Origin of the sequence: Pseudosulfitobacter koreensis, assembly GCF_024733015.1 — a bacterium.
Classification (GTDB): Bacteria; Pseudomonadota; Alphaproteobacteria; order Rhodobacterales; family Rhodobacteraceae; genus Pseudosulfitobacter; species Pseudosulfitobacter koreensis.
Map to the genome: position 1 here is coordinate 54,926 of NZ_JANKJG010000004.1, position 208,388 is coordinate 263,313.

The 208,388-nt window shown below is 63.9% G+C and carries 197 protein-coding genes, 1 tRNA gene, 1 pseudogene and 1 riboswitch (1 of these 200 cut by a window edge); of the genes and pseudogenes, 114 read left to right on the plus strand and 85 right to left on the minus strand.

Annotated features, from left to right (window positions below; translation table 11 throughout):
- A protein-coding gene (locus NTA49_RS07280) for a DUF2147 domain-containing protein (protein WP_258294024.1) crosses the window boundary here: on the plus strand, positions 1–287 show its 3' portion. 139 nt of this gene lie to the left of the window's left edge; 287 of the gene's 426 nt are visible here — the last part of the coding sequence; its start codon lies beyond the left edge, outside the window; it ends in the stop codon at positions 285–287.
- Positions 288–303: 16 nt separating this feature from the next.
- Here the strand turns inward: NTA49_RS07280 and hisH are convergent, their stop codons facing one another.
- Both hisH and hisB read right to left on the minus strand, forming a co-directional pair.
- Positions 304–942 carry an imidazole glycerol phosphate synthase subunit HisH gene (gene hisH / locus NTA49_RS07285; RefSeq protein WP_258294025.1) on the minus strand — a complete coding sequence of 213 codons (639 nt, stop codon included), beginning with the start codon at positions 940–942 and terminating at the stop codon, positions 304–306.
- Position 943: 1 nt separating this feature from the next.
- Positions 944–1,531 carry an imidazoleglycerol-phosphate dehydratase HisB gene (gene hisB / locus NTA49_RS07290; RefSeq protein WP_258294026.1) on the minus strand — a complete coding sequence of 196 codons (588 nt, stop codon included), beginning with the start codon at positions 1,529–1,531 and terminating at the stop codon, positions 944–946.
- A gap of 136 nt (positions 1,532–1,667) precedes the next feature.
- Here hisB and NTA49_RS07295 point away from each other — a divergent pair, with 136 nt between their 5' ends.
- Positions 1,668–1,907: an Lrp/AsnC ligand binding domain-containing protein gene (locus NTA49_RS07295; protein ID WP_231036520.1), complete on the plus strand. Its 240-nt coding sequence runs from the start codon at positions 1,668–1,670 to the stop codon at positions 1,905–1,907.
- Positions 1,908–1,979: 72 nt separating this feature from the next.
- Here the strand turns inward: NTA49_RS07295 and xylA are convergent, their stop codons facing one another.
- The 6 genes from xylA to NTA49_RS07325 all read right to left on the minus strand — a co-directional run bounded on the left by xylA (position 1,980) and on the right by NTA49_RS07325 (position 10,252).
- Positions 1,980–3,275: a xylose isomerase gene (gene xylA / locus NTA49_RS07300; protein ID WP_258294027.1), complete on the minus strand. Its 1,296-nt coding sequence runs from the start codon at positions 3,273–3,275 to the stop codon at positions 1,980–1,982.
- The gene (locus NTA49_RS07305; RefSeq protein WP_258294028.1) at positions 3,272–4,336 is read right to left on the minus strand and encodes a LacI family DNA-binding transcriptional regulator; all 1,065 of its coding nucleotides are present in this window, start codon (positions 4,334–4,336) and stop codon (positions 3,272–3,274) included. The genes xylA and NTA49_RS07305 overlap by 4 nt, the downstream gene beginning before the upstream one ends.
- Positions 4,337–4,420: 84 nt before the next feature.
- Entirely contained in the window at positions 4,421–5,326 is a 906-nt protein-coding gene (locus NTA49_RS07310) for a NaeI family type II restriction endonuclease (RefSeq protein WP_258294029.1), read from the minus strand.
- A 58-nt stretch (positions 5,327–5,384) separates the two neighbouring features.
- Positions 5,385–6,344, minus strand: coding sequence for a DNA cytosine methyltransferase (locus tag NTA49_RS07315; RefSeq protein ID WP_258294031.1), 960 nt, complete (start codon positions 6,342–6,344; stop codon positions 5,385–5,387).
- Between the two features lie 209 nt (positions 6,345–6,553).
- Positions 6,554–6,628 (minus strand) — tRNA-Gly (locus tag NTA49_RS07320).
- Positions 6,629–6,814: 186 nt separating this feature from the next.
- Positions 6,815–10,252, minus strand: coding sequence for a pyruvate carboxylase (locus tag NTA49_RS07325; RefSeq protein WP_261368208.1), 3,438 nt, complete (start codon positions 10,250–10,252; stop codon positions 6,815–6,817).
- A 304-nt stretch (positions 10,253–10,556) separates the two neighbouring features.
- On the opposite strand from NTA49_RS07325, the gene NTA49_RS07330 reads away from it, so the two are divergent.
- Together NTA49_RS07330 and NTA49_RS07335 are read left to right on the plus strand one after the other, a co-directional pair.
- Positions 10,557–13,019: an ATP-dependent helicase gene (locus tag NTA49_RS07330; protein ID WP_258294033.1), complete on the plus strand. Its 2,463-nt coding sequence runs from the start codon at positions 10,557–10,559 to the stop codon at positions 13,017–13,019.
- 93 nt (positions 13,020–13,112) lie between these two features.
- A riboswitch (cobalamin riboswitch) is annotated at positions 13,113–13,308 on the plus strand.
- 109 nt (positions 13,309–13,417) lie between these two features.
- A complete protein-coding gene (locus NTA49_RS07335; protein WP_258294034.1) occupies positions 13,418–13,702 on the plus strand; it encodes a hypothetical protein in 285 nt (94 codons plus the stop codon).
- 550 nt (positions 13,703–14,252) lie between these two features.
- Here NTA49_RS07335 and NTA49_RS07340 read toward each other — a convergent pair.
- Positions 14,253–14,597 (minus strand): DUF1127 domain-containing protein, encoded by a 345-nt coding sequence (locus tag NTA49_RS07340; protein ID WP_258294035.1) that lies wholly within the window; start codon positions 14,595–14,597, stop codon positions 14,253–14,255.
- A gap of 112 nt (positions 14,598–14,709) precedes the next feature.
- Here NTA49_RS07340 and NTA49_RS07345 point away from each other — a divergent pair, with 112 nt between their 5' ends.
- The 3 genes from NTA49_RS07345 (at position 14,710) to NTA49_RS07355 (ending at position 19,839) form a co-directional block, all read left to right on the plus strand.
- Positions 14,710–15,786, plus strand: a complete 1,077-nt coding sequence (locus NTA49_RS07345; RefSeq protein ID WP_258294036.1) for an Mrp/NBP35 family ATP-binding protein — start codon at positions 14,710–14,712, stop codon at positions 15,784–15,786.
- Positions 15,787–16,427: 641 nt separating this feature from the next.
- A complete protein-coding gene (locus tag NTA49_RS07350) occupies positions 16,428–17,429 on the plus strand; it encodes a TAXI family TRAP transporter solute-binding subunit (RefSeq protein ID WP_258294037.1) in 1,002 nt (333 codons plus the stop codon).
- A 133-nt stretch (positions 17,430–17,562) separates the two neighbouring features.
- Positions 17,563–19,839 (plus strand): TRAP transporter permease, encoded by a 2,277-nt coding sequence (locus NTA49_RS07355; protein WP_258294038.1) that lies wholly within the window; start codon positions 17,563–17,565, stop codon positions 19,837–19,839.
- 127 nt (positions 19,840–19,966) lie between these two features.
- On the opposite strand, the gene NTA49_RS07360 is transcribed toward NTA49_RS07355, so the two are convergent.
- The gene (locus NTA49_RS07360; protein WP_258294039.1) at positions 19,967–21,088 is read right to left on the minus strand and encodes a PQQ-dependent sugar dehydrogenase; all 1,122 of its coding nucleotides are present in this window, start codon (positions 21,086–21,088) and stop codon (positions 19,967–19,969) included.
- Positions 21,089–21,325: 237 nt separating this feature from the next.
- Here NTA49_RS07360 and NTA49_RS07365 point away from each other — a divergent pair, with 237 nt between their 5' ends.
- Positions 21,326–21,841, plus strand: a complete 516-nt coding sequence (locus NTA49_RS07365) for a phosphatidylglycerophosphatase A family protein (RefSeq protein ID WP_258294040.1) — start codon at positions 21,326–21,328, stop codon at positions 21,839–21,841.
- A gap of 24 nt (positions 21,842–21,865) precedes the next feature.
- Here the strand turns inward: NTA49_RS07365 and NTA49_RS07370 are convergent, their stop codons facing one another.
- From NTA49_RS07370 to NTA49_RS07405, 8 genes are all read right to left on the minus strand, one after another.
- Complete coding sequence (locus tag NTA49_RS07370; protein ID WP_258294041.1) at positions 21,866–22,168, minus strand: amphi-Trp domain-containing protein; 303 nt, start codon at positions 22,166–22,168, stop codon at positions 21,866–21,868.
- 76 nt (positions 22,169–22,244) lie between these two features.
- Positions 22,245–23,327: a pyrroloquinoline quinone biosynthesis protein PqqE gene (pqqE, locus tag NTA49_RS07375; RefSeq protein WP_258294042.1), complete on the minus strand. Its 1,083-nt coding sequence runs from the start codon at positions 23,325–23,327 to the stop codon at positions 22,245–22,247.
- A complete protein-coding gene (pqqD, locus tag NTA49_RS07380; RefSeq protein WP_258294043.1) occupies positions 23,324–23,620 on the minus strand; it encodes a pyrroloquinoline quinone biosynthesis peptide chaperone PqqD in 297 nt (98 codons plus the stop codon). Before pqqD ends, pqqE begins: the two co-directional genes overlap by 4 nt.
- Positions 23,617–24,363: a pyrroloquinoline-quinone synthase PqqC gene (gene pqqC, locus NTA49_RS07385; RefSeq protein ID WP_258294044.1), complete on the minus strand. Its 747-nt coding sequence runs from the start codon at positions 24,361–24,363 to the stop codon at positions 23,617–23,619. The genes pqqD and pqqC overlap by 4 nt, the downstream gene beginning before the upstream one ends.
- The gene (pqqB, locus tag NTA49_RS07390; RefSeq protein ID WP_258294045.1) at positions 24,360–25,256 is read right to left on the minus strand and encodes a pyrroloquinoline quinone biosynthesis protein PqqB; all 897 of its coding nucleotides are present in this window, start codon (positions 25,254–25,256) and stop codon (positions 24,360–24,362) included. The genes pqqC and pqqB overlap by 4 nt, the downstream gene beginning before the upstream one ends.
- Before the next feature lie 24 nt (positions 25,257–25,280).
- The gene (pqqA, locus tag NTA49_RS07395) at positions 25,281–25,385 is read right to left on the minus strand and encodes a pyrroloquinoline quinone precursor peptide PqqA (RefSeq protein WP_258294046.1); all 105 of its coding nucleotides are present in this window, start codon (positions 25,383–25,385) and stop codon (positions 25,281–25,283) included.
- Between the two features lie 495 nt (positions 25,386–25,880).
- Positions 25,881–27,305 carry a Do family serine endopeptidase gene (locus NTA49_RS07400; protein WP_258294047.1) on the minus strand — a complete coding sequence of 475 codons (1,425 nt, stop codon included), beginning with the start codon at positions 27,303–27,305 and terminating at the stop codon, positions 25,881–25,883.
- Between the two features lie 665 nt (positions 27,306–27,970).
- A complete protein-coding gene (locus NTA49_RS07405; RefSeq protein WP_258294048.1) occupies positions 27,971–28,699 on the minus strand; it encodes a Crp/Fnr family transcriptional regulator in 729 nt (242 codons plus the stop codon).
- A 263-nt stretch (positions 28,700–28,962) separates the two neighbouring features.
- Here NTA49_RS07405 and NTA49_RS07410 point away from each other — a divergent pair.
- Positions 28,963–29,156, plus strand: a pseudogene (locus NTA49_RS07410) (IS5/IS1182 family transposase); the annotation flags it as partial.
- Positions 29,157–29,191: 35 nt separating this feature from the next.
- Here the strand turns inward: NTA49_RS07410 and NTA49_RS07415 are convergent.
- The 5 genes from NTA49_RS07415 to NTA49_RS07435 are packed head-to-tail and all read right to left on the minus strand — an operon-like array spanning position 29,192 to position 34,691.
- The gene (locus tag NTA49_RS07415) at positions 29,192–29,698 is read right to left on the minus strand and encodes a hypothetical protein (protein ID WP_258294049.1); all 507 of its coding nucleotides are present in this window, start codon (positions 29,696–29,698) and stop codon (positions 29,192–29,194) included.
- A complete protein-coding gene (locus tag NTA49_RS07420) occupies positions 29,695–31,545 on the minus strand; it encodes a glycoside hydrolase family 15 protein (protein WP_258294050.1) in 1,851 nt (616 codons plus the stop codon). Before NTA49_RS07420 ends, NTA49_RS07415 begins: the two co-directional genes overlap by 4 nt.
- Positions 31,538–33,196: a GMC family oxidoreductase gene (locus tag NTA49_RS07425; protein ID WP_258294051.1), complete on the minus strand. Its 1,659-nt coding sequence runs from the start codon at positions 33,194–33,196 to the stop codon at positions 31,538–31,540. The genes NTA49_RS07420 and NTA49_RS07425 overlap by 8 nt, the downstream gene beginning before the upstream one ends.
- On the minus strand, positions 33,193–33,822 hold the full coding sequence (locus NTA49_RS07430) for a gluconate 2-dehydrogenase subunit 3 family protein (RefSeq protein ID WP_258294052.1): 630 nt from the start codon (positions 33,820–33,822) through the stop codon (positions 33,193–33,195). Before NTA49_RS07430 ends, NTA49_RS07425 begins: the two co-directional genes overlap by 4 nt.
- The gene (locus NTA49_RS07435) at positions 33,819–34,691 is read right to left on the minus strand and encodes a hypothetical protein (RefSeq protein WP_258294053.1); all 873 of its coding nucleotides are present in this window, start codon (positions 34,689–34,691) and stop codon (positions 33,819–33,821) included. The genes NTA49_RS07430 and NTA49_RS07435 overlap by 4 nt, the downstream gene beginning before the upstream one ends.
- A gap of 185 nt (positions 34,692–34,876) precedes the next feature.
- On the opposite strand from NTA49_RS07435, the gene NTA49_RS07440 reads away from it, so the two are divergent.
- From NTA49_RS07440 to NTA49_RS07450, 3 genes are all read left to right on the plus strand, one after another.
- On the plus strand, positions 34,877–35,254 hold the full coding sequence (locus NTA49_RS07440; protein WP_258294054.1) for a sensory rhodopsin transducer: 378 nt from the start codon (positions 34,877–34,879) through the stop codon (positions 35,252–35,254).
- A 61-nt stretch (positions 35,255–35,315) separates the two neighbouring features.
- Complete coding sequence (locus NTA49_RS07445; protein WP_258294055.1) at positions 35,316–37,082, plus strand: thiamine pyrophosphate-requiring protein; 1,767 nt, start codon at positions 35,316–35,318, stop codon at positions 37,080–37,082.
- A gap of 4 nt (positions 37,083–37,086) precedes the next feature.
- Positions 37,087–38,181: an enolase C-terminal domain-like protein gene (locus NTA49_RS07450; RefSeq protein ID WP_258294056.1), complete on the plus strand. Its 1,095-nt coding sequence runs from the start codon at positions 37,087–37,089 to the stop codon at positions 38,179–38,181.
- Between the two features lie 59 nt (positions 38,182–38,240).
- Here the strand turns inward: NTA49_RS07450 and NTA49_RS07455 are convergent, their stop codons facing one another.
- Positions 38,241–39,869 carry an NAD(P)H-dependent oxidoreductase gene (locus NTA49_RS07455; protein WP_258294057.1) on the minus strand — a complete coding sequence of 543 codons (1,629 nt, stop codon included), beginning with the start codon at positions 39,867–39,869 and terminating at the stop codon, positions 38,241–38,243.
- A 383-nt stretch (positions 39,870–40,252) separates the two neighbouring features.
- On the opposite strand from NTA49_RS07455, the gene NTA49_RS07460 reads away from it, so the two are divergent.
- On the plus strand, positions 40,253–41,053 hold the full coding sequence (locus tag NTA49_RS07460) for a glucose 1-dehydrogenase (protein ID WP_258294058.1): 801 nt from the start codon (positions 40,253–40,255) through the stop codon (positions 41,051–41,053).
- Between the two features lie 109 nt (positions 41,054–41,162).
- Here NTA49_RS07460 and NTA49_RS07465 read toward each other — a convergent pair whose 3' ends face one another.
- The gene (locus NTA49_RS07465; protein WP_258294059.1) at positions 41,163–42,002 is read right to left on the minus strand and encodes an inositol monophosphatase family protein; all 840 of its coding nucleotides are present in this window, start codon (positions 42,000–42,002) and stop codon (positions 41,163–41,165) included.
- Positions 42,002–42,886, minus strand: a complete 885-nt coding sequence (locus NTA49_RS07470; RefSeq protein WP_258294060.1) for a diacylglycerol/lipid kinase family protein — start codon at positions 42,884–42,886, stop codon at positions 42,002–42,004. The genes NTA49_RS07465 and NTA49_RS07470 overlap by 1 nt, the downstream gene beginning before the upstream one ends.
- A gap of 815 nt (positions 42,887–43,701) precedes the next feature.
- Here NTA49_RS07470 and mraZ point away from each other — a divergent pair.
- From mraZ to mraY, 7 genes are read left to right on the plus strand one after another with little or no spacing between them, the layout of a single operon-like run.
- Positions 43,702–44,193, plus strand: coding sequence for a division/cell wall cluster transcriptional repressor MraZ (gene mraZ / locus NTA49_RS07475; RefSeq protein ID WP_258294062.1), 492 nt, complete (start codon positions 43,702–43,704; stop codon positions 44,191–44,193).
- 3 nt (positions 44,194–44,196) lie between these two features.
- Complete coding sequence (rsmH, locus tag NTA49_RS07480) at positions 44,197–45,171, plus strand: 16S rRNA (cytosine(1402)-N(4))-methyltransferase RsmH (RefSeq protein ID WP_258294064.1); 975 nt, start codon at positions 44,197–44,199, stop codon at positions 45,169–45,171.
- Positions 45,172–45,516 carry a cell division protein FtsL gene (ftsL, locus tag NTA49_RS07485; RefSeq protein ID WP_258294065.1) on the plus strand — a complete coding sequence of 115 codons (345 nt, stop codon included), beginning with the start codon at positions 45,172–45,174 and terminating at the stop codon, positions 45,514–45,516.
- Positions 45,513–47,303, plus strand: a complete 1,791-nt coding sequence (locus NTA49_RS07490; protein ID WP_258294066.1) for a peptidoglycan D,D-transpeptidase FtsI family protein — start codon at positions 45,513–45,515, stop codon at positions 47,301–47,303. The genes ftsL and NTA49_RS07490 overlap by 4 nt, the downstream gene beginning before the upstream one ends.
- Before the next feature lie 17 nt (positions 47,304–47,320).
- Positions 47,321–48,805 (plus strand): UDP-N-acetylmuramoyl-L-alanyl-D-glutamate--2,6-diaminopimelate ligase, encoded by a 1,485-nt coding sequence (locus NTA49_RS07495; protein WP_258294067.1) that lies wholly within the window; start codon positions 47,321–47,323, stop codon positions 48,803–48,805.
- The gene (locus NTA49_RS07500) at positions 48,802–50,238 is read left to right on the plus strand and encodes a UDP-N-acetylmuramoyl-tripeptide--D-alanyl-D-alanine ligase (RefSeq protein ID WP_258294068.1); all 1,437 of its coding nucleotides are present in this window, start codon (positions 48,802–48,804) and stop codon (positions 50,236–50,238) included. Before NTA49_RS07495 ends, NTA49_RS07500 begins: the two co-directional genes overlap by 4 nt.
- Before the next feature lie 57 nt (positions 50,239–50,295).
- The gene (gene mraY / locus NTA49_RS07505) at positions 50,296–51,378 is read left to right on the plus strand and encodes a phospho-N-acetylmuramoyl-pentapeptide-transferase (RefSeq protein WP_258294069.1); all 1,083 of its coding nucleotides are present in this window, start codon (positions 50,296–50,298) and stop codon (positions 51,376–51,378) included.
- Between the two features lie 20 nt (positions 51,379–51,398).
- Here mraY and NTA49_RS07510 read toward each other — a convergent pair whose 3' ends face one another.
- On the minus strand, positions 51,399–52,310 hold the full coding sequence (locus NTA49_RS07510; RefSeq protein WP_258294070.1) for a glutaminase: 912 nt from the start codon (positions 52,308–52,310) through the stop codon (positions 51,399–51,401).
- Between the two features lie 73 nt (positions 52,311–52,383).
- On the opposite strand from NTA49_RS07510, the gene murD reads away from it, so the two are divergent.
- Positions 52,384–53,787: a UDP-N-acetylmuramoyl-L-alanine--D-glutamate ligase gene (murD, locus tag NTA49_RS07515; protein ID WP_258294071.1), complete on the plus strand. Its 1,404-nt coding sequence runs from the start codon at positions 52,384–52,386 to the stop codon at positions 53,785–53,787.
- On the opposite strand, the gene NTA49_RS07520 is transcribed toward murD, so the two are convergent.
- Complete coding sequence (locus NTA49_RS07520; protein ID WP_258294072.1) at positions 53,784–54,962, minus strand: BaiN/RdsA family NAD(P)/FAD-dependent oxidoreductase; 1,179 nt, start codon at positions 54,960–54,962, stop codon at positions 53,784–53,786. The two genes, murD and NTA49_RS07520, sit on opposite strands and share 4 nt — an antisense overlap.
- A gap of 110 nt (positions 54,963–55,072) precedes the next feature.
- Between NTA49_RS07520 and NTA49_RS07525 the strand changes: the two genes are divergently transcribed.
- The 16 genes from NTA49_RS07525 to NTA49_RS07600 all read left to right on the plus strand — a co-directional run bounded on the left by NTA49_RS07525 (position 55,073) and on the right by NTA49_RS07600 (position 71,995).
- Positions 55,073–55,600 (plus strand): peroxiredoxin-like family protein, encoded by a 528-nt coding sequence (locus NTA49_RS07525; protein ID WP_258294074.1) that lies wholly within the window; start codon positions 55,073–55,075, stop codon positions 55,598–55,600.
- A 124-nt stretch (positions 55,601–55,724) separates the two neighbouring features.
- Positions 55,725–56,894, plus strand: a complete 1,170-nt coding sequence (gene ftsW / locus NTA49_RS07530; RefSeq protein ID WP_258294076.1) for a putative lipid II flippase FtsW — start codon at positions 55,725–55,727, stop codon at positions 56,892–56,894.
- Complete coding sequence (locus NTA49_RS07535; protein WP_258294077.1) at positions 56,891–57,991, plus strand: UDP-N-acetylglucosamine--N-acetylmuramyl-(pentapeptide) pyrophosphoryl-undecaprenol N-acetylglucosamine transferase; 1,101 nt, start codon at positions 56,891–56,893, stop codon at positions 57,989–57,991. The genes ftsW and NTA49_RS07535 overlap by 4 nt, the downstream gene beginning before the upstream one ends.
- Positions 57,988–59,394 (plus strand): UDP-N-acetylmuramate--L-alanine ligase, encoded by a 1,407-nt coding sequence (murC, locus tag NTA49_RS07540; RefSeq protein WP_258294078.1) that lies wholly within the window; start codon positions 57,988–57,990, stop codon positions 59,392–59,394. Before NTA49_RS07535 ends, murC begins: the two co-directional genes overlap by 4 nt.
- Positions 59,391–59,645, plus strand: a complete 255-nt coding sequence (locus NTA49_RS07545) for a DUF2484 family protein (RefSeq protein WP_258294079.1) — start codon at positions 59,391–59,393, stop codon at positions 59,643–59,645. Before murC ends, NTA49_RS07545 begins: the two co-directional genes overlap by 4 nt.
- Complete coding sequence (locus NTA49_RS07550) at positions 59,642–59,893, plus strand: DUF2484 family protein (RefSeq protein WP_258294080.1); 252 nt, start codon at positions 59,642–59,644, stop codon at positions 59,891–59,893. The genes NTA49_RS07545 and NTA49_RS07550 overlap by 4 nt, the downstream gene beginning before the upstream one ends.
- Entirely contained in the window at positions 59,890–60,156 is a 267-nt protein-coding gene (locus tag NTA49_RS07555) for a hypothetical protein (protein WP_258294081.1), read from the plus strand. The genes NTA49_RS07550 and NTA49_RS07555 overlap by 4 nt, the downstream gene beginning before the upstream one ends.
- Before the next feature lies 1 nt (position 60,157).
- A complete protein-coding gene (gene murB / locus NTA49_RS07560; RefSeq protein ID WP_258294082.1) occupies positions 60,158–61,153 on the plus strand; it encodes a UDP-N-acetylmuramate dehydrogenase in 996 nt (331 codons plus the stop codon).
- Between the two features lie 44 nt (positions 61,154–61,197).
- Positions 61,198–62,118, plus strand: a complete 921-nt coding sequence (locus NTA49_RS07565) for a D-alanine--D-alanine ligase (RefSeq protein ID WP_258294083.1) — start codon at positions 61,198–61,200, stop codon at positions 62,116–62,118.
- Positions 62,106–62,990: a cell division protein FtsQ/DivIB gene (locus tag NTA49_RS07570; protein ID WP_258294084.1), complete on the plus strand. Its 885-nt coding sequence runs from the start codon at positions 62,106–62,108 to the stop codon at positions 62,988–62,990. Before NTA49_RS07565 ends, NTA49_RS07570 begins: the two co-directional genes overlap by 13 nt.
- A 4-nt stretch (positions 62,991–62,994) precedes the next feature.
- Positions 62,995–64,329 (plus strand): cell division protein FtsA, encoded by a 1,335-nt coding sequence (gene ftsA, locus NTA49_RS07575; protein ID WP_028956045.1) that lies wholly within the window; start codon positions 62,995–62,997, stop codon positions 64,327–64,329.
- Between the two features lie 407 nt (positions 64,330–64,736).
- Positions 64,737–66,380 carry a cell division protein FtsZ gene (ftsZ, locus tag NTA49_RS07580; protein WP_258294086.1) on the plus strand — a complete coding sequence of 548 codons (1,644 nt, stop codon included), beginning with the start codon at positions 64,737–64,739 and terminating at the stop codon, positions 66,378–66,380.
- A 195-nt stretch (positions 66,381–66,575) separates the two neighbouring features.
- Positions 66,576–67,496, plus strand: a complete 921-nt coding sequence (lpxC, locus tag NTA49_RS07585) for a UDP-3-O-acyl-N-acetylglucosamine deacetylase (RefSeq protein ID WP_258294087.1) — start codon at positions 66,576–66,578, stop codon at positions 67,494–67,496.
- 136 nt (positions 67,497–67,632) lie between these two features.
- Positions 67,633–68,502 (plus strand): outer membrane protein assembly factor BamD, encoded by an 870-nt coding sequence (locus NTA49_RS07590; RefSeq protein WP_258294088.1) that lies wholly within the window; start codon positions 67,633–67,635, stop codon positions 68,500–68,502.
- A 36-nt stretch (positions 68,503–68,538) separates the two neighbouring features.
- Entirely contained in the window at positions 68,539–70,188 is a 1,650-nt protein-coding gene (recN, locus tag NTA49_RS07595; protein WP_258294089.1) for a DNA repair protein RecN, read from the plus strand.
- 118 nt (positions 70,189–70,306) lie between these two features.
- Positions 70,307–71,995 (plus strand): chloride channel protein, encoded by a 1,689-nt coding sequence (locus NTA49_RS07600; RefSeq protein WP_258294090.1) that lies wholly within the window; start codon positions 70,307–70,309, stop codon positions 71,993–71,995.
- 20 nt (positions 71,996–72,015) lie between these two features.
- Here NTA49_RS07600 and NTA49_RS07605 read toward each other — a convergent pair whose 3' ends face one another.
- The 5 genes from NTA49_RS07605 to cobS all read right to left on the minus strand — a co-directional run bounded on the left by NTA49_RS07605 (position 72,016) and on the right by cobS (position 77,542).
- Positions 72,016–72,360 carry a DUF427 domain-containing protein gene (locus tag NTA49_RS07605; RefSeq protein WP_258294091.1) on the minus strand — a complete coding sequence of 115 codons (345 nt, stop codon included), beginning with the start codon at positions 72,358–72,360 and terminating at the stop codon, positions 72,016–72,018.
- A 64-nt stretch (positions 72,361–72,424) separates the two neighbouring features.
- Positions 72,425–74,215: an aminopeptidase P family protein gene (locus NTA49_RS07610; protein WP_261368211.1), complete on the minus strand. Its 1,791-nt coding sequence runs from the start codon at positions 74,213–74,215 to the stop codon at positions 72,425–72,427.
- A 50-nt stretch (positions 74,216–74,265) separates the two neighbouring features.
- Entirely contained in the window at positions 74,266–76,143 is a 1,878-nt protein-coding gene (gene cobT / locus NTA49_RS07615; RefSeq protein WP_258294093.1) for a cobaltochelatase subunit CobT, read from the minus strand.
- A complete protein-coding gene (locus NTA49_RS07620; protein WP_258294094.1) occupies positions 76,140–76,559 on the minus strand; it encodes a hypothetical protein in 420 nt (139 codons plus the stop codon). Before NTA49_RS07620 ends, cobT begins: the two co-directional genes overlap by 4 nt.
- Entirely contained in the window at positions 76,556–77,542 is a 987-nt protein-coding gene (gene cobS, locus NTA49_RS07625) for a cobaltochelatase subunit CobS (protein ID WP_261368198.1), read from the minus strand. Before cobS ends, NTA49_RS07620 begins: the two co-directional genes overlap by 4 nt.
- A 285-nt stretch (positions 77,543–77,827) precedes the next feature.
- On the opposite strand from cobS, the gene NTA49_RS07630 reads away from it, so the two are divergent.
- On the plus strand, positions 77,828–78,394 hold the full coding sequence (locus NTA49_RS07630) for a fasciclin domain-containing protein (protein ID WP_258294096.1): 567 nt from the start codon (positions 77,828–77,830) through the stop codon (positions 78,392–78,394).
- 98 nt (positions 78,395–78,492) lie between these two features.
- Here the strand turns inward: NTA49_RS07630 and NTA49_RS07635 are convergent, their stop codons facing one another.
- Entirely contained in the window at positions 78,493–79,119 is a 627-nt protein-coding gene (locus NTA49_RS07635; RefSeq protein WP_258294097.1) for a J domain-containing protein, read from the minus strand.
- Positions 79,120–79,206: 87 nt separating this feature from the next.
- Here NTA49_RS07635 and NTA49_RS07640 point away from each other — a divergent pair, with 87 nt between their 5' ends.
- Positions 79,207–79,464: a BolA family protein gene (locus NTA49_RS07640; protein WP_258294098.1), complete on the plus strand. Its 258-nt coding sequence runs from the start codon at positions 79,207–79,209 to the stop codon at positions 79,462–79,464.
- 10 nt (positions 79,465–79,474) lie between these two features.
- Here the strand turns inward: NTA49_RS07640 and NTA49_RS07645 are convergent, their stop codons facing one another.
- The 3 genes from NTA49_RS07645 to gatB form a co-directional block, all read right to left on the minus strand.
- On the minus strand, positions 79,475–80,176 hold the full coding sequence (locus NTA49_RS07645) for a DUF4177 domain-containing protein (RefSeq protein WP_258294099.1): 702 nt from the start codon (positions 80,174–80,176) through the stop codon (positions 79,475–79,477).
- 76 nt (positions 80,177–80,252) lie between these two features.
- Positions 80,253–80,747, minus strand: a complete 495-nt coding sequence (locus NTA49_RS07650) for a thioesterase family protein (protein ID WP_258294100.1) — start codon at positions 80,745–80,747, stop codon at positions 80,253–80,255.
- A gap of 136 nt (positions 80,748–80,883) precedes the next feature.
- Complete coding sequence (gatB, locus tag NTA49_RS07655; RefSeq protein ID WP_258294101.1) at positions 80,884–82,395, minus strand: Asp-tRNA(Asn)/Glu-tRNA(Gln) amidotransferase subunit GatB; 1,512 nt, start codon at positions 82,393–82,395, stop codon at positions 80,884–80,886.
- 118 nt (positions 82,396–82,513) lie between these two features.
- Here gatB and NTA49_RS07660 point away from each other — a divergent pair, with 118 nt between their 5' ends.
- Complete coding sequence (locus tag NTA49_RS07660; RefSeq protein WP_258294102.1) at positions 82,514–83,053, plus strand: hypothetical protein; 540 nt, start codon at positions 82,514–82,516, stop codon at positions 83,051–83,053.
- Here NTA49_RS07660 and NTA49_RS07665 read toward each other — a convergent pair.
- Positions 83,019–84,314, minus strand: coding sequence for a hypothetical protein (locus NTA49_RS07665; RefSeq protein WP_258294103.1), 1,296 nt, complete (start codon positions 84,312–84,314; stop codon positions 83,019–83,021). The genes NTA49_RS07660 and NTA49_RS07665 overlap by 35 nt on opposite strands.
- Before the next feature lie 401 nt (positions 84,315–84,715).
- On the opposite strand from NTA49_RS07665, the gene NTA49_RS07670 reads away from it, so the two are divergent.
- Positions 84,716–85,369 (plus strand): lytic transglycosylase domain-containing protein, encoded by a 654-nt coding sequence (locus NTA49_RS07670; RefSeq protein WP_258294104.1) that lies wholly within the window; start codon positions 84,716–84,718, stop codon positions 85,367–85,369.
- Here NTA49_RS07670 and NTA49_RS07675 read toward each other — a convergent pair.
- From NTA49_RS07675 to pepN, 4 genes are read right to left on the minus strand one after another with little or no spacing between them, the layout of a single operon-like run.
- Positions 85,366–85,797: a hypothetical protein gene (locus NTA49_RS07675; protein WP_258294105.1), complete on the minus strand. Its 432-nt coding sequence runs from the start codon at positions 85,795–85,797 to the stop codon at positions 85,366–85,368. The genes NTA49_RS07670 and NTA49_RS07675 overlap by 4 nt on opposite strands.
- The gene (locus NTA49_RS07680; protein ID WP_258294106.1) at positions 85,794–86,300 is read right to left on the minus strand and encodes a hypothetical protein; all 507 of its coding nucleotides are present in this window, start codon (positions 86,298–86,300) and stop codon (positions 85,794–85,796) included. The genes NTA49_RS07675 and NTA49_RS07680 overlap by 4 nt, the downstream gene beginning before the upstream one ends.
- 2 nt (positions 86,301–86,302) lie before the next feature.
- Positions 86,303–87,049, minus strand: a complete 747-nt coding sequence (locus NTA49_RS07685) for an SDR family oxidoreductase (RefSeq protein WP_258294107.1) — start codon at positions 87,047–87,049, stop codon at positions 86,303–86,305.
- Positions 87,050–87,060: 11 nt separating this feature from the next.
- Positions 87,061–89,604, minus strand: coding sequence for an aminopeptidase N (gene pepN, locus NTA49_RS07690; RefSeq protein WP_258294108.1), 2,544 nt, complete (start codon positions 89,602–89,604; stop codon positions 87,061–87,063).
- Positions 89,605–89,718: 114 nt separating this feature from the next.
- Here pepN and NTA49_RS07695 point away from each other — a divergent pair, with 114 nt between their 5' ends.
- The 4 genes from NTA49_RS07695 to NTA49_RS07710 all read left to right on the plus strand — a co-directional run bounded on the left by NTA49_RS07695 (position 89,719) and on the right by NTA49_RS07710 (position 93,647).
- Positions 89,719–89,907 carry a hypothetical protein gene (locus tag NTA49_RS07695; RefSeq protein ID WP_258294109.1) on the plus strand — a complete coding sequence of 63 codons (189 nt, stop codon included), beginning with the start codon at positions 89,719–89,721 and terminating at the stop codon, positions 89,905–89,907.
- A gap of 207 nt (positions 89,908–90,114) precedes the next feature.
- Entirely contained in the window at positions 90,115–92,274 is a 2,160-nt protein-coding gene (locus tag NTA49_RS07700; protein ID WP_258294110.1) for a malate synthase G, read from the plus strand.
- Between the two features lie 79 nt (positions 92,275–92,353).
- The gene (locus NTA49_RS07705) at positions 92,354–92,779 is read left to right on the plus strand and encodes a GlcG/HbpS family heme-binding protein (protein WP_258294111.1); all 426 of its coding nucleotides are present in this window, start codon (positions 92,354–92,356) and stop codon (positions 92,777–92,779) included.
- Positions 92,780–92,870: 91 nt separating this feature from the next.
- Complete coding sequence (locus NTA49_RS07710) at positions 92,871–93,647, plus strand: gamma-glutamyl-gamma-aminobutyrate hydrolase family protein (RefSeq protein ID WP_258294112.1); 777 nt, start codon at positions 92,871–92,873, stop codon at positions 93,645–93,647.
- A 13-nt stretch (positions 93,648–93,660) separates the two neighbouring features.
- On the opposite strand, the gene NTA49_RS07715 is transcribed toward NTA49_RS07710, so the two are convergent.
- Entirely contained in the window at positions 93,661–94,167 is a 507-nt protein-coding gene (locus tag NTA49_RS07715) for an REP-associated tyrosine transposase (protein WP_258294113.1), read from the minus strand.
- Between the two features lie 243 nt (positions 94,168–94,410).
- Here NTA49_RS07715 and NTA49_RS07720 point away from each other — a divergent pair, with 243 nt between their 5' ends.
- The 4 genes from NTA49_RS07720 (at position 94,411) to NTA49_RS07735 (ending at position 99,927) form a co-directional block, all read left to right on the plus strand.
- Positions 94,411–95,985, plus strand: coding sequence for a Re/Si-specific NAD(P)(+) transhydrogenase subunit alpha (locus NTA49_RS07720; protein WP_258294115.1), 1,575 nt, complete (start codon positions 94,411–94,413; stop codon positions 95,983–95,985).
- Between the two features lie 13 nt (positions 95,986–95,998).
- Positions 95,999–97,435 carry an NAD(P)(+) transhydrogenase (Re/Si-specific) subunit beta gene (locus tag NTA49_RS07725; protein ID WP_258294116.1) on the plus strand — a complete coding sequence of 479 codons (1,437 nt, stop codon included), beginning with the start codon at positions 95,999–96,001 and terminating at the stop codon, positions 97,433–97,435.
- 225 nt (positions 97,436–97,660) lie between these two features.
- Positions 97,661–98,938, plus strand: a complete 1,278-nt coding sequence (locus NTA49_RS07730; RefSeq protein ID WP_258294117.1) for a DUF3422 family protein — start codon at positions 97,661–97,663, stop codon at positions 98,936–98,938.
- A 71-nt stretch (positions 98,939–99,009) separates the two neighbouring features.
- A complete protein-coding gene (locus tag NTA49_RS07735; protein WP_258294118.1) occupies positions 99,010–99,927 on the plus strand; it encodes a hypothetical protein in 918 nt (305 codons plus the stop codon).
- On the opposite strand, the gene NTA49_RS07740 is transcribed toward NTA49_RS07735, so the two are convergent.
- From NTA49_RS07740 to NTA49_RS07750, 3 genes are all read right to left on the minus strand, one after another.
- Positions 99,924–100,925, minus strand: coding sequence for an ABC transporter permease (locus NTA49_RS07740; RefSeq protein WP_258294119.1), 1,002 nt, complete (start codon positions 100,923–100,925; stop codon positions 99,924–99,926). The genes NTA49_RS07735 and NTA49_RS07740 overlap by 4 nt on opposite strands.
- Complete coding sequence (locus NTA49_RS07745; RefSeq protein ID WP_258294120.1) at positions 100,918–101,955, minus strand: ABC transporter permease; 1,038 nt, start codon at positions 101,953–101,955, stop codon at positions 100,918–100,920. Before NTA49_RS07745 ends, NTA49_RS07740 begins: the two co-directional genes overlap by 8 nt.
- A gap of 109 nt (positions 101,956–102,064) precedes the next feature.
- Entirely contained in the window at positions 102,065–103,783 is a 1,719-nt protein-coding gene (locus tag NTA49_RS07750; RefSeq protein ID WP_258294121.1) for a peptide ABC transporter substrate-binding protein, read from the minus strand.
- A 276-nt stretch (positions 103,784–104,059) separates the two neighbouring features.
- Here NTA49_RS07750 and NTA49_RS07755 point away from each other — a divergent pair, with 276 nt between their 5' ends.
- The 6 genes from NTA49_RS07755 (at position 104,060) to NTA49_RS07780 (ending at position 112,345) form a co-directional block, all read left to right on the plus strand.
- Positions 104,060–105,895: an ABC transporter ATP-binding protein gene (locus NTA49_RS07755; protein WP_258294122.1), complete on the plus strand. Its 1,836-nt coding sequence runs from the start codon at positions 104,060–104,062 to the stop codon at positions 105,893–105,895.
- Position 105,896: 1 nt separating this feature from the next.
- On the plus strand, positions 105,897–107,060 hold the full coding sequence (gene argE, locus NTA49_RS07760) for an acetylornithine deacetylase (protein ID WP_258294123.1): 1,164 nt from the start codon (positions 105,897–105,899) through the stop codon (positions 107,058–107,060).
- A gap of 180 nt (positions 107,061–107,240) precedes the next feature.
- A complete protein-coding gene (locus tag NTA49_RS17265) occupies positions 107,241–108,458 on the plus strand; it encodes a GAF domain-containing sensor histidine kinase (RefSeq protein WP_258294124.1) in 1,218 nt (405 codons plus the stop codon).
- 145 nt (positions 108,459–108,603) lie between these two features.
- On the plus strand, positions 108,604–109,947 hold the full coding sequence (locus NTA49_RS07770) for an NAD(P)/FAD-dependent oxidoreductase (protein ID WP_258294125.1): 1,344 nt from the start codon (positions 108,604–108,606) through the stop codon (positions 109,945–109,947).
- A gap of 30 nt (positions 109,948–109,977) precedes the next feature.
- Positions 109,978–111,141, plus strand: a complete 1,164-nt coding sequence (locus NTA49_RS07775) for a M20 aminoacylase family protein (protein WP_258294126.1) — start codon at positions 109,978–109,980, stop codon at positions 111,139–111,141.
- 40 nt (positions 111,142–111,181) lie between these two features.
- On the plus strand, positions 111,182–112,345 hold the full coding sequence (locus tag NTA49_RS07780) for a M20 aminoacylase family protein (protein WP_258294127.1): 1,164 nt from the start codon (positions 111,182–111,184) through the stop codon (positions 112,343–112,345).
- Between the two features lie 88 nt (positions 112,346–112,433).
- On the opposite strand, the gene NTA49_RS07785 is transcribed toward NTA49_RS07780, so the two are convergent.
- The 3 genes from NTA49_RS07785 to moaA are packed head-to-tail and all read right to left on the minus strand — an operon-like array spanning position 112,434 to position 115,717.
- The gene (locus NTA49_RS07785) at positions 112,434–113,435 is read right to left on the minus strand and encodes a glycosyltransferase family 4 protein (RefSeq protein WP_258294128.1); all 1,002 of its coding nucleotides are present in this window, start codon (positions 113,433–113,435) and stop codon (positions 112,434–112,436) included.
- Entirely contained in the window at positions 113,432–114,709 is a 1,278-nt protein-coding gene (locus NTA49_RS07790) for a 3-deoxy-D-manno-octulosonic acid transferase (RefSeq protein ID WP_258294129.1), read from the minus strand. The genes NTA49_RS07785 and NTA49_RS07790 overlap by 4 nt, the downstream gene beginning before the upstream one ends.
- Positions 114,710–115,717: a GTP 3',8-cyclase MoaA gene (moaA, locus tag NTA49_RS07795; protein WP_258294130.1), complete on the minus strand. Its 1,008-nt coding sequence runs from the start codon at positions 115,715–115,717 to the stop codon at positions 114,710–114,712.
- A gap of 85 nt (positions 115,718–115,802) precedes the next feature.
- On the opposite strand from moaA, the gene NTA49_RS07800 reads away from it, so the two are divergent.
- Positions 115,803–116,294 (plus strand): hypothetical protein, encoded by a 492-nt coding sequence (locus NTA49_RS07800; RefSeq protein WP_258294131.1) that lies wholly within the window; start codon positions 115,803–115,805, stop codon positions 116,292–116,294.
- 91 nt (positions 116,295–116,385) lie between these two features.
- Here the strand turns inward: NTA49_RS07800 and NTA49_RS07805 are convergent, their stop codons facing one another.
- From NTA49_RS07805 to glmU, 3 genes are all read right to left on the minus strand, one after another.
- A complete protein-coding gene (locus NTA49_RS07805; protein WP_258294133.1) occupies positions 116,386–117,060 on the minus strand; it encodes a DNA alkylation repair protein in 675 nt (224 codons plus the stop codon).
- 74 nt (positions 117,061–117,134) lie between these two features.
- Positions 117,135–118,955 (minus strand): glutamine--fructose-6-phosphate transaminase (isomerizing), encoded by a 1,821-nt coding sequence (gene glmS, locus NTA49_RS07810; protein WP_258294134.1) that lies wholly within the window; start codon positions 118,953–118,955, stop codon positions 117,135–117,137.
- Between the two features lies 1 nt (position 118,956).
- Positions 118,957–120,309 carry a bifunctional UDP-N-acetylglucosamine diphosphorylase/glucosamine-1-phosphate N-acetyltransferase GlmU gene (glmU, locus tag NTA49_RS07815; RefSeq protein WP_258294136.1) on the minus strand — a complete coding sequence of 451 codons (1,353 nt, stop codon included), beginning with the start codon at positions 120,307–120,309 and terminating at the stop codon, positions 118,957–118,959.
- Positions 120,310–120,449: 140 nt separating this feature from the next.
- Here glmU and NTA49_RS07820 point away from each other — a divergent pair, with 140 nt between their 5' ends.
- Together NTA49_RS07820 and NTA49_RS07825 are read left to right on the plus strand one after the other, a co-directional pair.
- On the plus strand, positions 120,450–121,121 hold the full coding sequence (locus NTA49_RS07820) for an HAD-IA family hydrolase (protein WP_258294137.1): 672 nt from the start codon (positions 120,450–120,452) through the stop codon (positions 121,119–121,121).
- On the plus strand, positions 121,118–122,317 hold the full coding sequence (locus NTA49_RS07825; RefSeq protein ID WP_258294139.1) for a DegT/DnrJ/EryC1/StrS family aminotransferase: 1,200 nt from the start codon (positions 121,118–121,120) through the stop codon (positions 122,315–122,317). The genes NTA49_RS07820 and NTA49_RS07825 overlap by 4 nt, the downstream gene beginning before the upstream one ends.
- A gap of 248 nt (positions 122,318–122,565) precedes the next feature.
- On the opposite strand, the gene NTA49_RS07830 is transcribed toward NTA49_RS07825, so the two are convergent.
- The 3 genes from NTA49_RS07830 to NTA49_RS07840 all read right to left on the minus strand — a co-directional run bounded on the left by NTA49_RS07830 (position 122,566) and on the right by NTA49_RS07840 (position 124,138).
- Positions 122,566–122,919, minus strand: a complete 354-nt coding sequence (locus NTA49_RS07830) for a hypothetical protein (RefSeq protein WP_258294140.1) — start codon at positions 122,917–122,919, stop codon at positions 122,566–122,568.
- A gap of 275 nt (positions 122,920–123,194) precedes the next feature.
- The gene (locus NTA49_RS07835) at positions 123,195–123,653 is read right to left on the minus strand and encodes a CreA family protein (RefSeq protein WP_258294141.1); all 459 of its coding nucleotides are present in this window, start codon (positions 123,651–123,653) and stop codon (positions 123,195–123,197) included.
- Positions 123,650–124,138: a pyridoxamine 5'-phosphate oxidase family protein gene (locus NTA49_RS07840; RefSeq protein ID WP_258294142.1), complete on the minus strand. Its 489-nt coding sequence runs from the start codon at positions 124,136–124,138 to the stop codon at positions 123,650–123,652. The genes NTA49_RS07835 and NTA49_RS07840 overlap by 4 nt, the downstream gene beginning before the upstream one ends.
- A gap of 152 nt (positions 124,139–124,290) precedes the next feature.
- Between NTA49_RS07840 and NTA49_RS07845 the strand changes: the two genes are divergently transcribed.
- From NTA49_RS07845 to NTA49_RS08020, 36 genes are all read left to right on the plus strand, one after another.
- On the plus strand, positions 124,291–125,454 hold the full coding sequence (locus NTA49_RS07845; RefSeq protein WP_258294143.1) for an isovaleryl-CoA dehydrogenase: 1,164 nt from the start codon (positions 124,291–124,293) through the stop codon (positions 125,452–125,454).
- Between the two features lie 24 nt (positions 125,455–125,478).
- Positions 125,479–125,811, plus strand: coding sequence for a hypothetical protein (locus tag NTA49_RS07850; protein ID WP_258294144.1), 333 nt, complete (start codon positions 125,479–125,481; stop codon positions 125,809–125,811).
- Positions 125,812–125,852: 41 nt separating this feature from the next.
- On the plus strand, positions 125,853–126,365 hold the full coding sequence (locus tag NTA49_RS07855; RefSeq protein WP_258294146.1) for a lysozyme inhibitor LprI family protein: 513 nt from the start codon (positions 125,853–125,855) through the stop codon (positions 126,363–126,365).
- Positions 126,362–127,849: an AMP-binding protein gene (locus tag NTA49_RS07860; protein WP_258294147.1), complete on the plus strand. Its 1,488-nt coding sequence runs from the start codon at positions 126,362–126,364 to the stop codon at positions 127,847–127,849. Before NTA49_RS07855 ends, NTA49_RS07860 begins: the two co-directional genes overlap by 4 nt.
- Positions 127,846–129,453, plus strand: a complete 1,608-nt coding sequence (locus tag NTA49_RS07865; protein ID WP_258294148.1) for a carboxyl transferase domain-containing protein — start codon at positions 127,846–127,848, stop codon at positions 129,451–129,453. Before NTA49_RS07860 ends, NTA49_RS07865 begins: the two co-directional genes overlap by 4 nt.
- Positions 129,454–129,562: 109 nt before the next feature.
- Positions 129,563–131,497 (plus strand): acetyl/propionyl/methylcrotonyl-CoA carboxylase subunit alpha, encoded by a 1,935-nt coding sequence (locus NTA49_RS07870; protein WP_258294149.1) that lies wholly within the window; start codon positions 129,563–129,565, stop codon positions 131,495–131,497.
- A 27-nt stretch (positions 131,498–131,524) separates the two neighbouring features.
- The gene (locus tag NTA49_RS07875) at positions 131,525–132,379 is read left to right on the plus strand and encodes a hydroxymethylglutaryl-CoA lyase (protein ID WP_258294150.1); all 855 of its coding nucleotides are present in this window, start codon (positions 131,525–131,527) and stop codon (positions 132,377–132,379) included.
- A 19-nt stretch (positions 132,380–132,398) separates the two neighbouring features.
- A complete protein-coding gene (locus NTA49_RS07880; protein ID WP_258294151.1) occupies positions 132,399–133,181 on the plus strand; it encodes a crotonase/enoyl-CoA hydratase family protein in 783 nt (260 codons plus the stop codon).
- A 280-nt stretch (positions 133,182–133,461) separates the two neighbouring features.
- Complete coding sequence (locus NTA49_RS07885; RefSeq protein WP_258294152.1) at positions 133,462–133,779, plus strand: hypothetical protein; 318 nt, start codon at positions 133,462–133,464, stop codon at positions 133,777–133,779.
- Between the two features lie 131 nt (positions 133,780–133,910).
- A complete protein-coding gene (locus NTA49_RS07890) occupies positions 133,911–134,276 on the plus strand; it encodes an NADH-quinone oxidoreductase subunit A (RefSeq protein WP_332844280.1) in 366 nt (121 codons plus the stop codon).
- Positions 134,277–134,567: 291 nt separating this feature from the next.
- A complete protein-coding gene (locus NTA49_RS07895) occupies positions 134,568–135,101 on the plus strand; it encodes a NuoB/complex I 20 kDa subunit family protein (protein WP_258294153.1) in 534 nt (177 codons plus the stop codon).
- Positions 135,102–135,247: 146 nt separating this feature from the next.
- Positions 135,248–135,877 carry an NADH-quinone oxidoreductase subunit C gene (locus NTA49_RS07900; protein ID WP_258294154.1) on the plus strand — a complete coding sequence of 210 codons (630 nt, stop codon included), beginning with the start codon at positions 135,248–135,250 and terminating at the stop codon, positions 135,875–135,877.
- Entirely contained in the window at positions 135,877–136,050 is a 174-nt protein-coding gene (locus tag NTA49_RS07905) for a hypothetical protein (protein ID WP_258294155.1), read from the plus strand. The genes NTA49_RS07900 and NTA49_RS07905 overlap by 1 nt, the downstream gene beginning before the upstream one ends.
- Positions 136,050–136,277, plus strand: a complete 228-nt coding sequence (locus tag NTA49_RS07910) for a hypothetical protein (RefSeq protein WP_258294156.1) — start codon at positions 136,050–136,052, stop codon at positions 136,275–136,277. Before NTA49_RS07905 ends, NTA49_RS07910 begins: the two co-directional genes overlap by 1 nt.
- Positions 136,274–137,512, plus strand: coding sequence for an NADH-quinone oxidoreductase subunit D (locus NTA49_RS07915; protein ID WP_258294157.1), 1,239 nt, complete (start codon positions 136,274–136,276; stop codon positions 137,510–137,512). The genes NTA49_RS07910 and NTA49_RS07915 overlap by 4 nt, the downstream gene beginning before the upstream one ends.
- Before the next feature lie 91 nt (positions 137,513–137,603).
- On the plus strand, positions 137,604–138,851 hold the full coding sequence (locus NTA49_RS07920) for an NADH-quinone oxidoreductase subunit E (RefSeq protein ID WP_258294158.1): 1,248 nt from the start codon (positions 137,604–137,606) through the stop codon (positions 138,849–138,851).
- A gap of 22 nt (positions 138,852–138,873) precedes the next feature.
- The gene (locus tag NTA49_RS07925) at positions 138,874–139,707 is read left to right on the plus strand and encodes a hypothetical protein (protein ID WP_258294159.1); all 834 of its coding nucleotides are present in this window, start codon (positions 138,874–138,876) and stop codon (positions 139,705–139,707) included.
- Positions 139,708–139,758: 51 nt separating this feature from the next.
- The gene (locus tag NTA49_RS07930; protein ID WP_258294160.1) at positions 139,759–139,977 is read left to right on the plus strand and encodes a DUF5337 domain-containing protein; all 219 of its coding nucleotides are present in this window, start codon (positions 139,759–139,761) and stop codon (positions 139,975–139,977) included.
- Between the two features lie 6 nt (positions 139,978–139,983).
- Positions 139,984–141,279, plus strand: coding sequence for an NADH-quinone oxidoreductase subunit NuoF (nuoF, locus tag NTA49_RS07935; RefSeq protein ID WP_258294161.1), 1,296 nt, complete (start codon positions 139,984–139,986; stop codon positions 141,277–141,279).
- A gap of 9 nt (positions 141,280–141,288) precedes the next feature.
- On the plus strand, positions 141,289–141,687 hold the full coding sequence (locus tag NTA49_RS07940; protein WP_258294162.1) for an MAPEG family protein: 399 nt from the start codon (positions 141,289–141,291) through the stop codon (positions 141,685–141,687).
- Entirely contained in the window at positions 141,687–142,013 is a 327-nt protein-coding gene (locus tag NTA49_RS07945; protein ID WP_258294163.1) for a hypothetical protein, read from the plus strand. Before NTA49_RS07940 ends, NTA49_RS07945 begins: the two co-directional genes overlap by 1 nt.
- 134 nt (positions 142,014–142,147) lie before the next feature.
- Entirely contained in the window at positions 142,148–142,552 is a 405-nt protein-coding gene (locus tag NTA49_RS07950; protein ID WP_258294164.1) for a DUF5333 domain-containing protein, read from the plus strand.
- A gap of 3 nt (positions 142,553–142,555) precedes the next feature.
- Positions 142,556–144,574: an NADH-quinone oxidoreductase subunit NuoG gene (gene nuoG / locus NTA49_RS07955; RefSeq protein WP_258294165.1), complete on the plus strand. Its 2,019-nt coding sequence runs from the start codon at positions 142,556–142,558 to the stop codon at positions 144,572–144,574.
- Positions 144,571–144,954 carry a hypothetical protein gene (locus tag NTA49_RS07960; protein WP_258294166.1) on the plus strand — a complete coding sequence of 128 codons (384 nt, stop codon included), beginning with the start codon at positions 144,571–144,573 and terminating at the stop codon, positions 144,952–144,954. Before nuoG ends, NTA49_RS07960 begins: the two co-directional genes overlap by 4 nt.
- Before the next feature lie 6 nt (positions 144,955–144,960).
- Positions 144,961–146,001, plus strand: a complete 1,041-nt coding sequence (gene nuoH, locus NTA49_RS07965; RefSeq protein ID WP_258294167.1) for an NADH-quinone oxidoreductase subunit NuoH — start codon at positions 144,961–144,963, stop codon at positions 145,999–146,001.
- 2 nt (positions 146,002–146,003) lie between these two features.
- Complete coding sequence (gene nuoI, locus NTA49_RS07970) at positions 146,004–146,498, plus strand: NADH-quinone oxidoreductase subunit NuoI (protein ID WP_258294168.1); 495 nt, start codon at positions 146,004–146,006, stop codon at positions 146,496–146,498.
- Complete coding sequence (locus NTA49_RS07975; protein ID WP_258294169.1) at positions 146,495–146,893, plus strand: carboxymuconolactone decarboxylase family protein; 399 nt, start codon at positions 146,495–146,497, stop codon at positions 146,891–146,893. Before nuoI ends, NTA49_RS07975 begins: the two co-directional genes overlap by 4 nt.
- A complete protein-coding gene (locus NTA49_RS07980; protein WP_258294170.1) occupies positions 146,890–147,492 on the plus strand; it encodes an NADH-quinone oxidoreductase subunit J in 603 nt (200 codons plus the stop codon). The genes NTA49_RS07975 and NTA49_RS07980 overlap by 4 nt, the downstream gene beginning before the upstream one ends.
- A 79-nt stretch (positions 147,493–147,571) precedes the next feature.
- Positions 147,572–147,877, plus strand: a complete 306-nt coding sequence (nuoK, locus tag NTA49_RS07985; RefSeq protein WP_258294171.1) for an NADH-quinone oxidoreductase subunit NuoK — start codon at positions 147,572–147,574, stop codon at positions 147,875–147,877.
- A 4-nt stretch (positions 147,878–147,881) separates the two neighbouring features.
- On the plus strand, positions 147,882–149,981 hold the full coding sequence (gene nuoL / locus NTA49_RS07990; protein ID WP_258294172.1) for an NADH-quinone oxidoreductase subunit L: 2,100 nt from the start codon (positions 147,882–147,884) through the stop codon (positions 149,979–149,981).
- A complete protein-coding gene (locus NTA49_RS07995; protein ID WP_258294173.1) occupies positions 149,981–151,522 on the plus strand; it encodes an NADH-quinone oxidoreductase subunit M in 1,542 nt (513 codons plus the stop codon). Before nuoL ends, NTA49_RS07995 begins: the two co-directional genes overlap by 1 nt.
- Positions 151,523–151,538: 16 nt before the next feature.
- On the plus strand, positions 151,539–152,981 hold the full coding sequence (gene nuoN, locus NTA49_RS08000; protein ID WP_258294174.1) for an NADH-quinone oxidoreductase subunit NuoN: 1,443 nt from the start codon (positions 151,539–151,541) through the stop codon (positions 152,979–152,981).
- Between the two features lie 63 nt (positions 152,982–153,044).
- On the plus strand, positions 153,045–153,794 hold the full coding sequence (locus NTA49_RS08005) for a biotin--[acetyl-CoA-carboxylase] ligase (protein WP_258294175.1): 750 nt from the start codon (positions 153,045–153,047) through the stop codon (positions 153,792–153,794).
- 13 nt (positions 153,795–153,807) lie between these two features.
- The gene (locus tag NTA49_RS08010) at positions 153,808–154,581 is read left to right on the plus strand and encodes a type III pantothenate kinase (protein ID WP_258294176.1); all 774 of its coding nucleotides are present in this window, start codon (positions 153,808–153,810) and stop codon (positions 154,579–154,581) included.
- 3 nt (positions 154,582–154,584) lie between these two features.
- On the plus strand, positions 154,585–156,252 hold the full coding sequence (locus NTA49_RS08015; RefSeq protein ID WP_261368200.1) for a ribonuclease J: 1,668 nt from the start codon (positions 154,585–154,587) through the stop codon (positions 156,250–156,252).
- Positions 156,253–156,337: 85 nt separating this feature from the next.
- The gene (locus tag NTA49_RS08020) at positions 156,338–156,763 is read left to right on the plus strand and encodes an OsmC family protein (RefSeq protein ID WP_258294178.1); all 426 of its coding nucleotides are present in this window, start codon (positions 156,338–156,340) and stop codon (positions 156,761–156,763) included.
- 86 nt (positions 156,764–156,849) lie between these two features.
- Here NTA49_RS08020 and NTA49_RS08025 read toward each other — a convergent pair whose 3' ends face one another.
- From NTA49_RS08025 to NTA49_RS08045, 5 genes are all read right to left on the minus strand, one after another.
- On the minus strand, positions 156,850–158,439 hold the full coding sequence (locus tag NTA49_RS08025; RefSeq protein ID WP_258294179.1) for a DEAD/DEAH box helicase: 1,590 nt from the start codon (positions 158,437–158,439) through the stop codon (positions 156,850–156,852).
- A 128-nt stretch (positions 158,440–158,567) separates the two neighbouring features.
- On the minus strand, positions 158,568–159,503 hold the full coding sequence (locus tag NTA49_RS08030; protein ID WP_258294180.1) for a glycosyltransferase family 2 protein: 936 nt from the start codon (positions 159,501–159,503) through the stop codon (positions 158,568–158,570).
- Positions 159,500–160,522: a glycosyltransferase family 2 protein gene (locus NTA49_RS08035; protein WP_258294181.1), complete on the minus strand. Its 1,023-nt coding sequence runs from the start codon at positions 160,520–160,522 to the stop codon at positions 159,500–159,502. Before NTA49_RS08035 ends, NTA49_RS08030 begins: the two co-directional genes overlap by 4 nt.
- Before the next feature lie 6 nt (positions 160,523–160,528).
- On the minus strand, positions 160,529–162,136 hold the full coding sequence (locus NTA49_RS08040; protein ID WP_258294182.1) for a peptide chain release factor 3: 1,608 nt from the start codon (positions 162,134–162,136) through the stop codon (positions 160,529–160,531).
- Positions 162,137–162,175: 39 nt separating this feature from the next.
- The gene (locus tag NTA49_RS08045) at positions 162,176–163,195 is read right to left on the minus strand and encodes a Hint domain-containing protein (protein WP_258294183.1); all 1,020 of its coding nucleotides are present in this window, start codon (positions 163,193–163,195) and stop codon (positions 162,176–162,178) included.
- Between the two features lie 152 nt (positions 163,196–163,347).
- Here NTA49_RS08045 and NTA49_RS08050 point away from each other — a divergent pair, with 152 nt between their 5' ends.
- From NTA49_RS08050 to NTA49_RS08075, 6 genes are all read left to right on the plus strand, one after another.
- Positions 163,348–164,127, plus strand: a complete 780-nt coding sequence (locus tag NTA49_RS08050; RefSeq protein ID WP_258294185.1) for an SDR family oxidoreductase — start codon at positions 163,348–163,350, stop codon at positions 164,125–164,127.
- Positions 164,128–164,139: 12 nt separating this feature from the next.
- Entirely contained in the window at positions 164,140–165,267 is a 1,128-nt protein-coding gene (locus NTA49_RS08055) for a DNA alkylation repair protein (RefSeq protein WP_258294186.1), read from the plus strand.
- 161 nt (positions 165,268–165,428) lie between these two features.
- Complete coding sequence (locus tag NTA49_RS08060; protein ID WP_258294187.1) at positions 165,429–166,787, plus strand: sodium:solute symporter family transporter; 1,359 nt, start codon at positions 165,429–165,431, stop codon at positions 166,785–166,787.
- Between the two features lie 42 nt (positions 166,788–166,829).
- On the plus strand, positions 166,830–167,918 hold the full coding sequence (locus NTA49_RS08065) for an ABC transporter ATP-binding protein (RefSeq protein WP_261368201.1): 1,089 nt from the start codon (positions 166,830–166,832) through the stop codon (positions 167,916–167,918).
- Entirely contained in the window at positions 167,915–168,268 is a 354-nt protein-coding gene (locus NTA49_RS08070) for a Lin0512 family protein (RefSeq protein WP_258294188.1), read from the plus strand. The genes NTA49_RS08065 and NTA49_RS08070 overlap by 4 nt, the downstream gene beginning before the upstream one ends.
- Positions 168,261–168,617 carry a Lin0512 family protein gene (locus NTA49_RS08075; protein WP_258294189.1) on the plus strand — a complete coding sequence of 119 codons (357 nt, stop codon included), beginning with the start codon at positions 168,261–168,263 and terminating at the stop codon, positions 168,615–168,617. The genes NTA49_RS08070 and NTA49_RS08075 overlap by 8 nt, the downstream gene beginning before the upstream one ends.
- Positions 168,618–168,676: 59 nt before the next feature.
- Here the strand turns inward: NTA49_RS08075 and NTA49_RS08080 are convergent, their stop codons facing one another.
- Positions 168,677–169,318 carry a helix-turn-helix transcriptional regulator gene (locus tag NTA49_RS08080; protein WP_258294190.1) on the minus strand — a complete coding sequence of 214 codons (642 nt, stop codon included), beginning with the start codon at positions 169,316–169,318 and terminating at the stop codon, positions 168,677–168,679.
- A 170-nt stretch (positions 169,319–169,488) separates the two neighbouring features.
- On the opposite strand from NTA49_RS08080, the gene tatA reads away from it, so the two are divergent.
- Genes tatA through NTA49_RS08100 form a run of 4 tightly spaced genes read left to right on the plus strand, consistent with a single transcriptional unit; the run spans position 169,489 to position 171,988 of the window.
- Complete coding sequence (gene tatA / locus NTA49_RS08085; protein WP_258294191.1) at positions 169,489–169,707, plus strand: twin-arginine translocase TatA/TatE family subunit; 219 nt, start codon at positions 169,489–169,491, stop codon at positions 169,705–169,707.
- Between the two features lie 3 nt (positions 169,708–169,710).
- Positions 169,711–170,226 carry a Sec-independent protein translocase protein TatB gene (gene tatB / locus NTA49_RS08090; RefSeq protein WP_258294192.1) on the plus strand — a complete coding sequence of 172 codons (516 nt, stop codon included), beginning with the start codon at positions 169,711–169,713 and terminating at the stop codon, positions 170,224–170,226.
- Positions 170,223–171,149, plus strand: a complete 927-nt coding sequence (gene tatC, locus NTA49_RS08095; RefSeq protein WP_258294195.1) for a twin-arginine translocase subunit TatC — start codon at positions 170,223–170,225, stop codon at positions 171,147–171,149. Before tatB ends, tatC begins: the two co-directional genes overlap by 4 nt.
- Positions 171,149–171,988, plus strand: a complete 840-nt coding sequence (locus tag NTA49_RS08100) for an ATP-binding protein (protein ID WP_258294197.1) — start codon at positions 171,149–171,151, stop codon at positions 171,986–171,988. The genes tatC and NTA49_RS08100 overlap by 1 nt, the downstream gene beginning before the upstream one ends.
- Here NTA49_RS08100 and NTA49_RS08105 read toward each other — a convergent pair.
- From NTA49_RS08105 to alr, 15 genes are all read right to left on the minus strand, one after another.
- Positions 171,985–173,010 carry a Hint domain-containing protein gene (locus NTA49_RS08105; RefSeq protein ID WP_258294198.1) on the minus strand — a complete coding sequence of 342 codons (1,026 nt, stop codon included), beginning with the start codon at positions 173,008–173,010 and terminating at the stop codon, positions 171,985–171,987. The two genes, NTA49_RS08100 and NTA49_RS08105, sit on opposite strands and share 4 nt — an antisense overlap.
- A gap of 147 nt (positions 173,011–173,157) precedes the next feature.
- Positions 173,158–174,354, minus strand: a complete 1,197-nt coding sequence (locus NTA49_RS08110) for a peptidoglycan DD-metalloendopeptidase family protein (RefSeq protein ID WP_258294199.1) — start codon at positions 174,352–174,354, stop codon at positions 173,158–173,160.
- A 151-nt stretch (positions 174,355–174,505) separates the two neighbouring features.
- Positions 174,506–175,156 (minus strand): protein-L-isoaspartate(D-aspartate) O-methyltransferase, encoded by a 651-nt coding sequence (locus NTA49_RS08115; RefSeq protein WP_258294200.1) that lies wholly within the window; start codon positions 175,154–175,156, stop codon positions 174,506–174,508.
- Positions 175,153–175,938 (minus strand): 5'/3'-nucleotidase SurE, encoded by a 786-nt coding sequence (gene surE / locus NTA49_RS08120; protein ID WP_258294201.1) that lies wholly within the window; start codon positions 175,936–175,938, stop codon positions 175,153–175,155. Before surE ends, NTA49_RS08115 begins: the two co-directional genes overlap by 4 nt.
- A gap of 122 nt (positions 175,939–176,060) precedes the next feature.
- Complete coding sequence (locus NTA49_RS08125) at positions 176,061–176,717, minus strand: SDR family NAD(P)-dependent oxidoreductase (protein WP_258294202.1); 657 nt, start codon at positions 176,715–176,717, stop codon at positions 176,061–176,063.
- A 106-nt stretch (positions 176,718–176,823) separates the two neighbouring features.
- Positions 176,824–177,138, minus strand: a complete 315-nt coding sequence (locus NTA49_RS08130; RefSeq protein ID WP_258294203.1) for a hypothetical protein — start codon at positions 177,136–177,138, stop codon at positions 176,824–176,826.
- A gap of 179 nt (positions 177,139–177,317) precedes the next feature.
- Entirely contained in the window at positions 177,318–177,707 is a 390-nt protein-coding gene (locus tag NTA49_RS08135) for a hypothetical protein (RefSeq protein ID WP_258294204.1), read from the minus strand.
- 120 nt (positions 177,708–177,827) lie between these two features.
- Positions 177,828–179,282: an amidophosphoribosyltransferase gene (gene purF, locus NTA49_RS08140; protein ID WP_261368217.1), complete on the minus strand. Its 1,455-nt coding sequence runs from the start codon at positions 179,280–179,282 to the stop codon at positions 177,828–177,830.
- A 159-nt stretch (positions 179,283–179,441) separates the two neighbouring features.
- Positions 179,442–179,996, minus strand: coding sequence for a CvpA family protein (locus NTA49_RS08145; protein ID WP_258294206.1), 555 nt, complete (start codon positions 179,994–179,996; stop codon positions 179,442–179,444).
- A gap of 24 nt (positions 179,997–180,020) precedes the next feature.
- The gene (gene radA, locus NTA49_RS08150; protein ID WP_258294207.1) at positions 180,021–181,382 is read right to left on the minus strand and encodes a DNA repair protein RadA; all 1,362 of its coding nucleotides are present in this window, start codon (positions 181,380–181,382) and stop codon (positions 180,021–180,023) included.
- A gap of 111 nt (positions 181,383–181,493) precedes the next feature.
- Positions 181,494–182,258, minus strand: coding sequence for a hypothetical protein (locus tag NTA49_RS08155; protein WP_258294208.1), 765 nt, complete (start codon positions 182,256–182,258; stop codon positions 181,494–181,496).
- A gap of 296 nt (positions 182,259–182,554) precedes the next feature.
- Positions 182,555–182,800 carry a hypothetical protein gene (locus NTA49_RS08160; RefSeq protein WP_258294209.1) on the minus strand — a complete coding sequence of 82 codons (246 nt, stop codon included), beginning with the start codon at positions 182,798–182,800 and terminating at the stop codon, positions 182,555–182,557.
- 157 nt (positions 182,801–182,957) lie between these two features.
- Positions 182,958–183,704, minus strand: a complete 747-nt coding sequence (locus tag NTA49_RS08165; protein ID WP_258294211.1) for an ABC transporter ATP-binding protein — start codon at positions 183,702–183,704, stop codon at positions 182,958–182,960.
- Positions 183,701–184,474 (minus strand): MlaE family ABC transporter permease, encoded by a 774-nt coding sequence (locus tag NTA49_RS08170; RefSeq protein ID WP_258294212.1) that lies wholly within the window; start codon positions 184,472–184,474, stop codon positions 183,701–183,703. Before NTA49_RS08170 ends, NTA49_RS08165 begins: the two co-directional genes overlap by 4 nt.
- A complete protein-coding gene (gene alr, locus NTA49_RS08175; RefSeq protein WP_258294213.1) occupies positions 184,471–185,508 on the minus strand; it encodes an alanine racemase in 1,038 nt (345 codons plus the stop codon). Before alr ends, NTA49_RS08170 begins: the two co-directional genes overlap by 4 nt.
- Positions 185,509–186,013: 505 nt before the next feature.
- Between alr and NTA49_RS08180 the strand changes: the two genes are divergently transcribed.
- Positions 186,014–187,009, plus strand: coding sequence for an adenylate/guanylate cyclase domain-containing protein (locus NTA49_RS08180; RefSeq protein ID WP_258294214.1), 996 nt, complete (start codon positions 186,014–186,016; stop codon positions 187,007–187,009).
- 64 nt (positions 187,010–187,073) lie between these two features.
- On the opposite strand, the gene NTA49_RS08185 is transcribed toward NTA49_RS08180, so the two are convergent.
- The 4 genes from NTA49_RS08185 to NTA49_RS08200 all read right to left on the minus strand — a co-directional run bounded on the left by NTA49_RS08185 (position 187,074) and on the right by NTA49_RS08200 (position 191,482).
- On the minus strand, positions 187,074–188,570 hold the full coding sequence (locus NTA49_RS08185) for a replicative DNA helicase (RefSeq protein ID WP_258294215.1): 1,497 nt from the start codon (positions 188,568–188,570) through the stop codon (positions 187,074–187,076).
- A gap of 161 nt (positions 188,571–188,731) precedes the next feature.
- Positions 188,732–189,412 carry an orotate phosphoribosyltransferase gene (locus NTA49_RS08190; RefSeq protein ID WP_258294216.1) on the minus strand — a complete coding sequence of 227 codons (681 nt, stop codon included), beginning with the start codon at positions 189,410–189,412 and terminating at the stop codon, positions 188,732–188,734.
- Positions 189,413–189,490: 78 nt separating this feature from the next.
- Positions 189,491–190,525, minus strand: a complete 1,035-nt coding sequence (gene pyrC / locus NTA49_RS08195) for a dihydroorotase (RefSeq protein WP_258294217.1) — start codon at positions 190,523–190,525, stop codon at positions 189,491–189,493.
- A 39-nt stretch (positions 190,526–190,564) separates the two neighbouring features.
- Complete coding sequence (locus tag NTA49_RS08200) at positions 190,565–191,482, minus strand: hypothetical protein (protein ID WP_258294218.1); 918 nt, start codon at positions 191,480–191,482, stop codon at positions 190,565–190,567.
- 246 nt (positions 191,483–191,728) lie between these two features.
- Between NTA49_RS08200 and NTA49_RS08205 the strand changes: the two genes are divergently transcribed.
- Both NTA49_RS08205 and NTA49_RS08210 read left to right on the plus strand, forming a co-directional pair.
- Positions 191,729–192,637, plus strand: coding sequence for an AAA family ATPase (locus NTA49_RS08205; RefSeq protein WP_261368219.1), 909 nt, complete (start codon positions 191,729–191,731; stop codon positions 192,635–192,637).
- Positions 192,638–192,696: 59 nt separating this feature from the next.
- On the plus strand, positions 192,697–193,956 hold the full coding sequence (locus NTA49_RS08210; protein ID WP_258294220.1) for a vWA domain-containing protein: 1,260 nt from the start codon (positions 192,697–192,699) through the stop codon (positions 193,954–193,956).
- Between the two features lie 66 nt (positions 193,957–194,022).
- Here NTA49_RS08210 and purL read toward each other — a convergent pair whose 3' ends face one another.
- The 3 genes from purL to NTA49_RS08225 form a co-directional block, all read right to left on the minus strand.
- Positions 194,023–196,182 (minus strand): phosphoribosylformylglycinamidine synthase subunit PurL, encoded by a 2,160-nt coding sequence (gene purL / locus NTA49_RS08215; RefSeq protein WP_258294221.1) that lies wholly within the window; start codon positions 196,180–196,182, stop codon positions 194,023–194,025.
- Between the two features lie 225 nt (positions 196,183–196,407).
- A complete protein-coding gene (locus tag NTA49_RS08220; protein WP_258294222.1) occupies positions 196,408–196,941 on the minus strand; it encodes a hypothetical protein in 534 nt (177 codons plus the stop codon).
- Positions 196,942–197,283: 342 nt separating this feature from the next.
- Positions 197,284–198,189, minus strand: coding sequence for a LysR family transcriptional regulator (locus tag NTA49_RS08225; protein WP_258294223.1), 906 nt, complete (start codon positions 198,187–198,189; stop codon positions 197,284–197,286).
- Between the two features lie 168 nt (positions 198,190–198,357).
- Here NTA49_RS08225 and NTA49_RS08230 point away from each other — a divergent pair, with 168 nt between their 5' ends.
- The 4 genes from NTA49_RS08230 to argC all read left to right on the plus strand — a co-directional run bounded on the left by NTA49_RS08230 (position 198,358) and on the right by argC (position 204,746).
- Positions 198,358–201,780: an indolepyruvate ferredoxin oxidoreductase family protein gene (locus tag NTA49_RS08230; protein WP_258294224.1), complete on the plus strand. Its 3,423-nt coding sequence runs from the start codon at positions 198,358–198,360 to the stop codon at positions 201,778–201,780.
- Positions 201,781–201,902: 122 nt separating this feature from the next.
- Positions 201,903–202,829, plus strand: coding sequence for a lysophospholipid acyltransferase family protein (locus NTA49_RS08235; protein ID WP_258294225.1), 927 nt, complete (start codon positions 201,903–201,905; stop codon positions 202,827–202,829).
- A gap of 42 nt (positions 202,830–202,871) precedes the next feature.
- A complete protein-coding gene (locus tag NTA49_RS08240; protein WP_258294226.1) occupies positions 202,872–203,681 on the plus strand; it encodes a glutamate racemase in 810 nt (269 codons plus the stop codon).
- A 36-nt stretch (positions 203,682–203,717) separates the two neighbouring features.
- Positions 203,718–204,746, plus strand: coding sequence for an N-acetyl-gamma-glutamyl-phosphate reductase (gene argC, locus NTA49_RS08245; RefSeq protein ID WP_258294227.1), 1,029 nt, complete (start codon positions 203,718–203,720; stop codon positions 204,744–204,746).
- 201 nt (positions 204,747–204,947) lie between these two features.
- Here argC and NTA49_RS08250 read toward each other — a convergent pair whose 3' ends face one another.
- The gene (locus NTA49_RS08250) at positions 204,948–205,349 is read right to left on the minus strand and encodes a hypothetical protein (RefSeq protein WP_258294228.1); all 402 of its coding nucleotides are present in this window, start codon (positions 205,347–205,349) and stop codon (positions 204,948–204,950) included.
- Between the two features lie 330 nt (positions 205,350–205,679).
- Between NTA49_RS08250 and ccmE the strand changes: the two genes are divergently transcribed.
- From ccmE to NTA49_RS08265, 3 genes are all read left to right on the plus strand, one after another.
- Positions 205,680–206,123: a cytochrome c maturation protein CcmE gene (gene ccmE / locus NTA49_RS08255; protein ID WP_258294229.1), complete on the plus strand. Its 444-nt coding sequence runs from the start codon at positions 205,680–205,682 to the stop codon at positions 206,121–206,123.
- 76 nt (positions 206,124–206,199) lie between these two features.
- Positions 206,200–206,811, plus strand: a complete 612-nt coding sequence (locus NTA49_RS08260; protein ID WP_258294230.1) for a holin-associated N-acetylmuramidase — start codon at positions 206,200–206,202, stop codon at positions 206,809–206,811.
- A complete protein-coding gene (locus NTA49_RS08265) occupies positions 206,802–207,371 on the plus strand; it encodes a holin family protein (protein ID WP_258294232.1) in 570 nt (189 codons plus the stop codon). Before NTA49_RS08260 ends, NTA49_RS08265 begins: the two co-directional genes overlap by 10 nt.
- Positions 207,372–207,511: 140 nt before the next feature.
- On the opposite strand, the gene NTA49_RS08270 is transcribed toward NTA49_RS08265, so the two are convergent.
- Positions 207,512–208,388 (minus strand): hypothetical protein (locus tag NTA49_RS08270; RefSeq protein WP_258294234.1); only part of this gene is annotated, 877 nt, incomplete at its 5' end.

Genomic DNA, 208,388 nt, shown 5'->3' on the forward strand with positions numbered 1-208,388 from the left:
AGAAGGGCCAGACGGCACTGGTCGAGGCCAAGCCCTGCGGCGCAGGTCTCTGCGGCACCATGGTCGAGGTGTTCGACGCCAGCGGCAACCAGATCAACCACCCCAACGTGGGCAAACGACTGTTCTGGGACATGGTGCCGAGCGGCGACGCTTACGAGGGCCGCGCCTATGTGCCCGCACTCAACCTTGAGGTGAACGGGACCCTCAAGATCAATGGCGACACGATGAAGGTCGGGGGCTGCGCCGGGCCCGTCTGTCAAAGCCAGACCTGGCGCCGCGTCGATTGAGACGCAAACCTGGCGCCTAAGGCTTCCAGTTCAGGAAATTCGCGATCATCTGCAGACCGGCACGCTGACTCTTCTCGGGGTGGAACTGCATCCCCAGCATGGTGCCTGTGCCGATCACCGCCGTGACATCGCCACCATAGTCCACATGCGCAAGGCGCTGTGCGGGGTCCGCGACCTCGAAATGATAGGAGTGTACGAAATAGGCGTGATCGCCCGTTTCGATACCGTCAAAGACCGGGTGCGGCGCGTCCAGGATCAGATCGTTCCAACCCATGTGCGGCACCTTCAGCGACGCGTCATCCGGCACGATGGGAACGACTTCGCCCCCAACCCAGTCCAGCCCCGGCGTTTCGCGGTATTCACGCCCCAAGGTGGCCATCAGTTGCATGCCGACACAGATGCCCAGGAAAGGCCGCGCCTTGACCTCGACCGCCTCGCGCAGGGCCGCCAGCAGGCCCGAATGGCCGCTCAGCGCCTCCCAGCAGGCAGGAAAGGCGCCATCGCCGGGCAGCACGATGCGGTCCGCCTTGGCCACCACGTCGGCGTCCGAAGTGACACAGACCGTGCCGCCGTCACTTTCCGCCGCCATCCGCTCGAACGCCTTGTGGGCCGAGTGCAGGTTGCCGCTGTCATAATCGATAATTGTTGTCAGCACGTTACAGCGCACCCTTGGTCGACGGGATCGCATCGGCCTTGCGCGGATCGGTCTCGACCGCCTGGCGCAGGGCACGCGCAACCGATTTGAACGTCGCCTCGACGATGTGGTGGCTGTTGATCCCGTGCAGCATGTCGACGTGCAGGGTGATGCCGCCCTGCGTGGCGAACGCAGTGAAGAATTCGCGCACCAATTCCGTGTCGAAACTGCCGATCTGCGACGCGGGCACCGCGACGTTCCACACCAGATAGGGCCGCGCCGACAGATCCAGCGCCGTGCGCACCAGCGCGTCGTCCATCGGCAACAGGCAACTGCCATAGCGCACGATGCCGCGTTTGTCGCCAAGCGCCTGTGCCAGCGCCTGACCCAGTGCGATGCCGGTGTCCTCAACGGTGTGGTGGTCGTCGATGTGCAGGTCGCCCTTGGCCTTGATCGTCATGTCGATCAGCGAATGGCGCGCCAGCTGGTCCAGCATGTGGTCGAAGAACCCGATGCCGGTGTCGTTTTCATAGGTGCCGGTGCCATCGAGATTGATGGTGACCGAAATGTCGGTTTCCGCCGTCTGGCGGGTGATGGTAGCGCTGCGCATCGGGGTGCCTCACATGACTGCGCCGCCCTTATAGGCGCACGATCCGCGCAGGCCAAGAGCGCGGCAGGCAGGGATTGCGCAGCCCGGTGCATTTGTGCCAGCAATACCACCAGATCAACCGCCCCCGGAGGCCCCCATGTCCACATGCGTTTTCATCCAGATCCAGTGCAAACCGGGAACGACCTACAAGGTGGCCAAGGAAATCGCGCTGCGCGAAATCCACTCGGAGCTTTATTCGACAAGCGGTCATTACGAGCTGATGATGAAGGCCTACATCCCCGAGGGCGAAGACGTGGGCAAGTACATCAACGATCACCTGCTGGACATCGACGGCATCGAGCGCTCGCTGACGACGATGACGTTCAAGGCGTTCTAGAAATTCCCAAGGTAGGTCGGCGCTTTTGCTTCGCGCCGACCTCCTTTGTTCTTATATGTACCGATTGAACTCTTATACGTACCGATTGACGATGTTCTCCAGCTTTTCCTGCTGCCCTGAGCGTGGCTCGGGGTTGATGCCGCCGCCCGCAACTCGTCGTGCGATGGTGTCCAGATCACTGGTCAGCATGGCCTGCGCCTCGGGCGTCTCCCAGCCCGCATAACGCGCGCGCCGCGCTGTTTCCAACGCGCCGTCCTCCAGCATCCGCGCCGCCGCCTTCAGGCCCCGCGCGCAGACATCCATCGCACCTGCATGCGCGGCAATCAGATCCGACGGGTCCAGCGACTGACGCCGCAGCTTGGCGTCGAAGTTGGTGCCGCCCTTTTGCAGCCCGCCCGCCTTGAGGATTTCGTAATAGGCCAACGCCACTTCGGGCACGTTGTTTGGGAACTGGTCGGTGTCCCAGCCGGACTGATAATCGTTGCGGTTCATGTCGATCGAGCCCAGAATCCCCAGCTCGCGGGCCATCGCCAACTCATGTTCGAACGAATGGCCCGCCAGGATCGCGTGGCCCTGTTCGATGTTCACCTTCACCTCCTTCTCCAGCCCGAAGCGCTGCAGAAACCCGTAAACGGTCGCGACATCATAGTCGTACTGGTGCTTGGTCGGCTCCTGCGGTTTGGGTTCAATCAGGATCTGCCCCTTGAACCCGATCTTGTGCTTGTACTCGACGACCATCGACAGAAACCGGCCCATGTGGTCCATTTCCTGCCCCAGATCGGTGTTCAGCAGCGTCTCGTAGCCTTCGCGCCCACCCCAGAGCACATAGTTCTCGCCGTTCAGGCGGTGGGTGGCGTCCAGGCAGTTCTTTACCGTCGCCGCAGACCAGGCAAAGACGTCCGGGTCGGGGTTGGTGGCGGCACCCGACATGAACCGGCGGTGCGAAAACAGGTTCGCCGTGCCCCACAGCAGCCGGGTCTTCGAGCTCTCCATCTTTTCCTCGAACAGTGCGATAATCTCGTCGAAATTGCGCTTGCTCTCGTCGAATGTCGCCCCCTCGGGACGGATATCGGCATCATGCCAGCAAAAGAACGGCACGCCGAGAATCTCGAACATCTCGAAGGCGATCTCGGCCTTCAGCCGCGCACCTTCCATCGTTTCGCCCCACCAGGGCCGATCGAACGTCTGCCCGCCAAAGGGATCGCCGCCGGGCCAGGCAAAACTGTGCCAATAGGCAACGGCGAACCGCAGGTGGTCCTCCATCCGCTTGCCCTGCACAAGCTCGTCGGGGTTGTAGTGCCGGAACGCGAGGCCCTCGGCCTCGGGGTCATATTTCAGGGGGGCGGTGCCTTGGAAAAAGTCGCTCATCTGGCGGGGTGTCCTGTGTTGGTGTGTTGATGTTCGGGGGGAAGGTTTTCGCGCACGTAGATCGTGGGCACGATGACGGCGGTCATCACCGGCTCGCGGCGGTCGGCGAGCTGTCGCAGCCCGTCGATCACGCGCGCGACCTCTTCTTCGGGGCGCTGGTCAATGACGATGTCGATCAGTCCAGCTTCCAGCGCGCGGCGCGAATGCGCGACCAGTTCGTGCAGAATGACGATGGGGCGGGGCGTGGTCGCGGGCAGGGCTTCGACCACGCGGATCAGCCCCGCGTTGCCTGCGCCCGCGCTGTAGATCGCGGTAATTGACGGATCGGCGGAAAGCGCCTCGGCCACATGGGTTTCGACCAGATCATGCCGGTCGCGTCCTTCGATGACGCTGGCGAGGGTGATGTCGCCGCCGATGACCTCGCGCAGCCCCTGCAAGCGGTCCGCATGGTCGCGCGCGCTCAACGCACCGACCACCGGCAGGATGCGCCCACTGCGGCCCCCGTGTGCCAGCATCATCAGCCGACCCACGGTGCCGCCCGCAATCACATTGTCGATGCCGACATAGGCGGCGCGCTCTGATCCGGGCACGTCCGACACCAGCGTCACGACCGGGATGCCTTTGCTGCGCAGGGTCGCGATAACCTCCACCGTCGAGGAGTCGTCGCTGCCCACCAATGCGATGCCGTCGACGCCTTGGCCTGCCAGCAAGTCCAGGCGCGCACGCAAGACGTCAGAGTCAAAAGCGGCGACGGTTTCCACGGCAAGAGTCACGCGGTCTGCGGCCATGCGCGCGGCTGCAACCTCGAAGAGATCGCGCATCCGCGCGAAAAACGCATTCGAACCCTCGGGCAGGACCGCGACAAAGCGATAGACGCGCTGTTGCGACAGGTTCGCCGCCGCGACATTGCGCACGTATCCAAGCGCGCTGACCGCTGCGTGGACACGGCGCACGGTCTTGTCCGAAACGCCGCCGCGCCCGTTCACCACACGGTCGGCGGTGGCATAGCTGACGCCTGCGCGCAGCGCCACATCAGCCAAGGTCGGCGGTCGGTCGTGCATCGAAATCTCCCCCGCAGCCTGTAGACCAGCGGGAATGATAGACGTCAATCATTTTGTGACAGACCGCGTAGGTCCGGGGACACTTCAGCCGGTCGGTTGCCAGTCGAGCGCGATGCCATGCGCCGCTGCCAGATCCGCCTCGGCCTGCGACCTTGCGCGATAGGACACGAATTCGCTGCCCGAACAGGGCGGCAGACCCAAGCCCGTGATCAGCGGCGCATCGTAATGCCCCGACAGCAGCAAGATGCCCTCGCGCGCCAGATGATCGCGCGTGCCCCGGCCCTTGTCCGACCGTATGCGGCGCATGAAATCCTGCTGCTGGGCCACCGCCTCGACCACGTCGCGGGTGATCGGGATGCGCTGCACTTCGCGAAACAGATTGGCCATGCGCTGATTGCCGGTGCGCCCCTCGAATATCCGCGCCACCACATCCGGCGGCACGGTGCGCCAGAAGTTCGGCGGATAGGGATGGTCGCGCAGCAGCCACAGGATGTTGGCAAATCCCAGGGCAGATACGCTTTTTTTGGCGTCCTTGTTCTGGCCTTGGGTCAGATAGGCGGGCCGCGCGATGAACAGCCCCAGATAGCACAGCGCCCGCACCTCGTCGGCGGCCACCAGAATGCACGGGTGACCGATCGCTTCGGTCGGGATCATCCAGTTGCTGCCCATCGTGTTCTTGATGTCGACGTCACGGCCCAGAATAGAGGTGTCCAGCTTGCCCTTGGGCAGGTTCAGCATGGCGCGCAGCTCGATCTCGACCCGCGTGCCGATATAGGTCTTTTCGGTTTTCTCCAGCTCGTCATAGGACCGCCGCCCGGTCTTGGGCGTCATGATCACGTCGTCGACACATTGCCGCAGCATCGCAGAGAATTTCGCCCCGAGCGCCGCATCACCCCCCGCGCGCTGGGTGATCTCGCGGGCAAGGGCGCTCAGCAGGTCATGATCGGCGTGCCCTGCGATGACGATGCTGTCTGGAATGCTTCGTTTCAACGCACCACCGCCTCGATAAGTCTCGACATGCTGTCAAAGACTGGCCGGTTTGAAAAGCTCAGGCGCTGACCGCGCGCAGCACGCGTTTGCGCAGGGCCTTGGCGATCTGCCCCGACACGGCCTGTGCCACGGGCGGAGGAAACGCATTGCCGACCTGCCGGTAGGCATTCGTTTTCGCGCCGGTGAAATGCCAGTCGTCGGGAAACCCCTGAATGCGTGCGACCATCGGCACGGTCAGTCGCGGCATCCCGTCGTGGAACGCATCCGGCGCTTCGGGCGCGATGGTGCGCCCCTCGACACCCAAGGTGGCCCAGGCCGCGCGCGCGCGCGTCGGCCCAAGATCGGGACCGCCGTGTTTCTTCGATCCGCCGACGATGGTGGGGGCAATCTCGTCGGCCTTGTCCGCCCAGGCCTGCGCCCCGCGCCAGCCACCCGCCGCCATCAGATCGCGCAGGGTTTCACCCACGGTGGGCGGGTTGTGCGGCAGCGGGTCGGGCCAGTCGAAAAACTCGGCGCGCTCCTTTTGCACCGCGACGATCACCACGCGGGGGCGCAGCTGCGGCACACCGTAATCCGAGGCGTTCAGCAGCCGCCAGTCGGTCTTGTAGCCCAGCTTGTCCAACTGCGTCTTCAGCTTTTCGCGGTAGTCGTGAAACACCGCATCAAGGAACCCGCGCACGTTTTCGATCATCACCGCCCGTGGACGCGCGTCATCGACGATGTCTATGGCGTCGTTGAACAAATTGCGCTCGTCGCGCTCGCCCAGCTGCTTGCCCGCCACGGAAAACGGCGGGCAGGGCAGGCCGCCCGCCAGCAGGTCCATGCCGCGAAAATCAGACGCGCGCTCCTTGAAGAGACGCATGTCCTCTTCCAGCACGTTCCATTCGGGGCGGTTGTGGCGCAGGGTGTTGCAACAATGCTTGTCGATCTCGACGAGGGCGGTATGGGCAAAGCCCGCCTTTTCCAGCCCCAGCGCCTGACCGCCCGCACCGGCGCAAAGTTCAACAGATGTCAGCATGTGGCCCGCCCTTTTTCGCACATAAGATCGGTTGTGATCGCCGGGATCAAGAGCCGGAGCATCGCGCACGTCGTGTTCTTTGTTCGTTCTTACCGGCGCCGACCGCTTTCGGCAAGAGCCAAGGCCGCGAATATCAGTGCCCCAGACAGCAGAAAGGCCGCCCGAAGGCGGCCTTGTCTGTTTCCTGCGTGGGGTGGGCAGGACCAAATTGGAGCGGGCGAGGCGATTCGAACGCCCGACCCTAACCTTGGCAAGGTTATGCTCTACCCCTGAGCTACGCCCGCTTCCTTTTGGTAGGGCGGATGTACAAACGCAGGGTGTCGGCTGCAAGTGGAAAATTGAGGTTCGTCAAAAAAAGTTCATCTTGCCGCGGGGGCGGGAGGGGGACGCGCGATGCGCACCGCACGGGTTGTGTGTCCCGGCCCGAACAATCGCGGGCAGGGACAGGCTTCAGGTCGCGAATGCGGTCTTCACTCCAGTTCGATCAACAGATCCTTGGCGTCGATCTGGCTGCCGGGTTGGACGTTCACCGCCTTGACCGTTGCGTCGCGTTCCGCGTGAATGCCGGTTTCCATCTTCATCGCTTCGATGGTCAACAGCAGATCGCCTTCCTTGACCTGCGTGCCTGCGGATGTGGCCACCGTCGCCACCACGCCCGGCATCGGCGCGCCGATGTGGTTGGGGTTGCCCAGTTCCGCCTTGGGGCGTTGCTGGGTCGCGGCCTTGACCATCCGGTTCGGCACGCGGATCACGCGTGGCTGGCCGTTGAGTTCAAAGAACACCTTGACCTCGCCGTCCTCGCCGGTGTCGCCGACTGCCTGCAGACGGATTTCCATCGTCTTGCCGGGGTCGATCTCGACGCTGATCTCTTCGGCGGGGGCCATCCCGTAAAAGAACGTATGCGTCGGCAGGGTCCGCACGGGGCCATAGGTGCCGTGGCGTTCCATGTAATCCACGAAGACCTTGGGATACATCAGGTAGCCCGCCAGATCCTCGTCATCGATGGTGATTCCGCCCAGCTCTTTCGACACGGCGGCGCGGGTCTCTTCGATGTCCACGGGTTTCAGATGCTTTCCGGGACGCTCGGTCGACGGCGTCTCGCCCTTCAGCACCTTTTTCTGGATGCCCGCAGGGAACCCGCCCGGAGGCTGGCCCAAATTGCCGCGCATCATGTCCACGACGCTGTCGGGAAAGGCCACATCGGCCTTGGGGTCTTCGACCTGCGCGCGCGTCAGCCCCTGGCTTACCATCATCAGCGCCATGTCACCGACCACCTTGGACGATGGCGTGACCTTCACGATATCACCGAACATCTGGTTTACGTCCGCATAGGTCTGCGCCACCTCGTGCCAGCGGTCTTCCAGCCCCAGCGAGCGCGCTTGCGCCTTGAGGTTGGTGAACTGCCCGCCGGGCATCTCGTGCAGGTAGACCTCGGACGCAGGGGCCATCAGACCGCTCTCGAAGGCCGCGTATTGCGCGCGCACGCCTTCCCAATAGTCCGACATTTCGCGCACGGCAGCCATGTCCAACCCGGTATCACGCGGCGTATTGCGCAAGGCCTCGACGATCGAGCCAAGGCAGGGCTGCGAGGTGCCGCCCGAAAACGCGTCCATCGCCGCGTCGACAGCATCGACACCTGCATCCGCCGCCGCCATCACCGTGGCCGCCGATGCGCCCGACGTGTCATGCGTGTGGAAATGGATCGGCAGGCCGACCTCTTGTTTCAGTGCACCGATCAGCGCCTTGGCCGCGGCAGGCTTCAGCAGGCCGGCCATGTCTTTCAGCCCCAGGATATGCGCGCCTGCGTCCTTCAGGTCCTGACCCATCTGCACGTAATACTTCAGGTCGTATTTCGCGCGGTCGGGGTTCAACAGATCGCCGGTGTAGCAGATCGTGCCTTCGCAGACCTTGCCGCTGTCGACCACGGCGTCCATCGCGACGCGCATGTTCTCGACCCAGTTCAGGCTGTCGAAGACACGGAACACGTCGACGCCGCTCTCGGCGGCCTGCTTTACAAAGAACTGCACCACGTTGTCGGGATAGTTGGTATAGCCCACTCCGTTCGAGCCGCGCAGCAGCATCTGGGTCATCACGTTGGGCATCCGCGCGCGCAGATCGCGCAGGCGCTGCCAGGGGCATTCCTGCAAAAAGCGATAGGCCACGTCGAAGGTCGCCCCGCCCCAGCATTCGACCGAGAACAGCTGCGGCAGGTTGGCGGCATAGGCGGGGGCGGCGTGGATCATGTCGATCGACCGCATCCGCGTCGCCAGCAGCGACTGGTGCCCGTCGCGCATGGTGGTGTCGGTCAACAGCAGCTGTTCTTGGGCCTTCATCCAGTCGGCGACGGCCTGCGCGCCCTGTTGTTCCAACAGGTTGCGGGTGCCCATGCTGGGCTCTTGCATTGGCACCGGCGCCTTGGGCGCGCGCACATGGGCGGGCAGGGGCCGGTCCTTGGTCTCGGGGTGACCGTTCACGGTGATATCCGCGATATAGGTCAGAACCTTGGTGCCCCGGTCGCGCCTGCGCGAGAACTGGAACAGCTCGGGCGTGGTGTCGATGAACTTGGTGGTATAGCTGTAGTCCAGGAACGTCGGGTGCTTCAGCAGGTTTTCCACGAACGCGATGTTGGTGCTGACGCCGCGAATGCGGAACTCGCGCAGGGCGCGGTCCATGCGGGCGATGGCCATCTCGGGCGTCGGTGCCTTGGCCGTCACCTTGGTCAGCAGGCTGTCGTAGTAGCGGGTGATGACCCCGCCCGAATAGGCGGTGCCGCCGTCCAGACGGATGCCCAGACCGGTGGCCGAGCGGTAGGCGGTGATGCGGCCATAGTCGGGGATGAAGTTGTTCTGCGGGTCCTCGGTGGTGATCCGGGTTTGCAGCGCGTGACCGTTCAGCGTGACGTCCGCCTGGCTGTCCTTGCCCGTCGCCTCGGCGATGGTCTTGCCTTCCGCGATCAGGATCTGCGCGCGCACGATGTCGATGCCGGTGACTTCCTCGGTCACCGTATGTTCGACCTGCACGCGCGGGTTGACCTCGATGAAATAGAACTGGCCGTCGTCCATATCCATCAGGAACTCGACGGTGCCCGCGCATTCATAATCCACATGCTTGCAGATCTTGTAGCCCAGCGCGCAGATCTCCTCGCGTTGCTCTGGCGTCAGGTACGGGGCAGGAGCACGCTCGACCACCTTCTGGTTGCGGCGCTGGACCGAGCAATCCCGCTCGAACAGATGGTACATGCCGCCATGCTTGTCGCCCAGGATCTGCACCTCGACGTGGCGCGCGCGCAGGATCATCTTTTCCAGATAGCCCTCGCCGTTGCCAAAGGCGGCCTCGGCCTCGCGGCGGCCTTCCTGCACCTTTTCCTCCAGCTCGTCGGGCCCGTTGATCGGACGCATGCCCCGGCCGCCGCCACCCCAGGATGCCTTCAGCATCAACGGATAGCCGACCTCGGCTGCCTCGGTGCGGATGGCGTCCATGTCGGTGCCCAGCACTTCGGTGGCCGGGATCACCGGCACACCGGCCTCGACCGCCACGCGCCGCGCGCTGGCCTTGTCGCCAAGGGCGCGCATGGTCTCTGCCTTCGGCCCGATGAAGGTGATGCCCGCCGCGTCGCAGGCATCGACGAAATCGGGGTTTTCCGACAACAGCCCGTAACCGGGGTGGATCGCATCCGCCCCCGACATGCGCGCCACGCGAATGATTTCCTCGATGCTCAGATAGGCCGCGACCGGCCCCATGCCCTCGCCGATGCGGTAGGCTTCGTCCGCCTTGAACCGGTGCAGGCCCAACTTGTCCTCTTCGGCAAAGACGGCAACCGTCTTTTTGCCCATCTCATTGGCCGCACGCATGATGCGGATTGCGATTTCGCCACGGTTGGCAATGAGGATCTTCTTGAACTCGGTCAAAATGGGCATCCTTTGTATTTTGGCGGACAAATTGCAGTCGCGAAAGGTCTAGGACGAATTGACCACAGGGTACAGTCGCTTGCCACCTTTTGCGGCCCCGATCCGTCCTGAAATGCCTTCATTGAACCCTATCGGCGGTTGCAGAACATCCGCCTGCATCCTTTTGGTCAAAATCCGGCACCACGCGCCGTGAAAAGCGCCATTCCAGCCCCGGTTTGCGCCAATGATGCACGCCGAAATCCGGCATCGGAACATTTTGGGAACATGTCTTTTCTTGGGGCGCGTTCCGTTTTAAGAAGGGGACATGAGTGATTTCGATGAAATGGACGCCTTCGAGGGCGCCTCGCTGTCCGCCCGCGCCATGGCCGCGCGCCCGCAGCCTTATCTGGACGGTCTGAACCCCGCCCAGCGTGCCGCGGTCGAACAGATGGACGGCCCCGTGCTGATGCTGGCGGGGGCCGGCACCGGCAAGACCCGCGCCCTGACTGCGCGAATCGTGCACTTGCTGATGACGGGCCGCGCGCGCCCGAACGAAGTGCTGGCGGTGACCTTCACCAACAAGGCGGCGCGCGAGATGAAGAACCGCGTGGGCCAGATGCTGGGCCAGCAGATCGAGGGGATGCCCTGGCTGGGCACCTTCCACGCCATCTGCGTCAAGCTCTTGCGCCGTCACGCGGAACTGGTCGGGCTGAAATCGAACTTCACGATTCTCGACATGGACGACCAGCTGCGTCTGCTGAAACAAATCATCGAAGCAGAAGGTGTTGATACTAAGCGGTGGACGGCGCGATTTTTTGCTGGGGAAATCGAGAAATATAAAAACCAAGCCAAAACAGCTGCAAAAGTTGGTCGAAAAGGCGGCGCTGTCGTTTGGAAGTTAACTGAAGCCTTCGTACGAGTGGACGAGGGTGGTGAGGGTGGCAAGGTTTATATCGGTGAAGTTTATCACCAGTATCAACAGCGACTACTGGAACTAAATGCGGTCGATTTTGGTGACCTGCTGATGCACATGGTCACGATTTTTCAAACTCGGCCAGATGTTCTGGAGCAGTATCAGCGCTGGTTCAAATACATCCTCGTGGACGAGTATCAGGACACCAACGTCGCCCAGTACCTGTGGCTGCGGCTGCTGGCGGGCGGGCACAAGAACATCTGCTGCGTAGGTGACGATGACCAGTCGATCTATGGCTGGCGCGGGGCCGAAGTGGGCAACATCCTGCGCTTCGAAAAGGATTTTCCCGGCGCGCATGTGGTCCGGCTGGAACAGAACTACCGCTCGACCCCGCATATCCTCGCGGCTGCCTCGGGCGTGATCGCGGGCAACTCCAACCGTCTGGGCAAGACGCTGTGGACCGAAGAGACCGAAGGCGAACTTGTCCGCCTGATCGGCCACTGGGACGGCGAGGAAGAGGCCCGCTGGATCGGCGAGGAAATCGAGGCGGCACAGCGCGGCACGCGCGGTTTGCGCGAAATGAGCCTTGACGAAATTGCCATCCTGGTCCGCGCCTCGCACCAGATGCGTGCCTTCGAGGATCGGTTCCTGACCATCGGTCTGCCCTACCGCGTCATCGGCGGCCCGCGCTTCTACGAGCGTTTGGAAATCCGCGACGCGATGGCCTATTTCCGCATCGTGGTGTCCAACGACAACGACCTCGCGTTCGAGCGGATCGTGAACACCCCCAAGCGCGGTCTTGGTGACAAGGCGCAGCAGACCATCCAGATCACCGCGCGCGCCAACGGCGTCAACCTGGTCGAAGGGGCGCGGCTGGCGGTCGAGCAGGGGTTGATCAAGGGCAAGGGCGCGGGCGAATTGCGCAAGCTGGTCGAGGGGATCGACCGCTGGTCCGCCATGATGCGCGCCAGCGGCACCCGGATCATGGACGACGACGATTCTGTGGTGGACACGGAAACCGACGCAGCCCCCGACTACAACCATATCGAACTGGCCGAAATCATCCTCGACGACAGCGGCTATACCGCCCACTGGCAGAACGACAAGACGCCCGAGGCGCCGGGGCGGCTGGAAAACCTCAAGGAACTGATCAACCAGTTGCACAACTTCGAGAACCTGCAAGGGTTTCTCGAGCACGTCAGCCTGATCATGGACAACGAACAGGAAGCCGAAGGCGCAAAGGTCAGCATCATGACCCTGCACGCGGCCAAGGGGCTGGAGTTTCCGATGGTCTTCCTGCCCGGCTGGGAAGATGGCCTGTTCCCCTCGCAACGCTCGATGGACGAAAGCGGGGTCAAGGGGCTCGAGGAAGAACGCCGCCTGGCTTACGTCGGCATCACCCGCGCCGAGGAAGTCTGCACGATTTCCTTCGTCTCGAACCGCTTTGTCTTTGGCCAGTGGCAATCGGCGTTGCCGTCGCGCTTTATCGACGAACTGCCCGCCGACCATGTCGATGTGCTGACCCCGCCGGGACTGCACGGCGGCAACTACGGCGCTGCGGGCATGGCCGGTGTCAAATCCCGCCTGCACGAAGCTGCGGCCGATGCCAATGTCTACAACTCGCCTGGATGGCGACGGTTGCAGGCGCGCAGCCAGGACCGGTCGGTGAGCCAACCGCGCGAACAGCGCAACACGACCATCGACGCCAGCGCGGTCAGCAGCTTTACCGTGGGCGAACGCGTGTTTCACCAAAAGTTCGGCTATGGCGCGGTGGTTGGGATCGAAGGCGACAAGCTTGAGATCGACTTTGAAAAGGCGGGCACCAAGAAGGTCGTGTCGAAGTTCATCACCGGCACCGACGACGTTCCGTTTTAAGCCTGCAGGCGGGCGGGGCCCTTTTGAACCCGCAGGCGGGCGCAAATGATCACGCGCCTGCAGCGTTTGGGCTTGCCCTGAATCACCGCGCCAAATAGTCTGAAGATCCAAGGTGCCGCCCACGGGCGGAGAATTGGGAAGCCGGTGAGAAGCCGGCGCTGCCCCCGCAACGGTGAGGGTGGGATGCGATTGGCAAGGCCACTGGGGGAAACCTCCGGGAAGGTGCCGAGAGCAGGCCGCAAGGTCACCCGCCCCAAGCCCGGAAACCAGCCTTGGTGATACGTGAATCGCGGGTGGCGATGGATGCGGCTTTTGTGCGGGCGCTTTTCCCTCACTGCCCTTCCGGACCCTTCCGCCCAATTGAATGCGTCACGGGGCGTGACGGGAAAGGTCAAAAGATGTTTTCAAGAATCGTGGCAGGGCTTGCCGATCTGGATGATGCCGGTGTCGGAGCCAGTGCCGACGGCGACGCGGCGGCGCGGGCGGGGTTTCTCGAATGGGTGTTCACCCTGCCGCAGGACGTGCGGCCCAGACAGGCGGCGCGCGATGTGCTGGCAAACTGGGAAGACGACAATCCAGGGCCTGCCGTCAGCGCCTTTCTCGATCATATCGAAGCGGCGACACGCCTCGTGCCCGCGCCCCAGCGCCGCGGTGGTGCTGCCGGGCGGCGCGTGGTGCATTAGACGCGCAGCGCCTCAAGCTCCGAACTCCGAACTCCAAACCTGACAAAACACAAAAAAAACGGCGGCCCCGGGAGGATGGGACCGCCGTCTTGGTAATCGTCAGGACCAGGGAGGAGGAGAGGGCCCGACGATCATAGGTTGCGACGACACTCGGGAGGAGAAAGCGTCGCTGTGTTTCACCACCGGGCCAGGGAGGAGGAGAGGCCAAGTGGCGATGCCGTATCCCCGTATGATCGGGGTAGAAGGTGCGACGACACCCGGGAGGAGGGGGCCGCCGCCTTGTTCACCACCGGGTCAGGGAGGAGGAAAGACCCAAGTGGCGGTGCCGTACCCCCGTTTGACCGGGGTATCCTGTGCGACGACACCTGAGGGAGGAGCGGTGTCGCCGCGTTAGTCACTGCGCAGGTCAGGGAGGAGGAAAGACCCTGCAGCGATGTCGTATCCCCGTCTGATCGGGGAATTTGTGCGGCGGCATCAGGGAGGAGGAGAGATGCCGCCGCGTCGTGACGAACGTTTCCGGGAGGAGGTGGAAACGTCCGAACTCTTGAACTCAGGCGCCGTAGGCTGTCTCTGCAGCGATGCGGCGGATGTTGGAACGGTGCAGGCCGAGATCAGCAAGATCGCGATCGCTCAGGCCTGCAAGTTCGTTGAATGTCTTGCGGTAGACGGCGCGCTGCGCTTGGCGCGCTGCGGCTGCGTCCAGAATACGGGCTGTGGATGCCAGCAGACGCTCGGTCAGGCTGCTGTAAGTTGTGGTCTGGTTCATGTAGGCCATGTTCGTCGGTGCCTCGGATGTGTGTTTCGTGTTCGTTTGCGTTCGTGTTGACCTCAATTTAGCGATATGCTGCGCTTGCACAATAGACGTATCAACAATGCTGCCATGCAGCAATTGCATAGGAAAAGCTGACCTATTTTCGCAAACTGCCCAAGGACCGTGCACAGTCGCCGATAGGGGTTGCACCTGCGGGCGGAAGTGCCACAACACTGGGTCTGAACGGAGTTTATACATGACACCCACAGCTGATCTGATCACCGCCGCCTTGAAACGAGTCAGCCTGCCCGACGGCGGCGACCTGGTCAGCCGCGATATGATTCGAGCCATCCAGATCGACGGCGCCGCCGTGCGCTTCGTGATCGAAGCCCCAACACCCGAAGCCGCGCAAGCCATGACCCCGGTGCGCGAAGCGGCCCAGGCCGCCGTCGCCGCCGTGCCGGGTGTGGACAGTGTGCAGGTGGCGCTGACCGCCCACGGCCCCGCCGCCAAGCCGTCGACCCCTCCGCCCAGCCTCAAGATCGGAGGCCACCCCAAACCGCAGGACGGCCCGACCAAACCCTCCGGCGTGCAGCGCATCCTGGCCATTGGCTCGGGCAAGGGCGGCGTCGGCAAATCCACCGTCTCGTCCAACCTTGCCGTGGCGCTTGCAAGGCAGGGGCGAAAGGTCGGCCTGCTCGATGCGGATATTTATGGTCCCTCGCAGCCGCGTATGATGGGCGTGAACAAGCGCCCCGCGTCGCCCGACGGCAAGACCATCATCCCCTTGCAGGCGCACGGCGTCACGCTGATGTCCATCGGCTTCATGATGGAAGAGGGCAAGGCCGTCGTCTGGCGCGGTCCCATGCTGATGGGCGCATTGCAGCAGATGCTGGGCCAGGTGCAGTGGGGCGAGCTGGACGTGCTTCTGGTCGATCTGCCCCCCGGCACCGGCGACGTGCAGTTGACGCTCTGCACCAAATCCGAACTGACCGGGGCCATCGTGGTCAGCACCCCGCAGGACGTCGCCCTGATCGACGCGCGCAAGGCGCTGGACATGTTCAAGACGCTGAAAACTCCGGTGCTGGGCCTGATCGAGAACATGTCGATGTTCGTCTGCCCCGATTGCGGTGCCCAACACGAGATCTTCGGCACCGGCGGTGTCGCCGCCGAAGCGCAGAAGATGGGTGTGCCCCTGCTGGGGGCCTTGCCGATTGATCTGGAAACGCGGCTTGCAGGCGACAACGGCACGCCCGTAGCCGCAGGCGAAGGCCCGATGGCCGAAGCCTACGCCAAGATCGCCAGGGGGCTGATCGACGGCGGCATGGCCTGACGGCCCACAGGGCGCGACCTGCTACTCTATATATTCAAGAGCGCCGGCGGACCGTATCCGCCGGTGGCACCGGCGCTGCAGCGTTTGGCTGGCGCCTGAGCCGTGGCTGCGGTCTCGGGTCTGGGTGTGAAACTGGGACGTGGGGGTCCAAGTTTGGCGAGCGCGTCCCCGGAATTGAAATTATTATTATATTTCAAGGCTTTAATTTTCGGCAAGCCTGAGACGGGTGCGTCCTAACTGAGACGCTGGCACTGCTGACAGGTGGCTATCTGGCCTACCGATTGGCCTACTGACTGGGCTACACCGCCCGAGGCAGAGCACATGCGAAGAGGTGGCATTTGCGGGCTTCTGCATGGTCTAGGCCTACGTGTTCACCCGGGGGGTACGACACGCTGTTTCCGCCGCGTCAGGCCGGGTGGGGCGGTTGGCCGGCATCGGGGCGCAGGCGCCTTTTCATACAGTGGTTTAATGCAGATCACCCGTGCATGGGCGGGGTTGCGCTTGTGTCGATTATCGGCATGATACACCTCTGGGCAATGGTGCTGCGACCTTTGCTGTACTGCGACTTTCGCAGGGGACAAGATCAAGTCCTGCGCGGCGCCAAGTGACCAATTCATTGAGCCTGTGGAGGGGACATCACCATGAAAACTACCCTATCTTTTGCTGTGATCGCAGCGATTTCGGCAACCATGACATATGCGCAAAGCGCCAATTACGCTGACCTGGACCGGACGGACTGGCCAAGCAGCTTTACGGTGGGCACTGCGTCGCAGGGCGGCACGTTCTTCGTCTACGGCTCGGGATGGGCGAACCTGGTGGGGGAACAGCTTGGGATTTCCGGCGGCGGCGAAGTGACCGGCGGACCGATGCAGAACATGGCGCTGGTGCACACCGGCGATGCCGCGTTCGGCATGACCACGATGGGCCCTGCACGTGAATCGATCGAAGGGACCAACCCGATCGCGCCCGGTCTGCAGATGACCAACGCCTGCGCGATGTTCCCGATGTACCAGACACCGTTCTCGATGGCGGCGCTGACCTCTTCGGGGATCAGCTCGATCGAGAGCATTCCCGACGGTGCGCGCATCGGTTTCGGCCCTGCCGGTTCCACTTCGGACACGTATTTCCCGGCGATGCTGGAAGCGCTCGGCGTGAACTTTGACCGCCGCAACGGCGGTTGGGACGACCTTGGCGGCCAGCTTCAGGATGGTCTGCTGGACGCGGTTGCATTCGCCGTGGGCATTCCGACCCCGGCGATCAGCCAGATCGAAGTGCAGGCGGAGGTCAACTTCATCGACTTTACCGATGAAGAGCGCACGCAGGTGATCGAGGAATTCCCCGTCGCGGAATACGAGATTCCGGCCGCGACCTATTCCACGCTGGAGCGCGACATGCAGTCGGTTGCGATGTGGAACTTCGCGATTGCAAACTGCGAGCTTCCCGAAAGCTTTGTCTACGCGGCGACAGACATCGTGATGTCGGACAATGCGCGGATGATGAACATCCACGGCTCTGCCAAGGAAACGCTGCCCGAGAACTGGAACAAGAACACCGTGATGATGTGGCACCCCGGTGCCGCACGCTGGTTCCGCGAGAACGCCGGTGCCGACATTCCGGATGACCGGATCTATTCCGCAAACTGAACCTTGAAGACTGCCCCGCCCATGCGGGGCAGTTCTTTGCCGGGATCGGAGCTGATCCGATCCGTATTCAGATTTCAAGTATTCCGGCGCGCTTGCCGGTGAACCTGCGACAGGCAGGAGCTGGAGGCACCCGATGGCCGGACTGAACGACGACCCCGAGAAGAACAAGCCAGAGCTGGAGGCCGGTGGCTTTGCCGAAAGTGGCGGGGTCATTTCCGAGGGCGCCGATGAAGAGCCCGTCGAGGCGAACCGGCGCGACTTTTCCGGGTGGCGTCTTACAACGGTTGCCTGGTTCTCGGGGCTTTATGCCGCGCTGCACATGGCGGCGCTGAACGGGCTGTCGATTGAACGGTGGACCGGCGTCGAGCTTCCGCTGCTGCCGACGTTTCCGATGGAGACATGGAATTTCCGCATACTTCACGTGGCAGGTGCGCTCTTCCTGGGCTTCTTGCTCTATTCGGCGCGGCCTTTTGCCGAAGACAAAAGCGGCGAGTCCCGTGCGCTGAATCTGCCCGCGTGGCTGCTGGCGGTGCTGGCGCTGGTGTCGCTGGGTGTGGCACTTTCGTTCAGTGTCGAGATCGCCAACGGGGCGATGTGGAACGGCATGGACGGGGGCATTCGCAACCGCGAGATCTGGTGGTACGGCGTGCCGCTGATCGTGGCGACCGGCGGCGGCATCGTGCTGAGCTGGTTTCACCGCAAGCAGCGCGACGGCATCGCGGCACCCGACATCGTGCTGGGGATCTGCGCCGCCGCAGTTGCGGTCTACCTGATCACGATCTACGGCACCTTGATGCGCAACTCGACCGGGACGCCATTTGCGCCGATCGGGATCTCGCTGGCCGCCGTCGCGGGCGTGGCGCTGATCCTCGAGTTGACGCGCCGCGTCGCGGGTCTGGCGTTGGTGATCATCTCGGTGGTCTTTCTGGCTTATGTCTTTACCGGACAGCATCTTCCGGGTTTCCTGAATTCGCCGGTCATCTCGTGGCAGCGTTTCTTCAGCCAGGTCTATACGGATGCAGGTATCCTGGGACCGACGACGGCGGTGTCGTCGACCTATATCATCCTGTTCATCATCTTCGCCGCGTTCCTGTCGGCATCGAAGGTCGGTGACTACTTCATCAACTTCGCTTTCGCGGCGGCGGGGCGTTCGCGTGGCGGCCCTGCGAAGGTGTCGATCTTTGCCAGCGGCCTGATGGGGATGATCAACGGCACGTCGGCGGGCAACGTGGTTGCAACCGGCTCGCTTACGATTCCGCTGATGAAGCGGGTGGGCTACAAGCCCACGACCGCCGGTGCGGTCGAGGCTGCGGCCTCGACGGGGGGGCAGATCATGCCGCCGATCATGGGTGCCGGCGCGTTCATCATGGCCGAGGTGACCGGCATTCCTTATACCGAGATTGCCCTTGCCGCGATCATTCCGGCGCTTTTGTATTTCGTGTCGATCTATTTCATGGTCGATTTCGAGGCGGCAAAGCTGGGCATGCGCGGGATGCGCTCGGACGAATTGCCCAAGCTGCGCAAGCTGATCAAGCAAGCCTATCTGTTCTTCCCCATCATCATCCTGATTGCGGCACTGTTCATGGGCTATTCGGTGATCCGGGCGGGAACGCTTGCCACCGTTTCGGCGGCCGTCGTGTCGTGGCTGACCCCCTACCGCATGGGATTTCGTGAGATCGGCAAGGCGTTCGAGCTGGCCGGTACGATGGCGATCCAGATCATCATCGTGTGCGCCTGCGCGGGCATCATCGTGGGCGTCATCGCCCTGACCGGGGTCGGCGCGCGGTTCTCCTCGCTGTTGCTGGGGATTGCGGGCGCATCCGAGCTTGCCGCGCTGTTCTTTGCCATGCTGATCGCCATCCTGCTGGGGATGGGGATGCCGACCACCGCCGCCTACGCCGTGGCCGCAAGCGTCGTGGCACCCGGTCTGACCAACCTGGGCATTCCGCCGCTGACCGCACATTTCTTCGTGTTCTACTTTGCCGTCGTCAGTTCGATCACACCGCCGGTTGCGCTGGCGAGCTACGCGGCTGCGGGGATTTCCGGAGCGAACCCGATGGCCACGTCGGTGGCGTCGTTCAAGATCGGCATCACGGCCTTCGTCGTGCCCTTCATGTTCTTTTACAACTCCGCGCTGCTGATGGACGGCACATGGCCCGAGGTCATCCGCGCGGCGATCACCGCCGTCGTCGGGGTCTATCTGCTGTCGGCTGCGGTGCAGGGCTGGTTCATCGGCGGGCGCACGGTCTGGTGGTTGCGCATCGCCATCGGCATCTTCGCGTTGTTCATGATCGAGGGTGGCATCTATACCGACATGATCGGCGTCGGTGGCGCGGTGGCGGTCTGGGCGGTGCAGAAATTCATCCGCCCCGATCCCGATACCCCGTTCGAGGTGCGTGGCGCTGATTGATTTGGGGGGTTGCCCCCTGTCGGCCTAAGGCGCGCGTCGTGGGGCTGAGAGCATCACGTGTGCGACCGGGCGTTGATCGACGCGGTCACGCCGTTTCCGGGTGTGTCCGCGAACCTTCGGGTCCGCCTCACTCGAGAGGGCTGATCCGCCAGACGTTCCCATCGCTCTGATCGGTGAGGACATAAATCGCGCCGTCGGGACCTTGCTCGACCTCGCGGATGCGCGCCCCGAGGGGAATACGCTCTTCTGAGACGAACTCGGCGCTGTCCAGTTCCACGCGGACCAATTCGCGGCTCGATAGCCCGCCGATAAAGGCGTCACCCTGCCATTCCGGAAAAAGGCTGCCGTCATAAAAAATCATGCCCGATGGTGAGATGACCGGAGTCCAGTGATGGACAGCATCGGCAAAGTCCGGTTGCGACGGCGGATCGGGGATCGGTTCGCCAGAATAGTGCTGGCCCCAACTGACGACCGGCCAGCCGTAATTCGCGCCGGACATGATCGGGTTCAACTCGTCGCCGCCCATCGGTCCCATCTCGGCGACCCAGAGATCACCGGTGTCGGGATGGATCGCCGCCGCCTCGATGTTGCGGTGGCCGTAAGACCAGATCGCGTCCTTGGCATTTTCCTGTCCGACGAACGGGTTGTCTTGGGGGATCGACCCGTCCTGATTGAGCCGGACGATTGTGCCAAGGTGGCTTGAAAGATCTTGCGCCGGTTCGAACTTGAAGCGCTCGCCGAGCGCGAGATAGATCTGTCCCTGGGGAGAAAAGATGATGCGGTTGCCGAAATGGTTGCCGCCGTCGACCTTTGGTTCCTGCTCGAAGATGACCTCGAAGTCCTCGATCCGGTCATCCACCAGCCGCCCGTGTCCAAGTGCGGTGCCAGCCGTGTTTCCGTCGCCCGGCTGGGCGAAGGACAGGTAGACGCGCTGATTTTCGGCGAAATCGGGATCAAGCGCCACGTCCATCAGGCCGCCCTGACCCTGCGCGAAGACCTCCGGTGTGCCTTGAATCGGCGGGGAAACGGTTCCGTCTGGCGATACTATGACCAGATCGCCCGGCAGTTCGGTCACCAGCATCCGCCCATCCGGCAGAAAGGCCATGCCCCACGGATGTTCGAGGCCGCCAGCCACATTCTCGACCTTGATTGCGCCTGTGGCGGTATTGACCGTCTGTACTTGCGCCAGGGCGACCGAACCGGCTGTCACGGCAAACGCCAAAGCCGAGGAGAAGCGGAACATGTTCATGATTATCGTCCTTCTGATCGTGTTACAGGGGGGGACGCGATGACGCCACCTTCGGGCTGACGATGGATAGGATCGCTTGGACACGCAGCATCGAAACCCTTTTTCATGTTTGTATGATTGGAAAACACGGACAGGCGACATTAGTTCCGACTCAACGCCGTTCTGACGGAGGCCGACAGACCTGGGCTTTTTCGGCAGGGGAAATTTCTGGCACCAAAGACGGACGGGAAACGCTTTATGCTCTCACTTGCTCAGGGAAACGTTCTGCCGGAAACCGCCACGCTGGCAAATCATCTTCAGATCCTGCTGGGGAGTTGGTTCGGCGCTGGATTTCTGGAGCCGGTTCGGGCGGGATTGGCAGTGGCCAGCGTCTGGCCGCTGGCAGTTTTTCTGTCTGGCCGCGCTCCGATGACGCTCGCCCTGGTGGCAATAGCGGTTGGCTTGGTCGGCTTCTGGGCAGCGGATGCATGGGAGACGCTGCTTTCAGTCAAGGATGACCGCCGCATCGTCGTTGATGAGGTGGCAGGCTATCTGGCAGGAATGGCTCTGCTTGGCCGACCCCGATGGATCTGTGGTGCCATTTTTGCCGTGTTCTTCCTGAGCTTCGACCGTATCAAGCCGTGGCCCTTCAGTGGGATCGAGGCCGTTCCCGGCGGCGCGGGCCTCATGCTCGACGATATCGTGCTTGCGCTGGCACTGAGCTCAGTGACCGCCGTGATCATAGTTGCACGACGCAGGTTTGGAAACGCGTGAGTAACTCAGTTCTCGCTTTACCGGCTACTCCACGACCCACTTGATCTGGAACTCGATCTCTTCCTGGCCCTGACCCCGTTCATGTTCGATGTTGAAAGAGGCGCGGACTGGAACGGAAATCCGCTCTCCCGCAATCTGTATTTCGAACCGCTTTCCCTGCTCGAGTGCGTCAGCGAGCCGCCGGAGCTTCTCGATGAATTCGGGAAGGGGATAGTCTTTCTCGATGTCTCTGTCGGGCTTTTGTGTCATCGGTACCTCCTGCTTTTGGTCGGTGCGATTGCCACAGCCTGCGGCTTCGACCTGCTCTCCAGAAAATTCCGCGATCAAGTATTATCGCAGCGGCCTTGATGCCGATCCGGTTGCTTTGCGAAGCCATGTCTGACGAGACAACCCTTGGTACTGCTCACGGGCTTTTGCGGTATACAAGTTCAGCCGTTTCATCCGCAGATAATTCCTGTGCCAGTTGCTGCAGTCTACCGTGCATCGGAGATTTGATGCAGGTCGGATCGGTCGCAGCAGGGTCGCCGACGATGGCCATCGCCTGACACCTGCAGCCGCCGAAGTCCAGTTTGCGCCGGTCGCAGGTCTTGCAAGGCTCCTGCATCCAGTCCTCGCCGCGATAGGCGTTAAAGACATCTCCATGATACCAGATCTCTGCCAAGGGCGTTTCCCTGACGTTGTCGAAGCTGAGCGTGGGGATGGTCTGCGCCGCGTGGCAGGGAAGCACTTTCCCGTCCGGTGTGATGTTCAAGCCTGACATCCCCCATCCCCCCATGCAGCGTTTCGGATAGTCGCCGTGATAATCCGCCGGGACGTAATCAATGACCAGCTGCCCTTCGAGCCGTGCCCGCGCCTCGACCACAATCCGGCTGGCCTCGTCAGCCTGCGCGCGGGTCGGCATCATCGCACCGCGGTTGAGCATGGCCCAGCCGTGGAACTGCACCATTGCGACTTCGATGCGCCGCGCCTTCATGGCAACGGCCATGTCAATCGCCTGCGGCAACTGATGCAGGTTCTGGCGGTGCACGACGACATTCAGCGTCAGCGGAAAGCCCGCGTCGACGATCCATTCCGCCGCCTGCATCTTGCGTTTGAACCCACCTTCATAACCGCCGATGCGGTCGGCCATATCCGCATCCGTGCCTTGCAGCGACAATTGCACATGATCCAGTCCTGCCGCGTCCAGCTCAGCCAGCCGCTTTTGGGTAAGGCCCAGACCCGAGGTGATGAGGTTGGTGTAAAGACCCGCTGTGCGTGCCGCCGCCACCAGGTCGACCAGATCGCGGCGCGCTGCAGGCTCACCGCCTGACAGATGCAATTGCAGCACGCCAAGCGCCGCTGCCTGCTCGAAAACCTCCACCCAATCCTCTGTCGACAGCTCCGTCTCCCTTGCGGCCATCTCGAGCGGGTTCGAGCAATAGGGACAGGACAGTGGGCAGCGATAGGTCAGTTCTGCCAGCATCGCGATCGGCGCGGGAACATTCATACTTTCAACTCCAGAATTCGGCGGTCAACGAGGCCTTTGATGAAACCTTTGACGTCATCGCCAATTTGCTCTGCCGGGGCATCGTAGAGGGACGCGAGGCGGTCGATGATCTGCCGCAGACTTTTTTGCCCATCAATCTGCTGCATGATCGCGAGCCCGATAGGGTCGAGGTCGATGACCCGTTCCGGAGCGAGAAGCACGATTTTCCGACGGACCTTGTCGTCGTGCAGCCGCACGCCGCGCAGAACCTTGGGAACCGCATCGCGGTCAATATCCGGGGCGGTATCCGTCATGCTGTTCCGGACACCAGATGCGTGCCCGGTATCCACGCGCCCGGCGGTATGCGGGCGGGCACCACATACGCACCATGCAGTGCGTCCAACTGCGCCCAAAGCACATCCGTCTTGAATTCCAATGCCGCCGCTGCCGCATCCTGTTTTTCGTCGGTGTCCGCGCGATCAAGAACCCAGGAAAGCCCGAATGCGACATCCTTGGGCGCCTCATTCAGACGATTGCGGAAATACGACAGGCTGCTGTCATCGGCAAAGTCGTAATGTGCCAGCAGGCCTTCGATCCGTGCGGCATGAATCCTGGGGGCAAAAAGCTCAGTCAAGGAGGCTGCGACCGCCTCCAGCAGAGGTTCGTCGCGGACGAACCGCACATAGGCATCGACGGCAAAGCGTGTGGCTGGCAACACGCCGCGCGCACTGGCCACATACTGTCGGTCCAAACCCACGGCATCGGCAAGCCGCAGCCAACGCGCGATGCCGCCCTCGTCCTCGTCTGTGCCGTCATGGTCCTCGATCCGCGACCGCCAAGCGCGACGCAGTGCGGGGTCGTCGACGCGGCTCATGAATGCGGCATCCTTCATCGGGATGCGGGCCTGATAATAAAATCTGTTGATGACCCAGGCGCGGACCTGATCCGGCGTACATCCGCCAGAATGCAGCAATTGATGAAAGGGATGCTTGTCGTGGTAGCGCTCTGCACCGATCTGACGCAAGCGCTTCTCGAAGTTTGCACGTCCGGCGCTCATATCTCCAGCTCCATCCCGTCATGCGCTACAATCCAGCCTGCCGCTTCGACCTGCTGCCGCTCCGCCGAGTTGGGTCGAAAGACGGGGTTGGTATTGTTCATGTGGACGAAGGCCTTTTGGCCGACAGCGATATCTTGGAACGCCGCCATCGAGCCATCAGGACCGGACATTGACATGTGGCCCATGCGGCGACCGGTCTTCTGGCTGAGGCCCGCTTGGATCATTTCATCATCCTGCCAAAGGGTGCCGTCAAAAAAGACCATGTCAGCCCCTTCCAGTCGCGCTTTCAAATCGTCGCGCATCGCTGCACAGCCGGGGATATAGAACGCATTCCTGTCCTCAGCGCGCAGGTGGACGCCGACTGTCTGTTCCCCTTCCAGATCGGTGTGTACGTCACCGCTTTCCAGGTACAGGGGCACCTTGCCGGGCACGGCGAACAACTGCGCAGTCAGGCCCGGCGCGATTTCGACCGGTTGATCCAATGCGATGGTGACGCGGCTGACGTAGTCCGGATTGAGCGCTTCGAATATCGGGTTCTGCGCAATGATCCGGTGAATTTCCTGGGTCGCGAACAGGGTGAACCTCTGCTGCTCGCGCAGCGTAAGCAGGCCCGCAATGTGGTCTATGTCACCATTTGTCAGCAAGACAGAAGAAATCGGGGACTGACGTTTGTCTGTCGGGTGCAGGGGCCGGGCCAAGCGTATCTGTTCACGGATATCGGGCGATGCGTTGAGGATCGCCCACTGCGCGCCGCTGGTGCTGAACGCCAAAGAGGATTGAGATTGCGGCGGTATCGCACCTTCACGGGCAAGGTTGCAGTTTTCGCAACCACAGTTCCATTGGGGCAGACCGCCACCTGCTGCGGCCCCAAGCACCAGCGCACGCAACGTCAATGCGACGCTCCGTGCGCTATATTATCAGAACAGAACGCCGTCCTCGTCATCGCGGTCACCGTCGGGGCCGTACATGTTGATCTCCATCCCGCATTCGATTTCGCGGATGATCGGTTTTGACCATGCCATTGTCTTTCCTCCATGACTGTCAGTATTCCAGTTGATGTCAGTATTTCATGTGATGTGTGAACTTAACGAACAACGACCCTATTGGTTCCTCGCGGGGTGCGCGGTTCCCGTAAAGAAAGCCGTTCAACGGGGATCGGTTGACCGAGGCCAGCCGCTAGGCTGCGGCCAACTACCGCAAGGTCCTTCCGGCGCATGTGGCGCTTACTGACAGCACGACCATGGGTATCGGGCTGATCTATCCATCGCTTGAACTTGGTTCCGGCGATGAGGTGCTGACGACGGATGAAGCGGCGGTTGCGCCCACCCGGAACCAAACTTGCCCAAAACACGCGAGCGGCCCAAGGAGCGTTTTGCGTCTGACCAGGATGCACCCTGAACCCGGTGCCTGCCATAGCCGCCTTCGATGCGCTGTGCGGGGCCGCTCGATTGAAAACCGCCCGGCTTCCGTTCCCGGCAGTCCAGGAACGAAAGCCGGTGGTTTCTTGACGACGTGGGTCAGTTTTGCCCTTCACCCGCGTCGTCATCGGGCTCCACCGCAAGATAGACGGTGTTGCCGCCGCGATTGACCTGCAGCAACAGCGGACGGCCCGCTGCGCGCGCTTCGGACCAGGCTTCGGACAACACGTCGGCAGAGCTGATGCTTTCGTCGCCTGCGCTCAGGATCACGTCACCCTGTCTCAGCCCTGCTTCGGCGGCGGGGCTGCCGGACTGGACGTTCTGAACCATCAGGGCCTCGCCTTCCTGCAGACCCAGATTGCGGCGGACAAGTTCCGGCACGGGCGATACCGCCAGTCCCAGCATCGCGCTTTCTGCGGGCATCTCGGTGCTTTCGGGCTGTGCGGCTGCATTGCGCTCGGCCAGGGTCAGGGTGACCTCGATCTGCTCACCGTCGCGGAACACCGTGACCGGAACCTCGGACCCCGGTGCGATGTCTGCGACCATGCGCGAGATATCGCGGGCGTCCTCCGCCATGGTGCCGTCGATGGACAAGATCACGTCACCGGCGCGGATGCCGGCAGCTTCGGCGGGGGCGCCGGGTTCGACCCGTGTGACGATCGCACCTTGGGTGTCTTCAAGGCCGATGGCGCGCGCAAGTGGATCGGTCACGCCTTGCAGGTTCACACCGATAAAGCCGCGCTCGACCTCGCCCGTGTCAATCAGCTGTTGCACGACGTTCTGCGCGATGCTGGTGGGGACGGCGAAGCCGATCCCGACATTGCCGCCACCGGGCGAGAAGATCGCCGTGTTGACGCCGATGACCTCGCCCGAGGTGTTGAACAGCGGGCCGCCGGAGTTGCCCGAATTGATCGAGGCGTCAGTTTGCAGGAACGCGTCGTAGGGGCCCGCTCCGATCACGCGCGAGGTGGCCGAAAGCACGCCGACCGTGACAGTGCCGCCAAGCCCGAAGGGGCTGCCGATGGCGATGGTCCACGCACCGGGCTGCATCGCGTCGCTGTCGCCCCACGACGCCACGGCGATGTCGGACGCATCCGCGATCTGCAGAACGGCGATATCGGTTGCGGGGTCCGTGCCGATAAGTTCCGCCGCGCGGGTGGAGCCGTCTTCGAGCAGGATCTCAAGCTGGGTGGCCCCCTCGACCACGTGATTGTTGGTGACGATATAGCCCTCGTCGCTGATCATGAAGCCGGACCCCCCGGCGACGGTCTCGCGCTGAGGCGTCTGGCCTTCGGGCGTCTGCCCGAAGGGTCCGGGCATACCTTGCCCCGGCATGGCTCTGCGGGGGGCCGCAACACCGCGTGCGGTAATGCCGACGACGGCGGGGCTCAGTTCAGCGACGATTTCGGTGAAGTCCTGCGGCGGAGACACGTTTGCCTCTTGCGCGATGGACGGGGCCGGGGTGAGGGCAAGCGTGGCCGCCACTGCGACCGCCGATATGCCGGAGAATGTGGGAATGTTCATGTCGTCCTCCATCTGGTTTTGCCCGCCGGGCCATGCTTGCGGTGTTGCGAAAGGTTGCCTTGTTCCGGGCATCCCCCGCAGCTCACAGGAGCGTTGTTCCGCAAGAGAGCACTGGCGGTTTGACTGTTCTGTTCGACGCGGTGCGTGCGGCGGCCCTGCGCCAAATGAATGCGCGGGCCACCGGGAAGGCCGAAACCTGTCCCTCTACCGGTATCCGGGGATCTGATGCCCCCGAATGCGGCCATCACCGATGTCAGTTCGCTTCGGTTAGCCAAGAGGCATGCGTGCCTCTCCTGACTTCAACGTCGACTGCGCCCCGGTGTTCCGAAATTTGCAACACCAAGACGGTCCCGCCCGAGGATATGCACGGACAGGTTGTCTGCGCGCCTGCGCGCCAGTCGCCGAAGCGCTTGTCGTCGAGCGGTTCCGTGGCGCGCACCTCGTCACCGGTGCAGGGCATGTCGTGATACTGGCTGCCTGCCGTCCAGCCCTAGCCGTAATAGGGATAGGCCCGATGGCCCGTGCCGAACCCCGGACGTGGCTGTGCCACGGTGGCGGCGATCTCATTGTCCGACCATCAAACGGCTGGCAGCTGAAGTGTCCAAGCAACGAGCGTGCACCAGAGGCAAGCTGGGAACCACATATCAGGTTGCGAATACCAAATCCTACGCGTCGGGCCGATCAAAGCCGATCACGCGGGCATATTCCGTTTCGGGAACCCCATAGGAATTCTGCGCATCATTCTCGAGCCCTTCGCGGTCGAGGATGACAATCTCCCCGCGACGGGCGCGGATCAGTCCCTTGCCCTCAAGCATGTGGATCGCGACGGTCACGCCAGCGCGGCGCACGCCCAGCATGACTGAAAGGAACTCGTGGGTCAGTTCCATTACGTCGCCGTTGATCCGGTCATGGCACATCAAAAGCCAGCGGGCGAGGCGCTCTTCCAGCTTGCACTGCCCGTTCGACAGTGCCGTTTGCGAGGTCTGCGTCATCAACGTCTGCACATATCGCAGCAGATGGCGCTGCATTGACGGACTTTGCTCCAGCAGACCTCGCATCTTGTCGGCCTCGATGGCAAAACCTTCACCGGAAATCTGCATAAAGACTTCAAAGGAAGAATGTGCTGTCTGCAAAACCACCGAAGTTCCCGACATACCTTCACAACCGAAGAGACCAACTTCGATACGGCGGCCACTTTCGCTCGATGCGACCGTCGAGCCGACACCAGACTTCAGGAAGTAGATATGTTCGACCGGTTTGTTTGGCCCTTCCATGACCATTCGCCTGTCCATATCCACGTGTTGCAGGTGCGGCTCGATCAGTGTGCGGTCAGCGGCGGATAACGTATGAAGCAGATTGTTTTGACCAAATGGACAGATGAGACGTTTGGGCATGCCATGCCTTTGCTCCTTGGGGCAAGAGCGCAGTGTCCGAGGTCTCTCAGTCGGCGTCGCCCTGATGGAATGACAGCCAATGATTATTCATATCACAGTACGGTAAGAATGCAGAGGGGGCATGTCTGGGTGTACGATAACGCACTGAAATGGTTTCAAGGAAAGGTATCGTGACTGGCAAAACCCGCCTTATCAATGCAAAGGTGACGGAGCCACTCGATCAGGTAGTCGGCCTGTCATGCAAATGAGATAGGCGCGGGTGCAGGTGCGAGTTCGGCACCAGGGTCAGTGTCGCCGCCACCATCGACGAGGGCTTCATCGTCGGCATGCGGGCACTGTCCGGCGGCCCCTACGACGGCCACACCCTCGCCGGGGCTTTGGAGCAGGTCGAGGTGCTGACGGATTGCCGCCCGGGCTCTCGCGGTCGTCGACCGCGGCCACCGCGGACACGGTGGCGTCCGGCGTAGGGTGGCTGGTGTCGAACGCAGCAGATCAGCCCAGTGTCATCCCATAGCCTGCGCTGAAAATGACCCCGTAGAGAACCTGCGCCGCGATGGTCGTCGCGGGCGTTGCATAGCCGTAGTTCAACCCGAAGGCTCCCGGCGGCTCCAGCCGCGACAGCGCGGAGGGGCCGTCGTAATGCGTCGCGACATTGGGGTGCACGAAGGGCAGCAGCGGCAGGAACACGGTGACCAGAAACGCGCCGTGCGCCAGCCCCAGAAGTCCGCCGATCCACCAGGACCCGCTGCCAAGATCCTGCAGGATCAGCGCATAGAGAAAGGCAAAGACCCAGCCGCCCAGCAGATAGGCGAGGTAGCCCACGACCATCGCCACGGCCCGGCGCATGGTAAAGACGGTGCCGAACAGAAACGGCAGGCTCATCCGCGAAAACCCCAAAAGCCGCGAGCCTTCGAGCGCGGTGGCCATAGCGCCCGAGGCGATCAGCCCCCACAACACGATCGCGGGCCATGTCTGCATGATCTGCTGCCAGTCGTTCACGATTTCTCCTTTGGCTTGCGGCCTTCCAGTTGCCGTCCCAGTGTTGTTGCGGCGCGGATCAGGTCGGCATGGGAAAAGGCCTGCGGGAAGTTTCCCAGCATCTCGCCCGTCTCTGGGTCGGTTTCCTCGGACATCAGGCCCAGATCATTGGCGTTGCCCAAGAGCGCGGCGATCCGGTCGTGGGCCGCGTCGGTGTCGCCGCGCCGCGCGAGGTAGTCGGCAGCCCAGAAGCCGCAGGCGGTAAAGGTGCCTTCGGTCGTAGCGAAGCCGTCGATCCTGGACGGATAGCGCCGTATTTGCGCGCCGTGGCCGAGATCGCGCTCGATCCTCTCGAAGGTCGCCACCATCAGCGGATCATCCGCCGCAATCAGTCCCAGGCGGGGCAGCAGCAACAGCGCCGCATCCATGTAATCGTGCCCGTAGGCCCCCGTCAGCGTGCCGTGTTCGGCGCTGACCCCGTGGGACAGGATGTTTTCGCGGATGGCCGCGCGTTCGCGCCTCAAGCGGTCGGTGTCCAGGCTCAGGTGACCCATCTGGCAAAGCTGCAGCAGCGAATCCAATCCGGCCCAGCACATCGCCTTGGAATAGGTGTGATGGCGGCGGATGTTGCGCACTTCCCACATGCCGTTGTCGGGCAGGGTCCAGCTTTTGCAGACCTCGCCTGCCAATTCGCGCAAACGGCCGCGCTGGGCGAAATCCAGGGTGCCGCCTTGCCGGGCATAGAGCAGGGCGGAATTGATGATCTCGCCGTAGACATCCAGTTGAAGCTGCTTGTGCGCGCTGTTGCCCGTGCGCACCGGGCCCGAGCCGCGCCAACCCTCAAGCGCGTGGCGGATGCGCTCGGGCACCATCGTGTGTCCGAAGACGTTATAGAACACATCGAGTTGCGGTGCGGTCAGCCGGGTGGCGTGGATCAGCCAGCGAAAGAATGCCGCGCCTTCGTCCCGGTAGCCCAGATCGAGAAAGCTGCCCAGAATGAACGAAGAATCGCGCAGCCAGCAAAAGCGGTAATCCCAGTTGCGGGTGCCGCCCACGGCCTCGGGCAGGCTGGTGGTGGGGGCCGCAAGCACCGCGCCGGACTGGCTGAAGGTCAGCAGCCGCAGGGTGATCAGGCTGCGCACCACTGCATCGCGGAACGGCCCGTCATAGGAACAGGTTGCGCAGAAGTCCTGCCACCAGCGTTCGGTGGTTCCCAGTTCGGGCAGGCATCCGGCAAGCGGCATCAAGACCCCGATGTCTGCGCGGCAGAACGACAGCGCGAGCAAGCGCTGCTCGCCTGCCTTGAGCCGGATGCGCGCGCCGAGCGTGCCCTGCGCGGTGCGTTCCAGCGGGATGTCCGACTGCAGCGCCAGAAAATCATTGGCGTCGGACAAGGTCCACAGGTTTGCGCTGCGCCGTTTCAGGTGCGGCATGACCTCGCCAAAGTTGGGGCGGGGGGCAAAGCGGATGGCCAGTTCGGGCTCTCCGTCCAGCGCCTCGACCAGCCGGATCACCCGGCGCGCGGCGGTAACGTCGCGCCGTCGCCCGCCCGACGGGATCGGCATGAAGTCTGTGATCCGCAGGGTGCCTGCATCGGTTTCATGCGTGCTTTCCAGGATGGGTGTATCTGGCAGATAGCGGCGCGTGCTGTGCGCGCGCTCTGCCGGGCCTGCGAAAAAACAGCCGCCACGTTCGCAGTCGAGCAGTTCGGCAAAGATCGACGCGTCGGGCATGTCGGGCAGGCACAGCCAGTCGATCGCGCCCTTTCGCCCGACCAGAGCGGCAGCCTGGGTGTCACCGATCAGGGCATAATCGCCGATGGGCGCATAGCGGCTTTCACGCGCGGGCAATGTGGCGCCGTCAGCCATGGGCACGCTCCGACGTCCCGCTTGCGCACAGCGTCTTGATCCGGTCGGCGATGCGCGCGGCATTGGCCATGATCGTCATCGACGGATTGACCCCGCCGCCCGTCGGCATCAGCGATCCGTCGCAGACCCACAGGTTCGGCACGTCCCATGTGCGCCCGTCACTGTCGGTGACGCTCGTTTCGGGGTCCGCGCCCATCCGGCAGCCGCCCATCAGATGCGCGGTCGAACTGGTTTCCAGCAGGTCGCGCCCGCCTGCGGCCTCCAGCATCTGCGCCATGAAGGCGCGGGCGTGGCGACGCATCCGGCGGTCGTTGTCGTCGTGCGCATAGGTGACGTGGGCGCGCGGCACCCCAAAGGCGTCGGTCTCCTCCGCCAGCGTCACGCGGTTGTCGGCGCAGGGCATGGTTTCGCCGACCATCTTCAGCCCGGCCATCCGATTGTAGAGCGCCATCTTTCGGCGCAGTTCGTGACCGAAGACACCGCTGTTGGTGACCAATGTCCTGGCATAGTCGGTGGGCAGGGGGCCTTGGCTCATGAAGGCATAGCCGCCGTCAAAATCCTTGTCCGGGTGGTCGTCGATGTAGTTCCAATGCTCGCAGCAGGCCATCGAGGGCGGGCCCTTGTACCATCTGATCTCGTCGTCCATCACGCTCCAGATGGCATCGTTGAGGTGGACCATCAGGTAACGCCCCACGGTATCGGAGGAATTCGCAAGCCCCGTCGGCTGACGCGCATTGGCAGAGTTCAAGAGCAGGCGCGGCGTCTCAATGGAATAGCCGGCGCAGACGACATTCCTTGCCTTTTGAAACCGGCTCTGGCCATCGCGGTGATATTCGACGCCGGTGGCGCGGCCCTGCCTGTCGGTCGCGATGCGGGTTACCATCGCCAGATCGCGGATTTCCGCGCCCGCATCCAGCGCGCGGGGGATATAGGTGACAAGGACGCTTTGCTTGGCATTGGTCGAGCAGCCGATCTTGCACATGCCGCGATAGACACAAGGCGGGGATTTGCCGCGCGGGGCCGACACGGTGGCAAGCGGTGTCGGTGCCCAGTCGACGCCAAGGGCCTCGGCTCCGCGTGCGAGCACTTGACCGGCGGCGTTGACCTCATGCGCGCGGTAAGGATAGCGGCCGCGATCTGGTCCCCAAGGGTAGGTCAAGGGGCCGGAGATGGCGCAGGCGCGCTCGACCTCGTCATAGTACCGCCACATCTCGCGCCAATCGACGGGCCAGTCGATCGCATAACCCAGACGGCTGCGCGCGGCGAACCATTCGGGGCGAAAGCGCAGGGCGACCATTTGGAAATGCACCGAGGACCCGCCGACCGAGCGCCCGGAGTTGTTGGACCCGAATTCCAGCGGATCGGCGCCGTCCGATATCCGGGGGTCCAGCCAGTAGAGTTTCTCTTGCTCGCGCTCGTCCGATGCAAAATCAGACAGCGGTCGCCAGAAGGCACCGGCATCGAAGGCGACGACGGAGAAGCCTGCTTCGGCCAGTTTGGCGGCCAGTACCCCGCCGCCGCAGCCGGTGCCGACGATGGCAAAGTCCACCTCGTCGGTGTCGGCGAACTGGCGCATCGGCACCGTGTCGTCGCGGCTGAAAACATCGGGGGCCTGGCCGTCTATGGCGCGTGGTCGGTGCGCATGGCTCATGGCGTGTCCTCGTCGGGCCAATCGCCCGGCGGCGCTTCCCAGCTGTCCGCGCGGTTGGGTTGCATGCGGACATACCCGCGCGGGCTTGCCGGGCCGCCATAGCCGATCTCGCTCTGGCCGGTCGGGTGCGCGTAATAGACCGCGACGATCTCGGCCAGGACCAGGTTGCGAAAGAAGCGTTGCGGCGGCAGCCCGTGCCAGTGCTCTGTGGACACCTTGCCGTCGTCCACATCCCGAAGCATCGCGTTTTGCGCATCACGCTCAAGGTTGGCGAAACCGTCAGCGCCGCGTGCCTGCGCCTCGGCCTCCAGGGCCGCGATCCCCTGCCGCCACGCGTCGCGGGGGCTTGGCATGTCGGCATGGCGGGTTCCGCTGCTGCGCCCCTCGTGCAGGGCGGCGTCTATCCAGTCGGCCAGGGGAACCGGGCGCGGGTTGTCGTTCTGGGGCATCACCACGTCGCACAGCGCCTGCACCGCAAGCCATTCGGCTGGTGTGAAAAAGCGACGCGCGTGCACCTCGGTCAGGCGGCGGCGCAGCACCGCGCGCGTGATGTCGTTGAAAGACGGGCTTTCCCATTTGTCGAGGATATCCCAACCGGGATAGGGGGCGTGGAAACGGGGGCTCATGGTGCTCCCTCCATCAGATCCAGCGCCGCCTTGCCCGAGAGCGCCAATGCGATGAAGCTGGAGGGGGCAGAGACGGGCGGCCCGTCAAAGGCATTCTGGCGCCAGTTGTGCCATCCGCCCATCTGGCGGCTGACACCGTAGATGTGAAATCCGGTGCCGACGACACCCATTGCCGCCATCAGGCGCTGGGCACCGCGCGCCGCACCGCGGGTCTTTGGATTGGGGTGCAGCGCTTGTTCCAGCAGCAGCGCGGCGGCGATCGGCGGTATCGTGACGGGCAGGTACATCGCCGGATTGTGCCAGGCACCGCGGAAATGCAGCAGCGCGACCTCGGCGGTTTCGGCCAGTGTCGCGAGCGCCGTGAACCCTGCCAGCATCCGCCCGTGCCGCGCCGTGTGCGCATCGCTTGCCAGGGCCAGCAGCCCGGTCACCGCCAGACCGCCCGGCGCGCCGATGGGAGCCGCATAGAACAGGTTGTCCCAATTGAACCCTCCGGGTCGTTTTGCGATGTTGTAGCCGTGAAACCCAAGGCCTGCGGCACCCACCGCGACCGAGGTTGCGTGCACCGGCAGCATATGTGGGGCCCTGGCGGTCGCACCAAGGGTCGAGGCCGCAGCCAGGACAGGCGCCGCTAACATCGCCTTGTTGTGAAATCCGCCGCGAAAATGCTCCATCGCGCTGTCGACCAGCATGCTGGCACCCATGATCGCAGCAGAGCGGCGAAGTTTGCGTCGGGGTTTTGGCCGGGGTTTGGGCTGCGTCCGGCGCTGCATCAGGATGGCGGCCCCGCCAAGGATGGCCAGCGCCCCGATCCCCAGGGCGGCACTGCGCGTGTCGCGGTTTCGGGTGTTGCGAGCGCTGGGTCGCACGGTCGTCTCCTGCCTCCGAAATAGGATGAGAAATCAACGATGGTCACTCTGAAAACGTTCCGACAAAACTCTGACAAACTTTTGCGACGGTGCGGTTTCACCGGCCACAGAAGGGGGAACCTTTGGCCGCAAGGCTGCGTTTGACGACCATGTGACGACCGCCTGACACGAGGGAGAGCAGGGCGATGACCACTCCGATCGGACAGACCCGCTGGGCCATTGCAGAAGGTTACATTCCCGAGGGAAGCAACGGTCCCGAGCCTGCGATGACCAGTCACGAGACGGTCTGCATCCTCAATACCGGCGAAGCCGACGCGCATGTGACGCTGACGCTGTTTTTTGCCGATCGCGCGCCGGTTGGCCCTTACCGGCTGACAGTTCCGGCGCAACGCACGCGCCATCAGCGCTTTAACGATCTGGACGACCCCGAACCCGTACCGCGCGGCACCGATTACGCCTGTCTGATCGAGGCCGATCAGCCCGTGGTGGTACAGCACACGCGGCTGGATTCCCGCCGCGCCGAAAACGCGCTGCTGACGACGGTGGCCTATCCTGGGCCCTGACCTGGGGCCCATGCCAAAGCCGCACTGACCCCGCAGCGTCAAGACATGAAAGGAACATCACATGGCAGATACTGTCGGAGATTTCATCCTCAAACGTCTGCACGACTGGGGGGTGCGCCGCATCTATGGCTACCCCGGTGACGGCATCAACGGTCTGGTGGGCGCGCTGGGGCGTGACGATACGATTGATTTCATTCAGACGCGGCACGAGGAAGAAGCAGCCTTCATGGCCTGCGCCCATGCCAAGTGGACGGGCGAGGTGGGCGTGTGCATGGCGACATCCGGTCCGGGTGCCATCCACCTTCTGAACGGGCTTTACGACGCCAAGCTGGACCATCAGCCGGTGCTTGCCATTGTCGGCCAACAGGCGCGCGCGGCGATGGGCGGCAACTATCAGCAAGAGGTGGACTTGCAGGTGCTGTTCAAGGACGTGGCCAAGGATTACATCCACACCTGCATGGCTCCGGCGCAGACGCGCCATCTGATTGATCGCGGCATGCGCATCGCGATGGCCAAACGCCTGCCCACCGCGCTGATTTTTCCCAACGACGTCCAGGAGGCCGATGCGGTAGAGACGCCCGCCCACGCGCATGGCACGGTCCATTCCGGCATCGGCTATGCCGCGCCGCGCGTGGTGCCCGAGCAGGCCGATCTGACCCGCGCCGCCGAGGCGCTGAACGCGGGCAAAAAGGTCGCGATCCTGGCCGGGGCAGGGGCCTTGGATGCCGCGGACGAGCTGGTGCAGGTTGCCGATCTGCTGGGTGCAGGTGTCGCCAAGGCGCTGCTGGGCAAGGCGGTTCTGCCGGATGATCTGCCTTTCGTCACCGGGCAAATGGGTCTGTTGGGCACCGAGCCGTCGGATTGGATGATGCGCCATTGCGACACCCTGCTGATGGTGGGCTCGCGGTTTCCCTATTCGGAATTTCTGCCCAAGGAGGGCAAGGCGCGCGGTGTTCAGATCGACATCGACCCGGCGATGGAATCCATCCGCTACCCGATGGAGGTGAACCTGGTTGGTGATGCCGCGGCCACGCTGCGCGCGCTGATCCCGCATCTGGAGGCAAAGGAAGATCGCAGTTGGCGCGACAATATCGAGAAGCGCGTCGGCACGTGGTGGGAAGACGCCGAAGGCCGCGCGCATCAGGAGGCGGACCCGATCAACCCCGAACGGGTGTTCTGGGAGGCCTCGCCGAGGTTGCCCGACAATGCGATCATCGCGGCGGATTCAGGGTCTTCCGCCAACTGGTTTGCCCGCGCGATCAAGGTTCGCCCCGGCATGAAGGCGTCGCTGTCGGGCACGCTGGCGACGATGTGCCCGGCTGTTCCCTATGCCACGGCGGCCAAGTTCTGCTATCCCGACCGCGTGGCCGTGGGGTTCGTCGGTGACGGTGCGATGCAGATGCTGGGCATCAACGGGCTGATCACGGTCGCGAAATACTGGCGCGAATGGTCCGACCCGCGCATGGTGATCGCGGTGCTGAACAACAACGATCTCAACCAGGTGACCTGGGAGCTGCGCGCCATGGGCGAAAGCCCCCGCGTGCCCGAAACCCAGGACGTGCCGCCGTTTGATTACGCCCACTACGCGCAGTCCCTGGGTCTGAACGGCATCCGCGTGGAAACACCCGACCAGATCGGCCCGGCCTGGGATGCGGCCTTTGCCTCTGATCGCCCGACGGTGATTGACGCGGTGACCGACCCGGACGTGCCGACGCTGCCGCCCCACATCACGCTGAGCCAGGCGAAAAGCTACGCCAAGGCGCTGGCGGCGGGCGACCCGGATGCGGGCGGTATCCTATGGCAGACCTTCAAGCGCGTCACCGGGTAGGGTGATGCGCGTTGTGCCAACGCTGGGGACGCCGCGCGTCACTGCCTGCCGCGTCCCGACGGATCAGCCTGAATCCGACGGGACGCTGAAATGGGATGCGACGACCATCGTCATCGTGCAGATCGACGCAGGCGGCACCACCGGGATTGGCTACAGCTACGGCGACCCGGCTGTCGGCACTTACATCAACAACACGCTTGCGGATGCGGTCGCGGGTCTGAACGCTTTCGACATTCCCGCCGCCCACCGCGCGATGCTGCACGCCCTGCGCAACGACGGCCGGGCCGGCATCGCGTCGATGGCGGTTTCGGCGGTGGACAACGCGCTGTGGGATCTCAAGGCACGGCTGCTCGAGGTTTCGGTGGCGCAATTGCTGGGGCAGGCGCAGAACAGCATCGCGATCTACGGCTCGGGCGGTTTCACCTCATACTCCGATGACCGACTGGCGCGACAGCTGGGCGACTGGGCCGGGGCCGGGATCAAAAGCGTCAAGATGAAGATCGGGCGCGATCCGCAGCGCGACCCCGAACGGATACGCGTGGCACGCGGTGCGATTGGCAACGACTGCGGGCTGTTCGTCGATGCGAACGGGGCGTTCACGCCCAAGCAGGCGCTTGCGATGGCCGAGACCTGCGCGCGATTTGACGTGCGATGGTTCGAAGAGCCGGTGTCGTCGGATGATCTGGCGGGCCTGCGCCTGCTGCGCGACCGTGGGCCCGCAGGCATGGCGATCACGGCAGGCGAATATGGCTATGACCCCTGCTATTTTCGGCGGATGCTGGAAGCGGGGGCTGTCGATGTCCTTCAGGCCGATGCGACGCGCTGCGGCGGCGTTACCGGGTTTCTTGCAGCCGCGCGGTTGGCGGAGGCGTTTCAGGTTCCGATATCGGCCCATTGCGCCCCAGCGTTGCACCTGCACATCTGCGCAGCTCTGCCCCATGCGCAACACATCGAGTGGTTTCACGATCACGTCCGTCTGGAACACATGCTGTTCGACGGTGCTCCGGGTCAGGACCAAGGCCGCGTCACACCCGATGCCAGCCGCCCCGGCTTCGGGTTGAGCATCAAATCGAGCGAGGTTGCGCAGGCGGCGATCTGAGGCTGTCATGGTGTCGCGCCCGATCTGCAACCATAGCCGTCTCTCATGGGCACATGGGGTTACATTGCAATCAGGGGAAGGACGCAAAACCACAGGATATAGGACAGCGCCAAAACCATCGTGGTGTCGATCCGGCGCGGCTTGGCATCTTCGCCATATTCCGTCATCAGCCGCCGCACCAGCAGGACCGCATGCGCCAGAACAAGGACGGTCGGCACCGTGCCATAGATCCCCGGCAGCAGGTAGAATTGCAACAAGGCGGCAAGCGTCGCCGCGACGACAGCGAAGATTGCGGAAACAGCGAATGCGGGGCGAATTCCGAAACGCACGGCAATCGTGTTCTTGGAAACCGCTCTGTCGGCGTCATGATCCGGTACACCAGACAGGATGATCGCCGGCAGGATCGACAAACACATCGGCAAGGCGATCAGCCACGGTTCGGGCCGGGCCACCGATCCGCCCTGCAACGCCATGCCCAGAAGAATGGGAAAGAAACTGTGCGTCACCCCGACATCCACCTCGCCCAGCGTCCGGTAGCTGAGCTTCAGCGGCGGGACGGTGTACCCGATAGCCAGAATTGCCAGCCCGATGGCAAGCCCGCCAACCAGCCATGGCGACCCGCTCATGGCAATCATGGCGCCCGCCAGCAGTAGCGCAAGCATCAGGGTCAGCCAAACGCCCGTCGTCAGCCTCTCTTGCGTCAGTGCGCGCAGATGCAGCACGCGAGAGCCGCCGCTGAATGGCCCCCAGAACCTGTTGCGCCGGTCACTTTCGAAATCGAAAAGATCATTGGAAAACACAGTGGCGGCTTCAAGCGTGAACATGAACAGATAGCCCGTCCAGAATTGCAGATGATCGAACGCGCCATCCTCGGACCCCAGAAAGGCGCCGATCAGATAGGCAAGAAACGTCATCGGATAGAATTGCAACCTGAACGCGGTCAGCCAGGGTTTGACCGCTGCCCATGCGCGTCGAACGGGGGGGCGCGGGCCGCGGACAAGGTTTCGGGCACGCGCTTCGATGTTTTCCAGCCAGCGGTCACGCTCCGCCGACGTTGATCGGTTCACCGGGCCAAAGCGCGTGTGGCAGGTAACCTCGATGCCGCAGAATCCCAGCGTGGCGCGCGCCATCGCATTGCGGCCCGGTGCCTTGTTGATCAGCGACTGAACCAGTGCCGGAGTGTCCATCGTGGTAATAAGTTCGGCGGTCCGTCCCGAGAGCAGTCCTTCAAAACCAGTTCCCCCGGAAATCTCTCTGAAGGCCCAATCGGGCTGAAGAATGCGATCTAGAAATCCCTTGAGCAGGGCCGGGTAGGTTCCCCACCAGGTCGGATAGACGAAGACGAAGTGTTCGGCCCATTCTATGTCGTCACGAACTGCGACCAAAGACGGCTCCATCGTCTGCAACCGAGGCGTGGCAAAAGACATGTTCTGATCGAAATCCAGAGCGGCCAGATCCACCATCCGAACGTCGCATCCGACAGCTTGCGCGCCTTCCAGATAGCGCTCGGCCAAGGCTCCGCAAAAACTCGCCGCACCTCGCGGGTGGCCAAGGATGACCAACACCTTCAACGGACTAAGAACGGCAAATGAAACAGGTGCACGGGCACGATATTGACCTCGGGCGTGTGTGGCCGCCTTCTTCGACCTTTCGTGAAACACACGCTGCAGTTTGTCTGTGATTTGCATGCATGTTCCGAAATTCACTTGGCTGTTTGCGATGTACGCCCACGACAAGAAGCGTATTTTTCAGTGTCTCACTTGAAAGCAAAACACCACGTGATGCATTTGGTTCCCCACCAACCGTTGACGGTGCGGGAACCTTTTCACGTGTGACGCATTTTACAGCAGACGTTGCGAAACCGGTGCGGGCAAAACCGATGCGGGCGAAACCGATGCGGCCAGGACTTTTCGTAACCAATCGGAAATGGGCCGGGCTGGGCGGATCAAACGCCCCTCTGCGCGTCTCGACCCTGAAAGGTCATCCCTAACGCGGCGCCGTGCCATTCGAGCACCGTCCAAGCCGTCTGGGGTTTGGCTGCTTCGAACGCATCAAGGCAAAGGAGATCATGATGTCTGATAGACCTTTGGAGGGACGTGTAGCACTCGTGACCGGGGCAAGCTCCGGTATCGGGCGCGCATCCGCATTGCGGCTTGCAAAGGCAGGTGCGCGTCTGTTGGTGAATTACTACGACGACCGGCAGAGTGCTGAAGACGTGGTCGCTCAGATCGCGGCCGCAGGCGGCAGCGCCGTCGCCCATCAGACCGACGTCAGCGACGAAAACCAGGTCGAGACCATGTTCGAGCGATGCCACAAGGATCTCGGGCCGCCGGATGTCCTTGTGGCCAACGCGGGCATCCAGAAAGACGCAGATCTGATTTCCATGTCTGCTGATGATTGGGATGCGGTCCTATCCACCAACCTTCGCGGTCAGTTTCTTTGCGCACGTGCCGCGGCAAGAGCGTTCTGTGCGCGGGAAAGACCAAGCGACGGCGCGTCCGGCAACATCATCTTCATGAGCTCGGTCCACGACAGCATCCCATGGGCAGGACGCAGCAACTACAGCGCGGCGAAGGGGGGAACGCTGATGTTGATGAAATCTCTGGCGCAGGAGCTCGGTCCCGACAAGATCCGCGTCAACGCTGTATCTCCCGGCGCCATAATGACCGACATCAACCGGGACGCCTGGGAGGACGAAGACAGCCGTCAGGACCTTCTCAAGCTCATTCCCTACGGACGCGTCGGCGAACCGGACGATATCGCCCGCGCGGTTCTGTGGCTGGCTTCGGACGAGAGCGACTATGTCCATGGACACGCCCTCTACGTCGATGGCGGCATGATGCTGTACCCAGGTTTCCGTGAAGGCGGATAAGAGCGCGCGGACGAACGAGAGTGTCACTCTGCGAAGACCAGGATCGCAGGGGGCGACGCGTCACATCCGCGATTCCATGGCGGCGCAGCCTTGCTGCCATACCACCAAACTAGTCGGATCGTCGGCACAGCGCGTCCACGATCTCACGCGTACCGGCGACGACGCGGCCCCGCCAGTGCCGCAGGTCGGTCTCCCCATCTGCACCGCCCTCGACCATGAAGCCGTCAAAACCCTGCCAACCGTTGCCCGTATCGACCCTGATCGCTGCTCCGGCAGCCTCAAGCAGGGGGAAACCGCCGGCGACATCCCAGATGTTCGGCGTCTCGATACGCGTCGCCGCGAGAAGACCTGCCGCGGTAAAGGCGCACTCGACAGCCGCTGAACCGGTGCGGCGCACGTCCCCCGGCAGTCCTTCGGCGTCCGCGCCCTTGCCAAGCCCGATCAGCCGCCGACGAACAACCGGGTTCAAGACCGGCTCGAACACGTCTGATTCGAAAGACAGTCGCCCCCCTCTTCGCGCATGGTAAACGCCGCTTCTCAGCGCGTGGCTGGTCGAGCACCAGACAGCCCCGACGACCGGCACGCCACGATGAAGAACACCGATCGAGGCCGCAAAGATCGGGAAACCGTTGACGAAGTTCGCCGTGCCGTCAATCGGGTCGATCGCCCAAACAACATCATGATCGCGGCCCGGCCGCTCTTCACTTTCCTCGCCAAGCACGTCCTGTCCGGGGAACAGCGACGCCACCCGGTCTCTTATGCGCGCCTCCACATCCTCGTCGACCTCCGACACCGGATCGCGCAGATGCTGCACATCCTCTGCCTCGCTCTTGTAGCGCACTGCCAGAGTCCGACCGAGTGCGGCGGTGATCTGCGCCCCGGCCATGGTGGCAAGGTCCACCGCCTCTCGTTCGATCTCGACCAGATCGCGCTCGCTCAACTCCGCCATTACACGCCTCCATTTTCCTTCGGGATCAGCACTCTCAGCTTTTGCGGTGCCAGTGCGATGACGACTTTTGCGGCTTCATCAGGTGGCTCCGGCAGATCGTCGTCAATCCGCAGGGCTTCTCCCTTCCAAACCAGTTCAACCCGCTTCGCGTTCAGCCTTTCCAGACCGGTCGCCGGGCGCTCACGTGATCCCGCAAGCCAGTGGGCAAAGCTCTCCTGCCCCGGCGCGCGGAGGATGGACAGGCAAAGCCGTCCGTCGTCAAAGCACCCCGACGGCCCAAGCGGAAGATTAGGGCCGGTGATCGGCATGTTCAGAACCTCCAGCAGAATCATGTCGCCAGACAAGTCCTGCCCGTCTGCCCGCACCTGCCAGTCCTGCGGATATGCGTCCCGCACAAGCCGCTGCGGTGCCTCGGCCCCGAAGTGCTGTTTTTCCTCCGGGTTGAAATCTGCCGCCTTGCCAGCCTGCATCATCTCGGCCAGCGGACCGATCCCCACGGCTTCGAAAAACAGGCGCGTGCCCCACGGCCCCCGCGCAACTCCGACATCAATCTGGCATTCTTCCGCCCCATCAAGCCAGCCAAAGCCATCTTCTGCACCCAAGGGAACGTTCAAGCTGCGCGCCACATTGTTTGCCGTGCCGAGCGGTATGATCGCAAAGGGCCTGTCTGCGTCTATGAACGCACGAAAAGCTTTTCCGACAGTCCCGTCGCCACCCGCGATCGCGATCAGGTCAACCTCTGACGCATCCTTCGGAGTGATCCCGTCGCTTTTGATGTCGCGATATGAAACTGTGTGACCCCGGCTCGCCAGCAGGCGCGTCAGCCTTTCCCTCGAGTGATCCCCGCTTCCGGCGGTTGGATTATGGAGAAGAAGCACACGCATGCTGAGGCAACCGTGGTGACTTGTGTTTTGTTCCCGCAACGAAGCCCGTGCAATCCCGAAAAAACGGCATGGCGTGGGTGCGTTTACTTACACAGCGACAGGGCGCGGGCGCAGGGTTGGGTCACCCCTCAGCTTCGGGAATTCATGGCACGGGCGCTTGCCTCGCGCCAGAGGCGTGGGAATTCATGGGCCAAATATGGAATCCGACCCTCTCACGACGAATCACAGCGCCGTGAAGCGCGGTTTTCAGGGTGATTCACCGCAGCAAAGCAAAGACTGCTTGAGAACATAATGGAAACATGGCGTATCCGCACGATCTGTGGATAAGTTTTTTGGGAAAGCATGGGCAGTTATTTCGGCCTGCGGGTCAGCACTATATCTTGTGTTAGATCACCATTTCAAAACCAATTGAGCTAAATTCCGCCGATTTTTATCCACAATATGTTGTGTATAAGCCTTTCCCCGAACAACAATTGGTGGCTTGGACCCACAAAAAACTATTGCTGCCCATAAATTCCCATGCCATCACTTGTGCATCGGATGAGAACGAGACACGGGGCACCAAACGACCCCACGCAGACAAACAAAACTCTAGCAGGTTTCATACAGGCACCTCGCTTTCATCAGACCAGAGATCCGGCGCGTGAGCGAGCAGACATCCCCCCAGGTGGCGCGCGCAGCTGGACATCCCGCCAAGCGGGACAGGCGGCGGGTTGATCAGTGGCAGCAGATCAACCCGCCGTTTTTAATTCAAGATCCGGGGACAGCAAAAGCCTGAAAGACAACGGGCGCAATTTTGGGACGGACCAGGCCAGATGGCACGCAGGTTCAGAGGCGAAAGCGACCACAAGGTGGACGCAAAGGGCAGGGTCTCCATCCCGGCCTCGTTTCGCCGTGTGATCGAAGGGTCCGACCCCGAGTGGACCGAAGGCCTGCCGCCCCGCATCATCATCGTCTACGGCGGCAAGACCCGCGACTACCTCGAAGGCTTCACCATCGAGGCCATGGACGAGGTTGACGAAAAGATTTCCAAACACCCGCGCGGCTCCGCCAAGCGCAAGGCGATGGAACGTCTCTATTCGACCCAGGCCATCGAAACCGTCGTCGACGACACCGGCCGCATCGTGCTGTCGGCCAAGCTGCGCGAAAAGATCGGCCTGACCGATACCGCGCGCTTTGCGGCCTCGGGCGACACATTCGAGATATGGAACCCCGACAAGTTCGACGAGGTGCATGACGACCTCGAGGGCGACGGCTATGACCCGGACCTTGATCCGTCCGTCTATCTGGACGGGGAGACGGAGTAGATCATGGCTGGGGGGCCACATATTCCGGTTCTGATCAACGCCATCCTGCGCGACTGCGCACCCATCACTGGGACATGGCTGGACGGAACCTTCGGGGCAGGGGGCTACACCCGTGCGCTGCTCGATGCCGGTGCCGACCGTGTGATCGCGGTGGACCGCGATCCGCTGGCGTTCGAGATGGCGGCGGACTGGGCGGGCGACTATGGCGACCGGATCGTGATGCAGCAGGGCGTGTTTTCCCGGCTGGACGAATATGTACAGGATCTGGACGGTGTTGTACTGGATCTGGGCGTGAGCTCGATGCAGCTGGACCTGGCCGAGCGCGGATTTTCCTTCATGCGCGACGGACCGCTTGACATGCGGATGAGCCAGGATGGCCCCTCGGCTGCCGATCTGGTCAATCAAGGCGACGAGGCCGTGCTGGCCAACATCCTGTTTCAATACGGCGAGGAACGCGCCAGCCGCCGCATCGCCAAGGCCATCGTGCGCGAACGCGATGTCGCCCCGATCACCACCACCCTGCGTCTGGCCAAGATCATCGAATCCTGCCTGCCACGCGCCAAGCCGAACCAATCGCACCCCGCCACCCGCAGCTTTCAGGCGCTGCGCATCGCGGTGAATGACGAATACGGCGAGCTTTACCGCGGGCTCATGGCCGCAGAGCGGGCGTTGAAACCTGGCGGGCAGTTGGCCGTGGTCACCTTTCATTCGGTCGAGGACCGCATGGTCAAACGGTTCCTGACCGCGCGCACCGGCAGCCAGGCCAACGCCAACCGCTACGCCCCCGAGACCGAAGCGCAAGCGGCGCAGTTCACCCAAAAGACCCGCAAGGCCATCGCCGCCGACCCCGAAGAGGTCGACGCCAACCCGCGCGCGCGCTCAGCCAAGCTGCGGATCGCCACGCGCACCGATGCGCCATCCGGTCAGATCGACGCGAAATCCATTGGTATGCCCTATACGGCAGGAGTGTTCGAGTAAATGAAATCAGTGCTTTACATCCTGACAGTGCTGAGCGTGATCGGCCTGGCCTTCTGGGCCTACCGCGAAAACTATGCCACGCAGCAATCGCTGGCCGAGACCGAGAAACTGCACCGCAACATCCAGCGCGCCCACGCGCGGCTGGCGGTGCTGCGGGCCGAGTGGGCCTACCTCAACCGGCCCGACCGGCTGCGCGATCTGGCTGACATCAACTATGACAGTCTGGGCCTGCTGCCGCTGGCCCCCGAACAGTTCGGCATCATCGACCAGGTGGCCTATCCGATGCCGCCCGAGTTGATCGTCACCAATCCCACGGATGTCTCGACCATGGAGGCCGACGAATGATCCGCGTCCCGCTGCGCCCGCTGGCGCGCATTCTGCCTGCACGGGCCAATGGCGAAAACCCCGACGCGATCGAGCGCGAGAACAAGCGCATCCGCCACGAGGAGATGCGCGACCGGATGCGGGCGCGTGCCGAAAGCCGTCTGCTGATCCTCGGCCTGTTCTTCGTCTGCGCCTTCGTGGTCGTGGGTGCCCGGATGGGCCTTCTTTCAATCTCCGAGCCGTCCGAGCCGCGCGCCTATGCGCCCGGTGCGGCAATCTCCGCCGCCCGCGCCGACATCGTGGACCGCAACGGGCGGCTTCTGGCCACCAACTTCGAAACCCACGCGCTCTATGCGCAGCCCGGCCACATGATCGACCCGCTCTATGCCGCCGAGCAACTCGTCGAGATTTTTCCAGACCTGAACCACGACCGTCTGGTCCGCGACTTTACCGGCAAGCGCAAGTTCCTGTGGATCAAGAAGAAAATGAGCCCCGAGCAGATGCAGGCGGTGCACGAGATCGGTGATCCAGGCCTGCTTTTCGGCCCGCGCGACATGCGCCTTTACCCCAACGGCACGCTTGCCGCGCATGTGCTGGGCGGCGCGTCCTTCGGCAAGGAAGGCGTGAGTGCCGCCGAGGTGATCGGCGTGGCCGGTGTCGAGAAATACTTTGACGACTACCTGCGCGCCCCCGAAAACGCGGGCAAGCCGCTGACACTGTCGATGGACTTGACCGTTCAGGCCGCAGCCGAACGTGTGCTTTGGGGCGGCATGAAGCTGATGAACGCCAAGGGGGCCACGTCGGTGCTGATGGATGTGCACACCGGCGAAGTGGTGTCGGTGGTGTCGCTGCCCACGTTCGACCCTAACGACCGTCCGCGCCCCGCTGTCACGGGCGATCCGTCCGACAGCCCGCTTTACAACCGGTCGGTGCAGGGGGTTTACGAGCTGGGGTCGGTGTTCAAGATCTTTGCCGCCGCACAGGCGATTGATCTGGGGCTGGTCACTGCCGACACGATCATCGACACGACACCGCCCATGCGCGTCGGCGGCTTTCCCATCGGCGAGTTCAAGAACAAGAACTACGGCATGATCAGCGTGGCCGACGTGATCGTGCACTCGTCCAACCGCGGCTCTGGCCGTCTGGCATTGCAGATCGGCGTCGAGCGTCAGCAGCAGTTCCTGAAATCGCTTGGCTTTTTCGATGCGACCCCCTTCGAGATCGTCGAGGCGGCGCAGGGCAAACCCTTGCTGCCAAAGCAGTGGACCGACCTCAGCGCAGTGACCATCTCTTATGGTCACGGGCTGTCGACCTCGCCCATGCAACTGGCCGCAGGCTACTCCGCGATCGCCAACGGCGGCTTTACCGTGCAGCCCACGATCCTCAAGCAGGATGGCCGGACCCAGCAGGGCGCGCGCGTGATGAGCGCCAAGGCCGCCGAAGCCGCGCGCGCGATGCTGCGCAAGGTGGTCACATCGGGCACCGCCAGCTTTGGCGAGGTGCCGGGCTATGCGGTGGGCGGCAAGACCGGATCGGCGGACAAACCCAACCCGCAGGGCGGCTATTACAAGGACCGCAACATCGCGACCTTTGCCACCATCTTCCCCTCGCATGATCCCAAATACGTGCTGGTCGTGACGCTGGACGAACCTGTGGACACCTCGGGCGACGAGCCGCGCCGCACCGCAGGCTGGACCGCCGTGCCCGTCGCCGCCGAGATGATCCGCCGGGTCGCGCCGCTGCTGGGGCTGCGACCAACCGTTGAACCGACCACTCTGGCTGATATAACGCTGACCAGCAGCAACTAAGCCGAAAAGGCATCGTCATGGTCACGCCCGATAGTATCACGTTGAATTCTCTGGGGCTGATGGCCGCGTCGGGGGCGAATCCGCAGCTGGCGAACCTGTGCGTCGACAGCCGCGAGGTGCGCGACGGCAGCCTGTTCGCCGCCATGCCCGGCAGCCGTGTCCATGGCGCAAGCTTCATCGAGGGTGCTTTGCAACGCGGGGCTGCGGCCATCCTGACCGATCCGGCGGGGGCCGCACTGGCCCGCGACGCGCTGGCGGGATCGGATGCGGCGCTGGTGATCACCGACACCCCGCGCGAAACGCTTGCCCGCACCGCAGCCCTGTTTTTCGGCGCGCAGCCCAAGGTGATGGTGGCGGTGACCGGCACCAACGGCAAGACATCGGTGTCCACCTTCGTGCGCCAGATCTGGATCGAGATGGGCCTTGCCGCGATCAACCTCGGCACCACCGGGGTCGAGGGGGCATGGACCGCGCCGCTGGCCCACACCACGCCCGAACCGATTACCCTGCACCGCACCCTGACCGCCGCCGCGCACAACGGCATCACCCATGCCGCGATGGAGGCTTCCTCGCACGGGCTGGACCAGCGGCGGCTGGACGGTGTGGTCCTGCGCGCCGCAGGCTTTACCAATTTCACCCAGGACCATCTGGATTATCACCACAGCTTTGAAGCCTATTTCGATGCCAAGGCGGGGCTCTTTGCCCGCGTCCTGCCCGAGGACGGCACCGCCGTCATCAACATCGACGACGAACGCGGCGTGGACATGGCCGCAATCGCCAAGGCGCGGGGCCAGCAGGTGATGACCGTGGGCCGCGGGGGCGGCGATCTGCATCTGGCCGGGCAACGCATGGACGCCACGGGCCAGGACATCCGGCTGGTCTATCGCGGCAAGGTCTATCAGAAACGGCTGAACCTGATCGGCGATTTTCAGGCGGACAACGTGGCTCTGGCTGCGGGTCTGGTGATCGCCTGCGGGGCCGAGCCCGATCACGTCTTCGACACGCTGCCGCATCTGGTCACGGTCCGGGGCCGCATGCAGCTGGCCGCGACCCGCGAAAACGGGGCTGTTGTCTTCGTGGACTACGCCCACACGCCAGACGCCATCGAAACCGCGCTGTCGGCCATGCGCCCGCATGTGATGGGCCGTCTGATCGCCATCATCGGCGCAGGTGGCGACCGCGATGCAGGCAAACGCCCGCTGATGGGGCAGGCCGCCGCCGCAAACGCCGATCTGGTGATCGTGACCGATGATAACCCCCGCTCGGAAGACCCCGCAATCATTCGCGCCGCCGTCATGGCAGGCTGCCCTGATGCAACCGAGGTCGCAGACCGCGCCGAGGCGATCCTGCGCGCCGTCGACATGCTGGAACCCGGCGACGCGCTGCTGATCGCAGGCAAGGGCCACGAGACCGGGCAGATCGTCGGCGACGACGTGCTGCCCTTCGACGATGTGGAACAGGCGAGCCTTGCCGTGGCCGCCTTGGAAGGACGCCTGACATGACCGACACCCCGCTTTGGACTTCCACTGACGCCGCCGAGGCCACAGGCGGCACCACCACGACCGAATGGGCCGCCTACGGCGTGTCCATCGACACCCGCACGCTGGAAAAGGGCGACCTGTTCGTGGCGCTGAAGGACGTGCGCGACGGCCATGATTTCGTGGCCGCAGCGCTGGAGAAAGGCGCCGCTGCCGCCTTGGTCAGCCACGTCCCCGATGGCGTGGCGGACGACGCGCCGCTGCTGATCGTACCGGACGTGCTGAAAGCGCTTGAGGCCCTGGGTCGCAAGGGCCGCGCCCGCACCCGTGCGCGTGTGGTCGCCGTCACGGGAAGCGTCGGCAAGACCTCGACCAAGGAAATGCTGCTGGCGATGCTGGGCGATCAGGGTCGCACCCATGCCTCCGTCGCCAGCTACAACAACCACTGGGGCGTGCCGCTGACGCTGGCGCGGATGCCGCAGGACACCGAATATGCGGTGATCGAGATCGGCATGAGCCACCCCGGAGAGATCGCACCGCTGGCCCGCATGGCGCGCCCGCACGTGGCGCTGATCACCACCGTCGCGGCGGCTCATTTGGAGGCTTTCAACGATATCACCGGCATCGCGCTGGAAAAGGCCAGCATCATTGACGGTCTGGAATACGGCGGCTCCGCGATCCTGAACAACGACGTCGAAACCGCCGCGATCCTGCAGGCCAAGGCGCTGGACGCCAAGCGCAAGGATGTGGGCTTTGGCTGGCACGGTTTCGACTATGTGCTGAAGGACGTGCAACTGCACAGCGACACCACCGTCGTGCGCGCCGAGGCGAACGGCAGCCCACTGGTGTTCAAGATCGCAACCGTGGGCCAGCATTTCGCGATGAACGGGCTGGGCGCTCTGGCCGCCTGCGCCGAACTGGGGGCCGATCTGGCGCTGGCCGCGCAAAGCCTGGGCCGCTGGTCCCCGTTCAAGGGGCGCGGCGCGCGCGAGCTGATCCACCTTGATCCGGTCGAGCGCGATCTGACGCTCGAACTGATCGACGACAGCTACAATGCCAACCCCACGTCGATGGCCGCAGCGCTCGACGTGCTGGCCGCCGCCGAAGTCACCAACAACATGGGCCGTGTGCGCCATGGCCGCCGCATCGCGGTGCTGGGCGACATGAAGGAACTGGGCCCCAACGCCGAGCGCCTGCACGCAGGGCTGGCCGATCTGGACGCGATGGAAAAGGTCGACCGCGTGCATTGCATCGGCCCGCTGATGCGCGCGCTTTACGACGCGCTGCCCGAACACCAGCGCGGACGCTGGTGCGAAACATCCCAGGAAATGGCCAGCACCCTGCGGTCGCGGCTGGACGCCGGCGATGTCGTGCTCGCCAAGGGCTCGCTCAGCATGAAACTGGCGCTTGTCGTTGACGCTATCCGCAAAATGGGCCATCCGGTCGAAAACGCCTGACCTTGCGCGTCGGGCCAAAAGGCTTCGCGCCGTAAAGAATGATATGGAATACCTTACATGCTCTATTGGCTGACCTTGCTGTCGGATGGCGGCGATTTCTTCAACCTGTTTCGCTACATCACATTCCGTGCGGGTGGCGCGTTCCTGACGGCGCTGCTGTTCGGTTTCATCTTTGGCCAGCCGCTGATCAACGTGCTGCGCCGCACCCAGGGCAAGGGCCAGCCGATCCGCACCGACGGGCCTGAAGGGCACTTTATCAAGGCGGGCACGCCCACGATGGGCGGCCTGCTGATCGTCGGCGCGCTGCTGACCTCGACGCTGCTTTGGGCGCGGCTCGACAATCCGTTCATCTGGGTCGTGCTCTTTGTCACCATGTCCTTTGCCGCCATCGGTTTTGCGGATGACTATGCCAAGGTCTCCAAACAATCCTCGGCCGGGGTGTCGGGCAAGGTGCGCCTGCTTCTGGGGTTCGTGATCGCGGGCATCGCGGCCTATGTCTCGGCGCTCTATCATCCTGTCGAATTGCAGAACCAACTGGCGCTGCCGGTGTTCAAGGACGTGCTGATCAACCTTGGCTATCTCTTCATTCCATTCTCGATCATTGTGATCGTGGGCTCGGCCAATGCGGTCAACCTGACCGACGGGCTGGACGGGCTGGCGATCATGCCGGTGATGATCGCCGCAGGCACCTTGGGCGTGATCGCCTATGCGGTGGGCCGCGTCGACTTTACCGAGTATCTTGACGTGCACTACGTGCCCGGCACCGGCGAGATCCTGATCTTTACCGCCGGGCTTTTCGGCGGGGGCCTGGGCTTTCTGTGGTACAACGCGCCACCCGCAGCCGTCTTCATGGGCGACACCGGCAGCCTCGGCCTCGGCGGGGCGCTGGGGGCGATTGCCGTCGCAACCAAGCACGAGCTGGTGCTGGCCATCGTCGGCGGTCTGTTCGTGGTCGAAGCGCTGAGCGTGATCATCCAGGTGCTTTATTTCAAACGCACCGGCAAACGCGTGTTCCTGATGGCTCCGATCCACCACCACTACGAGAAAAAGGGCTGGGCGGAACCGCAGATCGTTATCCGCTTCTGGATCATCTCGCTGATCCTTGCGATGATCGGTCTGGCGACGCTGAAGGTCCGCTGAGGACCTAAAAGCCTGAGGGCCTAGAAAATCGTCCAGTTCATCCGCGTCGTCAGCCGCGCAAGGGCCTCGGTGCCCTTGTGCGAATTGCCATAGCGGTTGAGGCCGGGGCTCCACACCGCAATCGAAGCCTGCCCCGGCACGATGGCCAGAATGCCACCCCCGACACCGCTTTTGCCGGGAATGCCGACGCGGTAGGCAAAGTCGCCCGAGCCGTCGTAATGACCGCAGGTCAGCATCAGCGCGTTCAGACGCCTGATCCGACGCGGCGAAACCAGTTGCGGCATCGCGGGGCCATCCACCAGGAAACGCCCCGCCATCGCCAACTGTCCTGTGGTCATTTCCAGCGCGCAATGGTGAAAGTAGGTGCCCAGCACCTTTTCGGGGGTATTGCGCAGGTTGTCGCGCGACGCGAGAAAATGCGCGAGCGCAAAGTTGCGGTGGCCATAAGCGGTCTCGGACGCGGCGACGGCATCGTTGATGAATATATCCTCCGACCCGGCGGCGGCACGCACAAAGCTGATGATCTCGCCCAGGGCCTCGCGCGGTTGGCGCCTGCCCAGCACCTCGTCGGTGGTGACGATGGCACCGGCGTTGATAAACGGATTGCGCGGGCGGCCATCCTCCTGTTCCAGTTGCACGATCGAGTTGAAGGCCCGCCCGGAAGGTTCGCGCCCAACGCGCGTCCACAGCTGATCGCCCGAGCGGCCGAGGGCGATGGCAAGCGTGAATACCTTGGTGATCGACTGCACCGAAAACGGCACGTCGCAATCCCCCGCCTCCAGCAGGCGACCATCGGCCAGGGCGACCGAGATCGCGAATTGCGCCGGGTTCACCTCGGCCAGTTCCGGGATATAGCGCGCGACCTCGCCCCAATCGTCACCGTCTCGGGCATCGCGGTCCAGCCTGTGCAGGATGGATGTAAGATCGGCCATTTCGCGGCACTCCGGGTTGTGAAAGGTGCGTGTTGCGACCATTCTGCGGCGCAGAGGTAACAGGGGCGTTGTGATGATTCCAGTACAGGGTTTGGCGGGTGCAAAAGTGGCGGTTCTGGGTCTGGGGCGGTCCGGTCTGTCGGCTGCCCGTGCATTGGCTGCAGGCGATGCGCAGCCTGTCTGCTGGGACGACAATCCGGACGCCCGCGCCAAGGCCGAAGCCGAAGGGTTCGCCGTTCACGACCTGCACAAGCCCGATGCCTTCGACGACATCGTGCGGCTGATCGTAAGCCCCGGCATTCCGCATCTTTACCCTGTGCCCAATGCCATCGTCGCCGCCGCGCAGACGGCTGGGGTGCCGGTGGACAACGACATCGGCCTGTTCTTCCAAAGCTTCGCGACCGGCGACTGGGCGTCCTTCGACACGGCGCCGCGGGTGATCGCGATCACCGGATCGAACGGCAAATCGACCACATCGGCGCTGATCCACCACATCCTGACCGAGGCGGGGCGCGAGAGCCAGCTTGCGGGCAACATCGGGCGTGGTGTGCTGGACATCGACCCGCCCGAAGATGGCGGCGTGGTGGTGTTGGAACTGTCGTCCTACCAGACCGATCTGGCCCGCAGCCTGACGCCCGATGTGGCGGTCTTTACCAACCTCAGCCCCGACCATCTGGACCGGCACGCCGGAATGGGGGGCTATTTCGCGGCCAAGCGGCGTCTCTTTGCCGAAGGCGGGCCCGACCGCGCGGTGATCGGCGTGGACGAGCCCGAGGGGCGATTTCTGGCGGGGCAACTGGCCGAGGGGCCAACAGATGACCGTGTGATCCGCATTTCGGTCGCGGCCAAGCTGGCGGGCCCCGGCTGGAACATCTTCGCGCGCAAGGGTTTCCTGTCCGAATACCGCAAGGGCAAGCAGGTGGCCTCCATCGACCTGCGCAGCGTCAAGGGATTGCCGGGCGCGCACAACCACCAGAACGCCTGTGCAGCCTTTGCCGCATGCCGGTCGCTGGGATTGGCCCCGCGCGTGATCGAGGCCGCGTTCCACAGCTTTGGGGGGTTGCCGCATCGCAGCCAGCTGATCGCCGAGGCGGGCGGCGTGGCCTATGTGAACGACAGCAAGGCCACCAATGTCGACAGCGCGGTCAAGGCGCTGGAGGCATTCGGCAACATCCGCTGGATCTGCGGCGGCCTGCAAAAGGAAGGCGGGCTTGATCCGCTGAACGCCGTGTCGGGATCGGTCAGGAAGGCCTATGTGATCGGGCGCGAGGCCGCGAATTTTGCCGTGCAACTCAGCGTCGACGTGCAGGTTTGCGGCACGATGGCCCAGGCGGTCGAGGCGGCGATTGCCGATGCCATGCCGGGAGACACCGTCCTGCTGGCCCCCGCGGCGGCCAGTTTCGACCAATACGACAGCTTCGAGAAGCGCGGCGATGATTTCGTGTCCGAGGTCCGCGCGCGGCTGGGGCTAAGCTAGGACGCCGCGAGCGCCCGTGCCGCCGCCATGCCCGAGGCCCAGGCCCACTGGAAGTTGTAGCCGCCCAGCCAGCCGGTCACGTCCACCGCTTCGCCGATGACATAGAGGCCGGGCACGTCCTTGGCCTCCATCGTCTTTGACGACAGCGCATCGGTGTCGATGCCGCCAAGGGTGACTTCGGCAGTGCGGTAGCCTTCGGTGCCGGTGGGTGTCAGCTTCCAGTTCTGGATCTGGTCCGCCAAAGCGTCGATTCGGGCGTCGGACTGATCGGCCAGATTGCCATTCAGCGCCCAGTCGTCCTTCATGAACTCCACCAGCCGCGTCGGCAGATGCGCCGCCAGCTCCGTCGTCAGATTGCGCCGCCCGTACTGCTGCCGCTGCGCGCGCAGGGCAGGGGCGATGGTGTTCTGCGGGTCCAGGTTCAGCGTCACGGGATCGCCCTCGCGCCAATAGCTCGACACTTGCAGCACCGCAGGGCCCGACAGACCGCGATGGGTAAAAAGCACCGCTTCGTCAAAGGCGGGACCATCCGCCACCATCCGCGAGGGGGCGGCGACACCGGCAAGCGGCACAAAGCGCCCTTCGGCAAAGGTGAAGGGCACCAGTCCGGGCCGCGTTTCGGTCATGGTCAGCCCGAATTGCCGCGCAATATCATAGGCAAGGCCGGTCGCGCCCATCTTGGGGATCGACTTGCCGCCCGTGGCAAGCACCAGCTGCCGGGTTTCAATTTGCAAAGCGCCCTGTGGGGTTTGCAAAGACACTGCAAAGCCACTGTCGGACTTTGCAACATGGTCCACCGAAGTTTGCAAATGCAGCGTCACCCCCGCATCCGCCATCATCCCCGTCAGCATCGCCACGATCTGCTTGGCCGATCCGTCACAGAACAACTGCCCCAGCGTCTTTTCGTGCCAGGCGATGCCGTGCCGGTCGATCAGCTCGATGAAATCCCACTGCGTGTACCGCGCCAGCGCCGATTTGGCGAAATGCGGATTGCCCGAGATGAACGCCTGCGGATCGCAATACATATTGGTGAAGTTGCACCGCCCGCCGCCCGAAATGCGGATTTTCTCGCCCGGTGCCTTGGCATGGTCGACGACAACGACGCGCCCGCCCGCATGGGCGGCGCACATCATTCCGGCAGCGCCCGCACCTATGATCAATGTGTCGATTTGCATCGCACTGCCCTGCCTGATTGCGGCGCGAGCGTCAAGAAACCGCTGAACCCCTTTGACCTGCACGGCGGAAGGCGTAGGTAGGGCGCAGCACACTTCTGAAAGGACAGCCCATGATCACGCTTGATGCAGGAACTCCGTTTCCCCAGATACAGCTGCCGACCGTCGGCGGTGCCACGCGCACGCTGGGCAAGCCGCATTCCGGTCACGACTGGCAGATGGTGGTCGTCTACCGCGGGCTGCATTGCCCGATCTGCAAGAAATATCTGTCGCAGCTGCAGGAAATGGCATCCGCCTTCTACGACATAGGTGTGGACATCATCGCGGTCTCGGGCGACCCCATGGGCAAGGCCAAGGAGATGGTGGAAGATCAATCGCTTGAACTGCCCGTGGCCTATGACCTCAGCCTTGAGCAGATGGCGCAACTGGGGCTTTACGTCTCGGACCCGCGCAGCCCGCAAGAGACCGATCAGCCGTTTTCCGAACCGGGGCTGTTTGTTGTCAATGCCCAAGGCAAGCTGCAGATCGTCGATGTGTCCAACGCGCCCTTCGCGCGCCCCGATCTGGACGCGTTGCTGCGCGGCATTTCCTTTGTGCGCGAGAAGAACTACCCGATCCGCGGCACCCGCCCGCGCGCCTGATGGGCGGAGGGCTGCCCCGGTGACGGGCAGGGCTGAAACCCACTAGCCCGCAGCGTCTTTTCCCGCTATGATGGCCTTCAGACCCCGCAAAGGGGCGACCCGAGGCAGTTCTAGGCGGTTTGACATGACAGAAATGGTGTATGGTGCAGCACCGGTGCGCAATGGCGAGCCGATCCTGCCGAAATGGTGGCGGACCATCGACATGTGGTCGATGTCCTGCGTTCTTATCCTCTTCACGGTCGGATTGCTTTTGGGGCTGGCCGCATCGCCGCCCCTGGCCGCGAAAAACGGGTTCGAAGCCTTTCATTACGTGCAGCGACAGGCGTTTTTCGGCTGTCTTGCGCTGATCGCGATGATGCTCACCTCGATGATGACCCCGGTGATGGTGCGCCGTCTCGCGGTCCTGGGCTTTCTCGTCACCTTCGTCGCGCTGATGTTCCTGCCGTTCTTCGGCACCGACTTCGGCAAGGGTGCGACGCGCTGGTTCTCGCTGGGTTTTGCCAGCGTGCAGCCTTCGGAATTTCTCAAGCCGGGCTTCGTGGTCGTGGCCGCCTGGATGCTGGCCGCAGGGCAGGAGCTGAACGGCCCACCGGGGCGGATGTGGTCTTTCGTGCTGTGTATCACCATCGTTCTGATGCTCGCCTTGCAGCCCGACTTTGGCCAGGCCTGCCTGGTCCTGTTCAGCTGGGGCGTGATGTATTTCGTCGCCGGTGCGCCGATGCTGCTGCTGGTGGGCATGGCGGGGCTGGTGGTCTTCGCGGGCACCGTGGCCTATTCCAATTCGGAACACTTCGCGCGCCGGATCGACGGGTTTCTCAGCACCGACATCGACCCGACCACGCAGATCGGATACGCCACCAACGCGATCCGCGAGGGGGGCCTCTTTGGTGTCGGCGTGGGCGAGGGCGAAGTGAAATGGTCGCTGCCCGATGCGCACACCGATTTCATCATCGCCGTTGCCGCCGAGGAATATGGCCTGATCCTGGTTCTGGTGATCATCGCACTTTACACCGTCGTTGTGGTCCGGTCGCTCTTGCGGCTGGTGCGCGAGCGTGATCCGTTCATCCGTCTGGCGGGCACCGGATTGGCGTGCAGCTTTGGCGTGCAGGCGATGATCAACATGGGCGTGGCCGTGCGTTTGCTGCCCGCCAAGGGCATGACGCTGCCCTTCGTCAGCTACGGCGGCTCGTCGGTGATCGCCTCGGGCATCGCGCTGGGGATGCTGCTGGCGTTCACCCGCACGCGGCCCCAGGGCGAGATAAGCGACCTGCTGGGCAGGGGCCGCGGCCGATGAAACAGCCGCTGTTGATGATTGCAGCCGGCGGCACGGGCGGGCATATGTTCCCCGCGCAGGCCCTGGCCGAAGAGATGTTGCGCCGGGGCTGGCGGGTCAAGCTGTCGACGGATGCGCGCGGCGCGCGCTATACGGGCGGCTTCCCCCATTCCACCCAGATCGAACAGATCAGCAGCGCCACCTTCGCGCGCGGCGGTCTGGCGGCCAAGGCGCTGGTGCCGTTCCGCATTGCGGGCGGCATCGTCGGTGCCATCGTCAAGATGCTGCGTGACAAGCCCGATGTCGTCGTGGGCTTTGGTGGCTATCCGTCGATCCCTGCGATGTCTGCGGCCACCGCCTTGCGCATTCCGCGCATGATCCACGAACAGAACGGCGTGCTGGGCCGGGTGAACCAGATCTTCGCCAAACGTGTCCACGCGGTTGCCTGCGGCACTTGGCCCACCGAATTGCCCGAGGGCATCGAGGGGTATTATGTCGGCAACCCCGTGCGCCGCGCGGTGCTGGAGCGGGCCGAGGCGGGCTATATCGTGCCGGGAGATTACCCGATGGAACTGCTGGTGATCGGCGGCAGCCAGGGCGCGCGCATCCTCAGCGACGTGGTGCCGCCCGCGATTGCGCAACTGCCGATGGACATGGTGCGCAACATCCGCGTGAGCCATCAGGCCCGCGAGGAAGATCTGGAGCGCGTGGCCGAATATTACGCGCAATCGGGCATCAACGCCGACGTGCAGCCCTTCTTCGAGGACGTGCCTCGCCGCATGACCGAGGCACAGCTTGTCATTTCGCGCTCGGGTGCGTCGTCTGTCGCGGACATCGGCGTGATCGGCCGCCCGTCGATCCTGATCCCCTTTGCTGCGGCCACGGGCGACCACCAGACTGCCAACGCGCGCGGGCTGGTCAATGCGGGCGCCGCGATCCTGATCCCCGAGGACGCATTGACCCCCGATGCCCTTGCGGAACAGATCTACGCGGTTCTGGACAATCCTGACGGGGCATTGCAAATGGCCTCCTCCGCGCATGGACACGCCAAACCGGGCGCGGCGCTGGAACTGGCCGTGATGGTCGAAACGCTTGCTGGGAAAGAGACGGAACAATGAACGCTGCCACAAAACTGCCCGGCGATGTCGGCCCGATCCACTTTGTCGGCATCGGCGGCATCGGCATGTCTGGCATCGCCGAAGTGTTGCTGAACCACGGCTATGTGGTCCAAGGCTCTGACCTGAAGACATCCAAGATCACCGACCGTCTGCAAGAGCTGGGCGCGCATATCTTCGAAGGCCAGCGCGCCGAGAACATCGCGGATGCGCAGGTCGTCGTAATCTCGTCCGCGATCAAGCCGGGCAATGCCGAACTGGACGCCGCCCGCGCGCGCGGTCTGCCCATCGTGCGCCGCGCCGAGATGCTGGCCGAACTGATGCGGCTGAAATCGAACATCGCCATCGCGGGCACCCACGGCAAGACCACCACCACCACGATGGTCGCGGCCCTCCTGGACGAGGGCAAGTTCGACCCGACGGTTGTCAATGGCGGTGTGATCCATGCCTATGGCAGCAACGCCCGCAAGGGCGAGGGCGAGTGGATGGTCGTCGAGGCGGATGAAAGCGACGGCACCTTCAACAGGCTGCCCGCAACCATCGCCATCGTCACCAACATCGACCCCGAGCACATGGAGCACTGGGGCACCGAGGAGAACCTGCACAAGGGGTTCCTGGATTTCGTGTCGAACATTCCCTTCTACGGGTTGGCCGTATGCTGCACAGACGATCCCGACGTGCAAAGTCTGGTGGGCAAGCTGACGGATCGCCGCGTGATCACCTATGGGTTCAACGCGCAGGCCGACGTGCGGGCCATCAATCTGACCTATGAAAACGGCGTCGCCCATTTCGACGTGGTGCTGCGCGCCGAAGACGCGGTGATCGAGGGCTGCTCCCTGCCGATGCCCGGCGATCACAACGTGTCGAACGCGCTGTCGGCCATCGCCGTGGCGCGCCATCTGGGCATGAAAAGCGCCGAGATCCGCAAGGCACTGGCGAACTTCGGCGGCGTCAACCGCCGCTTTACCCGCGTGGGCACCGTCGACGGCGTGACCATCATCGACGACTATGGCCACCATCCTGTCGAGATTGCCGCCGTGCTGCGCGCCGCGCGGCAGGCGACCACTGGCCGGGTGATCGCCGTGCACCAGCCACACCGCTATTCGCGTCTGTCGCATCACTTCGACGCGTTCTGCACCTGCTTCAACGACGCCGACGTCGTCGGCATCGCCGAGGTCTACGCCGCGGGCGAACAACCCATTGAGGGCGCGTCGCGCGACGATCTGGTGGCCGGGTTGATCCGCAGCGGGCACCGCCACGCCTTTGCCGTGCTGGACGAGGACGATCTGGAACGACTGGTGCGCGAACAGGCGCGCCCCGGCGACATGGTTGTCTGCCTTGGGGCAGGGACGATCAGCACCTGGGCCAATGCCCTGCCGAAGCGGTTGCAAAAGGGCGCGGCGTGACGCTGCTGCTGCTCTCTGTTGCCTGGGTCATGGTCGCGGCCATCGTGGCGATGTTGCCGATGCGGCGTCAATATGTGCCCGGCATCGCGCTGCTGATCGCGGCCCCGTTTCTGATCGCGGCAATCTGGATGCAGGTCGCATGGTGGGCGGGCCTTCTGGCGCTGGCGGCTTTCGCCTCGATGTTTCGCAATCCGCTGCTGTATTTCTTCGCACGCCTGAGGGGGCAACACCCGGAGCTTCCCGAACAATGACACTCTCCCTCATCCTTGCCTGCCTCTGGGCGCTGGCCGCCAACCTGATCGCGATGACCCCCAGCCGCGACTACCACTGGCGCGTCGCCTATGTGCTGATTGCCCTCGGCATTCCGATCCTGGGCTATGTCACCATGCAGAACGGCCCTTGGGTCGGCCTGCTGGTGATGGCGGCAGGCATGTCGATCCTGCGCTGGCCGGTGATCTACTTCAGCCGCTGGGTCCGCAGCCGGACCTTTGGCGAGTGATCCCGTCCTCGGTCTTTGTGCCGCCCTTGGTGCTGGGGGCCGTGGCGATGTATCTGGGGCTGCGCGGCTATATCCGCGTCTATCTCTATTACGTTCCGCTGTCGCTGGTGATCATCGCCACGCTGTTGTGGCTGGGGATGGGCGTGCCGCCCTATGCCAACACCGTGGTGATGGCGCTTCTGGCGATGGGCCTGTATCTTTGCGCCTGTTTTGGTATGGGGTGGATCATCCACCGTTTCCTGACCCGCAACACCCGAGGGTGACATGACCGATCTGCCGCCCGTCCGGGGCAAGCTGACCCCGAACCGCGCCTTGAGCGATCTGACATGGCTGCGCGTGGGCGGGCCCGCCGACTGGCTGTTCCAGCCTGCGGATCTGGATGATCTGGCGCAGTTCCTGGCCGCCTTGCCCGAAGATGTCGCGGTATTCCCGATGGGCGTCGGCAGCAACCTGATCGTGCGCGACGGCGGTCTGCGCGCCGTGGTCATCCGGCTGGGCCGTGGCTTCAACGGCATCTCGGTTGAGGGCGATACCGTCACCGCAGGGGCTGCCGCACTTGATGCGCACGTGGCGCGCAAGGCGGCGGATGCGGGCGTGGACCTTACGTTCCTGCGCACCATTCCGGGCAGCATCGGCGGTGCGGTGCGGATGAACGCGGGCTGCTACGGCAGCTATACCGCTGACGTCTTCCAATCCGCCCGCGCCGTGCTGCGCAGCGGTGAAGTGGTGACGCTGACGCCTGAAAAGATGCAATTCGCCTATCGCCAAAGCACGCTGCCCGAAGGCGCGGTGCTGGTCGAGGCCACCTTGCGCGGCCCCTCAGGCGACCCCACGGACCTGCATGACCGCATGACGACGCAACTGCAAAAGCGCGACGAGACGCAGCCCACCAAGGACCGCAGCGCCGGATCGACTTTCCGCAACCCTGCCGGGTATTCGTCGACGGGGCAGGCGGATGACGTGCACGACCTGAAGGCCTGGAAGGTCATCGACGACGCAGGCCTGCGCGGTGCCACCTGTGGCGGTGCACAGATGAGCCCCAAGCATTCCAACTTCTTGATAAACACCGGCGATGCAACGGCGGCGGACCTTGAAAACCTTGGCGAAAAGGTGAGAAAAGAGGTTTACGCAACCAGCGGTATCACGCTAGAGTGGGAAATTATGCGCATCGGTGAACCGGCACAGGCAGTCCCTGTTCGCAAGATGACCAACGACCAGAATAACGATCAAATACAAGATCAGGGCCGAAACAGGCCATAACGATAAGAGTCCGGCAAAAGGGCTCGGGATACAAAGGCACCAAGGTGGGTCAGTCGAGCAGGACGCCCCCGAAAGTTGCGGTACTATTGGGTGGACCCTCCGCGGAACGCGAGGTCTCGCTCTCAAGTGGACACGCTTGCGCCGCCGCTTTGCGGGATGAAGGATTTGACGTGGTCGAGGTCGATGCAGGCCCCGACCTTGCTGCGCGTTTACAGGACATTCAGCCCGACGCCGTCCTCAATTGCCTGCATGGGCGCTGGGGCGAAGACGGCTGCGTTCAGGGGCTGCTGGAATGGCTCGGCGTGCCCTATTCGCACTCTGGCGTGCTGGCCTCGGCGCTGGCCATGGACAAGCAGCGCAGCAAGGACGTCTTCCGCGCCGCCGGTCTGCCCGTGGTCGACAGCATCCTGTGCCCCAAGGCGGACGTGATGGCAGGCCACGTGATGCCGCCCCCCTATGTGGTCAAGCCCAACAACGAAGGCTCGTCTGTCGGCGTCTACCTCGTTGGCCTCGACAACAACGGCCCGCCGCAACTGAGCGACAGTATGCCCGACGAGGTGATGGTCGAGACCTTCGCGCCGGGCCGCGAGCTGACCACCAGCGTGATGGGCGACCGCGCGTTGACCGTCACCGACATCATCACCACCGGCTGGTACGATTACGACGCCAAGTACAAACCCGGCGGATCGACCCATGTGGTGCCCGCCGACGTGCCGCAGGAAATCTTTGACCTCTGCATTGAATACGCCGTGCGCGCGCATCAGGCTCTGGGCTGTCGTGGCATCAGCCGCACCGATTTCCGCTGGGACGAGACGCGCGGTGCCTCCGGTCTGATCCTGCTGGAAACCAACACCCAGCCCGGCATGACGCCCACGTCGCTGTCGCCCGAACAGGCCGAGAAGACCGGCATGCCCTTCGGCAAGCTTTGCCGCTGGATGGTGGAGGACGCCTCATGCAATCGCTGATCCGCCGCGCCAGAACGCCCAAGGTCGATCCGGCGCCATCCCGCTGGGCCTGGCGGTTGCAGCGTCTGATGCTGACGCCGGGGTTCCGGTTCGGACTGCGCTTCGGCGTGCCCTTTGCCGTGGTGTTCGCGGCAAGCAGTCTCTACCTTTCGGACGATGTGCGCCGCCAGTCGATCCTGGACACCGTCGCCGAAGCCCGCCGCGCAATCGAAGAGCGCCCGGAATTCATGGTGCAGGTGATGGCCATCGACGGGGCCAGCACCGAAACCGCCGAAGACATCCGTGAAATCCTGCCGATCGACTTTCCCGCATCGTCCTTCGATCTGGACCTCGAGCATATTCGCCTGACCGTGGGCGGGCTTGATCCGGTCAAGGATGTCACCGTGCGCATCCGTCCCGGCGGCATCCTGCACATTGACGTCACACCGCGCGTTCCGGTCGTGGTCTGGCGGCAGGCCGACGGTCTGACCCTGATCGACGAGACCGGCGCACACGTGGCAAGCCTCGCCGCCCGCGATCTGCGCCCCGACCTGCCGCTGGTGGCCGGTCCCGGCGCGGACAAGGCCGTGCCCGAGGCGCTTGCCCTGATCGACGCGGCGTCCCCCCTGGGCAGCCGCTTGCGCGGTGTTGTGCGCGTCGGACTGCGCCGCTGGGATCTGGTCCTGGACCGCGACCAGCGTGTGCTTTTGCCCGAATTCGGGGCGGTGCGCGCGCTGGAACGGGTGATCGCACTTGAGAACGCGCAGGACGTGCTGACGCGCGACGTGGCGCGGGTGGACATGCGCCTGGCGCAGCGACCCACGGTAAAAATGAACGAGTTTGCCACGCAGGAATGGTGGCGCATAAGACAAATCGAATTGGACGGGCAGTGATATGATGAATGACCTCTATGACAGCCAACGCAGCATGCGCAACATGCGCAAGATGGCGATGCAACGCGGCGTGGTGGCCATTCTGGATGTCGGATCATCCAAGATCGCCTGCCTTGTCCTGCGCTTTGACGGGTCGGCCAAGATGGACGAGGGCGGCGAGATCGGATCGCTGGCCGGGCAGTCGGGCTTTCGCGTCATCGGGGCCGCAACGACACGCTCGCGCGGCGTCCGCTTTGGCGAGATTTGCGCCATGGGCGAGACCGAACGCGCCATCCGCACCGCCCTGCAAGCCGCGCAAAAGATGGCCGGCATCCGCGTCGATCACGTGATCGCCTGCTTTGCCGGGGCCGAGCCGCGCAGCTACGGGCTGGACGCACAGCTGGAAATGGACGGCGATCTGGTCAGTGAACAGGACGTGGCGCGCGTGCTGGCCCGCTGCGACGTCCCCGATTATGGCGAAGACCGCGAGGTGCTGCACGCGCAGCCGGTGAACTTTGCGCTCGACCACCGGTCCGGCCTGTCGGACCCGCGCGGCCAGTTGGGCAACACGCTGTCGGTCGACATGCACATGCTGACGGTCGATGCCGCAGCCGTGCAGCATCTGGCGCATTGCATCAAACGCTGCGATCTGGAACTGGCGGGTGTGGCCTCCTCGGCCTATGTCTCGGGCATCTCGGCACTGGTCGAGGACGAGCAGGAACTGGGCTCGGCCTGTATCGACCTTGGCGGTGGCACCACGGGCGTGTCGATCTTCATCAAGAAACACATGATTTACGCCGATGCCGTGCGTATGGGCGGCGATCATGTCACGTCGGACATCTCGATGGGCCTGCAGGTGCCGATGGCCAACGCGGAACGGATCAAGACGTTTTACGGCGGGGTCCACGCGACTGGAATGGACGACCGCGAGATGATCGAGATCGGCGGCGACACCGGCGATTACGAACACGACCGCCGCACCGCCAGCCGCGCCGAGCTGATCGGGATCATGCGCCCGCGTGTCGAGGAGATCCTCGAAGAGGTCCGTGCCCGTCTAGATGCGGCGGGTTTCGACCATCTGCCCAGCCAGCAGATCGTGCTGACGGGCGGCGGCAGCCAGATCCCCGGCCTCGATGGGCTCGCGTCCAAGATCCTGGGCCAGCAGGTGCGCCTGGGCCGTCCCCTGCGCGTTCACGGATTGCCGCAGGCCGCAACCGGACCCGGCTTCGCTTCGGCGGTGGGGCTGGCTTTGTTCGCGGCGCATCCACAGGACGAATGGTGGGACTTCGACATTCCCGCAGACCGCTATCCCGCGCGCTCCTTGCGCCGCGCGGTGCGCTGGTTCCGCGACAACTGGTAGGGGCAGGGGCGTGCGCGCCCTTTTTCGCCGACCCGCGCGGGATTGGGCTGGCACAGGCGCGCCCACTGATGTATGATTAACTTCAAGGTCCAAAGAGGCCCACGGCAGACCGAGCAGTCAGCCACATCAAATGATAGACTTCGCCCCCTTGCTTTTGGGCGCATATGAATCGGGCTTGCGTATTGCATGCCTGCGTCCGCTAGGTGCAGGGGTGCACCATTGCTTTGCCCACATCATACGGTGTGATCGGCGAAATCCCGCGTTTATGTGAAAAAAACGTCAACATTTTGGGGTTGTGGTCCAGTTTTGACGTGACGCGCGGGCACGCAGTCTTTAGGATCGTGTCAGATTTGGGACGAAAAACGCCGCGAATGCGGGCCGGAACACACAAAACAGGCGGATTAGTGATGACATTGAACCTCTCATTGCCGGGGCAGGACGAGCTGAAACCACGGATCACCGTGTTCGGCGTCGGCGGTGCCGGTGGTAACGCAGTCAACAACATGATCGAAAAAGAGTTGGACGGCGTCGATTTCGTCGTGGCCAACACCGACGCGCAGGCGCTGCAGCAATCTGCCGCCGCGAACCGGGTCCAGCTGGGCATCAAGGTCACCGAAGGTCTGGGTGCCGGTGCGCGCGCCTCCGTCGGTGCAGCCGCTGCCGAGGAAAGCATCGAGCAGATCGTCGACCACCTGGCGGGGGCACACATGTGCTTCATCACCGCAGGTATGGGTGGCGGCACCGGCACCGGTGCGGCCCCGATCATCGCTCAGGCAGCGCGTGAGCTTGGCGTTCTAACTGTCGGCGTTGTCACGAAACCTTTCCAGTTTGAAGGTGCCAAGCGCATGCGTCAGGCTGAAGACGGCGTCGAGGCGCTGCAAAAGGTCGTCGATACGCTGATCATCATTCCCAACCAGAACCTGTTCCGGCTGGCGAACGAGAAAACCACATTCACCGAAGCGTTCTCGATGGCAGACGATGTTCTGTATCAGGGCGTCAAGGGCGTGACCGACCTGATGGTCCGTCCGGGCCTGATCAACCTCGACTTTGCCGACGTGCGCGCCGTGATGGACGAGATGGGCAAGGCGATGATGGGCACAGGCGAGGCCGAAGGCGAAGATCGCGCCATCCAGGCTGCCGAGAAGGCGATTGCCAACCCGCTGCTGGACGAAATCAGCCTGCGCGGCGCAAAGGGTGTTCTGATCAACATCACCGGCGGCCACGACCTGACCCTGTTCGAACTGGACGAAGCGGCCAACCGCATCCGCGAAGAAGTCGACCCCGAGGCGAACATCATCGTGGGTTCCACTCTGGACACCGACATGGGCGGCATGATGCGCGTCAGCGTCGTTGCAACCGGGATCGACGCGGTCGAAGTGAACACCGAAATGCCGGTGCCGCGTCGCAAGATGTCGGCCCCGCTGAAGCCGCAGGTCACGCAGGAAGAAGCGCCCGTCGCGGCAGCACCGGCGCCCAAACCCGCACCGGTCGAAGAAGTCTATGAAGAAGAACAGGTTGCGGCCCGTTCCTATCAAGAGCCGACCCTGTTCGAGGACATGAACGTCGAGCAGACCGCAGCCGAGGACATGGCCGAGGACATCTTCGCCGAAGACGACAGCGACGCGCTGCCGCCCCCCGCGTATCAGCCCCAGGTTGCCGCGTTCGAGCCTCAGCATCACGACACGCTGGACGCCGAGCCGGAAACATTCGTAGCCCCGCGCGCGCCCACGCCCGGCACCCCGTCGCCCGAGGCACTTGCGCGTCTGCGCGCCGCGGCGCAAAAGGCCGCTCCGGCAGCCGCCCCGCGTCAGGCACCTGCCGCAGCACAGGGCGAACGCGCGCGGTTTGGCATCAACTCGCTGATTAACCGCATGACCGGCCACGGCGAAGGCCAGCAACAGCCCGAGCGCGCGCAGCAACAGCCTGCACGTCAGCAACCGCCCGTGCAGTCGGGCCGCGCCGCAGCCCCGGCACCACAGCCGGTCGAAGCGCACGACCCAGATCAGGAACGCATCGAGATCCCCGCATTCCTGCGTCGCCAAGCGAACTGACCTAAGGTCACATGTCACGAATTGGGCTGCCCTTGGGTGGCCCTTTTTCGTTTATACACAGTGGCTTGCAGGGGTCTAGGCGCCTTATTGCCGGCCCTGAAACGGCATGTTTCATTACGTTACAAAGATTGAGTTGAGAGACGGCCCCCCGCGACGTACCTAAGATACACCGACAACGGCCAAGGACACATCAACGTGCAGACAACAGTCAAATCCCCGATCAGCTTCACCGGCACCGGCTTGCATTCCGGCCAGCCTGCGACGCTGACAATTCGGCCCGCGATGGCCGAACACGGGATCTGGTTTGCGCGCCGCGATGTTCAGGGCGACGCACTGATCCCCGCCCGTTGGGATGCTGTCAACCGCTCGCCCCTGTGCACCAAGCTGGAAAATGCAGCAGGCACCACCGTGTCGACCGTCGAACACGTGATGGCAGCACTCGCAGGCTGCGGCGTGCACAACGCGCTGATCGAAATCGACGGCCCCGAGGTTCCGATCCTCGACGGCTCCGCTGCACCCTTCGTGCGCGGCATCATGCAGCGCGGGTTGCGGGCGCTGAACGCACCCATCCGCGCTTTCGAGGTGATGCAGGAAGTTACCGTGACCGAGGGTGCCGCCAGTGCGACGCTGCGTCCGTCCGACACCCTGCGCATCGACTTCGAGATCGACTTTGACGATGCCGCCATCGGCCACCAGCAGAAATCGCTGGTCATGAACAACGGCAGCTTTGCCCGCGAACTCTGTGACAGCCGCACCTTCTGCCGTCAGGCGGACGTGCTGGCCATGCAGGCGAACGGTCTGGCGCTGGGGGGCAACCCCGGCAAGAACGCCGTTGTCTTCGACGGCGACCGCGTGCTCAGCCCCGGCGGCCTGCGTCACCGCGACGAGCCTGTGCGCCACAAGATGCTGGACGCGCTGGGGGATCTGGCGCTGGCCGGTGCCCCGCTGATCGGCCATTATGTCGGCGTCCGCGCGGGCCATTCCATGACCAACACGCTGCTGCGCAAGCTTTTTGCGACGCCGGGTGCCGTGCGCATGGTGGTTTGCGACGGTATGCAGACACGCCGCCTGCCGGGCTACGGCCTTGTTTGGGACGAAATTCCCCAAGTTGCCTGAGCGCCGCTGACGTGGCATCACTCATTCAGTTTCAGGAACAATGCATTGGGGCGTTTTGCCCCGGAATTTTCTGTGCTAGAGACAGTGTAATTCAGTCTGCACAGCAGACGACGGACAGTGATGAGGATGGCAAGGCATGACCAGCGGCGGGACCCGGACCGGGGTAATATGTGCCCTTGTAATGGCGACAGCGTTGAGCGCTTGCGGGACGGACGCAGGTCGCCCCAAGACCGGCAGCATCTTCAACCAGCAAGAAGTGCCGCTTGAGACATTCACCGCCCAGCAGATCTTCGAGCGCGGCGAATACGAGCTCGAACAGAGCAACCCCGATCAGGCGGCGTTCTACTTCGCTGAAATTGAACGGCTTTATCCCTATTCCGAATGGGCCAAGCGCGCGCTTATCATGCAGGCCTTTGCCTATCACCGCGACAAGGATTACGAAAACTCCCGGTCGGCGTCGCAGCGGTTCATCGACTTCTACCCAGACGAAGATGACGCGGCCTATGCGCAGTATCTTCTGGCGCTCAGCTATTACGATCAGATCGACGAGGTCGGTCGCGATCAGGGTCTGACGTTCCAGGCGCTGCAATCGCTGCGTCAGGTGATCGAGCGGTATCCCGACAGCGAATACGCCAAGTCCTCGATTCTCAAGTTCGATCTGGCCTTCGACCACCTCGCCGGCAAGGAGATGGAGGTCGGGCGCTATTATCTGCGGCGCGGCAACTACATCGCGTCGATCAACCGGTTCCGTGTGGTCGTCGAGGATTTCCAGACCACGTCGCACACCGCCGAGGCGCTGCACCGTCTGGTCGAGGCCTATCTGTCGCTTGGCCTGACCCAGGAGGCGCAGACCGCCGGGGCCATTCTGGGCTACAACTTCCGCTCGACCGACTGGTACGAGGACAGCTACAAGCTGCTCACGGGTCGCGGGCTGGAACTGGAATCGGCGGGCGACAACTGGCTCAGCCAGATCTACCGCCAGATGATTCAGGGGCGGTGGCTGTAATCCTCACCGGTTGCATCCACCCGACAGGCAACTGACATGCTGCGCGGGCTCGATATCTCGGACATGCTTATCATCGACCGGCTGGAGCTTGCGTTTCAGCCGGGTCTGAACGTGCTGACCGGCGAGACCGGGGCGGGCAAGTCGATCCTGCTGGATTCGCTCGGGTTCGTGCTGGGCTGGCGCGGGCGCGCCGATCTGGTCCGCCAAGGGGCCGCGCAGGGCGAGGTCACCGCCTGGTTCGATCTGCCCGAGGGCCATGGCGCCCGCGCAGTGCTGGAAGAGGCCGGATTGCCGGTCAGCGACGAATTGATCCTGCGCCGCATCAACACTGCCGACGGACGCAAGACGGCGTGGGTCAACGACCGCCGCTGCTCGGGCGAGGTTCTGCGGGCCCTGTCTGATACGCTGGTGGAACTGCACGGCCAGCACGACGATCGCGGCCTGCTGAACCCGCGCGGGCACCGCGATATCCTGGACGAATTTGCCGGGCTCGCGCCGCGCAAGGCCGCTGTGCGCACGGCCTGGAGCACGGTCGGCAAGGCCCGCAAGGCGCTGGACAAGGCCGAGGCGGCGATGGAAGCGATCCGCGCCGAAGAGGAGTTCCTGCGCCACGCGGTGACCGAACTGGACCAGCTTGCCCCCGAACCGGGCGAAGAGGCGCAGCTCGACACCCGCCGCCGTCTGATGCAGGCCGCTGAACGCATCCGCGCCGATGTGGTCAAGGCCTACGAGATCCTGGGCTACGACGGCGCAGAGGGCGCGATGAACAACGCCCTGCGCTGGCTCGAAGGCGCGGTGGACAAGGCCGAAGGAACGCTTGACGGCGCGATGGCGGCCCTTGGGCGCGCGATGGTCGAACTGGACGAGGCCCAAAGCGGTATTGTCGCCGCCATAGACGGGCTGTCGTTCAACGCAAGCGAACTGGAAGAGGCCGAAGAGCGCCTGTTCGCGATCCGCGCGCTGGCCCGCAAACATGATGTGGCCGCTGACGATCTTTCGGGCTTTGCGCAGGGGCTGCGTGAAAAGCTGGACGCGCTGGACGCAGGCGACGCCGATCTGGCCGAGTTGCGCAAGGCGCTGACACAGGCCGAAGCCGCCTATGACACTGCCGCCACCGATCTGACGCAAGCGCGTACCAAGGCGGCAGGCAAGCTGGACAAGGCCGTCAGCGCCGAGCTTGCCCCCCTTAAAATGGAGCGCGCGGTGTTCAACACCCGCATCAGCGACGAGGCGCCGGGCCCCGAAGGCCGCGATGCGGTGGCCTTTACCGTCGCCACCAACCCCGGCGCTCCGGCTGGTCCGCTGAACAAGATCGCCTCGGGCGGTGAGCTCAGCCGCTTCCTTTTGGCGCTGAAGGTCTGTCTGGCAGGCGGGCAGGCGGGCCTCACGATGATCTTCGACGAAATCGACCGCGGTGTGGGCGGTGCCACCGCCGATGCCGTCGGTCGTCGCTTGAAGGCACTGGCAGAGGGCGGGCAGGTTCTGGTCGTGACCCACTCGCCGCAGGTCGCGGCATTGGGCGCGCACCACTGGCAGGTGTCGAAATCGGTCAGCAAGGGCATGACCACATCGCAGGTGATCCCGCTGGATGCGCCCGCGCGCGTCGACGAAGTGGCGCGGATGCTGGCGGGTGATCAGGTGACGGATGCGGCGCGCGCAGCGGCCAGCGCCTTGCTGGACGGGTGAGCGTTCAGGACATTCCCCCGCGGGACCACGCAACCACGGGGCTTTTGGTTTGGCGCAGCTTGACCTAGAGATAGGACAGCGGAGAAAAGCCAGCCCATGACGCAGACATGACCCTTCAATGACCACCCCCAGGCAAACGTTCCTTGCGCAGTCCTACGGCCAGGCCCTGAGTGCCTGCCGCGACGGCTTTCGGGTGATCCGCCAGCGTGGCCCGTCACAGGTACAGTTCTGGTTCATCGCCCTGCTGATCGGCATCGGCGCAGGCTTTGCCGCATTGTTTTTCCGCAAGGGCATCAACAGCTTGCAGTCGCTGCTCTACGGCACGGACGATGTGCAGTATCTGCACAGTTTCGCACAAAGCCTGCCGTGGTACTGGATCTTGATGATCCCGATCTTTGGCGGGCTGGCCGTCGGCATCATCCTGCACACCTTCACCCGCGACGGGCGCGCGCGCAGCGTGGCCGAGGTGATCGAGGGAGCCGCGATGCACGATGGCCGCGTCGAAACGCGCGCAGGCGTTGCATCGGCCGTGGCCTCCTTCATCACGCTGTCGTCCGGCGGATCGACGGGCCGCGAGGGTCCGGTAGTCCACATGGCGGCAGTGATCTCGACCAAGGTTTGCCGCCTGATCAAGGCCGACGGCGTCACCGGGCGCGATCTTCTGGGATGCGCCGTGGCCGCCGCCGTCTCTGCCAGCTTTAACGCGCCCATCGCGGGCGCGCTCTTTGCACTCGAGGTGGTGTTGCGCCACTTTGCCGTCCACGCCTTCGCCCCCATCGTGATCGCCTCGGTGGCTGGCACGGTCATCAACCGGATCGAGTTCGGCGGCGTGACCGAGTTTCGCCTGGCCCAGCCCGAGATGCTGCAATTCTATGTCGAACTGCCCGCCTATCTGATGCTAGGGCTGGTCAGCGGGCTGGTCGCCGTGGTGCTGATGCGCACGATCTTTCTCGCCGACAATTTCGGCACCGTCGTCCAGACCCGCACCGGCCTGCCGCGCTGGTTGCGGCCCGCGGTGGCGGGCGGCCTGCTGGGCGGCATCGCGATTTTCTATCCCCACATCATCGGCGTCGGCTATGAAACCACCTCGCTCGCGCTGACCGGCGAACTGGGGCTGCGCGAGGTGATGATCTTTGCCGTGCTCAAGGTCATCGCGGTCGCGATCACCATGGCCGGGCGCATGGGCGGCGGGGTGTTTTCGCCCTCGCTGATGGTCGGGGCGCTGACGGGCCTCGCCTTTGGCCTGATCGCCACATCCGTGTTTCCAGACGTGTCAGGCTCGGTCACGCTCTATGCGCTGGCGGGCATGGGCGCTGTCGCCGCCGCCGTGCTGGGCGCGCCGATCTCGACCACGCTGATCGTGTTCGAACTGACGGGCGACTGGCAGACCGGCCTTGCCGTGATGGTGTCGGTCTCGCTCAGCACCGCGCTCGCCAGCCGTCTGGTGCACCGCAGCTTTTTCCTCACGCAGCTTGAGCGGCGCGGGGTGCATCTGGCCGCAGGGCCGCAGGCCTATCTGCTGGCGATGTTCCGGGTGACAAGCGTGATGCGCAAGCCCGATGATCCACGTGCCGCCGATGACACCGCCTGCTGGGACATGGTCCGCGAGGGCACCTATCTCGACGGCTCCGCCACGCTGGAAGCGGCGATGCCGGTGTTCGAGACCGCATCCGTGACGTTCATCCCGGTGGTGACCTTGAGAGGAGAGGACATGCCGCCCGAACTGCTGGGCGCATTGTTCCATGTGGATGCCTTGCGCGCCTACAACCGCGCATTGGCGGCGACGGCGGCAGAAGAACACTCCTGACGCCGTCGCCGTTCTACCGTTCAGATTTTTTCAACCGTGACGCCGTTGCCCGCGTAAAACGCCAGATAGCCCTTGATCTCGGCCACCTCGGCCTTGGGGTCTTCATAGCTCCACGCGACATTGTCGAGCGTGGTGGACTTGGTGACCACCGAATAATAACTGGCGTCGCCCTTGTGCGGGCAATGGCTGGTCTTGTCGGTCTGGTCCAGAAACGCGGTGGCGATGTCGCCGCGTGGGAAATAGATCACGAAGGGATAGTCGCCCTCGGTCAGTTCCAGCGCATCTTCGCTTTCGCCGATGACGGCACCACCGGCGCGCACGGTCCATTTGCCGCTGGCAGGGCGGATTGTGATGTGATTGGCCATGATATGTCCTCCTCGGGAATGCTGAAGGCAGTCTTTAGCAGCTTTGTAACAGTCCCGCTATGTGTCAGATGCGTGCCGTGGCGTTCTTTAGCCATTCCAGCGCATCGGCACTGACGCGCGGCCCGATCTTTTCCAGAACCTCGGCGTGATAGGCGTTCAGCCAGTCGCGCGACGCAGCGTCCATCTGTTCGGGCAGGATCAAACGGCGGTCCAGCGGCACGAATGTCAGCGTGCGCCAGGACAGCATCGAACGGTGCGCGTCGCCCCCCTCGGGCGCAATGGCAGGTTCCACCACCAGCAGGTTCTCCAGCCGGATGCCGAAGGCCCCCTCGCGGTAATATCCCGGCTCGTTCGACAGGATCATGCCCGGTTTCAGCGGCACGTGGCTGGCCCGCGACAGCCGCTGCGGCCCCTCGTGCACCGACAGATAGGCACCGACGCCGTGCCCCAACCCGTGATCGAAATCCTGATGTGCATACCACAGCGGCGCACGTCCGATCGCCTCGATATCGCGCCCGGCAAGACCTGCAGGCCAGCGCAGGCGCGACACTGCGATCATGCCCATCAGCACGCGGGTATAGGCGGCACACTCGTCCGACCCGGGCGCGCCGATGGCGATGGTGCGGGTGATGTCGGTGGTCCCGTCCAGATATTGCCCGCCGCTGTCCAGAACCAGCAGATGCCCGTCCTCCAGTGTCAGATCGGTGTCTTCGTTGACGTGGTAATGGTTGATCGCCCCGTTCGGCCCGGTGCCCGAGATGGTGTCGAAACTGATGTCCTGCAACGCATTGTCACTGCGCCGGAACGCTTCCAGCTTGGTGACCACCTGCGTTTCGGTCAGGCTGCCGGGGGCCTGCGCATCCAGCCAGGCCAACAGTTCGACCACCGCCGCCCCGTCACGCAGGTGCGCGCTGGCGCTGCCTTCGATCTCGGCTGCGTTCTTGCAGGCCTTGGGCAGCGCGCAAGGATCGTCGCCCCATGTGCCGTTCTCGCCGACGGCTGCGGCAACGATGGCGGGCACAGAACTCTTCTCCATCCGCACAAGGCCTTCGAGGGCGGCAATCCGCGTCAGGAACTCCTCGGGCGCATGCGGGGTAACATCCGGCCCCAGATGGTCGCGCACCTCTTGCAGCTTGGCATCCGCCATGAACAGGTCCACCCGCGCATCCGCATGCAGCACGGCAAAGCCCTGCGCCACCGGGTTGCAGCGGATGTCGGCACCGCGGATGTTCAACAGCCAGGCCAGACTGTCGGGCAGGGTGATGATCGCCGCCTTTTGCCCGGCGCGGGCCAGCTCGTGCCCCAGACGCGCGCGCTTGGCGTCGTGGCTTTCGCCCGCGAACTCCAGCGGATGCACCTTGGCCGGGGCCATCGCGGGGCCGGGCTGATCCTTCCAGATCGCATCGACCATATTCCCGACCGGCTTGAGCGTGATGGGCGTGCCCGCCAGCGCCTCTGTCAGCTGTTCGATCTGCCCTGCGGTGTGCAGCCACGCATCGAACCCGATCACGCCGCCCTGTGGCATCTGTGCAATCAGCCAATCGGCCAGCCCGGTCTCGGGCCAGTGCACCGGCGTATAGACATCGGCCACCTGCGTCTTGATCTGCGTGCGATAACGCCCGTCGATGAACACGCCCGCCACGTCGGGCAGCACGGCGCAAAACCCTGCCGATCCGGTGAACCCCGTCAGCCACACCAGCCGGTCGTCGCGTGGCGAGACATATTCGCCCTGATGCGCATCGGCGCGCGGCACCAGAAACCCGTCCAGCCCCTGTGCTGCCAGTTCCGCGCGCAGGTCTTTCAGTCGGGGCGGCCCCTGCTCGGGTCGGGCGGTCACTTCGAACGACTGGTACATCGGGCCTGCATCCTCTTCATCTTGCAAAATAAACTCGCCCCGCAGGGCCGCTATCTGACGTTGCGCATCCCCATCACGCGCGCGCGGGCACGCGGGTCGCTGTCGAACAGGGCGGCCAGTTGCTCGGTCATCGCCCCGGCCAGCTGATCCACATCGGTGATCGTGACGGCGCGGTCGTAATAGCGCGTCACATCGTGCCCGATCCCGATTGCCAACAGCTCGACCGCGCGGCGTTTCTCGATCATCGCGATCACGTCACGCAGGTGTTTTTCCAGATAGTTGGCGGGGTTGACGCTCAGCGTGCTGTCATCCACCGGCGCGCCGTCGGAAATCACCATCAGGATCTTGCGCGATTCCGCACGGTTGACCATCCGGCGGTGCGCCCATTCCAGCGCCTCGCCGTCGATGTTTTCCTTCAGCAGGCCTTCTTTCATCATCAGCCCCAGGTTGGGCCGCGCCCGACGCCACGGCGCGTCGGCGGATTTGTAGATGATGTGGCGCAGATCGTTCAGACGCCCCGGCGTTTGCGGGCGGCCCTCGTTCAGCCATGCCTCGCGGGCCTGTCCGCCTTTCCACGCGCGCGTGGTAAAGCCCAGGATCTCGACCTTGACGTTGCACCGCTCCAGCGTGCGGGCCAGAACATCGGCGCAGATCGCGGCGATGCTGATCGGCCGCCCCCGCATCGAGCCGGAGTTGTCCAGCAGCAGCGTCACGACGGTATCGCGAAACTCGGTGTCCTTCTCGACCTTGAAGCTCAGCGGCGTGGTCGGGTTTGCCACGATCCGCGCCAGACGGCCCGCGTCCAGCGTGCCCTCTTCCAGATCGAACTCCCATGACCGGTTCTGCTGGGCCTGCAAACGGCGCTGCAACTTGTTGGCAAGACGGCTGACGGCCCCCTTCAGAGGTTCCAGCTGCTGGTCCAGATAGGCGCGCAGGCGTTCCAGCTCGACCGGTTCGGCCAGCTCGTCGGCGCTGATTTCCTCGTCGTGGGTCGCCAGGAACACCTTGTAATCCGGGTCGGCGTCGCTGGCAGGCTGCGGGGCAGGCGGCTCAAGCGGCGCTTCGCCCTCGGGCATCTCGGCCTCTTCGCCCATCTCCTGATCGGCCATCTCGTCCATCGAGACCTGGGCCTGGCTCGCGTCCTGCTGTTCTTCCTGCGACTGCTCGGGCGAACCTTCGGCCTCTTCGCCGTCGTCTTCGTCGTTGCCGCTGCTGTCGGGGTCCTGTTCCTCTTCGGCGCCCTCTTCGGCCTGATCTTCCTGATCCTCGTCCACCTGATCGGGGTCGTCACCGATCTGGTCGCCATAGCCCAGATCCTTGATGATCTGACGGGAAAAGCGGGCAAAGTTCGCCTGATTGTCCAGTGTCTCGTCAAGGTTATCCAGCGTCACGCCGGCCTGATCCTCGATGAAACCGCGCCACAGCTCCATCGCGTTCTGTGCCCCTGCGGGCAGTTGCCGGCCCGTGGCCAGATGGCGGATCAGATAGCCCGCGGCGGTGGACAGCGGCACTTCGGACGCCTGCTTGACCTGATCATAGCCCTTGCGTGCCGCCTCGTTGGCGATCTTGGCGTCGATGTTGCCTGCGGTGCCGGGCATGTCGCGCGCGCCCATCGCCTCGCAGCGGGCGGTTTCCATCGCCTCGTACAGCTCGCGCGCCACCTCGCCCGAGGGCAGGTATTTCGAATGGGTCTGCCCGTTGTGGTACCGCCGGTTCAGCGCCAGCGCATCGGCCGTGCCGCGTGCCAGCAGCACCTCCTGGCGGGTCATGCGGCGGGTCACCTGCGGCAGCCGCATCGCATCGCCCGACAGCCCCGACGGGTCGGCAGAGTAGCTGACGTTCAGATCGGGGTCATTGGCCATGACCTTGGTCGCTTCACCAAGCGCCTTCTTGAACGCGTCTGCGGGATTGTCTGATGGTTTGCTCATGACAGCTTTCGGGTCTCGGGGTGGTCCTTGGCGAAACTTTGGCAGGTTTCTCCGAGGGCTTCAAACACATCCGCGCTTTGACGGTCGCGGCCAAAGATCATTGCCTCGACCAGCAGTTCCATCAGCGGGCGTTGCTCCGCGATATATATGTCGATTTCGGCGCGGGACGATGTGCCAAGGCGAATTGCAACAGCGCGGAACGCGGCAGCGCGGGCGGCGTCGGTGGGATCGACCTCCAGATACAGCGAGCGCGCCGCGTAGTCCGAATATCCCAGCCACAGGGCTGCGCATTGGGCGGCAGGGTAAAGCGACGGATCGCTTGCGGCCCCTGCGGCGTCCGTCAATCGGGCGGCCCCTGCGGCGCCGACGCCGAGCACGCCAAGGGCGGCTGCGGTTGTCAGCGCCTTCAGGCTCACCCCATGCTCACGCTGGCCGCCGATTCCGGCAGCTCTTCGTCGAACAGGCGCTGGTAGAACTCAGCGACCGTCTGACGCTCAAGCTCGTCGCATTTGTTCAGGAACGACAGGCGGAACGCATAGCCGATATTGCGGAAGATCTCGGCGTTCTGGGCCCATGCGATGACGGTCCGCGGGCTCATCACGGTCGACAGATCACCGTTCATGAAGGCGGTGCGCGTCAGGTCCGCGACGGTCACCATCTGCTTGACGGTCTTGCGGCCCTCGGCGGTGTTGTAATGCGGGTTCTTCGACAGCACGATCGCGGTTTCCGCGTCGATCGACAGATAGTTCAGCGTCGAGACCAGCGACCAGCGGTCCATCTGGCCCTGGTTGATCTGCTGGGTGCCGTGATAGAGACCCGTGGTGTCGCCCAGACCGACGGTGTTGGCGGTGGCGAAGATGCGGAAATAGGGATGCGGGTGGATCACCTTGTTCTGGTCCAGCAGCGTCAGCTTGCCGTCCACTTCCAGCACACGCTGGATCACGAACATCACGTCGGCGCGGCCCGCGTCATATTCGTCGAACACGATTGCGGTCGGGTTGCGCAGCGCCCAGGGCAGGATGCCCTCCTGAAAATCGGTGACCTGCTTGCCGTCCTTCAGCTTGATCGCGTCCTTGCCGATCAGGTCGATCCGGCTGATATGGCTGTCGAGGTTGACGCGCACGGCGGGCCAGTTCAGGCGGGCGGCGACCTGTTCGATGTGGGTCGATTTGCCCGTCCCGTGATAGCCCTGGATCATCACCCGGCGGTTGTGGGTGAACCCGGCAAGGATGGCCAGCGTGGTGTCGGCGTCGAACTTGTAGGTGCTGTCGATGTCGGGCACGCGGTCAGAGCCGTCGGCAAAGCCTTTGACGACCATATCGGTGTCGATGCCAAAGACATCGCGCACGGAAATCTCTTCGGTGGGTTTTGCATTAATATCCAGGTCACCGTCGGCCATCATCTGTCCTTGTCGTTAGGTATCTTGCGCGTTTTTCCGCACCCCGCTGGTGGTGCAACATATCGTGGCGAAGGGCAAGGGGGTCGGGCGCGGATGCGCGGGGTCATGGTCACCGCGCTGCGCTACGTGGCGTCGCTTAGCGTGTGCGGGGGGCAAATCAAACACCGTGGGTTGAACTATTTGTGATGAAGGAAACCGCGTTCATTTGAAACTGCCGGGCATTTTGCCCCGTACATCTCACATCGACAAAACGTCGGTACATGAAATTTTGATTGGGAGATCACTATGTTTTCTACTAAAACCTTCGCCACATCCGCCCTGGTTCTCGGCCTGTCCGGCTTCGGCTTCGCAGCCTCCGCCATGGACAACCCGATGGTCGGCGGCGCCGCGATGTACACGGACAAGAACATTGTCGAAAACGCTGTCAACTCCGAGGATCACACCACGCTGGTCGCAGCCGTTCAGGCTGCCGGTCTGGTCGAAACCCTGTCGGGTGAAGGCCCGTTCACCGTGTTCGCACCGACCAACGACGCATTCGCGGCCCTGCCCGAAGGCACGGTCGAAACTCTGCTGATGCCCGAGAACAAGGAAATGCTGACGACAATCCTGACCTGCCACGTGGTCGGAGCCGACGTGATGTCGGAAGCGCTCGCGGGCTTGATCGCGGATGCTGACGGCGGCGCCTATGCCGTATCCACAGTCGGCGGCTGCACGCTGCAAGCTTCGATGGAAGGCGACAGCATTGTCCTCGAAGACGAGCGTGGCGGCACGGCGACCGTGACCATCGCGGACGTGAAACAGTCGAACGGCGTGATTCACGTGATCGACGCTGTCCTGCTGCCCGCAGAATAAAGACCACTCACGGTCATGCGCCGGTCATATCGGCTGGCGCAAACGAGAACGCCCCGCAAATTGCGGGGCGTTTTTTCGTTTCGGGGACTTGGGAAATCTCAGTCCTTGAAGTTCTTGCTGGCCTTGATCTGGTCCCAGGCCCACATCACCTCCTGCAACTGCTCTTCCTGCGAGCGGTCGCCGCCGTTCATGTCGGGGTGCAGCACCTTGATCAGCAGCTTGTAGGCCTTGCGCACCTCGGCCTTGGTCCAGCTGTCCTTGGCCTCCAGAATGTCCATCGCGCGGCGTTCGGTCGGGGGCAGCTTCTTGCCGGCGCCACCTGCCTTGCCGGGGTTCTGCGTGGCGTTCGCACCCAGCACCTGATGCGGGTCCTCAATGCCCAGCCGCGCCCAGGCCCGTGCCTCGGGGTCGCCCAGCGGCTTGGTCGCGCGTTCCCAGACCTTGTCCTTGGACATCTGGGCGTTCAACTCGGCCTCGGTGGTGCCGTCGAAGAAGTTCCACTTCAGATTGTATTCGCGCACGTGCTGCTGGCAGAACCAGAAATAATCGTCCAGAACGTCCGGTGCCTTGGGCGCGCGGTACTTGCCCGGCTCGTCGCAGCCGTCATGGTCGCAAATGCGGGTCGAGGTTTCGGATGCCCCCGACATCCCGCGACGCCCGCGCGGATTCTTTTTCTTGGCGGAGGAGACGGACATATCGAAACCGAAGGGATCAGACTTGGACATTGGGACAACCTTATCGACTCTGGGCCGTTACTTTAGGATATTGGGGCGGAGATAGAAGGGGGCGCAGTTAAAAAAGTGAGCAAAAGAATGCGAGTTGCAGACGAGATTGCAGAAAAACTGAACGATGCCTTTTCACCGCGCGAATTGGAAGTGGTGGACGACAGCGCGTCCCATGCGGGCCATGCAAATGCCCCCGAAGCGGGGCAAAGCCATTTCAACGTGCGCATCCGTGCGGATGCCTTGGCGGGTCAGAGCAGGATTGCCCGTCACCGTGCGGTTCATACGGCCATCGGGGCCGAATTGATGGGACGTATTCACGCGCTGGCAATCGACGCCGACGCGTGAAGCGGGCCTGTCAGGTGTCGCCTCTGGTGACACCTTTCAGGCGGTTGCGGTGGCTGGCGAGGCTTTGCAGCGAGCTGGTCATGCCCGACACTTCGGACGTGTCCTCGACGCCGTTGTCGGACAGCATCTGCGTCGCCCCGCGTCGCGGAGATTTCTGTTCGTCATTGTAAGCGTCGGTTTCGTCGGTTTCGTGAACGTCGCCTTTGTGAACGTGGCCTTTGTGAACGCCGTCTTCGTGAACATCCTCTTTGCGAACGTCGTCTGCAGGAGCGTCTTCAGCGGGGGCGTCTTTAGCGGGAATCTCGTCCGGGGTCGCGTCGCCCGGTGTGGTGACATCCTCGGTAACCTCATGCTGCGTTTCGTCACGCACCACTTCGACTGACCCGGAAACCTTCGGTGCTTCGACAGGGGCAACCACGGCAGGCGGGGCCAGCAGTTCGGGCCTGTCAGGTGCGGCGGTCTCTGCGACGCTCTCTTCCACCAGCGCACGGCGGAAGATCAGCAGGTGCCGCCATTCGGTCGTGGACCCCGTCAGCCCCGCGCGTTCGGTCGATGGCAGCGTGTCGGCGCGCTGGTATTCCCAGCCGTCGGCGGCCATCTCGTTCATCAGCGTCTCGACCGCATGGGCATAGCGCGCCTCGGGGCCTTTGATTCCCTGACCCTTGAGGCCCTTGGCGGGGGCTGGAACGACCTTGTAAGCGTAGTGTTTCATGACCCTGTGCGCCGCCCCCTGAGATGTCATTGCGGAGGGGGATATAGCAACTGGGGGGCGGATGTGAAAGGGCGCATCAGCCCTTGCGCGCAATTCCGATCCTGCGACCGGCGCGTTCCGGCCAAGGCAGCGTGCGGTGCGCCGCGTGCATCTGCCGCAGGTTGGTCAGGATGGTTTCCGGCATCGGTGCGACACGCGGACCGGACTGATCCACATGCAGCGTCAATCCCTCGCCGGTGGCGGCAAGCCAGCCGTCAGAGTGCCAGAGTTCCTGGTAGAGGTGAAAGCGTTTCTCATCAAAATCAAGCAGTTGCACGGTCGCATAGACCTGATCGCCCTCGTGCAACTCGCGCACGTAGCAGATGTGGAATTCGGCCACATAGGTCGTGCAACCGGTCGTCTTGAGGTAGTCCAGCCCAAAGCCGAACTGCGGATAGAGGTCATCGACCGAATGATCCATCAGCACCGAATAATAGGCCATGTTCAAATGACCGTTATAGTCGATCCACTCGGGACGCACGGCCATCGGCGCGCTGCGAAACAGGATGTCGGGGTGGGATGCGGGTGCCATCATGATGTGCCTTTGGATCGCCTGCGATTGCCCGCAAGGTGGGCGGTGCAGGCAGCAAGGTAAAGCGCGACGTCACGGCGCGCCCGCGTGGGGCGCGTCCGGAATTTGGATATTTAAGGCCAAGAGAAAGGGGGCGTTACCCCTGAAGCTTTTGCGCGACCAGCTCATTGACGGTCTTGGGGTTGGCCTTGCCGCCTGTCGCCTTCATCACCTGTCCCACGAACCAGCCTGCCAGCTTGGGGTTCTCGCGCGCCTTGGCGACCTGATCGGGGTTGGCAGCGATGATCTCGTCCACCGCGGCCTCGATCGCGCCGGTGTCGGTGACCTGTTTCAGGCCCTCGGTCTCGACGATCTCGGCGGGGTCGCGGCCCGTGGTATAGGCAATCTCGAACACGTCCTTGGCGATCTTGCCGCTGATCGCGTCCGAGGCGATCAGGTCGATGATGCCACCCAGCTGGGCAGGGGTCACCGGGCTTTGGTCGATGTCCTTGTCGTCTTTCTTCAGACGGCCGAACAGTTCGTTGATGACCCAGTTCGCGGCCATCTTGCCGTCGCGGCCCGCCGCCACGGCTTCGAAATAGGCGGCACTGTCCAGATCGGCGGTCAGCACGGACGCGTCATAGTCGGTCAGGCCGAAGTCGCCGATAAAGCGCGCCTTCTTGGCGTCGGGCAGTTCGGGCAGGGTGGCCTTGATCTGGTCGACCCAGTCCTGCTCGATCTCCAGCGGCAGCAGGTCGGGGTCGGGGAAATAGCGATAGTCGTGCGCCTCTTCCTTCGAGCGCTGGGTGCGTGTCTCGCCCTTGACGGGATCGAAGCCGCGCGTTTCCTGATCCACTTCGCCGCCTGCCTCCAGGATTGCGATCTGGCGCCGCGCCTCGACCTCGATCGCCTGCTGGATAAATCGGGTGGAGTTCATGTTCTTGATTTCGCACCGGGTGCCCAGATGCCCGAAATCGCCGGACTCGCGGTAGCGTTCGTAGGCGCCAGGGCGGCAGACCGACACGTTGACGTCCGCGCGCAGGTTGCCGTTCTGCATGTCGCCGTCACAGGTGCCGAGATAGCGCATGATCTGACGCAGCTTCAGGATATAGGCGGCGGCCTCTTCGGCGCTGCGGATGTCGGGACGGCTGACGATCTCCATCAGGCAGACGCCTGCGCGGTTCAGGTCGACAAAGGACATCTCGGGGTCCATGTCGTGAATCGACTTGCCCGCGTCCTGTTCCATGTGGATGCGCTCAACGCGCACCGGCCGCGCGGTGCCGTCGCCCAGTTCCACCAGAACCTCACCTTCGCCCACGATCGGGTGGTACAGCTGGCTGATCTGATAACCTGCCGGCTGGTCGGGATAGAAATAATTCTTGCGGTCAAAGGCCGATTTCAGGTGAATCTCGGCGTTCAGGCCCAGCCCCGTGCGCACCGCCTGTTCGATGCAATATTCATTGATGACGGGCAACATGCCGGGCATCGCCGCATCCACGAAAGCCACGTTCGAATTCGGCTCGGCCCCGAATTGGGTCGAGGCACCGGAAAACAGCTTGGCGTTCGAGGCCACCTGTGCGTGGACTTCCATCCCGATCACCAGTTCCCAGTCGTGTTTGGCACCGGCAATCACGCGGGGTTTCGGCAGGTCGTAGGACAGATCAAGCATGTTTCACCAAAGGCTGTGGGGCATTTCGCGCAGGTTTAGTCCAGCGCCCCCCGTGCTGCAAGAGGCTGCGACATTGCGGGCGCTATGCAGGCGCGCGCGGACGGCGCATGGTGGCGGCATGGTCAACGTCACACCACAAGAGATGCCCGTCGGCAGTCTGATCGCAGAGCAGGCGGCGCAGCCTGGCTATTTCACCGATTGCTACGCCTGCGTGGTGCCGGGGCAGGTGTCGCTGGCCGACTATGTGACGGCATTCTACACCACGCCGCTGTTTCGCGCCGAGCGACTGGTGCTGCGGCTTGCGGCGCGTGCGCCGTCCACGGACGTTCAGGCACGCGCAGTGGCCGAGGGGGAGGCAGAGCGCTTTGCCGTCTGGCAGGTCGCGGCAAGGCGCGCGGATGAGATGCTGCTGGCAGAGCGGTCGGGGCGGACCAAATCCTGGTTCAGCGTCGCGGTGCAAGGCGCTGACACGAAACTGTTTTTCGGATCGGTCGTGGTTCCGGTCAAGGGAAAGTCGGGCAAGATGGTTCTGGGCCCGGTCTTTGACAGCCTCAAGACCGCGCATGCGCTTTATTCACGCGCCCTTCTGGCATCGGCGGCGCGCGGGTTGGCGGCAACCGGCGTCAGGACGGCTCCAGCTCCGCGCCCCGGTCGGTAAAGACCACGCGGTTGCCCTGCGACAGCTCGCGGCGGAACATGTCGCACAGAATGCGGTGCGCATCGGCAGCGCCCGCTGCGGCAAAGCGGTCGGGGCAACGCACCCGCAGATTGTTGTCAAAGCCGCGCGCGGCATGGGCCCAGATCATCGGGTGCAGTTCGGTCAGGTGGCGCCTTATGATCCACTTCGCGCAGTCGGCGATCTGACCGCGCACGAATGCGACATCATCGGCAGCATCCAGCGTCATGCCCATCGTGTTGGCGCAATAGGCCGCCAGCAGGTTGACGGTGTGCGGATCGTCGCGACGGTTCAGGATGTCGTGCAGGCCTTCGATGAAGAACGCCACGTCAAGCTGGCTGCAGGCCGCGTCGTCCTGCGCAATGGCGTCGAGCATGACCCAGGTATAGCCGCCCGCGCCCCATTGCGCGTGGGTGCTGCTGGCCATGCGGCGCGCCTGCACTTCCAGTTCCTGCACGGTGCCATGCCAGCGTGGCAGCAGATGCGTGCCAAAGTTGCGCAGCGCCCGCGCGTTCAGCGGATCGAGCGCGATCAACCGCTCGTAAGAGGTGACGAGGCGGCGCGTATCGGTGGGCAGACCGCTGCGCAACATGCAGTGGGCGGCGGCCAGCAGGGGAGAGTTGAACTCTTCCGCAGGAAACCCTTCGAGGATATCGCGGGCGCGGTCGAAATGCGCGTCAAAGGCCTCGCGGTTGCGCAGGGGCACTTCCGAGGACCAGCCGGTGCCGCGCCAGGCCCAGCCGATGTCCAGATGGGTCATCGTCACGATGGTCGCGATGGCATAGTCGTCGGGAAATTCGGCCAGCATCTCTTCCAGGGCAATGATCCCCTCCAACAGGGGCGCGTCCTTGGCGGGGCGGCCCGACAGCAGGGCATGTTCCGCAGCCGACACCACGTCAGAGCGCGCGCCGAAAGCGATCAGATCGGCCACCGGCATGCCGCCGGGGGTACGCTCACAGGCGGCTTCGGCGGCGTGGATCGCGGCGGACACGCCGGCCCAGTCTTCCTGACGTGCCATGCGCAGACCGCTGGACTGATGCATGTCGCAGGCGCGGTCTTCGCCGGTGGGATCGGGGCAGGGAATGCTCAGAGCGGGCGCAAGGTCGGGCACGGCGGCGCGTTGTGGGCGCTTGGCTGCGGCGGACGTGTCGATGACCCCGTCAAAGGCCAGCTTGGCCGAAGGCCCCTGAACCGCATTGCGGAGCATTTTCAAGATTTTCAGGCCGGGGAGCTTCGAACGCATCTGATCCACTCGTTGTCTTGGTTGTGTTGATGCCAATCTGCCGATGGTTTGAGGCGCAAACATGGCACCCGTGCGGAGCTTCGGCGGTCATTGGTGGACCGAGGTGCATTTCATTGCCACAGTTCGCTCATAAGGTGTGAGGGGCGTTGGTTAATAGCGGGTTATCCTTGACTTTCGCGCGGATACGGCCTCGGCAGATCGGGGCGAACGGGACGGTCAGGGGCCGACGGGCAGGCCCTTGCAGCACGTGTCAGGGCCGTGGCGCAACTGCGGAATTTCACTCAAATGGGCAACAATAAGGCGCTCTGCCGTGCAGTTGTTTCGCAAACCTGCGTGAACGGGCCTTGTCCCGCCTCTGTGATCGCTTGATCTGGCGCAGCGGTGCCGCGCATAATGCTGCGATGAAACGGATTGCGATGGCGATATGTGTGGGGCTTTGGGGCGTGCTGGCGGGGGCTGCGGTCTTTGCCGAGCTGTCCCAGATGCCGCGCCCGCCTGCGCGCGACGGCGACGTGCCCCGCACTCGCTGGACACATCAGCCCAATCACATGCTGTGGAACCGTGCCGCGCTTTCCGCGCTCAAGACCCATGGCGCGCCGCTGGTGCAGACCGTGCCGCGCGATATCGCGGACTGGTGCCCCAACTATGCGCACTCGGGCCTGCGCGAACGGCGGGCATTCTGGCTGGGGTTCCTGTCGGCGCTGGCCAAGCACGAAAGCACCTATAAACCGCAGGCCGTGGGTGGCGGCGGGCGCTGGTACGGATTGTTGCAGATCCTGCCTGCGACGGCACGCGGATACAAATGCCACGCAGGGTCGGGGCCGGATCTGATGAAGGGCGCGGCCAACCTGTCCTGTGCCGTGCGCATCCTGTCGGTGACCGTGCCGCGCGACGGCGTGATCTTTGCCCGCGACAGCCGGTGGCGCGGGGTCGCCGCCGACTGGGGGCCGATGCGCGTGCCATCAAAACGCCGCGACATCGCAGGATGGACACGCAAGCAATCCTATTGCGCGCTGCCCAACGCGATCCGGCCCAGAATGCGGCCCAAGCGTTAGCCGACCAGACTGAAATGATGCCGCTCGACCTTGATGCCGCGTGCGCTCAGCGCATCGTCGAACTCTTGCGCGGGGGGCACCACGTCCAGCGGCAGCCGCTGTTTCGTGCCACCGCGCAGGGTCAGCGTCGCCTTGATCGACAGGTCCAGCCGCGTGTCCAGCCGCACGGCTTCGAGTTCGCGCAGGGCGATGCTGTCCGCGCGTCGACCTGATTGCCAGCTCAGATCCGTATCCGACAGGCGCAGCGACGACACCCGCGCGGTCACCAGATCATAAAGCGCGGGCAGGGTGGCCAGCGCCCCCAGCCCCACGATCCAAAGCGACGCGTCGAGCATGACCAGCGCCAGCGCCAGCACCAGCCAGACAGCCGCCAGGGTGATCAGCGTCGCAGGCCTGCGCCCGCTGCGGGTATGGGTATAGTCGGTCATTGCGGGCGCAGGATGCCTTCGACTTCGGTGCGCGCAGCGGTCTGGGCCGGGGTCTCGTCCTCTTCACCGTCCTGCATCAGCGCACTCAAAGACTGCACAGAACCGCCGCCGTCCAGCGCGCGAAGCCTGCGCGCCACCCGCGTCACCGCATCCTGCGTGCCGTCGCAGGTGCGGATCAGCCAGCGGCCCAGCATCACCATGCTCCGTGCCTGCTCAGCATCCTGCGCAATGTCGTGTTTCAGCAATGCAGGCGCTGCAGGGGTGGGTGCTTTGCCAAGTGACAGATAGGCCACTGCCAATGTGCCCAACGCCAGTTGCGGATCGTCGATGCCCTGCACCGGATGTACGTCGGTGCGTCTCTTATACCCCAGCCGACGCGCGGCGGTGCGCACGTCGCTGGGCATGTCGATCACCTCGGCCACCATCCGCGATCCGCGCCGGACCCGCAAGAGGACGAAGTAGACGATCATGCCCACCACGATCAGCCCCAGCGTGATCGGCATGTCTAGCGGCCCCCCGACACATCCAGAAATGCGCCGGTGACATAGCTTGCCTCGTCCGACAGCAGGTACAACACCGAAGTGGCGACTTCGGCGGCAGTGCCCGCCCGGCGCATCGGCGTCATCGGGCCCAGCTTATCCACCCGTTCCGGCGCGCCTGCCTTGCCGTGGATGTCGGTCACGATGATGCCGGGGCGCACCGCGTTAACGCGGATGCCGCTGGGCGCGACCTCGTCCGAGAGCCCCTTGGTAAAGGTGTCGATTGCCCCCTTTGTCGCCGCATAATCGACGAACTGTCCGCCCGATCCCAGGCGTGCGGCCACGGACGAGACGTTGACGATGGCGCCGCCGCCCCGTGCCTCCATCCTCTGCACCGCGCCCTTGGCCACCAGCATCGCGCCGATCACGTTGACCGCAAAGATGCGGGTCAGGCGCGCGTGGTCCATGTCGGTCAGCCGCGCGATGCTGTCGATGGCGCCTGCGTTGTTGACCAGCGCGTCGATGCGGCCAAACTCGGCGTCGAGCGTGGCGTATATACGGTCGATGTCATCAGGCTCGGCCACGTCGGCCTGCACCAGAACCACGCGGGCACCGGCGGCTTCGGCCATGGCGCGGGTCGCCTCGGCCCCGGTGCCGTCACTACGATAGGTCAGCACCAGGTCATAACCGCGCTTGGCGGCAAGCTCGGCACAGGCGGCCCCGATGCCCGCCGAGGCACCGGTGATCAGACAGACGGGGCGTGGATCGGACATTGGCTTACCCCTCAGGCGTTGCGGATGCGGGTGATCATCTCGGTGGTGTCGCGGCTGAGGTTGGGCGTGGACGCGATCCGGTCCAGCTCCTTGGCCATCAGCGACTGGCGGATCTGGTCATAGCGCCGCCACGTCTGGAACGCCGAACACATCCGCGCCGTGGTCTGCGGGTTGACCGGGTCCAGCTTGATCAGCCAATCGGCCAGCAGCGCATAGCCCGACCCGTCGGCGGCGTGAAACCCTGCGTGGTGCGCGGCCAGCGCGCCCAGCGTGGCGCGGAACCGGTTGGGGTTCTTCCAGTTGAAATCGCTGTGCCGGGTCAGCGCCTTGGCCGTATCGACCGCATCGTCGGGCTTTGCCTCTCCGACCTGCAGGCCGAACCATTTGTCCATGACCAGACGGTCATCTTTCCACTGCGCCTCGAAATCGGCCAGCGCCGCGTCGCCACGACCTGCGCGGATCAGACAGGCCAGCGCCGCCAGTTGCTGCGTCATGTTGGTCGCACTGTCGTATTGCGCCTGTGCCGTATCCCCGCCGTCCAGCCGCGTCAGCAGCGAAAGTGCTGCATTGCCAAGCGCGCGCATGCCGGCCTGTTCGGCATCCGGCGCATAGGCACCCTCGATCTGATGGCGCGCATAAAGCCCCGGCAGATCGTCCTGCAAGGTCTGCGCCAGCGCGTCCTTCATCCCCTGCACCGCATCGTAAATCGCCTGCGGGTCGGGCGTGTCGCCGCGCCGGTGCAGGGCGGCGGCCAGTTCCGATTGCCCCGGCAGGCCCAGCATCAGCGCGCGGTAGGCCGGATCGAGGCTTTCGTCGCGCAGGACCGTGGCGATCCCTTGCAGGTAATCCGCATCTGGCGCCGTGCCCTTGGTGATCGCAGCCATCAGCGACGCCAGCGCCAGTGCGCGCCCCGATTCCCAGCGGTTGAACGGATCGGTGTCATGGGCCAGCAGGGCCGCGTGATCGGCATCGAACTCCAGCACCACAGGGGCCGAGAAATTGCGCAGGATCGACGCAGTGGGCTTTTCGCTGTGCCCCGCGAAGGCAAAGCTTTGCGTCGCATCGGTCACTTCCAGCACCTGCGTTTCCATCACTTCGGCCCCGCTTGCGTCCAGCAGACCCACGGCGACGGGGATCACCAGCGGTTGCGGATCGGGTGTCGCGGCGCTGGGCGGGGTGTGCTGGGTTAACGTCAGCGTATAGGTCGCGTTCTTGTACGTTTCGGTCACGCTCAGATGCGGGGTGCCCGCCTGGGAATACCAGCGCTTGAACTGTGTCAGATCGCGGCCCGTCGCGTCCTCGAACACCTGCAACCAGTCCTCGATCGTGCAGGCCTGCCCGTCGTGACGGTCGAAATACATGTCCAGCGCGCGCTTGTAGGCATCGGCCCCGACCAGCGTGCGCAGCATCCCGATCACTTCGGCACCTTTTTCATAGACGGTGGCGGTGTAGAAGTTGTTGATCTCCTGAAAGCTTTCGGGGCGCACCGGATGTGCCAGCGGCCCCTGATCCTCGGTGAACTGACGCCCGCGCAGGTCGATCACGTCGCCGATCCGCTTGACCGGCGCACTGCGCATGTCCGAGGTGAACTGGCTGTCGCGATAAACGGTCAGCCCTTCCTTCAGGCAAAGCTGGAACCAGTCGCGGCAGGTGATGCGGTTGCCCGTCCAGTTGTGAAAATACTCATGCGCGATGATCGCCTCGATGCGTTCAAAGTTCATGTCCGTCGATGTCTCGGGCGAGGCCAGAACCGCAGAGGCGTTGAAAATGTTCAGCCCCTTGTTCTCCATCGCGCCCATGTTGAAATCATCCACCGCGACGATGTTGAACACCTCAAGGTCATAGGCGCGCCCGTAAACCTTTTCGTCCCAGACCATGCTGTCCTTCAGCGCCTGCATCCCGAAGGCGCATTTGCCCTCGTCGCCGGGCCGCACGTACAGGGCCAGATCGACCTTGCGGCCCTCCATCGTGGTGAACGTGTCGCGGTGCGCGATCAGATCGCCCGCGACCAGCGCGAACAGATAGGCAGGCTTGCGCCAAGGGTCGTGCCATTCGGCCCAGCCATCGCCCGACGATACCAGATTGCCGTTCGACAACAGCACCGGGTGCGGTCCGTTGATCCGCACGGTAAAGGTGCTCATGACATCGGGGCGGTCGGGGTAATAGGTGATCTTGCGAAACCCCTCGGCCTCGCATTGGGTGCAATACATGCCGCCCGACTGGTACAGCCCCTCAAGCGCGGTATTCGCGGCGGGGTCGATCTGCACCAGGCTTTCCCAGGTGAACGGGATCGACGGCACATCGCAGGTCAGCCCCTCGGACGTCACCTTCGGCTTGACCGTCTCGCCGTCGATCTTGGCGCTGAGCAGGGTCAGGTTTTCGCCATGCAGAAAGAAGGTGCGGTCGGTGGCATCTGGATTGGGCGAAAACCGGATGCGGGCACGCACATGGGTGGCCGACGGGGCCAGATCGAACGTCAGATGCACCTCGTCCACGTCGAAACCAAAGGGCGTGTAGTCGGCAAGGTATATCGTCTGGGGGGCGGCATCGCGCATGGGCTGTCCTGTCTCGGGTCGAAATGTTGGAACAAAGCGTCAGGCACAGACGTTAGTCTTGTGACGCTTGGGCGGCAACCCGCCCGGAATTATCAAGTGAGAGGTATTTTTACTATGTCTGCACCCGACACGGAGATTGAAAAGCAATCCAAACGCCATAGCCCGCTTTTGATTGGCATGGCCATCGCCTTGACCGTGGCCTTCATCGCAGGCGTGATCTACCTCTTCGGCGGTTTCGATCCCGAGACGGATGAAGCCACCAGCGCAGAGCCCGCCGCAAACCAGCAGACGCTCACGGATTGATCGCACGCCAGACTTTCAGCCAGACTGTCAATCTGCCGAGCAACCTGTAAACCGGTCGCAGCTTTCCGGGGCAGCGCCCGGTTTTTCTGCGTTTGTCCCTAAATCTCCGCAACTGGTAAAATAATATTACCAATTTCGCGCCGGGTGGTTTACGGGCGTTGGATTAGGCCATACCCTTGCATCAACAACCATATCACGGAGCATGTCATGACCAACCACCTGGACCGCAGCGGTCTGAGCGTCGCCCCCGAACTGGCCGCCTTTGTCGAAGATCGGGCCCTTGTCGGAACCGGCGTGGATGCCAGCACCTTCTGGGCGGGCTTTGCCGGGATCGTGGCGGACCTGGGCCCCAAGACGCGGCGTATGCTCGCCCGACGCGAAGAGCTGCAAGCACAGATCGACGCATGGCACCTTGAGCGCCGGGGCCAGCCGCATGACGCCGAAAGCTACACCGCCTTCCTGCGCGAGATCGGCTATCTGGTGCCCGAGGGCGCGCCGTTCCAGATCGACACCGCTGGCGTCGATCCTGAAATTGCACAAATCCCCGGCCCGCAACTGGTGGTGCCGATCACCAACGCCCGCTTTGCGCTGAACGCGGCGAACGCGCGGTGGGGCAGCCTCTATGATGCGCTTTACGGCACCGACGCGCTGGGCGATCTGCCGACGGGTAAGGGCTATGACGCCAAACGTGGCGCGCGGGTGATCGACTGGGCCAAGGGCTTTCTGGACAAGGCCGCACCGCTGATGTCCGGCAAGTGGGCAGCGGTCAGCGGGCTGGCAGTTGCCGACGGATCGCTGCGGATAGACATACCCGATGGCAGCATGGCACTCGCCACCCCCGACAGCTTCGTGGGCTTTGGCGGCAATGCGGATGCGCCCGACTTCGTGCTGTTGCGCAACAACGGCCTGCACATCCAGATCATGCTGGACCGCAGCACCGACATCGGCGGCAATGATCCTGCGGGCATGTCCGACGTGCGCCTTGAATCCGCGATGTCCACCATCATGGACTGCGAAGACAGCGTCGCCGCCGTGGATGCCGAGGACAAGGTCGTGGCCTATGGCAACTGGCTGGGCCTGATGACCGGCGATCTGCAGGAAACCTTCGAGAAGGGCGGCCAGCAGATCACGCGCAGAATGGCGGATGACATCGCCTATACCGCCGCAGACGGCAGCGATGCGACGCTCAAGGGCCGCTCGCTGATGCTGATCCGCAACGTCGGCCACCTGATGACCAACCCCGCCATTCTCGACGCCGAAGGCCGCGAGGTCAGCGAGGGGCTGATGGACGCGATGATCACCACGCTGATCGCGATGCACGATCTGAAGAAATCGGACGGGCTGCGCAACTCGGTCGAAGGCTCGGTCTACGTGGTCAAACCCAAGATGCACGGGCCCGAAGAGGTCGCCTTGGCCGACGAGATTTTCACCCGCGTCGAAAAGGTGTTGGGCCTGCCCGCCAACACGGTCAAGCTCGGCATCATGGACGAGGAGCGCCGCACCTCGGTCAACCTCGCCGAATGTATCCGCGCCGCGAAATCGCGGGTGGCCTTCATCAACACCGGCTTCCTCGACCGGACCGGCGACGAGATCCACACCTCGATGGAGGCAGGGCCGATGGTGCCCAAGGGCGAGATGAAATCCGCCCCCTGGATTGCCGCCTACGAGGATCGCAACGTCGATATCGGGCTGGCCTGCGGCTTGCAGGGCCGCGCGCAGATCGGCAAGGGGATGTGGGCGATGCCCGACCTGATGGCCGACATGCTGAAGACCAAGATCGGACACCCCAAATCCGGTGCCAACTGCGCCTGGGTGCCGTCGCCCACCGCCGCCACGCTGCACGCGACGCATTACCACCAGATCGACGTGCTGGCCCGCCAGAACGAGATCAAGGCAGGCGGCGCGCGCGGCACCCTGCACGATCTGCTGACCATTCCGGTGATGGACGGCCGCAACCTCAGCGACGCGGACATCACCCGCGAGATCGAGAACAATGCTCAGGGCATCCTTGGCTACGTGGTGCGCTGGGTCGATCAGGGCGTAGGCTGTTCCAAGGTGCCCGACATCAACGACGTGGGCCTGATGGAAGACCGCGCCACCTGCCGCATCTCGGCGCAGGCGCTGGCGAACTGGCTGCACCACGGCGTGATCAGCGAGGATCAGGTAAGGGCCGGCCTGCGCAAGATGGCAGCCGTCGTCGACCAGCAGAACGCGGGCGATCCGACCTATACCGCGATGGCGCCGGATTTCGACGGCGTGGCCTTTGCCGCCGCCTGCGACCTGGTGCTGAAAGGGCGCGAACAGCCCTCGGGCTATACCGAGCCCGTGTTGCACGCGCGGCGTCTGGAACTGAAAGCCCAAGCCTGAAAAAGCCCAGGCCTGAAGGCGAACGGGGGGCCGCGTGCCCCCATTTAAACTCAACGAAAATCACAAAAAGGAGGGGCCGATGTCGGTGACCTTGGACCAAGCCCGAAAGATCATTCGTCAGACCATGGCGAAAGGCGAGGACATGAAACTGAAGCCGTTGTCGGTGGTCGTGCTGGACGCAGGCGGCCACGTGGTGGCCTTCGAGCGCAGCGATGACGCCTCCCCCGGTCGCTTTGGCATTGCCCATGGCAAGGCCTATGGCGCCGTGATGCTGGGCATGGCGGGCACGGCGCAGATGAAACGGGCCGAGGATCAGGCGTACTTCATGGCAGCGGTGAACGGTGTGTTCGGCGGCCACGTGGTGCCGGTTCCGGGCGGTGTCCTGCTGCGCAATGCGGCGGGCAAGGTCGTGGGCGCGGTCGGCGTGACCGGCGACAGCTCGGACAACGATGCGACTGCGGCGATGGCGGGTATCGAAGCTGCCGCTTTGGTGGGCGAAATCTAGGGCAGGGTGCCGCGACGGCGCGTCAGGCTGGGCAATCGCACCGGCCTGCGATATACCAGCCGCCAGACATGACGAGAGTGAGAGAGCCCCTATGGCACGTCCGGTTGTCGGAATTATCAGCAATGCCCATGTGATCGGCGACGATTACAAGGTGCATGCGGGTGGCATGATGAACACCGCCGCGATCGCGGAAGTGTCGGGCGCGATCCCGCTTCTGGTGGCGGCAGACCCCGCGCTGAACACCGCCGAGGAACTGATGGAAGTCTGCGACGGCTTTTTGTTCACCGGCGGGCGTCCCAACGTCCACCCCGAGGAGTACGGCGAGGAAGCAACCGCCGCCCACGGCGATTTCGACCGCGCGCGCGATGCCGTGACCTTGCCGCTGATTCGCGCCTGCGTCGAGCGTGGCCAGCCGTTCTTCGGCGTCTGCCGCGGCTTTCAGGAGGTCAACGTGGCGATGGGCGGCAGCCTCTACCCAGAGATCCGCGATCTGCCGGGGCGCAGCAATCACCGGATGCCGCCCGATGGCACGTTGGAAGAGAAGTTCGCGCTGCGCCACGAGGTGACGTTCTCCGAAGGTGGCCCATTTCACCGCCTGATGGGCAATCAGGTGGTCAAGACCAACACTCTGCACGGGCAGGGGATCAAGGCCGCGGGCAAACGCGTGGTGATCGACGGCTATGCCCCCGACGGCACGCCCGAGGCGATCTATATCGACGGCGCGCCGGGCTTTACCATGTCGGTGCAGTGGCACCCAGAATACAATGCCGCGATGGACCCGGTGTCCAAGATCCTCTTCGCGGCCTTCGGCAATGCCCTGCGTGACTGGTCGGCGGGCAAATCGCGCCCCGCGCTCAAAACAGCCTGATCCCTTGAAAGGCTCACGCGGCGGCGCTCTGCTGCGGTACGCTCCATGTGCCTGCGCGCAAGGCGCGGTGTAGCGACGTGTGCGGCCAGTGGCGCGGATCGGTCACCAGCCCGGCCTGAACCGGCGCGGAATAGATCAGGTGGCGGTGGTCGGCCACGTCATTTGCATCTGTCAGCCGATGCGCCCAGAACCGGCGCTGCCAAATCCCCTTGTCCCCACTGCGCAGACTGGCGGGATGGCGATGCGCAGGTGCCGGGACCCCGCGGGAGAATTGCGATTTCAGCAGACCCCAGCGGCGCGATATGTCCGCATCCTCGGACGGAAGGGTCCAGATCGTATGGATGGCATTGGGCAGCACCACGATGTCGTCGATCTGGAACGGGTGCGCGGCCAGCGCTCTGCGCGTGGCGATGCGCAATCTCCCGACCTCGCGCAGCAGCAGATCCGACCGCCGGTCCTGCAAGCGGACCGTGAAGAAAAAGGCGCAAGGGCTGGGGATATGTTCATCTCTGTCGCTCATGCGGACCAGCCTAGTGCGTCACAGGTTAACAGGCGGTGAATTCCCCAGCGCCCAGGCCTGCCGGAACGTCACCCGATATGCCCAACGTCAAGGCGCATGAAAGATGCGCGAAACCTGTCTATTCTTTACATTTATTGCTCTGCATTGCAGCGTAGTTGCTTGTAACTGTGCACGCTGCAAGCTAGCAAGTTGTCGTTAACCGTCGTCAAGGCGGCGGATTTGGAATCAAACGGGGGGTGCGCGGTGAAAATCGGAACACCGAAGGAAATACTCGAAGGCGAACGCCGGGTCGCAATGACGCCCGACAGTGCGCTGATGCTTCAGAAACTCGGCCACACCTGCATCATCGAGACGGGTGCCGGCGTCGCGGCGGGCTTTGCCGATGCCGACTATGCCGAAGCGGGCGTCGAGATCGCCAAGACGGCAGCAGCCCTGTGGAAGGCGGCAGATGTCGTAGCCAAGGTGCGCGCGCCCGAAGAGGTCGAGGTGAAGCGCCTGCGCGACGGCCAGACGCTGATTTCGCTGATCAACCCCGGTGCCAACGCCGAATTGCTCGAAGCTGCCGCCAAGAAGGGCAGCACCGTCGTCGCGATGGACATGGTGCCGCGCATCAGCCGTGCGCAGAAGATGGACGTGCTGTCGTCGATGGCCAACATCGCGGGCTACCGCGCGGTGATCGAGGCGGGCAACAACTTTGGCCGTTTCTTCACCGGACAGATCACGGCGGCGGGCAAGGTGCCCCCGGCCAAGGTTCTGGTGGTCGGTGCCGGTGTCGCCGGTCTGGCGGCGGTGGGCACATCCACCTCGCTGGGTGCGATCACCTACGCCTTCGACGTGCGCCCCGAAGTGGCCGAACAGATTGAATCCATGGGCGCCGAATTCGTCTATCTGGACTTCGAGGAAGAACAGCAGGACGGCTCGGCCTCCGGTGGCTACGCCTCTGTCTCCAGCCCCGAATTCCGCGAGGCGCAGCTGGCCAAGTTCCGCGAACTGGCCCCCGAGATGGACATCGTCATCACCACGGCGCTGATCCCCAACCGCGAAGCGCCCGAACTGTGGACCGAAGACATGGTTGCGGCCATGAAATCCGGTTCGGTCATCGTCGACCTCGCCGCCGAGCGTGGCGGCAACTGCAAGCTGACGGTCAAGGACGAAAAGATCGTCACCGACAACGGCGTGACCATCGTCGGCTACACCGACTTCCCCAGCCGGATGGCCACGCAGGCCTCGACCCTGTTCGCGACCAACATCCGCCACATGCTGACGGACCTCACGCCCGGAAAAGACGGCGTGATCAACCACAACATGGAAGACGACGTGATCCGCGGTGCGACCGTGACCCACGCCAAGGAAGTCACCTTCCCGCCACCGCCGCCCAAGGTGGCCGCCATCGCGGCAGCCCCGAAAAAGCAGGCGGCCAAGGAACTGACACCCGCCGAAAAACGCGAGGCCGAAGTGGCCGCGTTCAAGGCGCAGACCAAAAGCCAGGTGACCTTGCTTGTTGTCGGCGCGGTGCTGCTGCTGGCCGTGGGCCTCGTGGCGCCTGCCAGCTTCATGCAGCACTTCATCGTGTTCGTCCTGTCGGTCTTCGTCGGCTTCCAGGTGATCTGGGGCGTGGCGCACAGCCTGCACACGCCGCTGATGGCCGTCACCAACGCGATCTCGTCGATCATCATTCTGGGCGCCTTGGTGCAGATCGGGTCCGGGTCGTTCCTTGTGATCGTTCTGGCGGCGATTTCGGTCTTCATGACCGGCATCAACATCTTCGGCGGCTTCCTTGTGACACGGCGTATGCTCGCCATGTTCCAGAAATCTTAAAGGGGCTTAGACAATGGATTATGGATTTACGACAGCGGCCTATGTGGTCGCGGCCATCCTCTTCATCCTCAGCCTTGGCGGTTTGTCGGGACAGGAAAGCGCCAAGCGCGCGGTGTGGTACGGCATTGCAGGCATGGCGCTGGCCATCTTCGCCACGCTGATCGGACCGGGCGCCGGGTATTGGCTGCTTTCTCTGGTGCTGATCGCCGCAGGTGGGATCATCGGCTACCAACTGGCGACCAAGGTGCAGATGACGCAGATGCCCGAACTGGTCGCGGCGATGCACTCGCTGGTCGGTCTGGCGGCGGTCTTCGTCGGCTTCATCGCACACTTCGAGATCGGCAACGTCGCGGCGGCGCTGGCTGCTGGCACGGCCACGGACCTCGGCAACTTCGGCCTGCTGATCGCCAAGAAAGAGGCGGTCGAGATCAACATCCTTCAGGTCGAACTGTTCCTGGGCATCTTCATCGGGGCGGTCACCTTCACCGGGTCGGTCATTGCCTATGGCAAGCTGGCGGGCCGGGTGAACTCTGCCGCGACCAAGCTGCCGGGCGGTCACCTGCTGAACGCGTCGGCGGCGGGTCTGTCGCTGATCTGCCTGATCTGGTACGTCAACACGGGCGGCTTTTTGCCCCTGTTCCTGATGACGCTGGCCGCGCTCTTTATCGGCTATCACCTGATCATGGGCATCGGCGGCGCCGATATGCCTGTCGTGGTGTCGATGCTCAACAGCTATTCCGGCTGGGCGGCGGCGGCCATCGGCTTCAGCCTCGGCAACGATCTTTTGATCGTGGTCGGCGCGCTGGTGGGCTCCTCCGGTGCGATCCTGTCCTACATCATGTGCAAGGCGATGAACCGGTCGTTCGTCAGCGTGATCCTCGGCGGCTTCGGCGGCACCTCCGGTCCGCAGATGGAGGTCGAGGGCGAGCAGATCGCGATCGAGGCGGATGGCGTTGCCGCTGCCTTGAACGAGGCCGACAGCATCGTGATCATCCCCGGCTACGGCATGGCGGTGGCGCAGGCACAGCAGGGCGTGGCCGAACTGACCCGCAAGCTGCGTGCGGCGGGCAAGACCGTGCGTTTCGCCATCCACCCCGTCGCGGGGCGTCTGCCGGGGCACATGAACGTGCTTCTGGCCGAGGCCAAGGTGCCCTATGACATCGTGCTCGAGATGGACGAGATCAACGACGACTTCCCCGACACGGACGTCGCCATCGTGATCGGCTCGAACGACATCGTGAACCCTGCCGCACAGGACGATCCCAACAGCCCCATCGCCGGCATGCCGGTTCTGGAATGCTGGAAGGCCAAGCAGGTCTTTGTCAGCAAGCGTGGTCAGGGCACCGGCTATTCCGGCATCGAAAACCCGCTGTTCTTCAAGGAAAACACGCGCATGTTCTACGGTGACGCCAAGGCGTCGATCGACAAACTGCTGCCGATGATCGATTGATATCAGCCCAAATGACGACAAGAGGCAGGCCCGTTGCGGCCTGCCTCTTGCGTTTTCAGGGGCGCAGACTGCCCGGTATACATATGTATTCCGTAATGCTTTGATTTCGCTTGGCTTTTCGCTATCTTTTTGGCCGCACCTCGGTTACCTCTCTGTGCCAGCAGACTTGTCCCAGCAGACTTGTGCCAGCAGACTTGTGCCAGAAGACACCGACAGGAACGGACCATGCCGCCAGTGAACGACCACCCCCTGCGCCACCGCCTGACGTCGGAACTGCACGCGCGGCCCTTTCCGGTGCTGAACGCGCCTGCGATGGCCGCCTATCTTGCCATCAAGCACAGCCCCGATGACACGGCCCGCACCGCGGCGCTGGCGCATCTGATGCTGCTCCTGGACCATTACGGCGCACCGCGCCCCGATCCCGGCGCCACGCATTACTTCGGCGCGATGGGCAATTATACGATCAAATGGGAACAACATACCGAATTCGTCACCTACACCGTGTTCCAGACGGGGCTCAGCGACCGCCCCTTCGACCCCGCCGAATACGAGGTCTTCCCGCCGCACTGGCAGGATGCGATGCCCGGTGCGCGCATCACCTCGGCGCTGTTTCGCGTCATGCCGCGCCCTGCGGATGACGGGCAGATCATACCGCAGCTGGACGCCTGGCTGGTGCGCGAAAGCATCGCGGTGGCCGATGTGCTGGATGGCTCTGCCGTGGTCGCCTCGGACTTTCGCATTGATCCGGCGGGGCACTTGCGTTTCGCGGTCTACGTCAGCGCCACCACCGGGCCGGGGCGCGTCGGGCGCATCGTGCAACGCCTGTCCGAGATCGAGACCTACAAATCCATGTCGCTGCTGGGCTTTGCCAAGACCCGCGAACTGGCGGGGCCGCTCAATGCGCTCGACACCCAGCTGAACGATCTGACCGAAACCATGCGCAGCCCCGACGCCCGCGCCGAAGAGACGCTGCACGCGCTGCTCGACGTCTCGGTGGCGCTCGAACAGCAGGGCGCGCGCTCGGCCTACCGCTTTGCCGCGACAGGTGCCTATGCGGCGCTGGTGGCCGAACGGATCGCCGTGCTGCGCGAGGCCCGGTTTCAGGGCCGCCAAAGCTTTGCCGAGTTCATGATGCGCCGCTACGAGCCTGCGATGCGCACCGTCAAGGCGACCGAGGCGCGGCTGCACGCGATGTCGGCCCGCGCCATCCGCGCATCCGAGCTGTTGCGCACGCAGGTCGATGTCGATCGCTCGGCGCAGAACCAGGCGATCCTTGCCAGCATGGACCGCCGCGCCGATCTGCAACTGCGCCTGCAACGCACGGTCGAGGGGCTGTCGGTGGTCGCGGTCAGCTATTACGCGGTGTCGCTGGCAGGCTACCTTCTGTACCCGCTGGCCGACTATCTGGGCATCGGCAAGGGCATGATGACCGCCGCCGTGACCCTGCCGGTGATCGGGCTGGTCTGGCTGCTGCTGAGCCGGATCAAGCGGCACGTCGCTTAGGGGGATTTGGCGGATACGTCTAAAATCCCGTGCAAACGGCGGCGCGGGATTAAGCGGATGGCAAACCGCTCGTGGCAATCCTGTCGCCTATGGGCGTCAGGGCAGGACATTTTCGCGCAACGCAAGCCACGGCAGAGGCACAGGGCGGCTGGACGCGCAATCTGCACCGCCACCGCGCGGTCTACGTGCCACGCGGCCCGCTGTTGCTGGTCAGCTTCGACACGATGGATGCCCATCTGAACCCGGCCCCTCGCAGGCCATGGGCCTGGGACCTCGCCGAGACTGCGGGCTGGTCGCACCTGGGGCTGATGACCGGGCCGCGCAACGACTGGTACAGGCAGCGCGCGGTCTTCGACTTCTTCGACGGGTTGTGCGACAGCGGCTTTTTCCACCGCTTCGACGATGTGGTGTTCTACGGCAGTTCGATGGGCGGCTTTGCCGCCTGCACCTTCGTCGCCGCAGCACCGGGTGCGCGGGTGGTGGCGATCAGCCCGCAATCGACCCTGCTGCGCACATGCGTCCCGTTCGAGCGGCGCTATCCCATGGGGCTGCGGCACGGCGACTGGGAAGACCCCCGCTATCTGGATGCCGCAGGCTGTCTGCAACTGGTGCGCAGTGCCGTGGTGCTGGTCGACCCCTGCCATGCGGTCGACGCGGCCCATGTGGCGCGTCTTCCCGACACGCGGCTGGCCGTGCTGCGCTGCCCGCACATGGGGCACCGCATCCCGCATCATCTGGCGCAGATGGGCGGCTTTGGCGGGCTGATGCGTGAGGTGATCGAAGGGCAGGGCGACCGCCGGGGCTTTGCCCGGCACCTGCGCCGCCGCAAGGTATCAGCCAGCTATCACAAGGCCCTGATCAAGGCGGCATTGGCGCGCGGGCATCCTGCACTGGCGGGGCAGGTGCTGGCCCGTTACCGCAGGTTGCCCGACGCACCGCCGCTGCCGCATCTGGCGCGCCGGTTGCGTCTGGTCGCCAACAGCGCCTAGCGTCCGCGAATGCGCGGGTCCAGCGCGTCGCGCAGCCCGTCGCCCAGATAGTTCACCGACAGCACCGTCAGCGAAATCGCCACGCCGGGCAGCAGCACGCGCTCGGGAAACTGCTCCATCCGTTGCACCGCATCCGCCAGCAGCTTGCCCCATGTGGGAAAGTCCGACGGAAAGCCGACGCCAAGAAACGACAGCGCACTTTCGGTGATGATCGCGGTCGCCAGACCCAGCGTCGCCGACACGGTGATCGGAGAGATCACGTTGGGCAGCAGGTGGCGGCGGATGATCTTTGAATTCTTGGTCCCGATGGAGCGCGCCGCCAGGATGAACTCGCGCTCCTTCAGCGCCAGGATGTCGCCCCGCACGATCCGCGCCGTCTGCATCCATGATGTGATGCCGACCACGCCGACGATCAGGATGAACATGCCCGTCTCGGGGCCGAAGTTGGCGCGCAGCGGCTGGCGGAACAGGGTCACCGCCACCAGCAGCAGCGGCAGGATCGGCAGGCTCAGCACCAGATCGGTAAAGCGCATCAGCCAGAAGTCCGCGCGGCGGAAATAGCCCGCGACCACGCCGACAAAGGTGCCGATGACCAGCGCCAGGATCATCGCGGCCCAGCCCACGGCCATCGACGCGCGGCCGCCCTTGATCATGGTCGCCAGCAGATCGCGGCCCAGCTGGTCGGTGCCGAAGGGATGCGCCCACGCGGCCTTGGCGTCGCCATCCCAGATCAGCGTCCAGACCGGGCGCATGTCCTTGGCGCGGATGTCCAGCTTCTGCGCATCCAGCGTCCACAGGAACGGCCCGATCAGCACGAAAAGCGTGATGAAGATCAGGAAACCGCCGCCGAACATCGCACCCTTGTGGTGCTTGAACTGGTCCCAGACGTCACGCCACTGGCTGCGGGGCGGGGCCATCGGCCCCTTGTCCTGCAACGCGCCAAGTGCTTGGTCGTCGATCTCGGGGTCTGGCCCGGACACGAGGGGTTGGTCAGTCATAGCGGATCCTCGGGTCGAGCACGCCGTAAAGCACATCGGCGATCAGGTTGAACAGAACGATCAGGATGGCGAAAATGAACGTCAGCGTCATCACCGTCGGAATGTCGTTGGCAAAAAGCGCGATCAGCAGCTGATAGCCGATGCCGTTCACGCCGAACACGTTCTCGGTGATGATCGCACCGCCAAAGATCGCAGGAATACCCAGCGCGATCACGGTAACCACCGGGATCATCGAGTTGCGCAACACATGGACCATGACCACGACGCCCTCGCGCAGACCCTTGGCGCGGGCGGTGCGCACATAGTCCTGACCCAGGTTGTCCAGCATCGCGGACCGCATGTAGCGGCTGATCTGCGCCGTGGTCTGCAACGCCAGAACCATCACCGGCAGCACCATCTGCTTCAGCTGGTAGACAAAGGTGTCCCAATCGACCACCTCGTGCACGGTGTTGTAGTTCGACGGCAGCCAGCCCAGTTGCACCGCAAAGATCACGATCAGCAGCGGGCCGGTGAAAAACGGCGGGATCGAAAAGCCGACCATCGTGATGAACGTGCCGGTCTGGTCAAAGACTGAATAGTGCCGATAGGCCGAATAGATGCCGATGGGCAGCGCGATCAGCACGCCGACGATATAGGCCATGCCGACGACCCAGATCGTCTGCGGCATGGATTGCACCACCAGATCCATCACCGGGCCGCGCGTCTGCCAGGAGATCATGCGCAGCCGACCATCATAAAGCGAAGTATCCGGCAGCCAGCCCAGCAAGGTGCTGTCTCGGGTCAGCCAGTCGATAAAGACCTGCGGCTCAACCCAGAAGAACTGCACCATCCACTTCCAGTATTGAACGTACAGCGGCTCGCCCAGGCCCAGGGCGATCCGCATCTTCTCCTTGACCTCGGGCGGCACCGTCAGCGGCACCTGCGCCATCGGGTCGCCGGGAGCGAGTTGCAGCAAGAGGAAAATGACGAGGCTGATGAACAAAAGCGTCGGGATCGACAGGATCAACCGGCGGATTGCGAAGGTAATCATGAATGCGGCGCCTTTGTGCGTCAGTCTTGTTTATTGCGACCCTGTCCCGAGGGCCGAGAGGCCGTGCCCCCCTTCGGAAAGAAAGGGGACACGACAACCATATGACCGATTATTCGGTGCGATACCAGTCGCCGACATTCCACAGCTCGGAATCCCAGACGTTCAGCACGACACCGCCCAAGGAATTGGCATGTGCCGAGACGCGCGCACGGTTGACCAGCGGGACGATGGTGTATGTCTCCTTGGTCAGCATGTCGTTCATCTTCTTGGCCAGCGCGCTGCGCTCTTCCAGATCACCGGTGCGGCCCAGCTCGTCGATCATGGCGTCATAGGCCGGATCGCAGAAGCGGTTGATGTTCTCACCCTGCCACTGGCTCGATGGCTTGGGCTCGTTGCCGCAACGATAGGCCGACAGATACTGCTGCGGATCGGTGCCGTTGAAGGTGTTGGCGTACATTTCCACGTCCGCATAGAACTTCTGGAACGTGTCGGGCGAACCGGGGTCACCACCAAAGAACACGGAACCGTCCAGGTTGCGCAATTCGGTCTCGACACCGATCTGGCTCCACCAATCCTTGATCAGCGCCTGAAAGTCCTGACGGACGGCGTTGGTCGATGTCTGGTACAGCAGCGACAGCTTCATGCCGTCCTTTTCACGCACGCCGTCACCGTCGCTGTCGGTCCAGCCGGCATCTTCCAGCAGGGCCTTGGCGCCTTCGATGTCCTGCACCAGGCAGTCGGTGTTGTCGGACGCATAGATCGCGGGCGCAGGCACCAGGTTACAGGTCGGCGCACCGGCCTGGCCATAGCCCACTTCGGTCAGCAGGTCGCGGTCGATGGCCATCGACAGCGCCTTGCGCACCTTGACGTCGCTCAGGATCGGGTGGGGTTCCGCCACTGTCGCGCGTGTTTCGGGCGGCAGATCGGGCGAGGGGTTGGTCAGGTTCATCTCGATCCGCTCAAGCAGCGGGCCGAAACCGGTGATCGCCTTGCCGTAGCCTGCCGCTTCCATCTTGGCGATGACGTCGGGGGCCAGTTGCAGGTTCCAGGCGTAATCGAATTCGCCGGTTTCCAGAACCGCACGACCGGCCGAGTTCGCGTCGCCGCCACCTTTCAGGGTGACCGATGCGAAGGCGGGCTTGCCCTCTTCACGGTAGTTCTCGTTGGCTTCGTACTGGATCACGTCGTTCGGCTTGAAGTCGGCCACCTTGAACGGGCCGGTGCCGATGGGGTTATAGTTGGCGTCCGTGCACTCGGGGGCCTTGGCACCCAGGCAGTCGGCGAACTGTGCGGCCTGAATGATCGGGGACTGACCACCGACAAAGGGGCCATAGGGGTTCGGCTTGGGCTGGTTGAACGTGACCTTGACGGTCTGGTCGTCCACCGCCTCGACGGTTTCGACACCTTCAAAGAACGCGCCCTGCGCACAGCCGCCTTCGGGGTGCATGCAGTATTCAGCGGTGAACTTCACGTCGGCGGAGGTGACCGGCGTACCATCGGACCACACCAGACCTTCCTTGATCTTCCAGGTGATGGTGGTCAGGTCTTCGGACACGCCACCGTTGGCGACGGTCGGCACTTCTTCCGCAAGGAAGGGCACCATTTCACCGGTCTCGTTGTAGCGCGCCAGCGGTTCCAGAACCAGCGAGGAGGCCTCGATGTCCTTGGTGCCGCCCGACAGGAACGGGTTCAGAATCGACGGGGCCTGCCAATAGAGGATTTTCACCTCGCCATCGCGGCCACGCTCGCCTTGGTGGGCATCAGCCATTGCCATCGGAGCGAAGGCAAAGCTGGCAGCCGCGCCGAGCATTAGGGTCTTGAGTTTCATAACATACTCCTTGTTGGACACATGTTTTGTGTCTTTGGCGTGACCCATTTTCGGGCGCACGCAGTGTAGCGTCGGTTGGGTCTTGTATTTACCTAGCGTAACCAAGCCATTAGAGTGACTTTTCTCGCACGCCCCCCTGACGAATGACCACATCGAAACAGACTTTACGGAAAAAGCAACCCTTGAGATGCCCGTTAAATGTGCAAACGTCGGGATGCGTTTGACAGTGCCTGAACAATGGTCTTAGCGTTGATTTCAAAACAGCCGGGGAAACATATGCTGGATCACGGGGCCGCAGGGCCGATTGCCGATATCAGGGGCCTGCAGGTCGAATTCCAGACCAAGGACGGCCCGGTTCTGGGCGTCGAGGATGTCTCGTTCACCATCAACGCGGGCGAGACGGTCTGCGTGGTCGGCGAATCCGGCTCGGGCAAGTCGGTGTCCTCATTGTCCCTTATGCGGCTGGTGGAATTCGGCGGCGGCAGGATCGCGGGCGGCCAGCTTTTGTTCGACCGCAAGGACCACGCATCGGTCGATCTGGCGCAGGCCGATCAGGGTCTGATGCGCACGATCCGCGGCAACGAGATCGGGATGATCTTTCAGGAACCGATGACCGCGCTGAACCCGGTGTTCACCGTGGGCCGCCAGCTGACCGAAGGGCTGCGCCTGCACAAGCGCATGAGTAAAAAACAGGCATCCGCCCGCGCGCTCGAGCTGATGCGGCAGGTGCGCATCCCCGAACCCGAGCGGCGCCTGCAGCAATACCCCCACGAATTGTCGGGCGGCATGCGTCAGCGTGTGGTGATCGCGATGGCGCTCGCCTGCGAGCCGCGCCTGCTGATCGCGGACGAGCCCACGACCGCGCTCGACGTGACCATCCAGGCCGAGATCCTGGCACTGATGGACCGGCTGAAACGCGAGACCGGCACCGCCGTGATGTTCATCACCCACGACATGGCCGTGGTCGCACAGATGGCCGACCGCGTCGTCGTCATGTACCGCGGCAAGAAGGTCGAGGAAGGCCCCGTCGCCGACATTTTCGAAGCGCCGCAACACCCCTATACCAAGGCGCTTCTGGCCGCCGTGCCCAAGCTGGGCGAGATGACGGGCAAACAATACCCCGAACCGATGAAGCTCTTGGGCCGCAAGCAGGGCGAGATCAAACCCATCGTCGGTGAAGAGAACGAGGTGCTGCTGGACGTGCGCAACCTGACCACGCGTTTCGCGGTCAAGGGCGGGCTGCTGCGCCGCACCGTCGCCAACGTTCACGCGGTCGAGGATCTGTCGTTCACCATCAACAAGGGGCAGACGCTCAGCCTCGTGGGCGAATCCGGTTGCGGCAAATCCACCGCCGGCCGGTCGATCCTGCGTCTGGTCGAGCCGCTCTCGGGCGAGGTCAAGCTGGGCAACAAGGACATCATCGCGCTGAACCAGCGCGATCTGCGCACCGCCCGGCTGGACATGCAGATGATCTTTCAGGACCCCTTCGCGTCGCTGAACCCGCAGATGCAGCTGTCGGATCAGGTGGCCGAACCGATGCACAACTATGGCATGTTCAAGGGCGAGGAGGGCCGCAAACGCATCGAGATGCTGTTCGACCGCGTCGAGCTTCCGCGCAGCTTCATGCGCCGCTATCCACACGAGTTGTCGGGCGGCCAGCGCCAGCGTGTCGCCATCGCCCGCGCCCTTGCGCTGAACCCCAAGCTGATCATCGCGGACGAGGCGGTTTCGGCTCTGGACGTGTCGGTGCAGGCGCAGGTGCTGAACCTGATGATGGAACTGCAAGAAGAGATGGACCTGTCGTTCCTGTTCATCAGCCACGACATGGCCGTGGTCGAACGCGTCAGCCATTTCGTCGGCGTGATGTATTTGGGCCGCATCGTCGAGATGGGCCCGCGCAGCGCCGTCTTCGAGAACCCGCAGCATCCCTATACCCAGGCGCTGATGAAGGCCGTGCCCATCGCCGACCCGCGCAAGCGCAAGGACGAAAAAGATCTGGATTTCAAGCCGATACCCTCGCCAATTCATCCAGTGAATTACGTAGCCGAACCGTCGGAATACCGCGAGATTTCGCCGGGTCACAAGATCCTGACCACCGACAGCGGATACTGAAATGCCTGACCGTCTAAGCCCTCTGGATCTGATGACCAAGCTCATCAGTTTCCCCACCGTCTCGCGCGACACCAACCTGCCGCTGATCGACTGGGTCGAGGCCTATCTTGCCTCGCATGGCATCACCGCCCACCGCTGGCCCGACCCCGACCAGCCGCACAAGGCGGCGCTCTTCGCGCACGTCGGTCCCTGGGTCGAGGGGGCTGTGGTGCTCTCGGGTCACACGGACGTGGTGCCCGTCGACGGCCAGCCCTGGGACAGCGACCCCTGGACCGTGACCGAACGCGACGGCAAATATTACGGGCGCGGCACCTGCGACATGAAGGGCTTCGACGCGCTGGCGATCTGGGCCCTGGTCGAGGCGCACTACGCGCAGGTGAAACGCCCGCTGCAACTGGCGCTCAGCTTCGACGAGGAAATCGGCTGCACCGGCGCGCCGCCGATGATCGAGGCGATGCAGCCCGTGCTGCCCAAGGGCGAGCTGGTGATCGTGGGCGAGCCGTCGATGCTGCAGGCGGTGACCGGCCACAAGGGCGGGCAGGGGTTCGACACCCACGTGATCGGCTTCGAGGTGCATTCGTCGATCCTGCACACCGGGGTCTCCGCGATCCTCGAAGGCGCAAAGATCATCGACTTCGCCAACCAGCGCAACGCCGAGAATTTCGGCAATCCGCCCACAGCACTTGGTGCGATGTTCGAGCCGCCCGTGACCACATGGCACGTGGGCCAGATCAGCGGCGGCACCGCGCACAACATCACCGCCAAGGATTGCCGCTTTTCGATGGATTTCCGCGCCGTGCCCGGTGACGACCCCGTGGCGCTCAAGGAGTCCTATCTCGAACATGTCCGCACCATCGAGGCGCGGATGCAGACCGTCCACCCCGACGCGCGCGTCGAGATTTCCGAGCGCTTTTCAGTGCCCCCGCTCAAGCCCGAGGAAAACGGCGCGGCAGAGACCCTCGTGCGCCAGATCACCGGCGACAACGGCGGCCACGTGGTCAGCTACGGCACAGAGGCGGGCCAGTTCCAGGCGGCGGGCTATTCGGCGGTGGTCTGCGGTCCGGGCGACATCGCACAGGCGCACCAGCCGAACGAATTCATCACCGTCGCGCAGTTCGATCTGGGTCACCAGTTCATGCACGATCTGGTCGAGCGTCTGGGCTGAACCACCGCGAAGCGCGCCGTCCATATCGGCTAAATGCTTCTACCAAAACGAGAATGTGAGCCAAATTTGCCATACACTTCGGCAACCGAACTATATTTGTTTCCCTAGCGGCACTCTGGAATTGAAACTTGGAAACCGACTGTTATCAGATCATCAACAGTTGTTTTTTCGAGGTGCACAGTGCGAACTTATCCAATTCCCTTCAACGAGGAGGCCCGCCTCCGGTCGGTCTTTTCGGTCCCCGGTTTCACCGAGGCGAACACAGCCGTGTTCGACGCAATCTGCGAGGCGACGCGCAAGCTGCTGGGCTGTCCGATCGCCCATATCAGCGTCATCGAAGATGATACCCAATGGTACAAAAGCGTGGTCGGCATCGCACTCGAGCGGATGCCGAAGAACAACAGCTTCTGCACCCACACGATCATGTCCGGCCAACCGATGGTCGTCCCCGACCTCAGCAAGGACCCGCGTTTCGAAAATCACCCGATGGTCGCCGAGGGCGGTCCCGGTGCCCGGTTCTACGCCGGTGTGCCGCTGATCCTGTCATCGGGCCAGCGTTTCGGCAGCCTGTGCGGGCTGGATCTGGTGCCGCACGATGCGCCGAGCGATCAGCAGATGGCCATCCTGGAAGACCTCGGTTGCGCCGTCGTCGCAGCATTGGAAGCAGTGCCACCGAAGCCGGTCAGCCAGACACCGGACGAGGCGGTGCAGTCCACCTTCATCACCCTGATCGGCCATGAATTCCGCACCCCTCTGACGATCCTTTCCGGCAGCCTCAAGATGCTGGACGCCATGGCCCAAAACGGCGCGAACAAATCGCTGCTCAGTTCCGCCTACAGATCGGCCGAGCAGCTCATGGGCCTCGTTGAGACGATCATCACCTTCAGCAATGCCTCGACCGGAGAGCTGCGTCTGAACGAAACGTTTGCAGGGTTCGAGCATATCACCAAGAGCGTCGCGGACCTCGTGCTGCCGGGGCCCGATGGCACGTTGAAGTCCATACGCTTCGCCGACAACCTGCTGACCCTGCCGGTCTACATGGACCCCGAGCAGATCAAACTGGCCCTGAACGCGCTGGCGCTGAACGCGATCAACCACGGCGGCGACGAGATCACGGTGGCCAGCCGTCTGGATGCTGCAGGCAACATCGAGCTGTCGATCACCGACAACGGCGCTCTCGACATGAACGTCGAGCTGGCAAAGCTCTACGAGCCCTTCGTCGTCGGCGGCGACATCGACCAGCGCGACACGCGCGGCGGTCTGGGGCTGGGTCTGCCGTTGACGCGCAAGCTGGTGGAACTGCACGGCGGCGAATTCGAGGTCGAAGCCTCCGAGAACCGCACCACCGCGATCATCCGGCTGCCGGCATGGCGCGCAAGGACGGCGCAGGTCGCCTGACCCCACACAACCACGCGCAGCTGACTTTGGCTGCGCGTTCAACCTTTGGTTTATTCGCCGAAAAATGAAGCATTTTTTCGCATGAAGCCTGCAAAGGATTTCACAGCGTCTTGCACCTGCCAATCCAGGGCGTAGGGTGCGCCGCATGAGCTTTCCCATATTCATGAATACGCCGCCGCAATGGCCCGGTCCCGCCCCGAAAGAGGCGGATGTCGTGGTTATCGGAGGCGGTGTCATCGGTGTCTGCACGGCCCTGTTTCTGGCCCGTGCAGGCCAGCGCGTCGTCCTGCTGGAAAAGGGGCGCATCGCCGCCGAACAGTCCAGCCGCAACTGGGGCTGGATCAGGTTGCAGGGGCGCGACCCCGACGAAATTCCGATCATGCTTGAAGCAGGCGAGCACTGGCGCGCCTTTGCCCGGCAAACCAATGTCGACATCGGGCTGCGGCAAGAGGGCGTGACCTATCTGGCGGAAACCGAAAAGGACTATGTCAAATACGAGGGCTGGCTGGACCACGCCCGCGCCAATGGCCTCGACAGTCGGATGCTGAGCAGCGCCGAGACCGCCAAGCTGATCCCGAACCTGTCGCGCAGCTATGCGGGCGCGCTCTACACGGCACAGGACATGCGCGCCGAGCCTTGGGTCGCCGTGCCCGCACTTGCAGGCATCGCCGCGCGCGAAGGGGCCACGCTGGTCGAAAACTGCGCCGTGCGGGGTCTGGACATCGAGGGCGGCAAGGTCGCAGGCGTCATCACCGAAGCGGGCCGCATCAAGGCACCCGAAGTGGTCCTGGCCGGTGGTGCATGGTCCGCGCTGTTCCTGCAACGCCACGGCATCTTCGTGCCGCAACTCAGCGTGCGCGCGACCGTGGTCGCCACGGAGCCGATGGATGCGGTCTATCAGGGCGGTGCTGCCGACAGCCGCGTGGCGTTCCGGCACCGCGCCGATGGCGGCTATTCGCTGGCGCAGGGCGGATTTTCCGAATTGTTCGTGGGCCCCAGCGCCTTTCGCAGCCTGCGCCATTACGCCACGCAGTTGCGCGCCGATCCCTTCGGCGTGCGGCTGTTGCCCCGCGCCCCGGCAGGCTTCCCCGACGGCTGGGGCACGCCGCGCCGCTGGGCCGATGACGCCATCAGCCCGTTCGAGCGGATGCGCGTGCTGAACCCCGCGCCCAACGCGCGCAAGGCGGCCAAGCTGCTGCGCCAGTTCGCGCAGATGATGCCCGGACTGGGCGAGGTCCGCGCCGCAAAATCCTGGGCCGGCATGATCGACACGATGCCCGATATCGTGCCCGTCGTGGACCGCGCCGCCGCACTTCCCGGCCTGACCATCGGCACCGGCATGAGCGGCCACGGCTTCGGCATCGGCCCCGGAATGGGCCGCGTGCTGGCCGCACTGGTCACCGGTGACAAGGTCGGGCATGATCTGCGCCGCTTCCGCCTGTCGCGTTTCAGCGACGGCTCGGCCATGACCCTCGGGCCCGGACTTTAGACCCACAACACCCCGCGAAGGAGACGCCCCATGCCGATCAAGAACCGTTTCGCCGAAATGCACGGCGACATCACCGCCTGGCGTCGCCACCTGCACGCGCACCCCGAACTGCTGTTCGACGTGCACGAGACCGCGAAATTCGTCGAGGACAAGCTGCGCGCCTTCGGCGTCGACGAGATCACCACCGGCATCGGCAAGACCGGCGTCGTCGGCGTGATCAAGGGGCGCGGCACCAGCGACCGCGTCATCGGCCTGCGCGCCGACATGGACGCGCTGCCGATCATCGAGGACACCGGGCTTGACTATGCCTCGACCGTGCCGGGCAAGATGCACGCCTGCGGCCACGACGGCCACACCGCGATGCTGCTGGGGGCGGCGCAATACCTTGCCGAGACCCGCAATTTCGACGGCACCGTGGTGCTGATCTTCCAGCCCGCCGAAGAGGGCGGCGGCGGTGGCCGCGAGATGGTCAACGACGGGCTGATGGACCGCTGGAACATCCAGGAAGTCTACGGCATGCACAACATGCCCGGCCTGCCTACCGGCAGCTTCGCGATCCGCCCCGGCCCGCTGTTGGCCAGCGCGGACGAGTTCACCATCCGCGTGGTCGGCAAGGGCGGCCATGCCGCCCAGCCGCACGAGGCCATCGACCCCAACCTTGCCGCAGCCCACGTGATCGTGGCCCTGCAAAGCATCGCCAGCCGCAACGCCAATCCGCTGTCGTCGGTGGTGGTGACGGTGGGCGCGCTGCACTCCGACAGCCACGTCAGCAACGTGATCCCGCAGGCGACCACGATGAAGGGCACCGTGCGTGCGCTGGACGAAGCAGTGCGCGCCATGGCGCAGGACCGCGTGCAGGCGATCGCGACTGCGACGGCACAGGCTTACGGCTGCGTGGCCGAGATCGACTATGTCGTGGGCTACCCCGTCACCGTGAACGCCGAGGCCAACACCGACTACGCCATCGCAGCGGCACGCGCCGTCGCGGGCGACGTGACCGAAGACATCCCGCCGGTGATGGCCGCCGAAGACTTCGCCTTCATGCTGAACGCCCGCCCGGGTGCCTATATCCTCGTCGGCAACGGCGAGGGCGCGATGGTCCACCATCCGAAATATAACTTCGACGACGAAGCGATCCCCGCCGGATGCAGCTGGTTTGCCGAACTTGTCGAACAACGGCTGGCGCAGGCGTGATGCCGCGCTGCCACCAACCCCTCGAAAGGAAAGACTGACCATGCCCGTCAAGAACCGATTTGCCGAACTGCACGCCGACATCACCGCCTGGCGCCGCGATCTGCACGAAAACCCCGAGATCCTGTTTGAAACCCACCGCACCAGCGCCCTGGTCGCCGACAAGCTCAAGGATTTCGGCTGCGACGAGATCGTCACCGGCATCGGGCGCACCGGCGTCGTGGGCGTGATCAAGGGCAAGACCGACACCCAAGGCAAGGTCATCGGCCTGCGCGCCGACATGGACGCGCTGCCGATCCACGAACAGACGGGGCTTGATTATGCCTCGAAAACCGACGGCGCGATGCACGCCTGCGGCCACGACGGGCACACCGCGATGTTGCTGGGGGCCGCGCAATACCTGGCCGAGACGCGCAATTTCGACGGCACCGTGGTGCTGATCTTCCAACCCGCCGAAGAAGGCGGTGGCGGCGGCAAGGAAATGTGCGACGATGGCATGATGGACCGCTGGGGCGTGCAGGAAGTCTACGGCATGCACAACTGGCCCGGCCTGCCCACGGGGCAGTTCGCGATCCGTCCGGGCGCGTTCTTTGCCGCGACCGACACCTTCGACATCCATGTCGAGGGCAAGGGCGGCCACGCCGCGAAACCGCATGACACGGTGGACACAACCGTGATGGCCTCGCAGCTGGTCCTCGCGATGCAGACCATCGCCAGCCGCAACGCCGATCCGGTGGATCAGGTGGTGGTGTCCGTGACCTCGTTCGAGACCTCCTCCAAGGCCTACAACGTGATCCCGCAAAAGGTTCACATCAAGGGCACCGTGCGCACCATGAGCACCGAAATGCGCGATCTGGCGGAACAGCGGATCAAGGCGATTGCCGCAGGCATCGGTGCCACATTCGGCGGCGTGGCGGATGTGAAATACCACCGCGGCTATCCGGTGATGGCCAACCACGACGCGCAGACCGAATTCGCCGCCGACGTGGCGCGTGCGGTGTCCGGCGGCTGTGACGACGCGCCGCTGGTCATGGGCGGCGAGGACTTCGCCTTCATGCTCGAAGAGCGCCCCGGCGCCTATATCCTGGTCGGCAACGGCGAGGGCGCGATGGTGCACCACCCCGAATACAACTTCAACGACGAGGCGATCCCGGCGGGATGCTCGTGGTGGGCGGGGATCGTCGAACAGCGGATGCCTGCGGCCTGATGGCTGGCGTTCCGGGCTGAGGGCGTTGGTTGGGGGCTCTGCCCCCGGCCTGCGGCCTCCCCCGGGATATTTTTGGCCAAAAGAAAAGTCAGAGGCTCTCGTAGACGCGGGCAATGCCGCAGGCTTCGGCCTTGGCCGAGAACTGTTGACAGGCGGTGGTGCGGGCGGCCTGTGCCATTTTTTCGAAATGTTCCGTGAGGATGGTGCGGGCGGCGCTCGCGGCACCTTCGGGTGCGGTGATCAGCCCAGCGGTCTCGTGGTTGCTGAAGGCCCGGTAATAGCCCGCGTCGGTGCCGACGAAGGGCACGCCGCTGGCCATGCCTTCCAGCGGGACCATGCCGTAGCCTTCGTAGCGGGGCAGTTGCACGATCAGGCTGAGTGCGCGCATGAGCCTTGGCAGATCGGCGGCGGGCACTTCGCCGGGGAAGAGGATGCGGTCGCTTAAATCAGCGGCTTCGATCTGTGATTTCAGGTCTTTCAGGAAGCCTTGATGTTCGCGCGCGGCACGCCCGATGACCAGTGCCGTGGCACCGGGAAGCGTCGGCAGCAACGCGATCATCGCCGCGACAAAGCGGTCGGTGCCTTTCTCGGGGCGGATGCGGCCCACGGTGGCGATGCCGATGCTGCCGCCGTAGCCCAATGCGGACCAGGCGGCGCCGCGGTCGGGTGCCGGCGCAAACACATCGGTATCGACGCCGTGCGGGACCGTGGCGCGGACGTGGGGCACGAAGCCTGCGGCCTTGTCGGTGGTGGCGATCACCGCGTCCATCCGGCTGATCAGCCAGCGCGGAAAGGCCGAGTGGCGGCGCTGTGCGGCCGAGGTGAACACGATGCGCACCGGCAGACGCAGCACATCGCGTGCCCAGATCGCGGCCCGCATTTCGGTGTTGCGGCGCACGTGCCAGATGCAGGGATCATGCGACAGCGCGCGGGCCTCCTTGACGGTGATCGGCTCGGGGCAGCCGGGCAGCGGCTGGCCCACCAGGTGCAGGTCATAGCGTCCGACCTGCTGGCGCACCACATTGGCCGCCGTCGCCGAAACACCGGTGAAATTGCGGTTGAAATTGGTGACGAAGACGCGGCTTCTCATGATAAATCCAATGCGGTGACCAGCCGCGCGGCGATGTCCGCAGCCCCGGTGTCGCGCTTTGCCACGAAGTCACCGGCAGCGGTGCGCGCGCGCGCAAGGGCCTGCGGCGTGTCGATCCAGTGCAGCGCCTTTTCCCCCAGATCGCGGCCATCGGCGACCAGCCGCACCGCACCGCAGGCTTCGAGCGGGGCGAAGGTTTCGGCAAAGTTCGACAGATGCGGGCCAGTCAGGATGGCGGCCCCGGCCTGCGCCACCTCGAAGGGGTTGTGCCCGCCATGCGGTTGCAGCGATCCGCCCAGGAACACGAAGGGCGCCAGCGCATACCACAGCCCCATCTCGCCCAGCGTGTCGGCGAGGAAAACCTGCGCGTCGGGCGCGTCCCCCGACGTCCGGCGGGTGTGGGTCAGGCCCATGTCGGTGATCAGCGCCGCCACCGCGTCCCCGCGATCCGGGTGGCGCGGCGCCAGGATCAGCAGCGCGTCGGGATGGGTCTGCAGCACATGGGCATGGGCCAGCAGCGCGTCAGCCTCTTCGCCGGGATGGGTCGAGGCGGCAACCCAGGTCGGGCGCTGCGCGATGATGTCGGCCAGACGGCTGCGCGCGGCACCGTGCACGGGCAATGCGGGCGACAGGCTCTTGAGGTTGAAGCCGGCCTCGACCTCCGTATGCGGCGGCGTGAGGGGCCCAAGTGCCTGCGCCATCTCGGCATTCTGCGTCAGGATCAGTCGGAACTGGCCCAGGATATATGCGGCGGTGCGCGGAAACCTGGCCCACCGCGACAGCGAGCGCAGCGACATGCGCGCGCCGACCAGCGCCAGCGGGATGTTCTCACGGTGCGCACGGACAAGGATCTGCGGCCACAGCTCGGATTCGACAAAGACCGCCGCATCGGGCCGCCAGCGTTTCAGGAAGCGTTTGACTGGCCCGGCGGAATCCAGCGGCGCGAACTGATGCACGCAGCGCGGCGGCATCCGCGCGGCGATCATCGCGGCGGACGTGGGCGTGGCCGAGGTGATCAGAAAACGCGCCTCGGGCAGTTGCCGCCCGATGGCGGCGATCAACGGCAGCACCGACAGGCTTTCGCCGACAGACGCCGCGTGAAACCAGATCAGCAGGCCGCCGGGGCGCTGTTCGGTGGTCTGGCCCAGAATCTCATGGGCGCGGTGCACCGCCACCCCGTCGCGGCGCAAACGCCGGATGCGCAGATGTGCGGCAAATGGCACTGCCAGTGCGGCGGCGACCACATAGGCACGGTAAAGGGCGGTCGGACGCATTCAGCCGCCGGTATGGCTCATGTGGCGGGGCATCTGCCCGTCGGCCTGCTGGCGGGAATAGTCGAAATCATGGCCCTTGGGCTTGATCCCGATGGCCTGACGGATGGCGGCGTGCAGCGGCGCGTCGTCGTCGGGGTGATCGCGCAGGGGCGCGCGCAGGTCCATCATGTCTTCCTGACCCAGACACAGGTAAATCTCGCCGGTGCAGGTCAGACGCACGCGGTTGCAGCTTTCGCAGAAATTGTGGCTGAGTGGGGTGATGAAGCCGATCTTCTGACCGGTCTCCTCCAGCCGCACATAGCGCGCGGGGCCGCCCGTGCGCTCGGCCAGATCGGTCACCGTGTAATGTTCGGCGTAGCGGGCGCGCACGTCCTTCAGCGACCAGTACTGGCCCAGGCGGTCCTCGTTCCCGAGATCGCCCATCGGCATCACCTCGATCCAGGTCAGGTCCATGCCACGCTCGGCACACCACTGCGTGATCGTGGGCAGCTCGTCCTCGTTGAAACCCTTGAGCGCCACAGCGTTGATCTTGACGTGCAGCCCGGCGGCCTGTGCCGCATCGATGCCGCGCAGCACTTGTGGCAGACGCCCCCAACGGGTGATGTCGGCGAATTTCTGTTCGTCCAGCGTGTCGAGCGAGATGTTCACGCGGCGCACACCGGCGGCATAGAGATCCCTGGCAAAGCGCTCAAGCTGGCTGCCATTGGTGGTCAGCGTCAGCTCTTTCAGCGTGCCCGCGTCCAGATGGCGGGCCATGCTGTTGAAAAACGTCATGATTTCGCGCCGCACCAGAGGCTCGCCGCCGGTGATCCGCAGCTTTTCCACGCCCAGATCGACAAAGGCGGTGCACATGCGGTCGAGCTCTTCCAGCGTCAGCAGGTCCTTCTTGGGCAGGAAGGTCATGTTTTCCGACATGCAATAGACACAACGGAAATCGCATCTGTCGGTGACAGAAACGCGCAGGTACGTGATGGCGCGGGCGAAGGGGTCGATCAGCGGTGCATTCATGCCCCCATAGGTAAGGGTGGCGGGAAAGCGCAGCAAGGGGGAATGCACATTGATGCTCCTTGTGCGCTGTGCTTAGCTTGCAGTCATGAAAACGATACCCATGATCCTGATGTGCGCCTGCACCCTCGCGGGCTGTGCGCAGCTGCCCGAATTTTTGCAACCGCGCCCGGATGGTGCCGCAAGCGGGGAGGCTGCAGGTGCCCAGACGCGGCCCCAATCGCGGCCCGCATCGGCCGTGCCCGCAGCAGGCGCGCGCACGGTCGCTGACTTCGACACGGTCAGTGCCGAGGAAAAGGCCGCCGCCAGCGCTCCGGCCCCCGTGGGCGGGCGTCTGGGCACGACCGTCGCATCGCTGGGCAGCCCGTCAGAGCCGGGATTGTGGTTGAAGACGCCGCTGGTTCAAACCGAGCAAGCGGGGCGGGTCAGCTTTGCAGGCACCGGCAAATCGGTGGCGGTGACGCTGATCCCGATCGACGGGCCCGCATCGGCGGGCAGCCGCATGTCGCTGTCGGCGTTCCAGACGCTGGGCGCGCCGCTGACCGGATTGCCCGAGATCGAAGTGTTCAGCGCATCATAAGCGGTGCTGCGCGCGGCAGGCTGCGGAAGCCTGCGGCGCGAGTTTATCTTGCAAGATGAAGGGACCGGCAGTGCCCTAAAGATACTTGGCCTTACAGGTACTTGGCCGCGTCCTTGCGGGCGAATGCCTTCATCGTATCGCCATGTTCGGCCAGAAAGGTGCGGGTGCGGTCGGGGTCATGCTTGCTCAGATCGCGCAGCCACCACGAGATTGCCTTCTGGATGAACCAGCGCCCGTCGGGGGCATAGCTTGCGGCCCATCCCAATATGCGGTCGCGGGCTTCGGCCTCTTGCGGTTTGGGGTGGTTCTGCTTGGTCCAGGGCAGGGTGATGACCAGCGCCGCGCGTTTGGTCCACATGTGATCGCTGGTGGTCCAGGCCTCGACCTCGTCCAGACGCGACGGGTCGGCGATCAGACGTTTCTGCCCCGCCATGCAGGCGTGATCGGCAATCGCCCAGCTGTCGAAATCCGGGGCCCATGACTTGATCAGCGCCCACGCGGCGGCGTCAGGCTCCATGCGGGCCTGCGTCAGCAGCTTGGCGGCGACGATGCGCGCCTCGAAGATGTCGGTCTGCCACAGCCCGCGGGCCAGCGCCACGCGGGTGTCGATGTCCAGCTCTTGCCGCCAGGCCTTGGTCAACTCGTTCAGCACCGGGTTGGGCACGCCCAGATAGGTGCGGTCGGCCTTGTGATAGGCCTGCGCGCCTGTCGCCCGTTCGGGGTCGGCGTGTTCGGTGATTTCGGCCAGGGCCGCTTCGGGTGTCATGTGTTGGTGTCCAATATATGTAGGGTCAGACCGTCGATGTTGGTCCGTTCGATCCGGGTCCGATGGCTTGCCCCTTATTCCACCGTGACCGATTTGGCCAGATTGCGCGGCTGGTCCACATCGGTGCCCTTGGCGACGGCGGTGTGATAGGCCAGCAATTGCGCGGGCAGGGCATAGAGGATCGGCGCCACGGCGTTGTGCACCGGCGGCATCTCGATCGAGGCCCAGACGCCTTCGCCGGCCTCTGCCAACCCCTTGGCGTCCGAGATCAGCACCACCTTGCCCTTGCGCGCCATGACCTCCTGCATGTTGCTGACGCTCTTGTCGAACAGCGTGTCGCGCGGGGCCATCATCACCACCGGCACATGTTTGTCGATCAGCGCGATGGGCCCGTGCTTCAGCTCGCCCGATGCATAGGCTTCGGCGTGTATATAGCTGATTTCCTTCAGTTTCAGCGCGCCCTCAAGCGCCAGAGGGTACATCAGCCCACGTCCCAGAAACAGCACGTCGCGCGCCTCGGACAGGCGGCGGGCGGTGTTCTGCATCGCGAGGTTCTGCTCCAGCGCCACCGACATCAGCGCAGGCAGCCCGCGCAGGGCCGAGACGTGATCGGCAAGCTGATCCGCCGACAGCCTGCCCCGGTCCGACGCGGCCTTCAGCGTCAGCATCAACAGCACGGTCAGCTGGCAGGTGAACGCCTTGGTCGAGGCGACGCCGACTTCGATGCCCGCATGGATCGGCAGCGCCAGATCGCTTTCGCGCGCGATCGAGCTTTCGGGAACATTGACCACCGACAGGATGCGCGCGGCCTTGCCCTTGCAATAGCGCAGTGCCGCCAGCGTGTCGGCGGTCTCGCCCGATTGCGACACGAACAGCGCCAGCGTGCGGTCGGGGATCGGCGGCTCGCGGTAGCGGAATTCAGACGCCACATCGACCTCGACGGGGATGCGCGCGATCTGCTCGAACCAGTATTTCGCGGTCAGACAGGCGTAATAGGCGGTGCCGCAGGCGACCAGCGTCAGCCGGTCGATATCGTTGAAATCGACACCGGGACCGGGCAGGGCGATCTGCCCCTCGGCGGTCAGGTAGTTGGCCAGCGCATTGCCGATCACGGTCGGCTGTTCGGCGATTTCCTTGGCCATGAAGTGTTTATGACCGCCCTTGTCGACGCGGGTGGCGTCGATCTGGATCGTCCTGACGGCACGGGTCACCTGCGCGCCACCCGCGTCATGCACCGTCAGTCCCGCACGGGTGACGACCGCGCGGTCGCCTTCCTCAAGGTAGGTGATCCTGTCGGTCAGCGGGGCCAGCGCAATCGCGTCCGAGCCCACGAACATCTCGCCGTCACCGTGCCCGATCGCCAGCGGCGAGCCCTTGCGCGCGGCAATGATCAGATCGTCCTGCCCCTGGAACAGAAACGCCAGCGCGAACGCACCGTGCAGCCGGTCCAGCGTCTGGTTCGCAGCCGCGACGGGGTCTGCGCCCGCATCCATATACATCTGCGTCATCAGCGCGACAGTCTCGGTGTCGGTTTCCGTGACGAACTTGATCCCCGCCTCGGCCAATTCGGCGCGCAATTCGCGGAAATTCTCGATGATCCCGTTATGGACCACGGCGACCGGTCCCGCCTGATGCGGGTGCGCATTGGTGACCGAGGGCGCGCCATGCGTGGCCCACCGGGTGTGGCCGATGCCCGCCTTGCCCGCCAGCGGCTCGTGCACCAGAAGATCGCTCAGGTTCACCAGCTTGCCCACCGCACGGCGGCGGTCGAGCGTGCCGTTGTTCACCGTGGCGATGCCCGCGCTGTCATAGCCGCGATATTCCAGACGCTTCAGCGCCTCGACCAATATGGGGGCCACCTCGTGGTTGCCCAGAACGCCGACGATTCCGCACATCTCAGTTGCCCCTTGTCTGTTTGGCTTTTTTGGCACGCAGCATCTGCATCAGCTTGCGCGCCATGCCGGGTTTGTCGACCTGATGCGCGCGGGCGATGGCCAGCGCGCCGTCTTCGACATCGGACGTGATGACCGACCCCGAGGCCGTCATTGCCTCACTGCCCACGGACACAGGCGCCACCAGCATGGTGTTCGACCCGATAAAGGCGCGTGCACCGATGTGGGTGTGATGTTTCAACACGCCGTCGTAATTGCAGGTGATCGTGCCGGCACCGATGTTGGCACCCGCGCCCACGAACGCATCCCCGATATAGCTCAGGTGATTGACCTTGGCACCGACGTCGATGGTGGCGTTCTTGATCTCGACAAAGTTGCCGACGCGCACGTCCTCGGACAGCTCCGCACCGGGGCGCAGACGGGCATAGGGGCCGATGACCCCGCCGCGCGCCACATGGCAGCCTTCCAGATGCGAAAACGCGCGGATGCGCGCCCCGGATTCGATGGTGACCTCGGGGCCGAAGAACACATGCGGCTCGATCACCGTGTCGCGCCCGATAAAGGTGTCATAGGAAAAATAGATGCTGGCAGGGTCCAGCAGGGTCACGCCGTCTTCCATCGCAGCCGCCCGCGCGGTCTGCTGGAACAGCGCATCGGCGGCGGCCAGTTCGGCGCGCGAGTTGACGCCCAGCGTTTCCGCCTCGGGGCAGGTGACGACCCCGGCGCTCAAGCCCCGTGCACGGGCCAGCCCGACGATGTCAGGCAGGTAATATTCGCCCGCCGCATTGTCGTTGGTGACAGCATCCAGCAGCGAAAACAGCAGGGCAGCGTCGCAGGCCACAACGCCCGAGTTGCACAAGCTGATGGCCCGTTCGGCTTCGGTGGCGTCCTTGAACTCCACAATGGCATCAAGCACATCACCCGACATCTTCAACCGGCCATAGCGGCCCGGATCAGCCGCCTCGAACCCCAGAACCACCACATCTTGCGTGCTGCGTGCCTGGATCATCGCCTGCAACGTCTCGGGGCGTACAAACGGCGTGTCGCCATAAAGCACGATCACCGTGCCGTCAAAGCCCTCCAGCGCCGCGCGGGCCTGCTGCACCGCGTGTCCGGTGCCCAGCTGTTCGTCCTGAACGACAACCTGCACGTCTTCGTCATAGCCGTGCACAGCCTGCGTCACCGCGTCGGCACCGTGGCCTGCGACAACCACCATGCGCTCGGGTTCCAGCGACCGTGCCGCCTGCAGCGCGTGCACCAGCATGGGCGCGCCTGCGATGGGGTGGAGGACCTTCGGGATCTCCGAATTCATCCGCGTGCCTTTGCCTGCGGCAAGGATGACCGTCGCGATGCTCATGCCAAATCTCTTTGTGTTCTTGGTGTGACCGTTTTATCCATCTTGCCAAGCGGCGCAACCACCGGCCCCATCAAACAAGATTGCTGGCCGTAACACGAACAACGACAGGACGGCAATGATCCGCCCATCAGGAGACAGGCATGACATCGGTAATCTTTGATCTCGACGGCACATTGGCAGACACCAGCGGCGATCTGCTGGCCGCCGCCAACGTCTGTTTTCGCGATATGGGCGCGGGCGATCTGCTGACGGCGGCAGACGCGGGCGCTGCCCTGCGCGGCGGGCGGTCGATGCTGACGCTGGGGCTGACACGGCTGAACCGGATGGACGAGGCGCTGATCACCAAATACTACCCGATCCTGCTGGAAGCCTATGATGGTGCCATCGACCTGCACACCGTGATGTACCCCGGCGCGATGGACGCGGTCGAGGCGATCCGCGCCGACGGTTTCGCCGTGGGCATCTGCACCAACAAACCCGCAGCCCTGGCCGAAAAGCTGCTGAAATCGCTGGGCGTGCGCGATGCCTTCGCCTCGATGATCGGCGCCGACACCCTGGCCGTGCGCAAACCCGACCCCGCACCGCTGTTCGAGGCCGCGCGCCAGGCGGGCGGCTCAGAGACCTGCATCCTGATCGGCGACAGCGACACCGACCGCAACACCGCACGGGCGGCGGGCGTGCCTTCGGTTCTGGTCACCTTCGGCCCGTCGGGCGACGACATGGCAGCACTGGAACCCGAGGCTCTGCTCCACGATTACGTCGATCTGCCCGCAATGGCCCGCCGCTTCCTGCGCACCGGGGCCGCCGCATGAGCGAGGTGTTCGAGGGCAGCTTTACCCAGCAGGAACCGATCCCCGAAGCGGGCATCGAGGCGGCGGTGCGGGTGATGCGTCACGGACGGCTGCACCGCTACAACACCGTCGCGGGCGAAGTGGCCGAAACCGCGCTGCTGGAGCAGGAATTCGCCGCAAGCGTCGGCGCGAAATACTGCCTCGCCGTGGCGTCGGGTGGCTATGCGATGTCCACCGCCCTGCGCGCACTTGGCGTGAAACCCGGCGACAAGGTGCTGTCGAACGCCTTCACGCTGGCCCCGGTGCCGGGTGCCATTGCCTCGCTGGGGGCAGTGCCGGTGTTCGTCGGCGTGACCGAAGGTCTGACGATTGATCTGGATGATCTCGACGCCAAGGGCGGGCAGGCCGACGTGCTGCTGCTCAGCCACATGCGCGGGCACATCTGCGACATGGACGCGCTGATGGCGATCTGCGACCGGCACGGCATCCGCGTGGTCGAGGATTGCGCACACACGATGGGGGCCGCGTGGAACGGCGTGCCTTCGGGGCGGCACGGCGTCATCGGCTGCTACTCCTGCCAGACCTACAAACATGTGAATTCGGGCGAGGGCGGACTGCTGGTGACCGACGACGCCGAAGTTGCGGCCCGCGCCGTGATGCTGTCGGGCAGCTACATGCTCTACGAGCGGCACCTGGCCGCGCCGCCTCCCGAGGCCTTCGCCGATCTGCGCTATACCACGCCCAACATATCGGGCCGCATGGACAACCTGCGCGCCGCGATCCTGCGCCCGCAGCTGGCGGATCTGGCCAAGCAATGTGAGCGCTGGAACGCGCGCTACAAGACGTTGGAAGACGGCGTGCGCGACACGCCGGGCCTGAGGGTGATCGAGCGGCCTGCGCCCGAGCGTATCGTCGGCTCTTCCTTCCAGTTCCTGCTGCTGGACTGGGACGCGGACAAGGTGCGCGACGTGGTCAAACGCTGCTACGCGCGCGGCGTCGAGCTGAAATGGTTCGGCGCGCCCGAGCCCGTGGCCTTCACCTCGAAATACGACAGCTGGCGCTATGCCCCGGCTGACGCGATGCCTGCCACCGACAGGGTGCTTGCCGGTATCGTGGACATCAGGGTGCCGCTAACGTTTTCGCTGAACGATTGCGCACTGATCGCACGGATCATCCGCGGCGAAGTGTCGGCTGTGTATCAGGCGGCCAGCGCCTAGCCTTCTGGCTGTCCCAAATCGCATACGGAAAAGGAACGCGGCCGTTCGTGTCTGGCGCAGCGAACGGCGGGAATGAGCCCGTGGTGTACGATGCTGCATATTGCCCGAATGTCCGCTATGATGAGAGTTACCAAAAACCTTCAACATCTACTTGGGTTTTGGACGGGGTTTTTGGCAGCGTCGTGATGCTGATATGCAACCTTCTTCGCTGCTATTTTTGTAAACTCAAAGCTCCAATCAGGTTAGATTTAACCGCCACCATTGCATACTTGTAAGCGTAGTTTGGTTATTGCTCGAGCTGGTACAGCTTCGGCAGATAGCCATCCTCCTGTAGCAAGCCATTCCGATCTTTCGGCTTTAAGGCAGTCAACCCGCAGAATTCCAAAAAAATCTCCATGCTTTCCGTCGCCGCGTATAAATACCTCATGGGCTTGATCATACATGCTGTGATCAGATGGCGTTGCATACCACCACTGTTTATAGGGAGGGGGTAAATCATCTTTGTCTTCGAGCAGTAAGAGCGTCTCACCTGCCAGAGCGCCAGTCGCCAAGCCAAAGACTGAAGCCATGAAAAGCACAGCAGCCGCCAAGAGTTTTTTCATATTTATTTGTCCTTTACGTTTTCGAACTTCGCTATTCGCGGCTCAATAAGGCATCCTTAAGGCGCAAAATAGCAGACGAGAGGGCAATCCCATACGAATGCAAAATATGTTCGGAGCACCTCTTCCAGAAACGACCGTTTGTTGAACGGGCCACCAAGCCGGACCTTGGCGCAGTCGCAGCAAATGACCACTCCGTCCCGCACTCTCGGCCTTGGCGCATCCCGTTCCGAACCTCCGGTTCTGGGTCGGACATGCCTGGCATGCGACACCCGCCATTAGTCCGCCCCATAGAGCGGCACCGTAGACATGCTCACCTTGGCACTGCCTTGTGTTAACTCGCGCGCATGGGCCACATAGATCAGCGTCTGGTTCGCCTCGTCAAAGATCCGCTTCACCCGCAGCGTCTTCAGCACGATGGACCGCGAGGTGCGAAACACGTCCTCGCCGTCCTCGCTGCGGTCGATGTCACCCACCGTGATCGGCCCGGTCTGACGGCACGAAATCGAAGAATTCGACGGGTCCTCGAACCAGTTGCCGTTGGCCACCCGGTCGATAAAGCTGCGGTCGAAATAGGCGATGTGACAGGTCACGCCCGCCACCTCCGGATCGGGAATCGCCTCGATCACGATGTCGTTGCCCGCCCAGTCGACGCCGATCTCGCCCACCTGTTCGGCCTGTGCGGCACCACTGATCCCCAGCGCCGCGACCGCAAGCCACTTGCCAAGACGGATCAAAACGTGAGCACCGCGTGGTCGCCCATGTCGGGCGTGTCTTCCGACAGGTTGGACTTGGCGATCTCGTAGAGAAACTTGGCCCCGCCATCGGTCGTCCAGACCTCGGCCTTGCTCAGGGTCATGCGCACAAGGCAGATATCCTCGTCGCGCTTGCCGTCCTCGAACCAGGCGGCAGCGACCGGCGACCAGATGTCATCCAGCGTCTTTTCGTCGGTGACGACGTCCAGCGTGCCCTCGATCGTGGCATAAAGCTTGGCCTTCTGACAGGCCACCAGGTACGTGGCCGCACTCCCTGACTTCGCCGCATCCGCGATGTCGGTGCCGTCGGCGGTGATGAACCACAAGACCTGCTCGCCCTTGTCGCGGATCGAATGCGACATCGGCCGCGCGCGGTCGCTGGGTGTCGCCAGCATGCCTGCATTGATGTCGCTCAGCCGGTCCCAGAATTTTTCCTTCATCTCGGCGATTGTGTCATGATCCTTCATGGCGGGGGGTCTCCTGTTGCCTGCTGCGTTGCGGTGACAACGCGCCGCCGCGGCGCTTGTTCCCTTGGCGCTCGGTGGTGTTCACTCTTGACCGGACGGGGCGGGGGGATGTAAGTAATGAACAAGCGTTCAATAACGGGAGGGATGCGCCGATGTTTACCCATTCAATGACGTTCGATCTGGGCGAAGACGCCAACAGCCTGCGCGAGATGGTGCACCGCTGGGCACAGGAACGCGTGCGCCCGATGGCCCACGAGATCGACCAGACCAACGCATTCCCGCCCGAGCTCTGGACCGAGATGGGCGAACTGGGCCTCTTGGGCATCACCGTCGAGGAAGAGTTCGGCGGATCGGCCATGTCCTACCTGGCGCACACCGTCGCCGTCGAGGAAATCGCGCGCGCCTCCGCTTCGGTCTCGCTGTCCTACGGGGCGCACTCGAACCTCTGCGTCAACCAGATCAAGCTGAACGGCAGCCCCGAGCAAAAGGCGAAATACCTGCCCGGTCTGGTCAGCGGGCAACATGTGGGCGCATTGGCCATGTCCGAAGCCGGTGCAGGCAGCGATGTGGTCAGCATGAAGCTGCGGGCCGAAAAGCGGAACGATCATTTCCGCCTCAGCGGCAACAAGTACTGGATCACCAACGGCCCCGACGCCGACACGCTGGTGGTCTACGCCAAGACCGATCCGGACGCGGGCAGCCGTGGCATCACCGCCTTTCTGATCGAGAAAGACATGGTCGGTTTCTCGACCTCGCCGCATTTCGACAAGCTGGGGATGCGCGGCAGCAACACCGCCGAGCTGATCTTTGACGGCGTCGAGGTGCCCTTCGACAACATCCTCGGCGAAGAGGGCAAGGGCGTCGCCGTCCTGATGTCGGGCCTCGACTACGAGCGTGTCGTGCTGGCGGGCATCGGCCTGGGGATCATGGCCGCCTGTCTGGACGAGGTCATGCCCTATCTCTCCGAGCGCAAGCAGTTCGGCCAGCCCATCGGGAATTTCCAGCTGATGCAGGGCAAGATCGCCGACATGTACACCGCGATGAACAGCGCGCGGGCCTACGTCTACGAAGTGGCGCGCGCCTGCGACAAGGGCACCGTGACCCGTCAGGATGCGGCGGCGTGCTGCCTCTATGCCTCCGAACAGGCGATGGTTCAGGCGCATCAGGCGGTGCAGGCGCTGGGCGGCGCAGGGTTCCTGTCCGACAGCCCGGTCAGCCGCCTGTTCCGCGACGCCAAGCTGATGGAGATCGGTGCCGGCACCTCTGAAATCCGCCGGATGCTGATCGGCCGCGAGCTGATGGGGGCGATGGCATGACCTCTGCCATCGTGATTTTGGGCCGTGTCCGCGCGTCGCGCTGAAAGCCCTTGGCTGCTCTGGCTGCCGCTGGCCGTGGTCACGCTGATCGGGGCCGTGATGGTGTTCCGGCTCGGCTGGATCTCGGCTCACGTGGACGAGGGCGCGCTGCTGAACCACTACGCGCAGCTTTACGTGAACGAGACCGGCGGTGCCGCCAGCCTCAGCGATTGCGTGGGGCGACCGGGGACACAGGGCGGCGTGCGGCTGGTCATCAGCTGCACCACCCCGCAGGGCGACACGCGGGTCTACATGATCGGTCGGTTCGGCGGGCTGCTGCAGCCGCCGCCCGCGCCGGACACCGCGTCCGAGACTTAAGGGCGGACTTATGCCGCTGACTTGGAATGAAGGAACGAAAGATGTTTGCGAAACGTAACTTGATCATCGCGGTTTGCGCGGCCTTCGCGGCCCAACTCGGGCATGTCGCTCCTGTCGCCGCACAGGATCTGACCTATTCGTCGGACATCACCGCGTCCTGCGTGGCGCAGGCACCTGACATGAACGACCAGTTGGCCTGCATCGGTGCCTCGGCCAACGCCTGTATGGAAGACACTCCCGGCGGCTACTCAACCTACGCCATGTCGGGCTGTCTCGACCGGGAACTGCAATATTGGGACGGCCTGCTGAACGAGAACTACAGCGGCGCAATGACGCGCGCCCGCGAGGCCGATGAGTATATGGACGGCAAACCCTCGGAAACCGCGCTGCGCGACATGCAACGCGCATGGATCACCTTTCGCGATGCCACCTGCGACTACGAACGCGCGCTCTGGGGCGGCGGCACCGGCGGCGGTCCCGCCACGGTCGGCTGCCTGATGCGCCTGACCGGGACGCAGGCGCTTTACCTCGCCGACAGCAGGATCGGTGAGTGACCAGCCTGCCCAACATAGCGCGGACTTGTCTCGACCATGACCGACGGGCGGTGGCGATCATCGACCTGTCCGAGGGGCCGCGCCGCGATGTGACCTGCGGCGAACTGGCCGACATGGTCGACGGCATCGCGCGCGCCTTGCTGACGCAGGTGCAGCCGGGCGACCGCGTCGGCGTGCTGCTCAGCCAGACCCCGTGGTGCGCGGCAGCACATCTGGCGGTCTGGAAGATCGGCGCGATCTCGGTGCCGCTGTTCAAGCTGTTCCAACACGATGCGCTTGCAGCACGGACCCGCGATGCGGGCGTGGCGCTGGTGCTGACCGACGCCGAAGGCGCCGACCTGCTGGGCAATCTGGCGACACCCCTGATCGCGGCGACCTGTGGCGTCGCGGGCGGTCCGGTGGACTATGCGCCGGGCGGCGCTGACGTGCCCTGCGTGCTGATCTATACCTCGGGCACCACCGGCACGCCCAAGGGCGCGCTGCACGGTCATGGCGTGCTCGACGGGCATCTGCCCGGCGTCAGCGCCAGCCACGACCATTTGGGCCAGCCGCGCGATTGCCTGTGGACCCCCGCCGACTGGGCGTGGATCGGCGGGCTTTTCGACGTAGCGATGCCGGGCCTGCGGCTGGGCGTGCCCGTGGTCGCGGCCCGTATACCCAAATTCGACGTGGATCGCTGCGCGCAGATCATCGCCGACGGCGGCGTGCGTAACGTGTTCTTCCCGCCCACCGCGCTGCGGATGCTGAAAGCAGCGGGCGCAAAACTGCCCGGCCTGCGCACCGTCGCCAGCGGCGGCGAGCCCTTGGGCGCCGAGATGCTGGCCTGGGGGCAGGACGCGTTCGGCGTGCAGATCAACGAATTCTACGGCCAGACCGAATGCAACATGGTCGCCAGCAGCTGCGCCGCCGATTTCCCGCCGCGACCGGGATGCATCGGCAAGGCCGTGCCGGGCTTCGACATCGCGGTGATCGACGCCGCAGGGCACCCGGCCGAGGGCGAGGGCGACATCGCCATAAGACGCGGCGCACCCAGCATGATGCTGCGCTATTGGCAGCGCCCCGACGCCACGGCGGAAAAGTTTCGCGGCGACTGGATGCTGACCGGCGACCGTGGCCTGTGGGAGGGCGACTACCTGCGCTTTGTGGGCCGCGAGGATGACGTGATCACCTCGTCGGGCTACCGCATCGGCCCCGCCGAGATCGAGGATTGCCTGATGACCCACGCGGACGTGGCAACCGTCGGTGTGGTCGGCAAACCCGACCCGCTGCGCACCGAGATCGTCAAGGCCTACGTGGTGCTGAAAGACGGGGCACAAGCGACCGAAGCGACCTTGCAAGACTACGTGAAAGCGCGACTGGCGCAATATTCCTACCCGCGCGAAATCGCATTCGTCGATGCGCTGCCGATGACGGTAACGGGCAAAGTGATCCGCAAGGCGCTGCGCGCGCAGGCGGTGGCAGAAACTGAAAAGGGGACGGCATGAAGCTGACGTCACAGATCTTGACAACTTCGGCCGAGTTCAAGGCCAACCAGCAGGCGCACGAAGCGGCGCTGCAACAGGTGCAGGAGGCGGCGCAGGCCGCAACCCTGGGCGGCGGCGAGCGGTCGCGCGAGCGCCACGTGAGCCGTGGCAAGATGCTGCCGCGCGAGCGGGTCGCGAACCTGCTGGACCCCGGAAGCCCGTTTCTCGAGGTCGGTGCGACAGCCGCCCACGGCATGTACGATGGTGCTGCCCCCGGTGCCGGCGTGATCGCGGGCGTGGGCCGGGTGATGGGCCGCGACGTGATGGTGGTGTGCAACGACGCCACCGTGAAAGGGGGCACCTATTACCCGATGACGGTCAAGAAACACCTGCGCGCCCAGGAGATTGCCGAGGCGAACCATCTGCCCTGCATCTATCTGGTCGACAGCGGCGGCGCCAACCTGCCCAACCAGGACGAGGTCTTTCCCGACCGCGACCACTTTGGCCGCATCTTCTTCAACCAGGCACAGATGAGCGCGAAGGGCATTCCGCAGATCGCCGTCGTGATGGGCTCGTGCACCGCGGGCGGCGCCTACGTCCCCGCGATGTCGGACGTGACGATCATCGTGCGCGATCAGGGCACGATCTTTCTGGCGGGCCCGCCACTGGTCAAGGCGGCGACGGGCGAGGTGGTCAGCGCCGAGGATCTGGGCGGCGGCGACGTCCACACGCGCCTGTCCGGCGTGGCGGATTATCTGGCCGAGGACGACACCCACGCGCTGGCGCTGGCGCGGCGCGCGGTCGGGTCGCTCCGGGGCGCGCAGGGCAATCTGACGGCGGCTGCCGCCAGCTACGAAGAGCCCGCCTATGATCCGGCGGAACTGCTGGGCGTGGTGCCCGCCGACGCGCGCACGCCCTACGACATCCGCGAGGTGATCATGCGGCTGGTCGACGGCAGTATCTTCGACGAGTTCAAGTCCCGCTTTGGCGAAACGCTGGTCTGCGGCTTTGCCCACGTCAAGGGCACGCCCGTCGGCATCATCGCCAACAACGGCGTGCTGTTTTCCGAAGCCGCGCAAAAGGGCGCGCATTTCGTCGAGCTCTGCTCGCAGCGCAAGATCCCGCTGGTGTTCCTGCAAAACATCACCGGCTTCATGGTCGGTCGCAAATACGAGAACGAAGGCATCGCGCGCCACGGCGCCAAGATGGTGACTGCGGTGGCGACCACGTCGGTGCCCAAGATCACCATGCTGGTCGGCGGATCGTTCGGTGCGGGCAACTACGGCATGGCGGGGCGCGCCTATTCGCCCCGGTTCCTGTGGACCTGGCCCAACAGCCGCATCAGCGTCATGGGCGGCGCACAGGCGGCGGGGGTGCTGGCCACGGTCAAACGCGACGGCATGGAAGCGCGCGGCGAGACGTGGACGCCGGAGGAGGAATGGGCCTTCAAGCAGCCCACGATTGACATGTTCGAGGAACAGTCGCACCCGCTCTATGCCAGCGCGCGGCTGTGGGACGACGGGGTGATCGACCCGCGCAAAAGCCGCGATGTGCTGGACCTGAGCCTGCGCGCCAGCCTGAATGCGCCGATTGCCGACACGCGCTTTGGTTTGTTCCGGATGTGAGTGTGGCGGGCAGTGGACGGGGATGGAAGACGGGGGCCAGCCCCCGCACCCCCGGGATATTTGGGGCCAAAAGAAACGGGCCTGTTGAGAGTTGTAGAGGACGGGAATGATGTTTGACACGATCCTGATTGCGAACCGGGGCGAGATCGCCTGCCGGGTGATGGAAACGGCGCAGGCCATGGGCGTGGCCTGTGTGGCGGTCTATTCTGATGCCGATGCGGGGGCCAAGCATGTGGCGATGGCCGACCGCGCGGTGCATATCGGCGGCGCGGCCCCATCCGAGAGCTATCTGCGCGGCGATGTGATCATCCGCGCGGCATTGGAGACAGGCGCGCAGGCGATCCATCCCGGCTATGGGTTCCTGTCGGAGAACCCTGATTTCGTCGAAGCGGTCGAGGCGGCGGGGCTGGTGTTCGTCGGTCCCTCGGCCAGCGCGATCCGCGCGATGGGCCTGAAGGATGCCGCCAAGGCGCTGATGGTCGAGGCGGGCGTGCCGGTGGTTCCGGGCTATCACGGCGCGGACCAGTCGGATGATCTGCTGGCGGCGGAGGCCGACAAGATCGGGTATCCGGTGCTGATCAAGGCCGTGGCGGGCGGCGGCGGCAAGGGCATGCGGCAGGTCGAGACGGCGGCGGCCTTTCACGAGGCGCTGGCCTCGGCGCGGTCGGAGGCCAAGTCCGCCTTCGGCAACGCCGACGTGCTGGTCGAGAAATTCGTGAGCAAGCCGCGCCACATCGAGGTGCAGGTCTTTGGCGACGGCACACGGGCGGTGCATCTGTTCGAGCGGGATTGCTCCTTGCAGCGCCGCCACCAGAAGGTGATCGAAGAGGCACCCGCTCCCGACATGACGCCGGAAATCCGCGCGGCAATGGGGGCCGCTGCCGTGCGCGCCGCCGAAGCCATCGGCTATGCGGGCGCGGGCACGGTCGAGTTCATCGTGGATGGCTCGGACGGGCTGAGTGCCGACGGGTTCTTCTTCATGGAGATGAACACGCGCCTGCAAGTCGAGCATCCGGTGACCGAGGCCATCACCGGTGTCGATCTGGTGGAATGGCAACTGCGCGTGGCGGCAGGCGAGGCGCTGCCCGCAGCGCAGGAGGATCTGGCCATCAGCGGCCACGCCTTCGAGGCGCGGCTTTATGCCGAGGACGTGCCCAAGGGTTTTCTGCCCGCGACCGGCACGCTGACGCATCTGCACTTTCCCCAAGCCTGCCGTGCGGACAGCGGTGTGCGTGCAGGCGACGTGATCAGCCCGTTCTATGATCCGATGATCGCCAAGGTGATCGTGCACGGCCCCACCCGTGACGTGGCGCTGGCACGGCTGCGCGCAGCACTTGCAGGCACGCAAGTGGGCGGCACAGTCACCAACCTTGCCTTTCTGGGGGCCTTGGCGGGGCACGCGGGCTTTGGCCGGGGCGAGGTCGACACCGGCCTGATCGCGCGCGATCTGGATCAGCTGGTCGCCGCACCGCAGGCGCAGCCGCGTCATGCGGTGGCGGCGGGGATGCGCGCACTCAGGCTTGAGACGCCGCAGGCCGACGCGGGCTTTGCCCTCTGGGCCCCGCTGCGGCGTAGCGTGACGCTGACCCATGCCGAGGCAGACATTGCGCTCGGCGTCGATGTGCTTGGCCCCAGGGCGCAGGATTGGACCGTGGACGGCACCGCCGTCGCCGTGCGCCGCGTTGGCGATCTGTGGCAGATTGACGGGCAGGCGGCACCGGATGTGGCCCAATCCGGCGCGCAGATCACCGTCTTTGACGGCTACGGGTTCGCGTACGGCGTCGTCGATCCGCTGGAGCGGGCCAGTGCCGCAGGCGGCGACGGCAACCTGATCGAAGCACCGATGCCAGGGCTCGTCCGCGCGCTTTTTGCCAAGGCGGGGCAGGCGGTCAAGGCAGGCGAACGTCTGGCCATACTCGAGGCGATGAAGATGGAACACAGCCTGCTGGCCATCCGCGACGGCGTGGTCGCCGAAGTGCTGGTGGAAGAGGGCGCGCAGGTCGAGGCCGGCGCGGCACTGGTGCAATTTGAACCGGAAGCCTAGGCTGCTGACAGCAAGGGAGGAATTGCCATGAGTCTTGGTGCCTGTGAGATTTTCGAAGTCGGTCCGCGTGACGGGTTGCAGAATGAACCGAACGAGATTTCGGTCGCGGATAAGGTCAGGCTGGTCGACATGCTCAGCCGGGCCGGGTTCAGCCGCATCGAATGCGCGTCTTTCGTCAGCCCCAAATGGGTGCCGCAGATGGCAGGCAGCGCCGAGGTGCTGGCAGGGATCACCCGCGCCGAAGGCATCCGCTATGCGGCACTGACCCCCAACATGCGCGGCTTCGAGGATGCGCAGGCCGCAGGCGCGGACGAGATCGCGGTCTTTGCCTCGGCCTCCGAAGGTTTCTCCAAGGCCAACATCAACGCGACGATTGCAGAATCGCTGGAACGCTTTGCCCCGGTGATCGAGGCTGCGCGCCACATCGACCTGCCGGTGCGCGGCTATGTCTCCTGCGTGGTGGAATGCCCCTATGACGGGCCCGTGGCCCCAAGTGCCGTGGCCGACGTGGCGGACAAGCTTTTCGGCATGGGCTGCTACGAGATCAGCCTGGGCGACACCACCGGCAAGGGCACGCCCGACGCGGTGGCGCGGATGCTGCTGGCGGTGCGCAACGTGGTGCCGGCGGGCCGCCTGGCAGGGCATTTCCACGACACCAACGGGCGCGCGATGGACAATATCGACGCGGCGCTGGCGATGGGCCTGCGGGTGTTCGACGCGGCTGTGGGGGGCCTCGGCGGCTGCCCCTTCGCACCCGGTGCCGCCGGAAACGTCGCGACCGAGGCGGTGGCGGCACATCTCAAACGGCTGGGCTATCAGACCGGGCTGGACCTCGATGTGATCGCCGAGGCTGCCGCCTTTGCGCGGAGCCTGCGCAGTTAGGTACGAAAAGGACAGGAATATGTACGACACGATTTCCATCGACGTGGACGCGCGCGGCGTGGCCACGCTCACCCTCGATCGCGCCGAAAAACACAACGCGATGTCGGCGCAGATGCTGGCCGATCTGACCCATGCCGCCGCAGCACTGGGCGCGGATGACGCCGTGCGCGTGGTGGTGCTGACCGGGGCGGGCAAATCGTTCTGTGCGGGCGGTGATCTGGACTGGATGCGCGAACAGATGGCCGCCGACCCCGACACCCGCGCGCGCGAGGCGGGCAAGCTTGCGCACATGCTGCAGGCGCTGAACACCATGCCAAAGCCGCTGATCGGCGCGGTGCAGGGCAATGCCTTCGGCGGTGGCGTCGGCATGGCATCGGTCTGCGACGTGGCCATCGGCGCGGACCACCTGAAGATGGGCCTGACCGAAGTGCGGCTGGGCATCATCCCCGCCACCATCGGCCCCTACGTGATCGCCCGCATGGGCGAGGGCCGCGCGCGGCGGGTGTTCTTCTCGGGGCGGCTGTTCGATGCATCCGAAGCCGTGGACCTGGGCCTGCTGGCGCGCATCGTTCCGGCGCAGGATCTGGCGGATGCGGTCGAAGCCGAAGTGTTGCCCTATCTCAGCACCGCCCCCGGTGCCGTGGCATCGGCCAAGGCGCTGGCCCGTTCCTTGGGGCCGCGCATCGACGAAGACACCATCACGATGACGATAGACGCGCTGAAAGACCGCTGGGAGACCGAGGAAGCGGTCGAGGGGATCGGCGCGTTCTTCGACAAGCGCAAGGCAGCTTGGATGCGGTGAGGGGGGGATTGCCCGGTTTCCCACCGTCGATAAGCGTTGCAACCGTTTCCATTAGTTCGGCGGGGCGGCGTGGCCCTTCGCGGATCGGCACCGCGCAATTTTCCGGCGCGCCACCCATGCGCCGCTGCCCTTTGCCGCCTCCCCCATCCCCCACACCAAATTTGACAAACCGACCCTGTCGCTCCATCTCTCTTCGTGAACCCCCCAGCGTTGCCATCCTGCCCGGTCAGACCCGGCGCTGCGGCCGCTTGCCCCTCACACCTGCAAAAGGAGCGTCTTGATGACAGCCCAAGTGATCGCCCTTCTGATCATCCTGCCCTTCGTGGCGGCCTTCATCTACGCGGGTATCCACGAATACCTGCGCTATAAATCCGAAGGCCGTGCCACCTACGGGCTGGTCTATGACGAAGAGACCGGCACCACCCATGTCACCGGCATTGCCGAGGACGAGGACGCCTATGACCCCGAGGAATTCGATCCCAACGACTATAACGTCTATGCGGTTCAGAACCCGACGAATGAGGAGCGGGAGGAGGAGCCTGAGGACCAAGCCCCCGAAAGCGTCCCTGATAACGATTCCGAAACGAAGAAATCCTAGTCTCGGGGCAGGCGTCCGAGGCCCCCGATCCGCCGGTGCATCGGTTGACCTCGCCCTTGCGGGCGCGTAAACGTCGAAAGATACGTTAAGGGCCGCGCGCCGCCGCGTCGGCATAGCTAAAGGAACCACACGTGGACGAGATGCTGCGGGAATATCTTCCCATTCTGGTTTTTCTGGGTGTCGCCATCGCGCTGGGCCTGATTCTGATCCTTGCCGCCCTGGTCATCGCGGTGCGCCGTCCCGACCCCGAAAAGGTCAGCGCCTATGAATGCGGCTTCAACGCCTTCGACGATGCGCGGATGAAATTCGACGTGCGGTTCTACCTGGTGTCGATCCTGTTCATCATCTTTGATCTCGAAATCGCATTCCTGTTTCCCTGGGCCGTCGCATTCAAGGACGTCAGCATGACAGGTTTCTGGTCGATGATGGTCTTCCTGGGCGTTCTGACCGCCGGTTTCGCCTATGAATGGAAAAAGGGCGCGCTTGAGTGGCAATAGGCCACAGGCAGGCTATCTTCGGTGCAGTGGTCAAGCCACAGGCGCGCTGAAGTCGGAAGGCCGCCCCCATGATCCGGGCGGCTTTCTAGCCCCGAAAGGGTTGCGAACAGGACCCGAAGGGCCATTTCATGCGCAGGATCGGACTGGCCATTCATATCGAAGTGTTTCCCTGCGATCGTATGAGCATGTCGCGTTGACGCTCTGGCGGGGCTGGGCTACACCCGAACCCAACATACGGGCCTGCAGAAAACCGCGGCCCGTCTCCCGACAAAACGCTGGAGCAAAGCGCACATGTCAATTGCCACATCACCAAACGCTGCAGGTCCCGACCGCGAGGTCGCGACCCAGAACCTGAACGCCGAGCTGCAGGACAAGGGTTTCCTGCTGACCTCGACCGAGGACCTGATCAACTGGGCCCGCACCGGCAGCTTGCACTGGATGACCTTCGGCCTGGCGTGCTGCGCCGTCGAAATGATGCACACCTCGATGCCGCGCTACGATCTGGAACGCTTCGGCACCGCACCGCGCGCGTCCCCGCGCCAGTCGGACCTGATGATCGTGGCGGGCACGCTGACCAACAAGATGGCGCCGGCCCTGCGCAAGGTCTACGACCAGATGCCCGAGCCGCGCTACGTGATCTCGATGGGCTCCTGCGCCAACGGCGGCGGCTACTACCACTACAGCTATTCCGTGGTGCGCGGCTGCGACCGGATCGTGCCGGTCGACATCTACGTGCCGGGCTGCCCACCCACGGCCGAGGCGCTGCTCTACGGGATCTTGCAGTTGCAGCGCAAGATGCGCCGCACCGGGACGATCGTCCGCTGAACCGGACGCTTAAAACAAACGTCCGCTGAGCCGGACGCCTTAAACAAACGTCCGCTGAACCGGACGCTGTAAACAAAGGCCCGCACCGCGCGGGCAGGGCGCGTGGGTCGCGCCTCAAAGGACAGACTTCGGGGTAAGGATAACCGATGAGCGACGCACTGAAAGAACTGGGAACCTACATCGAGGCCAAGCGCCCCGATTGCGTGCTGGCGTGGGACATCACCCATGACGAGCTGAACCTGGACATCACGCCCAACAACATCGTGGGCCTGGTCGAGTTTCTCAAGAACGACGCGACCTGCCGGTTCTCGACGCTGATCGACATCACCGCGGTCGACTACACGGGCCGGGCCAAGCGGTTCGACGTGGTCTACCACTTCCTCAGCATGTACCAGAACCACCGCATCCGCCTGCGTGTCTCGGTGCGCGAGGATGCTCTGGTGCCCTCGATCACCGGCGTGCACCCCTCGGCCAACTGGTTCGAGCGCGAGGTGTTCGACATGTTCGGCATCCTGTTCTCGGGTCACCCCGACCTGCGCCGCATCCTCACCGACTATGGCTTTCGCGGCTATCCGCTGCGCAAGGATTTTCCGACCACCGGCTACACTGAGGTCCGCTATGACGAGGCGCAAAAGCGCGTGGTCTACGAGCCCGTCAGCCTGGTGCAGGAATACCGCCAGTTCGATTTCATGTCGCCCTGGGAAGGGGCCGAATACATCCTGCCCGGCGATGACAAGGCGGCCCCCGACGGCCACGTCAGCAAGGACAAGAAATAATGGGCGGCTTGTGGTGGCTCATCCTGTCGGCCCTGACCGCCATTCCGATGGTCAAGCTGCTGCCGTTCTTCGGCATCCATAAATACTGGGCTGCGGTCTGTCTGATCCCGCTGGGCACGATCGCCCTGCTGTGGTGGATGGGCATCAAGCTGCAAGAGCTGGAGAAGCGGTGATGGACAGCCAGTTTGCACAGCCCGATTGGTTCGTGTCCACATCCGCCTTGCTGACGATGCTGGTCATGCTTGCTCTGTTTGCGCTGCCTGCCCGTGTCGTTCAAAAGCGGCATGGCTACCCTGCGTGGACATTGGTGTTTACTCTGGTTCCATATTTCGGCCCCTACATACTGCTCTGGGCGTTTGCGACTTCCGAGCCGCGCAAGATTGAAGAGGTTCTATCATGATGGACGGCGATATTCGCACAAACCGCTACGATGACGGATCGACCGACGCCAAGACCGGCGAGCAGAAGATCCGCAACTTCAACATCAACTTCGGCCCGCAACACCCTGCGGCACACGGCGTTTTGCGGCTGGTGCTGGAACTCGACGGCGAGATCGTCGAGCGGTGCGATCCGCACATCGGCCTGCTGCACCGTGGCACCGAAAAGCTGATGGAAAGCCGGACGTACCTGCAGAACCTGCCCTATTTCGACCGGCTGGATTATGTGGCGCCGATGAACCAGGAACACGCATGGTGTCTGGCCATCGAAAAGCTGACCGGCACCCCCGTGCCGCGCCGCGCCTCGCTGATCCGGGTGCTCTATTCCGAAATCGGCCGCATCCTGAGCCACCTGTTGAACGTGACCACGCAGGCGATGGACGTGGGCGCGCTGACGCCGCCGCTCTGGGGCTTTGAAGAGCGTGAAAAGCTGATGATCTTCTATGAGCGGGCCTGCGGCGCGCGCCTGCACGCGGCCTATTTCCGCCCCGGCGGCGTGCATCAGGACCTGCCCGATGCGCTGCTGGACGATATCGAACAGTGGGCCCATGAATTCCCCGCCGTTCTCGCCGACATCGACGGGCTGCTGACCGAAAACCGCATCTTCAAGCAGCGCAACGCCGACATCGGCATCGTGACCGAAGAGGACATCCTCGAATACGGCTTTTCCGGCGTGATGGTGCGCGGCTCCGGCCTCGCATGGGATCTGCGGCGCTCGCAGCCCTATGAATGCTATGACGAGTTCGATTTCCAGATCCCCGTCGGCAAGAACGGCGACTGCTTTGACCGCTACCTCGTCCGCATGGAAGAGATGCGCCAGTCGGTCAGCATCATCAGGCAGGCCATCGGCAAGCTGCGCGAAGCGACCGGCGACATCCTCGCCCGTGGCAAGGTGACCCCGCCCAGCCGCACCGACATGAAAACCTCGATGGAAAGCCTGATCCACCACTTCAAGCTCTACACCGAAGGGTTCCACGTCCCCGAAGGCCAGGTCTATTGCGCCGTCGAAGCGCCCAAGGGCGAGTTCGGCGTCTACCTCGTTGCCGACGGCAGCAACAAACCCTACCGCGCCAAGATCCGCGCGCCGGGCTTCTTGCACCTGCAGGCGATGGATCACGTCAGCCGCGGCCACCAGCTGGCCGACGTCGCCGCGATCATCGGCACGATGGATGTGGTGTTCGGAGAGATCGACCGGTGATCCGCCATCTGGTCCCTTCTGCACTTCATCTTGCCCGTAAAACTCCCGCCGGAGGCTCCCACCTCCGCCACGCGAACCGAAAGTCGAACTGATGCTCCGCCGCTTGCACCCTGACCAACCCGAAAGCTTCGCCTTCACCGCCGCCAACCAGGCGTGGGCCGAAGCCCAGATCACCAAATACCCCGAGGGCCGTCAGGCCAGCGCGATCATCCCGCTGCTGTGGCGCGCGCAGGAGCAAGAGGGCTGGCTGTCCCGCCCCGCGATCGAACACGTCAGCGAAATGCTGGGCATGGCCTATATCCGGGGTCTCGAAGTGGCCTCCTTCTACTTCATGTTCCAGCTGCAACCCGTTGGCTCCGTGGCACATATCCAGGTCTGCGGCACAACGTCCTGCATGATCTGCGGGGCCGAAGACCTGATGGCCGTCTGCAAGGAAAAGATCGCCGCGCGCCCGCACGAATTGTCGGCGGACGGCAAGTTTTCGTGGGAAGAGGTCGAATGCCTCGGCTCCTGCGCCAACGCGCCGATGGCCCAGATCGGCAAGGACTACTACGAGGATCTGACCACCGCGCGGATGGGCGAGATCATCGAGGAACTGGCCGCAGGCGGCGTGCCGACACCGGGTCCGCAGAACGGGCGCTATGCCTCGGAGCCACTGAGCGGCCTCACGTCACTGACCGACTATGACAGCGGCAAGACCCAGTACAACGCCAGCGTGCAACTGGCCAAGGACATCGGCGACACGGTCAAGCGGATCGACGGCACCGAAGTGCCGCTGGTCACGCCCTGGCAGGACAAGGCGGCGAACGCTGCGGAAAAACCGCCAGCCAAACCCAAGACCCGCACCGCCCCCTCGGCCCCCGTGACGAAAGAGGCCAAGGTCGCGCCGACCCCGCCCTCCGAAGACGAGATGAAAGCCAAGCCCAAGCGCGGCAAGACGGCACCTGCGGAACAGACCGACGCGATGAAGGGCGAAACCCGTCCCGCAGGCAGCGCGCCCGCAACCGACATTCCCGCCGAAGCGCCCGAGGACGAGACCGCAACCACGGCCAACACGGTCACGGGGTCCAAACCCTCGACATTGAGCGCGCCGCGCGACGCCCGCCCCGATGACCTCAAGCAGATCAAGGGCATCGGCCCCAAGCTGGAATCGCTTCTGCACGACAACGGCATCTATCACCACGACCAGATCGCCGAATGGACCGAGGCCGAAGTTGCCTGGGCCGACCAGAGCCTCGCAAAATTCAAGGGCCGCGCCAGCCGCGACGGCTGGGTCGAACAGGCCCGCGCACTGGTCGCAGGCGAAACTGCGCATAAGGACGACAACGATATAGAATAAACAGCAATTCAGGAGAGGGACGATGATGAACAATGACAAGGCGATGCAGGACTGCGCACGCAAGAGTTGGATGCTCGCGGCGATAACCGGCGCGGTTCTGGCCGTTTTGCTGATCGCGTTTGGCGGCTGGGGCTTTTTCGCCGCACTGGTCTTGGGCATCCTCGTCTTCGGTGTCTTCGGTTTCCTTCTGAAAAACGTGCGCTGCACCACGCTGGTGGCAAAATCGCAAGGCGCGCAGGAACAGTCGCCGCAGCCCGCGACACAAAAGCCCGAGCCTGCCGCCAAGAGCGCCCCGGTGGCGGATGTCGCCGCCCCTGCGCCGGCAGCGGCAGAGCCTGAAACAGCCCCCAAGCCTGCCAAGGCCGACGCGGCCATGACAGTCAAACCCAGCGCGCGTCTCGAGGGGCAGGAAGAGCTCGCCGCGCGCAAGGGCGACTGGAAATACGAAAAGCCGTCGGCCGCCGCGGACGCAGATCCGTTGCAGACGATCCCGCCCGAGGCGGAGCCTGCAGCACCGGTCGATGATCCGGTCGCCGCCACCGACCCCGAAAAGCCGCAGCCCGACGCGCCGCAAGCGCCCGCCAAACGCGCGGCCGTCGCCGCCGACGGCAAGCCGGAACTGCTGAGCGCCCCGCGCGAGGGTGGCCCGGACGATCTGAAAAAGATCAAGGGCGTCGGTCCCAAGCTCGAGGCGCTGCTGCACGAGATGGGCGTCTTCCACTTTTCGCAGGTGGCGTCCTGGCGCAAGAAGGAAGTCGAATGGGCCGACCAGAACCTTGCCGGGTTCAAGGGGCGGGTCAGCCGCGATGAATGGGTCAAACAGGCCAAGGTGCTGGCAAAGGGTGACAGCACCTAAGTTTCGAACAAGGTCAGGAAAGGCGGCGTTTGCGAAACGCCGACAGGTTTCATGCAGGGTCAGGACAAGGCAAACAGGACAGGGCAGCGGTTGGCGCTGTGGATTGTCTGCGTGGCACTCTTCTGGCTTGGCACGACGATCGCGGGGGGCTACCTCGGCTGGACCAGCCGGACCCACGCGTTTTTTGACCTCGCAGCGCTTGGCGGTTTCGCCTGGGCGTTGTGGATGGGTTTCAACATCTGGCGCGCGCGCCGGCAAGACAAAGGCTGAACGGACATGTTGCAGGACAAGGACCGGATCTTTACCAACCTCTACGGGATGCACGACCGCTCGCTGAAAGGCGCGCAGGCACGTGGCCACTGGGACGGTACGGGCGACATCATCAAGAAGGGCCGCGACTGGATCGTGTCCCAGATGAAGGAAAGCGGCCTGCGCGGTCGCGGCGGTGCGGGCTTTCCCACCGGCCTGAAATGGTCCTTCATGCCCAAGGAAAGCGACGGTCGCCCGGCCTATCTGGTGGTCAACGCCGACGAATCCGAACCCGGCACCTGCAAGGACCGCGAGATCATGCGCCACGATCCGCACACGCTGGTCGAGGGCTGCCTGATCGCCTCCTTCGCGATGAACGCCAACGCCTGCTACATCTACATCCGCGGCGAATACATCCGCGAGCGCGAGGCGCTGCAAGCGGCCATCGACGAATGCTATGACGCAGGGCTGGTCGGCAAGAACGCCGCCAAATCCGGCTGGGATTTCGACATCTACCTGCACCACGGTGCCGGCGCCTATATCTGCGGCGAGGAAACCGCCCTGCTCGAAAGCCTTGAGGGCAAGAAGGGCATGCCCCGGATGAAACCGCCGTTCCCGGCGGGCGCGGGTCTCTATGGCTGCCCCACAACCGTCAACAACGTCGAATCCATCGCCGTGGTGCCCACGATCCTGCGCCGTGGCCCTGAATGGTTCTCGTCCTTTGGCCGACCGAACAACGCGGGCACCAAGCTGTTTGCGATCAGCGGCCATGTGAACAACCCCTGCGTCGTCGAAGAGGCGATGTCGATCACCTTCGAAGAGCTGATCGAAAAGCATTGCGGCGGCATTCGCGGCGGCTGGGACAACCTGAAGGCGGTGATCCCCGGCGGGTCGTCCGTACCTTGTATCCGCGGCGAACACATGCGCGAGGCGATCATGGATTTCGACTATCTGCGCGAGCAGCGGTCGGGTCTGGGTACGGCTGCGGTGATCGTGATGGACAAGGACACCGACATCATCAAGGCGATCTGGCGTCTGGCCAAGTTCTACAAACACGAAAGCTGTGGCCAGTGCACGCCCTGCCGCGAAGGCACCGGCTGGATGATGCGGGTGATGGAACGTCTGGTGCGCGGCGATGCCGAAGTCGAAGAGATCGACATGCTGCTGGACGTGACCAAACAGGTCGAGGGGCACACCATCTGCGCGCTCGGCGACGCCGCCGCCTGGCCAATCCAGGGCCTGATCCGCAACTTCCGCGACGAGATCGAAGACCGTATCAAACACAAGCGCACCGGCCGCGTCAGCGCCGTGGCTGCGGAATAGGACATGACAATGGAACTCTACGCCCACGCGATCGCGTCCTTAGGCGGCTATGCCATCCTGATGTTCGTGCTGACCGCGCTCTCCGCCGCCGGCCGCTCCGACGATGAGCGTGCCCTCTGCGGACAGGTCAAACGCGACTATGCCAACCCGACCTACCGCAAGGCGCGCGCCCACGCCAATGCGGTCGAAAGCGCCGGACCCTTCATCGCGGCCGTGCTCGCGGCGATCCTGATGGGGGCCAACCCGTTCTGGGTGAACCTCTTTGCCTCGGTGTTCCTGGCGGCGCGGGTCGTCATGGCCTTCGTGCACATCGGCACCACGAACCAGCCGATGCGCAGCCTGTTCTGGTCGATCAGCATGCTGTGCGTGCTGGCAATGGCCGTCATGGCGATCTGGGGGGCCTTCTGATGCGTCTGATCCTGTTGATGACGGCAGCGCTGGCAATGACGGCCTGCAACCAGCGCGACGAGGACCTGGCCTTTGACGGTCAATACTACCGCACCAGCACCAAGAAGGTCGGCGACGACCGTTCGGTGTTCCAGACCGAGGTCAAGCCGGTCTCGCAAAGCCTGACCGGCGCGCGCGAGGCGGGGCTTTACGACGCGACGCGCTACTGCATCGAGGATTTCGGCACGTCCAACATCGTCTGGACGCGCGGACCGGATGGCGACGACGGCGCGCTCTTGGTGTCGAACGACACGTTGATCCTGCAGGGAACCTGCAGCGTTCGATGACGGGTCCGGCGACATATCGCCCGGTTTTCACGCCAGACGTGTCCTGCTATTGCATATCAGGGCGCAGGTTTCCCATGTCCGCAGAGGGGCCCGCGCGCGTGCGCGGCCCGTTTCGCAGCACAGGAGACTTGAACATGCGACTGACGACACTTGTGATCGGCACAGCCCTCGCGCTTTCGACGGCGACCACCGCCATGGCCAAACCGCATCTGCGCGACACGCCCATCGACGACGCGCTGCTGGCGGTCGGTCTGGCCGACGAGATCCGCAAAAGCTGCCCCGACATCTCGGCGCGGATGATCAAGGCCTTCGGCTTTTTAAACGGTTTAAACAATCAGGCACAGGCGATGGGCTATACCAGCGCCGAAATCGACGCCTACCGGAAATCCGACGCCGAAAAAGCACGGCTGAAAAAGCGCGGCCAGGCATATTTGGCTGCCAATGGGGTTGTCGCCGGACAGCCAGAGACGTATTGCGCGCTTGGGCGCAACGAAATCGAAAAATCGAGCCGGATCGGTTCGTTACTCAGGGTGAATTGACGCATGAGCGACCTTCGCAAGATCATCATCGACGGCAAGGAAATCGAAGTAGAAGGGGCGATGACCCTGATCCAGGCCTGTGAGTTGGCCGGGGTCGAGATTCCGCGCTTTTGCTACCACGAGCGGCTGACCATCGCGGGCAACTGCCGGATGTGTCTGGTCGAGGTCGTGGGCGGCCCGCCCAAGCCCGCCGCATCCTGCGCGATGCAGGTCCGCGATCTGCGTCCCGGCCCCGAAGGCCAGCCGCCCGTCGTGAAAACCAACAGCCCGATGGTCAAGAAGGCCCGCGAGGGCGTGATGGAATTCCTGCTGATCAACCACCCGCTCGATTGCCCGATCTGCGACCAGGGCGGCGAATGCGACCTGCAGGATCAGGCCATGGCCTACGGCGTCGATTTCAGCCGTTTCCGCGAAGCCAAGCGCGCGACCGAGGATCTGGATCTTGGCCCGCTGGTCGAAACCCACATGACGCGCTGCATCTCGTGCACCCGTTGCGTGCGCTTCACCACCGAGGTCGCAGGCATCACCCAGATGGGCCAGACCGGGCGCGGCGAAGACGCCGAGATCACCTCCTATCTGGGCGAGACGCTTGATTCGAACCTTCAGGGCAACATCATCGACCTCTGCCCAGTGGGCGCGCTGGTCTCGAAACCCTATGCGTTCACCGCGCGGCCCTGGGAACTGAGCAAGACCGAAAGCATCGACGTGATGGATGCGCTCGGCTCGTCGATCCGCGTCGACACCAAGGGCCGCGAAGTCATGCGCTTCCTGCCGCTGAACCATGATGGCGTGAATGAAGAGTGGATTTCGGACAAGACCCGTTTCGTCTGGGACGGTCTGCGCCGGCAACGTCTGGACACGCCCTACATCCGCGAGAACGGCAAGCTGCGCAAAGCCGACTGGGGCGAGGCGCTGCAAGTGACCGCGTCCAGGATCAAGGGTGCCGAAAAGCTGGCCGGTCTGGTCGGTGATCTGGCCCCGGTCGAGGCGATCTTTGCGCTGAAACAGCTGATCGAGGGGCAGGGCGGCGTCGTCGAATGCCGCACCGATGGTGCCAAGCTCGAAGCGGGCAACCGCGCCTCCTATGCAGGCACCGCCCGGATCGAGGACATTGATTCAGCCAAGTTCATCCAGCTGATCGGCACCAACCCCCGCATCGAGGCACCCGTGCTGAACGCGCGCATCCGCAAGGCGTGGATCGCGGGCGCAGACGTCGGTCTGGTGGGCGAAGCCGTCGATCTGACCTATGACTACGCGCACGCAGGCACCGACCGTGCCGCGCTGAACGGCCTCTTGGACAAGGATTATGGCGACGTGCTCGACGCACCGTCGATCGTGATCGTGGGCCAGGGCGCATTGCAAGAAGCCGACGGTGCCGCCGTTCTCGCCGCCGCGATGAAGCTGGCCGAGGATACAAACTCCAAGTTCATGGTCCTGCACACCGCCGCATCGCGCGTGGGTGCGATGGACGTGGGCGCGGTCAACGACCGTGGCATGGACGCCGTGGCCGAGGCCGACGTGATCTATAACCTTGGTGCCGACGAGATCGAAATCGCCGAAGGTGCCTTTGTGATCTATCAGGGCAGCCACGGCGACCGTGGCGCACACCGCGCCGACGTGATCCTGCCCGGTGCCGCCTATACCGAGGAAAGCGGCGTCTTCATCAACACCGAAGGCCGCCCGCAACTGGCCCAACGCGCCAGCTTCGCCCCCGGCATGGCCAAGGAAAACTGGGCCATCCTGCGCGCGCTCTCGGGCGAGATGGACGCGGTTCTGCCCTATGACAACCTGGCCACCCTGCGCTCCGCGCTGGTCGAGGCTGTGCCGCACATCGCCGATCTGGACGAGGTGCCCGAAAACGAATGGCGCCCCGTGGCTTCGGGCAAACTGGGCGACGCGGCCTTCCGCAATGCGCTGTCGGACTTCTGGCTGACCAACCCGATTGCGCGGTCCAGCCAGTTGATGGCCGAACTCAGCGCCAACGCCAAGGCACGTCTGCAAGGGGCGATGGCTGCTGAATGATCCGCGCGGGCCTCATAGCCTTGGCGCCATTGGCCGCCTGTTCCGAGCCGGAGATCACGGCAGAACGTCTGATTCCCGATTACCGGAGCGTTCAGACGTCGCTGCTGGACAATGACCTGGTGCAGTTCAACGTGGAAATGACCAACGCGCTCAGCGGCCAGGACGTGTCTGATTACGCGCAATGCGCCGCAGCCGGCTATACGTTGATCCGCGGATACGGATTTGCGCGCCATGTGCGGACAAAAGTAAACGAAGAGGGTGGCGTGTGGCAGGCAGATGCTGTTTACACCATCTCGCCATCCTTGCCGCGCGGATTGCGCACCATCGACGCCGAAGTCGAGGCTGCCAACTGTGCGGAAAAAGGGATACCGACGGTGTGAGGACCTATGGCTGAATTTTTCATTGTAAATCCCGTGGGCATGGGCCTGTTGATCGTCGCGCAGATCTTTCTGTTGGTGATCCCGCTTCTGGTCGCGCTGGCATTCCTGATGTATGCCGACCGCAAGATCTGGGCCGCCGTCCAGATGCGCCGCGGCCCCAACGTGGTGGGCGTCTTCGGCCTGCTGCAAAGTTTCGCGGACTTTGGCAAATACATCGTCAAAGAGGTCGTGGTGCCCGCCGGTGCCGACAAGGGCGTGTTCTTCATGGCGCCGATGGTCAGCCTGGTCATGGCGCTGATCGCCTGGGCGGTGATCCCGTTCAACGACGGCTGGGTGCTGTCTGACATCAACGTCGCCATCCTCTATGTCTTCGCCATCTCCTCGCTCGAGGTGTACGGCGTGATCATGGGCGGCTGGGCCTCGAACTCGAAATACCCGTTCCTCGGCTCGCTGCGCTCTGCGGCGCAGATGATCTCCTACGAGGTCAGCATCGGTCTGATCATCATCGGCGTGATCATCTCGTCCGGCTCGATGAATTTCGGCAACATCGTGCTGTCGCAAAAGGGCGATTGGGGCATCTTCAACTGGTACTGGCTGCCGCACTTCCCGATGCTGTTCCTGTTCCTGATCTCGGCGCTGGCCGAAACCAACCGCCCGCCCTTCGACCTTCCGGAGGCTGAATCGGAACTGGTCGCGGGCTATCAGGTCGAATATTCCTCTACGCCCTTCCTGCTGTTCATGATCGGTGAACTGGTGGCCGTGGTCCTGATGTGCGCGCTGATCTCGCTGATGTTCTTCGGCGGCTGGCTGTCGCCGGTGCCGTTCCTGCCCGATGGCATCTTCTGGATGATCCTGAAAATGGGCTTTGTGTTCTTCATCATCTCGATGGTGAAGGCGATCACCCCGCGCTACCGCTATGACCAGCTGATGCGTCTGGGCTGGAAGGTGTTCCTGCCGTTCAGCCTGATCTGGGTGATCTTCGTGGCCTTTGCCGCAAAATTCGAATGGTTCTGGGGCGTCTATGCCCGCTGGACCGTGGGGAGCTAAGCATGACACAGATTGATTACGCACGGCACGCCAAATATTTCCTGCTTCAGGATTTCTGGGGCGGCATGAAGCTGGGGCTGAAGTATTTCTTCCGGCCCAAGGCCACGATCAACTACCCGCACGAAAAGGGACCGCTTTCCCCTCGTTTTCGTGGTGAACACGCCCTGCGCCGCTATCCCAACGGCGAAGAGCGGTGCATCGCCTGCAAACTCTGCGAGGCGATCTGCCCTGCGCAGGCCATCACCATCGACGCGGAACCCCGCGAGGACGGCAGCCGCCGCACCACGCGCTATGACATCGACATGACCAAATGCATCTACTGCGGCTTCTGTCAGGAAGCCTGCCCGGTTGATGCCATCGTCGAGGGGCCGAACTTCGAATTCTCGACCGAGACCCGCGAAGAGCTGTTCTACGACAAGGCCAAACTGCTGGAAAACGGCGACCGCTGGGAAGCAGAGATTGCCCGCAACCTCGAACTGGACGCACCCTACCGATGACCGATCCGACCAACCCCTTTGCCGCGATGATGGCCCAGATGCAGGACATGGCCAAGGCCTTTCCGGCCATGGAAGCCTTCGACATCCGCAAGTTCGAGGGCATGTTTCCGACCATGTCCAAGGACATGATGGAAGCGATGTTCGGCAACGCCTTCAACGAGGGCGGGCTGGACGCGCGCACGCGTCTTCTCTTGACGCTGGCAGGGTTGGTGATGCAAGGCGCGCAGAATGAAACGGCCGTGCGCCAGACCGTGCGTCACGCGGTCGAGGCGGGCGCCACAGCGCAGCATATCAGCGAAACGATTGCGATGATGTCGATGTTTGCAGGCATCCCCGCCACGACCAAGGCCATGGACCTGGCCCAGGCCGTCATGAAAGAGGACAAAGAGACATGAGCGTTTTCGCCTTTTACCTTTTCGCGATCTCGGTGATCGCCGGTGGGCTGTTCACGGTCATCAGCCGCAACCCCGTGCACTCGGTGCTCTGGCTGATCCTGTCGTTCCTGTCCGCTGCGGGCCTGTTCGTGCTGCTGGGCGCGGAATTCGTCGCGATGCTGCTGATCATCGTCTATGTCGGCGCGGTCGCGGTTCTGTTCCTCTTCGTGGTGATGATGCTCGACGTCGACTTCGCCGGGCTCAAGGCCGAAATGGCGCGCTACATGCCGCTGGCCCTGCTGATCGGCCTGGTGATCCTGATGCAATTCGTCATGGCCTTCGGTGCCTGGGAAAGCAACGTCGCAGCCGCCGATCTGCGCCTGCAAGCCATCCCGCTGGACCGCCACAACACCGAAGCGCTGGGGATCATTCTTTATGACCAGTATTTCCTGCTGTTCCAGCTTGCCGGCCTGATCCTGCTGGTTGCGATGATCGGTGCCATCGTGCTGACCCTGCGCCACCGCAAGGACGTCAAGCGCCAGGACGTCACGGCGCAGATGATGCGCGACCCCGCCAAGGCGATGGAACTTCGCGACGTGAAATCGGGGCAGGGGCTTTGATGGACCGGACGCACCGCACGACATCGGGCAGCCGCGCGGCTGCCCTCAATACCAAACTACCAAAAGCCGAGGGACGGGCATGATCGGACTTGAACATTACCTGACAGTGGCAGCCACGCTGTTTGTCATCGGCATCTTCGGGCTTTTCCTGAACCGCAAGAACGTGATCATCCTGCTGATGAGCATCGAATTGATGCTGCTCGCGGTGAACATCAACTTCGTGGCCTTCTCCAGCTATCTGGGCGATCTCGTCGGGCAGGTGTTCACCCTGTTCGTGCTGACGGTCGCCGCAGCCGAAGCCGCGATCGGCCTTGCCATCCTGGTCTGTTTCTTCCGCAACCGTGGCACCATCGCGGTTGAAGACGTCAACGTGATGAAGGGCTGAATACATGGAACTGACTATCCTATTTGCCCCTCTGGTCGGCGCGATCCTGTGCGGCTTTGGCTGGCGCGCCTTTGGCGAGACGGCGGCGATGTCCATCGCCACGGGGCTGTTGTTCCTGTCGGCGCTGCTGTCGTGGGTCGTGTTCCTGACGTTTGACGGCGTGACCGAGCAGATCCAGATCCTGCGCTACATCGAAAGCGGCTCGCTCAGCACCGATTGGTCGATCCGCATGGACCGTCTGACCGCGATCATGCTGATCGTGATCACCACCGTCTCCAGCCTGGTGCACCTCTATTCCTTTGGCTACATGGACAAGGACCCGCAGTGGAAAGACGACGAAAGCTATAGGCCACGCTTTTTCGCCTACCTGTCGTTCTTCACCTTCGCGATGCTGATGCTGGTGACCTCGGACAACCTGGTCCAGATGTTCTTTGGCTGGGAAGGCGTGGGCGTCGCGTCCTACCTGCTGATCGGCTTTTACTACCGCAAACCGTCGGCCAACGCCGCCGCGATCAAGGCCTTCGTGGTCAACCGCGTGGGCGACTTCGGCTTTGCGCTGGGGATCTTCGCGCTGTTCTTCCTGACCGACAGCATCCGCTTTGACGACATCTTTGCCGCCGCACCCGGTCTGGCCGAGACGCAACTCAGCTTCCTGTGGCGCGAGTGGAACGCCGCCAACGTCATCGCGATCCTGCTGTTCATCGGCGCGATGGGCAAATCGGCACAGCTGTTCCTGCACACATGGCTGCCCGACGCGATGGAAGGCCCGACGCCCGTGTCGGCGCTGATCCACGCAGCCACGATGGTCACCGCCGGCGTCTTCCTGGTCTGCCGCATGTCGCCGGTCATGGAATTCGCGCCCGAAGCGCAGATGTTCATCGTCTTCCTCGGCGCGACAACGGCCTTTTATGCGGCCACCGTGGGTCTGGTTCAGACCGACATCAAACGCGTGATCGCCTACTCGACCTGTTCACAGCTGGGTTACATGTTCGTGGCCGCAGGCGTCGGCATGTATTCGGCGGCGATGTTCCACCTGTTCACCCACGCCTTCTTCAAGGCGATGCTGTTTCTGGGCGCGGGCTCGGTCATCCATGCGATGCACCACGAACAGGACATGACCAACTATGGCGGCCTGCGCAAAAAGATCCCCTATACCTTCGCGGCGATGCTGATCGGCACGCTGGCGATCACCGGGGTCGGCATTCCGCTGACGCACATCGGCTTCGCGGGCTTCCTCTCCAAGGACGCGATCATCGAAAGCGCCTTTGCGGGTGGTACATCCTATGCCTTCTGGCTGCTGGTGATCGCCGCGACCATGACCAGCTTCTACAGCTGGCGCCTGATCTTCCTCACCTTCTTTGGAGAACCGCGCGGCAACAAGCACACCCATGACCACGCGCACGAAAGCCCGATGGTCATGCTGATCCCGCTGGGCGTCCTGTCGCTGGGCGCGATCTTTGCCGGCATGCTGTGGTACAACAGCTTCTTCGGCCACGTCGATCAGGTCGGCAAGTTCTACGGCATCCCCGTGGCCGAGGTCGGCGCAGAAGACCACGCCGAAGCAGGCGAAGACGACACAGCCGAACTGGTCACCGAAGACCAGGCCGACGTCGTGGCCGAAGCCGAACACCACTATGCATTCGCAGGCCAGCCGGGGCAGGGTGCGCTCTACATGGCGCCGGACAACCACGTCCTCGACGACGCGCATGATGCGCCCGTCTGGGTCAAGGTCTCGCCCTTCGTCGCGATGCTGATCGGCCTGCTGGGTGCGCTGTGGTTCTACATCTGGAACCCGACGCTGCCCGGTCGTCTGGCCGAAAGCCAGCGCCCGATATACCTGTTCCTCAAGAACAAATGGTACTTTGACGAGCTGTACGACGTCATCTTCGTGCGGCCTGCCAAATGGATCGGCCGCCAGCTGTGGAAGAAGGGTGACGGCAACGTCATCGACGGCACACTCAACGGCGTGGCCCTGGGCATCGTGCCCTTCCTGACCCGTCTCTCCGGCCGTGCGCAGTCCGGCTATATCTTTACCTATGCCTTCGCGATGGTGATCGGGATCGCTGTTCTGATCACCTGGGTGACCCTCGGAGGGGCGAACTGATGGACAACCTTCTTTCCATTACCACGTTTATCCCCGCCCTGGCGGCGCTGATCCTGGCCCTGTTCCTGCGCGGCAGCGATGCCGCGGCGCAGCGCAATGCCAAATGGGTGGCGATGTTCGCAACCACCGCCACCTTCCTGGTGTCGCTGTTCATCCTGTTCGAATTCGACCCCGGCAACCCCGGCTTCCAGTTCGTCGAACAGGCCGATTGGCTCTTGGGCCTGCAATACAAGATGGGCGTTGACGGGATCAGCGTTCTGTTCGTGATGCTGACCACCTTCATGATGCCGCTGGTGATCGCCGCCAGCTGGAACGTGGAAAGCCGCGTCAAGGAATACATGATCGCCTTCCTGCTGCTGGAAACGCTGATGCTGGGCGTGTTCATGGCGCTGGACATGGTGCTGTTCTATCTGTTCTTCGAAGCCGGGCTGATCCCGATGTTCCTGATCATCGGCATCTGGGGCGGGGCCAACCGCATCTATGCCTCGTTCAAGTTCTTCCTTTACACCTTCCTCGGCTCGGTGCTGATGCTGGTGGCGATGGTCGCTATGTTCTCGGATGCGGGCACCACCGACATCGTGCTGCTGCTGAACCACGAATTTGCCTACGGCACCTTCGACGTGCTGGGCATCCAGATCGTCGGCGGCATGCAGACGCTGATGTTCCTCGCGTTCTTCGCCAGCTTCGCGGTCAAGATGCCGATGTGGCCGGTGCACACCTGGCTGCCCGACGCACACGTTCAGGCGCCCACCGCAGGGTCGGTGGTTCTGGCCGCGATCCTGCTGAAGATGGGCGGCTACGGCTTCCTGCGCTTTTCGCTGCCGATGTTCCCCGTGGGCTCCGAAGTGCTGGCGCCGCTGGTCTTGTGGATGTCGGCGATCGCCATCGTCTACACCTCGCTGGTGGCTCTCGTGCAGGAAGACATGAAAAAGCTGATCGCCTATTCGTCGGTCGCGCACATGGGCTTTGTCACCATGGGCATCTTCACCGCCAACCAGCAGGGTCTGGACGGCGCGATCTTCCAGATGGTCAGCCACGGCTTCATCTCGGGGGCGCTGTTCCTCTGCGTCGGCGTGATCTATGACCGCATGCACACCCGCGAGATCGACGCCTATGGCGGTCTGGTCAACCGGATGCCCGCCTATGCGCTGGTGTTCCTGTTCTTCACCATGGCCAACGTCGGCCTGCCGGGCACATCGGGCTTTGTGGGCGAATTCCTGACGCTGATGGGCGCGTTCCAGGTCAACACCTGGGTGGCCGCAGTGGCGACGACAGGCGTGATCTTCTCGGCGGCCTATGCGCTCTGGCTTTACCGCCGCGTGGTGCTGGGTGACCTGATCAAGGAAAGCCTGAAGGCGATCACCGACATGACCCGCCGCGAAAAGCTGATCTTTGCACCTCTGGTGGTGATGACGCTGCTGCTGGGGGTTTATCCCGCGCTTGTGCTGGACATCATCGGGCCGTCGGTTTCCGCACTGGTCAACAACTACGACACGGCCACCGCCGCAGCAGCCGCTGCGATGCAAGTGGTCGGAAACTGATAAAGGAACGGGACCCATGTCCGCTGATCTGACGCTTATTCTTCCCGAGATCGTCCTGGCCGTCTTCGCTATCCTGGGCCTTCTGGGGGCTGTCTACACCGGCAAGGACGCACTGGCCCCGGCGCTGACCTGGGCGACGTCGGCCCTGTTCGTGCTGGTGGCCCTGTGGGTCGGATTGGCCGCACCCGAAACCCACCTGGGTTTTGGCGGCATGTTCATCGACGACGGCTTTGCACGCTTCGCCAAGGTTACGCTGCTCTTGTCCGCAGCGGCCGTTCTGGCCATGTCCGAAGGGTACATGTCCAACCGCGGCCTGTTGCGGTTTGAATACCCGGTGCTGGTCACGCTGTCCGTGGTCGGCATGATGATGATGGTCAGCGCGGGCGATCTGATGTCGCTCTACATGGGCCTCGAGCTGCAATCGCTGGCGCTTTACGTCGTGGCGTCGCTGCGCCGCGATTCGATCAAATCGACCGAGGCGGGCCTGAAGTACTTCGTGCTGGGCGCGCTCAGCTCGGGCCTGCTGCTCTACGGGGCGTCGCTGGTCTATGGCTATTCGGGCACCACGCTGTTCTCGGGCATCATCCTCACCACGATCACGGGCGAGGTGTCCATCGGGCTGCTGCTGGGTCTGGTGTTCCTGATCTCGGGCCTCGCGTTCAAGGTCTCGGCGGTGCCCTTCCACATGTGGACGCCCGACGTCTACGAGGGTGCTCCGACGCCGATCACCGCATTCCTGGCCACGGCCCCGAAGGTGGCGGCGATGGCCCTGTTCGCGCGGCTGTTGCACGACGCCTTCGGCAGTGCGGTCAGCGACTGGCAGCAGGTCGTGGCCCTGATCTCGGTGCTGTCGATGTTCCTGGGCGGGATCGCGGCCATCGGCCAGACCAACATCAAGCGGCTGATGGCCTATTCGTCGATCGCGCACATGGGCTATGCCCTGATGGGCCTGGCGGCGGGCACCGTGCTGGGCGTGCAGGCGATGCTGGTCTATCTCGCGATCTACGTGACGATGAACGTCGGCACCTTCGCCTTTATCCTGATGATGGAGCGTGACGGGCAGCCGGTGGTCGATGTCACATCGCTCAACATGTATTCCAAACGCGAACCCGGCAAGGCGCTGGCGATGCTGGTGCTGCTGTTCAGCCTTGCGGGCGTACCGCCGATGCTGGGCTTCTTCGGCAAGCTCTACGTGCTGCGCGCCGCCTATGACGGCGGGCTGGCGTGGCTGGCGATTGCCGGTGTGATCGCATCCGTCATCGGTGCGTTCTACTATCTGCGGATCGTGTTCTACATGTACTTCGGCGACGAGAACGCCCAAGGGCTCGATGGCGGCAAGTCGCCCGTGCTCTGGGGGTTCCTGATGGCCTCGGCCGTGGTGATGGTGCTGGGCATCGTCAACATGTTCGGCGTCGAGAGTGCTGCGGCTGCGGCTGCGGCATCCCTCGTTGTCAACTGAACCGGCGGCGCCGGTGGCCCCTGAGGGAGCCTCCGGCGGGGAATATTTAAGGCCAGAAGAAACATGACGATGTGGCCTGACGGATACGGGCGGCATGTGCTGGAAAGCGTGGATTCCACGCTCTCCGAGGCGGCGCGCATGGCCCCGGATGCCGCAGGCCCTGTCTGGATCATGGCCAACCGGCAAACCGCCGCGCGCGGGCGGCGGGGCCGACCCTGGTCCATGCCAGCGGGCAACTTTGCAGCGACCCTGCTGATGCCCGTGAGCGACGCACCGGGGCAGGCGGCCCTGCGCTCCTTCGTGGCCTCGCTGGCCCTGCGCGAGGCGCTGGTGGCCGCCACGGGCCGCGAACAGGGCTTTGCGCTGAAATGGCCCAACGACGTGCTGCTGCGCGATGGCAAGCTGGCGGGCATCCTCTTGGAAAGCGCAGGCCACGGCCCGCAGCTGCGGCACCTCTCCATCGGCATCGGCGTCAATCTGGCCGCAGCCCCCGCAATGGCCGAGGTCGAGCCGGGGGCCGTGCGGCCCGTTTCGCTCAAGGGCGAGCTGGGCACCGTGATCACGCCCGAGGATTTCCTCGACCTTCTGGCCGCGGCCTATGCCCGTTTCGAGACGCAGTTCACCACCTACGGCTTTGCGCCGATCCGGGCCGCCTGGATCAGCCATGCCGCCCGCCTGGGCGAGGTCATCACCGCCCGCACCACCCGCGACGAGACCACGGGCACCTTTGCCGATGTGGACGCTGCGGGTAATCTTGTTCTGGAGACGTCCAGGGGCCGCGTGGCGATCGCGGCGGCCGACGTCTATTTCTGAGGGGGGGCAGCACATGCTTCTGGCCATCGACTGCGGCAACACCAACACGGTCTTCTCGATCTGGGACGGCACCGAGTTCATCGGCACCTGGCGCACATCGACGGAATGGCAGCGCACGGCGGACCAGTATTACGTCTGGCTCTCGACCCTGATGAAGTTCCAGAAGATCGACGTCGAGATCACCGACATGATCATCAGCTCGACCGTGCCGCGCGTGGTCTTCAACCTGCGGGTGCTGGCCGACCGGTATTTCCACACCCGCCCCATCGTCGTGGGCAAGCCCGACTGCCTGCTGCCCGTCGATGTGCGCGTCGACGGCGGCACCGCCGTCGGCCCCGACCGGCTGGTGAACACCGTGGGCGGCTATGACCTGCATGGCGGCGACCTGATCGTGGTCGACTTCGGCACCGCGACCACCTTCGACGTGGTCAGCGAAGATGGCGCCTATATCGGCGGCGTGATCGCACCCGGCGTGAACCTCAGCCTCGAGGCATTGCACCACGCCGCCGCCGCCCTGCCGCACGTCGATATCGCCAAGCCGCAGAAGGTCATCGGCACCAACACTGTGGCCTGTATGCAATCCGGCGTCTTTTGGGGTTACGTCGGGCTGGTAAAAGAGATATGCGCCCGGATTAAGGGCGAACGGGCGCGCGAGATGAAAATCATCTCGACCGGCGGACTGGCACCACTTTTCCAGCAGACCGAAGACCTGTTTGACGAATTTCATGATGATTTGACGATGCACGGGCTGACCGTGATCCACCGATACAACAAGGAAAATAACTGACTTATGAGCAGTGAAAGATTGATCTACCTGCCCCTCGGAGGGGCGGGCGAAATTGGCATGAATTGCTATGTTTACGGCTACGGCAAACCTGAAAAGGAACGTCTGATCGTCGTGGACATCGGCGTGGCCTTCCCCGACATGGACAGCACGCCGGGTGTGGACCTGATCCTGCCCGACATCGCCTGGCTGGAAGAGCGCCGCGACCGCATCGAGGCCGTGTTCATCACCCACGCCCACGAAGACCACATCGGCGCGATTGCCCACACCTATGGCCGCCTGCAAGCGCCGATCTTTGCGCGGGCCTTCACCGCCAACCATGCCAAACGCAAGATGGCCGAAAACGGCCACCCCGCCGATGCCGTCACCGTGGTCGAGGCCTGGCCCGATCAGGTCGACGCGGGCCCCTTCAAGGTGGGCTTCCTGCCGATCTCGCACTCCATTCCCGAAAGCTCGGGCCTGGTCATCGACAGCCCCGCGGGCCGCGTCCTGCACTCGGGCGACTTCAAGCTGGACCGCACCCCGCTGGTCGGCGAGGCCTGGGACCCCGAGCTTTGGGGCGAGGTGTCCAAGAACGGCGTCAAGGCGCTGATCTGTGACAGCACAAACGTCTTTTCGCCCCACGCGGGCCGGTCCGAAGTGACCGTCGGCCCCGAGATCGAAAAGCTGATGCACGAGGCCAACGGCATGGTCGTGGCGACCACCTTCGCGTCGAACGTCGCACGGGTGAAAACGCTGGCCGAAGCGGGCGAACGGGCAGGGCGCTCGATCGTCCTGCTGGGCCGCGCGATGAAACGCATGGTCGAGGCGTCGGTCGAATCCGGCGTGCTGACCGAATTCCCGCCCACCGTCGCCCCCGAGGATGCCCGCAGCATCCCGCGCGAAAACCTGTTGCTGCTGGTCACCGGCAGCCAGGGCGAACGCCGCGCCGCCAGCGCGCAACTGGCCCGTGGCAAGTACATGGGGCTGGAGATGAAGAAGGGCGACACCTTCCTGTTCTCGTCCAAGACCATCCCCGGCAACGAGCGCGGCGTGATCCAGATCATGAACGCCTTCTCGGAAATGGGCGTCGATGTCGTCGATGACAACAGCGGCCATTACCACGTCAGCGGCCACGCCAACCGCCCCGATCTCGAAGAGATGCACAGCGTGGTGAAACCGCAGATCCTGGTGCCGATGCACGGCGAACACCGCCACTTGCGTGAACACACCAAATTGGCCGAAGCCAAGGGCTTGCAAGGCGTTCTTGCGGTCAACGGCATGATGATCGACCTCAGCGGCAACGCACCGAAAGTCGTGGAATATGTCGAAACGGGCCGCACCTATCTGGACGGTTCGGTGCAGATCGGCGCGCTGGACGGGGTCGTGCGCGACCGGATCCGCATGGCGCTGAACGGTCACGTCGTGGTGACGCTGATCATCGACGAACAGGACGAGCCGCTGGGCGATCCCTGGTGCGAAACCATGGGCCTGCCGGAAACCGGCAGCAGCAACGCCCCGCTGGTCGAGCTGATGGAGGCGGACCTGAGCCAGTTCCTCGGCCGGGCCGACCCCAAGACCATGCGCGACGACGAGGCGCTGGAACAGGCGCTGCGCCGCACCGTGCGCAAGACCGCACAGGACGAAATCGGCAAGAAACCCGAGGTCAGCGTGATCATCAGCCGTCTGACCTGAGGGAACCAAACCGTTCGGTTCAGAGTTGAAATATCAACGGGGGCGCATGCTTTGCGCCCCTTTTTTACTCTGAAAGGACAGTTTCATGATCAAGAAAAGCGGTTCCGCAAAATGGTCTGGCGATCTCAAGACCGGCAAAGGCAAGGTTTCCACTGAAAGCGGTGTGCTGAACGACCAGCCCTATGGCTTCAACACCCGGTTCGAGGATGGCGCAGGCACCAACCCCGAAGAGCTGATCGGTGCCGCCCATGCCAGCTGCTTCTCGATGGCGCTGAGCATGATCCTGGGCGAAAAAGGTGTGGCAGCCGAAAGCATCGAAACCACCGCAACCGTGTCGCTGGACAAAAAGGACGATGGCTTCGCGGTCACGGGCGTGCATCTGGTGGTCAAGGCCAGCATTCCCGGCGTGGACAAATCGACGTTCGACGAATGCGCGAAAGCGGCCAAGCAGAATTGCCCGATTTCCAAGCTGCTGAATGCGGATATCACGATGGACGCAGAGCTGGCCTGAGCATCAGGCAGTTTCTGAAATCCGATACGAAAAATGCGCGCCAGGCATCTCGCCCGGTGCGCATTTTGCATTTCTAAATCTGGTGCTTAGCCGTCGTAGCGTTCGGCAAAGCTCTTCTCGATGAAGGTCGGCGTGTGATCGCCCAGACCGGTCACGCGGCTGCCGCCACGGTCGCTTTGTGAACTGCGCGAACGGCTCGACCCGGTGTCGCGCTTGGTGTTGGACGCGCTGGAACGGCTGTTGCTGCGTGTGCCCTCGGAGGGCTCGGGGCGGGCCTCGGCCTGCTTGGGCGCGGCGGGTGCCTTGGGCTCGGTGCGCGGCTCGTGTACCTCTGCGGGCTGTTCTGCAGGTGTCGGTGTCGCCTCGGGGGCGGCCTCTGTCTTTGCCGCGTCGGGCTTGGACTGTGGCTGCGACTGCGGCGCAGTATCCGTCTTGCGGCTGCGCGAGCGCGACCGCGAGCGGCTTGCGCTTGGTTTTTTCTCGACGGTGTCCTCTGCCGCATCGTCCTGCGCCTCGGTCCCGATATGGCCCAGCGGGTTTTCCAGGCGCGGAATTTCACGCTGGATCAGCCGTTCGATATCCTCGAAATTCTTCTCGTCGCGCGGCACGCAGATCATCATCGCCTTGCCATCGCGCCCGGCACGGCCGGTGCGGCCAATGCGGTGCACATAGTCCTCGGCGTGGCTGGGCACATCGAAGTTGAACACGTGGCTGACGCTCGGCACATCCAACCCACGGGCCGCCACGTCAGAGGCCACGAGGAACCGCAGATCGCCCGCACGGAACCCGTCCAGGGTGCGCGTGCGCTGGCTCTGGTCCAGGTCACCGTGAATGGGGGCCGCGTCATAGCCGTGTTGTTTCAACGACTTCGACACCGTGTCCACGTCCATCTTGCGATTGCAGAAGATGATCGCATTGGTGCACTTGTCGCCCTCGGCGTCGATCAGCATGCGCAGAACCTTGCGCTTTTCGCTCGCTTCGCGGTCCTTGCGCGACGCCTTGAACATCACCACGCCCTGTTCGATCGTCTCGGACGCGCTGGCCTGACGGGCCACTTCGATCCGCGCCGGGTTGCTCAGGAACGTATTGGTGATCCGCTCGATTTCGGGGGCCATCGTCGCCGAAAAGAACAGCGTCTGGCGGGTGAACGGCGTCAGCCCGAAAATGCGTTCGATATCGGGGATGAACCCCATGTCCAGCATCCGGTCGGCTTCGTCCACGACCATCACCTTGACGTCCGACAGGATCAGCTTGCCGCGCTCGAAATGGTCCAGCAGACGGCCCGGCGTCGCGATCAGAACGTCGACACCCTTGTCGATCAGCGTGTCCTGCTCCTTGAACGAAACGCCGCCGATCAGCAGCGCCTTGGTCAGCTTCAGGTGCTTTGTATAGGTGTCGAAGTTTTCGGCAACCTGTGCGGCCAGTTCGCGCGTCGGGCACAGAACCAGACTGCGCGGCATCCGCGCACGGGCACGTCCACGCGCCAGCATGGTGATCATCGGCAGCACGAACCCTGCGGTCTTGCCGGTGCCGGTCTGGGCAATGCCCAGGACATCGCGGCCTTCAAGGGCGGGGGGAATCGCACCGGCCTGAATCGGGGTCGGTGTTTCGTATCCTGTTTCCTCGATGGCTTTCAGCACTTTGGGATTCAGGTTCAGATCTGAGAATTTTATCATGTATGTCCGAAGTTTGCGGACACTGACTTGGCCCGCGGCAGCTTTGAAATGTCGGCCCGCGTGGCCCAAAGGCAGCCCAGAGGCTGCGACATTGATGTCCCATACCAAAGCATGACGCCTTGGTCAAATCATGTCGTGAAATCAGGGAAGTGACGCTGCATTTTTGCGTCCAGATCCAAGCTGTGCGTGCGCAAAAGCCCTTCCGCCTCCAACCGTGCGCGCAATTCGGCGCTGTCTTCGGCGACCTCGCGGTAGAATGCGCGCAGGCCATCGGTGCCCGCGTCAGCCTCGATGAACCGGAACAATTCGTGCAGGCTGAGGCCCCCCGCATCCCGCGGCGTCGCCGGGGCCAGATCGGCGCGGTACGATCCCTTTTCCAGGCGATAGCGGTACGCGGCCAGCCAGTCCTCCCAGGTTTTCGCATGGCAATGGGCCAGATCAATCCCGTCCAATTCAACCTCGCCGGGGTTCATGTCCTTGTCGAGAAACACGTTGTGAATGCGCACGTCCAGGCCGTCCATCCCACTGCGCGCAAAGAGTTTTCCGGCAACATGGGACAGAAACCCGCCCTTGATATGCGCGCCGTAATTCGGATAGAGCCGCTTGACCGTGTCGGCGCGGTCGGGCCCGTTCGGCACGAACGCCTTGAAGCGCGTCCCATCCCCGGCAAGCTGCTCCATTGGCCGCGTGCGCGCGGTGCGCACCGTGGCAGGCAGGGCGCCCAGCACATCGCCAACAGGCTGTTCCGACACCAGAAATTCGTCGGCGTCCATGTGGATCAACCAATCGACGTCAGTGCCGCGCGCGTAAGCATGGGTCGCGTTGCGGCTTTGCCGGACCTGATGTTTCACGGGCCGCTTGCCACCCAGCTTTTGCCAGTGCTGGGCGTCGCACCGGGTCACCCGGATTTTCGGGTGCGCCTTGAGCGGGGCAAAGGCGTCGCTTTCGGGGTCGTCCAGATAGAGGAACAACCGATGCGCGCCCGCGTCGATGTGATAGGCGGCAAAGCGCAATATGTCGCGCGCAGGTGCCAGAATGGTCGCGGAAAGGCCCCATTTGGTCATCTGCTTGCCGCCTCCTGCCCAAAGACCTGCGCGACCTTTCGGTCCAGATCCAGCGTGGCGGTCACCAGCATGTCGTGCCGCCGCAACAGCTCCAGCCGCTCGGGCGTGGCCCGGCACATCTCGTCATAGAAGCGGCGCAATCCGTCCAAGCCCTCTTCCTCAAGCAAGACTTTAAGAACGTCGTTTAGGATCATGTTTCCATTTGTTTTCTTTCGGTATGACCCACGGGTCATCCGAAACTCGAAATGCCGCTGAAAGGTCTCCCAGTCCGGGGCATGCGCATGGCCTACGTGCACCGTCTCCAGCACCTTGCCGTTCGACACCTTGCGCCCTGCGTGCATCATCGCATGAATGCCCAGCCGAACGCGCGGAAACCCGGTGCGCACGATGTTCTTGCCGCCGGTATAGCTGATGAACCCCTCGGGCACATAGGCACCGAAGGTGGGGTAAATCTCGCTCAGCGCCGCCTTTTTCTGCTTCGCCGCCTTGCGCGTGCGTTTGAATTGGGCGGGGCCAGACCACGGATCACGGGCCGGATCATCCGACGCCATCATCTCGACCGGTTGCAACCGGGCAAAGGCCATGTCGGCCGGAACACATGCAAGATGCTCTCCAAGCAGTTGATCGCTCAGAATAAACTCATCGACGTCAATATGCGCAAGCCAGTCCAGATCGGACCCCTGATAGGCAAGCGAGGCATTCGACACCTGCCGCAACTGATGGCTTTCGCGCGCCTTGTCGGGCTTGTCGGCCCAAAACGCATCGTCGCATTGGTGAAACCGCACCTTGGGGTGCGCCAGTTGCCGCGCGATATCGGCGTCGGGCACGTCCAGAAAAATATCCATCCGCGCCGCACCCGCGTCCAGATGATAGGCGATGAACCTCGCAATCTGCTGCACGGGCGCCTTCACCGTCGACACGGTGCCCCAGCGCAGCACGGCGGCGTCGGTCACGACACTCTGGGCGCTCAGCGTGGTCTTGGCGCGCTCGGGCCCCTTGTCCGGCTTGCCCCAGCGCATCGCGTTTCAGACCATCATCTCTTTGGTCGCGGTCAGCCGCACATCGGGATAATCGCGCACCACGCGGTCGATGTCCCATTGCAACCGGGTCAGGTAAACCACGTCGCCATCGTGGTCATATCCGATGTGCTGCTTGTTGGCTTCCACAAATTTATCAACGGCTTGGCGCGCACCGTTCACCCAGCGCGCCGAGGTAAACTGCGACTGCTCAAACCGCACCGGCAGGCTGTATTCCAGCTCGATCCGGCTGGCCAGAACCTCGAACTGCAACTGCCCGACCACGCCCACCACAAAGCCCGACCCGATCGCGGGTTTGAACACCTTGGCGGCGCCTTCCTCGGCAAATTGCATCAGCGCCTTTTCCAGATGCTTGGCCTTCAGCGGATCGCCCGCGCGCACGCCCTGCAACAGTTCGGGCGCAAAGGACGGGATGCCGGTCACCCGGATCGCCTCGCCCTCGGTCAGCGTGTCGCCGATGCGCAACTGCCCGTGGTTGGGGATGCCGATGATATCGCCGGCCCAGGCCTCTTCCGCCAGCTCGCGGTCCGAGGCCAGAAACAGCACCGGGTTCGAAATCGCCATCGGTTTTTTCGACCGCACATGGGTCAGTTTCATGCCCCGGTGAAAGTGCCCCGAGGCGAGCCGCACAAAGGCCACGCGGTCGCGGTGCTTGGGGTCCATATTGGCCTGAACCTTGAAAACAAAGCCGGAAACCGTCTTTTCCTCGGGCAGGATCTGACGCGGCTCGGCCGATTGGATCTGCGGCTCGGGGCCATAGGTGGCGATGCCGTCCATCAGTTCCTTGACCCCGAACGAATTGATCGCAGAGCCGAACCAGATCGGCGTCAGCGACCCCTCCAGCATCGCGGCGTGGTCCATCGGCGGCAGCAGTTCGCGGGCCATCTCGACCTCTTCGCGCAGCTTTTCCAGCAGGTGCGCGGGCACGTGATCGGCCAGCTTGGGGTCGTCCAGCCCGTCGATCTGGATGCTTTCGGCGACACGGTTGCGGTCGGCACGGTCCATCAGTTCCAGCCGGTCGCGCAGCATGTCATAACAGCCGACAAAATCGCGGCCCACACCGATGGGCCAGCTTGCCGGGGTCACGTCAATCGCCAGATTTTCCTGAATCTCGTCAATGATATCAAAGGTATCTCGGCTTTCGCGGTCCATCTTGTTACAAAAGGTCAGGATCGGCAGATCGCGCATCCGGCACACTTCGAACAGCTTTTGCGTCTGGCTTTCAACGCCTTTGGCCCCGTCGATCACCATCACGGCAGCATCCACCGCCGTCAGCGTGCGGTAAGTGTCCTCCGAGAAATCCGAGTGGCCGGGCGTATCGACAAGATTGAACCGGAAGGTCTTGAAATCAAACGACATAGCCGAGGCGGACACCGAAATCCCGCGGTCCTTTTCCATCGCCATGAAGTCCGAGCGCGTGCGCCGCGCCTCGCCCTTGGCGCGGACCTGTCCCGCCATCTGGATCGCCCCGCCAAACAGCAGGAATTTTTCCGTCAGGGTCGTCTTGCCCGCATCCGGGTGCGAGATGATCGCAAAGGTGCGGCGACGCGCAATCTCGGGCGGCAGTTCGGGGCGGTTTGGGGCGTTGTCCAGCATGTCGGCGCGTATATTCTGCGGCGGCACCCGGCGCAAGGATTAGCGCGAGCTCGCCTTGCGCAGCAATTCCGCCGCATCGGGCCGGTTCAGCAGCGTCTCCTGCACGTCCAGCCCGGACAGCCCCGCATTCGCGTGATCGGCACTGCCGTTGCCCAGCAGTTGCGATGTGATGTCTTCGGGCACTGTGGGGCGGGTGCGGGTGTCGACCAGCGTCGATTCCGCAGCGATCCCTTCGGCATAGATGATCTGATGCGCGTCGAACAACAGCTGGAAATAATCGACGAAACCGCCATCCTGCCGGATCACCGTATCGCCGTTCACCAGATGCCGCGCCTTGACCAGCAGCTCGGACCGGCCGGCACCCAACTGGTCAGAGCGTTGATAGATGAACAACCGGTGATCGGGGCTGACCACCAGATCCTGATAGTTGTTCAGCGCGTCCGCGCGAATGCAGATGGGGGCGAAATCGCCCACGGCGCGCACGGTCGATTGCCCGATCCAGCGCACCGGCTGCGGGCCGTCGTCGCGGGTCAGCACCCGGTCACCGACGGCCAGGTTCTCGATCGGCACCTGCGCGCCCGAGGCCATGGTGATATGGGTGCCACGGGTGAAGCGGGCACAGGCGACCTCGGCGAATTTCTCGCCCGCCTTGGTGGTGTCGATGCCGACCAGCGCATAGTCGGTGCGCGGCGTCAGGCTGGCCAGCGGCAGCAGATAGATCTGCGCGACATCGCCCGTTGCATCGGTTTCGACCACCACGATGGCGTCCGTCGTCTGCCCGTCGGGCGACATCAGCGTCAGCGCGCAATCCAGATGCAGTGCTGCACCGGGCGTGCCCGTCGGGCTTTCGGCTGCGATTTCATAGCCGTCCTCCAGCACTTGAATCGCCAGTTGCTGCGGGTCCGCCATCTGGCTGAGCGTATAGACGTCGTCCAGCTCAAGCTCTTCGGCGAACGACAGCGCATCGCCCATGTTTGCACCGTCGATGGCGGTGAACATGCGCGCAGCATAGACGGGCACGGAATGTGCCGGGGACAGGGGTTTGGCAGTGTCGGACATAGGGTTCGGGTCGCATTCAGATCAGGAATTTTGCGGTACGATCAAGGCGCTACCCTAGAATTGTGTCAAAGGCAGGTCAACGGGCCGGTGTTTTTCTGGCATCCCGCCTGCGCGAAGTGCTAGGCAGTGGCAACCGTCCAAAGGAGGATCGCATGGATTTGGGAATATCTGGTAAACGCGCATTGGTCTGTGCATCGTCCAAGGGTCTGGGGCGCGGCTGTGCCGAGGCGCTGGCAGAGGCAGGCGTGAACCTTGTGCTGAACGCGCGCGGGGCCGACGCGCTCGAGGCGACGGCGGCCGAAATCCGCGAGACCTACGGCGTCGAGGTCACGACCGTGGCCGCCGACATCAGCACCGCCGAAGGGCAGGCAAAGGTGCTCGAGGTAGCAGGGCAGATCGACATTCTGGTCAACAACGCGGGCGGCCCGCCCCCCGGCATGTGGACCGACTGGAACCGCGACGATTTCATCGCGGCACTCGATGCCAACATGCTGGCCCCCATCGCGATGATGAAGGCGCTGATGCCCGCGATGATGGACCGCGGCTGGGGCCGGGTGGTCAACATCACCTCGCAGTCGGTCAAGGCGCCGATTGCGCAGCTGGGTCTGTCGAATTCGGCGCGCACCGGCCTCACGGGCTATGTCGCAGGCACCGCGCGTCAGGTGGCGTCCAGGGGTGTGACCATCAACAACCTGCTGCCCGGCATCCACGCCACCGACCGCGCCGAGGCGCTGGACGGCAACGTGGTCAAGGCCAAGGGCATCTCGATGGAAGAGGCGCGCGCCCAACGGGCCGCGACAATCCCGGCGGGGCGCTATGGCACCCGGGCGGAATTCGGTCAGGCCTGCGCGTTCCTGTGTTCGGTCCACGCGGGTTTCATCGTCGGGCAGAACCTGTTGCTGGACGGCGGTGCGACCAACGCCACGATCTGAAGGTACTCGCGCATGGCGCAGGGGTTCTCACTCAAAGACCAGCTGTTCAACGCGCAGTCGTTGGGACAGCTGGGTGCGGAATATGCCGCGGGCCTGCCCGGACTGGACGGGCAGGCCTTTGCGCGGCAGGCGCTTTCGGGCGTGCCCGAGCGCAGCCTGATGGCCTGTCTCGACTGGTTCGCGGACTGCATCACGCCGCACCTGTCACCGGAGTTTGTGGTGATGGCCGACCAGATCGAGGCGATGATGCCGCCGCCGCTGGACCCCGCCTTGCGCGACGACGACTTTGGCCGCTTCATCCACGCCGTGCCGGGGATTCTCGCGGTGCGTCACGGGCTCGAGCATCACCGCGACCGCGCGCTGGACCTGATCCACGCCGCGACACAGCGGTTTTCGATGGAATTCTCGCTCCGGGCCTTTCTGAACCGCTGGCCCGACGCGACGCTGGCGCGTCTGGCGCTCTGGGCCGAGGACGACAATTACCACGTGCGGCGGCTGGTCAGCGAAGGCACGCGGCCCAAACTCCCCTGGGGCCGCGCGATTGCACTGACCCCCGAACAGACGCTGCCGCTGCTCGACCGTTTGCACGGCGATCCCACGCGGTTCGTCACAAGATCGGTCGCCAACCATCTGAACGACATATCGAAAACCGATACGGATGCGGTTCTGGCACATCTGCGGCACTGGCAGGACAGCGCTGTGCAAGACCCGCAGGAACTGGCCTGGATGGCCCGCCACGCCCTGCGCACGCGGATCAAGGCGGGACATGCCGGGGCGATGGCGCATCTGGGCTATGCAGCCGATGCCCACGTGGACGTGACCCTGCAGCTGGAAGGCGATACCGTGGCCATCGGGGATCGGCTGCGCTTCGATGTGGCACTGCAGGCAGACGAAGCACTGCCGGTTCTGGTCGACTACCGCATCCGCTTTGCAGGGCCGGGGCCTGACACGAAAACGGCCCGCGAAAAGGTGTTCAAGCTGAAGACCGCCAAGCTGGCGGCGGCCACGCCGCTGGTGATGTCGAAAGCGCATCCGATGAACGGCGGCGCCAGCACGTTCTCGCTGCACAAAGGCACGCACGAACTGGTGGTACAGGTGAACGGCACCGACCGGGCGCGCGCGACGTTCGAGCTGGTGTGACGGCACGCGGGGGCGCTGCCCCCCTGCGCCTTGCGGCGCATTCCCCCCGGAGTTTGAGGGGCAAGATGAAGCTCACTTTCCCGTGGGGATCGTCGTTTCTGCTGGAAGCAAGGGCGGGGCCTGCGCATAGCTTTGGCTGAGCATCCAAGGGAGTGTCCGAAATGCAGCCTGTTGTTTTGATTGCCATCTTTGCGGGCATCGTCGTTGCCAGCCTGCTCGCCGCCCCGCGCCGCGTGACCATCGACGGGTTCTTTGGCGGTCGCAGCGCAGCGGGTGGCGCACCGGGCCTTTGGGTGCTGGTGCTCAGCCAGGTGACCACATGGATCTTTGCCCGGTCGCTGATGAATGCCGCGATCCTGGGCTATTATTATGGCATCGCGGGCACGCTGGCCTATGCGGCTTATTATGCGTCGTTCCTGACGGGTGGGTTTTTCGTGCAGCGCTTGCGCGAAACCGGGGCGATGTCGGTGCAGGACTGGCTGGCCACGCGCTTTGGCCCTGTTGGCACGGGCTGCTACAATCTGGTGATCGTGCTGCGGCTGCTGTCCGAGGTCTTTGCCAACCTGCTGGTGGTCGGCTTGATCGCGGGTGCCTTGGTGCAGGGCGGTGCGACCCCGGCCATTCTGGCAGTGGCGGTGCTGGGCTTTGCCTATTCGGCCTGGGGTGGTCTCAGCGCCGCGTTGCGCACCGATGTGGTACAGATGCTGGTGTTTCTTGTGGTCTTCGGCGTCGCCTTCGTCGCGCTGGTCACCGGCCCCGGTTTCGATCTGGGCGCGGTGCTGACGGCCCAGGGCACGGCGGGCGCGCTGAACGGCTGGGTGCTGCTGGTGGTGGCGGCGCTGCAGGTGGTGTCTTACCCGCTGCACGATCCGGTGATGATGGACCGCGGCTTTATCAGCGATATGCGCACCACGCGTGCGTCGTTCCTGCATGCGTTCTGGATTTCGACACTGTGCATCCTGGGCTTTGGCTTTTTCGGCATTCAGGCGGGTCTGATCGGGGCCACCTACGAGGGCGAACTGATCGGCACCTGGGGGCTGATGTTCCCGCCCTGGATATTCGTGCTGCTGATGACCGCGCTGGTCGTCTCGGCGCTGAGCACGCTGGATTCGGCGCTGGCCTCGGCTTCGCGGCTGGTGGTCGAGGAGTTGCATCTGGCCCCGCGCACCCTGTCGGGCGGGCGCGGGGTCATGGCGCTGTTCATGCTGGCGGGGGCGCTGCTGACGCTCTGGGGCAATGCGACGCTCTTCGACGCGGTTGCGGTCAGCGGCACGGCCTCGATGTTTCTGGCGCCCGTCATGATCGTCGGGCTGGTGATGGGCCGGCAGGTGGCGCTGTGGTCCTATGTGGTGGCCTTCGGGGCGGCGATGCTGGGCGCGTGGGTCTATTTCGCGCGCGGCTGGACGCTCTGGGCGATGCTGCTGCCGGACGCACATAAATACGTGCAACTGCTGGCGATCTGCGTCGTGGTGCTGGGCGTGGGCTTTGCGGCGGTGCTTGCGGGGGCGCGCCGGGCCTGATAGCCCCAAGCCGACCGATTTTGTCAGACTTGGAGAACGCCCTTGGCCGAGGTGCCCCGACTGGAGATCCGCGACCTGCGGCGCAGCTTTGACGGGCGGGCCGTGGTCGACGGCGTGTCGCTCAAGATCATGCCGGGGCAGGTGACCTGCCTGCTGGGGCCGTCGGGCTGCGGCAAGTCCACCACCCTGCGGATGATCGCGGGCGTCGAGATGCAGGACAGCGGCGAGATCTACGTCGATGGCAGGCTGATCTGCGACACCGTCACCCGCGTGCCGCCCGAGCGGCGCGAAATCGGGCTGATGTTTCAGGACTTTGCACTGTTCCCGCACCTGAGCGTCGAGGGCAACGTCGCCTACGGCCTGCGCGGCAGCCGCGCCGAGAAACGCGCGCGGGTCGAGGAGATGCTGGGCCGCGTCCACATGCAGCGCTTCATCGACATGTATCCGCACCAGCTGTCGGGCGGCGAACAGCAGCGCGTCGCACTGGCGCGCGCGCTGGCGCCGCAGCCGCGCATCATGCTGATGGACGAGCCGTTCTCGGGTCTCGACAACCGGTTGCGCGACGGCATCCGCGACGAGACGCTGGGCATCCTGAAGGAAGAGAACACCGGCGTGCTGCTGGTCACCCACGAGCCGGACGAGGCGATGCGGATGGCCGATGAAATCGCGCTGATGCGCGACGGGCGCATCGTGCAGCAGGGCGCGCCCTACAACGTCTATACGCGCCCGCTGGACCGCGCGTCGGTCGCGTTCTTCTCGGATGCCAACGTGCGCCGCTCCACGGTGCAGGGGGCGCTGGCGATGACACCCTTCGGGCGGTTCCTGGCGCCCGGCATCGCCGACGGCACCGAGGTCGACATCGTGTTCCGCCCGCAGCACGTGCGCATCGACTTTGACCGCGCGGGCGTGGGGCCGGTGCCCACGGCAGTCGAGGGCACGGCGGCGCGCGCCGTGGTCGAACGCGCGCGGTTCATGGGCAACGAAAGCCTGGTGGAATTCCGGCTGGACCATGACGGATCGGTGATGAAATCCACCGTGCCGGGCGTGTTCCTGCCGCAACCGGGCACCGTGATGTGGCTGCGCGTGCGCCGCGACAAATGCTTTGTGTTTCCAGCGGGGATGATGGGATGAGCGGACCTTTGATCATTGAATTCGGCCTCGGCACGTCGCTGCGCCGGGCCGATTACACCGATGCGGCCGCCAAGGCGGTGCGCCATGCGCTGTGGCGCAATTCGATCAACCTGGCGGAACTCTTCGGCTTTCCCAAGGAAGCGATGCAGATCGCCGTGCGGGTGGCAGTGCAGCGCCCCGATCAGGTGGATGTGGACACGCTGCGCGCGATCTTTCCCTATGGCCAGGCGCAGATCGAGGTGGTCCAGGGCGGTCTGGACGTGCCGCGCCCCGAAGGTGCGGGCAATCCGACCGTGATGGCCCATGCGGCGCTGAGCGTGTCGTTCGACATGGAGCGGGCAGATGGCTGAACAACGGGTGATCATCGAGATGGGGCAGGGCAACGACCTGCACGGGCGCGACTATACCAAGGCGGCGCGCCGCGCGATCGAGGATGCGTTTCGCGGATCGTCGCTGCCGCTGTTCGGCACGCTGGGGCTGGATGCGTCGCAGATGCGGGTGCAGGTGACGGTTGGCGTTCAGCAGCCCGACGCGGTGGACGTGGACGCGCTGGTGGCGGTGCTGCCGCGCGGGCGCGCCGAGGTGCGCGCGGTCTTTGGCGGGATGGACGTGCCCTCGGGCGACGAGGTGATCGTTGTGGCAACGGCTGCGGTCGAGGCGTTTTTGCCTGCGCAGACCGGGTGGCGGTTGAAGGGTTAGCTTGGGGGCTTCGCCCCCGACGCCTTGCGTCTCCCCCAGGATATTTTTGGCCAGAAGAATCAGTCGCGGTCTTCGAGGAAAAGCTCGGGCAGCGCTTCGCTGGTTTCGATCAGGTCGAGGCGGAAATCGCGCATCGCCTGGCGCCATTCACACCATGCGGTCAGCGTCCAGACCGGGCCGAGGCTGGCGAGGTGCAACGGGCGGATCGTGCGCGTGGTGATACGGTCGCCGCGCGAATGGTAGGTCAGCCGCAGTTTCTGGCGCGCACGGATCGCGGCGCGGATGCGCGGGATGTGCGAGGCCGCGCGCGCGGCATTGGAAAACGGCGATTTCTGCAGCTTCCATGCGTCGGCGGGGGCAATCGCCGCTTCGGGCAGCAGCGCCTCGATCCGGTCAGCGAGCGTCGTGGCGGCCTTTGACAGATCCGGGTCGGCGGATTGGCCGAGGATGGCAAGCCCCAGGCTCAGCGCTTCAAGCTCCGCAGGGGCCAGCTCGAGCGGCGGCAGGCGGATCTGCTCGGTCAGCCGGTAGCCGCTGCCGCGCGTGCCCGCGACCGGAACGCCGGATGCCTGAAGGGCGCCGATATCCCGGTAAAGCGTGCGCTGCGACACCGACAACTGCCGCGCCAGATCGGCGGCCCGGTGCGTGCCGTCACCGCGCAGGGCGTCAAGCAGGGCATGAAGGCGGGTCTCGCGGCTCATTACTGACAAATAGATGTCAGTTGGGTAAATGGCCAGATTTTTCTCGCAGGTTTGCGAACCCACGCGCAGGCTCTGCGGGCTTTGATCCTTTTGCGCCGGTGCTGCTTTGCGTAGACAAGGCCCGACATAGGCAAGCGCGCCGCGCGGCGTGCAGAGCGGGAGACAAGGTTATGTTGAACAATATCGGACCGATGGGTCTGCTTTTGATTGCGGTTGTGGTGCTGGTGCTGTTCGGGCGCGGCAAGATTTCCAGCCTGATGGGTGAAGTCGGCAAGGGCATCACCAGCTTCAAGAAGGGCATCAACGAAGGTCAGAAATCGCTGGACGAGGACGACGACTACAAAGAGGCCAAGGACGTCACGCCCGAGACCGAAAAAGACAAGGTCTGATCCATGTTCGGCATGGGCTGGAGCGAGCTTTTGGTCGTTGGGGTCGTGGCGTTGATCGTCGTGGGGCCCAAGGATCTGCCGGTGTTGTTCCGGCAGATTGGGCAATTTGTTGGCAAGGCCAAGGGCATGGCGCGTGAATTTTCCAGCGCCATGAACGATGCCGCCAATGAAAGCGGGATGCGCGACATATCGAAAACGCTGAAATCGGCGACCAATCCGCTGGGCACCGCGATGGACGGGGTCAAGGACGCCGCGCGCGATGTCTCATCCTCGCTGCGCGATGTCGATCCCAACAGCGAGACCGGCAAGCTGGCCAGGGAACGCGCGGACAAGGCCAAGAAGATCCAGGCCTCGACCGCCCGCGCCGCCGCCGACCGCAAGACCCGCGAGGCCGAGGAGGCCCGCAAGGCTGCCGATGCCGCCGAGGCGGCCATTGGCAGTGACGCCGCCGATGAGACACCCCCGACACCCAAGAAGACACCCAAGAAGACACCCGACACATCCAAGGGCGACACATGAGCCACGCAGACGATATCGAAGACAGCAGCGCCCCGCTGATCGAGCATCTGGCCGAACTGCGCACCCGGCTGATCCGGTCCGTGCTGGCCTTTGTGCTGGGGATGATCTGCTGCTTTTCCTTCGGCAGTGCGATCCTCGATTTCCTGCTGGTCCCGATCGAACAGACCATGCGCGATCTGGGCAACCCCAATCCGGTGATGCAATACACCGCGCCGCAGGAATACTTCTTCACCCTCGTGCGGATCTCGATGGTGGGGGGGCTTGCGCTGTCGTTCCCGGTCATCGCCTACCAGCTTTGGCGCTTCGTGGCACCGGGGCTCTACCGCAATGAAAAATCCGCCTTCCTTCCGTTCCTGATCGCCTCGCCCGCGCTCTTCATGCTGGGGGCGGCCTTTGCGCATTACGTGGTCGTGCCGATGGCGATGAGCTTTTTCCTCGGCTTTGCCGATGCGGCGTCGATCCTGACGGCGATCGTGCAGGACGGCACGCTCGAGGATGGCATCGACGGTGCCATTCTGGAGGCCTCGGATGGCATCGACATCGTGTTCCAGGGCAAGGTCAACGAAAGCCTTGATATCACTCTTAAAATGATCGTGGCCTTTGGCCTGTGCTTTCAGTTGCCGGTGCTCTTGACCCTGATGGGCAAGGCCGGTCTGGTCACCGCCGAGGGGCTGGCCAACGTGCGCAAATATGCCGTCGTCGGCATTCTGGTGGTCGCGGCCCTCGTCACACCGCCCGACGTGGTGACCCAGCTGATCCTCTTCGTGGTGGTCTTTGGCCTCTACGAGATTTCGATCTGGCTGGTGCGCGGAGTAGAACGCCGCCGGGACAAGCGCCTGCGCGAAGAGGGCTATTTCGACGACGAGGACGATGAAGAAGGTCTCGACGACATTCTCGACGGTGACGACAAGGACCTGAAATAGTGATCGACGACCCGATGGACCGTATCGCGGCGGCGCTGGAGCGTATGGCGCCCGCGCCGCTGCAAGCCCCCGATTTCGACGCCGCCAGCGCCTTTGTCTGGCACACCGGCCCCGACCGGCTGGAACCTGTGCACCAGATCAGCCGGGTGCCGCTGAACCTGCTGGTGGGCAATGACCGCGCGCGCGACACGCTGCTGGCCAACACCACGCAGTTCGCGCGCGGGCTGCCCGCCAACAACGCGCTGCTCTGGGGCGCGCGGGGCATGGGTAAATCCAGCTTGGTCAAGGCGGTCCACGGTGCCGTTCAGGCAGAGCATCCGGGGCTTAAGATCGTCGAGCTGCAACGCGAGGATCTGCCCAGCGTCGGGCGTCTGCTGAACCTGTTGCGCGGGGCCAAGGGCCGCTTCGTGCTCTATTGCGACGACCTCAGCTTTGGCCATGACGACAGCCATTACAAATCGCTCAAGGCGGTTCTGGACGGCGGGATCGAAGGACGGCCCGAGAATGTCGTGCTCTATGCCACGTCGAACCGCCGCCACCTGATGCCCCGCGACATGATCGAAAACGAACGTCAAAGCGGTATCAACCCCGCCGAGGCGGTCGAGGAGAAGGTCTCGCTCTCGGACCGCTTTGGTCTGTGGCTGGGCTTTCATCCCTGCGATCAGGATCAGTACCTGGCGATGATCCGCGGCTATTGCGATGCCTACGGCGTGCAGATCGACGCCGCGACCCTGCGCAGCGAGGCCATCGAATGGCAGGCGACGCGCGGCGCGCGCTCGGGCCGCGTGGCCTGGCAGTATTTCGTCGATCTTGCAGGCCGCACCGGCGTCACGCTCTAGGCCGCCAGCAGCGCCGCCTCATAGGCGCGCAGGCAGGGCGCGACCTTTGGCCCATAGGCGGCAAGATCGGGAAACAGCGTCTCGATTTCGACCTTCGCGGCAGGGTTCACCGATTGCCGGGTCATGTCGCCGGGATAGAGCGTTTCCGACCAGATCCCGCCGGATTGCACCACGTGATGCGCGTCCAGCAGGATGTGGTGATAGGTGACCCGCCCGCCGACCCGGCGATAGACGCCGTCCAGGTGCAGCAGATCGACCGCCCGCACCAGAACCTGTTCCTGCCCGTAAAGCAGCTCGGCACGCCAGTCGGTCAGCAGGACACCGTGCTGCGGCGAGACCACCAGATCGGCGTCGTTGCCCAGCGTGCCTGCGCTGATGACGATGGGGGCCAGCGCGTACCGCGCGGCAACCGTCGTGGCCCCGATCCAGCGGATCGGCTGCGCGCCTGCGGTGCCGGTGATCACCAGATCGCCATGTTGCAGCGTCTCGACGGCGCGCGGACCGCTCGGTGTTTCGATCATCGTGCCCGACGCAAAGCACACGATGGTGCCGCCCAGATCGGCATGGGGCGTGTTGTCGTCGTTTTCGGTGACGGGACCGGTGGTCAGGTTGGTGTTCGCCGGGGGCATCCCATCGGGAAACACCAGGAAATAGCCGTTTTCACCGCCGTCCAACACGTCGTTGTCGTTGTTCAGATCCACGTCGATCACGCCGACGCGCCAGGTGGTCGACCCGTCGGTCACCTGAAACGTATAGTCCCAGATCACCTGCCGGTCGACGCCATCCACGTCGACGCGCTGTTCCCAGGCCCCGCCAAAGCGTTCGGCCGTATCGACATATTCGTTCACGTCGCCGTCGCCGTTGAACACGGTCGCACCGTCGTTTTCCTCGATCACGAAGCTGGTCTTTTCGCCCGAATAGCGCCAGGTGCCCGAAGGCGCATAGCTGTAATCGACAGCATTGCCGTTCAGCGTGCTCTGGGTGCCGCGGATGACGTTGGTATAACTGTAAAAGACGGCCATCTTGCCACCAATCCAAAAGTTGCCTTTGGATTGGGGCTAATTCGGAAACTGGGCGATGTTGGGGCGCTTGCACGGCAACGGTGGGAAATTTGTGGCGGGAACCATGCCCCGCCGCAGTTTCCACGAGGTATTCAATGCCTAAGCCGCTCAGGGCAGATAAGGTGCCGGATCAACGCTTTCGAACCCCTTGCGGACCTCGAAATGCAGATAGGCATCATCGCCCGCGCGCAGCTTGGCCAGGTTCTGCCCCCGCGTGACCGCATCGCCCTTCTTCACCGCCACGTCGGCCACGTTGGCATAGACCGTCAGCAGGTTGTCGGGGTGGCGCACCACGATGATCGGCACGCCCTCGGCACTTTGGGTGATCGCGGCGACACTGCCTGCGGCGGCGGCCTTCACCGGCGTGCCGGCGTTCGCCTTGATGTCGATGCCCTCGTTGCGACCCTTGGAATAGGCGCGGATGATCGAGCCCGTGACCGGATAGGCCATCGCGCTGTTGGTGTCGGGCTTGATCGTCTGTTTGCCGATGTCGGCCACGGGCTCTGCGGGCTTGGTCGCCACCGGCGCGGGCTTGGCGGTGTCGTCGCGGGGCAGGGGCGTCGCGGCACTGGGCGGGGTCGGCGTGGGGGACCCGACGCCCGGCGCGGTCGTGACCGGCACCGTGCGCTTGGGCGGTGCCTGCTGCGCCACGGGGATCAGCAGGAACTGCCCTTCGCGGATCGCGAAATCGCTGTTCAGCCCGTTCCATTCGGCCAGCGAACGCACCGGCACCTGATAGAGCCGCGAGATGGTATAGGCGGTCTCGCCACGCTCGACCTTGTGGCGGATCGGCTCCTGGCCGGTCTGCACTGCCACCGGTTGCGCCACGGGGGCGGGCGGCAGCGGCGTTGTCGCGGCGGAATTGTCGATGGCATTGCCCGCCAGCGTGGTCACGTCGATCGGCGACGCCTGGATCGGCCCGGTGCCGATGGCACCCGTCGCGGGCGACGGCTCGGCCACGCGGCGCGGCAGGGCGATGATCTCACCCGCACGCAGCGGCACATTGACCTCGATACCGTTGTATCGGCCAAGTTCGGCTGCGGTGACGCCCACGCGGCCCGCCACATCGTTCAGCGTATCGCCACGCTGCGCCACCGCCACCTGATAGTTGGGATAAGAGATAACACCGCGATTGTCGGGGCGGGGCCGGTCGGTGGTGGCATTGACCGCCGCGTCTGCCGTGGTGAATGCACCCGTGCCGCCGCGCAGGTCCATGTCCAGCGGCTGGTCGCAGGCCGCCAGCGCAAGCGCGCCACATGTTGCCAGCAGCAGGGGCGCGCGGTGGCGCGAAAGGGGTCGGATCATCTGGCTCGTCCTCTTGGCACGCCCCGTTATACGGGTTCGGGGCCTTCACTTCATGCCCCGCAAGGGGGTCTTGTTGTCGCTTTTGTCGGTCCACGCAACGCGCGGTCAACACCGCGTTGAACAAAGCCGCAAATCGGCATGTTTCCGCGTATTATGTATCTTTTCCCAAGCCCTCGAGCAAGGGGACGAAGCGCACCGGGCGCAATTCGTCGTATTCCAGACCGGTTTCGGTCTTGCGCACCCGGATCAAGCTTTGCACCGCGTCCGATTGGCCCACGGGCACCACCATGATGCCGCCGACCTTCAGCTGCGCCAGCAGGGGCCCCGGCGGGTCCTCGGCGGCGGCGGTGACCAGGATGCGGTCGAACGGTGCCTGATCGGGCAGACCGAAACTGCCGTCGCCGGTGATCGCGGTGATATTGGTCAGGTTCAGCGCATCGAAGATCTCGCGCGCCTGTCGCACCAGCCTGCGGTGACGGTCCACGGTATAGACCCTGCGCGCCAGCTTGCTCAGGATCGCCGCCTGATAGCCCGAGCCTGTGCCCACCTCCAGCACCTTGTCACGCGGGCTCAGCTGCAGCGCCTGCGTCATCAGCCCCACGACCGATGGCTGGCTGATCGTCTGCCCGCAGGCGATGGGCAGCGGCATGTCCTCATAGGCGCGCGCGGCAAAGAGGCCCCGGATGAACGGCCCGCGGTCGATCGCCTCCATCGCTTCCAGCACGGCCTTTTCCGTCACGCCCTTCGAGCGCAGCGCGTAAAGAAACTGCATCTTGCGTTGGGCGACCTCGTCGTCTGTCATGCGTTCAATGCCCCAAGCCGGTCCATCACGTCATGCGCGGTCAGATCGGCGCGCATCGGCGTGATCGAGATATAGCCTTCCAGATTGTCGGCAGCATCCGTGCCCGCAGCGGTCGGCACCTGCTGGTTGCCGCCCTTGATCCAGACGAACTTGCGGCCTGACGGGGCCTCGTGCGGCTCGGTCGAAAAGCGCACGCCGGGGCGCCGCCCTTGGGCGCTGAGACGGCTGCCCTTGACGTCGGCGGCACGCACGGGCGGAAAATTCACGTTGTAGAACAGGCGGTAATCGCCCGTGTCCTCGGGGCTTGCGGCCAATATCCGGCGCACCGTGTCTGCACCGTGGCTCAGCGCCGCCTCGAACGGATCGTCGATGGTGGCGTTCGCGGGTCCGAAATACTGCGACAGCGCAATCGCGGGAATGCCCTGCAACGCCCCCTCCATCGCGCCGCCCAGCGTGCCGGAATAAAGCGCGTTCTCGGCCGAGTTGTTGCCCCGGTTGACGCCCGACAGGATCAGGTCGGGGGCCTTGGCCCCCATCACGTCATGAATGCCCGCCAGAACGCAGTCGGCAGGGCTGCCCTCGGCGGCATAGCGGCGCGGGCCCAGCTTCGAGATCATCATCGGATGGGTGTAGCTGATGCAATGCGCCACCCCCGATTGCTCGAACGCAGGTGCGACGGTCCAGACCTCGCCGCTGTCGCCTGCAACCTCTTTGGCAATGGCGTGCAGGGTCTTCAGACCCGGTGCCGCGATGCCGTCGTCATTGGTGATGAGAATACGCATGTTCCGCCCCTTTTCCCCTTAGTATTCAGGCCGCAGCATTGCGGCAAGGGCAGGCAGGGCCACAGATGCGGTTTTGTGAAAGACAAGGCGCAGACGTTGCGTTCAGGACTCAGGCTTGGGAGTTAGAGCCCCGCCAGAATGCGCGCGGCTTCGGCATGCGGGTCGGCCAGCGCTGCGCGGTCCTCGCCGGGAAAGAAACGCGCGCGGGTGGCGGTGGGCATGGGCGCGGGCGTGTCGATGACCACGCGCGGCCCGGTCCTGGCGGTCTCCACCTGCCAGCTGCGCGCCAGCGCGATCTGTGCGGCCTTGGTCGATCCGTAGCTGCCGAAGAACTTGGTGCCCGCACGCGGATCGTCAAAGAAGATCGCGGTGCCATCGGTGCCCAGCAGCGGCGAGACATAGGTGATCAGCGTCGCCGTGGCGGTCACGTTCGCATTCACGGATTTTGCCATGTCACGCATGTCGATGTGGCTGGCAGGGGTCAGCGGTGCCGCATGGATCGCGGTATGCGCCCAGATGTCCAGTGTGCCCCAGCGGTCGTGAATGCCCCGGCACAGCGTCGCCATCGCCTCGGGCACGGTGATGTCCATCGGCGCCAGCGTGGCGCTGCCACCCAGCGCCTTGATCCGGTCGTCCAGCTCTTCCAGCGCGCCGGTGGTCTTGGCCACGGCAACGATGTGATGCGTCGGCGCCAGCGCCTCGGCAAGTGCAGCCCCCAGACCGCGCGACGCGCCGGTGATCAGGGCCAGTTTGGGGGCGATATCTGCAGCTTGTGTCATGCGCCGCGTGATGGTCCGATTGCGCGCCAAGGTCAAGAGGCGCGCATGTCGCGGCTCTGCTGCGCGAATAAAGGTCGCGGCTGTGCTGCGCCGATAGAAGTCGCGGCTATGCTGCGTTGCTCGCGCCACGCGGACGCAGGCGCGGGCGCAGGGTGCTGGCGATCTGCCCCGGCTGCGGCAGGCGCAAGACATCGGTGCCGCCATTGCGGGCAATGTGCAGCGCATCGTCGTCGATGGCCACGACCCGGCCCAGACGGGAGGTGTCCCCGGTGCCCACGGTGTCGATGCGCCCGTCGGGATAGCGGATCATCGCGCGCGGGGCGCTGTCGGCCCCGAAAATGCCCAGCAAGACGGGCCTGTTCAGGCGCACTGCGTTTTTCTGGGTCGCCAGCTGGCGCGTCTGGGGAGAGGCTTCGGCCATGTCGAAAAAGTCCTTCGGGGGTTTCGCTCAGGGCCGGTGCCTACCACGACCGCGATCGGTCGCAAGCGTGGCCCATTTGCCTATAGGCCGATTGGCGCGCGTCCCTGCGCCAAGCTTTGCCGAAGCCTGCGACACGTTGTGGCGGGGGGATTGCGCGTGCAAAGAATCGCGCGCGGATATCAGCGGCTTTGGCGGTGGTAGGTGAAGGTCATCGCCGCCAGATGGGCGATGGCATCCGTGTCCGCAGCGGCGTCGAGCCCCAGATGCAGCACGCGGCGACCGTCACCCGCGATGTCGGGATAGAGATCACGCATCCGCTGCGCCAGATCGGTCTTGCAATCGACGAAGACGCACAGCCTGTCGGGGGCCTCCGACGACCAGTTCAGCCGCAGGGTCGATCCGGTGCGCGGCCTTGCAGGACGCCACGCAGGCTGCCCCCATTTCAGCGATTCCGTCAGGGGGCCGACCCCGGCATCCCGTGCGGCGGCCAGGATGATGGCGCGCAAGGCATCAAAGCGGGCGCGGGCGGCGTCGGGCCAACGCCCGGTGATCTGGTTGAAGGGGTCCATGCGGAGAAGATTACCACAGGATGCTGACAGATGCTGTCACCAATGATTTATAAAGGGGGCGCTGCCCCCGCGCCTTGCGGCGCGCCCCCGGAGTTTATCTGGCAAGATGAAGGGGGCGCGCTATTCCGCCGCCTTCATCTCAAAGCCCTTTTCCAGCATGTCCGACGGCTTCACCGGATATTCACCCGAAAAGCAGGCGTCGCAATACTGCGGGCAGGCGTTGTTGCGGCCCTTGGCCTCGCCCACGGCGCGGTAAAGACCGTCAAGCGAGATGAACTTGAGCGAATCGACGCCCAGATGCGCGCGCATCTCGTCTTCGGACATGGTGGCGGCCAGCAGCTTTTCGCGCTGCGGCGTGTCAACGCCGTAGAAACAGGGCCATGCGGTCGGGGGCGACGCGATGCGAAAGTGGACTTCGGCAGCACCCGCATCCAGGATCATCTCCTTGATCTTGCGCGAGGTGGTGCCGCGCACCACGCTATCGTCGACCAGGATGACCCGTTTGCCCCTGATCAGCGCGCGGTTCACGTTCAGCTTCAGCCGCACGCCCATGTTGCGGATCTGCTCGGTCGGCTCGATGAAGGTGCGGCCCATGTATTGGTTGCGGATGATCCCCATCGCATAGGGAATGCCCGATTGCAGGCTGAAGCCGATGGCCGCAGGCGTGCCGCTGTCGGGCACGGGGCAGACCAGATCGGCGTCGACCGGGGCTTCCTTGGCCAACTCGCGGCCAATCGCCTCGCGCGTCTCATAGACGCTGCGCCCGCCCAGGATGCTGTCGGGACGCGAGAAATAGACGTGTTCGAAGATGCAAAAGCGCGGGGCGACGCGGCGGAAGGGAAACAGGCTTTCGACGCCCTTGTCGGTGATCACCACCATCTCGCCCGGCTCGATCTCGCGCACGAATTCGGCACCGATGATGTCGAGCGCGCAGGTCTCGGAACTCAGCGCCCAGCCGTCGCCGACGCGGCCCAGAACCAGCGGGCGCACGCCCAAGGGATCGCGCACGCCGATCAGCTTGGTGCGGGTCATGGCGACGATGGAAAACGCCCCCTCGACACGGCGCAGCGCGTCTTCCATCCGCTCGGGAATGTTGCGCTGCAACGACCGTGCCATCAGGTGGATGATGCATTCGCTGTCCGACGACGACTGAAAGATCGACCCGCGCTCGATCAGCTCGCGGCGCAGGGCATTGGCGTTGGTGATGTTGCCGTTGTGGGCAATCGCCGCACCGCCCATCGCGAATTCGCCAAAGAACGGCTGCACGTCGCGGATCGCGGTCTGGCCCTTGTTGCCGGACGTCGAATAGCGCACGTGACCGATGGCCAGCGATCCCGGCAGCGTCTCCATGATCTTCTGGCTGGTGAAGTTGTCGCGCACATAGCCGAAACGGCGGGCGGACTGAAACCCAAGCTCGGCGTCGTAGCTGACGATCCCGCCTGCCTCCTGACCCCGGTGCTGCAGCGCGTGCAGCCCAAGCGCCACAAAGTTCGAAGCGTCCTGGGTGCCGATGACACCGAACACCCCGCACTCTTCTTTCAGCTTGTCGTCGTCAAAAGGATGTGCGGGTGGCATCATGCATTCAGTCACGGGCAGATGGCTCCGAATCTGGGGTTGGACATGCGTCTGATACTGGGGCCCAGGCGTGGTGTCACGCCCTGCAGCCAAAATAGTTAGCATAATGTGCGCACATCACAGGACTGTGTCGAAACCGCCCTGATTGCGCAAACACTGTCACTGCTCGCAGGTGCCCACAAGGCTTTCGTATTGCACGGTGATCCACCCCAGCGCCTGTTCGGGCTTGCGGTCCTGGATGTCGGTGGTGTAGCGGCCAAAGACGGCGGCCGAGCGGCTTTCGTCGACGACGGTGAATTCCTGACCGGTGATGACGGTGTCGTAGACAAAGAAGGCCACGATCACCAGCAGGATGCCCCGCGCCACGCCGAAGAGAAACCCCAGACCCTGATCCACGCCGCCCATCGCCGAGCGTTGCACCAGCGATGAAAACAGCGGTGTGAACAGCGACACCACGATCAGCGCCACCGCAAAGACCAGCGCAAAGGCACCGATCACGCTCAGCTCGCAGCTGTCGGCCAGGAATTCGCCGACCACCGGGATCTCGCGCACCAGCGGCTCGACCTTGGGGGCGAACAGGAACGCCAGGATCGCGGCGGCAATCCAGCCCGCGATCGCCATGATCTCGCGCACGATGCCGCGCCCATAGGCCAGCAGGGCCGACAGGATGATGACGATGGCCACCACGCCATCAATGATTGTGAAACCGTCCATCATCCGTTCCTTGTCTGTGTGGCGTCATCCGGCGCCGAATACTTCACCCACGAAACTGGTCAGATCGTGCATCTGCTGCACCTTGATCCCCGAAGTTTCGATGGCCTTGCCGCCTGACGGGGCAAGTGCGGTGGTAAAACCAAGTTTTTGCGCCTCTTTCAACCTGTTTTCGGTTTGCGGCGCAGGACGCAGCGCGCCCGACAGGCTGATTTCCCCAAAAACCACCGCCCCTTCGGGCAGGGCGGCGTCTTCACGCGCACTCAGCAGGGCGGCGGCCACGGCCAGATCGGCGGCGGGTTCGGAAATCTTCATGCCGCCCGCGACGTTCAGATAGACATCAAGCCCGGCAAAGGGGATGCCGCAGCGCGCCTCGAGCACCGCAAGGATCATCGCCAGCCTGCCGCCATCCCAGCCCACGACCGTGCGCCGTGGCTGGCTGTGGGGCGAGGGCGCGACCAGCGCCTGCAACTCGACCAGCACGGGGCGGGTGCCCTCGATGCCTGCAAAAACCACCGATCCGGCGCTGGGTTTGCCACGTTCCGACAGAAACAGCGCCGAAGGGTTGGTGACCTGCTCCAGCCCGCGCCCGGTCATCTCGAACACGCCGATCTCGTCCGCGGGGCCAAAGCGGTTCTTGACCGCGCGCAGGATGCGGAACTGGTGCCCGCGCTCGCCCTCGAAATAAAGCACGGTGTCGACCATATGCTCGACCACGCGCGGGCCTGCGATCTGCCCGTCCTTGGTGACGTGACCCACCAGAATGACCGAGACGCCCTTGCGCTTGGCAAATGTCGTCAGCTCATGCGCCGCCGAGCGGACCTGACTGACCGAACCGGGGGCGCTGTCGACGGTGTCCGACCACATGGTCTGGATCGAATCGATGATCGCAAGGCCGGGGCGCTCCGCCTCGAGCGTGGTCAGGATGTTGCGCAGGTTGGTTTCCGCCGCCAGCAGCACCGGCGCATCCGACAGCCCCAGACGCTTGGCGCGCATCCGCACCTGTGCCGTGGCCTCTTCGCCGCTGACATAGATCGTCTTGACGCCAGAGCGCGCAAACTGCGCCGCCGCCTGCAGCAACAGCGTCGATTTGCCGATGCCCGGATCGCCCCCCACCAGCAGCGCCGAGGCAGGCACCAGCCCGCCGCCCAGCACGCGGTCCAACTCGTCTATGCCGGAATTGGTGCGCGGCGGCGGCGATTCCTCGGTCTGCAGATCGGTCAGCTGGATCGCCGCACCGCGATTCGCGCCAAGCGATTTCTTGCCGCCCGCAGACAGCCCTGCGTCCTCGACGATGGTGTTCCAGTCGCCACAGGCGTCGCAGCGCCCGGACCATTTGGTATGTGTCGCACCGCAGGCGGTGCAGGTGAAGGAGGGTGATTTGGCCATGCGCCTGATGTGCCCGACCCGGAGGGGGGCGTCAAAGGATAATGCACCGCAACGGGGCGCTGCCCCCGCGCCTTGCGGCGCTCCCCCGGAGTTTGTCCGGCAAGATGAAGTCTATTCCGCCGCTTTCGGCATCATCTTGGTCACGGTGTTGTCGGTCGCCACGATGGTTTCCAGCCCCAGTTCCGGCAGCACCTCGCGCATTTCGTCGCGCAGACGGTCAAGCTGTGCGGCGGCGACGGCCTCTTCCAGCTCCACATTGGTCAGCCAATGCCGGAACTCCGAACTGATCGACTTGGCATGATCAAGACGGCTGTTGAACTGCTCGACCTCATACTGACGCTGCTCAAGAAAGCTGCGGGCGCGGGCGACCTTTTCATCCGAATAGACTTCGGCCAGTTCCTTGGAAATATGCGACATTTGCGCCGCGACCTCCAACAGCGCCGGTTCCAGCGAACTGAGATCGGGATGATCGCGCAGATAGGCCAGCCGCTCGCGCACCGCGTCGAATTCGGTGGAAAAGCGGAACGCATCGCCCCGGTCGGCGGCATGCACGGCGGCATAGGCGCGGGCCACGTCGTCCATGTTCACCGAAAAATCCCGGTGCGCATGTTCCAGTTGCATGGTGCGCCGCGCACTCGGCAGGAAAAAGCACAGGCAGGTGGCAAAGACGGTCAGACCGATCTGCGCATACATTCCCGCCTGCGGCACAGGCGCTCCGTTCCAGGCCAGGGGCAGGTCGATCCATTGCCAATGACCCAAGGCCGACATGCCCGTGGCGACCAGCAATCCCAGTGCCGCGAGGGCAAAAAACGCCAGGGCGACGCGCTGCATCAGGAATCGGACCAAGTACACCAATGCGCCGATAGAATTTGTCAAATGCCGTCCCCCCGGATGAACAATCTTATCGGCAAGTATACGCCGATAGTGGGTGAACACATAAGGGTAAACTTTGTTCCCGACCGTGAATCTGTTGCGTTTGGACTGTGGTTTTCCGGTGTTCCGCCTGCATTGTTGCCGATTTGACGACAATTTATAGCGGGTTTTCCCTTTGTTCCGTGCGCAGCCCCACCCAGACCGGGGTGAGGATGCACGAGGTGAGGATGCACAAGGGAAAGAGGTAGAGGCCCCACGCGACCTCTATCCGGCGCATGACGGTCATCACGCGCTTGGCGTCAGATGCCCATCAAGCTCAATGCGGCGATGCATACCCGCGTCGCGAATGACAGCACGCTTGCTTCGTTCAACAGGACAATGACCACAGTCCCGACCGAGCACAGGACAAGAACCCCCTCGTAAAGCAGTTCGTCATAACGCCAGGGCGGATCATCGGCACCATAGCGCAGGATCTGCAAAACAAGACAAACGGCCAAGCCAAGGATAAGTCCAACCACGGCAGCGATGAAGGCAAGCAGATACATCGCGTTATTCTGTGCGTCGCCTGAGCGCCAAGTCAAGCCAGGTCAAGACTGGTCAAGTCAGGCCAAGCCAGGTCTGAAGTCGGCAGGTCGACACCATCACAAAGCCGCCCGTGCCAAGACAGAAACCGATATCGAGGACGAGGTCGAGGCTCATCCTCTAGCGCACGGCGGCAATCGGTCCCGTGGCGCGCCCGTGAATGAACTGATCGACATAAGGATCGCCCGCCGCGTCCATGTCGGCCACCGGCCCGGTCCACTTGATCACGCCCTCGTGCAGCATCGCCACATTGTCGGCAATCGCGCGCACCGACGACATGTCATGCGTGATCGTCACCGCCGTCGCACCCATCTCGGTCACGATCTCGCGGATCAGGTCGTTGATCACCCCCGCCATGATCGGGTCCAGCCCGGTGGTCGGCTCGTCGAAAAAGATGATCTCGGGATCGGCGGCAATGGCGCGGGCCAGCCCCACGCGCTTTTGCATGCCGCCCGACAGTTCCGCAGGCAGGCGGTCGGCCACATCCTCGGTCAGCCCCACGCGGCGCAGTTTCTCGACGGCAATGGCGCGCGCCTCCTCGCGGGGCCGCTTCAGCGATCCGCGCAGCAGGCGGAACGCGACGTTCTGCCAGACCGGCAGGCTGTCGAACAGCGCCCCGCCCTGAAACAGCATCCCGAACCGCGCCAGGAACGCATCGCGGTCGGCGCGGGTGATGTCGGTGCCATCGACGGTGATCTTGCCGCGGTCCGGCGTGACCAGCCCCAGCACCGCCTTGATCGTGATGGATTTTCCGGTGCCCGACCCGCCGATGATCACCATCGACGTGCCCTTGGGCACATGCAGGTCGACACCGCGCAGCACATGGTTGCTGCCAAAGGATTTGTGGACATCTTCAAGCGTGATCATAGCGAGAAAAACACCCCCGTAAGCACGAAGTTCGCAGCCAGGATCAGGATCGCCGCCGCCTCGACGCTGCCCTTGGTCGCGCGGCCCACACCTTGGGCGCCCCTCCCTGAATTCATCCCGAAATAGCAGCCCATCAGCGCCGCGATAAAGCCGAAGACGCCGCCCTTGGCCAGCGACGACACCACGTCGCGCACCTCAAGAAAGTTCATCGTGTTCTTGAGGTAGGCTGCCGGATTGAACCCCAGCGTGCCCGTGGCCACGGCCCAGCCGCCCGCAATGCCGATCACGTCGCCCACCGCCACCAGCAGCGGCACCACCAGGGTCGCCGCCAGCACGCGCGGCACGGTCAGGTATTTCATCGGATGCGTGGACAGGGTCACCAGCGCGTCGATCTGCTCGGTCACCTTCATCGTCGCGATCTCGGCGGCAATCGACGACGTCACCCGCGCCGCGATCATCAGCCCCACCAGTACGGGGCCCAGTTCGCGCACCATGCCGATGGCCACGATCTGCGGCACCACGGCCTCGGCGTTGAAGCGCGCGCCACCCGCATAGATCTGCAGCGCCAGCGCACCGCCGGTGAACACCGCCGTCAGCCCGACGACGGGCAGCGACAGCCACCCGATGTGCAACAGCGCAATCGCCAGCTCGCGGAAATAGAACGGCGGCCGCACCAGATGGCCGAGGGTCTGCGCCGCATAAAGCGTCACGCGCCCCACAGCGGCCAAAAGGCCCAAGGTCGCGGCCCCGATGGCGGCGAGAAACTTCATTCGGTGTACCTGCGGGCATAGCGGTGCCCCAGCGCGGTCAGGATTTCATAGCCGATGGTTCCGGCGGCATCTGCCAGATCGTCGACGCTCTGGTGCGGCCCCAGCAGTTGCAGATGCGCAGGGTCTTCGCCCAATGCGGTCACGTCCACGGTGATCAGGTCCATCGACACCCGGCCCACCACAGGAAGCGCCACGTCGCCCGCATAGACCTGCGCGCCGCCGCTGCCCATGGCGCGGATCAGCCCGTCGGCATAGCCTGCGGAAACCGTGGCGATCCGCGACGCGTGCGGCGCGGTCCAGCCGTTGCCATAGCCCACGGGCGCGCCCTGCGCCACGTCGCGCACCTGGATCACGGGCGCGTCCAGCGTCACCACGGCTTCGGCCCCTTCAAAGGGCAGCCCGCCATAAATCCCGACACCGGGGCGGCACAGATCGAAATGATACTCCTCGCCCAGCAGCAGACCGCCCGTCGCCGCCAGCGAGCGGGCTGCATCGATCCCGTCGGTCATCTCCTGAAACTGGCGCAACTGGCGCGCGTTCATCTCGTGGTCGGGATCGTCCGAACAGGCCAGATGCGACATGATCAGGGCAGGGCGCTGCGCCACCGCGATATCGCGCAGCGCGGACCATTCCGACGCCTGCATCCCCAGCCGGTTCATGCCGGTGTTCAACTGCAGGCCAAAGGGCGATCCCGGCAGCGCCTCGACATGGCGCAGCATCTGGTCGACCGAGTTCAAGAGCGGCGTCAGACGCCCCTCGCGGATGGCCCCGGTGTCGCCGTCCATATGCCCCGAAAACACGTAGATCACCGGCCCGTGCCCCAGGGCGGCGCGCAAGGTGGCGCCTTCCTCGGCGGTCGCCACGAAAAAGCTGCGGCAGCCCGCACGCGCCAGCACCCGCGCCACCACGGGCGCACCCAGACCATAGCCATTGGCCTTGACCACCGCCCCGGTCTCGACTTCGGTGCGCGCGTCAAGCGATTGCCAGTTCCGCGCAATCGCGCCGGTGTCGATGGTCAAGATAGCCGTTGTCATGCGCGGCGTTGTGGCATGTTTGCGGCCAAGGTCAAGGTGTGACGTCCGCGCGGAGGGCCGGGGGAGGCGGAAAGGGCGGTGGACGCCGGTGAAATGGACGGCCGCGAAGATCGTGACCTCGCCCCAAAGGGCAGCGCCAGACCGCGGGTGGGCGCACTAACCTCCGTCCATGCCACTTTATCCCTCAGCCTTGGCGTGCGGATGAAGACAGGCAATACGGTGAGAAAGCGCCCGCCCATGGGGCGGTCGGGCGCTGCCTCTCACACATTGCAAAGCAATGTGTTGCCGGCAGGTGTTCGCTTGCGAACACCGAGAGGCCGGCGGTGCTACGCACCTTGATTCCGGGCTTTGGTGGGTGGGGCAGGTGTGGCGAACGGCACCTTGACCCCTCAGGCAGGCGAAAGAAGACCACCGCATTGATCGCAATTCATCTGGTCTGTGCTAGACTGAGCGAGGGTGCGAAAAGAGACGCACTGTTCGGGAGGTTTCATTTGGAAACGAAGTCATGCGTAACGATCGGCTCCTGGCGGGGCGCGCTGCGATGACGCGGCCGTCGACGGAATTGCTCGCCGTTTCGCGCCGCTGGATTGATGCAATCCAACACAAGCGCAAAACCGAGATGCGCAACCTGTTGTCGGAACGCCAACACCTGCGGTTTGTCGGCACCGGCGACGGCGAAATATGGGCGGGTGATGCGGTGCGCGAAGGCATAGGAGAGTTCTTCGGCGTCATCCCACAATTTCTCAAACACGAAGAAACTTTCGCCGAAGCCTTTGAAAATGGTGACTCCGGATGGGCGTGCCTGGCGCATGCGATTGTTTTTGCCGATCAGCCCGACCGGACGTTTCACGTGCGCAGCACCCTGATCTTCGCGCTTGAAGACGGCGTTTGGAAAATCGTGCAGCGCCATGGCTCGGTTCCGCTCCCGAATGTCGATTTCACCGGAATCGAACAAAACGCCATCGCCGACCTCGTCGCTGCCGCGCGGACAGGGTTTTCGCTGGATCAGCGGGATGGCTTTGCCTCGATCATGTTCACCGACATCGTCAATTCGTCACGCCTTGCGTCGATGATGGGCGACCGTCTGTGGTCCTCCGAGGTGGCTCGGCACTTTGCCACGCTGCGCAAGATCATCGAAGACGCGGACGGTCAGTTCGTGAAATCGCTGGGCGACGGAACCATGTCAAGCTTTCCCGAACCCGCTCGGGCGTTGCACGCCGCGCAGGCAATCCTGCACGCGACTGACCAATCCGACGGACCTGCCATCGCCCTGCGTATTGGTATCCACACCGGCAATATTGTTCAGACAAATGATGATTTTTTCGGGTCTGTCGTAAACAAGGCGGCACGGATTGCAGCCTATGCGGCTCCGGGCGAGATCCGTGTCTCCGACGCCACGCGCAAAATGATCGGCGATTCGCAGAACTACCGCTTCTCCAAAACGATTTCCGCGCAGTTGCAAGGGTTTGACGGCGAACACCTCGTTCACCTGCTGGTCTAAGGAAAAGCTGGAAAAGGTCTGGACATCCTGCGTGCCTCAAAGGCTTCCAGCAAACATCCCCCCCTCAAAACTCCTGCTCACCACCGCTCTGCTGCCAGGGCTGCACCAGGTTGCCAAAGCGCGTAAACCGACCCTCAAAGCTCAGCTCGACCGTGCCGATCGGCCCGTGACGCTGCTTGCCGATCACCACTTCGGCGCGGCCGTGCAGGCGTTCCATCTCTTCTTGCCACTTGGCCATCGCTTCCAGATCGTGATCGCCGGGCTTTTCGCGCTCCTTGTAGTATTCCTCGCGGAACACGAACATCACCACGTCGGCGTCCTGCTCGATCGAGCCGGATTCGCGCAGGTCCGACAGCTGCGGGCGCTTGTCTTCGCGGCTTTCCACCTGACGCGACAGCTGCGACAGGGCGATCACCGGAATGTCCAGCTCCTTGGCGATGGCTTTCAGACCCATCGTGATCTCGGAAATCTCGTTCACCCGGTTTTCCGATTTGCCGGTGCCGCGCACCAGTTGCAGATAGTCGACGATCAGCACGTCCAGCCCATGCGTCCGCTTCAGACGGCGCGCGCGCGCGGCCAGCTGGCTGATCGGCAGGGCGGGCGTGTCGTCGATATAAAGCGGGCAGGCCTCCAGCGACTTGGCCGCATCCACGAACCGGCGGAACTCGGTCTCGGTCATGTCGCCGCGCCGGATCTGCTCTGACGGCACTTCGGAGGCTTCCGACAGGATCCGCGCGGCCAACTGCTCGGCGCTCATCTCCAGCGAATAGAACCCCACGACACCGCCATCAATCGCGCCTTCCGACCCATCGGGCAAAAGCCCGCGCTTGTACGCCTTGGCCACGTTGAACGCGATGTTCGTCGCCAGCGAGGTTTTCCCCATCGACGGACGCCCCGCCAGGATCAAAAGATCCGAGCGGTGCAGCCCGCCCAGCTTCTTGTCCATGTCGATCAACCCGGTGGACACACCCGAAAGCCCGCCCTCGCGCTGATAGGCGGCGTTGGCCACGTTGACCGCATCGGTCACCGCCTTCAGGAACGACTGAAAGCCGCTCTCGGTCTGGCCCTGCTCGGCCAGTTTATAAAGCTGCTGCTCGGCCTCGACGATCTGCTCGCGCGGTTCCGACGACACATCGACCTTGGCCGCCTTGGCACTGATGTCGCGGCCCAGCAGGATCAGATCGCGGCGCACCGCCAGATCATAGATCATCCGCGCATAGTCGCGCACCGCAAAGGCCGAAATCGCAGCCCCGGCCAGACGCGCCAGATAGGCAGGCCCGCCCAGCTCCTTCAGGCCCTCGTCATCCTCCATGAACGCCTTCAGCGTCACCGGCGACGCCAGGTTGTTCTTGGCGATCCGCGCCGAGGCGATGTCATAGATGCGCGCGTGCACCGGATCATAGAAATGATGCGGCCCGATGATCGACGCGACACGGTCGTAGATGTCGTTGTTGGTCAGGATCGCACCCAGAAGCTGTTGCTCGGCCTCGATGGAATGCGGCATGGTCTCGGCGGCCTGAACCTCCGGCGTGCTGTTTTGGAAACTGCTGATCTCGTTCATGGCTCACCCCGTTTATTGACCCGTCTCGCGCGAGTGTCCCGTCATAGACGGCACCGTGCAGCGCAAGCAATCTGGAAATCCTGTGGATAACCTGGTCTCGGGGACAAGCCTACATCATCTGGTGGGCGAATGCAGTGCCCTAAACCAGATGATGTGAAAACTTATGCCTTTTTATGTGCCTCTTGCCACCCGCGCGGGTCGTTCAAAAAGGCCTCGACCCCCTCAAGCGTGGCGGCATCAAAGGTGCCTTGCGCCTTGGCTTCGGCCAGCACATCCCACCAGGTGCACAGGTGGTGCAGCGCAACCCCATGATCGCCCAAGGTCTTTTCGGTCTCGGGGAAGATGCCATAGTAAAAGATCACCGCCGTGTGCCCGCAGGTGGCCCCGGTCTCGCGAATCGCATCGACAAACGACAGCTTGGAGCCGCCGTCTGTGGTCAGATCCTCGACCAGCAGAACCCGCTGGCCGGGCGTCATCACGCCCTCGATGCGGGCGTTGCGGCCATAGCCCTTGGGCTTCTTGCGCACATAGGTCATCGGCAGCGCCATCCGCTCGGCCACCAGCGCGCCAAAGGGGATGCCCGCCGTCTCGCCGCCCGCCACATTGTCGAACGCCTCGAAGCCTGCGTTGCGCATCACGGTGACGGTCAGGAAATCCATCAGCGTGGAGCGGATGCGCGGATAGGAGATCAGCTTGCGGCAATCGATATAGGTGGGGCTGGGCAGCCCCGAGGCCAGCGTGAACGGGTCCGTGGCATTCAGATGCACCGCCTCGATCTCAAGCAACATGCGGGCGGTCAGGCGCGCCATTTCGGCGGCATCGGGATAGCTGGTGGGGATCATGGCGTGTGTCCTCGGGGGCGGTTGTACGTGTGGAAGCCGTGGAAGCCTCCGGCGGGAGTTTATCTGGCAAGATGAAGCTCAGGTCACCGACCAATCGAGCGGCCAGCCGGGGTCAAAGACGGTCACGGGTCCGTCCTCGGTGTCGATATGCGGCGGATAGGCGGGCGCGCTGCGGGTCAGCGTCAGCGTGGTGTCGTTCGCAGGCAAGCCATAGAACGCCGGGCCATTGAGCGACGCGAAGGCTTCGAGCCGGTCCAGCGCGCCATCCTGCTCGAACACCTGCGCCAGGATCGACATGGTGTTGGGCGCGGTAAAGCAGCCCGCACAGCCGCAAGGCAGCAGCTTGTTGGCATCGGTGTGCGGCGCGCTGTCGGTGCCCAGAAAAAACCGCGCATCGCCCGAAGTGGCGGCGCGGCGCAGGGCCAGACGGTGCTCTTCGCGCTTGGCGACCGGCAGGCAGTAGTAATGCGGTTTGATCCCCCCGGCGAGGATGTGGTTGCGGTTGATCACCAGGTGATGCGTGGTGATCGTGGCGCCCAAGCTGTCGTCCTGCGCGCTGGCATAGTCCACCGCGTCGGACGTGGTGATATGTTCCATCACCACCCGCAGACCGGGCGTGGCGCGGCGGATCGGGTCCAGCACGCGGTCGATGAACACCGCCTCGCGGTCGAAGATGTCGATGTCTGCGTCGGTCACCTCGCCGTGCACGCACAGCGGCAGGCCGATCTCGGCCATCTTCTCCAGCACCGGGCGCACGTGGTCGAAATTGGCCACTCCGGACGCCGAATTGGTGGTCGCCCCCGCAGGGTAAAGCTTGACCGCCGTGATCAGCCCCGCGGCATGGGCCGCAGCCACATCGGCAGCGTCGGTGTCCTCGGTCAGGTACAGCGTCATCAGCGGCGTGAAATCCATGCCCTCGGGCAGGGCGGCCATGATCCGGTCGCGGTAGGCCTGCGCCTGCGCGCCTGTCACCACGGGCGGCACCAGGTTGGGCATGATGATCGCACGGGCGAAATGGGCGGCGGTGTGCGGCAACACGGCCCGCATCATCGCGCCATCGCGCAGGTGCAGGTGCCAGTCGTCGGGGCGGCGGATCGTCAGGGTATCTGTCATGCCCCTGCCGTTAGCACGCGGTGCCCCAGCGCACCAGCGTCAGTTGTCCAGTTCTTTCAGCTTGCGGGCAAAGCGCGGCGCGGTGATCCGGCCCGTCACGTTGACGCACAGCGCCCGGATCAGCAGCGTGCGCTTGTCGATGTCCAGCGCCGACAGCACCGCGCGCAGATAGGGCGGATAGTCGCGCCGCGCGCGCCACAGCATCGCAAAGCTGCGGGTGCCGAGCGTGCCCGCCGCCGTCTGTTCCAGCAGCGGCTGGATCAGGTCCATGTTGATCATGTGGGTCTGTATCGCATCGCCCAGATGGCGCGTGCGCAGCTTTTGCACGTTGCCGCGGGTGAACAGCGCCGCGTGCATCGCATCCAGCGTCTCGCGCGGGTCGTAGACCACATGCGCCTGTGCGGCGGCGTCCAGCATATCGGGCGCAAAGCCATAGCGGCTGCTGAAATCGGTGCGGCGCATGTCGACAAAGCGGTCGTCCCAGTCGGTCACCCGCACGTCCAGCGTCGCCTGCGGCTGGATCGCCAGAACCCGCGCCCCCGGTGACGCCACCGAATAGGCGGCAGCGGCATAGCCACAAGGCCCGGCACCATAGAACACCACCGTCTCGTAGGCGTCAAAGAACCCGTCGTCGATCAGCCGGTCGAAATAGGCATAGACCGCCGGGTCCCGAAACCAGGTGTCGCCGTCCGATCCGATGCACAGATGCGACCAGCCGTGGCGGCGCACCATGTTCCAGCCCATCGGAATGGCGTCTTCGGACAGCGCGCGCATGCCCTGCACCGTCTCGAAGGTGACCAGCAGCGTGTCGCCCTGTTCCACATGAGCCGCGAAATGCCGTTTGCCAAGGTGCTCGAAATGGCCGCGTTCTCCGGCAATCTCGGCCAGCGCGCCTTGCCATTCGTCTTTGCTCAGCCCCGAAAGCGTCGGGTTGAATGTGTCCGCAGCGTTCTGCATTCCGGCTGTCCCTCAATACCTGTGACGCGCGGTTGTCCCGCCCCGCCCTGTCGTGTCCCGTGCTGTCCTGCTCAAGGCTCTAGAGACGCAATACGGCGAAATCACGGCGAAACCATGGGGCAGGCGGGCCATTGTTGCGGTTTTGGCACCGACACGCGCCGACACCCCGCATCGCCTTTCGCGCAGCGGACGCTTGACCTTGCAGACCAGCGGTGCACGATTGTCCCAACAGGGGGAGAGCGCATGATGACCAGACCCATCTCGATCGACGCGGTGCAGCAGATGCTGGGGGCCCAAGGCTACGTCTGCGACCGCGCGCTGGGCACCGTGGTGTTCCTCGCCCTGTCGCTCGGCCGCCCGCTGTTTCTGGAAGGCGAGGCAGGCGTCGGCAAGACCGAGATCGCCAAGGCGCTTGCCGCGGCGCTGGGCCGTCGCCTGATCCGTCTGCAATGCTACGAAGGGCTCGATGCCTCCAGCGCCGTCTACGAATGGAACTTTCCCGCCCAGATGATCGCCATCCGCACCGCCGAGGCCGCAGGCACCGCTGACCGTGCCGCCCTCAAGGCCGAGCTGTTCAGCGAGGAATACCTGATCGAACGCCCGCTGCTCGATGCGATGCGCCCCGACGAAAATGGCCCGCCCGTGCTGCTGATCGACGAGCTGGACCGCACCGACGAGCCCTTCGAGGCCTATCTGCTCGAAGCGCTCAGCGACTTCCAGATCACCATCCCCGAGCTTGGCACGATCAAGGCCCCCGAGCCGCCCATCGTCATCCTGACCTCGAACCGCACCCGCGAAGTGCACGACGCGCTCAAACGCCGCTGTCTCTACCACTGGGTCGACTACCCCGACTTCGACCGCGAGATGCAGATCCTGACCGCCCGCGCGCCGCAAGCCGCCGAGAACCTCAGCCGCGAGGTCGTGGCCTTTGTCCAAGCCTTGCGCACCGAGGATCTGTTCAAGAAACCGGGCATCGCCGAAACCATCGACTGGGCCAAGTGCCTGCTGGCCCTCGACGTGCTGACGCTCTCGCCCGAGGTCATCGCCGACACGCTGGGCGCCGTGCTGAAATACCAGGACGACATCGCCCGGCTGCACGGCTCCGAAGCCAAACGCCTGCTCGATCAGGCCCGCGCCAGCCTGGAACCCACCTGATGCTTCTTCTGGCTAAAAATATCCCGGGGGTCCGGGGGCCGGCCCCCGGCGGCTAGACCATGGTCGAACACATCCCGCTGGAACTGCCCGAAAATCCCCGTCTTGCGGGCAACATCACCCATTTCGCCCGTGCCCTGCGCCGCGCCGGTCTGCCCATCGGTCCGGGCCGGGTGATCGACGCCATCCGCGCGGTCGAGGTGGCAGGCTTCACCGAGCGGCGCGATTTCTACTGGACCCTGCACGCCTGTTTCGTGAACCGCCCCGAACATCGTCTGATCTTTCGCCAGATCTTTCGGCTCTACTGGCGCGATCCGCGCTATCTCGAACACATGATGGCCGCGATGCTGCCCGCGATCCGGGGCGTTCAGGAAGAACGCGCCGGGCAGGCGGGCGAAAAACGCGCCGCCGAGGCCTTGCTCGACGGCGCCGAAGCGCCTGATTTCGATGTCCAGCAAGACGAGGACGAGGGCGAGACCCAGATCGAGATCGACGCCAGCTTCACCACCTCCTCCGAGGAAAAGCTGAAGACGCTGGATTTCGAACAGATGAGCACCGCCGAAATGGCCCAGGCCAAGCGGATGCTGGCGCGGATGCGGCTGCCGGTTGATCCGATGCCCACCCGCCGGATGCAGCCCTCCCTGCGCGGCGGCGTCGATCCTGCAAAAACCCTGCGCGCCGCCATGCGCACCGGTGGCGATATCCGCAGCATCGCCCGCCGCGCGCCGCGCACGCGCTGGCCCAATCTGGTGGTGCTGTGCGACATATCCGGCTCGATGAGCCAGTATTCCCGCGTCGTCCTGCATTTCCTGCACGCGGTCAGCAATGCCAAGGGGGCAGGCTGGGCGAAGGTCCACGCCTTCACCTTCGGCACGCGGCTGACCAACATCACCCGCCATCTGGACCACCGTGACGTTGACGCAGCCCTCGCCGCCGCCGGGGCCGAAGCGCAGGATTGGGAAGGCGGCACCCGCATCGGAGAATGTATCGAGACCTTCAACCGCGACTGGTCGCGCCGCGTGCTGGGGCAGGGGGCTGTGGTCCTGCTGATCACCGACGGTCTCGACCGTGGCGCGCCCGAGGTGCTTGCCAGGCAGATGCAGCGGCTGCACCTGTCAGCCAAGCGGCTGATCTGGCTCAACCCCTTGCTGCGCTGGGATGAATTCGCCCCCAAGGCGCGCGGCATCGCGGCGATGCTGCCCCACGTCGACAGCTTCCGCGCCGGTCACTCGATCGCCTCGCTCGAAGAACTGGCCCAAGTGATCTCGCGCAAGGACGACGTCGGCGAAAAGGCCCGCCTGATGGGGCTGATCGGGAGGTAGCTGTCTGATAGGGCGCTGATAGGGCGCTGATAAGGCGGAGACGAGGCCGAAGCCCCGCCACCAGGATCACGCGACCGCAGCCGCAAAGCTGCTGCGGTAAACCTGTGCCAGATCGGCCAGCGGGGCCGATACAGACCCGAACCGCACCTGATCGCCACCGAACTTGCCGACCGAAATCAGCGGCACGCCCGCCTGACCTGCGGCTGTCATCAGCGCTTCTGCCTGATCAAAGTTGCAGGCGATCAGGTAACGCGCCTGATCCTCGCCAAACAGCGTCGGCGTGTCGGATGCGTCCAGCGTGACGCCCACGCCGGTCTTCTCCGCCAGCTCGAACGCCGCCAGCGCCAGCCCGCCATCGCTCAGATCGGTGCAGGCAGTGACCAGCGCGCGGTTGTCGCGGATGAACTGCCCGTGTTTCGCCTCGGCCTCCAGATCCACATGCGGCGCATCGCCCTCGACGCGGTGGAACACTTCCGCCAGCAGCGCCGATTGCCCCAGATGCCCGGTGGTCTCCCCCAAAAGCAATGCAACATGGCCGTCGCGCACGGTGCAGCCGATGATGTCGTCGGGATGGTCGATGATGCCCACGGCCCCGATGGTCGGCGTCGGCAGGATGCCCTTGCCGTCGGTCTCGTTATAAAGCGACACGTTGCCCGACACGATCGGCATATCCAGCGCCGCAACCGCTTCGCCGATGCCTTTGATCGCGCCCACGAACTGGCCCATGATCTCGGGCTTTTCGGGGTTGCCAAAGTTCAGGTTGTCCGTCGCAGCCAAGGGCTTGGCCCCCACGGCGCAGAGGTTGCGATAGGCTTCCGCCACCGCCTGCCTGCCGCCCATACCCGGGTTCGCCTTGACGTATCGCGGTGTCACGTCGCTGGTGAACGCCAGTGACTTGTCGGTGCCATGCACCCGCACGATGCCCGCGCCCAGTCCCGGCGTGCGGGCACTGTCGGCCATGACCATCGTGTCGTATTGCTCGTAAACCCACTGCTTGCCCGCATAGTTGGGCGATGCCAGCAGCGCGCGCAAACCGTCGATCGGATCGACACCGGGCACATCGGACAGCGGCTCTGCCGCGGGCGTCTCGACCCAGGGGCGGTCGTATTCGGGCGCGGAACTGGCCAGCTTCGACAGCGGCAGATCGGCCATGGTCTCACCGTTGTAGACGATATGGAAACGATCCTCGGGGATTGTTTCGCCAACGATGGCAAAATCCAGGTCCCATTTGTCAAAGACGGCCTTGGCCTCGGCCTCCAGCTCGGGACGCAGCACCATCAGCATCCGCTCCTGCGATTCCGACAGCATCATCTCGTAGGCGGTCATCTGCGCTTCGCGCACCGGCACGTTTTCCAGATGCAGGCGGATGCCCAGCTTGCCCTTGTCGCCCATCTCGACGGCGGAACAGGTCAGCCCCGCGGCTCCCATGTCCTGAATCGAAATCACCGCACCCGTCGCCATCAGCTCAAGCGTCGCTTCCATCAGCCGCTTTTCGGTGAACGGATCGCCCACCTGCACCGTGGGGCGCTTGTCTTCGATGGTGTCGTCGAACTCGGCCGAGGCCATCGTCGCACCGCCCACGCCGTCGCGGCCGGTCTTGGCCCCAAGGTAGACCACAGGCATGCCGACACCAGACGCCGCCGAATAGAAAATCTTGTCCGCATCCGCCAGCCCCGCCGCAAAGGCATTGACCAGGCAGTTGCCGTTATAGGCCGCGTCAAAACGCACCTCGCCCCCCACGCAAGGCACGCCGAAACAGTTGCCATAACCGCCGATGCCCGCAACCACGCCATTGACCAGCGCCCGCGTCTTGTGGTGCGAAGGCAGGCCGAAACTCAGCGAGTTCATCGACGCAATCGGCCGCGCGCCCATGGTGAACACATCGCGCAGAATGCCGCCCACGCCGGTGGCAGCACCCTGATAGGGCTCGATATACGAGGGGTGATTGTGGCTTTCCATCTTGAAGACCACGGCCTGACCGTCACCGATATCGACCACGCCCGCGTTCTCGCCGGGGCCGCAAATCACTTGCGGGCCATCGGTGGGCAGGGTGCGCAGCCATTTCTTCGATGATTTATAGGAACAGTGCTCGTTCCACATGGCGGAAAAGATGCCAAGCTCGGTAAAGCTCGGCTCCCGCCCGATGATCTCCAGCAAACGCTGGTATTCATCCTTGCTCAGCCCATGGCTGGCGATCAGATCAGGTGTGATGGCTGGTTCGGTCATGCGCCCATGTCCCCCGTGACAGATGGTGGCCTGTCTTTATGGCAGGATGCCGCGCGGGGAAAGGGGGGATGAGCCGGATTTGCGCCGACCGCGTCGAACGGGCAGGTGCCGGGCAGGCACTGGGCAGGAACCGGGCAAAAAGAAAGGCCGTGCTGAGAGGTAAGGGGAAGCACGGCCTTTCGACATCAAACCGCCCCCCGAAGGGGACGGCAAGATACTTTGAACTTAGGGAAGTGTGACGGACTTGCGGCCCGATGTCGTGCCACGGCCGCCTTCTTCGACTGCCAGCGTCATGTCATCAAGCGTGGTGCCCAATGCGACCTGACCGTCTTGCAACATCACGTTGCCGGGGGTCACGGCGATCACCAGCACTTCGGACTGGAAACGCGCGGAGGCGTCGTCTGTCAGTGCGACAACCAGTTCGGGGTTGCCCTGGGCCGAAACCATGACGTTTTCAATCACGCCGATCAGCTCGCCGTCGGTTGTCTCCAGACGCTCGCCGCGTGCGTTGCTCAGCGCGCGGAATGCGGCCTGCGACATGGCGATCTGGTTCACGTCATACTCTGCATAACCGTTCGACACACGCTTGTTGGTGGTGTCGTACTGGAACTGGTTCGACGCTACAGGGTTATCCTGGCCGCCATCCATTGCAGGAGAGTTGCTCTTCAGCGCCGGGTTGTCGACGACTTCCTGCGCCAGAGCGGGTGCTGCCATCAGTGCGGCAATCGTCGATGCGGTGGTCAAGAACTTGCGTGTCATAAGTAATTCCTTTCTTATTCCGTTGCTGGTGGGACAACGGCGCAAGTGCGAGATCGGTTCCCGCTAATTTTCAGGAAAAATTCTTCGTGAAGACGGGAACAAAATCCGCAGGCCTCCCTCGCGTGCGCGCGCTTCCTTAATATGGGACGTGCAGGCCCCGCAGCCCCGCGCCGCGCCAAAAAAAAGGCCGAGCTAAAAAGCTCGGCCAAGTCCAACAGGGAGGTATGAAGATGATGCGCTAAGCGATCATCGTCTTCGAGACCGATTTAGGGGCAGCATTGCCGCCAAACAAGGCAGAATGTGAACGCCCGCCGGAATGCCCGCTATGCAGTTTTTGCATGGCTAGGGCTTTTGGTTACTTTTCAGCTGTTTGCGGTACAAAAGGATCTCTTCCTGCACGAAATCCCGAAAGGCCGAGATGCGCTGCGACTGCCGCAATTCCTCGGGGTAGGCCAGAAACACCGGAACATCGGCGGATTGCACCTCCGGCATGACCCGCACAAGGTCGGGAAAGTCATGCGCCAGGTAATCCGGCAGCACACCGATTCCCAGATTGTGCAGAACGCCCTGCAAGACGCCGAAGTAGTTGTTGACCGTCAGCAAGGAGCCGACTTCATGCGTCAGCAGCTCCTGCACCAGGCTCACGCTCGCACCCACCTGGGCGGAATCGGTATTCTGGCAGATCAGCCGGTGATCCTTCAGATCGCCATAGTCCTTCGGCGTGCTGTGCTCTTTCAGATAGGACGACGAGGCGTAAAGACACATCCTCACCGTCATCAGCTTCTTGCGGATCAGATCCGCCTGGCTCGGCTCCTTCATGCGGATGGCGACATCCGCCTCGCGCATCGGCAGGTCCAGCACCCGTTCTTCCAGCATCAGATCGACCCGCAGATCGGGGTGCTTGGCATAAAGCTTGGGCAGGCGCGGGGCCAGCCACAGGGTGCCGAACCCCGTCGTCGTGGTAACCCGCAGATCGCCGAACACCTCTTCCTCGCTGTCGCGGATACGCGCGGCGGCAGCGTCCAGCCGTTTCGTCATCGCACTCGTGGCGTCGAACAGCAGTTCGCCCTGCTCGGTCAGGATCAGCCCGCGCGCATGGCGGTGGAACAGGGTCGCGCCAAGTGATTCTTCCAGCCCGCGAATTTGCCGACTGACCGCGGATTGGCTCAGGTTCAGCCGATCGCCCGCATGGGTCAGGCTCCCCGCGTCCGCCACCGCGTGAAATATTCTTAGCTTGTCCCAGTCCATCACATTGCTTTCTGATCGTTGAGATCACCCTATAGTAAAAGACATGGAAACCTACCACTCGTCATAGGGTGCATCGCGTAAAATAACATTAATATGTATACAGGTCATACTTTATGACCTAATATTGCCTAAACTCTGACATCACATCCAAGCTGGGGAGGCGCAGATATGAGCAAGCAAAAGATTTCACTGAACGACCGTTACGATCTGGAACGCGAAACGGTGCTGTTGAACGGCACGCAGGCGCTGGTCCGGCTGATGATGATGCAAAAATCGCGCGACCGTGCCGCGGGGCTGAACACCGCGGGGCTGGTCACCGGATATCGCGGCTCGCCGCTGGGTGCCGTCGACATGCAGATGATGCGCGCCGCCAAACCGCTTGCCGAACATGATGTCACCTTTCAACCCGGCCTGAACGAAGACCTCGCCGCCACCGCCCTGTGGGGCAGCCAGCAGGCCGAACTGCGCGGCGAAGGCAAATACGATGGCGTCTTCGGCCTGTGGTACGGCAAGGGTCCGGGCGTCGACCGCTCGGGCGACGTCTTCAAACACGCCAACATGGCGGGCAGCTCGAAACACGGCGGTGTTCTGGTCGCGATGGGCGATGACCACACCGGCGAATCCTCGACCGTGCTGCACCAGTCCGAATTCGCCCTGCTCGACGCCTACATGCCCGTGGTCTCGCCCGCAGGCGTGCAGGAAATCATGGACTACGGCCTCTACGGCTGGGCGCTCAGCCGCTTTTCCGGTCTCTGGGTCGGTCTGAAAACCATGAAGGACACCATCGAAGCCACCAGCGTGGTCAACGGCAACCCCAACCGTCTGAATTTCGTGGTTCCCGAATTCAACATGCCCCAGGGCGGTCTGAACATCCGTCTGGTCGACACCCCCGTCGATCAGGAAACCCGCGTCATCGACCACAAACGCAACGCCGCCGAGGCGTTCAGCCGCGCCAACGGCATGGACAAGCGCATGTGGGGCAAACCGGGCGCCAAGATCGGCTTCGTTGCTGCGGGCAAGAACTGGCTCGACCTGATGCACGCGATGGACCTGTTGCACATCGACGCAAACGAGGCCGAGCGTCTGGGCATCACCACCTACAAGGTCGGCCAGACGTGGCCGCTCGACATGGACACCTTCCACGAATGGGCCGCAGGTCTCGACCTGATCGTCGTCGTCGAGGAAAAGCGCAAGCTGATCGAGGTCCAGATCAAGGAAGCCATCTTTGACGACCGCGACGGCCGCCGCGTCTATGGCTGGCACAAGGGCGACACCTGGGAAAACGGCCGCCGTCTGGAACTCTTCCCGACACGCGGCGCGCTCGACCCGATCCTGATCGCCGAGAAACTGGGCGACATCCTGATCGAAGAGGGCCGCAACACCGACGGCATCAAGGCGGGGCTGGCCGCGCTCTCCGAGGCACGGCGCAACGACAACGCACAGGACATCGCCGCGCGTCTGCCCTATTTCTGCTCGGGCTGCCCGCACAACTCCTCCACCAAACTGCCCGAGGGCAGCCGCGCCTACGCAGGCATCGGCTGTCACTATATGGCGCAGTGGATGGACCGCGACACCGTCGGCTACACCCACATGGGCGGCGAGGGGGCCAACTGGATCGGCGAGGCACCGTTTTCCACCACCAACCACGTGTTCCAGAACCTTGGCGACGGCACCTACAACCACTCCGGCATTCAGGCGATCCGCGCCGCCTTGGCCTCCAAGGCGAACATCACCTACAAGATCCTCTACAATGACGCGGTCGCGATGACCGGCGGGCAAACCAACGAGGGGGGCCTCAGCGCCTATAAGATCGTCGAAGAGCTGCGCGCCATCGGCGTGCCCACCATCGAAGTCGTCTATGACGAGAAGGAAGACGTGGACCTCGCCCGCTTCGGCAAGGGCGTCGCCACCCACGAGCGCGCCGAACTGGACGCCGTGCAAAAGCGCCTGCGCGAGGTCAAGGGCGTCAGCGCCATCGTCTACATCCAGACCTGCGCCGCCGAAAAACGCCGCCGCCGCAAGCGGGGCACATTCCCCGACATCGACAAGCGCGTGTTCATCAACACCGACGTCTGCGAAGGCTGCGGCGATTGCGGCGTGCAATCCAACTGCGTGTCGATCGTGCCCAAGGAAACCGAACTGGGCCGCAAACGCGCCATCGACCAATCCTCCTGCAACAAGGATTTCTCCTGCCTCAAGGGGTTCTGCCCCTCCTTCGTCACGCTGGAAGGCGCGCAGGTCCGCAAGGACCCGACCACCCGTCTTGACCTGCCCGACATGCCGCAGCCCGATCTGCCCGCCATCGACGGCACCTTCAACGTGGTCATCACCGGCGTCGGCGGCACCGGCGTCGTGACCGTGGGCGCGGTGATGGCACAGGCCGCGTATATCGACGGCAAGGGCGCTGGCATGATGGAAATGGCCGGTCTCGCGCAAAAGGGCGGTGCCGTGCACATCCACTGCCGTCTTGCGAACAACCCGGCCGACATCACCGCCATCCGCGTGGCAACAGGCGAAGCCGACGCGCTGATCGGCGGCGATCTGGTGGTCAGTGCCGGGGCCAAGACGCTGGGCCTGACCAGCACGGGCCGCACCGGTGCCGTGGTCAACAGCCACGAGATCATCACCGGCGATTTCACCCGCGACACCGAATTCGCACTGCCCGCCGACCGCCTGACACTGGCGCTTCAGGCGCGCCTGCAAGACAAGGTGGCGCTGTTCGACGCCTCGGACCTCGCCAAGGCCACCTTGGGCGATTCGATCTATTCCAACATGATGCTGATGGGTGCCGCATGGCAGCGCGGCCTGCTGCCGCTGACCCATGCCGCCATCGTCGAGGCGGTCACCCTGAACGGTGCGTCGGTCGAACGGAACCTGCGTGCCTTCGAAATCGGGCGCTGGGCGGTGCTCTACCCCGAACAGGCGCAAAACATCCTGACGCCCAAGGTTGTGGCCCTGCCCAAGACGCTGGACGAGAAAATCAGCTACCGCGCCGATCATCTGGTGAAGTACCAGGGCAAACGTCTGGCCAAGCGCTATCGCAAGATGGTCGAAGCCGTCGATGACAAGGCGGTGCGTGCCGCCGTCGCCGAAGGCTATCACAAGGTGCTGGCCTACAAGGACGAATACGAGGTCGCCCGCCTGCTGCAATCCACCCGCGCCAAGGCCGAAGCCGAATTCGACGGGGATTTCAAGATGAAATACCACATGGCCCCGCCGGTCCTGACCAAGATGGGCAGCGACGGTCGCCCCGTCAAACGCACCTTCGGCCCGTGGCTGGAAAAACCGCTGAGCGTCATGGCCCGCTTCAAGGGTCTGCGCGGCACGCCGCTGGATGTCTTCGGCTACACTGCCGAACGCCGCATGGAGCGCGCGCTGATCACCCAGTACGAGGCCGACATGAAGGACGTCCTGCCCAGGCTCACCGACGACACCCGCGACGCCATCGTGGCACTGGCCGAACTGCCCAAGTCGATCCGCGGCTTCGGCCCGGTGAAACAGGCCAACGAGACCAAGGCCGCCAAACGCCGCGAGGAACTGCTGTCGGTGATCCGCGCAGGCGGCAAGGACATGGCGCAGGCGGCAGAGTAGGGGCCACACGCAGGGAGCAACCTCTCGGGGACCACACGTAGAGACCAACCGTCACATTCCTGTCATGGCGCGCATGCGATACTGTGCGCCATGAGCCGACTGCCGCAGGCTCGGAGAGAGCGATGGCCCATATCAAGACGCCGTTCAAAACGCCGTTCAAGACGCCTTTTAAACTCGGGCCCGACCGCGCCATCGCGCGCGACATCACCTATTCGCACTCGGCCACCTCGCGCGGTGGCCGGGCGGTGATCCGCCTGATCGAAAACAGCACCGGGCGGCTGAACCTGATCCGCCGCGCCGACGGCTATCAGGACGAAGTCGCCGCAGGCCGCGATTTCTGGTCGGTGATCGTCGAACGCTACGGGCTGACCCTCGACGTGGTCGGCGGCGCGCTGGAAAACATCCCGCGCACCGGCCCGCTGATCCTGATCGCCAACCACCCCTACGGCATCCTCGACGGACTGATGATGGGCCACATCCTGTCGCGCATGCGCGGCGATTTCCGCATCCTCGCCAATTCGGTGTTCAACCGCGCAACCGAACTCAACCGCGTTCTGCTGCCGATCAGCTTCGACCAGACCCGCGAGGCGCTGGCGCTGAACATCGAAACCCGCCGCACCGCCCTGCAATATCTGTCGGATGGCGGCGCCATCGGCGTCTTTCCCGGCGGCACGGTCAGCACGGCGGCAAAACCGTTTTCACGCCCGATGGACCCGCGCTGGCGCAGCTTTACCGCGCGGATGGTCGCCAAGTCCGGTGCGACCGTGGTGCCGATCTATTTCGACGGCCACACCAGCCGCCTGTTCCAACTGGCCAGCCACATGCACTACACGCTGCGGCTGGGCCTGCTGATCAAGGAATTCCAGAAACGTGTCGACACGCCGGTGCGCGTGGTCGTCGGCGCGCCCCTGGGCCGCGACGTGCTGGACCCGCGCGCAAAGGACAGCAAACAGATGATGGATTTCCTGCGCAAAGCGACGTATGACCTCAATCCAGAGCCGGTCAAATCCTTTGACCTCGGCTATGAATTCGAGGAACGGCACCGCTGACCAACTCTGCGGCGCCCTTAGGGAATGCAGGCGCGGCAGGCTATGGCAATTGGTGTTTTCGACAGTGGTCTGGGCGGTCTGACCGTCCTCAACGCAGTGCAGAAACGTCTGCCCGACGTCGAGTTTATCTATCTCGCCGACACCGCCAACGCGCCTTATGGCGTGCGCACCGCCGATGACATCTACACCCTGACCACCGCCGCCGTGCAGCGCCTGTTCGATGCGGGCTGCGACCTGGTGATTCTGGCCTGCAACACCGCCTCCGCCGCCGCCCTGCGCCGGATGCAGGAGGGCTGGGTGCCCGAGGGCAAGCGCGTGCTCGGCGTCTTCGTGCCGCTGATCGAGGCGATGACCGAACGGCAATGGGGCGACAATTCCCCCCCGCGCGAAGTCGCGGTGAAACACGTGGCCCTCTTTGCCACCCCCGCCACCGTCAGCAGCCGCGCCTTCCAGCGCGAACTGGCCTTCCGCGCCATCGGCGTCGACGTCGAGGCTCAGGCCTGCGGCGGCGTGGTCGATGCCATCGAAGAGGGCGACATGATCCTCGCCGAAGCCTTGGTGCGCAGCCACGTCGACGCGCTGAAACGCAAGATGCCGCATCCGCAGGCCGCAATCCTCGGCTGCACGCACTATCCTTTGGTGCAGGACGTGTTCCAACAGGCGCTGGGCGCGGATGTGCAGGTCTACTCGCAGGCAGCCCTTGTCGGCGAAAGCCTGGCCGACTACCTGACCCGCCACCCCGACAAGATGGGCAGCGGCACGGCGGCCTATCTGACCACGGGCAACCCCAAGCGGGTCAGCGACCGCGCGGTGCAATTCATGCGACGACAAATCACCTTTGTTTCCGCCTGAACATCCTTCCCACATCTCTCATATACGAGGTCTCACATGACCCATTCCGTCGCAATTCTGGGGGCCAGCGGTTACACTGGCGCCGAACTGATCCGGCTGATCGCCGAACATCCTTCGATTGAAATCAAGGCCTTGGGCGCGTTCTCCAAGGCTGGCCAAAAACTGTCCGAGGTGTTCCCCCACCTGCGCCACCTCGACCTGCCCGACATGGTCGCCTTCGACACGATCGACTGGTCGGGCATCGACCTGTGCTTTTGCGCCCTGCCGCACAAGACCAGCCAAGAGGTCATCCGCGACCTGCCCGACACCCTCAAGATCGTCGACCTCAGCGCCGATTTCCGCCTGCGCGATCCTGCCGACTACAAGACATGGTACGGCAACGACCACGCCGCCGTCGAAATGCAGTCCGAAGCCGTCTACGGCCTCACCGAATTCTACCGTGACGACATCACAGCCGCACGGCTGGTCGCGGGCACCGGCTGCAACGCGGCAACGGGCCAGTTCGCCCTGCGCCCGCTGATCGCCGCCGGTGTGATCGGCCTCGACGACATCATCCTCGACCTCAAATGCGCCGTCTCCGGCGCGGGCCGCTCGCTCAAGGAAAACCTGCTGCACGCCGAACTCAGCGAAGGCTATCACGCCTATTCGGTCGGCGGCACGCATCGCCACCTGGGCGAATTCGATCAGGAGTTTTCCAAGATCGCCGGCCGCCCGGTGCAGGTGCAGTTCACCCCGCACCTGATCCCCGCCAACCGCGGCATCCTTGCCACCTGCTACGTCTCGGGCGACGCCGCCACCGTGCACGAAACGCTCAGCTCAGCCTACGAGGCCGAGCCGTTCATCCACGTCCTGCCCAAGGGCGAGGCCCCCAGCACGCGCCACATCCGCGGCAGCAACTTTTGCCACATCGGCGTGGTCGGTGACCGCATCGCGGGCCGCGCAATCGTGATCGCAGCCCTCGACAACCTGACCAAGGGCTCCAGCGGTCAGGCCCTGCAAAACGCCAACCTGATGCTCGGGCTGCCCGAAACCGCAGGGCTGATGATGGCACCGCTCTTCCCCTAAGTGTGGAACGTCACGCATTCCTGACCCGAACCGGCCCTTCGGCGCAGTTCGGGTCAAATGCGGGTGTGCGGGACCAAGTGAGCTTTCAGTGCGGCTTGGCTAACGTCCGGTTTGGTGAAGAACGCATAACACTGGCGGCTAGTTGGCCGCTTTATGAGCGTCGGCAACCCGAAGCCGGTGGCCCTGCATCAGGTGTGGGACCTATCGCAACACGTCCGTAACATCCCGCCACCCGATGTCTAAGGCGAACGGTTCTTCTTCAAAGAACGAACGCCAGATAGGAATCACGTCATCAATCGTGAAAACCTCATCGTCTGTCAGTGTCATCTGACCTGCCCCGAAGATCAGAACATGTTGAACGGCAGAATCCGATGCTGCCATGGTGCGATGGCCACGCCAATGCGTATTGGAGGTGACTTCCCTTTTTTCAATCAAGCATTTCTGTTTTCCGCCAGCCACTTGAACATACGATCCGTCTTGGCGCGTCAAGCTGGCATATGAATGCGGGCCGAAGGGATCCAGCCCTCTTAGAGCGGCTTCGACTTTTGCAAATTCTCTGACTTGCAGGGCGTTTTTCCCCTCAACTTCAAGAAGTAGAACCATGACGCCCTCCATCGAACCAACGACTGCGCTCCTTTGAGAAAGCCGGTCATTATCAACTGTCTCATACGCAGTGACGTACTCTGCATGTGACCTTTGGCGACGACCGTGATTCGACACCTTTGCGGGTGTGATAGCAGACCATAAGGCAACCCGCAGCATCGGTCTCTTTGGCCTCAAACCGGCCCTTCGCTGCGATCTGCGATTAGGTCCGGTTTTCTAAGGACGCCGATGGGTGCGACACTACAGCCGAACGGCGCGCGTTGATCGGCGCGGCGTTTGTGTCTAGATACCTGTGATCCCTGTGAAACCGGGAAAGCAGGCGGAGCCACGATGAAAAGCCTCAAGAAACAACGGCGCATCCAGATCATTATGGTCACGGCAGTGGCGCTGGTCCTCAGCACCGTGCTGATCGGCTACGCCATGCGCGACGGCATCAACTTCTTCCGTGCCCCCAGCCAGGTCATCGCCGAACCACCCATGCCATCGGAAGTCTTCCGCATCGGCGGTCTGGTCGCCACAGGCACGCTGCAACGCGGGCAGGGCGAGGTGATCCGCTTCGAGGTCACGGACGGCGGCGCATCGGTGCCCGTGGTCTTCAGCGGCGTGCTGCCCGACCTCTTTGCCGAGGATCAGGGCATGGTCGGCACCGGCAGCTATATCAACGGCGTCTTCGAAGCCACTGAAATCCTTGCCAAACACGACGAGACCTACATGCCTAAGGAAGTCGTGGACGCCCTCAAGGCCCAGGGCGTCTACCAGGACCCCGAAGGCTGAGAACGGTCCTCTCAACGCCCGTTAACCATTTCCGCCCCACTCTGCGCGCCAATTCCAGCAGCGCAAGGGGCCGGACATGCAGACCGTATATGACATTGCCAACGAGATCGTCGCCCGCGAGGGCGGCTATGTAAACGACCCGGACGATCCGGGCGGGGCCACCAACTTCGGCGTCACGATCCACACCATGCGCCGCTTGGGCCTCGATCTGGACGCCGACGGCGACATCGACGCCGCCGACGTGCGCCAGCTGACCCAGACCCAGGCGGTCGACATCTTCGTGCGCCACTACTTCGACGGCCCCCGCATCGCCCAACTGCCCGAGGGGCTGCACGCGTCGGTCTTCGACATGTACGTGAACGCAGGCGCCAACGCCGTGCGCATCCTGCAACGGCTGCTCTGCGAAATGGGCCATGCGGTCACCGTCGACGGCGCACTCGGGCCTCAATCCATCGCGGCCACGGCCAAGGCCTACACCCAGGCCCCGCAGGCGATGATCGACGCCTACGGCATCGCGCGGCGCAACTACTATTTCCGCATCGCCGACAACCGCCCCGCCAGCCGCAAATACGCCCGCACACGCGCAGGCGGCAAAGGCGGCTGGATCAGACGCGCCGAAGACTTCATCAGCGCGCCCTATCACATGACATCGGCACAATTCACAGCGAGGGTAGCATCATGGGGTTAATCGAAGGTGTATTCGGGCTGCTGTTCGGCAACGGCGGCAACGTGGTGCGCGACACGGTCCAGGTGTTCCGCGAAAACGCCGAAAGCGGCAGCGCGCGCGCGCAAGAGGTGCAGGTGCAGGCGATGCGCCAGTTCGGCGAGGAATACAGCATCGCGCGCCAGGGCTGGTTCGACCGTTTCGTCGACGGCCTCAACCGCCTGCCGCGCCCGCTTCTGGCCCTCGGCACGCTGGCGCTGTTCATCTCCGCGATGATCGAACCGTTGTGGTTCGCCGAAAGGATGCAGGGCATCGCACTGGTGCCCGAACCGCTCTGGTGGCTCCTGGGCGTGATCGTATCCTTCTATTTCGGCGCGCGCCATCAGGTAAAGGCACAGGAGTTCCAGCGCCAGCTGGTCGGCACCATGGCCCACGTCCCGCAAGTGGTGACCAACATCCGCAGCCTGCGCACCTTGCGCGCCGAAAGCGTCGGCATCGCCGACACCGGCCCCGACGCGCACCTGACCGCCGAAGCGACAGCCCCCGACGGCAACCCAGCGCTCGAGGACTGGCGACGGGCCTGACAGTCCGCTCACGGGCAGCGTACAAGCGCTGCCCCTCGGGCGCGGTGTGGGGGGGTAGGTCTGGGGTGCGGGATGGAACGGACTTTGAGAGTTGTCACCTGAATGACCACATCCTGCCCAAAGCCGTCAACCCAATCGTATCACCTATGACCAAGTAACTCGTCCGATTGCAGATAGTCGCGAACAGATTTCTTAAGGTCATTCAGTGCCTGAAATACGTTTTCCCCACGTTCTTCCCGCATATTGTGCGCCCAGGTTAGATCGGCACCTTCCAAGGATTCCCTTGTGGGATAGTGTCTTGGGAACTGGCGGACGGCTTTCTCCAAGTCTTCAGCAGCGCACATTGCGGATTTATGCAGCTCATCGTGAAATTTTTCAATCTCAATAATAATCTTAGAGGGCATAACCGGATCGTTCAGCGCACTTTCAATCCGATTATTTAGCCTCTGAAAGTCTTCACTAATGTCGAATATGTCCCAGTTGAAATCACTCCAAGAAGTCTCAGGCGCGTTGAATGTATCATCTTCGATCGCCTCATCAGCGGGCCCCTGAATTAAACGGAAGCCAGCAGCGTTGGGGGAAACAATTCCACCAACAGAAACTAGTTTCTTATCTATATCTGAGGTAATCTCAGCGTCGTGTTGGTCTTTTGCATATATTTTGAAATTTCGATTGAGGGAAATTTGAGCCGACGAATCAAGGCCAGACTTGCTCCAAGCTTCAAATGAAGATTTCCAGTCAAGTTCTTTCAGCAGAGATTGAAGCTCGGCTATTTGGACTTTGAAAACCTCGTTCTTGGCAGGTTGAAAGATACTCACCTTGGCATGTTGGTACGACTTAACGGCAAGAATTGCACCAATCATCCAGAATAATATTTGCACACCATCTTTTAAGGTCTGTGGACATTCAGGATTCCCATTTTGCCTGATTTCTGATTCAAACTTCCAAAATGGAGGTTTGAATGAACGAGGAGCGGTTTGTGGTGTCGGACATCTTGTGGCAGCGGCTTGAACCGCA

Coding starts and splice junctions, on each gene's coding strand:
- hisB (WP_258294026.1), bottom strand. CDS start 1,531: ATGCGCAGCGCTACCATCACCCGCCAGACGGCGGAAACCGACATTTCG.
- NTA49_RS07295 (WP_231036520.1), top strand. CDS start 1,668: ATGTCCACATGCGTTTTCATCCAGATCCAGTGCAAACCGGGAACGACC.
- xylA (WP_258294027.1), bottom strand. CDS start 3,275: ATGAGCGACTTTTTCCAAGGCACCGCCCCCCTGAAATATGACCCCGAG.
- NTA49_RS07305 (WP_258294028.1), bottom strand. CDS start 4,336: ATGCACGACCGACCGCCGACCTTGGCTGATGTGGCGCTGCGCGCAGGC.
- NTA49_RS07315 (WP_258294031.1), bottom strand. CDS start 6,344: ATGCTGACATCTGTTGAACTTTGCGCCGGTGCGGGCGGTCAGGCGCTG.
- NTA49_RS07330 (WP_258294033.1), top strand. CDS start 10,557: ATGAGTGATTTCGATGAAATGGACGCCTTCGAGGGCGCCTCGCTGTCC.
- NTA49_RS07335 (WP_258294034.1), top strand. CDS start 13,418: ATGTTTTCAAGAATCGTGGCAGGGCTTGCCGATCTGGATGATGCCGGT.
- NTA49_RS07340 (WP_258294035.1), bottom strand. CDS start 14,597: ATGCAATTGCTGCATGGCAGCATTGTTGATACGTCTATTGTGCAAGCG.
- NTA49_RS07345 (WP_258294036.1), top strand. CDS start 14,710: ATGACACCCACAGCTGATCTGATCACCGCCGCCTTGAAACGAGTCAGC.
- NTA49_RS07350 (WP_258294037.1), top strand. CDS start 16,428: ATGAAAACTACCCTATCTTTTGCTGTGATCGCAGCGATTTCGGCAACC.
- NTA49_RS07355 (WP_258294038.1), top strand. CDS start 17,563: ATGGCCGGACTGAACGACGACCCCGAGAAGAACAAGCCAGAGCTGGAG.
- NTA49_RS07360 (WP_258294039.1), bottom strand. CDS start 21,088: ATGAACATGTTCCGCTTCTCCTCGGCTTTGGCGTTTGCCGTGACAGCC.
- NTA49_RS07365 (WP_258294040.1), top strand. CDS start 21,326: ATGCTCTCACTTGCTCAGGGAAACGTTCTGCCGGAAACCGCCACGCTG.
- pqqE (WP_258294042.1), bottom strand. CDS start 23,327: ATGAATGTTCCCGCGCCGATCGCGATGCTGGCAGAACTGACCTATCGC.
- pqqD (WP_258294043.1), bottom strand. CDS start 23,620: ATGACGGATACCGCCCCGGATATTGACCGCGATGCGGTTCCCAAGGTT.
- pqqC (WP_258294044.1), bottom strand. CDS start 24,363: ATGAGCGCCGGACGTGCAAACTTCGAGAAGCGCTTGCGTCAGATCGGT.
- pqqA (WP_258294046.1), bottom strand. CDS start 25,385: ATGGCATGGTCAAAACCGATCATCCGCGAAATCGAATGCGGGATGGAG.
- NTA49_RS07400 (WP_258294047.1), bottom strand. CDS start 27,305: ATGAACATTCCCACATTCTCCGGCATATCGGCGGTCGCAGTGGCGGCC.
- NTA49_RS07405 (WP_258294048.1), bottom strand. CDS start 28,699: ATGCCCAAACGTCTCATCTGTCCATTTGGTCAAAACAATCTGCTTCAT.
- NTA49_RS07420 (WP_258294050.1), bottom strand. CDS start 31,545: ATGGCTGACGGCGCCACATTGCCCGCGCGTGAAAGCCGCTATGCGCCC.
- NTA49_RS07425 (WP_258294051.1), bottom strand. CDS start 33,196: ATGAGCCATGCGCACCGACCACGCGCCATAGACGGCCAGGCCCCCGAT.
- NTA49_RS07430 (WP_258294052.1), bottom strand. CDS start 33,822: ATGAGCCCCCGTTTCCACGCCCCCTATCCCGGTTGGGATATCCTCGAC.
- NTA49_RS07440 (WP_258294054.1), top strand. CDS start 34,877: ATGACCACTCCGATCGGACAGACCCGCTGGGCCATTGCAGAAGGTTAC.
- NTA49_RS07445 (WP_258294055.1), top strand. CDS start 35,316: ATGGCAGATACTGTCGGAGATTTCATCCTCAAACGTCTGCACGACTGG.
- NTA49_RS07450 (WP_258294056.1), top strand. CDS start 37,087: ATGCGCGTTGTGCCAACGCTGGGGACGCCGCGCGTCACTGCCTGCCGC.
- NTA49_RS07455 (WP_258294057.1), bottom strand. CDS start 39,869: ATGCAAATCACAGACAAACTGCAGCGTGTGTTTCACGAAAGGTCGAAG.
- NTA49_RS07460 (WP_258294058.1), top strand. CDS start 40,253: ATGTCTGATAGACCTTTGGAGGGACGTGTAGCACTCGTGACCGGGGCA.
- NTA49_RS07465 (WP_258294059.1), bottom strand. CDS start 42,002: ATGGCGGAGTTGAGCGAGCGCGATCTGGTCGAGATCGAACGAGAGGCG.
- NTA49_RS07470 (WP_258294060.1), bottom strand. CDS start 42,886: ATGCGTGTGCTTCTTCTCCATAATCCAACCGCCGGAAGCGGGGATCAC.
- mraZ (WP_258294062.1), top strand. CDS start 43,702: ATGGCACGCAGGTTCAGAGGCGAAAGCGACCACAAGGTGGACGCAAAG.
- rsmH (WP_258294064.1), top strand. CDS start 44,197: ATGGCTGGGGGGCCACATATTCCGGTTCTGATCAACGCCATCCTGCGC.
- ftsL (WP_258294065.1), top strand. CDS start 45,172: ATGAAATCAGTGCTTTACATCCTGACAGTGCTGAGCGTGATCGGCCTG.
- NTA49_RS07490 (WP_258294066.1), top strand. CDS start 45,513: ATGATCCGCGTCCCGCTGCGCCCGCTGGCGCGCATTCTGCCTGCACGG.
- NTA49_RS07495 (WP_258294067.1), top strand. CDS start 47,321: ATGGTCACGCCCGATAGTATCACGTTGAATTCTCTGGGGCTGATGGCC.
- NTA49_RS07500 (WP_258294068.1), top strand. CDS start 48,802: ATGACCGACACCCCGCTTTGGACTTCCACTGACGCCGCCGAGGCCACA.
- mraY (WP_258294069.1), top strand. CDS start 50,296: ATGCTCTATTGGCTGACCTTGCTGTCGGATGGCGGCGATTTCTTCAAC.
- NTA49_RS07510 (WP_258294070.1), bottom strand. CDS start 52,310: ATGGCCGATCTTACATCCATCCTGCACAGGCTGGACCGCGATGCCCGA.
- murD (WP_258294071.1), top strand. CDS start 52,384: ATGATTCCAGTACAGGGTTTGGCGGGTGCAAAAGTGGCGGTTCTGGGT.
- NTA49_RS07520 (WP_258294072.1), bottom strand. CDS start 54,962: ATGCAAATCGACACATTGATCATAGGTGCGGGCGCTGCCGGAATGATG.
- NTA49_RS07525 (WP_258294074.1), top strand. CDS start 55,073: ATGATCACGCTTGATGCAGGAACTCCGTTTCCCCAGATACAGCTGCCG.
- ftsW (WP_258294076.1), top strand. CDS start 55,725: ATGACAGAAATGGTGTATGGTGCAGCACCGGTGCGCAATGGCGAGCCG.
- NTA49_RS07535 (WP_258294077.1), top strand. CDS start 56,891: ATGAAACAGCCGCTGTTGATGATTGCAGCCGGCGGCACGGGCGGGCAT.
- murC (WP_258294078.1), top strand. CDS start 57,988: ATGAACGCTGCCACAAAACTGCCCGGCGATGTCGGCCCGATCCACTTT.
- NTA49_RS07550 (WP_258294080.1), top strand. CDS start 59,642: ATGACACTCTCCCTCATCCTTGCCTGCCTCTGGGCGCTGGCCGCCAAC.
- murB (WP_258294082.1), top strand. CDS start 60,158: ATGACCGATCTGCCGCCCGTCCGGGGCAAGCTGACCCCGAACCGCGCC.
- NTA49_RS07570 (WP_258294084.1), top strand. CDS start 62,106: ATGCAATCGCTGATCCGCCGCGCCAGAACGCCCAAGGTCGATCCGGCG.
- ftsA (WP_028956045.1), top strand. CDS start 62,995: ATGAATGACCTCTATGACAGCCAACGCAGCATGCGCAACATGCGCAAG.
- ftsZ (WP_258294086.1), top strand. CDS start 64,737: ATGACATTGAACCTCTCATTGCCGGGGCAGGACGAGCTGAAACCACGG.
- NTA49_RS07590 (WP_258294088.1), top strand. CDS start 67,633: ATGACCAGCGGCGGGACCCGGACCGGGGTAATATGTGCCCTTGTAATG.
- recN (WP_258294089.1), top strand. CDS start 68,539: ATGCTGCGCGGGCTCGATATCTCGGACATGCTTATCATCGACCGGCTG.
- NTA49_RS07600 (WP_258294090.1), top strand. CDS start 70,307: ATGACCACCCCCAGGCAAACGTTCCTTGCGCAGTCCTACGGCCAGGCC.
- NTA49_RS07605 (WP_258294091.1), bottom strand. CDS start 72,360: ATGGCCAATCACATCACAATCCGCCCTGCCAGCGGCAAATGGACCGTG.
- NTA49_RS07610 (WP_261368211.1), bottom strand. CDS start 74,215: ATGTACCAGTCGTTCGAAGTGACCGCCCGACCCGAGCAGGGGCCGCCC.
- cobT (WP_258294093.1), bottom strand. CDS start 76,143: ATGAGCAAACCATCAGACAATCCCGCAGACGCGTTCAAGAAGGCGCTT.
- cobS (WP_261368198.1), bottom strand. CDS start 77,542: ATGGCCGACGGTGACCTGGATATTAATGCAAAACCCACCGAAGAGATT.
- NTA49_RS07630 (WP_258294096.1), top strand. CDS start 77,828: ATGTTTTCTACTAAAACCTTCGCCACATCCGCCCTGGTTCTCGGCCTG.
- NTA49_RS07635 (WP_258294097.1), bottom strand. CDS start 79,119: ATGTCCAAGTCTGATCCCTTCGGTTTCGATATGTCCGTCTCCTCCGCC.
- NTA49_RS07640 (WP_258294098.1), top strand. CDS start 79,207: ATGCGAGTTGCAGACGAGATTGCAGAAAAACTGAACGATGCCTTTTCA.
- NTA49_RS07645 (WP_258294099.1), bottom strand. CDS start 80,176: ATGAAACACTACGCTTACAAGGTCGTTCCAGCCCCCGCCAAGGGCCTC.
- NTA49_RS07650 (WP_258294100.1), bottom strand. CDS start 80,747: ATGGCACCCGCATCCCACCCCGACATCCTGTTTCGCAGCGCGCCGATG.
- gatB (WP_258294101.1), bottom strand. CDS start 82,395: ATGCTTGATCTGTCCTACGACCTGCCGAAACCCCGCGTGATTGCCGGT.
- NTA49_RS07660 (WP_258294102.1), top strand. CDS start 82,514: ATGGTCAACGTCACACCACAAGAGATGCCCGTCGGCAGTCTGATCGCA.
- NTA49_RS07665 (WP_258294103.1), bottom strand. CDS start 84,314: ATGCGTTCGAAGCTCCCCGGCCTGAAAATCTTGAAAATGCTCCGCAAT.
- NTA49_RS07670 (WP_258294104.1), top strand. CDS start 84,716: ATGAAACGGATTGCGATGGCGATATGTGTGGGGCTTTGGGGCGTGCTG.
- NTA49_RS07675 (WP_258294105.1), bottom strand. CDS start 85,797: ATGACCGACTATACCCATACCCGCAGCGGGCGCAGGCCTGCGACGCTG.
- NTA49_RS07680 (WP_258294106.1), bottom strand. CDS start 86,300: ATGCCGATCACGCTGGGGCTGATCGTGGTGGGCATGATCGTCTACTTC.
- NTA49_RS07685 (WP_258294107.1), bottom strand. CDS start 87,049: ATGTCCGATCCACGCCCCGTCTGTCTGATCACCGGTGCCTCGGCGGGC.
- pepN (WP_258294108.1), bottom strand. CDS start 89,604: ATGCGCGATGCCGCCCCCCAGACGATATACCTTGCCGACTACACGCCC.
- NTA49_RS07695 (WP_258294109.1), top strand. CDS start 89,719: ATGTCTGCACCCGACACGGAGATTGAAAAGCAATCCAAACGCCATAGC.
- NTA49_RS07700 (WP_258294110.1), top strand. CDS start 90,115: ATGACCAACCACCTGGACCGCAGCGGTCTGAGCGTCGCCCCCGAACTG.
- NTA49_RS07705 (WP_258294111.1), top strand. CDS start 92,354: ATGTCGGTGACCTTGGACCAAGCCCGAAAGATCATTCGTCAGACCATG.
- NTA49_RS07710 (WP_258294112.1), top strand. CDS start 92,871: ATGGCACGTCCGGTTGTCGGAATTATCAGCAATGCCCATGTGATCGGC.
- NTA49_RS07715 (WP_258294113.1), bottom strand. CDS start 94,167: ATGAGCGACAGAGATGAACATATCCCCAGCCCTTGCGCCTTTTTCTTC.
- NTA49_RS07725 (WP_258294116.1), top strand. CDS start 95,999: ATGGATTATGGATTTACGACAGCGGCCTATGTGGTCGCGGCCATCCTC.
- NTA49_RS07730 (WP_258294117.1), top strand. CDS start 97,661: ATGCCGCCAGTGAACGACCACCCCCTGCGCCACCGCCTGACGTCGGAA.
- NTA49_RS07740 (WP_258294119.1), bottom strand. CDS start 100,925: ATGACTGACCAACCCCTCGTGTCCGGGCCAGACCCCGAGATCGACGAC.
- NTA49_RS07745 (WP_258294120.1), bottom strand. CDS start 101,955: ATGATTACCTTCGCAATCCGCCGGTTGATCCTGTCGATCCCGACGCTT.
- NTA49_RS07750 (WP_258294121.1), bottom strand. CDS start 103,783: ATGAAACTCAAGACCCTAATGCTCGGCGCGGCTGCCAGCTTTGCCTTC.
- NTA49_RS07755 (WP_258294122.1), top strand. CDS start 104,060: ATGCTGGATCACGGGGCCGCAGGGCCGATTGCCGATATCAGGGGCCTG.
- argE (WP_258294123.1), top strand. CDS start 105,897: ATGCCTGACCGTCTAAGCCCTCTGGATCTGATGACCAAGCTCATCAGT.
- NTA49_RS07770 (WP_258294125.1), top strand. CDS start 108,604: ATGAGCTTTCCCATATTCATGAATACGCCGCCGCAATGGCCCGGTCCC.
- NTA49_RS07775 (WP_258294126.1), top strand. CDS start 109,978: ATGCCGATCAAGAACCGTTTCGCCGAAATGCACGGCGACATCACCGCC.
- NTA49_RS07780 (WP_258294127.1), top strand. CDS start 111,182: ATGCCCGTCAAGAACCGATTTGCCGAACTGCACGCCGACATCACCGCC.
- NTA49_RS07785 (WP_258294128.1), bottom strand. CDS start 113,435: ATGAGAAGCCGCGTCTTCGTCACCAATTTCAACCGCAATTTCACCGGT.
- NTA49_RS07790 (WP_258294129.1), bottom strand. CDS start 114,709: ATGCGTCCGACCGCCCTTTACCGTGCCTATGTGGTCGCCGCCGCACTG.
- moaA (WP_258294130.1), bottom strand. CDS start 115,717: ATGAATGCACCGCTGATCGACCCCTTCGCCCGCGCCATCACGTACCTG.
- NTA49_RS07800 (WP_258294131.1), top strand. CDS start 115,803: ATGAAAACGATACCCATGATCCTGATGTGCGCCTGCACCCTCGCGGGC.
- NTA49_RS07805 (WP_258294133.1), bottom strand. CDS start 117,060: ATGACACCCGAAGCGGCCCTGGCCGAAATCACCGAACACGCCGACCCC.
- glmS (WP_258294134.1), bottom strand. CDS start 118,955: ATGTGCGGAATCGTCGGCGTTCTGGGCAACCACGAGGTGGCCCCCATA.
- glmU (WP_258294136.1), bottom strand. CDS start 120,309: ATGAGCATCGCGACGGTCATCCTTGCCGCAGGCAAAGGCACGCGGATG.
- NTA49_RS07820 (WP_258294137.1), top strand. CDS start 120,450: ATGACATCGGTAATCTTTGATCTCGACGGCACATTGGCAGACACCAGC.
- NTA49_RS07825 (WP_258294139.1), top strand. CDS start 121,118: ATGAGCGAGGTGTTCGAGGGCAGCTTTACCCAGCAGGAACCGATCCCC.
- NTA49_RS07830 (WP_258294140.1), bottom strand. CDS start 122,919: ATGAAAAAACTCTTGGCGGCTGCTGTGCTTTTCATGGCTTCAGTCTTT.
- NTA49_RS07840 (WP_258294142.1), bottom strand. CDS start 124,138: ATGAAGGATCATGACACAATCGCCGAGATGAAGGAAAAATTCTGGGAC.
- NTA49_RS07845 (WP_258294143.1), top strand. CDS start 124,291: ATGTTTACCCATTCAATGACGTTCGATCTGGGCGAAGACGCCAACAGC.
- NTA49_RS07855 (WP_258294146.1), top strand. CDS start 125,853: ATGTTTGCGAAACGTAACTTGATCATCGCGGTTTGCGCGGCCTTCGCG.
- NTA49_RS07865 (WP_258294148.1), top strand. CDS start 127,846: ATGAAGCTGACGTCACAGATCTTGACAACTTCGGCCGAGTTCAAGGCC.
- NTA49_RS07870 (WP_258294149.1), top strand. CDS start 129,563: ATGTTTGACACGATCCTGATTGCGAACCGGGGCGAGATCGCCTGCCGG.
- NTA49_RS07875 (WP_258294150.1), top strand. CDS start 131,525: ATGAGTCTTGGTGCCTGTGAGATTTTCGAAGTCGGTCCGCGTGACGGG.
- NTA49_RS07880 (WP_258294151.1), top strand. CDS start 132,399: ATGTACGACACGATTTCCATCGACGTGGACGCGCGCGGCGTGGCCACG.
- NTA49_RS07885 (WP_258294152.1), top strand. CDS start 133,462: ATGACAGCCCAAGTGATCGCCCTTCTGATCATCCTGCCCTTCGTGGCG.
- NTA49_RS07895 (WP_258294153.1), top strand. CDS start 134,568: ATGTCAATTGCCACATCACCAAACGCTGCAGGTCCCGACCGCGAGGTC.
- NTA49_RS07900 (WP_258294154.1), top strand. CDS start 135,248: ATGAGCGACGCACTGAAAGAACTGGGAACCTACATCGAGGCCAAGCGC.
- NTA49_RS07905 (WP_258294155.1), top strand. CDS start 135,877: ATGGGCGGCTTGTGGTGGCTCATCCTGTCGGCCCTGACCGCCATTCCG.
- NTA49_RS07910 (WP_258294156.1), top strand. CDS start 136,050: ATGGACAGCCAGTTTGCACAGCCCGATTGGTTCGTGTCCACATCCGCC.
- NTA49_RS07915 (WP_258294157.1), top strand. CDS start 136,274: ATGATGGACGGCGATATTCGCACAAACCGCTACGATGACGGATCGACC.
- NTA49_RS07920 (WP_258294158.1), top strand. CDS start 137,604: ATGCTCCGCCGCTTGCACCCTGACCAACCCGAAAGCTTCGCCTTCACC.
- NTA49_RS07925 (WP_258294159.1), top strand. CDS start 138,874: ATGATGAACAATGACAAGGCGATGCAGGACTGCGCACGCAAGAGTTGG.
- NTA49_RS07930 (WP_258294160.1), top strand. CDS start 139,759: ATGCAGGGTCAGGACAAGGCAAACAGGACAGGGCAGCGGTTGGCGCTG.
- nuoF (WP_258294161.1), top strand. CDS start 139,984: ATGTTGCAGGACAAGGACCGGATCTTTACCAACCTCTACGGGATGCAC.
- NTA49_RS07940 (WP_258294162.1), top strand. CDS start 141,289: ATGGAACTCTACGCCCACGCGATCGCGTCCTTAGGCGGCTATGCCATC.
- NTA49_RS07945 (WP_258294163.1), top strand. CDS start 141,687: ATGCGTCTGATCCTGTTGATGACGGCAGCGCTGGCAATGACGGCCTGC.
- NTA49_RS07950 (WP_258294164.1), top strand. CDS start 142,148: ATGCGACTGACGACACTTGTGATCGGCACAGCCCTCGCGCTTTCGACG.
- nuoG (WP_258294165.1), top strand. CDS start 142,556: ATGAGCGACCTTCGCAAGATCATCATCGACGGCAAGGAAATCGAAGTA.
- NTA49_RS07960 (WP_258294166.1), top strand. CDS start 144,571: ATGATCCGCGCGGGCCTCATAGCCTTGGCGCCATTGGCCGCCTGTTCC.
- nuoH (WP_258294167.1), top strand. CDS start 144,961: ATGGCTGAATTTTTCATTGTAAATCCCGTGGGCATGGGCCTGTTGATC.
- nuoI (WP_258294168.1), top strand. CDS start 146,004: ATGACACAGATTGATTACGCACGGCACGCCAAATATTTCCTGCTTCAG.
- NTA49_RS07975 (WP_258294169.1), top strand. CDS start 146,495: ATGACCGATCCGACCAACCCCTTTGCCGCGATGATGGCCCAGATGCAG.
- NTA49_RS07980 (WP_258294170.1), top strand. CDS start 146,890: ATGAGCGTTTTCGCCTTTTACCTTTTCGCGATCTCGGTGATCGCCGGT.
- nuoK (WP_258294171.1), top strand. CDS start 147,572: ATGATCGGACTTGAACATTACCTGACAGTGGCAGCCACGCTGTTTGTC.
- nuoL (WP_258294172.1), top strand. CDS start 147,882: ATGGAACTGACTATCCTATTTGCCCCTCTGGTCGGCGCGATCCTGTGC.
- NTA49_RS07995 (WP_258294173.1), top strand. CDS start 149,981: ATGGACAACCTTCTTTCCATTACCACGTTTATCCCCGCCCTGGCGGCG.
- nuoN (WP_258294174.1), top strand. CDS start 151,539: ATGTCCGCTGATCTGACGCTTATTCTTCCCGAGATCGTCCTGGCCGTC.
- NTA49_RS08005 (WP_258294175.1), top strand. CDS start 153,045: ATGACGATGTGGCCTGACGGATACGGGCGGCATGTGCTGGAAAGCGTG.
- NTA49_RS08010 (WP_258294176.1), top strand. CDS start 153,808: ATGCTTCTGGCCATCGACTGCGGCAACACCAACACGGTCTTCTCGATC.
- NTA49_RS08015 (WP_261368200.1), top strand. CDS start 154,585: ATGAGCAGTGAAAGATTGATCTACCTGCCCCTCGGAGGGGCGGGCGAA.
- NTA49_RS08020 (WP_258294178.1), top strand. CDS start 156,338: ATGATCAAGAAAAGCGGTTCCGCAAAATGGTCTGGCGATCTCAAGACC.
- NTA49_RS08025 (WP_258294179.1), bottom strand. CDS start 158,439: ATGATAAAATTCTCAGATCTGAACCTGAATCCCAAAGTGCTGAAAGCC.
- NTA49_RS08030 (WP_258294180.1), bottom strand. CDS start 159,503: ATGACCAAATGGGGCCTTTCCGCGACCATTCTGGCACCTGCGCGCGAC.
- NTA49_RS08035 (WP_258294181.1), bottom strand. CDS start 160,522: ATGCGCTGGGGCAAGCCGGACAAGGGGCCCGAGCGCGCCAAGACCACG.
- NTA49_RS08040 (WP_258294182.1), bottom strand. CDS start 162,136: ATGCTGGACAACGCCCCAAACCGCCCCGAACTGCCGCCCGAGATTGCG.
- NTA49_RS08045 (WP_258294183.1), bottom strand. CDS start 163,195: ATGTCCGACACTGCCAAACCCCTGTCCCCGGCACATTCCGTGCCCGTC.
- NTA49_RS08050 (WP_258294185.1), top strand. CDS start 163,348: ATGGATTTGGGAATATCTGGTAAACGCGCATTGGTCTGTGCATCGTCC.
- NTA49_RS08055 (WP_258294186.1), top strand. CDS start 164,140: ATGGCGCAGGGGTTCTCACTCAAAGACCAGCTGTTCAACGCGCAGTCG.
- NTA49_RS08060 (WP_258294187.1), top strand. CDS start 165,429: ATGCAGCCTGTTGTTTTGATTGCCATCTTTGCGGGCATCGTCGTTGCC.
- NTA49_RS08070 (WP_258294188.1), top strand. CDS start 167,915: ATGAGCGGACCTTTGATCATTGAATTCGGCCTCGGCACGTCGCTGCGC.
- NTA49_RS08075 (WP_258294189.1), top strand. CDS start 168,261: ATGGCTGAACAACGGGTGATCATCGAGATGGGGCAGGGCAACGACCTG.
- NTA49_RS08080 (WP_258294190.1), bottom strand. CDS start 169,318: ATGAGCCGCGAGACCCGCCTTCATGCCCTGCTTGACGCCCTGCGCGGT.
- tatA (WP_258294191.1), top strand. CDS start 169,489: ATGTTGAACAATATCGGACCGATGGGTCTGCTTTTGATTGCGGTTGTG.
- tatB (WP_258294192.1), top strand. CDS start 169,711: ATGTTCGGCATGGGCTGGAGCGAGCTTTTGGTCGTTGGGGTCGTGGCG.
- tatC (WP_258294195.1), top strand. CDS start 170,223: ATGAGCCACGCAGACGATATCGAAGACAGCAGCGCCCCGCTGATCGAG.
- NTA49_RS08105 (WP_258294198.1), bottom strand. CDS start 173,010: ATGGCCGTCTTTTACAGTTATACCAACGTCATCCGCGGCACCCAGAGC.
- NTA49_RS08110 (WP_258294199.1), bottom strand. CDS start 174,354: ATGATCCGACCCCTTTCGCGCCACCGCGCGCCCCTGCTGCTGGCAACA.
- NTA49_RS08115 (WP_258294200.1), bottom strand. CDS start 175,156: ATGACAGACGACGAGGTCGCCCAACGCAAGATGCAGTTTCTTTACGCG.
- surE (WP_258294201.1), bottom strand. CDS start 175,938: ATGCGTATTCTCATCACCAATGACGACGGCATCGCGGCACCGGGTCTG.
- NTA49_RS08125 (WP_258294202.1), bottom strand. CDS start 176,717: ATGACACAAGCTGCAGATATCGCCCCCAAACTGGCCCTGATCACCGGC.
- NTA49_RS08130 (WP_258294203.1), bottom strand. CDS start 177,138: ATGGCCGAAGCCTCTCCCCAGACGCGCCAGCTGGCGACCCAGAAAAAC.
- NTA49_RS08135 (WP_258294204.1), bottom strand. CDS start 177,707: ATGGACCCCTTCAACCAGATCACCGGGCGTTGGCCCGACGCCGCCCGC.
- purF (WP_261368217.1), bottom strand. CDS start 179,282: ATGCCACCCGCACATCCTTTTGACGACGACAAGCTGAAAGAAGAGTGC.
- NTA49_RS08145 (WP_258294206.1), bottom strand. CDS start 179,996: ATGGACGGTTTCACAATCATTGATGGCGTGGTGGCCATCGTCATCATC.
- radA (WP_258294207.1), bottom strand. CDS start 181,382: ATGGCCAAATCACCCTCCTTCACCTGCACCGCCTGCGGTGCGACACAT.
- NTA49_RS08160 (WP_258294209.1), bottom strand. CDS start 182,800: ATGTATCTGCTTGCCTTCATCGCTGCCGTGGTTGGACTTATCCTTGGC.
- NTA49_RS08165 (WP_258294211.1), bottom strand. CDS start 183,704: ATGATCACGCTTGAAGATGTCCACAAATCCTTTGGCAGCAACCATGTG.
- NTA49_RS08170 (WP_258294212.1), bottom strand. CDS start 184,474: ATGAAGTTTCTCGCCGCCATCGGGGCCGCGACCTTGGGCCTTTTGGCC.
- alr (WP_258294213.1), bottom strand. CDS start 185,508: ATGACAACGGCTATCTTGACCATCGACACCGGCGCGATTGCGCGGAAC.
- NTA49_RS08180 (WP_258294214.1), top strand. CDS start 186,014: ATGCGTAACGATCGGCTCCTGGCGGGGCGCGCTGCGATGACGCGGCCG.
- NTA49_RS08185 (WP_258294215.1), bottom strand. CDS start 188,570: ATGAACGAGATCAGCAGTTTCCAAAACAGCACGCCGGAGGTTCAGGCC.
- NTA49_RS08190 (WP_258294216.1), bottom strand. CDS start 189,412: ATGATCCCCACCAGCTATCCCGATGCCGCCGAAATGGCGCGCCTGACC.
- pyrC (WP_258294217.1), bottom strand. CDS start 190,525: ATGACAGATACCCTGACGATCCGCCGCCCCGACGACTGGCACCTGCAC.
- NTA49_RS08200 (WP_258294218.1), bottom strand. CDS start 191,482: ATGCAGAACGCTGCGGACACATTCAACCCGACGCTTTCGGGGCTGAGC.
- NTA49_RS08205 (WP_261368219.1), top strand. CDS start 191,729: ATGACCAGACCCATCTCGATCGACGCGGTGCAGCAGATGCTGGGGGCC.
- NTA49_RS08210 (WP_258294220.1), top strand. CDS start 192,697: ATGGTCGAACACATCCCGCTGGAACTGCCCGAAAATCCCCGTCTTGCG.
- purL (WP_258294221.1), bottom strand. CDS start 196,182: ATGACCGAACCAGCCATCACACCTGATCTGATCGCCAGCCATGGGCTG.
- NTA49_RS08220 (WP_258294222.1), bottom strand. CDS start 196,941: ATGACACGCAAGTTCTTGACCACCGCATCGACGATTGCCGCACTGATG.
- NTA49_RS08225 (WP_258294223.1), bottom strand. CDS start 198,189: ATGGACTGGGACAAGCTAAGAATATTTCACGCGGTGGCGGACGCGGGG.
- NTA49_RS08230 (WP_258294224.1), top strand. CDS start 198,358: ATGAGCAAGCAAAAGATTTCACTGAACGACCGTTACGATCTGGAACGC.
- NTA49_RS08235 (WP_258294225.1), top strand. CDS start 201,903: ATGGCCCATATCAAGACGCCGTTCAAAACGCCGTTCAAGACGCCTTTT.
- NTA49_RS08240 (WP_258294226.1), top strand. CDS start 202,872: ATGGCAATTGGTGTTTTCGACAGTGGTCTGGGCGGTCTGACCGTCCTC.
- argC (WP_258294227.1), top strand. CDS start 203,718: ATGACCCATTCCGTCGCAATTCTGGGGGCCAGCGGTTACACTGGCGCC.
- NTA49_RS08250 (WP_258294228.1), bottom strand. CDS start 205,349: ATGGTTCTACTTCTTGAAGTTGAGGGGAAAAACGCCCTGCAAGTCAGA.
- ccmE (WP_258294229.1), top strand. CDS start 205,680: ATGAAAAGCCTCAAGAAACAACGGCGCATCCAGATCATTATGGTCACG.
- NTA49_RS08260 (WP_258294230.1), top strand. CDS start 206,200: ATGCAGACCGTATATGACATTGCCAACGAGATCGTCGCCCGCGAGGGC.
- NTA49_RS08265 (WP_258294232.1), top strand. CDS start 206,802: ATGGGGTTAATCGAAGGTGTATTCGGGCTGCTGTTCGGCAACGGCGGC.